Origin of the sequence: Streptomyces sp. NPDC090032 (genome assembly GCF_044748025.1) — a bacterium.
In the GTDB taxonomy this organism is placed as follows: domain Bacteria; phylum Actinomycetota; class Actinomycetes; order Streptomycetales; family Streptomycetaceae; genus Streptomyces.
In genome coordinates, this window is sequence record NZ_JBIVFF010000011.1 from 168,464 (window position 1) to 338,093 (window position 169,630).

The following is a 169,630-nucleotide window of genomic DNA, read 5'->3' on the forward strand; positions in this document are numbered from 1 at the left end:
TTGCCAGGAAGTAGGGACCAGCCGTGGTTATGGGGTTCTCGATCGCCCTGATCGTCTTCAGCCTGCTGCTGATGCTCCTTGTGCTGATGCACAAGGGAAAGGGTGGCGGTCTCTCCGACATGTTCGGTGGCGGAATGCAGTCCTCCGTCGGCGGCTCTTCGGTCGCCGAGCGCAACCTGGACCGCATCACCATCGTGCTCGCTCTGCTGTGGTTCGCGTGCATTGTCGTGCTCGGTCTGCTCATGAAGGTCAACAACTGAGCCGTCACACCTGCACATCGCGCACATAAGGCCCCATGTTCGGTACGCGCCCTCCGGCGCGGCCTATCATGGGGCTTGCGTCTAGGGGCGGGGATGTAACTCCAATCACTGGACGCGCGTTGGGCCTTACGTAGACTGAGGCGCCCGCGGCGGAGCGAGACGCCGAGACGCTCCGCGGCACCATCACGCAGGGAGTTACGACCGTGGCAAGTGGCAACGCGATCCGAGGAAGTCGGGTCGGGGCGGGGCCGATGGGCGAGGCCGAGCGCGGCGAGTCCGCGCCGCGTCTGCGCATCTCCTTCTGGTGCTCCAACGGGCACGAGACGCAGCCGAGCTTCGCCTCCGACGCGCAGGTGCCGGAGACCTGGGACTGTCCGCGCTGCGGCTTCCCTGCCGGGCAGGACCGGGACAACCCGCCGGACCCCCCGCGCACCGAGCCCTACAAGACGCATCTCGCGTACGTGCGCGAGCGGCGCAGCGACGCGGACGGCGAGGCGATCCTCGCGGAGGCGCTCGCCAAACTGCGGGGCGAGATCTAGGACTTGAGCACCGGCCGGACACACCCAAGTGTCCGGCCGGACTCGTTCGGCCGTAGCGGTCCGGACAGACGCCGTATACCGGACCCTGATCAATTAGGTTGGTCAAGCAGCGGGGCAAGGTACGTACTCAGGTACGAGAGAAGGCTGAAGTCCGAGATGAACGCATATGAGGGCCGTGCGAGGCTCAATCAGATGCCCGAGTGGACGGCGCTCGCCAAGCACCGGGAAGAACTCGGGGACGTGCAGCTGCGTGAGCTGTTCGCCGCCGAACCGGCGCGCGGCTCCGACTACACGCTCCAGGTCGGCGATCTGCACATCGACTACTCCAAGCACCTGGTCACGGACGAGACGCTGCGCCTGCTGCGCGAGCTCGCCGCCGCGACCGACGTGTTCGGTCTGCGGGACGCCATGTTCCGCGGCGAGAAGATCAATACGACGGAGGGCCGGGCCGTTCTGCACACGGCGCTGCGGGCTCCGCGTGACACGGTGATCGAGGTCGACGGCGTCGATGTCGTCCCACAGGTGCATGCCGTCCTCGACAAGATGGCCGTCTTCGCGGACAAGGTCCGTTCGGGGGAGTGGACGGGTCACACCGGTAAGCGCATCAAGAACGTCGTGAACGTCGGTATCGGCGGTTCCGACCTCGGTCCGGCGATGGCGTACGAGGTGCTTCGCTCGTTCACGGACCGGGACTTGACGGTCCGTTTTGTGTCGAACGTGGATGGCGCGGACCTGCATGAGGCCGTGCGTGATCTGGATCCGGCCGAGACGCTGTTCATCATCGCTTCGAAGACGTTCACGACGATCGAGACGATCACGAACGCGACGTCCGCGCGTAACTGGCTGCTGACCGGTCTGGGGGTCGGTCAGGAGGCTGTCGCGAAGCACTTTGTCGCTCTGTCGACGAATGCGGAGAAGGTCTCCGAGTTCGGTATCGACACGGCGAACATGTTCGAGTTCTGGGACTGGGTCGGTGGCCGCTACTCGTTCGACTCCGCGATCGGCCTTTCGCTGATGATCGCGATCGGTCCGGACGCCTTCCGTGAGATGCTCGACGGGTTCCACCTCGTCGACGAGCACTTCCGCACCGCTCCCGCCGAGGCGAACGCTCCTCTTCTGATGGGCCTGTTGGGTATCTGGTACGGCAACTTCCACGACGCGCAGTCGCACGCGGTGCTTCCGTACTCGCACTACCTGTCCAGGTTCACGGCGTATCTCCAGCAGCTCGACATGGAGTCCAACGGCAAGTCCGTGGACCGCGAGGGCCGTCCGGTGGAGTGGCAGACGGGTCCTGTCGTCTGGGGCACCCCCGGCACCAACGGGCAGCATGCCTACTACCAGCTCATCCACCAGGGGACGAAGCTGATCCCGGCGGACTTCATCGGGTTCGCAGAGCCCGTGGCGGACCTGCTGCCCGGACTCGTCGCGCAGCACGACCTGTTGATGGCCAACTTCTTCGCGCAGACGCAGGCCCTCGCCTTCGGCAAGACCCCGGCCGAGGTCCGCGCGGAGGGGGTGCCAGAGGAGCTCGTGCCGCACAAGACGTTCCGCGGCAACCACCCGACGACGACGATCCTGGCGAAGCGGCTCACCCCGTTCGTCCTCGGCCAGCTCATCGCCCTCTACGAGCAGAAGGTGTTCGTCCAGGGAGCCGTATGGAACATCGACTCCTTCGACCAGTGGGGCGTCGAACTCGGCAAGGTCCTCGCCAAGCGCATCGAGCCCGCCCTCACCGAGGGCGCCGACGTGCCTGGACTCGACGGGTCCACCGAGGCGCTGGTGGCCAAGTACCGCGAGCTGCGCGGCCGTTAGATCGCTGAGCGGCGCATCTAATTCGGGTGCGCCGCCACCCTCGGCGGGTGACACTGCTCCGGTCGCGTCACCTGCCGGGAGGACCTCATGGACCAGCTCATGTCCGCGCTCGCCGACCCCGAACGACTGAAGCTGTACGCGCGGATCGTGCTGGACGAACTGCCGCCCGCCGACGAGAGCTCCCCGGTCGTGCGCAAGCACCTGGGGCGCCTCGTCTCCACCGGGCTCGTCGAACGGCGGCCGGACGGATCGCTGCGGGCGGACCACGCTGTGTTCCGCCGCGAGCGCCCGGCGGAGATCCACCCCGCCGTGCCGCGCCGCCTCACCGGTTTCTTCGCACGCGGACGTCTCACCTCGATCCCGGTCCGCGCCACCGTGCGCCACGAACTCCTCGTCCACCTCACGGGCACGCTCTTCGACTCCGGGCGCACCTACACCGAGGGCGAGGTCAACGACGCGTTCCGCACCGTCCACGAGGACACTTCGGCGCTGCGCAGATACTGCGTGAGCGACGGGCTCCTCGTACGGGAGCGCGACGGCAGCAGCTATCGCAGGGCGCACGCGTAGAGACCCCGCACCGGTCAACTCCGGTGCGGGGCCCCTGCGTTCGTGTCTTCGCGCCTGGCGAGCGCCTCAGGCGATGTGTGGTGGATACAGCGCGGGCGGGAGCTGCGAAGCCGCCGCCGAGTCGAGCAGCCACAGGGTGCGCGAGCGGCCGTACGCGCCCGCTGCAGGCGCCTGGATCTCGCCCGCGCCGGACAGTGCGATCGCCGCGGCCTCCGCCTTGTCCTCGCCCGCCGCGAGCAGCCACACCTCGCGCGCGGCCCGGATGGCCGGGAGCGTGAGCGAGACGCGGGTGGGCGGCGGCTTGGGCGCGCCGTGCACACCGACCACGGTGCGCTCGGTCTCCCGGACCGCCGGCAGCTCGGGGAAGAGCGACGCGACGTGCGTGTCCGGGCCGACCCCCAGCATCAGGACGTCGAACGTCGGCACCGGACCGTGGTCCTCCGGCCCCGCGGCGGCGGCCAGTTCGGCGGCGTACACCTGCGCGGCGGCGTCCACCTCGTACGGGCCGTCCGAAGCCGGCATCGGGTGGACCCGGTCCGGGTTCAGCGGCACCGAGTCGAGGAGCGCCTCGCGGGCCTGCGTGTAGTTCCGCTCGGGGTCGCCGTCCGGCAGGAACCGCTCGTCGCCCCACCACAGGTCGAGGCGCGTCCAGTCGACCGCGTCCCGGGCGGGGGCGGTCGCGAGGGCCGCCAGGAGCCCGTTGCCGTTGCGCCCGCCCGTCAGGACGACGGACGCGTAGCCGCGGGCGGCCTGGGCGTCCACGATCTTCGTGATGAGCCGGGCCGCGGCGGCCTGCGCCATCAGCTCCTTGTCGCGGTGCACCACCAACTGGGGTGCTGAGCTCATCACTTGGCGGCCGCCTTCGAAGCGGACTTCTTGGCGGCGGGCTTGGCGGGCGCCTTCTTGGCCGCCGCCTTCTTCGCGGGAGCGGAAGCCTGAGCCGCCTGCTCGGCCGCAGGTGCCTTCCCGTCCGGCGCCCCCGGCTCGCCGAGGCGGTGCACACCGAACTTCAGCACGGCCGCGTAGGTGTCGTCCGGGTCGAGGCGGCGCAGCTCCTCCGCGATCAGCTCGGACGTCTCGCGGCGCTTGAGCGCCACCGCGCGGTCCGGCTGGCCATGGATCGACAGCGTGGCCAGCGAAGCGTCCGGGCGGTCGAGCACGATGGGGCCGCAGTCCGTCTCCATGCGCACGGCCGTCAGGCCGGGGCCCGGCGACAGCGAGCGCCGGACCGGCACGCCGAGCCGGTCCGCGAGCCACATGGCGAGCAGCTCGCAGCTCGGGTTGAACTCCTCGCCCTCCACCTCGACCGAGTTGACCTTGCAGGTCACCTGGTCGAGAGCGGCGGCGAGCATGGAGCGCCACGGCGTGATCCGGGTCCACGACAGGTCCGTGTCACCGGGCGTGTAGGCGCCGGCCCGGGCCGCCAGCTCGTCGTTGGGCTGCTCCGCCGCGTAGGTGTCCGTCACGCGGCGCTGGGCGAGCGCGCCCAGTGGGTCCTTGGCCGGGTCGAGCGGCGCGTTCACCGGCCACCAGGCCACGACCGGGGCGTCCGGCAGGAGCAGCGGCAGGACGACCGACTGGGCGTGGTTGATGACCTCGCCGTACAGCCGCAGGACGACGGTCTCGCCGGTCCCCGCCTCCGCGCCGACCCGCACCTCGGCGTCGAGCCGGGACGTCGTGCGGTCGCGCGGCGAACGGGAGACGCGCTTGATGACCACGAGGGTGCGCGAGGGGTGCTCGCGGGACGCCTCGTTGGCCGCCTTCAGCGCGTCGTAGGCGTTCTCCTCGTCGGTCACGATGACGAGGGTGAGCACCATGCCGACGGCGGGGGTGCCGATGGACCGGCGGCCCTCCATGAGCGCCTTGTTGATCTTGCTGGACGTGGTGTCCGTGAGGTCGATCTTCATGGCCGGCGCCAGCTCCGTCCGTCTCGTGCGAGCATCTCGTCCGCCTCGGCGGGCCCCCACGTGCCGGACGGGTACTGGGCCGGCTTGCCGTGCTTGTCCCAGTACTTCTCGATCGGGTCGAGGATGTTCCACGACAGCTCGACCTCCTCCGTACGCGGGAAGAGGTTCGAGTCGCCGAGGAGGACGTCCAGGATCAGGCGCTCGTACGCCTCCGGGCTCGACTCCGTGAACGACTCGCCGTACGCGAAGTCCATCGACACGTCCCGGATCTCCATGGAGGTGCCGGGCACCTTGGAGCCGAAGCGGACCGTGATGCCCTCGTCCGGCTGGACGCGGATGACGATCGCGTTCTGGCCGAGCTCCTCCGTCGCCGTGTGGTCGAAGGGGGAGTGGGGCGCGCGCTGGAAGACGACGGCGATCTCGGTGACGCGGCGGCCGAGGCGCTTGCCGGTGCGCAGGTAGAAGGGGACGCCCGCCCATCGGCGGTTGTCGACCTCCAGCTTGATGGCCGCGTAGGTGTCGGTCTTCGACTTGGGGTCGATGCCGTCTTCCTGGAGGTAGCCGACCGCCTTCTCGCCGCCCTGCCACCCGGCCGCGTACTGGCCGCGGACCGTGTGGTCGCCGAGGTCCTTGGGCAGCCGGACCGCGCCGAGCACCTTGGCCTTCTCGGCGACGAGCGCGTCCGCGTCGAAGGAGGCGGGCTCCTCCATGGCGGTCAGCGCCATGAGCTGGAGGAGGTGGTTCTGGATGACGTCGCGGGCGGCGCCGATGCCGTCGTAGTAGCCGGCGCGGCCGCCGATGCCGATGTCCTCGGCCATCGTGATCTGCACGTGGTCGACGTACGACCGGTTCCAGATCGGCTCGAAGAGGGTGTTGGCGAAGCGCAGGGCCAGGATGTTCTGGACGGTCTCCTTGCCGAGGTAGTGGTCGATCCGGAACACCTGGTCCGGGGCGAACACCTCGTGCACGATCGCGTTCAGTTCCTTGGCCGACTCGAGGTCGTGGCCGAACGGCTTCTCGATGACCGCGCGGCGCCACGAACCCTCGGGCGCGTCCGCGAGGCCGTGCTTCTTGAGCTGCTGCACGACCTGCGGGAAGAACTTGGGGGGTACGGAGAGGTAGAACGCGAAGTTGCCGCCCGTCCCCTGCGCCTTGTCGAGCTCGTGCATCGTCGTCTTCAGGCGCTCGAAGGCGTCGTCGTCGTCGAAGTTGCCCTGGACGAAGCGCATGCCCTGGACGAGCTGCTGCCAGACCTCTTCGCGGAACGGCGTACGCGCGTGTTCCTTGACCGCGTCGTGCACCTCCTGCGCGAAGTCCTCGTCCTCCCACTCGCGTCGGGCGAAGCCGACCAGCGAGAAGCCCGGCGGCAGCAGACCCCGGTTCGCAAGGTCATAAACGGCGGGCATCAGCTTTTTACGGGACAAATCGCCCGTGACACCGAAGATGACCAGGCCCGACGGCCCCGCGATACGCGGGAGCCGTCGGTCTGCGGCGTCACGGAGCGGGTTCGCTCCATGAACTGGGGTCAAGATCTCAGCCCTTCGAGGGGGCGAGGCGCTGGAGCTCCGCCTCGGTCGACTTGAGCAGGTCGTTCCAGGACGCTTCGAACTTGTCGACGCCCTCGTCCTCGAGCACCTGAACGACGTCGTCGTACGAGATGCCGAGCTTCTCCACGGCCTCGATCTCCGTGCGGGACTGGTCGTACGTCCCGGCGATCGTGTTGCCGGTGATCTCACCGTGGTCGGCGGTCGCGTCGAGCGTGGCCTCCGGCATGGTGTTGACGGTGCCGGGGGCGACCAGGTCCACGACGTACAGGGTGTCCTTGTACGCCGGGTCCTTCACGCCGGTCGACGCCCACAGGGGGCGCTGCTTGTTGGCCTGCGCCTTGTCGAGAGCGGCCCAGCGGTCCGAGGAGAAGACCTCCTCGAACGCCTCGTACGCGAGACGGGCGTTGGCCAGCGCAGCCTTGCCCTTGAGGGCCTTGGCCTCGTCGGTGCCGATGGCGTCCAGGCGCTTGTCGATCTCCGAGTCCACACGGGACACGAAGAAGGACGCCACCGAGTGGATCTTGGAGAGGTCCAGGCCGGCGGCCTGCGCCTTCTCCAGACCCGCCAGGTACGCGTCCATGACCTCGCGGTAGCGCTCCAGCGAGAAGATCAGCGTCACGTTCACGCTGATGCCCTTGCCGATGACCTCGGTGATCGCGGGCAGGCCCGCCTTCGTCGCCGGGATCTTGATGAGCGTGTTCGGGCGGTCCACCAGCCAGGCCAGCTGCTTGGCCTCGGCGATCGTGGCCGCCGTGTTGTGGGCCAGACGCGGGTCGACCTCGATCGACACGCGGCCGTCCTGACCCTGCGTCGCGTCGAAGACCGGACGCAGGATGTCGGCGGCGTCACGGACGTCCGCCGTCGTGATCATGCGGATGGCCTCTTCGACGGTGACCTTGCGGGCGGCGAGGTCGGCGAGCTGCTGCTCGTAACCGTCACCGTGCGAGATCGCCTTCTGGAAGATCGACGGGTTGGTCGTGACGCCCACGACGTGCTGCTGGTCGATCAGCTCGGCGAGGTTGCCGGACGTGATCCGCTTGCGCGACAGGTCGTCCAGCCAGATCGCGACGCCCTCTTCGGAGAGGCGCTTCAGTGCGTCTGTCATGGAAAATGCATCTCCTACGTGTCGTATATGAGCGTCAGCGCTGGGCTGCGGCAAGGGATTCCCGGGCTGCGGCGGCCACGGCGTCACCAGTGAAGCCGAACTCCCGGAAGAGGACCTTGCCGTCGGCGGAAGCACCGAAGTGCTCCAGCGAAACAATCTGTCCGGCGTCACCGACGAAGCGGTGCCACGTGAGACCGATGCCGGCCTCGACCGCGACGCGCGCCTTGACCGACGGCGGCAGGACCGAGTCCTTGTACTCCTGGTCCTGCTCGTCGAACCACTCCACCGACGGCATGGACACGACCCGCGTGGGGATCCCCTCGGCCTGGAGCTGCTCACGCGCCTCGACGGCGAGCTGCACCTCGGAACCGGTACCGATCAGGACCACCTGAGGCGCTCCGCCCTCGGCGTCGAGCAGGACGTAACCACCCTTGGCCGCGTCCTCGTTCGCCTCGTACGTCGGCACGCCCTGACGGGTCAGCACCAGGCCGTGCGGAGCGCCCTTGCCGAACACCTTCGTGTACCGCTTGAGGATCTCGCGCCAGGCGATCACGGTCTCGTTGGCGTCCGCGGGGCGGACGACGTTCAGACCGGGGATCGCGCGCAGCGCCGCCAGGTGCTCGACCGGCTGGTGCGTCGGGCCGTCCTCGCCCAGACCGATCGAGTCGTGCGTCCACACGTACGTGACCGGCAGGTGCATCAGGGCCGACAGGCGGACCGAGTTGCGCATGTAGTCGGAGAACACCAGGAAGGTGCCGCCGTAGATACGGGTGTTGCCGTGCAGCGCGATGCCGTTCATCTCGGCGGCCATCGAGTGCTCGCGGATGCCGAAGTGGATCGTGCGGCCGTACGGGTCGGCCTCCGGCAGCGGGTTGTCCGCCGGCAGGAACGACGACGTCTTGTCGATCGTCGTGTTGTTCGAGCCCGCGAGGTCGGCCGAGCCGCCCCACAGCTCCGGGATGACCGGGCCGAGCGCCTGGAGGACCTTGCCGGACGCGGCACGGGTGGCGACGCCCTTGCCGGTCTCGAAGGTCGGCAGGTGCGACTCCCAGCCCTCGGGCAGGTCGGTCGCCTCGATGCGGTCGTACTCGGCGGCGCGCTCCGGGTTGGCCGTGCGCCAGGCGGCGAACGACTTCTCCCACTCGGCCTTCGCCTCGCGGCCGCGGTCCAGGGCCTCACGCGTGTGCGCGATGACCTCGTCGGCGACCTCGAACGACTTCTCCGGGTCGAAACCGAGGACACGCTTGGTGGCCGCGACCTCGTCGTCGCCGAGCGCCGAGCCGTGCGCGGCCTCGGTGTTCTGCGCGTTCGGCGCGGGCCAGGCGATGATCGAGCGCATCGCGATGAAGGAGGGACGCTCGGTCTCGGCCTTCGCGGCCTCGATCGCGGCGAACAGGGCCTCGGGGTCGAGGTCGCCGTTCCCCTTCGGCTCCACGCGCTGCACGTGCCAGCCGTAGGCCTCGTACCGCTTCATGGTGTCCTCGGAGACCGCGGTCTCCGTGTCACCCTCGATCGAGATGTGGTTGTCGTCCCACAGCAGGACGAGGCTGCCGAGCTTCTGGTGCCCGGCCATCGAGGACGCCTCGGAGGAGATGCCCTCCTGGAGGCAGCCGTCGCCGGCGATCGCGAAGATGTGGTGGTCGAACGGGGAGGTGCCGGGGGCCGCCTCCGGGTCGAACAGTCCGCGCTCGAAACGGGCGGCCATCGCCATGCCCACGGCGTTGGCGACACCCTGGCCGAGCGGCCCGGTCGTCGTCTCCACGCCCGTGGTGTGCCCGTACTCCGGGTGACCCGGGGTCTTGCTGCCCCAGGTACGGAACGCCTTCAGATCATCGAGCTGGAGGCCGAAACCGGCCAGGTACAGCTGGATGTAAAGGGTCAGGGACGAGTGTCCCGCGGACAGCACGAACCGGTCGCGCCCGAGCCAGTCGGCATCCGCCGGGTCGTGTCGCATCACCTTCTGAAAGAGGGTGTACGCGGCCGGTGCCAGGCTCATCGCCGTACCCGGATGGCCGTTACCGACCTTCTGTACGGCGTCCGCGGCCAGGACGCGGGCGGTGTCAACGGCCCGCTGGTCCAACTCGGTCCACTGAAGGTCTGTGGTGGTCGGCTTGGTGCTCACCCTGGGTCAGGGCTCCTCTCCACATGTCGAATGCCGGTGACGGTGGGCTCACCGGCTGTTGTCGAGCCTACCCCTGCGAGTACGCGCATTTTTTCGACTCAATCCAGACTGCCGGGCCGGGCCGCAATCCGCCTCCTGACAGGCATCCGCGCCACTCGTCAAGTGAATGCGAGACCGCTCATCTGGGGTGCTCCGAAACACGAACCGACCCCCACGAAGAGCCAGGTATAGGCAACGTCTACAGTGGCGTGGTACGCGCGAGCCTTTACCGGGACTTCACATCCGGGGGCTTGCTGGGAGTCTCTGTCAGGGGTGTGCGTGACGGCCGTCGAATCCCGTCCAGCGGGGCAACTCGGGACGAGCATCAGCCCGAGCCAACGGCCGTTCGGGGCCCGTATCAAGGCGTTCGTGGCACTGACCAAGCCGCGGATCATCGAACTGCTGCTGATCACCACGGTTCCGGTCATGTTCCTCGCGCAGCAGGGTGTACCCGATCTGACGCTGGTGCTCATCACCTGCCTCGGCGGCTACCTCTCCGCGGGCGGTGCCAATGCGCTGAACATGTACATCGACCGTGACATCGACGCGCTCATGGAGCGCACGTCGCAGCGTCCACTGGTCACCGGAATGGTCAGCCCACGGGAGTGCCTCGCCTTCGGCATCGCCCTCGCGGTCATCTCCACGCTGCTGTTCGGTCTGGCCGTCAACTGGCTCTCCGCCTGGCTCTCGCTCGGCGCGCTCCTCTTCTACGTGGTCGTCTACACGATGATCCTGAAGCGCCGCACCTCGCAGAACATCGTCTGGGGCGGCATCGCCGGCTGCCTGCCGGTCCTCATCGGCTGGTCCGCGGTCACGAACTCGATGTCGTGGGCCCCGGTCATCCTCTTCCTCGTCATGTTCTTCTGGACGCCGCCGCACTACTGGCCGCTGTCCATGAAGGTCAAGGACGACTACGCGCGCGTGGGCGTGCCGATGCTGCCGGTCGTCGCCTCGAACAAGGTGGTCGCGAAGCAGATCGTCATCTACAGCTGGGTGATGGTCGCCGTCTCCCTGCTCCTGACGCCGCTCGGCTACACCGGCTGGTTCTACACCGCGGTCGCCCTGCTGGCCGGCGGGTTCTGGCTGTGGGAGGCGCACGGGCTGCAGAACCGCGCCAACGCCGAGGTGTCGGGCGCGAAGCTCAAGGAGATGCGCCTCTTCCACTGGTCGATCACCTACGTCTCGATCCTCTTCGTGGCGGTCGCGGTGGACCCCTTCCTGCGCTGACCCACCCAGGAACTTCCCGACGGGCGGGGGGGGCAGTGGCCAAGGCCACGCCCCCCGCCCGTCGCCAGTTGATCTACCTGTCAGTAGCATCCTGTCCATGGCAGACACTCAAGCGGTTGACGACCCGAAGCAGGCGGCGAAGGACGAGCGCAGGGCCGCCCGGCTCGCCCGGGAGATCGGGACGTTCGCCAAGCAGCACGGCGGCGCCGAGGGGCAGCTCGCGTACCTCGGGGAGCGCGGCACGCGCATCGCGCTCGTCGGCGAGGACGGCGGCTGGGGCAATCTCGTGGCTCCTTCCGACGCCATCGCCCGCAAGGCCGTGGAGAAGGCCGGGATCACCGTCCGCGAGGACTTCGACGGCGAGATGGCCGCCAAGGTCAAGACCGGACCGTACGAATGGACCCGCATGGCGGGCATCCAGGTCGGCGGCCCGAGCAACAAGTAGCGGCTCGTCCAATGCGTCAGGTGTACGAGACCAACACCTGGCGCAGGTTTCACCCGTTAGGACCGTAGAAGCACGGTCCATCTACGGGAGCCCGGATGATCGATACGCCATCCCTCGTGGACCAGTACTGCCACGGGGTACTGCGGACGGAACTCGGCCTCGGCACGTTCGAGGCCCATCTCGGCCGGGGCGATCGCCCGCCCGCCCCCGGCACGACCTTCTTCGACACCCAGACGGGCTTCGCCGTACGGCGCTGGTGTCCGCCGCTCCTCGGCCTCGAACCGCACTGCCCGCCCGCCCGCTACCTCGCACGCCGCCGCGAACTGGGTGTCATGGAGTCGGGCCGCAGACTGCTGCGGGGCAGCGGCATCACCACGTACCTGGTCGACACGGGGCTGCCGGGCGACCTCACCGGGCCCAGCGAGATGGCCTCCGCCGGAAACGCGGACGCGCACGAGATCGTCCGTCTCGAACTCCTCGCCGAACAGGTCGCCGACACCTCAGGCACCGTCGAGTCCTTCCTCGCCAACCTCGCCGAGTCGGTGCACGCCGCCGCCGCGAACGCCGTCGCCTTCACCTCCGTGGCGGGCGTACGGCACGGCCTCGCGCTGGCGCCACAGCCGCCCGGACCCGGCGAAGTACGCGGAGCCGCGGGACGCTGGCTCGCCGCACGCCGGGTCGGCGGCCCCCTCGCCGACCCCGTGCTCCTGCGCCATCTCCTGTGGATCGCCGTGGCCTCCGGCCGGCCGCTGCAACTCCACGCGGGCCTCGGGGAACCCGGCCTGCGCCTCGACCGCACCGACCCGGTCCTGCTCACGGACTTCGCCCGCGCCACGGCCGGACTCGGCACCGACCTGATCCTGCTGCACGGCTACCCGTACCACCGGCACGCGGCGCACCTCGCCGGCATCTTCCCGCACGTGTACGCGGACCTCGGCCCGGCGCTCGCCCGCACGGGGGCGCGTGCGGCGGCCGTACTCGCGGAGATCCTGGAACTCGCCCCGTTCGGCAAGCTGCTGTTCTCCAGCGGCGCGCACGGCCTGCCGGAGCTGCATGTGGTGGGGGCGCGGCTGTTCCGCGAGGCGCTCGGGCGGGTGCTCGGCGGCTGGGTCGCGGAGGGAGCGTGGTCGCCGGCGGACGCGCAGCGGGTGGCCGGGATGATCGGGTCGGTGACGGCCCAGCGGGTCTACGGCCTCAGCGGCACGGGCGCCGCGCAGGGCGGCTGACCCGGGCCACGAGCTGTCCGGTTCAGACGGCGGAGAGGGCAGGGTCCGCCTGGGCCGGGACCTCCGCCGTGCCCAGCGGGCGCTCCCGCAGCGACAGCAGGACCCGCAGGACCGCGATCCACACCAGGGCCGAGCCCAGCATGTGCAGGCCGACGAGGATCTCCGGCAGGTCGGTGAAGTACTGGACGTAGCCGATGACGCCCTGCGCGAGCAGTACGAGGAAGAGGTCGCGGGTGCGGTGCAGTGGGCCCTTGGGGGCGTCGACCGCCTTGAGGACGAACCACAGGGCGAACGTCAGCGTCACCACGATCCAGGCCAGGACCGCGTGCGCCTTGCTGATGGTCTCCCAGTCGAGCGGCATCCGCTCCACGTCGCTGGAGTCGCCGGCGTGCGGGCCCGAGCCGGTCACGACCGTGCCGACCATGATCAGCAGGACCGTGGCGGCGACCAGGATCCAGACGAGTTGGCGTACGGCCTTGCCGGCGAGGGGGCGCGGTGCGGCGTCACCCTCACGGGTGCGCTGCCACATCACCGTGGCGACCGCGATCAGCGCGGTGGACAGCAGGAAGTGGGCCGCGACGGTGTACGGGTTGAGGCCGACGAGGACGACGATGCCGCCGAGGACGGCGTTGCCCATGACGAGCCAGAACTGGGCCCAGCCGAGCCGGGTCAGACCGCGTCGCCACGGTTTCTGCGAGCGGGCGGCGATGATCGCCCAGCCGACCGCGGCGCACAGGACGTACGTCAGCATGCGGTTGCCGAACTCGATCGCTCCGTGGAAGCCCATCGCGCTCGTCGCGGTGAGGGACTCGTCGGTGCACTTGGGCCACGTCGGGCAGCCGAGGCCCGAGCCCGTCAGGCGCACCGCGCCGCCGGTGACCACGATGACCACCGTCATGACGACGGCGGAGAGCGCGGCGCGCCGGACGGTCCGCTGAGCGGGGGTCCAGCGTTCGGCGATGAAGGCGAGCGGGTTGCGCACGGCTTGGGCGGCGTCGGCCGGGGTCACGTTTGGCACGGGCACCATCGTAGGACGCCGCTTGTGCATGTCTTCACGAGGGGGCCGATCCGGGACGATTGTGACGCCCCGCACGTGCCGTACGGCCTACTCCCAGCGGAAGAAGCGCGCCGCGGCGCCCAGCCCGAGGACCGCCCAGACCGCGAGGATCCCGAGGTCGCCCCACGGCATCGCCGCGCCGTGCTGAAGGACGTCCCGCAGCCCGTCGGAGAGCGCCGAGATCGGCAGCAGGCCGAGGACGGACTGCGCCGCGTCCGGGAACTTGTCGAGCGGCACGATGACGCCGCCGCCGACGAGCAGGAGCAGGAAGACGAGGTTCGCGGCGGCGAGCGTCGCCTCCGCCTTGAGCGTGCCCGCCATCAGCAGGCCGAGCCCGGAGAACGCGGCGGTGCCGAGGACCAGCAGGAGCAGCACTGCGAGCGGATTGCCGTGCGGGGACCAGCCGAGCGCGAAGGCGATCACCGTCACGAGGATCACCTGGAGGACCTCGGTGACCAGGACGGACAGCGTCTTCGCGGTCATCAGGGCCCAGCGCGGCAGCGGCGAGGACGCGAGCAGCTTGAGCACGCCGTAGCGGCGCTCGAAGCCCGTCGCAATGGCCTGGCCGGTGAACGCGGTCGACATCACGGCGAGCGCGAGGATGCCAGGGGCCAGGAAGTCCACGGCCTTCCCGCCGCCCGTGTCGACGATGTCGACCGCGCTGAACAGGACGAGCAGCAGGGTGGGGATGATGACGGTGAGCAGCAGCTGCTCGCCGTTGCGCAGGAGCATCTTCGTCTCGAGGACGGCCTGCGCGCCGATCATGCGAGGCAGCGGCGCGGCCCCCGGCTTCGGCGTGTACGTACCGGCGACACTCATCCGCGCAGCTCCCTGCCGGTCATCTCAAGAAATACGTCTTCGAGGGTGTGGCGTTCGACCGAGATCCTCTCGGGCATCACACCGTGCTGCGCGCACCACGAGGTCACCGTCGCGAGCAGCTGCGGGTCGACCTCGCCGCTCACGCGGTACGAACCCGGGGTGAGCTCGGCCGCCGCGGAGTCCGTCGGGAGGGCCTTGAGGAGCGAGGCGACGTCGAGGCCGGGGCGTCCGGAGAAGCGCAGGGTGTTCTCGGCGCCGCCACGGCACAGCTGCTCGGGGGAGCCCTGCGCGATGACCCGGCCCGCGTCGATGATCGCGACGTCGTCGGAGAGTGCCTCCGCCTCGTCCATGTGGTGCGTGGTGAGGATGACGGAGACGCCGTCGGTCCGCAGATCCCGTACGAGGTCCCAGGTCGCGCGGCGGGCCTGCGGGTCGAGGCCGGCGGTCGGTTCGTCCAGGAACACGAGCTCGGGGCGGCCGACGACGGCCATGGCGAGCGCGAGGCGCTGCTGCTGGCCGCCGGAGAGCCTGCGGTAGGTGGTGCGGCCGCAGCTGCCGAGGCCGAGGCGCTCGATGAGCGCGTCCACGTCCAGCGGGTGCGCGTGGAGCTTCGCCACGTGGCGAAGCATCTCGTCCGCGCGGGCGCCGGAGTAGACGCCTCCGGACTGGAGCATCACGCCGATCCGGGGGCGCAGTTCGCCGGCCTGCGCGACGGGGTCGAGCCCGAGGACCCGGACCGTTCCCGAGTCCGGCCGGCGGTAGCCCTCGCAGGTTTCGATCGTGGTGGTCTTACCGGCGCCGTTGGGGCCGAGGACGGCGGTGATGCCGGCCGAGGCCTCCAGGTCGAGGCCGTCGACCGCGGTCTTGGTTCCGTACCGCTTGACCAGACTCTGGATCCGGACGACGGGCTCGCTTCGCATGAGCGCCAAGTCTAGGGACGCGCCGCGTGTCCCCGGCGGGCGGGGCCCAAGGTGCTCAGGCCCGGTGCCTCGCCAGCCACTCCTGGGCGTGAGCGACCGCGTCGGCGACGGGGAAGAGCAGGGCGTCGGCCGCCCCCACCCGGCCGCGTACGACCCCGCCCTCGCGCTCGAATGCCGCGCCGAGTTCGTCGAACCCGTCCGCACTGATGTCGACCTCCGTCACGGTCTCCCAGCGTCGGCCGCCGGGGCCGAGGACCGCGCGGCCCATCTCGGTCCTGGGGGACGGGATCCGGTACTCGGCGAGATGGAAGGACGTACAGGTGGCGAACGTCGTGCCGAGGAGGAGCACGCGCGCGCCCTGTTCCTCCAACCGGGCCAGCGGACTGTGCTCGCCGAGCGAACAGTCGGTGGCGTGGCCGTCGGTGATCGCGGTGGCCCGGGGGCCGACGGCGGCGAACGACGTATGGAGGTGCGCGCTGCGCACGGCTCCGGGCCAGCGGCGCACGGTCTCGGCGATCGCGCCCATGCCGTCACTGGGCGTGACGGCCGGGTCGTACGCGGGCATCGACGCGCGGATCTCGGCCCACCACTTCTCGGGCACCGGGGGTCTGCGCCAGTCGGCGGGGTCGGAGTTGCCGCCGGTGTGCGTGGGGACGGTGAGTGTCCCGTCCGGACCCAGCGTGTCGAGCAGTCCTTGCACCACGGAAACGGCCCCTCCACAGACCCATCCGAGCGCGCTGAGGGAGGAGTGGAGGAGGAGGGTCTCGCCGGGCCGGACGCCGAGCGCGCGCAGGTCGGCGCCAAGGGTGGCGCGCGTGACAAGTGGGCCGGTGGGAGGGGGTGTGGGCATGGCGTGAGTGTCCTCCGCGGAGGCGGGGCGGCACCACCGAATTGATCGATCAAAGATCGTTTCCGCAGGTCATCTTAGGTATGCCTAAGTGATGCAGGGCACCGGAGATCATCCAGGGCCGCGCTTGTCAGGCCCTGAGGAATTACGCAACAATGGCGTTGTGAAATACGTCGGCGAGGCTCAGGAGGCTCCCCAGGGAGCCCCGCAGGAGGAGATCGCGACCGGTGAGCGTTCGACGCGCAACCGGGTCGCCCGCTCCATCCTGGACCACGGCCCGTCCACCGTCGCCGATCTGGCCGGCCGCCTCGGTCTCACCCAGGCCGCGGTGCGCCGCCATCTGGACGCGCTGGCCGCCGACGAGGTCGTCGAAGCACGGGAACAGAAGATCTACGGAGCCCGTACGCGCGGCCGTCCCGCCAAGGTGTTCGTCCTGACGGACTGTGGCCGGGACGCCTTCGACCAGTCCTACGACAAGCTCGCCGCCGACGCCCTGCGCTGGATCGCGCAGCGCGAGGGCGGGGAAGAGGCCGTCGTCGCCTTCGCCCGCGCCAGGATCGCCGAGCAGGCCGGGGCGTATCGGGAGGCCGTCGAGTCCGCCGCGCCCGAGAAGCGCGCGGAAGCCCTCGCCAAGGCCCTGAGCGCCGACGGGTACGCTGCTACGGCGCGAAGCGCACCGGTCGGCGAGCAGCTGTGTCAGCACCACTGCCCGGTCGCGCACGTCGCCGAGCAGTTCCCGCAGCTGTGCGAGGCGGAGACCGAGATCTTCTCCCAGCTGCTCGGCACACATGTGCAGCGGCTGGCCACCATCGCCCACGGTGACGGGGTGTGCACGACGTTCATTCCCAAGACCAGCGCCACACAAAACGACACAAACGCATCTGCAAGCACCGCCGGGAGGAACCCCGCATGACGCTCCCCATCGAGGAGACTGCCCACCCCGAGCTCGAGGGTCTGGGCAAGTACGAATACGGCTGGGCCGACTCCGACGCCGCCGGTGCCTCTGCCAAGCGCGGCATCAACGAGGACGTCGTCCGCGACATCTCGGCCAAGAAGTCCGAGCCGGAGTGGATGACCAAGCTCCGCCTCAAGGGCCTGCGCCTCTTCGACAAGAAGCCCATGCCGAACTGGGGCTCGGACCTGTCGGGCATCGACTTCGACAACATCAAGTACTTCGTGCGGTCCACCGAGAAGCAGGCTCAGTCCTGGGAGGACCTGCCCGAGGACATCAAGAACACGTACGACAAGCTCGGCATCCCCGAGGCGGAGAAGCAGCGCCTCGTCGCCGGTGTCGCGGCCCAGTACGAGTCCGAGGTCGTCTACCACCAGATCCGCGAGGACCTGGAGGAGCAGGGCGTCCTCTTCCTGGACACCGACACGGCCCTGAAGGAGCACCCCGAGCTCTTCAAGGAGTACTTCGGCACGGTCATCCCGGTCGGCGACAACAAGTTCGCGTCGCTGAACACGGCCGTGTGGTCCGGCGGATCCTTCATCTACGTCCCCAAGGGCGTACACGTCGAGATCCCGCTCCAGGCCTACTTCCGTATCAACACGGAGAACATGGGCCAGTTCGAGCGGACGCTGATCATCGTCGACGAGGACGCCTACGTCCACTACGTCGAGGGCTGCACGGCGCCGATCTACCAGTCGGACTCCCTGCACTCCGCGGTGGTCGAGATCATCGTGAAGAAGGGCGCCCGCTGCCGTTACACGACCATCCAGAACTGGTCGAACAACGTCTACAACCTGGTCACCAAGCGCGCCGTGGCGTACGAGGGCGCGACCATGGAGTGGATCGACGGCAACATCGGCTCCAAGGTCACCATGAAGTACCCGGCCGTCTACCTGATGGGCGAGCACGCCAAGGGCGAGACCCTGTCCATCGCCTTCGCGGGCGAGGGGCAGCACCAGGACGCCGGCTCCAAGATGGTCCACATGGCGCCCAACACCTCCTCCAACATCGTGTCGAAGTCGGTGGCCCGTGGTGGCGGCCGCACCTCGTACCGCGGTCTGGTCGAGATCGGCGAGGGCGCCCACGGCTCCAAGTCGAACGTGCTGTGCGACGCCCTGCTCGTCGACACGATCTCCCGCTCCGACACGTACCCGTACGTCGACGTCCGTGAGGACGACGTGTCCATGGGCCACGAGGCGACCGTCTCGAAGGTCTCCGACGACCAGCTCTTCTACCTGATGAGCCGCGGTATGACGGAGTTCGAGGCGATGGCCATGATCGTGCGTGGCTTCGTCGAGCCGATCGCGAAGGAGCTGCCGATGGAGTACGCCCTCGAGCTCAACCGGCTGATCGAGCTGCAGATGGAAGGCGCCGTCGGCTAACGCCGCAAGCCCGTCCGTCAGCACACGTCCTGAACCGAGAAAGAGAGCACTACGACAGCCATGGCTGAGGCTCAGAACATCCCGGTGGGTTCCACCACCGCCGGCTCGATCGCGGTGGCCGCGGAGTCGACCGTCGCCACGCGCATGAGCGCGCCCCCGTCCTACGACGTCGCGGACTTCCCGGTCCCGCACGGCCGTGAGGAGGAGTGGCGGTTCACGCCGCTCGAGCGGCTGCGCGGCCTGCACGACGGGACGGCGGTCGCCCAGGGCGGCCTGCGCGTCGAGGTGAGCGCCCCCGCGGGCGTGACCCAGGAGACCGTCGGGCGCGACGACGCTCGCGTCGGCAAGGCCGGCAAGCCGGTGGACCGCGTCGCCGCCCAGGCGTTCTCGTCCTTCGAGAAGGCCTCGGTCGTGTCCGTGCCCAAGGAGACGGTGCTCACCGAGCCCATCCGGATCGCCGTGCACGGCGAGGGCGGCACCGCCTTCGCGCACCAGGTCATCGAGCTCGGCGCGTTCGCCGAGGCCGTCGTGGTCATCGACCACACCGGTGACGCGGTGCTCGCCGCCAACGTCGACTACATCCTGGGCGACGGCGCCAAGCTGACCGTCGTCTCCGTCCAGGACTGGGACGAGAAGGCCGTCCACGTCGCGCAGCACAACGCGCTGATCGGCCGCGACGCCTCCTTCAAGTCCGTCGTCGTCACCTTCGGCGGTGACCTCGTCCGCCTGCACCCGCGCGTGAACTACGCGGGCCCCGGCGGCGAGGCCGAGCTGCTCGGCCTGTACGTCACCGACGCCGGCCAGCACCAGGAGCACCGCCTCCTGGTCGACCACGCGGCCCCGCACTGCAAGTCGAACGTCGCCTACAAGGGCGCGCTGCAGGGCCAGGACGCGCACGCCGTCTGGATCGGCGACGTCCTCATCGAGGCCTCCGCCGAGGGCACCGACACGTACGAGCTGAACCGCAACCTCGTGCTGACCGACGGCGCCCGCGTGGACTCGGTCCCGAACCTGGAGATCGAGACCGGCGAGATCGTCGGCGCCGGCCACGCCTCGGCGACCGGCCGCTTCGACGACGAGCAGCTCTTCTACCTGCGCTCGCGCGGCATCTCGGCCGACGATGCCCGTCGCCTCGTGGTCCGCGGCTTCTTCGCCGAGCTCGTCCAGCAGATCGGTCTGCCGGACGTGCAGGAGCGCCTGCTCGCCAAGATCGAGGCCGAGCTGGAGGCTTCCGTCTGATGGCCTTCGACCGTGCCCGATTCACTCGGGTGTGCGGATTGAGCGAGCTGGAGGAGGACACCCCGAAGCGGGTGGAACTCGACGGCACGCCGGTCTCGGTCGTCTACACCGAGGGCGAGGTGTTCGCGATCAACGACATCTGCTCGCACGCGAACGTGTCGCTCTCCGAGGGCGAGGTGGAGGACTGCCAGATCGAGTGCTGGCTGCACGGCTCCGCGTTCGACCTCCGCACCGGTAAGCCGTCCGGCCTTCCCGCGACGCGCCCCGTCCCCGTTTACCCCGTACAGATCGAAGGGGACGACGTGCTCGTCTCCCTCTCCCAGGAGTCCTGAGGCACCCATGGCAACGCTTGAAATCAAGGACCTGCACGTCACCGTCGAGGCCGACAACTCCACCAAGGAGATCCTCAAGGGCGTCGACCTGACCGTGAAGCAGGGCGAGACGCACGCCATCATGGGCCCGAACGGCTCCGGCAAGTCGACCCTCGCCTACTCCATCGCGGGTCACCCCAAGTACACGATCACCCAGGGCACCGTCACCCTCGACGGCGAGGACGTCCTCGAGATGTCCGTCGACGAGCGCGCCCGCGCCGGCATGTTCCTCGCCATGCAGTACCCGGTCGAGGTCCCCGGCGTCTCGGTCTCCAACTTCCTGCGCACCTCGGCCACCGCGATCCGCGGCGAGGCCCCCAAGCTGCGTACGTGGGTCAAGGAGGTCAAGACCGCGATGGAGCAGCTCCAGATGGACCCTGCCTTCGCCGAGCGCAACGTGAACGAGGGCTTCTCCGGCGGTGAGAAGAAGCGCCACGAGATCCTCCAGATGGAGCTCCTCAAGCCGAAGATCGCGATCCTCGACGAGACGGACTCCGGCCTCGACGTCGACGCGCTGCGCCAGGTCTCCGAGGGCGTCAACCGCGTCCGCGAGACCGGCGAGGTCGGCACCCTGCTGATCACGCACTACACGCGCATCCTGCGCTACATCAAGCCGGACTTCGTCCATGTCTTCTCGCAGGGCAGGATCGTCGAGTCCGGCGGCCCCGAGCTCGCCGACAAGCTCGAGGCCGAGGGCTACGAGGCATACACGAAGGGCGGCGCATCCGCGTGACACAGCTGCCGGGCCTCCTCGACACCGAGGCGATCCGCAAGGACTTCCCGATCCTCGACCGGGTACTTCACGACGGCAAGAAGCTCGTGTACCTGGACAACGCGGCGACCTCGCAGACGCCGCGCCAGGTCATCGACACGCTCAGTGAGTACTACGAACAGCACAACGCCAACGTCCACCGGGGCGTGCACGTGCTCGCCGAGGAGGCCACGGCGCTGTACGAAGGTGCGCGTGACAAGGTCGCGGCCTTCATCAACGCGCCGAGCCGCGACGAGGTCATCTTCACGAAGAACGCCTCCGAGTCGCTCAACCTCGTGGCGAACATGCTGGGCTGGGCCGACGAGCCCTACCGCGTGGACCACGAGACCGAGATCGTCATCACGGAGATGGAGCACCACTCCAACATCGTGCCGTGGCAGCTGCTCTCGCAGCGCACCGGCGCGAAGCTGCGGTGGTTCGGGCTGACCGACGACGGCCGCCTCGACCTCTCCAACATCGACGAGGTCATCACCGAGAAGACGAAGATCGTCTCGTTCGTCCTCGTCTCCAACATCCTGGGCACGCTCAACCCGGTCGAGGCCATCGTGCGCCGCGCCCAGGAGGTCGGCGCGCTCGTCCTCATCGACGCGTCCCAGGCCGCCCCGCACATGGTGCTCGACGTGCAGGCGCTCCAGGCCGACTTCGTGGCCTTCACCGGCCACAAGATGTGCGGCCCGACGGGCATCGGCGTCCTGTGGGGACGCCAGGAGCTTCTCGAGGACCTGCCGCCCTTCCTGGGCGGCGGCGAGATGATCGAGACCGTCTCCATGCACTCGTCGACGTACGCGCCGGCGCCGCACAAGTTCGAGGCGGGTACGCCCCCGATCGCCCAGGCCGTCGGCCTCGGCGCGGCCGTGGACTACCTGAACTCGATCGGCATGGACAAGATCGCCCAGCACGAGCACGCGATCACCGAGTACGCGGTGAAGCGGTTTCTGGAGGTCCCGGACCTGCGGATCATCGGCCCCACCACGGCCGAGGACCGCGGCGCCGCGATCTCGTTCACGCTCGGTGACATCCACCCGCACGACGTGGGCCAGGTCCTCGACGAGCAGGGCATCGCGGTCCGGGTCGGCCACCACTGCGCCCGACCCGTCTGCCTGCGCTACGGAATTCCTGCGACCACGCGAGCGTCGTTCTATCTGTACACAACGCCAGGCGAGATCGATGCGCTGATCGACGGCCTGGAGCACGTACGGAACTTCTTCGGCTGAGGGGCTGGCTGGGAACGTGAAGCTGGATTCGATGTACCAGGACGTCATCCTGGACCACTACAAGCACCCGCACGGGCGCGGTCTGCGCGATGGCGATGCCGAGGTGCACCACGTCAATCCGACGTGCGGCGACGAGATCACGCTGCGCGTGAAGTACGACGGCTCGACGATCAGTGACGTCTCGTACGAGGGCCAGGGCTGCTCGATCAGCCAGGCTTCGGCCTCTGTTCTGAACGAGCTGCTCGTCGGCAAGGACCTGGCCGAGGCGCAGAAGATCCAGGAGACCTTTCTGGAGCTGATGCAGTCGCGGGGCAGGATCGAGCCCGACGACGCGATGGAGGAGGTGCTGGAGGACGCGGTCGCGTTCGCCGGCGTCTCCAAGTACCCGGCCCGTGTGAAGTGCGCCCTCCTGAGCTGGATGGCATGGAAGGACGCGACGGCCCAGGCGCTGGACGGCGCGGAGAGGAAGACGGCATGAGCGAGACACTGACCACCAAGCCCGCGTCCGAGGAAGAGGTCCGCGAGGCCCTCTACGACGTCGTCGACCCCGAGCTGGGCATCGACGTCGTCAACCTGGGCCTGATCTACGGCATCCACATCGACGACGCCAACATCGCCACGATCGACATGACGCTCACGTCCGCGGCCTGCCCGCTGACCGACGTCATCGAGGACCAGGCGAAGTCGGCCACCGACGGCATCGTGAACGAGCTCCGGATCAACTGGGTCTGGATGCCGCCGTGGGGCCCGGACAAGATCACGGACGAGGGCCGCGAGCAGCTGCGCGCGCTCGGCTTCAACGTCTGATCGGTCCCCCCGGTCCGCTACACCTGTACGGCCCCCTGTGCCCCGGCACAGGGGGCCGTATTGTCTGCTGTTCGCCCCAGGGCCGCGGAGCGTACGCCTGCAGTTGGCGCGCATGGCCGAAGGTTCTCGTCGACACCCGCCCCGACGAGAGGCCCCCATGCAGCACTTCCTTTCCCCGTCCCGCCGCAGAGCCGTCGCCGTCACGGGCGGAGTGCTCACGCTGGCCCTCGCGGGGCTCAACAGCCCGGCGGGCGCCGTGAGTTACGGGACGCCGACGATCGCACTCTCCGCCGGGTACCTCTCCGGTGCGGTCGGCGCCACGGGCGACCCGGTCGTGACCGTCACCGTCGGCCAGAGCGGGGCCGACGCGTCGGCGCTGACCGTGGCCGCGTCCGCGAGCACCAAGTCGTCCGTCGCCGGTACCGGGAACGTCACCGTCACCGGGTCGGGAGCCACCCGGCAGGTGTCCGTCGCCGCGCAGGGCCGCGGCTACACCGACCTCACCCTCAAGGTGACCGGCGTCGACGGCAAGACCGCCACCAAGACGCTCCACTACGCCGCCTCGGCCGCCGTGCAACAGGGCCCCGACACCCGCTACTTCACGGGTTCCAGCGACGCGTCCGCCGCCGTCGACGCGGGCGGCGGCTACGCCCTCGTCGCCGACGACGAGTCCAACGTCCTGCGCCTCTACAGCGGTTCGGTCTCCGGCGCGCCCGTGAAGACCTGGGACTTCAGCTCGCAGCTCGGGGTGGACAAGGAGGTCGACATCGAGGGCGCCACGCGCGTCGGCGACACGATCTACTGGACCGGGTCCCTGGGCAACAACAAGGACGGCGAGTACAAGTCCCCCCGGAACACGGTCTTCACGACCACGGTGAGCGGCAGCGGGGCCTCGACGCAGCTGTCGTACGGCAAGGCGTACAAGAAGCTGCGGGACGACCTGGTCGCCTGGGACGAGGCGAACGGGGACCGCTACGGGTTCGCCGCCGGGACCGAGGACGGGCAGGTGCCCAAGCAGGTCGACGGGTTCAACGTCGAGGGCCTCGAATTCGCGCCCGGGTCCACCAGCACCGCGTACATCGGGTTCCGCGCGCCGCTCGTGCCGCCGAAGGACGGGGGCAAGGCGCTCGTCGTGCCCGTCACCAACTTCGACAAGGTCCTGGCGAGCGGCACGAAGCCCGTGTTCGGGACGCCCGTCGAGCTGGACCTCGGCGGCCTGTCCGTGCGCGACATCCGCAAGAACGCCGCGAACCAGTATCTGATCGTGGCCGGCAGCTGGGCCGCCGACGACAACTCCGACCCGTACGCCCTCTACCAGTGGGACGGCGTCGCGGGACACGCGCCGGTCAAGCGGATGGACCTGCCGACGAGCGACCCCGGCGGCTGGGAGGCCGTGGTGAGCGTCCCCGACCTGACGCAGTCCGGTGCCCGCGCGCAGCTCCTGACCGACAGCGGCTCCGCCGACCTCTACGGCGACGGCACCGAGGCCAAGGACCTCACGCACCCGGAGTGGAAGAAGTCCAGGGCCGCCTGGTTCGGCGTCACCGGCTGATCCGCCGATACGACAAGCGATGTGCGTCGCGCGGGCCCGCGCGGCAGACTGGGCGTCATGGCTTCTTCGCTGTACCAAGTCGTCGTGAACGCCCACGATCTGCCCGCGCAGGCGCGCTTCTGGTGTCAGGTCCTGGACTGGAAGGTGCTGTTCGAGGCCGAGGACGAGATCGTCATCGGCGCTGACGCGACCACGCTGCCGGGGTTCTGCTTCGTGCCGGTGGACGACGCCAAGACCGTCCACAACCGCCTGCACGTCGACCTCAGCCCCGATGACCGGGACGCCGAGGTCGAGCGCATCGTCGGTCTCGGGGCGCGGCGCGTGGACGTCGGCCAGGGCGAGGACGCCACGTGGGTCGTCCTCGCCGACCCCGAGGGCAACGAGTTCTGCGTCCTGCGGCCGAAGAAGACGCTCCTCGACTGAGACCGTGATGGGGCCTGGGACCGTGACGGTCGGGGGCTAGGCGTCGGAGCGGGACGCGAGTTCCAGCGTGTGGGCGAGGCCCTCCCTGCGGATGCGCTGGTCGACGTAGAGCAGCGTGGTGACCAGCGGCAGGAACACCGAACTGACCAGCTGCACCAGCAGATTGCCGACCATGGACAGGGCCATGACCACGCCCAGCTTCGGCAGCATCGCCTCGAACACGTCGGAGGCGCTCTGACCCGGCTCGTAGGCCTGCGGAGTCGTGTCGGGCATCGCGATCTGGAGCGGCACCCGCACCGCGATCGACACGACCATCATGATCACGCCGGCCAGCAGGGAGATGCCGAACGTGCGCCACCAGGCGCCCCGCACCAGGCGCGCCGAACGGCGCAGCGCCTGGATCGGGCCCGCCTCCTCGAGGGTGGCGGCCGCGGGGCCGAACAGGAACAGGACGTAGACCCAGACCACGAGCGGCACCGTCACCGCCATGAGCAGGAACAGCAAGCCCACCGGCGCGACCGACTGCGTGAGCAGCATGACGACGACGGACACCAGGAACGCCACGGACAGGCCCGCCGGGATCAGCGCGATCAGGCCCATCAGCAGGCCCACGCCGAGCACCGAAGGCGTGCGCGACCAGGCGCGCCGCCACACCGCCCCGAACCGCGCGGGACGGCCCAGCACCGCCTCGCGCAGCACCACCGTGCACGCGGACTGGATGAACGCCGAGCCGACCGTGAGCGCCAGCATGCCGAAGGCCCAGACCACGCCGAACGCGACGAACACCGGCCGTGCGTGGCTCCAGGCGAACTCGGTGTCCCGGTCCAGAAGTGCCCGTACGTCGTCCGAGACGGCCGCGTAGCCGAGCGCCAGCGCGCCCGCCATGAGGACGGCGAGCACCGCGTACACGATGAGGACCGTGCCGAACAGCGGCTTCGCGTGGCGGCGCATGGTGGTGAACGCACCGCCGAGTATCCGGTCGACGCCGAGCGGGGCGAGCGGGATGACGCCCGGCTGGGGCGGGGGCGGCGGCCACGCACCCCAGCCGCCGTAACCGCCCGGCCCGTAGCCCTGGCCGTAGCCGGGACCCTGACCCGGTCCCTGACCTGGCCCCTGTCCCCACATGTCCGTCATCTCGCCGCACTCCCGGGAGTAGTTCGTCCCTGTGGCCCCCCACAGTGATCGCGACACGATAGCCCGACGAGCCGGACCACGGTATGTACGGTCGTACGCAACGATGCGTACAGTCGTACACATGGGATACGTACTGCTCTCCGGCGCCATCGCGGCGGAAGTGGCCGCCACCACCGCCATGAAGTACAGCGAGGGATTCAGCAGGCTCTGGCCCTCCCTGATCACCGTCTCCGGCTATCTGATCGCCTTCGCGCTGCTCGCCCAGACGCTGAAGACCGTGCAGGTCGGGACCGCGTACGCGATCTGGGCCGGCGTCGGCACGGCCGTCGTCGCCGGGATAGGCATGCTCTTCCTCGGCGAGGCGATGACCGCGGCGCGGCTCGCGGGCATCGCCCTGGTCATCGGCGGCGTGGTGCTGCTCAACCTGGGCGGCGCCCACTGATGGCCCGGCGCTACGACCCCGAGCGGCGACAGCGCATCATCGACGCCGCGATCCGGGTGGTGGGCGAGAAGGGCATCGGCGGGCTCAGCCACCGCAGCGTCGCCGCCGAGGCCGACGTGCCGCTCGGCTCGACGACGTACCACTTCAAGACCCTCGACGAACTGCTCGTCGCCGCGCTGCGCCAGGCCAACGAGGGTTTCGCGAAGGCCCTGGCCGGCAGCGCCGTCTTCGAGGCGCCGCGCTCCGCTCTCGCCGCCGCTCTCGCCTCGGTCCTCGGCGAGTGGCTCGCCGGTGAACGCACCGGCGTCGAGCTGGAGTACGAGCTGTATCTCGCCGCCCTGCGCAGGCCCGTGCTGCGGCCCGTCGCCGCCGAGTGGGGCGAGGGCGTCGCCGACCAGCTCGCCCGCCGCACCGACCCGGTCACGGCCCGCGCGCTGGTCGCCCTGATGGACGGAATCTGCCTCCAGGTGCTGCTCACGGACGCCGTCTACGAGGAGGAGTACGCGCGCGATATGCTCGCGCGGGTCATCGACGGAGCGCCCGGCGACGACGCCGACGGCACCGCGGCCGGCCGACCGGGGCAGCGGGGCGCGCCCGGTACCTGAGACACCGGCCGTACCGGTTCGCCCCCGCGGCGCACCTCCGGTTAGGTTTCACCCATGTCTGACTCTCCCGCCAGCACCACCGCTCAGCGCACCACCGGCGCCGTCGCCGCAGGCCTCGCCACGCTCACCGCCGACGGCACCGTCCTCGACACCTGGTTCCCCGCCCCGTCCCTCCAGGACGAGCCGGGCCCGGCCGGCACCGAGCGGCTCTCCGCCGAGCGCGCCGTCGAACTGCTCGGCGAAGGCGCCGCGAAGGCCATCGGCACCGACGCCCGCCGCGGTGTGGAGACCGTCGCCGTCCGCACGGTCATCGCCTCGCTCGACGACAAGCCGCTCGACGCGCACGACGCCTACCTGCGCCTGCACCTGCTCTCGCACCGACTGGTCAAGCCGCACGGGCAGAACCTGGACGGGGTCTTCGGCCTCCTCTCCAACGTCGCCTGGACCTCGCTCGGCCCGGTCGCCGTCGACGACGTCGAGAAGGTCCGCCTCAACGCCCGCGCCGAGGGCCTGCACCTCTCCGTGACGTCCATCGACAAGTTCCCCCGCATGACGGACTACGTCGCGCCGAAGGGCGTCCGCATCGCCGACGCCGACCGTGTCCGGCTCGGTGCGCACCTCGCCGAGGGCACCACTGTCATGCACGAGGGCTTCGTGAACTTCAACGCCGGCACCCTCGGCACGTCGATGGTCGAGGGCCGCATCTCCGCCGGCGTCGTCGTCGGCAACGGCTCCGACATCGGCGGCGGCGCCTCCACCATGGGCACGCTCTCCGGCGGCGGCAACGTCCGCATCACGATCGGCGAGCGCTGCCTCGTCGGCGCGGAGGCGGGCGTCGGCATCGCCCTCGGTGACGAGTGCGTCGTCGAGGCCGGCCTCTACGTCACCGCCGGTACGCGCGTCACGATGCCCGACGGTGAGATCGTCAAGGCCCGCGACCTGTCCGGCGCCTCGAACATCCTCTTCCGCCGCAACTCGGTCACCGGCGCCGTCGAGGCCCGCCCGAACAACGCGGTGTGGGGCGGCCTGAACGAGGTTCTGCACAGCCACAACTGACCACCGGCGGCCGTGACCTGCGGCTGCCTCACCGGTCGATACTCTGACCTGCTGCTGAGGTGTCGGCAGTGGTCGACGTCGGTCAGCATCGAGCGCCCTTCCACGGCCCAGGACGGCCAGGGAGGGCGCTCGCGCGTGAGCATCGCTTGTGGCAGGTCAGCCGGTGCAACCGGGCACGGGAGCCGGGCTGCCGACGCAGTTGGTGGGAAGATTTCCCGTGATGGGGGAGTGCTTGTTCACCACGACGTCTCCGGTGTCGTTGAACACGCCTCCGGGGGCGCTGCCCGCCTTGTTCCTGGTGATGGAGCTGAGGTTGAGGACGAGGTAGGTGCCGGCGTCGACGTTGTAGATACCGCCGGCCTGCAGACCGGCGGTGTTCTTCGTGATGGTGCTCGAGTTGAAGGTGGCCTTTCCGAGCTGCGCGTTGGTGACGCCCCCTCCGTGGTCGCTGGAGGTGTTGTCGACGATCCTGCTGTCGTTGACGGTCATCCGGTAGTTGTTCCAGAGGCCGCCGCCGTCGCCTTCCGTAACCCTGTTGCCGGTGATGGAGCTGCGGGTGATGGTGATCAGGCTGTCGTTGAACACGCCGCCGCCAAAGAATCTGCTGGCCGAGTTGCCGTCGATCGAGGTGGAAATGACGGAGGTGGCGCCTTCGCTGGAAATCCCTCCACCGGAGCGTGCGGCATCGTTGTCGGTAACCCTGGACCGAATGAGCCTCAGGGTTCCCATGTTCTCGATGCCGCCGCCGTTGTTACTGGCGGTGTTCCCCTTGACGAGGAGATTCGTCGCGTGGAGTGTCCCCCCGTTCTGGACGAGGAGGCCCCCACCGTCGTCGGGCACGTTGCCGTTCTCGATTTTGAGATTGCTGACCGTCACCCTTCCACCGGCTGCGACATCGAGAAGGCGGAAGAGGTTCGCGGTGGTACCGCGTCGGAGAGTGGCGCCGTTTCCGTCGACGGTGACATGCACCGTGACAGGGGGTGTCGCGTCATTCCCTGAGAAGGGCGCTGTGAAGTCGTAGACGCAGCCCTTGGCGAGACTGAGTTCGCCGAAACCTGCGGCGTTGGCTCTGGTGATGGCGGCGGTGAGAGCACTCGTCGTGCACGGCACATGCTCAGGGGTGTGGGCAGCTGTGGGGACAGCGGTGAAGGCGGTGAAGACGGTAGTGACCGTAGCAATCGCGGTGGCACCGGCAAGAATTCGGAGTGCGGTCAAGGCGGCATTCCTGCTTTCGGATCGACGGGCTCCATGCTGACGACCTGCATGGGCGCGCAACACGAATACGCGAGGAGTTGATGATGTGCCTTTCTGATTTTCAGCACATGGAGCCACGCTGGCTGCTCCCTCGTTCGGTCGGCCAGGACAACCCCCCTGGAAGGCGCAGCACTACGCGTCGACGAAGCTCTCGTACGCGGACAGCAGTCCCTCGGTCACCTCGTGGCCGGCGGCCCGCAGCGGTGCGCGGACCGGGCCGCCCGGCAGGCCGAGCGCGCCGAGCAGCGCCTTCGCGGTGACCGTGCCCGGCAGGCCGGACGCCATCATCAACTCCACCAGCGGCACGGCCAGTTGCTGGCGCCGGGCCGCCTCCCGGGTGTCACCCGCGTCGGAGGCGTCGAGGACCGCCCGCAGTGCGCGCGGCGCCACATTCGCGACCGTCGACACGAAGCCCGCCCCGCCCACCGCGTACAGCGGGAGCGCGAACTCCTCGCAGCCCGCGTAGTACGCGAGACCGGTCGCGCCGAGCACCTTCTGCGTGCCGAGCATGTCGTACGCGCAGTCCTTGACGGCCACGATCCGGGGGTGGGACGCGAGCCGGATCAGGGTGTCCGGCTCGATGCGCGTGCCGGTGCGGCCCGGGATGTCGTACAGCATCACCGGCAGTCCGGACGCGTCCGCGATCTCGCGGAAGTGTGTCTCCAGAGCGTCCTGCGGCGGGCGGCTGTAGTACGGGCTGACGACCAACAGGCCGTCCGCGCCCGCCTTTTCGGCACCCGCCGCCAGCTCCACGGTGTGCCGCGTGTCCGCCGTGCCGACGCCCGCGACGACCGGGACCCGTTCCCCGACGGCGTCCTTCACGGCCCGCACGAGCGCGGCCTTCTCGTCGTCCGACGTCGTCGGGGACTCGCCGGTGGTGCCGGACAGGACCAGACCCTCGCAGCCCTCGGCCACCAGGTGGGCCGCCAGGCGCTGCGCGCCGTCCAGGTCCAGCGTGCCGTCGTCGGCGAACGGCGTGACCATGGCGCACAGGGCGCGGCCGAAGGGCGGGTTCGGGAAGTTCGCGAGGCTCATAGGTGCAGTCTCGGCGCCCCCACCGTGCAGCTCCACTTACTTCTTCTACGAGGTAGCGGCTAGGCGTGCTAAACGGTCGAGGGTGTGTGGCCGAGTTCCGACGGGAGATTGGCCGGGGGGCGACCTTCAGGAAGTGCGCCCGGATTCCGAGTTATCAGGAAGAAGTTGCACGTATGCGTAGACATATAAAACGTATAAGGATCCCGTCGTGCGTGACATCGTCCTGGCCCTCGCCGTCCCCCTGCTGATCTGCGCGAGTGGCGTCTACGCCGCGTGTGACGTGTGGTGGCGCCGCAGGCACCCCGCACCGGACCCGCACTCGCACGCGGGTCGCCGCGTCGCCGCCGAACGGGCGGTGGCCGACGCGGAGGCGATCGTGGCCGACCGGTACGCGATTCTCGCCGAGGCGGAACGCGACGCCGCCCCCCTGGGCGGACAGCAGTAGGGCGGGGCGCCCACTCCCTGCCGGTGAGTGAGGGCCCCGCCCTTGTACGTTCCAGTGCTCAGTGCTCAGTGCTCAGTGCTCAGTGGTCGGTAGTCGGTGCTCAGCTCTTCTGAGTGCCGTTGAAGAGCGAGCGCGACCAGGCGTAGCCCAGTGCGGCGAGGGCCACGCACCAGGCCACGGCCAGCCACCCGTTGTTGCCGATCTCGGTGCCGAGCAGGAGTCCGCGCAGAGTCTCGATGGCCGGGGTGAACGGCTGGTACTCGGCGATCGGCTGGAACCAGCCCGGCATCGCGTCGACCGGCACGAAGGCGCTGGACAGGAGCGGCAGGACCATCAGCGGCATGGCGTTGTTGCTGGCCGCCTCGGCGTTCGGGCTGGACAGGCCCATCCCGACCGCGATCCAGGTGAGCGCCAGGGAGACGAGCGCCAGCAGCCCGACCGCCAGGATCCACTCCAGGGCGGTCGCGTCCGTGGACCGGAAGCCGATCGCCACGGCGACGGCCCCGACGAGGATCACGCTCATCACGCACTGCAGGACGCTGCCGATGACATGCCCGATGAGCACCGACCCGCGGTGGATCGCCATCGTGCGGAAGCGGGCGATGATGCCCTCGGTCATGTCCATGGAGACGGACACCGCACTGCCGATCGTGGTGCCGCCGATGGTCAGCATCAGGATGCCCGGGACGAGATAGGCGATGTACGCGGAGCGGTCCGCACCGCCGCCGCTGATGCCCGCGCTCATCACGTCGCCGAAGATGTAGACGAAGAGCAGCAGCAGTACGACGGGCGTGAGCAGCAGGTTCAGCGTCATGGAGGGGTAGCGCCGCGCGTGCAGGAGGTTGCGGCGCAGCATCGTGGACGAGTCGCGCACGGCGAGGGTCAGGGAGCTCATCGGTCAGCCTCCTTGGGCTGGGTCGGCAGGTTGGGGACGCCGGCGCCGCCGGTCAGGGCGAAGAACACGTCGTCGAGGTCGGGGGTGTGCACCGTCAGCTCGTCCGCCTCGATGCCCAGCGAGTCGAGCCAGTCGAGGATGGAGCGCAGCTCGCGCTGGCTGCCGTCGCTGGGGAGCTGCAGCGTGAGGGACTCGTCGTCCCGGTGGGCCTCGCGCAGCGAGAGGGCGGCGGACCGGTAGGTGTCCGGGTCGGTGAAACGGAGCCGGATGTGGCCGCCGGGGATGAGGCGCTTGAGCTCCTCGGCGGTGCCTTCGGCGGCGATCTTGCCGTCGTTGAGCACGGCGATGCGGTCGGCGAGTTCGTCGGCCTCGTCCAGGTACTGCGTGGTGAGGAAGACGGTGACTCCGTCGGAGACCAACTCGCGGATGATGCCCCACATGTTGTGCCGGGCGCGCGGGTCGAGGCCGGTGGTCGGCTCGTCGAGGAAGATGATCCGCGGGTTGCCGACCAGCGTCATGGCGATGTCGAGGCGGCGCTTCATGCCGCCGGAGTAGGTGGAGGCGGGCTTCTTCGCCGCCTCGGTCAGGTCGAAGCGCTCCAGGAGTTCGGCGGCGACGCGCCGCCCCTCGCGCTTGGGCAGGTGGTGCAGGTCCGCCATGAGGAGCATGTTCTCCTCGCCGGTGATCAGCCCGTCGACGGCGGAGAACTGGCCGGTGACGCCGATCGCGGCGCGTACGCCGTCGGGCGAAGTGGCGACGTCGTGGCCCGCGACCTGGGCCCGGCCGCCGTCGGCCGAGATGAGCGTGGAGAGGATCTTGACGGCGGTGGTCTTGCCGGCGCCGTTCGGCCCGAGCAGGGCGAACACCGAGCCGGTCGGGATGTGCAGGTCGATGCCGTCGAGGACGGTCTTGGCGCCGTACGACTTGCGCAGGTCGGCGGTGGAGACGGCGGCGGGCGGCTGGTCATTGCCCAGCTTGGGCGTGGGCATGACAGACGAAGGCATGGGGCCCTCCCATTCGAAGGCGTGGTGAGCGGTGAAGTGGTCGGTGGCGTAAGGGGCTTGGGGCGGGTCAGGCCCGGGCGCGGCGGATGTCGATGTTGCCGAACTTGGTCCGGGCGCGGACCTCGACGGTTTCCTCGCTCTTCTCCGGGCTGTCGGACGCGGTGAGCGTGTTGCGCACCTGCCCGTTGCCCGAGCCGGCGTCGAGCCAGGCGGCCGTGCCCTCGCGGATGCCGACGTCGATGGCGCCGTAGGAGGTCTCCAGCTGGACGGTGCCGCGGGCCACGTCGCCCACGCGCAGGGTGCCGTGGGCGGTGGTCGCGGTGACCGAGCTCTCGGCGCGCCGGATGTCGATGTCGCCGTTGGCGCCGCTCACCCGCAGATCGCCGATCGCGGTGCCGACGGTCGTGGAGCCGTGCGAGTTCTTCAGGACGGCCGGGCCGTCCACGACACCGACGCGCAGGCTGCCGGAGCTGGTGGTGATCTCGGCCAGGCCCTCGACGTGGTCCACGGTGATCGAGCCGTGCGACGCGGTCAGCTGGAGCGGGCCCGTCACGTCCAGGCGGACGTCACCCGACGACGTCTTCACGCGGACCTCGCCGAGCCGGCCCTCGCCGAGCACCTGGGTCCAGGAGCCGGTCGTGTCGATGTGGGAGCCGGTGGGCAGCTCGACCGTCACGTCGACGCTGCCGGTGGGCCCGACGAGGTAGCGCCCCTTGGGCGTCCGGATGGTCAGCACGCCGTTCGCGTACGTGACCTCGGTCTGCTCGGCGACCCGCACGTCCTTGTCCTTCTTCGGGTCGCGGGGCCGCAACTCGACGACCGTGTCGAGGCGGTCGCTCGCGGAGAACTGGATGGAACCGGCGGCCACGTTGGCGGTGACCGAGATCGGCTGGGGAGTGTCGAAAGAAGGCATGGCTGTCCCGTCCTCTTGGGTCTCAGGGTGAAATTCCGGGTGAATTCGGGCGGGTGGGGTGCGCGGCTAGCGCACCCAGCCCGTGAAGCTCTGTCCGACGCTGCGGGTGGTCTGGGGGCTTCCCGGCGCGCGTGAGGGGGTGCCGCCGTCGACCGCGGCCGACACGGCTCGTACCAGCCACGCGTTGACCGACAGGCCCTCGCGGCTCGCGGCGTCCTCGGCGCGCGCCTTGAGGTGGGCGGGCAGGCGCAGGTTGACGCGGGCGGTGCCGCCGTCGTCCCCGTCGGCCGGGGCGGGCGCCGGCGCCTTGAGCGGCTCGGCGGGCCCGCTCCTGTCCTCGTACGCCTCGTCGCCCGCGGGCCGCGTCACCACGAAGTCGGGGTCGAGCCCGCGCAGTCGTACGTCGACCGAGCCCGGTGCGAGTTCACGGGTGATCTCGCTCATCGCGTCGGAGAGCACGTTGAGCATCGTCAGGCGGGTCGCCGACTCCAGAGGTGCGGTGAGCCGCTCGGCCAGCTCGCGGGCTTCTTCGCCGCCGGCTTCGGCGGCCACCGCGAGTTCGCGGCGGAGGTTGTCGACATACGGCGTGAGGTCCATGACGTCATAGTGGCACCACGATGGCGCCATGTGCAAGCGGGTGAGGGGACTGAATGTGGGGCGGAGGTGCGGGGCTGCGCCTGACCTGCGGAAACGCGCCGAGATTGAATTGCGTCAATGCGGCGCCATGCGGCGCCATGTGGCGTCTCGGTGGTTCTGGCGTCTCAGGTGGCGCCTAGTGGCACCTAGTGGCACCCCGTGGCGCCATGCAGCACCTCGTGGCGCCATGCAGCACCTCGTGGCGCCATGCAGCACCTCGTGGCGCCATCTGGCGTCTCGGCCTGGATCGCCCTGCGACTCGCCGAACAATCGAGCCGTCTGGACAAAAAAAGTTGTCGGTGAGACGGTGGAGTCATGTTGGACGTCACCGTGATCGAGGACCCGGCGGCAGCCGCGGTCTCCCTCGACCCGATCAGGGCCCGGCTGCTCGCGGAGCTGGCCGCCGGACCCGCATCCGCCGCGATGCTCGCCCCCAAGGTCGGCCTGCCGCGCCAGAAGGTGAACTACCACCTCAAGGCGCTGGAGAAGCACGGCCTGGTCGAGCTGGCCGGCGAGCGGCGCAAGGGCAATGTCACCGAGCGCCTGATGCGGGCCACGGCCGCCTCGTACGTGATCTCACCGGTCGCGCTCGGCGCCGTGCAGCCCGACCCGGACCGGGCCCGCGACCAGCTCTCCGCGCGCTGGCTGCTCGCCGTCGCGGCACGCCTCGTGCAGGACGTGGGAGCGCTGCTGACCGGGGCCGCCAAGGCGAAGAAGCGCCTGGCCACCTACGCCCTCGACGGCGAGGTGAGGTTCGCGTCCGCCGCGGACCGGGCCGCGTTCATCGAGGAGCTGACCCAAGGGGTCGGCGCGCTCGTCCGCAAATACCACGACGGATCCGCGGAGGGCGGCCGCGACCACCGCGTGGTGATCGCCGTGCATCCCTCGGTGAAGGATCCGCAGCCCCGACCGCCCCTCGAAGACCGACCGCACTGAGCGCACTGACCGCGCTGACCGCACCAAGGAGTTACCGCCATGACGAACGAACCCAGGGAATTCGAGATCGCCCGCGAGTTCGAGGTCGACGCCACCCCCGAGCAGGTCTGGGAGGCGCTCACCTCGGGCACCGGCGGCTGGCTGTGGCCGATGGAGTACGAGCCGAAGGAGGGCGGCCGCGGCCCGCACGGCGCCACGATCACCGCCTGGGATCCGGAGCACCGCCTCACAGCCCGCTCGGACAACCCGGACGCGCTGCCCCCGTTCCAGACCCTCAATCAGCTGGACCACGTCATCGAGGCCCGCGACGGCGGCAGGCGCGCCTGGGTCCGCTACGTCCACAGCGGGATCTTCACCGACAACTGGGACGACTACTACGACGGTGCCGACAAGCACACCGACTTCTACCTGCACACGCTGCGCCAGTACCTGACGCACTTCGCGGGCCGCCCCGTCACCTTCACCATGTTCGACGGTCCCGCCGCGTCCGCGAACCCCGAGGCCCTCGCCGCCGTCGGCCGCGCCCTCGGCCTGCCCGACGACGCCGCCGAGGGCACCGAGCTGCGGGTCCAGGGTCCCGGCGGCGGGACCCTGGAAGCCGTACTCGACTACCGCAACCCGTACTTCATCGGCCTGCGCACCGACGACGCCCTGTACCGCGTCTTCGGCCGTGGCCGCTGGGGCGCGCCCGTCGGCATCGTCGTCCACGACTTCGCGCCGGACGCCGACGCCGCGCAGGACGAGGCGGCCTGGCGCGGCTGGCTGGACGGGGTCTTCGCCTGACCGACCCCGCCCGCCGGACGCCCGGCCGGTGCCACCGGTGGACCCGCCGGTGCCACGGATGGCCCATGACCCGCAGATGCTACGGACGGAACCGCAGCACCTGCGGGTCGTGGTCGCTGATCTGGTCGTTGAACTCGCTGTTGATGTGCACGCTGTCGTACGCGAAGTCGTCGTGCCGGATCGACGGGCTGATCAGGATCTGGTCGAGGACCTGGCTGTTGCCCTGGTAGTCGTACGTGTAACGCTCGCTCCTCGGCAGGGACTTGATCGCCGACCACAGGGCGCCGCCGTCCTCCAGCTGCTGCGCCGTACCGGAGAACTCGAAGTCGTTGATGTCGCCGAGCGTGACGACGTCGGCGTTCTTCTGCGCCTTGAGGATCCCCTTCACGAAGCCGTTCACCGCGCTCGCCTGCGCGTGGCGCTGGGTCTCCGAGCTGCGGGCCGGCGGCTGGTACTGGGCCGTCAGGCCCTGGTCGCCGCCCTTGGACGCGAAGTGGTTGGCGATCACGAACACGGTCTTCCCGCGGAAGACGAACTCGCCCGCGAGCGGCTTGCGGCTGTTCTTCCACGCATCGTCGGCCGGGGCGATCCGGCCCGGGGACGCGGTCAGCGCGGCCCGGCCGTGCGTCCGGGTCACGCCCACCGGCGTCGTGGCGTCGCCGCCCGCGCGGTCGGTGAACGAGACGCGCTCGGGGTTGAAGAGGAACACCTGGCGTATGTTGCCGCCGGGCTCGCCGCCGTCCTGGTCGTTGACCGGGTCGATCGAGCGCCAGTCGTACTTGGGGCCGCCCGCGGCGACGATCGCGTCGATCAGCTTGTTCACCGTGACGTCCGCGGCGACCGTGCCGTCGTCCTTGGCGCCGTTGTTGTCCTGGATCTCCTCCAGGGACACGACATCGGGCGACCGCAGGTGATCGACGATCGCGGCCGCGTGCGCGGCGAAGGTGCCGTCGCCCGGGTCCAGGTTCTCGACGTTGTACGTGGCCACGGCCAGCTCGCCGCGCTTCTGCTGCCGCGTCGTCTCCCGCTCCAGGCCCCCCTTGTCCAGGGTGCCGAGCTCCCGCGCGACCAGCGTGTAACCGCCGAACTGGGTGTAGTCCAGGGGCCCTTCGGTCCGGCCGGACAAGGTGTCCCCGACGTTCGCGGCGGGGAAGTCGGCGACCGTGCCGAGCGACTGGATCTGGAGGCGGCCGGTGTTCTGGGACCCGTACGAGCCGTAGACGGTGCCGCCGCGGCGCGTCGGGTTCTCGTGCGGCTTGACCGTCACCCACAGCTCGGCGTACGCGTCGGAGGCGGTGACGACGCGGGAGGAGCCTACGCGTACGTTCATGCCCTCCAGGGACTCGTAGAGGTCGAGGGCGTACTTCGACGGGCGCAGCGGCAGCGCGTTGACCGAGCCGTTCGCCGCCGGGTCGCCGGCCGGGGCGTACGCGGCGGGGACCGACTTCGCGTCGATGACCGTGGCGGCCGGGAGCGCGTTGCCCGAGGAGACGACCGTGACCGTCGGCTTGGTGATCTCCGTGACGGACTGGTTGCCCGACGACGTGCCGCCGGGGACGTACTCCGAGACCGTGCCCGAGACCGTCACCGCGTCGCCGGTGACGGCCTTCGGCGCCGAGCTGGTGAAGACGAAGACGCCCTCGCTCGTGGCGGGGTCGGCGTCGGGCGCCGTGTCCTGGATCCAGAAGCCCTTGGACGAGCCGTAACCTCTGACGCCCGTGACCACGCCGGCCACGTCCGTGACCTGCTTACCGGCCAGCGGGGACGTCCGGGTCGCGCCCTGGATGTCATGGATGCGTATCGCGTCCGCGTGCGCGGGCGACGTCAGGACGACGGCGGAGACGGTGGAGCAGACGGCGGCGACGGTCAGCGCGGCGAGGCGCGACGAGTTCTTGCTCGGCAAGGGGTCCCTCCGGGGACGTGCGTGAGGCGCCGGGACGAGGGTGGAGCGAGGGGTCGCTCCGTACTCTTCTACGCGCGTAAATGTCTTGTGCAGCATGGGGAGTTGTCAAGGTTTCACCGGTGTACGGTTCCTGACGGGTACATGAACCGGGCGGCATGATGGCAAATCCGTCTAGGCTGAGCGGTCGCACAACACGTCCGGAGGAGAACAAGGCGATGTCAGACAGCTCCCCCCTGCCGCCGGCGAGGCTGCACTCCGAAGCGGAGCTCGCGCGGGACGCCCTCGCCACCCCGCTGCTCTCCCGCGCGGTCCGGCTCGCCCGCTGGGCGGGACCCGGGACCCGGGTCGGCGCGGGCGGCGAACTCGTCGAGGAACAGCTGCCCGCCGCGGCGCTCGAACTCGGGCTCGGCGCGGACGCCGACGGTGCCGCGGACGCGAGCGAGGCCTGGCGGGTCGCCGTCGACACCGGGCTCGTGGAGATCGTGGACGAGGAGGAAGGCACCGTCGCCGCGGGCGAGGACCTCGCCGTCGTCGCCTCCGGCAGCCCGCAGGACATCCTCGGCCTCTGGCTCGGCGCCCTGGACACCGCGCTCGCCGACGCGAGCATCCCGGACCTGGACGACCTCGTCGACGTCCTGGAGGAGACCGGCGAGGTCGACTTCTCGCAGCTCGACTGGGACCCCGAGGCGGAGGCCGAGTTCCTCGAAGGCGTCCTCGGCAACCTCTACCTCCTGACCGTCAGCGAGGGCGGCGCGGCCGACGAGCCCGTCCCGCTGCCCGCCCTCGCCGCGTCGATGATCGTGCCCGACGACATGGGCGAGCCCACGGACGACGTCCTGGAGCAGGTGTCGGACGCGATGCTGAAGCTGGACGACCAGTTCCGGCTGCTCGTCCCGGTGGGGCTCGTCGAGTTCCAGCCGGTCGACGAGGCGCTGCTGGCGGAGATCGAGGAGGGCGACGGGATCTCCGAGCCCGACACCTTCGACGACTCGGACGTGACGCGGTACGGCATGGTGCGGCTCACCCCGCTCGGGCTCTACGGCGTCCGCGCGCGCATGATCGACGCGGGCCTCGACGCGCCCGTCGTCGGCGACCTCGCGGACAAGGGCGCCGACACGCTGCTCGACGGCACGTCGTCGTTCCCGCAGGCCGCCGCGCAGGCCGAGATCGAGCAGTGGCTCGCGCGCCGCGAACAGCTCGTGGCGGCACGGGAGTTGCTGGCCGCGGCGCGCGGCGCGGACGCCGGGGCACCGCTGCGGCGGCTGCGCTGCCAGCAGGCGCTGTCCCTGGTGGGCCGCGAGGCGGAGCCGGCGCTCAGGGAGGTGCTCGACGACGCGGAGCTGGGCGGTCTCGCGCGGGTCTGGCTCGCCGAGCACGGGGCGAGCGACGTCCCCGCGCCGCCGGAGTCCCTGATCTTCTGGCTCACCGTCGACACGATCGCCGCGCAGCTCGCCCTGGAGGGCAACTCCGACGAACTCCAGGGCCTGGTCGAGGGGCTCGCGGCCCAGCACCGCGGGTTCTTCGCGGCGGCGTGGAAGGTGGACCACCCGGCGACGGCGGACGTCCTGGAGGCGATGGGACGCCTGCACCCCGACAAGAAGGTGGCCAAGGAGGCCCGCAAGGCGGCGTTCAAGGCGCGGTCCGCGCAGGGCGGATAGCGACGGCGTGGGCAGTGAGGGGGCGGGGCGCGAGGGCGCCCCGCCCCCTTTCGCGCCCCGCCCTTCGTACCCACTCCTCGGCCAAGCCCCGTCCCGCCGACGACCGTGAACGTGTTCGCTCTGCCTGCGTCGTACGGAGTTCAGCCCCCGTTCAGGCATGACGGGGAACGTGTGGCCGAAACGCCAGCAGCGCCCGCTCCACCGCTACCGCCACCGCCACCGCCACCCGGTCACAGGAGACACCATGTCGCTCACCCGCAGGGACTTCACGAGACGCTCCGCCGCCACCGGCGCGGGAATCGCCCTGACCGGCACCGTCGGCGCGCTCGCCACCGCTCCCGGTGCGCTGGCGGCCGACGGCGAGGCCGCCGAAGGTGAATACGAGGACATCGCACACACCGAGGGCCACGACGGGCACCACCACGGTGTCGGCTACGGCCCGCTCGTGGACGACCCGAAGGGCCTGCTCGCGCTGCCCGCCGGATTCTCGTACCGCGTCATCACGTACACCGGGAAGACGACGCTGGAGTCCGGCGAGTCGACGCCGTCGAACCACGACGGCACCGCCACCTTCGACGGTCCCCGCGGTACCACGCTGCTCGTCAACAACCACGAGATCGGCGGCGCCCGCACCAAGGTGAAGTACCCGGTCCCGCTGGCCGAGGGTCTCGTCTACGACCCGGCCGCCGCCGGCGGCTGCACCGTCGTCGAGGTCCGCCGCGACGGTCACGTCGCCGAGTGGGTCGGCATCGCCGGCACCGCCACCAACTGCGCGGGCGGGCGCACCCCTTGGGACACCTGGCTGACCTGCGAGGAGACCGAGGACAAGGCCGGCGCAAACGGCATGACCAAGGACCACGGCTACGTCTTCGAGGTCGACCCCGCCGACGGCCGCGCGAACCGCGGGCCCAAGCCGGTCAAGGCTTTCGGCCGGTACGCCCACGAGGCCGTCGTCATCGACCCCAAGCGCGGCCACGCCTACCTCACCGAGGACGCGTCCGGCCCCAACGGCCTGCTCTACCGCTGGACCCCGCCGAAGGGCTTCCACCACGGCCGCGGCAAGCTGCGCACGCTCGCCGACGACGCGGGCGTCCTCCAGGCCGCCAAGTGCTTCGACTCCGGCGGCCGCTTCGTCGACGACCTGTCGCGCGCCACGCGGATCGGCACGGTCTACGGCGTGGACTGGACCGACGTTCCCGACCGCGACGCCAAGACGGTCTCCGTGCGCAAGCAGTTCGCCGAGGGTGAGGTCACCCGCGCCCGCAAGCTCGAAGGCATGTGGTGGGCCGACGGCGGCACGTACATCGTCTCCTCGTTCGCCCGTGAGGAGAGCCCCGTCCAGCACGACGGACAGGTCTGGTTCTACGACCCCAAGCGCCGCACCCTGACGCTCAAGGTCCTCCTCGGCGTGAACGCGGACCCGTCCAAGGACGGCGCCTTCGACGGCCCGGACAACATCACGGTCTCCCCGTACGGTGGCCTCGTCATCGCCGAGGACGGCAACGGCATCCAGCACCTGTTCGGCGCGACCGACAGCGGACGCACGTACCCGATCGCCCGCAACGAGCTGAACATCGGCACCGAACAGGAGCCGGAGTACAGCGAGTTCACCGGCGTCACCTTCTCGCCCGACGGGCGGACCCTCTACGCGAACATCCAGACCCCGGGCATCATGCTCGCCATCACGGGGCCCTGGAAGCGCCAGCGCTCGAACTGAGCGTCTTCACCGAAGCGACTGACGGCTGGTCGTTGACGGCTGACAGCTGCCGACCGTCATGCGGCCGACGCGCACGCACCTGCCGTGCGCGTCGGCCGCGGTCGTCCCCGGATCAGTCCTGCTCCTGTTCCTCCGCCGCCAGCCGCTCCGCGAGCGACTCCTCGTGGACGTGGATGAGGGCCGCGACCTCCTCCTGCTCCCACCAGGGGTACGGCGTCGCCCGCGCGACGCACCACGCCAGGACCTCGGGAACCGTCGGACGCGCGTAGGGGGACTTGGCCAGGCAGCCGCCGAGGAACGCCTGCCACTCCTGGTCCGGTACGCCGAGGAGATCCGGCTCCTCGTGCAGCGTGCGGTGGATGACGTGCGGGGCGTTGCCCGCGCCGTGCGGATTACGGCCCGTCGCGCAGAGGCCGAGCAGCGCGCCGAGGGCGAACACGTCCGCGGGGGCGCCGGCCGGGACGGCGTGGGTGATCTGCTCGGGCGCCATGAAGCCGGGGGAGCCGGCTGACTCTCCGGCCGTCCCGTGGCCCGAGGCCGCCGCCTTCGCGACGCCGAAGTCGATGACCTTGGGCCCGGCGGCCGTCACGACGACGTTCGCCGGTTTGAGGTCGCCGTGCACGAGCCCCGTCGCATGGATCGCCGTGAGCGCCCCCGCGAGCGAGGCGCCGATCGCGCCGAGGGCGGCCGGGTCCGGCAGGCCGAGCGCCGCCACCGCCTCCGACAGCGAGGGGCCCACGCAGAACTCGGCCGCGAGCCAGGGCACCGCCGCCTCGGGGTCGGCGTCGAGGACGGCCGCCGTGAAGGGCCCCCGCACGGCCCGCGCCGCCTCGGTCTCCCACCGGTACCGCGCCCTGAACAGCGGCTCGACAGCGAGATCTTCCCGCACGGCCTTGACCACCACGATCTGGCCCGCGGGGGAGCGTGCCAGGTGGGCGGTCCCCGTGCCGCCGTCGCCGAGCTGACTGACGAGGCGGTAATCCGCGAGACGCACCATGGAACGGCATCCTCCTGTACGGCTTCGAACAGCGGTACCGCGGCTCGCCGCCGGCGGCCAGGGAGGCCAGGAGGACCCGGGCCGAGAACCGCCGACGATCATTGCGACGCCTGGCGGGCACCGGGGGGTTCCCGCGAACACTGTTGGTATCTAACATTTCAGTTCATGGCGGCCATCCGACGGGTGCAGCGCACCCTCCTGAAAGACCAGGCCTGTACGGCGATCCGTGACGCCATCGTCGGCGGGGACATCGCGCCGGGCGCGGTCGTACGTGACGCGGATCTCGCCGAACTCCTCGGCCTGTCCCGCGCGCCCGTCCGTGCGGCGTTCTCGCGGCTCGTGGACGAGGGGCTCCTGGAGACCAAACCGCAGAGCCACACCCGGGTGACCCCCCTGGTGGCGGCCGACGTACGGGACGCGGCCGCCGTCGTACGCGCCATGCACGAACTCGCCGTCCGTGCCGCCGTGCCCCGCCTCACCCGGGCCGACACCGACGCGATGCGCGAGGCCAACGGGCGGTTCGCGGCGGCCGTCGCGGCCGGTGACGTGGACGCGGCCCTGCGTGCGGACGACGAGCTGCACGGCGTCCCGGTCCGCGTCTCGGGCAACCGCGCCGCGGCCGGCACCATCGCCCGCTACATGCCGCTCATCCGCCGCCTGGAACGGCGCCGCTTCGGCCAGGGCGCCGCGTGCGGCTCCGCCGAGCCGCACGCCCGCCTCATCGACGCCTGCGCCGCGGGGGACGTGGCGGGCGCGGTACGGATCACGACGGAGATCTGGCGCGTACTGGAGGAGCTGGCCGACGACGAGGCGTAGCCGCCGACCACGACCGAAGCGACTGAACCGACTTCGACCCCGAACCGACCCCGAACCGACCCCGGGAGGTCCCGTGACGATCGATGCGTACGAGCGCTACCCCTTGCTCTTCGGCCCCTCGCCCGTGCACCCGCTGGACCGGCTCACCGCCCACCTCGGCGGGGCCGCGCTCTGGGCCAAGCGGGAGGACTGCAACTCCGGGATCGCGTACGGCGGGAACAAGACCCGCAAGCTGGAGTACCTCGTCGCGGACGCGCTCGCGCAGGGCTGCGACACGCTCGTGTCGATCGGCGGGGTGCAGTCGAACCACACCCGCCAGGTCGCGGCCGTCGCGGCCCGCGCGGGCCTCAAGTGCGTTCTCGTGCAGGAGAGCTGGGTCGAGTGGCCCGACTCCGTCTACGACAAGGTCGGCAACATCCTCATCTCCAGGCTCGCGGGCGCGCAGGTGCGTCTGGTGCGGGCCGGGTTCGGCATCGGCGTGAAGGAGAGCTGGGAGCAGGCCGTGCGCGAGGTGGAGGAGGCGGGCGGCCGCCCGTACGCGATCCCGGCCGGCTGCTCCGAACACCGCCTCGGCGGCCTGGGATTCGCCCAGTGGGCTTACGAACTTGCCGAGCAGGAAGAGGAGTCGGGCGTCTTCTTCGACACCGTCGTCGTCTGCTCGGTCACCGGGTCGACCCAGGCGGGGATGATCGCGGGGTGCGCGGCGCTCGTCGAGTCCGGCGGCCGCCCCCGCCGCATCCTCGGCATCGACGCCTCCGCCGAACCGGACCGCACCCGTGAGCAGATTTTGCGGATCGCCCGGGGCACGGCCCGGCTCATCGGCGTACGGAGGGAGCTGACCGAGGACGACGTCGAGCTCGACGAGCGGTACCACGCGGGTACGTACGGTGTCCCCGACGCGGCCACCCTCGACGCGATGCGACTGGCGGCGCGCACGGAGGGCATGGTGACCGATCCCGTGTACGAGGGGAAGTCGATGGCCGGGATGATCGACCTGGTCGCCCGGGGAGAGATCGGCCCCGACGCGACCGTCCTGTACGCCCACCTCGGCGGCCAGCCCGCCCTGAACGCGTACAGCGCGCTTTTCCAGTGATCTGCGTCGCTGCAAAAAGCCCGTGCCGGAGGGGCTCAGGCGCAGGTGAGCGCAGGTCGCGAGGGGTGCTTCACGGACATCGTCACCGAAGTGTGAGCACGTAGGCGTGGTGTCCGCGGGGGCGCGGGGCGCATACTCATTGAATGACAAGGCCCCCCAGTACGCGCCGCCACCTTCCGGGCAGCCCCTTCAACGTCCCGGCAAAGCCCGCTCCGCCGGTCGAGCAGTTCGCCGTGGGCGACCGCGTTTCCCATGATCAGTACGGCCTCGGCAGGATCATCGGGGTCGAGGGCGACGAAGCCGTGCTCATCGACTTCGCCGGGCAGCAGGGCCGATTCCTGAGCCCGTTCTCCAAGCTGTCCAAGCTCTGACGTATCCGACGCTTCGGGCGCGCCCTGGATTCGGGGGTCGTGTCCACGGTTTCGGAGGCTGACGCCAAGAGGCGGTCGGCAACACGGGATTCCGTGCCGCCGGCCGCCTCTGTCGTGTCCGCCCGTCACCCCTCGTGACGCCCCGGATCCCGGTGGCAACCCGTCGCTCGCATGAGCGAGGGACTGTGCGTGTCGGTGCGCCTGCGCTTCAGGTCGTTCTCAGAGGGCCTGCGCCGCCGGCTTGACCATGCCGCGTACCGTCCGCGACTTCACGAAGTCGCCCATGGCCGTCATGTCCCACTCACCGGAGAACTGGCGGATGAGCTTCGCCATCATCACGCCCGTCTGCGCCTCCGCGTTCGTCAGGTCGAAGCGGACCAGCTCCTCGCCCGTCGCCGCGTCGATGAGCCGGCAGTACGCCTTGGCGACCTCGGTGAACTTCTGGCCCGAGAACGAGTTCACCGTGAACACCAGGCCCGTCACCTCCTGCGGGATCCGGCCCAGGTCGACGACGATGACCTCGTCGTCCCCGCCGCCCTCGCCCGTGAGGTTGTCGCCGGAGTGCTTGATCGCGCCGTTCACGATGGAGAGCTTGCCGAAGTAGCAGCTGTCCACGTGGTTGCGCTGGGGGCCGAAGGCGATGACCGACGCGTCCAGGTCGATGTCCTTGCCGCGGAACGCGGGCTCCCAGCCGAGACCCATCTTGACCTGCGAGAGCAGCGGCTGCCCGCCCTTGACCAGGGACACTGTCTGGTTCTTCTGGAGGCTGACGCGGCCCTTGTCCAGATTGATCTTCCCGGCACCCGGGGTGGGGGCGGCGGGTGCGGCTGCCGGGGCGGGCGGCGCCACACGCGGGTCGACCGGGGGAGTGGTCGGCGCGGGCATGGCCTGCACGGGCTGTGTGGGCTGTACAGGCGCGGGGGCCGGTGCCGGGGCGGCGGGCTCCTCGACGCTCACGCCGAAGTCCGTGGCGATGCCCGCCAGACCGTTCGCATAGCCCTGGCCCACCGCGCGGGCCTTCCACGCGCCGTTGCGGAGGTAGATCTCGACGACCACCAGGGCCGTCTCGGCGCCGAGCTGCGGCGGCGTGAACGTGGCCAGCACGGAGCCGTCGTCGGCGCCCCTGATCGTGGCCGTGGGCTCGATGCCCTGGAAGGTCTGGTCCGCCGCGTCCGGGCTCGCGGTGACGACGATCTTCTCGATGCCCGGCGGCACGGCGGCCGTGTCCACCACGATCGCGTCCGGTGCCGTGCCGCCGCCCGAGCGGTAGGTCACGCCCGGGCCCGAGGGCTGGTTGTAGAAGATGAAGTCGTCGTCGGAACGCACCTTGCCGTCGGCGGTGAGCAGCAGGCCCGAGACGTCGAGCCGCACCGGGGCGGCGACGTCCACCGCCACGCGGGCGGTGGACAGCGGGATGTTCGAGCCGGGGGTCATAGCGGTCATGCCGGGGTAACGAGCGATACGGCTTTGCCGTTCCCTTACCTGCCGACGACTTCGCACCGATGGCTCACGGCACCACCACGATCTTGCGCCCGACCCCTGACGCGAACTGGTCGAGCGCCTGCGGATACGCGTCGAGCGGCAGCCGGTCGCTGATGAACACGTCCGGGTCGAGGACACCGCCCGCGAACAGCTCGGCGGCCCGCTCGTAGCTGTGCAGGACGGCCATCGAGCCGGTGATGGTGATCTCCTGGTTGTAGATCCGGTACGGGTCGATGGACACGCGCGTCGCGTAGTCCGCGACGCCGAACTGGAGGAACGTCCCCGCCTTCGCGACCCGCTCCAGACCGTCCTGGATGGCGCCCGCGTTGCCCGTGGCGTCGATGACGACGTCCCAGCCCTGCGGCCGGTCCAGCTCGTCCGCGTTCGCCCCGGACCCCGAGACGCCCAGCTTGCGGGCGGTGGTGAGCCGGTCCGCGTTGAGGTCCACGATGTCGACGCTCGCGGCGCCGGTCCGCTTGGCGAGCTCCAGCATCATCAGGCCCATCGTCCCGGAGCCGTAGATCAGCACATGGGAGCCGAGGCGCGAGTTCAGTACGTCGTAGCCGCGCACGGCGCACGACAGGGGCTCGATGAGGGCCGCGTCCTGCGTGCGGACGTGCTCCGGGAGGCGTACGCAGTTGGCGACGGGCGCGACGGCGTACTGGGCCGCGCCGCCGGCGGTGGTGACGCCGATCGCGGCCCACCGCTCGCAGAGGTTGTTGTGGCCCGAGCGGCAGTAGCGGCACTCGTGGCAGTACAGGGAAGGGTCGACGGCGACGCGGTCGCCGACCGACAGCTCGCGCACGTCACGCCCGAGGCCGACGACCACGCCCGCGAACTCATGGCCGGGGACCACCGGCAGGGTCGGCGCGAACTCGCCCTGGAGGATGTGCAGATCGGTGCCGCACAGCCCGCACGCCGCGACCTCCACGACGACGTCACGTGGTCCTGGTGTGGGGTCGGGGACCTCGGTGACCACTGCCTTGCCGACGGACTCGATGACGGCGGCCTTCATTTCACAGCTCCCAACGACAGGCCCTGGACCAGTTTGTCCTGGGCGGCGAATCCCGCGGCGAGTACCGGCAGGGAGACAACGAGGGACGCGGCACACACCTTCGCCAGGAACAGGCCCTGGCTCGTGATGAAGCCGGTCAGGAAGACGGGCGCGGTCTGGGCGACGACGCCGCTGAGCACGCGCGCGAAGAGGAGTTCGTTCCAGCTGAAGATGAAGCAGATCAGCGCGGTCGCGGCGATGCCCGGCATGGCGATGGGGGCTACCACGCGCGCGAGGAGGGTCGGCAGGCGCGCCCCGTCGATCCGCGCGGCCTCGATGACCGCGATCGGCACCTCGGCGAGGAACGACTGCATCATCCACACCGCGATCGGCAGGTTCATCGACGTGTAGAGGATGACCAGGAGCCAGATGTTGTCGAGCATCCCGGCGTTCTTGGCGAACAGGTAGATCGGCAGGAGGCCCGCCACGACGGGGAGCATCTTCGTCGACAGGAAGAAGAACAGGACGTCGGTCCACTTCTTCACGGGCCGGATCGACAGTGCGTACGCGGCCGGCAGGGCCAGGACCAGGACGAACAGGGTCGAGGCGAGCGATGCCACCGTCGAGTTGACGAGCGCGGGCCACGGGCTCGGGCCGCCCGCCGTGCCGAAGAAGTCGCGGTAGCCGTCGAGGGTGAGGGAGGCCGCGAACGAGGGCGGGTTGGTGGCGGCGTTCTCCTCCGAGTGGAAGGACGTCAGCACCATCCAGGCGATGGGCAGGAAGAACAGGATGCCGGCGAGCCAGGCGACGAGCCCGAGCCCTTTGACACGCGGTGGACGGAGATTCATGCGCGGGACGCCTCCTCACGGAACAGCGACGACACCACGCGCAGCGCGAACGTCGCGATGATGATCGAACCGATGACGACCAGGACGCCGGCGGCCGACGCGAGGCCGTTCTCGTGGGCCTGGTAGAAGCTCTGGTAGACGGTGTACGGCAGGTTGGCGGTGCCGAGGCCGCCCGAGGTGATCGTGAAGACGGCGTCGAAGTTCTGCACGATGTACACCGAGCCGAGCAGGGCGCCCAGCTCGAGGTAGCGGCGCAGGTGGGGCAGCGTCAGATACCGGAAGACCTGCCAGTTGCCGGCGCCGTCCATGCGGGCCGCCTCGATGAGTTCGGGGGAGCGCGACTGGAGGCCCGCGAGCAGGATCAGCATCATGAACGGCGTCCACTGCCACACCAGGGCCGTCTCGACGGCGAGCAGCGGGGTGTTGGAGATCCAGTCGGGCTGGGGGCCGCCGACGTAGTGCAGCAGGCCGTTGAGGAGCCCGTACTCGGGGTTGTACAGGACGTGCTTCCACAGCAGCGCGGCGGCGACGGGGACCAGCAGGAACGGCGCGATGAGGAGCGTGCGCACCAGGCCCCGGCCGCGGAACTTCCGGTCGAGGAGCAGCGCGAGGCCGAGTCCGACGACCAGGCTCACGATGACGACCGTCGCGGTCAGCAGGATCGTCGTCAGGACGGACTTGCGCAGGTCCGCATCGGTGAGCACGTCGCTGTAATTGGCGAACCAGGCGAAGTGGCGGGCGTCCGGATACAGGGCGTTCCAGTCGAAGAACGAGATCACCAGCGTCGCCACGAAGGGCAGCTGGGTCACCACGATCATGAACACGAGGGCGGGCAGGAGCGGGGCCCTGGTGGCCCAGGCGCGCAGCCGGCCGGGGGTCTTGGCGGTGCCCACGCGCGCGTGGGCGACGGGAACGGTCGTGGTCGCGGTCATCGTCCCTCGTACTCCTTCGCGATCTCGTCGGCGAGCTTCTGGGACTTCCTCAGGGCCGTGTCGACCGACTGGCGCCCGGCGATGGCCGCGCTGATCTCCTGCGAGACCTTGGTGCCGAGATCGGTGAACTCGGGGATGCCGACGAACTGGATGCCGGGCGCGGGCCGCGGCTGGACGCCCGGGTCACGGGGGCGGGCCCCCTCGATGGCCGCGCGCATGACGTCCTGGAAGGCGCCGGCCTCCTTGCGGTACTCGGGGTTGGCGTAGGTCGAGGCGCGCTTGCCGGCCGGCACGTTCGACCAGCCGATCTCCTTGCCGACCAGGTTCTCGTAGCCCTTGCCGGACGCCCAGGAGACGAACTTCCACGCCTTGTCGGGGTTGCGCGAGGCGTTCTGCACGCCCCAGGCCCAGGTGTAGAGCCAGCCCGAGTTCTCGGTCTTCTCGACCGGCGCGGGTACGTAGCCGATCTTGCCCTTGACCGGGGACTTCGCGGCTTCGAGCGAACCGGCCGCGGCCGTGGCGTCGTACCACATGGCGGTCTTGCCCTGGGTGAGGTTGTTGAGGCACTCCGCGTAGCCGGACTGGGCCGCTCCGGACTCGCCGTGCTTGCGGAGGAGGTCGACGTAGAAGCGGGTCGCCTTCTCGAATCCGGGCGAGGTGAGCTGCGCCTTCCAGTTCTTGTCGAACCAGGTGCCGCCGAAGGTGTTCACCACCGTCGTCAGCGGTGCCATGAGCTCGCCCCAGCCGGGCAGACCGCGCAGGCAGATGCCCTTCATCCCGGGCTCGGCGCCGTCCGCCTTCGCGGCGAGGTCGGCGACCTGCTGCCAGGTGGGGTGCGCGGGCATGCGCAGCCCCTTCTTCGTGAAGACGTCCTTGCGGTACATGAGGAAGGACGACTCGCCGTAGAACGGCTGGCCGTAGAGCTTGCCGTCGTCCCCGGTGAGCGACTCGCGCATCGGCTTCAGGATGTCCCGCTCGTCGTACGCGGTGTCCTTGCTCGCGTACGAACCCAGCTCGTGCAGCCAGCCGTTGCGGGCGTAGATCGGGATCTCGTAGTTGCTCAGCGTCGCGACGTCGTACTGGCCCGCCTGGTTGGCGAAGTCCTGGCTGATCTTGTCGCGGACGTCGTTCTCCGGCAGGACGGTGAAGTTGACCTTGATGCCGGTCTTCTTGGTGAAGTGCGCGGCGGTCAGCTTCTGCAGCTCGGTCATCTGCGGGTTGTTCACCATCAGGACGTTGATGGAGTCACCGCCCGAGCCGGTCCCGCCGGCACCGGCCCAGCAGCCGGAGAGCAGCGGGGTGAGCAGCGTCCCTGCGGCGACCGCGGCGCACAGCGCGCGCGGCCTCCGTCGGCTCTGGGTTCGCATGAATGCTCCTGAACGTATGAGGCAAATGGGGAGGAAAGGGGTACGCCGGGGTGTGCGGAACCCGTCGGAGTACGCAGGCAGGGGGTGTCAGACGCGGATGACCTGGGGCCCCTGCAACGCATAGCGGTGAGCCTCGGACGCGGGCAGCTGCAGGCTGGTCACGATCGCCTCCATCGAGGAGACGGTCGCGAACCGGCAGAAGCTGACCGCGCCGAACTTGGTGTGCACGCCCGCGAACACGGTGCGCCTCGACGCCCGCACGGCCTGCGCCTTGACCTCGCTGACCGCGGGGTCGGGCGTGGTCAGACCGTGCTCACGCGAGATGCCGTTGGCGCCGATGTACGCCAGGTCGATCACGAACCCGGCGAGCATCTTCGTCGTCCAGTGGTCGACCGTGGCGAGGGTGCCGGACCGCACCCTGCCGCCGAGCAGCAGCACCGTCGTGTTGTCCGCCTCCGCCAGCGCCCCCGCGGTGGCCAGCGACGCGGTGACCACGGTGAGCGGCCGGTCCCGCGGCAGGGCCTCGGCGATGAGCTGGGGCGTGAACCCCTCGTCGACGAAGACGGTCTCCGCGTCCCCGAGCAGCTCCGCCGCCGCGGCGGCGATCCGGCGCTTCTCCGGGACGTGCATGGTGGTGCGGAAGGCGAGCGTCGTCTCGAACCCGGCGCTCTCCACGGGATAGGCGCCGCCGTGCGTGCGCCGCACCAGCCCGTGGTCCTCCAGAGCCCGCAGGTCGCGCCGTACGGTCTCCTTCGCGACGCCCAGTTCGGCCGCGAGCACGGTGACGTCGACGGAGCCCGTGCGGCGTGCGGCGCGCACGATCTCCCGCTGGCGTTCCTCCGCGCTCATGCTGTGCACCTCTCTGTGCGGGGCCTTACTCATGCGGTCCGGGCTGTGCGGCCCGGGTTTGTGCGGTCCGGGTTGTGCGGCTCTGCCCGGTGTCCGGTTCCGCCGCCCGTTCGGACCCTGCGATGACTCTGGGAAATTTGTACAGCGGGCCCGCGGCCGTGACCAGGTTCGTTACCGGTCCGATGCTGCCCGTCTGTGCCCGTTCGCGCCGGCGTGTGCCCGTCGCGGACCTGGGGCGGCACGCGTAAGCGGGCACGGCGATGTCCGTTCGGGGGACAGCCGCCGCCCGTTCGCTGCCCGCCTGCCGCGTTCGCTTTGCGTCAAGGAGTGCCGAGAAGGCGTCAACAGTGCGTCATCGGCGGGGCGGGGGAGGGGCCGGACGGGCATACCGTCACTGCCGGAGCGGCCTTTCGCCAGCACGCTCCGGCAGTCAGCACTCTCCCGTCACCACTCAGGAGCAGCCGTGAACGACCGCATCGAAGCCGACGACGCCGAGCCCTGCGAACCCACCCCGGCCGGACCCCTGTTCGTCCCCGTCCGGCCGGGACCCGGGACCTGCGCGACCCGCCTCTTCCGCACCGCGCTCGGCGGCCGCACCGCCGTCGGATTCACCAGCGAGCGCCTCCTCGTCGACGTGCTCGGCCCCCAGCAGCCGTGGATCAGGCTCGCCGAACCCGCCCTGCGGGCCCTCACCGGACCCGTGGGCGTCACCGAGCTCACCGTCGACCCGCACCCGGCGGCCGCGACCGCCGGCCGCCGCGGCTGAGGGGGCCGGTCCACATGGCCGTCACGACCGTCGCCACCGCCCTCCCCGCCCAGTCGCCGGACGATCTCTCCGTCTGGCCCGCCACCACCGTCCGGGGCCCGCACGGCGACCCGACCGTCTCCGGGGTCGAACTGCGCGACGTGGCCGAGCAGTTCGGCACCCCCGTCCACGTACTCGACGAGACGGACGTGCGCGAACGCTGCCGCGCCTACCGCAGCGCCTTCCCCGGCGCCGACGTCCTCTACGCGGCCAAGGCCTTCCTGTGCCGCGCGATGGTCCACTGGGTCCACGAGGAGGGCCTCGGGCTCGACGTGTGCTCGGCGGGCGAGCTGGAGCTCGCCGTCGTCGCCGGCCTGCCGCCCGAGCGGATCGTCTTCCACGGCAACGCCAAGAGCCCCGACGACCTGAGCGCGGCCCTGCGGCACGGCGTGGGCCGCATCGTCGTCGACTCGACCTCCGAGATCGCCCGCCTCGCCGCGTACGTCCCCCAGGGCACCCGGCAGCGCGTCATGGCGCGCGTCGTGCCGGGCGTCGCCGCGGGCGGGCACGCCGCGATCCGCGACGGGACGGACGGCCGGAAGTCCGGCCTGTCCATCGCCGACGGCTCCGCCATGCACGCCGTGACACGCCTCGTCGAGCAGCCGGGGCTCGAACTGACCGGACTGCACTGCGACATCGGGTCGCAGATCGACACCGTGAAGCCGTACGTCGTCGCCGTGCGCCACCTCGTCGGCCTGATGGCCCGGATCCGGGACCGGCACGGGATCACGCTGCCCGAACTCGACATCGGCGGCGGCCACGCGGTCGCCCACCGGCCCGGCGAGCACCCGCTGGACGTGCCGGAGCTGGCCCGCCGCGTGCGCCGCGAACTCGCCGACGCGTGCGCGCAGTCGGACCTTCCTGTGCCGCGTCTCGCCGTCGAGCCCGGCCGGGCCGTCGTCGCCCGCGCGGGTGTCGCCCTGTACCGGGTGCTCGCCGTGAAGCGCACCGGCGCCCGCGTCTTCGTCGCCGTCGACGGCGGCATGAGCGACAACCCGAGGCCCGCGCTGTACGGCGTCCGTTGCGCACCCCGCCTGGTCGGTAGGCGCTCCACGGCGGCCACGCGCCCGGTGACGGTCGTCGGCCGGCACTGCGAGGCGGGCGACGTGCTCGCCGCGGACGTGCCCCTGCCGGACGACGTACGGCCCGGGGACCTCCTCGCCGTGCCCGTGGCGGGCGCCTACCACCTGTCGATGGCGTCCGGGTACGACCTGGTGGGACGGCCGCCCGTCGTCGCCGTGGCGGACGGGCGAGCCAGGCTCCTGGTGCGTCGCGAGTCGGCGGAGGACCTCAGGAGCCGCGACACAGGGCTGTGAACTGCCGCCTCAGTACGGCCAGATGGGCGGGTCCGTCACGAACTGCCCGCCCATCCGGGTGTGGTCGGGGTTGGCCGGGTCCAGCTCGCCGAACTCGGCGATCAGCTTCTCGGCGAACTGCTCCGAGTCGTCCTGCGGCTCGTAACCGAGCGCCCGCGCCGGGGAGAGGTCCCACCACACGCGCGTGTTGTCGGACGAGCCGTAGACGACCGTGTGCCCGACGCCCTCGGCCCTGATCGCCGCGTCGAAGAGCCTCGCGCCGTCGCCCGGACTCAGCCACACCGACAGCATCCGTACGTTCGTCGGCTCCATGAAGCACGAGCCGATGCGCACGGACACGGTCTCCTGGCCGAACTTGTCCCAGTAGAACTGCGCGAGGTCCTCGCCGAACGACTTGGACAGGCCGTAGTAGGTGTCGGGGCGGCGGGGCGTGTCGAGGGGCACGCGCGGTTCGCCGTCCGCGGGGCGGGGCGTGTAGCCGATCGCGTGGTTCGACGAGGCGAACACGATGCGGCGCACGCCTTCCTCACGGGCGGCCTCGTAGAGGTTGTAGAGCCCTTCGATGTTCGCCTTGAGGATCTTGTCGAAGGTGGACTCCAGGGAGATGCCCGCGAGATGGATGACCGCGTCGACGCCGCGCACGGCCTCGCGCAGGGCGTCCCGGTTCGCGAGGTCGGCCGTGATCGCGTCCGGCTCGCCCTCGATCGGGCGGGCGTCGAGGAGGCGCAGCTCGTAGCCGTAGGCCGGGAGCAGTCCGCGCATCAGGGTGCCGAGGCCGCCGGCGGCTCCGGTGAGCAGGACGGTGCGGGGAGCGGGCATGCGGGAGTCTCCTCGATGGTCAGCCACGTGGCCGTATTCATGCACGGCATTCACAACCATGGACACGCTAAAGATTGCCTCCGGGGGTAGTCAAGGCCCCCGCGGAGGCTCGAAATCCGTTGCCAGGATGCGAGTTAGCGTGCTTGACCCGCGCCCCGGGGGCGGATTAGCGTGAGTGTGTTCAGAAATATAGACGCAAATCAGAACCGTGCACGCTCAGGGAGAGCCCGTGACGTCAGCCCCTCTCGCCGCTCGACTCAGCATCCCCAGCGGGCCGCTGTTCTTCCCGGTCACCGCCTTCGGCCCCGACGGCACCCTCGACCTCGACACCTTCCGCACCCATGTGCGCCAGGGCGTCGAGGCCGGTGCCGCCGCCGTCTTCGCGTGCTGCGGAACGGGTGAGTTCCACGCCCTGACCCCCGAGGAGTTCCAGGCGTGCGTGGCCGCGGCCGTCGAGGAGACCGGGGGACGGGTGCCGGTCGTCGCGGGCGCCGGGTACGGCACGGCCCTCGCCGTGCACTACGCGCGCCTCGCCGAGGAAGCCGGCGCCGACGGGCTCCTCGCGATGCCGCCCTACCTCGTGGTCGCCGGCCAGGAGGGCCTGCTGCGCCACTACTCGGAGCTGGCCGACGCGACCTCGCTGGAGGTCATCGTCTACCAGCGCGACAACGCGGTGTTCACGCCCGCGACCGCCGTCGCCCTCGCCCGCCACCCCAAGATCCTCGGCCTCAAGGACGGCCTCGGCGACCTCGACCTGCTCCAGCGCACCATCAGCGCCGTACGCGCCGAGGGACTCACCGACTTCCTCTACTTCAACGGCCTGCCCACCGCCGAACTCACCGGCCTCGCCTACCGCGGCATCGGCGTCGGCCTGTACTCCTCCGCCGTCTTCTGCTTCGCACCCGACATCGCCCTCGCCTTCCACACGGCCCTGCGCACCGGCGACGACACCACGGCCAACCGCCTCCTCGACGGCTTCTACCGGCCGCTCGTCGAACTCCGCAACGAAGGCCGCGGCTACGCCGTCTCCCTCGTCAAGGCCGGGGTCCGGCTCACCGGCCTCGACGTCGGCGAGGTGCGCCCGCCCCTGCACGAGCCCACCGACGACCACGTCAAGCGGCTCGCCGGCATCGTCGAGCGCGGCCGCGCGCTCCTGGCGGAGACGGGGGACCAGAAGTGAGGGCGTCCGCTTTCGTCTACCCCTGGGACGTCAACGGCGACCCCGAAGCCGCCGGCCGCATCGCCGGCCTCGGCGTCCAGCAGGCCACCCTGGCCTCCGCCTACCACTCCACCCGCGCCCTGACGCCCCGTCACCCGCACCACCGCGTCGTCACGGCCGAACACGCCGCGGTCCTCTACGCGCCGGGCGACCGCTGGCAGGGCCGGGACCTGCGGCCGTACGAGGCGGGGGACTGGGCACCCGGGGACGCCTTCGGGCAGGCCGCCGAGGCGCTCGCGGGCGCCGGGCTCGACGTCCACACCTGGGTCGTCCTCGCCCACAACTCCCGCCTGGGCGCGGAACACCCGGACACCTCCGTCGTCAACGCCTACGGCGACCGCTACCCGTGGGCCCCCTGCATCGCACAGCCCGCCACGCGCGCGTACCTCGTCGACCTGGCGGCGGAGGCGGCCGTGCGGCCCGGCGCGCAGGGCACCGAACTCGAATCCCTCGGCTGGTACGGGCTCGGGCATCTGCACGCCCACGACAAGACCGCGGGCGTCGGCCTCGGCGACGCGGGCCAGTACCTGATGTCGCTCTGCTTCTGCCCCTCGTGCCGCGCCGGATACGGCCGGCACGGCCTGGACGCCGCGGAGCTGGCGGGCGACGTCCGGCGGGCGCTGGAACCCCTGTGGCGCGGGGACGGTACGCAGGACGGCGGCTGGGATGCGGTAGAGAAACTGCTCGGGGTGCGCGCGGCGGCGGGCACGCGCGCGTGGCGCGACGGTGTCGCCCGCACCCTCCAGGAGGACGCCGTCGCCGCGGTTCGCGCGCAGGCCCCGGACGGCTTCCGTATCCTGCTGCACGCCGACCCGGCGTCGTACCACTGCGGGGCGAACGCGGGCGTGGACCCGGCGCACATCCTCGCGGTCGCGGACGGCGTGGTCGTGCCGTGCACCGGCGGCCCCGGACTCTTGGCCCCCTTTGCCGCTCAGGGCAGGGGAGTCGTGGCCGCCAACCTCACCGTGGTCGCCGGGATGGGCGGCAGCCCCGGCACACTCGCCGCCGACGCCCGGCGCGCCGCCGGACTCGGCGCCACCGAACTGCGGCTCTATCACGCCGGGTTGGCTTCGGACAGCGATCTGGAACTGATCGCGGAGGGCCTGTCGGACCTGGCCTGAAAACGGTTACCATCCGCGCACCACGATCGACGCTTCCTACGGAGGGGACACGAGGTGCGCGTGCGTAACAAGGGGTGGAGCCAGGGCCGCAGACAGGCTCGCGGTCAGGTGCGTAGCCAGGGGGCGGCCGCCCTGCTGTGCGCGGGGATGATGGCGGGCGCGGCGGTGCTCGGCGGGACGGTGCCCGCGGCGGCGGCGCACGGGGACGTGGCCGGCGCCGCCGCCCAACAGGAGGACATCCAGGCGCAGCTGGCGGCCATCCCTGGAATGTCGGTCGTCTCGGTGACCGATAAGGAGGGCTACCCCTTCTACACGCTCACCTACGCGCAGCCGGTGGACCACAGCAACCCCAAGGCCGGCACGTTCACGCAGCGCCTCACGCTCTGGCACAAGGCGGCCGCCAAGCCCACCGTCTTCTACACCGGGGGCTACACCCTCTCCTCCAGCACCCGCGAGATCACCAAGCTGCTCGACGCCAACCAGGTCTCCATCGAGCACCGCTACTTCGCCGAGTCCCGCCCCAAGGGCGCGGCGGGCGACGACTGGTCCAAGCTCACGGTCTGGCAGGAATCCAGTGACGAGCACCGCGTCACGCAGGCCCTGCGCACCATCGAGAAGGGCAAGTGGCTCGGCACGGGAGGCAGCAAGGGCGGCATGACCGCCACGTACCACGAGCGCTTCTACCCGAAGGACCTCGACGCCGTCGTCGCGTTCGTCGCCCCGAACGACGCGAACAACAAGGACGACAGCGGCTACGAGGGCTTCTTCAGGACCGTCGGCACGCCCGAGTGCCGCGCCGCCCTGAACGCCGTACAGCGCGAGATGCTGGTGCGCCGCGACGCCCTCGTCCCGAAGTTCGAGGCCGACGCGGCGGCGGCCGGTGACACCTTCGAGGAGACCCTCGGAACCACCGACAGGGCCTACGAGTTCGCCGTGCTCGACCAGGTCTGGAACTTCTGGCAGAGCGGCACGATCGACGACTGCCCGACCGTGCCCGACGCCAGGAAGGCCACCGACGACGAGCTCTACACCTGGTCGAAGGGGCACGGCTTCAGCGTCTACCAGGACGAGACCCTCGGCACGAACGGCACCGGGCCCTACTACCGGCAGGCCGCCACCCAACTCGGCTGGGCCGACCTCAAGTTCAAGCACCTCAAGGACGTCCGCCACTACCCGGACATCTACCAGCCCAACTCGGTCCTGCCCGCCGCGATGCGCGGCACCTACGACGGCTCGGCGATCTCCGGCGTCGACAAGTGGGTCAAGACGCGCGGCGAGCGGATGATGTTCGTGTACGGGCAGAACGACCCGTGGAGCGCCGAGAAGTTCACCCCGAGCAGGCACGACTCGTACCGCTACGTGGTGCCCGGCTCCAACCACGGCGCGTCCATCGCCAAGCTGCCCGCGGACGAACAGGCCAAGGCCGTCGCCACCGTCAAGCGCTGGGCCGGCGTGCAGTAGCGCACGCGAGCGCGAGTCCGGCCGCGCCGAGCAGCGGCAGCAGGACGCGGTGGTCCACGACCGCGACGAGGCCCGCGCCCATCGCCAGGGCCACCGCGTTCGGCGCGAACATCAGCGTGTTCGCGGTCGCCACGGTGCGGCCGACGAGGGCGTCCGGGGTCTCGCGCTGGACCGCGGTGAGCGCCGCGATCAGGACGCAGGGCAGGCCCATGCCGATCGCGGCGCTGCACCCGAGCGCCACCGCGTCGTACGGCAGCGCGCGCAGGCCCGTGCCCGCCGCGAACAAGGCGATGCCCGCCGCCGCGAACCGGCGTTCGCCGACCCGCCGCAGGAGCCGTCCCGCGACGAGCCCGGCCACGACCGACCCGGCGCCCTGCACCGCGTACAGGACGTCCGCGTACGAGGGGGAGCGGCCGAGGCCGCCGTCGACGACCGCGTAGAGCGTGGCGCCGTTCAGGCCCGCCAGGAGCATGGTGGCCGCGGCGGCCAGGACGAGGGGGGCGCAGCCGCTCCTGCCGCCACAGCGCGCGTACGCCCTCCGCGGTGCGGGCCCACACGCCCGCGGCGGGGCGGGCCGGCGCGGGCTCCCGTACCCGGAGCCGCGCGTACAGCCCGGCCTCCGCGGCGAAGGACGCGGCGTCGAGGAGGGTCACGCCCCCGCCTCCGTACACCGCGAAGAGGCCCGCGCCCGCGTGCGGGGCGACGAGTTTCATGCCCTCGTCGGCCGTCATCCGCAGCCCGTTGAAGTCACCGAGCGCGTCCCTGCCGACGACGGCCGGGACGAGGGCGGCCTCGGCCGCGTCGGTGACGACGCCGCATGCCCCGTACACCACGAGGACCGCGAACAGGATCCACAGCCGGCCCGCCGAGCCGACGGCGAGCAGGGACAGGAGAAGCAGTCCGAGGCCCAGGTTCGCGCCGACGAGGAGGGGCCGTCGCCGGGTGCGGTCGACGACCGTGCCGAGCAGGGGACCGGCGAGCGTGGGCGCCCACAGCGCGAAGGCGCACAGCGCGGCGAGGCTGTCCGAGCCGGTCAGATCCTTCACCCAGATCCCGGAGGCCGGCCACAAGGCGGACGTCCCGAACCCGGAGACGACGATGCCGGTCAGGAGCATCCGAGAGCCGCCCCGTGTGGCGGTAGGAGTGGACGTCATGCCAGGTCATCGTGGTGCTAGGGCCCCCGGCGGTGGATCGGGAGGATGCCCTGCACGGGTGCGGCATATGGGTGCGGCGATGATTTTCGGGCGGCGCCGGGGTCTACAGATGAGTACGCAATGCGAGTCCTGACATTGCGAGTCCCGAAACAAGGAGCCGGCATGACCGACGCGACCGACCGGACGGCGCAGCAGATGGTGGACTTCGGCCCGCAGACACGGATCGTGGCGCGCCTCGCGGACGGAGTGCGCGAGGACCAGCTGGGTCTGGCCACCCCGTGTCCGGAGTACGCGGTGCGCAACCTGCTCGGGCACATCCTCGGACTGACCGTCGCCTTCGGCGACGCAGGACGCAAGAACCTGGGACCGGCGACGGACACGAGCCCCACGGCGTACCTGCCCGACATCACGGACGGCTGGCGCGACGCGCTGGCCAAGGCGCTCGACGAACTCGCGGAGACCTGGCGCGACCCGGAGGCCTGGCAGGGGATGACCCGGGCCGGCGGGGTCGACCTGCCCGGTGCGGTCGCGGCGCTCGTGGCCCTGGACGAACTCGTCGTGCACTCCTGGGACCTGGCGAAGGCCACGGGTCAGGAGTACGCACCTGACGAGGCGGCGCTGCAAGGTGCCCACGCCTTCCTGCTCCAATCCGCCGAGGGCCCCCGCCGCGCCATCTTCGGCCCGGTGGTCCAGGTGGACGACGCGGCGACTTTGCTCGACCGGGTGGTGGGCCTGAGCGGCCGCGACCCGGGGTGGAAGCCGGCCGCCTGACGTCGGGGGATCACATATCGATCGGGTAAAGCGCCTCGCGTCGGTGCGTGTGACGCGCGTAGAAACCTGTCATGCATAAGACCACACGCATCTCCGCCGCCGTCGCGGCCTCCGTGGCTCTCGCGGGTGCCGCCCTCTACGGGACAGGGGTCGCCGGCGCCGGACCGGCCCCGCAGCACGCCACCGCCGAGCCCGAGAACATCGGGCAGCTCGTGAAGGAGATCGACTCCTACTACGGCGCTTCCCTCGACGCGGACGGTGTCTACCAGGCCTCTCCGTCCAGTCAGTACGCCCAGGACCTCGCGCGCATCGAGGCCGGGGCCAGGAAGCAGATCGCCAAGGCCGCCGCCCGGCACCATCACAAGGGCGACAGGCCCGCCGTCGTCTTCGACATCGACGACACCCTTCTCCTCAGCCTCGACTACGAGAAGAAGACCAACTACGTCTACAACGACGCCACTTGGAAGGAGTACGTCGCCAAGGCGGACCGGCCCGCCGTGTTCGGGACGCCCGGACTCATCGCGTACGCGCAGTCCAAGGGCGTCGAGGTCTTCTACAACTCCGGGCTGAGCGAGGCGCAGCGCGCAGCCGCCGTCGAGAACCTCGAGAAGGTCGGCATCGACGTCAACCTCGACGCCGGCCACGTGTTCCTGAAGGACAAGGCCAACCCGCCCGCGTACCTGAGCGGTTGCGCCACCGCGAGCGCCTGGAACTGCACGACCGTGCAGTACAAGTCCGGCACCCGCAAGCACATCGAGTCGCTCGGCTACGACATCGTCGGCAACTTCGGCGACCAGCACTCCGACCTCGAGGGCGGCTACGCCGACAAGACGTACAAGTTCCCGAACCCGACGTACTACGTGAGCTAAGGGCTGTCCCGAAACCCCTGGTGGATCGGCCCGCGGCGTCAGATGCGGTGCCTCGCAAGGCGAAAGGGAGCCCGCATACTGGATGTATTCGGGCGTTCCGGCAACGCGGCGAGGTGCCGTAGCTGACGCCGCGCGCCCGCCAGGAGTTTCGGGACAGCCCCTAGGGCCTCAGCTGCCGGCTGCCGGTGCGCGCCGCGGCGTTCCTGCGGGCCGCGGCGGCTACGCGGTCGGGACCCGGTGCCAGAAGGTGTCCACGATGTCGTCGAGATAGCGCTGGCCCGCCTCGCCCGAGGCGACCGAACCGCCCGCCCGGCTCAGCGTCGCCGTCATCAGGGTCTGGTACTCCTGGTGCATTTCGCGCAACGCGCCGTCGAGGTCACGGCGTTCCATCGAGAGCAGCTTGGCGATCCCGCGGATGTGTGCCTGCCAGCGGGTGCTGACGGCGTCCCGCAGCAGCTGCGCCAGGTCGTCCTCGCGGCCCGTGATGGCGATCAGGTCCCGTGGGGCCAGGGAGAGTACAGAGGCCAGTGCCGCGGACTGGCGGCTGTTGCCACCCCACTGACCGGTCGCCTCCATCTGCTGGTACGCGCCGACGTCGAGGCCGACGCCGCGGGCCACGTCCTCGACGGCCAGGCCGCGGGCCAGACGATGCTCCCGCAAGGTCCGCGGGGCGCCGATCAGCTGGTTGGGCGCGCACCACAACGCACCGGCCAACGCGGTGAGTTCGGTCGAAGTGGGCAGCGCGGTGCCGCGCTCCCAGGCGGTGATGTGGTCCGCGGTGACGTGACTCATTCCGTACGACGCGCGCATGCCGTACGCCACGTGACCGGGAGCCATCCCGAGGCTCTCCCGCATGGTGCGTGCGGCTCGGGCGTTGAAGGGGGGTGTCGGATCCGCTGTCGGGTGACGATGCACCAGCACAGAGTAAGGACTGTTCCGGTGGCCGGTTTTCGACTGTTCCGCTGCAATCAGGACTTAGGCGGACAGTGGAAGCGGGATTTCGTAGGAACCGACAGGGCGCGGAGGCGGATCGGGGGACCTCGGGGAGATCTGTTGGCGGAATGTGATGCTCCGTTATCGGCAAATAGCCGGAACAAGTGCCCATTGGAAGGGAATTCGGTTCCCGTAAGCGCGCGTATGATCCGGTCTCGCCCGTGTGGGTGTTCGTCCATGGCTCACACGGTGCGGTGATGGGTGAAACCCACGAGCGAATTGTCCCTGGTGTGCGGTACGGCACGCCGGGATCCCTGGATCTCTGGATCCTCAGATCGCTGTAGAGCCTGGAGAAGTCATGCAGACCAGCGCGACCGGCCCGGTGAATTCCGCCACCGCGCCCCCCGCGGGATCGGGCAGTGCCGTCAACCGCTACTTCCGTATATCGGAGCGCGGTTCGACGTTCGGCAGGGAGATACGCGGCGGATTCGCCACGTTCTTCACGATGGCGTACATCCTCGTCCTCAATCCGATCATCCTCGGCAGCACCAAGGACAAGTTCGGCGATCAGCTCGATCCGGTCCAACTCGTCACCGCCACGGCCCTGGTGGCCGCGGTGATGACCGTGATCATGGGCGTCGGCGGCAATCTGCCGCTCGCGCTCGCGGCGGGCCTCGGGCTCAACGCCGTCGTCGCCTTCCAGCTCGCGCCCCAGATGTCCTGGGACGACGCGATGGGGCTCATCGTGCTCGAGGGCCTGCTGATCTGCGTCCTGGTCCTGACGGGCCTGCGCGAAGCGGTCATGCACGCCATTCCGCAGCCGCTCAAGCAGGCCATCAGTGTCGGCATCGGCCTGTTCATCGCCTTCATCGGCTTCGTCGACTCCGGTTTCGTCACCCGCATTCCGGACGTCGCGAACACCACCGTGCCGGTACAGCTCGGCACCGGCACCCTGACCGGCTGGCCCATGCTGGTGTTCTGCGCCGGGGTGCTCCTGACGATCGTGCTGCTCGCCCGCAAGGTGAAGGGCGCCATCCTCATCAGCATCGTGGCGATGACACTGGTCGCCATCGCGGTCAACGAGCTCGCCGACGTCAAGTCCTGGGGTCTCACCGTGCCCCAGGTGCCGGACAAGTTCGTCGCCTCACCGGACTTCGGCCTCCTCTGGCACTTCGACCTGTTCGGTGCCTTCGGCCAGGTGGGCACGCTCACGGTCGTGCTGTTCGTCTTCACCCTGATCCTGTCGGACTTCTTCGACACCATGGGCACCGTCGTCGGCATCACGGCCGAGGCCGGACTGCTCGACGAGCGCGGCCAGGTGCCGAACGTCGGCCGCGTGCTGTTCATCGACAGCGTGGCCGCCGTCGCGGGCGGCGCCGCCTCCGCCTCCTCGGCGACCACGTACGTCGAGTCGGCCGCGGGTGTCGGAGAGGGCGCGCGCACCGGCTTCGCGAACCTGGTCACCGGCGGCCTGTTCGCCCTCGCCCTGTTCCTCACCCCGGTCCTGACGATCGTGCCGATGCAGGCCGCGGCGCCCGCCCTGATCGCGGTCGGCTTCCTGATGATGACGCAGGTCAAGCACATCGACTGGGAGCGGTTCGAGATCGCCATCCCGGCGTTCCTGACCATCGCCGTCATGCCGTTCACGTACTCCATCACCAACGGCATCGGCGCGGGCTTCGTCTCGTACGTCGTCATCAAGGCATCCCTCGGCAAGGCGCGTGAGGTGCACTGGCTGCTGTGGGGCGCGGCCGCGCTCTTCCTCGTGTACTTCGCGATCGACCCCGTGGAGCAGCTGCTCGGCGTCAAGTGACGGCGTAGGGCCGTGATCTAGGCTCGTGTGCCGTGACCGGCTATCTCGACCGCCTCGCCGACCTGCTGCGCGATCAGCACGGGCTTCCGCCGGAGCATGTCGCGGCCACGGTCGCCGATCTCGCGGCGCATCTGGCGCAGGCCGGGGCAGCGGACCCGGAGACGGCCTTCGGCCCGGTCGACGCGTTCGCCCGGCGCCTCGCCCCGTCCGGGGCCGCCGTCCCTGCCGACGAGCACCTGGAGACCTGGCGGTTCCTCGCCGACACCTACGCCGACGAGGACCTGCTCAACCGCTTCGGCGACGAGGGCTGGGAGGTCGAGCGGGTCGACCCGCTCGGCCGGTTCGTCAGTCATCGCGACCCGGAGCGGCCGCGGCGCTGGGAGTACCGGCGCGAGCTGGTCACCGGGGCCGGTGGACGGCTCGGCGAGCGGCTCTCGCCCGACGGGTGGGAGCCGTGCGGCAGCTGGGTCGTGTACGCGTGGTTCAAGCGTGAGAAGGCGGCGGGCGCCGGCCCGGAGCCCGCGCCGTCCGAACCGCCGCCGGCCCCGTGGCGCGCCACGTTCCCGGGGCGCCGGCGCGGCTACGCACTCATGGGCGGCGCCCTGGTCCTCGTCGCCGGTGCCGTGGTGGCGGCGAGCACCGGCACAGGCTTCGGCGTCGGCCTCGCGGTGGGTCTGCCGGCGGGAGCGCTGGTGCCGCCGGTGACGGCCTGGGCGGTACGCGGCCGGCGCCGTTAGCCGACACGGCGGTGGGCCGGAACACGTGTTCCGGCCCACCACCGAGCCCCCGTCCGTCCCTCGTCTATCCCTTGAGGGCCGCCGACATCATCGCCTTCGCGATCGGCGCCGCCAGGCCGTTGCCGCTCACTTCCGAGCGGGCCGCGTCCGACTGCTCCACCACGACCGCCACCGCGACCTCCTTGCCGGTGGAGTCGTCCTTCGCGTACGACGTGAACCAGGCGTACGGCGTCTTGCTGTTGTTCTCGCCGTGCTGGGCCGTACCCGTCTTGCCGCCCACCGTCGCGCCCGCGATCTGCGCGTTCGTACCGGTGCCCTGCGTGACGACCGTCTCCATCGCGGACCGGAGCTGCGAGGCCGTGGACGTGCTGACCACGCGCGTGTTGTCACCGTCGGCGAAGCTCTTGATCGCGTTGCCGTCGGCGTCCGTGACCTGCGAGACCATGTGCGGCGAGGCCTGCTCGCCCCCGTTGGCGATCGTCGCCGAGACCATCGCCATCTGGAGCGGGGTCGCCGTCACGTCGAACTGGCCGATGCCCGACAGGCCCGTCTGCGCCTTGTCCATGTCCTTCGGGTACACGCTCTTCGAGGCTCTGACCGGCATGTCCTGCTCGGCGTCGTTGAAGCCGAACTTCTCCGCCATCGCCCTGACCTTGTCCTGGCCCAGGTCGACGGCGATCTTCCCGAAGACGTTGTTGCAGGAGTAGCGCAGCGCCGTGCGGATCGACGCGTCCTCGCAGGGCGCGGACGCGCTCTCGTTCCTCAGGTCGGTGGTCGTGCCCGGCAGACGGAACGGATTCGGGCTGTCGGTCTTCGCGTCCACCGACGAGTAGAGCCCGTCCTCCAGCGCGGCCGCCGCCACGACCAGCTTGAACGTGGACCCGGGCGGCAGCGCCTGCTTGATCGCGCGGTTCAGCGTCGGCTGGTCCTTGTCGTTCGACAGCGCCGTCCACGCCTTGCCGTCCGTGGACGGGTCCGAGCCGCTGATCTTCGACGGGTCGAACGACGGCGTCGAGACGAGACCGAGCACCTTCCCGGTCTTCGGGTCGATCGCGACGGCCGCGCCCTTCTTGTCGCCGAGCGCGCGGTACGCCGCCTTCTGCACCGACGGGTCGATGGTCGTGACCACGTCACCCGGCTCGGTGTGCTTGCCGGTGACCGCGTCGACGGGGTTCTTCAGCCGGGTGTCCGTCCCGTCGAGGATGTCCTGGTAGATGCCCTCGAGCTGCGTCTGCCCGTACACCTGCGAGCTGAAGCCGGTCACACCCGCATAGAGATCGCCGTCCTTGTACGTGCGCTTGTACGCGAGGTCGCTGCCGCCGTCCGTTCTCTTCGAACCGGTGACCGCCTCGCCGCCCACGATGATGTCGCCCAGGGGATACGCGTACTGCTCCATCACGTTCCGCCGGTTGTCCTTGTTGTCCGCGAGGGCCCGGCCGTCGTAGAACTGCACCCACGTCGCCCTCACCAGCAGAGCGAGCACGAGGAGCAGACAGAAGACCGAGGCGCGTCTGATCGTCTTGTTCATCCCGCACAGAAGACGAGCGAGGGAGAGCGAATCGTTCCGTTCCGGCCCGGTTCTCAGTGAATCCTCATCAAGAGATCCGCGTCACGCCGGCCCGGACGCGGTCGCTGTCGCGAGGCTCACGCCTTCATGAAGCCGCCCTCGTACGCCGCGATCACCGCCTGCGTTCGGTCCCGGGCTCCGGTCTTCGCGAGGACCGCCGCCACATGGGTCTTCACCGTGGCGGGGCCCACCTCCATCCGCCGCGCGATCTCCGCGTTCGTCAGGCCCGCCGCCATGTGCCGCAGCACCTCGCTCTCGCGGCCCGTGAGCCGCGCCACCCACGCCGGTGCCGCGGGCTCGGCGCGCCCGTACTCCGCGGCGAGGGCACGCACCGCCGCGGGGAACAGCAGCGAGTCGGTCCGCGCGACGAGGCGCACCGCCTGCACAAGCGCGTCCGCCTCGGCCCGCTTGAGGAGGAACCCGGCGGCCCCGGCGCGCAGCGCCTCGTACACGTACGCGTCGTTCTCGAAGGTGGTGACCACGACGATCCGCGGGGGCCCGGCCATCGACCCGAGGATCCGTTCCGTGGCGCGGATGCCGTCGACCCCCGGCATCCGTACGTCCATGAGGACCACGTCCGGCGCCAGCTCGCGCACCACGGACACCGCCTCGGCGCCGGTCGCGGCCTCGCCCACGACCTCGATGCCGTCCTCGGCGGACAGGATGGCGCGCAGGGCGCTGCGCACCATGCGCTCGTCGTCGGCGAGGACGACACGGATCGTGGTGGTCGGGGTCATGGGGTGGTTCCTCTCCTGCGAATCCTCATGCGCTCGCCTTCAGCGGCAGCCGTACGGACACGCGCCACGCACCGTCCGCGGGGCCGGCCTCGGTGGTGCCGCCGAGCAGCCGGGACCGGTCCGCGATGCCGCGCAGGCCATGGCCGCCGCCGGGGCGGGCGTGCGGCGGGTGCGGCGGCAGCGGGTTCTCTGCGGTGATCAGCAGGTCGTCGCCGTCGCGCGCGAGGCGCAGCGCGAGCGGCGTGCCCGCGTGCCGCAGCGCGTTGCTCAGCACCTCCTGCACGATCCGGTACGCCTCGCGGGACACCAGGGGCGGCAGCGCGGCCGGGTCGAGGGCCGCGACATCCGCCTGTACGCGCAGGCCGCCGGCCCTCGTGCGGCTCAGCAGCCCGTCCAGGCCGCCGGCGAGGGTCGGCGCGGGCGCCGTGGACGCGGGGTCGTCCGCCTCCCTCAACACGCCCAGTACGGCGTCGAGTTCGCCGACGGTGCGCCGCGCGGTGTCCTCGATCGCCGCGAGGGCCTCGCGCACGAACTCCGCGTCGTGGTCGAGGACGCGGCGGGCCGCGCTCGCCTGGAGGGTGACCGCGCTCAGGGCGTGGCCCACCGAGTCGTGCAGCTCGCGGGCGAGCCGGTTGCGTACGGCGAGGTCGGCGGCGCGGCGCTCGGCCACGGCGAGCCGGTCGGCCGGCGTCGGTCCGAGGAGCGCGGGCGCCCACCGCGCCAGCAGGCCGCCGGCCACCGCGGCGCAGCCCGCGAGCGCCACGAGCATCGCCGCGCCGACGACCGGGGCGAGCGCCAACGCCCAGGCGTGGTGCAGGACTTCGGGCAGCGCCAGGGACGAGTCACGCAGCCCGGCGAACAAGGGAAGGGCGATCAGTGTCACCGCGAACGGGGGCACCGAGAGCGTCATCCCGCTGAGCACCCCGCCGAACCCGAGGTGCAGCGTGAACCAGGCGGCGGTCCGCGCCCGCGCGGCGCGACTGTGGGGCGGCCCGTCGGCGAGCGCGTCGGCCGGCACCCCGCACAGCGCGCGCACCGCCGCCACCGACATCGGCCGGGTCAGCGGGAACAGCGCCGTGACGGCGGCGAGCGGCAACCCCACCGCGAACGAGCCGAGTTGGAGCGTCAGAGAGGTGAAGACATCGCTCACGCCGGTGAGCGGCCCGACGACGACGGAACCCACCAGGACGTACGGCATGGCCAGCGCGCCGCCGAGAATCAGATGGATCCACCTCCGGCGCGCCCGCCGCCCCAAGAGGGCGTCCCAGAAGGCCCTCATGACGCCGTACGTCGCTCCGCGCGGCCCGCGAGGAAGCGCACGCCGACGGCGCAGACGAGGATCCCGGAGGTCATCTGGACAGCGTAGGTGAGGTTCATGACCGGCGTCGGCCGCCGGGTGATGTCGTCGACGCCGGCGAGGGAGGCGAGCGCGAGCCAGCCGCCCCAGCAGGTCACGGCCCCGGAGCCGACCCACGCCAGGGCCAGCGGCAGCTTCGCGGGCAGGCCGCCGCCGCGCCGGAAGGCGAGGGCCAGGGCGCCGAGCACGGCGGCGGCCAGGAACAACACGTCCGTCGCCTCGAGGACGTAGAAGTCACTTGTACGGTCCGCGATCCGGGCGGAGTTGAGGCCGGTGGCCGCGCCGCACGCCCACAGCAGGTGCAGGGCCAGGGGGAACAGGGCGACCACGGCCGCGGCGACCGCGAGGATCCGCCCGGCGGCGTCGGCCGGGGGACGCGGCAGCTCCCGGACCGGGCCGCGCCATGTGTGGCCCCAGCGGTCGCGCGCGTACAGAGCGAACAGGGCGCCGAGGGCGAGCCCCTGAAGGATGAAGCCGGTGTAGACGACCCCGAACACCCACTCGTCGAGGAAGGGCGCGCCCTTGGACCCGCTGTGGTTCACGGATCCGCCGAACGCCCTGACCATCAGCTGGAGCGGGTACCCGGTCATGATCGGGGCGAGGAGACCGGTCGCCACCCACATCGGGACGACGAGGAGCCAGGCCGGGACGCGTCGCCCCCACGGCCGGGTCAGCAGCAGCGCGAGGACGATCACGAAGCTGTCGAGGACCACGCCGAGGGAGTTGGCCACGACCATCGACGCGCGGTGGTCGAGGAGCGAGCTGCCGTCGGGGATCCCGACGTGACTGCCCGCGATCCAGGCGGCCTTGAGCCCGAGATAGGGCAGACAGGACACGACGGCGACCGCCCGAAGTGCGCGTCGGAGCCGGCCGGCGCGGGGTGCGGGAGCGGTGCGCGGAGCGGGAGCGAGTGTGCGCGTCATACGTCCACGCTCCCGCCCCGGCCCCCGCCGCACGTCCTGCCCGCAGCCGATCCGCCTCCGCCGCGCGGGGGAGACCACGGCCGCCGCAGGCGTACGGGGCACCCGCCGTGTACCGCTTACGCGTCGAGCACCAGCACGTACTCGGGAATTTCCCTCCCGCGCGCGTGGGCGAAGCCCGAATCCTGGCCGGTGACACGGAAACCGCACTTCTCCAGGACGCGCAGCGAGCCGATGTTGTCGGTCGCGGCGCGTGCGTGCAGCGGGCGCTCCGGGACCTCGGCGAGCAACGCGCGGAGCGCCGCCGTGGCGAGTCCGCGCCCCCAGTGCGCGCGGTCGATCCAGTACGTGACCTCGAGATCGCCCCGCTCCCCGTACACGGCCGCGCTCCCCACGAGTTCGCCGTCGGCGACGACGGCGCGCACCACGTCGGACGACGAACAGATCCGCTTCCAGTGCGCCTCGAATTTGCCCCAGTCGGACCCCCTGGGGGAGACGAACGCGGCGACGCGGGCCGCCTCCGGGTCGTTCATGTGCTGGAAGAAGGCGCGGACGTCACTCTCCTCGACGGCACGCAGCGTGACTTCCATCAGAGCCTCCGCGTCGCCAGGGTCAGCCGGTCGCGGGCGTCGAACAGCGCGTCCTTCACCATCTGCTCGTGCGCGGGAGTCAGCCGCGCCACCGGCACCGAGCAGCTGATCGCGTCGCGCGCCGGAGTGCGGTACGGGATCGCGACGCCGAAGCAGCGAAGGCCCAGTGTGTTCTCCTCGCGGTCCACCGCGATGCCCTGCTCGCGCACCGCGTGCAGCTCCTCGATGAGTTTCTCGCGGTCGGTGATGGTGTGCTCGGTGAGCGCCGGGAGCGTCTCGGGGAGCATCTTGCGGACCTGCTCGTCGGTGTGGGTCGCGAGCAGCGCCTTGCCGAGGGACGTGGAGTGCGCGGGCAGCCGGCGGCCGACGCGGGTGAAGGGCCGCAGGTAGTGCTGCGACTGGCGCGTGGCGAGATAGACGACGTTCGTGCCGTCGAGGCGCGCCAGGTGGATCGTCTCCGTGGTGTCGTCCGAGAGCCGGTCGAGGGTGGGGCGGGCCGCGGCCACCACCTCGTCGCCGTCGATGTACGACGTACCGACGAGCAGGGCGCGCACCCCGATCCCGTACCGCGTGCCCGTCGCGTCCGTCTCCACCCAGCCGAGCTCGACGAGCGTGCGAAGGAGCATGTACAGGCTGGACTTGGGGTAGCCGACCGCTTCCTGGACGGCCGCCAGAGAGTGCATTCCGGGCCGGCCCGCGAAGTATTCGAGCAGTTCCACGGTCCGAACCGCGGACTTGACCTGAGCCCCGCCGCTCGTCTCACCTGCCGACATTCCCTTGACCCCTTCGTTCGACCAGAATTAGTGTCCTGAGTCCGTAGCGTATTCATCATCAGGAACAGCGTTCAGCATATCGAACAGCTGCTGTTCGTCGTCAGGTGAGCGGCACAGATCTGGAGGAACCCGCGGTGGCAGCAGCACCAGTCTGGAGTGTCGACCCCCGAACCGGGAAGCAGCGGGAGCAGGTTGCGGTGGAAGCCACAGCCCAGGAGGTGGACCAGGCGGTCCGCGCCGCGCGCGCCGCCGCGGGAGCCCTCGCGGACCGCACCGTGCGCGCCGCCTTCCTGCGCAGTGCCGCCGAACTCCTCGACGCCTCCAAGGACCATCTGGTGGAGGCCGCGGACGCCGAGACCGCGCTCGGTCCCGTCCGCCTCACCGGTGAACTCGCCCGCACCAGCTACCAGTTGCGCGCCTTCGCGGACATCGTCGACGAGGGCGCCTTCCTGGGCGTCGTCATCGACCACCCGGACGACTCGGCGACCCCGCCGATCCCGGACCTGCGCCGCTACAAGGTGCCCCTGGGCGTCGTCGCCGTCTACTCGGCGTCGAACTTCCCGTTCGCCTTCTCCGTGCCCGGCGGCGACACCGCGAGCGCGCTCGCCGCGGGCTGCCCCGTCGTCGTCAAGGCGCACCCGGATCACCCGGCCACCTCCGAACTGGTCGCCTCCGTGCTGCGCAGGGCCGCCGCCCAGCACGGCATCCCGGAGGGCCTCCTCGGGCTGGTCCACGGCTTCGAGGCGGGCGTCGAGCTCGTGAAGCACCCGCTGGTCTCGGCCGCCGGATTCACCGGTTCCGTACGGGGCGGACGCGCCCTCTTCGACGCGGCGGCCGCCCGCCCCGTGCCGATCCCCTTCCACGGCGAACTCGGCTCCCTCAACCCCGTGGTCATCACGGCGGAGGCCGTGGCCGAGCGCGCCGAGCAGATCGGCGCCGGGCTGGCGGGCTCGATGACGCTCGGCGTCGGCCAGTTCTGCGTGAAGCCCGGCCTCGTCTTCGCGCCCGTGGGCGCCGACGGCGACCGCCTCGTCAAGTCCCTCACCGATGCCGTCAGTGACACCGAAGCGGGCGTACTCCTCGACCACCGCATGCGCGACAACTTCGTCGCGGGCGTCGCCGAGCGCGCGGCGCTGCCCGACGTGGACGCCCCCGTGACCCCGGGCGCGGGCAGCGAGCACACCGTCAGCCCCGGCTTCCTCACGGTCCCCGCCCAGCGCCTGGCGACCGACGGCGCCCACGACCTCCTCCTGGAGGAGTGCTTCGGCCCGGTCACCGTCGTCGCCCGCTACGAGGACGACGCCGAGGTCACCGCCGTGCTCTCGCGGCTGCCCGGCAACCTCTCGGCCACCGTCCACCTGTCCGCGGGCGAGGCAGCGGGCCAGGGGCGCGGCGCGGAGATCCTCGCCGAACTGACCCCGCTCGCGGGCCGCGTCCTGGTCAACGGCTGGCCCACCGGCGTCGCCGTCGCCCCCGCCCAGCACCACGGCGGCCCGTACCCGGCCACGACGTCCACGTCGACGTCCGTGGGCGGCACCGCCGTCGAGCGCTGGCTGCGGCCGGTCGCGTACCAGAACACCCCCGAGGCGCTCCTGCCGCCGGAGCTGCGCGACGACAACCCGCTGGGCCTGCCGCGCCGCTACGAGGGCCGTCAGGAACTCTGAACCCGCCCGCCCCTCACCGGCAGGCCCGCCCCTCACCGGGTAACCCGCCCCTCACCTGGAAAACTGACCCGATGGACATCGAGCTCCCCGAACTCCCCTTCCCGCTGCGCGCCTACGGCCCCGACGGGCAATGGTCGTACGAGGACGGGGTGCTCACCGGCCGGGCCGGACCCCGCCAGGACCGCTTCGTGCCGCCCACCGGCACGGCCCTGGATCCGGCGTCCGACGCGCCCCGCCTGCTCGGGGTGCCCGAGGGTGACTTCCAGCTGCTCGCCCGGGTCACGGTCGGCTTGACCGCCGCCGGCGACGCGGGCGTGCTCTATCTGCACGTCGGCGAGCGCGAGTGGGCCAAGCTCTGCCTGGAGCGCTCGCCCGACGAGCCGACCGTCTGCACCGTCGTCACGCGCGGCCGCTCCGACGACGCGAACGCGTTCGTCGTGGGCGGCAGCACGGTGTGGCTGCGCATCAGCCGCACCGGTTCGGCGTTCGCCTTCCACGCCTCGCAGGACGGCGAGAAGTGGACCTTCGTCCGGATCTTCTCGCTGGGCGACGAGGAATCCGCGGGCTCCGCCCTGGTCGGCTTCATGGCGCAGTCCCCGCTCGGTGACGGCTGCGCCGTCCGTTACGAGGACATCGAGTTCCGCCCCAGCTGGCCGCAGGGCCTGCGGGACGGCTCCTGACACCCCGGGAACCGGGCGGCGGGGGAACCCGGAAGCCGGAGAGGACGTCTTTTCCGGCGTGATCAGAACAGCCGTCCCCGCCGACGCCCCCGCACTCGCCGCGCTGCACCTGCGCGCCCGGGCCACCTACTACCCGGAAGGGTTCCCCGACGACGGCACCGACTGGGTGCAGGCGTGGGGGGAGGCGATCGCCCGCCCCCGCTCCCAGATCCTGGTCTCCGTACGGGACGGGGCCGTCGTCGGCCTCGCCTCCTTCCGCACGCCGGAGGGCGAGCCGAAGGACGTGGTCAAGCTCTTCCAGTTCCACGTCAGCCCCGACCACTGGCGCCAGGGCGTCGGCTCCGAGCTGCACGCGGCCTGCGTCGAGGAATGGCACGCGGACGGGTTCACCCAGGCCTGGCTGGACGTCCACGGGGACAACCAGCGCGCCCAGGCCTTCTACGCCCGCCAGGGCTGGGCCGACGAGGGGTACGGGGACCACGGCGGCAGCCATCGGCGGATGCGGCTGCGCCTGACCGCCGGGCCCGGGGAATGAGCCGCCGGAGGCGGGCGTTGAGAGGGGTCGCAGGGCGCACCCTGCCCCGTACGAATCTGGAGTGACCCCCATGCGCGTCGAGATCTGGTCCGACATCGCCTGCCCCTGGTGCTACGTCGGCAAGGCCCGCTTCGAGAAGGCCCTGGCCGCCTTCCCGCACCGTGACGGCGTCGAGGTGGTCCACCGCTCCTTCGAGCTGGACCCGACGCGCGCCAAGGGCGACAGCGGACTCGTCATCCCGATGCTCGCGCAGAAGTACGGCATGACCGAGGACCAGGCGCGGGCCGCCGAGAGCAGCCTCGGCGAGAACGCCGCCTCCGAAGGACTCGACTACCTCACCGAGGGCCGCGACCACGGCAACACCTTCGACATGCACCGCCTCCTTCACTTCGCGAAGGAGCAGGGCCGCCAGGACCAGCTGATCGGCCTCCTGTACCGGGCGAACTTCGCCGAAGAGCGGTCCGTCTTCGCCGACGCCGACGAGTACCTGATCGGCCTCGCCGCCGAGGCCGGACTCGACGCCGACGAGGCCCGCGCCGTCCTCGCCGACCCCGCCCGGTACGCCGACGACGTGCGCGCGGACGAGCGCGAGGCAGCCGAGCTCGGCGCGAACGGCGTGCCCTTCTTCGTCCTCGACCGCAAGTACGGCGTCTCCGGAGCCCAGCCCGCCGAGGTCTTCGCCCAGGCGCTGGAACAGGCGTGGGACAGCCGCTCGCCGCTCCAGGTCATCGACAGCGGCGACGCCGAGGCCTGCGGTCCGGACGGATGCGCGGTCCCGCAGAGCTGACACACGCCGCGGGAGTGTCTCTTGTAAGAGCCGCCGGAGCAGCACTCATCAGCCCCGTCGGAGCAGCTCTTATAAGACACGCTTAGGGGTACTGCTCAACAACTCGCAATGGACCGATAGTTGGCGAGGCGGCACAGTGGTCTCATGGAGACTCTCGATCACGCGCTCGTGCGCGCCGAGTTCGCACCCGTCACGACCTATCTGAACACCGCGAGCACCGGGCTGCTCCCGTCCCGCGCGGTGGCGGCCATGAGGGACGCGGTCGCCTCCGTCGCGGCCGGCCGCCCCGCCGACATGTTCGCTGACGTCGAGGCCGCCCGCGCCTCCTTCGCCCGGATCGCCGGAGTCCCGGCCGACCGGGTGGCGGCCGGGGCGTCGGTGGCCGTCTACACCGGCGTCCTCGCCGCCTCGCTGCCGGCGGGCGCCGAAGTCCTCACCGCGGAGGACGACTTCAGCTCCACCGTGAACCCCTTCCACGTACGCGGCGACCTCAAGGTCCGCACCGCGCCCCTGGAGCGGATCGCCGACGCCGTGCGTCCCGGCACCGCGCTGGTCGCCGTCAGCGCCGCCCAGTCCGCCGACGGACGCGTCGCCGATCTGCCCGCCATCCGCGAGGCGGCCCGCGCCCACGGCGCCCGCACCTACATCGACTGCTCCCAGGCGGCGGGCTGGTTCCCCGTCGACGCGGACGCGCAGGACTACACGTCCGCCGTCGCCTTCAAGTGGCTCCTGTGCCCGCGCGGCGTCACCTTCTTCGTCGTACCGCAGGACCTGGGCTCACTCACCGCGGTCTTCGCGGGCTGGGTCGCGGGCGAGCGCCCGTGGGACAGCTGCTACGGACCCGTCCAGGAGCTCGCCCACTCCGCCCGGCGGTTCGACGAGAGCCCGAGCCTCTTCTCGTACGCGGGCGCGCGGCACTCCCTGGCCCTCATCGAGGAACTCGGCGTCGACGCGATCCGCGCCCATGACCTCGCCCTGGCCGACCGCTTCCGCGCGGGTCTCGCCACGCTCGGCCACGTGCCCGTGCCGGCGCCCGGCTCGCCCGTGGTCTCCGTGCCGGGCCTCGGTGTACGGCAGCCGGAACTCAGCCGCGCCGGCATCGAGGTCTCCGACCGCGCGGGCAACCTGCGGGCGGCCTTCCACCTGTACAACACGGAGTCCGACGTCGACCGGCTCCTTGAGGCGCTCTCGGACTGAGCCCTTTGGGCACGGGGCGGGGCACGGGGCGGGCCCGCCCGCTATGGCGAGGTCACCTGTCGGCCGGCCCCGCGCCCGGGCAGTCCGACGCATCCGCGCACAGGTTCGCCTCGACCTTGGCGAGCAGCCGCAGGAGTTCGGTCTGCTCCTCCTTGTCGAGGCCGCGCAGCGTGTGGTCCTCCAGCTCGCCCCACTGGTGCTGCACGTCGCCGAGCAGGCCGCAGCTGGCGTCCGTCGTCTCCACGAGCACGGCCCGTCGGTCGCGCGGATCGGGGCTGCGCCGCACATGACCGGCCTGTTCGAGCCGCTGGAGCATCTTCGTGACCGTGGACGGGTCCAGGTCGACCGCCTTGATGAGCTCCGACTGACGCACGGGTCCCTTGTCCCACAAGTGCATCATCAGGAACTCCTGGCCCGGATAGAGGCCGAGCCCGCGCAGCAGCTTGCCCGCGGTGATCCGGTGCAGCCGCGCGACGCGGGAGAGCGCGTGGCTGACGGGGCCGCAGCGGGCGGCCTCGGGCAGGTGCTCACTACAAGGTGGCTCGTCCGTCATGGCGACTCCTGATCGGTTCCGGCCTCGCCGTGGATTCGGTCTCCACGGGGGTTCGGTCTCTTCACACAGAGATTACCTTGGTCGGCCAATGAATCGGTTACAGTGGCACTCGGCCCGATTACTTGGCCGACCACATATTGGTCGGCACTGCCTCGCCTGCCTTTGGATGGAGTAGCCATGACCACCGCCTTCGACCCGATCGACCTCTCCGGCGTCCAGCTCGCCAACCGCATCGCCATGGCCCCGATGACCCGCAGCCGGGCCGGTGAGGGCGGCACCGCCACCGACCTGACCGCCGAGTACTACGCGCAGCGCGCCTCGGCCGGCCTGATCATCACCGAGGGCATCCAGCCGTCCGCCGCAGGGCAGGGTTACGCATGGACCCCGGGCCTGCACAGCGACGAGCAGATCGCCTCCTGGCGCAAGGTCACCGACGCCGTACACGCCAAGGGTGGCAGGATCTACGCGCAGATCATGCACGCGGGCCGGATCAGCCACCCCGTGCTGCTGCCCGAGGGCCAGACCCCGGTCGCCCCGTCCCCGGTCGCCCCGGCGGGCCAGGGCTTCACCCACGAGGGCATGAAGGACTTCGTCACCCCGCGCGCGCTGACCGGCGACGAGATCCGCGCGACCATCGCCGACTACGCCACCGCCGCCCGCAACGCGATCGAGGCGGGCTTCGACGGCGTGGAGCTGCACGGCGCCAACGGCTACCTCATCCACCAGTTCCTCGCGCCCAACACCAACCTGCGTGACGACGAGTGGGGCGGCAGCGCGGAGAACCGCATCCGCTTCGCCGTCGAGGTCGTCAAGGCCGTCGCCGCCGAGATCGGCGCCGAGCGGACCGGCCTGCGGATCTCGCCCGGCAACGCGTACAACTCCATCGAGGAGAGCGACCCGGCGCCGACGTACACCGCGCTGGTCACGGAGATCGAGCCGCTCGGCCTCTCCTACCTGCACGTCCTCGAGAGCTCGGACATCCGCGAGCTGACCCTGGCGCTGCGCAAGCAGTTCTCGGGCACGTTCGTCATCAACGTCCTCAGCGACGGGCCCACCGGGCACGGCGACCTCTCCGTGATCGAGGACGGCATCGCCGACATCATCACGTTCGGCGCGCTCTTCCTCGCCAACCCCGACCTGCCCGCCCGCCTGAAGACGCAGGGCCCGTACAACGCCCCGGACCCGGCGACGTTCTTCGGCGGCGACGCGAAGGGCTACACGGACTACCCCGCGCTGACCGCCTGACGCACCCTCCCGCAACGCGAGTTGGGGCGGCCCCCGACCGGGAGCCGCCCCAACTACGCCTGTACGAAGGCGACTTCACCGGAGTGAAGTCTCTCGCCCCGATGCTGTGTTTTTCGGGGGACGACCCCCGAGCCCCCAGCCGGGAGCGGCGCTACCTCACCGGAGTGAAGTCTCTCGCCCCGATGAACTCGGGTCGCCGCACCGGAGCCGCGAACGGCTTCACCGCCGCGTTCTCCACGCTGTTGAACACGATGAAGACGTTCGAGCGCGGGTACGGGGTGATGTTGTCCCCGGAGCCGTGCATGGCGTTGCAGTCGAACCACGTCGCCGAACCCGCGCGGCCGGTGAACAGGCGGATGCCGTGCCGGTCCGCGAACGCGGTCAGCGCCTCGTCCGACGGCGTGCCCGCGTCCTGCATCTGGAGGGACTTCTTGTAGTTGTCCCGCGGCGTCTCGCCCGCGCAGCCCAGGAACGTCGTGTGCGACCCCGGCATGATCATCAAGCCGCCGTTGGTGTCGTAGTTCTCGGTCAGCGCGATCGAGACGGACACGGTCCGCATGTTCGGCAGGCCGTCCTCCGCGTGCCAGGTCTCGAAGTCCGAGTGCCAGTAGAAGCCACTCGCCCCGAAACCGGGCTTGACGTTGATCCTCGACTGGTGGACGTAGACGTCCGAGCCGAGGATCTGGCGGGCCCGGTCCACGACGCGCTCGTCGCGCACGAGGTTCGCGAACACCTCGCTGATCCGGTGCACCTCGAAGACGGACCGCACGTCCTGCGACGTGGGCTCGACGATGGAACGCTCGTCGGCCTTGATCGCCGGATCCGTGACCAGCCGGTTCAACTCGGCCTGGTAGACGCCGATCTCGTCCGGGCCGATCAATTCCTCGATCGCGAGGAAGCCGTCCCGTTCGAAGCCCGCGAGGTCCGACTGACGGATCGGACCCCGCGCTCCCGGCGGCGACCAGACGACCGGGTCGACGCGCGGGGTGGCCACCTCAACCGTGCCGCGAGTCGGGTACAGGTCTGTGATGTCAGGGTCCGCAGAAAGGGCGGTCATGGGGGATCAGGCCTCCTCGGGCTCGGTCAGCAGCGGGTAGACGCCGTTCTCGTCGTGGTCCTCCCGCCCGGTGACGGGCGGGTTGAACACGCACACGCAGCGGAAGTCCGTCTTGGGCCGCAGCGTGTGGTGCTCGTGGCCGTTCAGGAGGTACATGGTGCCCGGCTCGATCCAGTGCTTCTCGCCGGTCTCCTCGTTGGTGAGCTCGGCCTCGCCCTCGACGCACAGCACGGCCTCGATGTGGTTGGCGTACCACATCCTCGTCTCCGTACCCGCGTAGAGGGTCGTCTCGTGCAGGGAGAAGCCGACCCTCTCCTTGGCGAGCACGATGCGCTTGCTCTCCCACGTGCCGGACGCGGCCTTCACGTGCCGGTCGGTGTTCTCGATCTCCTTGAACGAACGGACAATCACGGTGAGTTGCTGCCTCTCTCTTCTGCGTTCCTGAGGGGTGTCAGGCGGTCTCGCGCACGGCCCTGGTGAGCGTGCGCAGCCCCTCTTCCAGCTCCTCGGGCGTGATCGTCAGCGCCGGAAGCAGCTTGACGACCTCGCTCTCGGGGCCGGAGGTCTCGATGAGCAGGCCGAGCTCGAAGGCGCGCTTGGCCACCTTGCCCGCCCGCTCCTTGTCGCGGAACTCGATGCCCCAGACCAGGCCGCGGCCGCGGTACTCGACGGTGTCGTCCGGGTACTCGGTGCGCAGCGCGCTCAGGGTCTCCTCGATCTGCTGGCCGCGCGTCAGGGTCTGCTTCTCCATGGCGGCGCCGTCGGTCCAGTACGTCTCCAGGGCGGCGGCGGCCGTCACGAATGCGGGGTTGTTGCCGCGGAACGTGCCGTTGTGCTCGCCCGGCTCCCAGATGTCGAGCTCCGGCTTGAACAGGCACAGGGACATGGGGAGTCCGTACCCGCTGATGGACTTCGACACGGTCACGATGTCCGGCGTGATGCCCGCCTCCTCGAAGGAGAAGAAGGCGCCGGTGCGGCCGCAGCCCATCTGGATGTCGTCGACGATCAGGAGCATGTCCCAGCGCCTGCACACGTCGGCGAGCTTGCGCAGCCACTCGGCGCGGGCCACGTTGATGCCGCCCTCGCCCTGCACCGTCTCGACGATCACGGCGGCGGGCGTGTTCAGGCCCGAGCCGGAGTCCTCGAGGAGGCGCTCGAACCAGATGAAGTCCGGCGTCTGCCCGTCGAGGTAGTTGTCGAACGGCATCGGGGTGCCGTGCACCAGCGGGATGCCGGCGCCCGCGCGCTTGAAGGCGTTGCCGGTCACCGCGAGGGAGCCGAGCGACATGCCGTGGAAGGCGTTCGTGAACGACACGATCGACTCGCGGCCCTTGACCTTGCGGGCCAGCTTCAGCGCCGACTCGACGGCGTTGGTGCCCGTCGGGCCCGGGAACATGACCTTGTACGGCAGGTCACGCGGGCGCAGGATGATGTTCTGGAACGACTCCAGGAAGGCGCGCTTCGCCGTCGTCGACATGTCGAGCCCGTGCGTGACGCCGTCGCGCTCCAGGTAGTCGATCAGGGCGCGTTTGAGGACGGGGTTGTTGTGCCCGTAGTTGAGCGATCCCGCGCCCGCGAAGAAGTCGAGGTACTCGTGGCCGTCCTCGTCGAACATGCGGCTGCCCTGCGCCCGGTCGAAGACGGTGGGCCAACTGCGGCAGTAGCTGCGCACCTCCGACTCAAGGGTCTCGAAGACGCTCAGGTCCGGCTGGGTGATGGTCACAGCGAATCTCCTGGGAGATGGGAGTGGGGGATGGCTTGGAACAGGTCGGGCGGTGGAGCGGTGACCGTCACGCGGTCCCGCGGTGACGCGGTCTCGCGGTGACGGGAAGTGAATGGGGGGCGGGGCCGGTCGTGGGTCAGACGATCGGCCCGATGCGGTGGAGCACCTCGGGCTCGTGCCCGTCGTCCGGGAAGAGGCCCGCGTCGAACAGCACCGTCTGCGCGACCTCCGCGCCGTTGCGCCGCGCGAACGAGGCGAACAGCCGCTGCGAGGCGGTGTTGTCGGGCGAGATCGTCGTTTCGAGCACGGTCGTCGCGCGGTCGGCGGCGACCTTCGCCCAGAGCCCGTCGAGCAGCGCCCCGGCCAGACCGCGCCCCCGGTGCGCATGGTCGACGGCCACCTGCCACACCACGAGGGTGCGCGGGTTCTCAGGCCGGATGTATCCGGTGATGAACCCGGCGACGGAGCCGGCGGCGTCGCGTGCCACGACGGACGTGGCGGCGAAGTCCCGGCACCACAGCAGATAGCTGTACGAGGAGTTGAGGTCGAGCACCTTCGAGTCGCGGGCGATACGCCAGATTGCGGCTCCGTCGGCCACCTCGGGCCGGTCGATCCGCAGGCTCTCGGGCATTTCCAGGAATTGCGCGGTCATGTGAATTCAATTTACCGAGCAATTTCTGGGATTGCATCGGGGGAGAGGGTTACGTAAACGCTCGTTCTGTGTTATCGCGCGGGGGTGTGCGCGCACGCGAAATCTCGGCGGTATGCGTAGATTTGCCTGGGGCGAACTGCGCAAAACGACTTCGGTGTGGAGTGCGTCACAAGCGCGTAACCCGCGCGAGACGCGTCCGAATTACGCCGTTTCCCGTTGTTGAAATCTTAGTGTTTACGTGCCCGGAAAGCGGGCAGAAGAATATGGGAAGCTGTGCTGAGAAATGCACGGGAATTGGCTCGGGAAATAAAAGGCGGGCGCCACCCCATTGAAGGGGTGGCGCCCGCCTTTGTGAAGTCGCCGGACCGCGCGGGTTACACCCAGGCCGCCGCGACGGCCCGGCGCGCACCCTCGAGGTCCACCGGCGCGCCGGACCCCTCCATCTCGGCCAGCGCCCCGCCGAGCGCGGCGAGCGAGGACTGCACGACGCCACGGGTGGCCTGCGGACCGTAGTGGTTGACGCGGATCATCTCCTTGGCGAGCGCCCCGCCACCGGCCACCAGCGGCAGGACCGGGTCCACCGCCAGGGCTCGCGCGACCAGTTCCGAGGCGTCGATCCCCGCCGGGGCGCGCAGCGTCGTCGCCACCGGCGCCGCGTCCCGCGCCTCGTACACGTACGGCTCGATGCCGCCGCCCAGCGCGAGCGCGCCCGCCCGGGTGGCCGCTGCCGCGCCGGCGTGGCGGGCCGTCAGGGCGTCGAGGCCCTCCGCGTCGATGCGCTCGACGCACGCCTCCAGAGCGAGCATCTCCAGCTGCGCCGGAGCGTGCAGCAGCGCCTTGCGGCCGCCGTCGATCCAGCGGTGCTTCCAGTCGAGCAGCGACAGGTAGGAGTGGCGCGGCGCCTGCGGGTTGGACTCCATCCGCTCCCACGCCCGCGCGCTGACGGACACCGCGGACACACCCGCCGGGCCGCCCATGGCCTTCTGCGCGCCGATCACGCACAGGTCCACGCCCCACGCGTCGGGCAGGACCGGCTCGGCCGCGATCGACGCCACCGCGTCCAGGTAGAACAGGGCGCCGTGCTCCCGCACCACCTCGCCGATCTCGGCGACCGGGTTCGTGTTGCCGGTCGCCGCCTCCGCGTGCACGAGCGAGACGAAGTCGGTCTCGGGGTGCTCGGCGAGCGCGTCGCGCACCTGCTCGGCCGTCACGGCGGTGTGGAACGGGACCGCCAGGTCGTGCACCGTCGCGCCGCTGTCCCGCAGCCAGTCGCCGAAGGTCTGGCCGTAGGGGCCCGTGATGATGTTCAGGGCCACGGTGCCGGGGCGCGCGGTGCCGCGGATCGCGCCTTCGAGGGGCAGCAGCGCCTCGCCCTGCATGATCACGACGTCCTGCGAGGTGCCGAGCAGCCCGGCCACGCGCCGCTCGATCGAGGCGAAGTGCTCGGCGCTCAGGGGGGCCAGGTCAAGAAAGGGGTGGGTCACGATCGTGCTCTCTTCGCTCTCTGGGCTCACGTCGCCCGTGATCTTCGTTCACGAGTTCGTACGGCGGGCTGCCGTTCCGAGCGTACCCACCGGGCTCATAGGCTTCCGACATGAGTGAGCGCGCGGTGCTGCACGTGAAGGGGCGGGTCCTGGTCGGGCCCGACGACGTCCGGGACGAGCTGTGGGTCGTGGGCGGGCGGGTGACGTACGACCGTCCGGCCGGGCCCGGCCTCGACATCACCACCGTCGACGGATGGGCCATGCCCGGACTCGTCGACGCGCACTGCCATGTCGGCCTGGATACGCACGGCCCGGTGCCCGCCGACGTCGCCGAGAAGCAGGCCCTCACCGACCGCGAGGCCGGCACGCTCCTGATCCGCGACGCGGGCTCCCCCTCCGACACCCGCTGGATCGACGACCGCGAGGACCTGCCCAGGATCATCAGGGCCGGGCAGCACATCGCCCGCACCCGCCGCTACATCCGCAACTACGCGCACGAGATCGAGCCGCCCGAGCTGGTCGCCTACGTGGCGCGGGAGGCGAAGCGCGGCGACGGCTGGGTGAAACTGGTCGGCGACTGGATCGACCGCGACGCGGGCGACCTGACCGCGTGCTGGCCCCGCGAGGAGGCCGAGGCCGCCATCGCTCAGGCGCACCGGCTCGGCGCGCGCGTCACCGCCCACTGCTTCGCCGAGGACTCGCTGCGCGACCTCGTCGAGGCGGGCATCGACTGCATCGAGCACGCGACGGGTCTCACCGAGGACACCATTCCGCTGTTCGCCGAGCGCGGCGTAGCGATCGTCCCCACCCTCGTCAACATCGCCACGTTCCCGCAGATCGCCGCGGCCGGCGAGGCCAAGTTCCCCCGCTGGTCGGCCCATCTGACCCGCCTGTGGGAGCGCCGCTACGACACGGTGCGCGCGGCGTACGACGCCGGGGTGCCGGTCTACGTCGGCACCGACGCAGGCGGATCGCTCGCGCACGGCCTCGTCGCCGGTGAGGTCGCCGAACTGCTCAAGGCCGGACTCCCGGCCGTGGACGCGCTCTCCGCGACGGCATGGGGAGCCCGCGCCTGGCTCGGCCGCCCCGGCCTGGAGGAGGGCGCCTCGGCCGATCTCGTGGTCTACGAGTCGGACCCCCGCGCCGACGTATGGGTCCTGGCCTCACCCCGGCGCGTGGTGCTGCGCGGCCGCATCGTGGGCTGAACTGGCCGTAGGCGGAAGCAGGTTGACGGAACGTGACGCCGCGGCCCGCCCGCTCGTTGCACACCACTCGTGCGCGCCCGCGCGGCCGACCGGCTCGTTCGACGCGCACCGGTCGGCCGGGTGACAACAGTGGGGCAACAGGGAACAACCGAGCCCAAAGATTCGAAGACCAGCTCGGAAACCTCACTTTGGAGTGAACTCACGTCAGGCTGCTGCCCGTTCACTCTCAGTGCGTAAAGATTCCCTCCATCGAGGCCGACGGCGCACGCCCCCGCGATGTCCCCCATGGCGGGGCGGGGCCGACGGCTCCATTTCTCTCGTGGGGGTCCCATCAGCATGCCCAGCACCACCTTCCGCACGCCCGCCCGCCGCCTCGCCGCGTCGGCCGCCGCCACGGCACTGGCCGTCGCCCCGGCGCTGCTCGCCACCGCGGGCACCGCGCACGCGACGGGCGGCCACGGCGGCAAGTCGAGCGCCGTGGTCCTCCGTACCGGCCTGGACGTCTCCCTGCTCAACAAGACCGTGAACGTCCCGCTCACGGCCACGCTCAACGAGGTGCAGGCCCCCGCCAGTGCCGAGAAGACCGCTCTCACGGTCAAACTGGACGGCGTCGACGGCGGGCAGCCGTTCAGCGTCCTGCGGGCGGACGTGGCCACCGCGAAGGCCACCGTCGACGACCACAAGGCCGAGGGGTACAGCAACCTCGCCCACGCCAAGGTCCACATCCCGGGCCTGCCGCTGCTCTCGCTCATCGAGGTCGGCCAGGTCACGTCGAAGGCGGTCTGCGAGACGGGGAAGCGGCCCGTCGCCGAGTCGAACGTCCTGGGCGCGGTCACGGTCCTCGGCAAGAAGGTGACCCTGTCGGCGGGCGGCACCACCCAGGTGAAGGTCCCGGGTGTGGGCGAGGTCCGGCTCGACCTTTCGAAGACGCACACCACGTCCCGTACGGCGGCCGCCTCCGCCCTCGAACTGAAGGTGTCCGTCAACCCGCTCAAGCTGAACGTGGCGGAGGTGGAGGGCACGGTGACCCTCGCCGGCGCGACCTGCGAGACGCCCACGGCGGCGCCTGCGCAGAAGCCCCCGGCCAAGCCGGCCGACGACGTGAAGCCGCAGGGCGGCGCCGCCAAGCCGATCGCCGAGCCCGCCGCAAAGCCCGCAGCCAAGGCGGACCTCGCGGAGACCGGGGGGAGCTCGATGACGCCGTACATCGCGGGCGGCGCCGTCGTGCTGCTGGTCGCGGGCGGCGGGGCCGTCGCCGTCGCGCGGCGCGCACGTTCCTGACCCGAGGGCTCGAGGAAGGACCCGAGGGCCCGAGGGGGGACCGGAGGGCAGCGGGTGGGCGGGAGTGGAGGGGACTCCCGCCCACCCGCAGGTGTCCGTCAGCCGCTGGTCAGCGCCTGGTCGAGAGCCTGGAGGAACCGGCCCGTCGTCGCCCTGTCCCGCACCGCGAGACGCAGCCAGTCCCCGCCCAGACCCGGGAACGTGTCGCCGCGCCGCACCGCGAACCCCCGCTCCCGCAGCCGCGTGCGCAGCGCCGCCGCCCCCGGGACCCGTATCAGCACGAACGGACCTTCCGCGGGACCCGCCAGCGACACGCCCTCCGCCGCGAACTCCGCGAGCCCCGCCACGAGATGGGCCCGGTCCGCCGCGACGCGGTGCGCCGCGTGCGCCGCCTCCGCGAGGGCGCGCGGCGACACACACGCCTCGGCAGCGGCCAGCGCCGGCGTGGACACCGGCCACAGCGGCTGCGCCCGCTCCAGCTCCGCGATGATGTCCGGTTCCGCCAGTACGTAGCCGATCCGCAGCCCCGCGAGCCCCCATGTCTTCGTCAGGCTGCGCAGCACCACGAGCCCCGGCACGTCGCTCCGGCCCGCGAGGGCCTCCCGCTCGCCGGGGACCGCGTCCATGAAGGCCTCGTCCACCACCAACACCCGCCCGGGGCGGGCGAGTTCGGCGATGAGTGCCGCCGGGTGCAGGACCGACGTCGGGTTCGTCGGGTTGCCGATCACCACCAGGTCCGCGTCCTCGGGCACGGCCGCCGGGTCGAGCCGGAAGCCGTCCTCCTCGCGCAGCAGGACCCGGTCCACGGCATGCCCCGCGTCCCGCAGCGCCGCCTCCGGCTCCGTGAACTGCGGGTGCACGACGACCGGGTGACGGGCCTTCAGGGCGCGCGCGAGCAGCACGAACGCCTCCGCCGCCCCCGCCGTGAGCAGCACCCGCTCCACGGGAAGCCCGTGCCGGCGGGCCACCGCCTCGCGGGCCGCCCGCCCGTCCGGATACGCGGCGAGCCCGCCGAGCGAGTCCGCGATGTGCTCGCGCAGCCACGCCGGGGGAGTGTCCGCGCGGACGTTCACCGCGAGATCCGTGAGGTCCGCACCCGTGCCGCGGACCTCCGCGTCGCCGTGGTGGCGCAGATCGTGACCGTCGTCAGTGCGCATGCGAGTGAGGGTGCCCGTGACCGTGCGAGTGCCCGTGGCCGTGGTGGTCGCCGTCGTCGTCCGGGTGGAAGTGCGGCTGCTGCGGAAGCCCCACCTTGTCCTCGAACCCCGGCAGCGCGATCCGGTACACGCAGGTGTCGCAGTTCATCCGCAGATCGCCGCGGACGGCCTCCTCGTACCGCTCCATGACCAGATCGATCAGCTCCGGCTCCGGGCCGATCACGTCGGCGGAGAGCACCTCGACGTCCGGGTGGGCCGAGGCCCAGCCCTCCGTCTGCTGCCGCACACGGTCCGGCAGGATCCCCGTGAACAGGAAGTACGGCAGGACGACGATGCGCCGCGCGCCGAGCTTCACGCACCGGTCGAGGCCCGTCGGCACGTCCGGCGCGGCCAGCGACACGAACGCCGTCTCCACGCCCGCGTAGCCGCGGCCCTCCCACAGCAGCCGCGCCGCCTTGTGCACCTCGGCGTTGGCGTCCGGATCCGTCGAACCACGGCCCACGAGCAGGACCGTCACATCGGCCCGGTCCTCCGGCGTGCGGACCCCGCCGCCCAGCGCCTCGTCGAGCCGCCGCTCGAGGACCTTCAGCAGCGACGGGTGCGGACCCAGCGGACGCCCGTACGTGTAGGAGACCCCCGGGTGGCGCTCCTTCTCGCGGGCGAGCGCGGCCGGGATGTCGCCCTTGGCGTGCCCCGCCGACACCAGCATCAGCGGCACCGCTGCGAACCGGCGCACCCCGCGCTCCACGAGCTCGCCCACCGCCTCCGTCAGCGGCGGCGGCGACAGCTCGATGAAGCCGCCCGCCACGGGCAGGTCGGGACGGCGGCGGCCGAGCTCCCTGACGAAGTCGCGGAAGGCTTCGGCACCGGCCTCGTCGCGGGTGCCGTGTCCGGCGATGAGCAGAGCGGGAGGGGTGGTCACGAGGACTCCTTGTGGGTGGTGCTGGTGGTGTTGTCGGGAGCGGCGGCGGCCGGCTGCTGCCAGCGGTAGCCGCGCGGGGTGACCATGCGGCCCGCGATGCGCCGGGTGGCCGTGTTGCCGACGGTCACGACGGTCATCATGTCGACCCAGGCCGGGTCGAGTTCGCCGAGGGTGGTCAGCCGGCTCGACTCGTCGGCGCGGGACGCGTTGCGCACCACGCCCACGGGCGTGCCCGGCTCGCGGTGCCCGGCGAGGATGCCGAGGGCCTTGGGCAGTTGCCAGTCCCGGCCCCGGCTGCGCGGGTTGTAGAACGTGACCACGATGTCCGCCTCCGCGGCGGCCCGCACCCGGCGCTCGATGACCTCCCACGGCGTGTGCAGGTCGGACAGGCTGATCGAGACATGGTCGTGGCCGAGCGGCGCGCCCAGGATCGCGGCCGCCGCGAGCGCGGCCGTCACACCCGGTACGCCCACCACGTCGATGTCGTCGGACGCCTCGGCGAGCGCGGGCGACGCCATCGCGTAGACGCCCGCGTCGCCGCTGCCGATCAGCGCGACGGCCTGCCCCTTGCGGGCCTCGGCGACCGCCGTGCGGGCCCGCTCCTCCTCGGCGCCGAGCCCGGACTCCAGGATCCTGGTGCCGGGCCGCAGCAGGTCCCTGATCTGGTCGACGTACTGGTCGAGGCCGACGAGGACGGACGCGGCGCGCAGCTCGTCGCGGGCGCGCGGCGTCACGAGGTCACGGGCGCCGGGGCCGAGCCCGACGACGGCGAGCCGGCCGCGCGGTGCGGAGCGCACGACGGCACACGTCGCCATCGCGGGCTTCCCGTCGGCGCGTACCGACTTCCGCTTGGGAACGAGGAGTTCACCGCCTCCGACCAGTGCGGCGGCCTCCGCCACCGACGGCGTACCGACGGCGTCGAGCGGAGCGTCGGACGGGTTCGGCACGGTGACCGCGGCGAGGGTCTCGGCGCCGTACGTCACGACGGGCACACCCAACTGCTCGGCGGCCTCGACGATGCCCGGCTCACCGGCCTTCGCGTCGACGGTCGCGAGGCGGGCCACGGACAGCGGCGAAAGACCCGCGTCCCGCAGCGTCTCGCGCACGAGCCCCAGCACCTCGTCCACGGGAGCGCCCTTGCTGGCACCGACGCCCACGACGAGCGACGGAGGCCGCAGGACGACCTCGCGGCCGGCGGGTTCCACGGCGCGGTCGGTGACGCGGATCGTGTGATCAGCCACCTGGTCCGGCGCGACGTTGCCCGGCAGTGCGGGCAGCGGGTGCGCCAACTCGGCGTGCAGGGAAACCGGTTCACCGTCGAGGAGCGCACGGGTCACCGCGGCGACGTCACCCTCGACGGGCAGGCCGAGCGTGTCGAGCCCCGGCACGTCCACCGCGTCCGTCGCCGTGGTGACCACCGGCTCGGCCTCCAGGACGGCGGCCACCTCGCGCGCGAGCGCGTTCGCCCCGCCCTCGTGCCCGCCGAGCAGCGACACCGCGAACCGCCCGGCCTCGTCGACGCACACCACACCCGGGTCCACGTGCTTGTCCCGCAGCAGCGGAGCCACGAGCCGGACCACGGCCCCCGTCGCCAGGAAGCACACCACCTGCTCGCACTCCGTGAACGCGCGCCGCACGGCGTCCCCCACGGAACCCTCGTACACCCGCGTACGCGACGGCCACGCCGACGCGAGCCGGTCGCGGGACACCGCCCCAGCCGCCGTGGCGGAAATCAGGCCGATCACTCAACTACTCCTTCGTTCAAGGAAGTCCACGGACGTTCAAGGAAGCCCTCGGAAGTGGCGCTCTGCGCATCTGCGTCGGGCCGTACGCCCCACACCAAAAACACCGGATTGGCCGCGGCGAGCCGCGACACCTCGCCCGGCAGCGGCGCGAGCCGGGACGACTGGAGCAGCACCCCGTCGCTGACGAACCCGGCCGCGCCCAGCGCGTCCCGCACCGCGCCCACCCGGTCCACCGCCGCCACCGCGACCACGACGGACCGTCGCGCTCGCCGCGCGCTCGCCGTCACGATCGCGGCCAGCTCGCGCCCGCCCCCGCCGATGAACACGGCGTCGGGGTCGGCCAGATCGGACAGGACGGTCGGCGCCGCGCCGTGCACGACGCGTACATCGACACCGTGGGCGGCGGCGTTGTCCCGGATACGGGCGACGCCGTCCGCCGTCTTCTCGACGGCCACGGCCGCGGCGCCGAAGCGCGCGCACTCCACGGCCACCGAGCCGGACCCGGCCCCGATGTCCCACACCAGGTCCCCCGGGCGCGGCCCGAGCCGCGCGAGCGCGAGCGCCCGCACCTCGTACTTGGTGATCATCGAGTCGCGGTGCGCGAACTCGCCCTCGTCCAGGGCCCATCGGGCCGGCGGGCGGCCAGGACCGGCGAGGGTGCGCACCGGTGCGAGCACCCGCTTCTCGTCCAGGCACAGCACCACGCTCACCGCGTCGCCCCAGTCACGGGCGGCGGCTTCCGACGGCGTGACACGTTCAAGGCTCTCGTGCTCGGGGTCGCCGAGGAGGGAGGCGACGACGAGGACGCGGTCGGCGCTCGCGTGCGCGAGTTCGGCGCCCAGCTCGGCCGGGCCCGCACCGGGACCCGTCAGGACGGCCGTCTTGGGGTGCGCGCGGCACACGTTGACCGCGGTCCGCAGGTCACGGCCGTGCGCGCTGACCACTGCCGCGTCGTCCCACGGAAGGCCGACGCGCGCGAACGCCGTCGCCACCGACGACACCCCGGGCCGTACGTCGAGCGCCGCGGGCCCGAACCGCTCGGCGAGCGCCCGCACGATCCCGAAGAACCCGGGATCGCCGGAGGCGAGCACCGCGACGCCCTGACCCTTCTCGTTCCCCTTCTCGTTCTCGATGGCTCGCTCGACCGCGTTCAGCGCCGGAGCCAGCGGTCCGAGCACGACCCGCTCCGCCCCGGGAGCCAGCAGCGCCTCGGCCGCCTCGAGATGACGCCGCCCGCCGACCACCACAGCGGCGGTCGACAGGGCCGGGTCCGGGGACAGCGGCGCCCCCGTCCCCGTACCGAAGACCGTGATCACGACTGGGCCTGCGCCGATTTCCCGGCCCGCAGCGCGGCCCGCGCCTCGGGGTCGGCCTTGCGGAAACCGTGGAAGTGGCCCGGGTGGTAGAGGTGCGAACGCGTGCCCTCCGCGTCCAGGGCCGGCCCGACCAGGAACAGCGTGTGCTTCCACAGCTTGTGCTGCTTCACGGTCTCCTCCAGCGTGCTGATCGTGCACTTCACGATCAGCTCCTCCGGCCAGGTCGCCTGGTACGCGACGACGACCGGCGTCGACGTCGGGTAGCCGCCCTCCAGAAGCTCACGCACCAACTGCCCGCTGCGCGCCGCCGAAAGGAACAGCGCCATCGTCGTGCCGTGCCGTGCGAACTCCCGCACCTCCTCGCCCGGAGGCATCGGCGTCTTGCCGCCGCCGAGCCGCGTCAGGATCACGGACTGCGCGACCTCGGGGATCGTCAGCTCGCGCTGAACGAGCGCGGCCACGGCCGAGAACGACGAGACACCCGGGATCACCTCCGTCGCGATGCCGAGCCGCGCGCACCGGTCGACCTGCTCCTGCGTGCCGCCCCACAGCGCCGGGTCCCCGGAGTGGATGCGCGCGACCCGCAGCCCGTCGCGGTGCGCCCGCTCGTACACGGCGACGACGTCCTCCAGCGACATCGTCGCCGAGTCCAGGATCTCGGCGCCCTCGCGCGCGTGGTCGAGGACCTCCTCCTGCACCAGGCTGGCCGCCCAGATGACGACATCGGCGTCCGCGATGGCGCGCGCGGCGCGGAACGTGAGCAGATCGGCGGCGCCGGGCCCGGCACCGACGAAGGTCACCTTGCCGGTGGTTGCTTCGGGCATGACTGGGGTCCTCTCGGGGATGCAGCTTCGGGTGGTGCGGGTTCGTACGCAGTTCGGTCGTACGGAGGTACGGGAGCGGTATCGGACGGGTCGGAAGGTGCGGCTCAGCCGGTCCCGGGCGTGCGCAGGGTGTGCCGATCCGCTAGCAAGGGACCATGGCCGTCCTCGTCGCACTTGGCTCGTTCGTGATGACACTCGTCGGCGGCTGGACCGCCCACCACGTCACCGACCGGCGCCACTTGGTGCTCGGATTCGCCGGCGGCCTGATGCTCGGCGTGGTCGGCTTCGACCTGCTCCCCGAGGCCCTGCACGGCGCGGGCGACGAGATCTACGGAGTGCCCGCCGCGCTGCTCCTGTTCGTCGCGGGCTTCCTCGCCGCTCACATCGTCGAGCGGCTGCTCGCGATGCGCCAGGCCCCGCACGGGGCGCAGGAGGGCGAGGAGCAGGTGCCCGAGGTCGGCCTCGGCGCCGCCTCCGCGATGGTCGGGCACAGCGTCGCGGACGGCGTCGCGATCGGCGCCTCGTTCCAGGTGAGCAGCACCATGGGTTACACCGTCGCGCTCGCGGTGATCACGCACGACTTCGCGGACGGCTTCAACACGTACACGATCACGCGCGCCTACGGGAACGCCCGCCGCAAGGCACTCGCGATGGTCGGCGCGGACGCGCTCGCCCCGGTGGTGGGCGCAGCGTCGACCCTGTTCTTCACCATTCCGGGGCAGGCCCTCGCCTGCTACCTCGGGTTCTTCGGCGGCGTTCTGCTGTACATCGCGGCAGCGGAGATCCTGCCGGAGGCCGGCCACCACCACCCGGCGCGCTCCACGCTCCTGTGCACGATCGCGGGCGCCGCCCTGATGTGGCTGGTGATCGGCGCGGCGGGGGACTAGGGCCTGTTGCGCGCTCCGCGCGGACGGCGGGGAACTCGGAACAGGCCCTGGCACCCGTTCCGCCCCCCGGCGGCTCACAGTTTCCCGCCCCGTCCGCCGTCGCGCCGCGCGGGCGCGATCAGCGTCGACAGGTACGGCAGCGCGGCGTCGGTGCCCAGTTCGGCGGCGGGCCTGATGGACTCCTCGGGCAGCCCGAGCGCGGACCCCCATACGGCGTCCTGCGTCCGCCCCGTCTCGCGCAGCGCCGCGGCGACCTCGCCCGCGAGCCGACCGAACTTGTAGGCGACGACGGTGCCGGGTCCCGCGAGCGCCTCCTTGAGCACGGCCGAACCGGCGGTCACCGGCACGAGCGTCAGCGGCTCGGTGCCCTCCGTGAGCACGGCGCCGGAACGCGCGGCGAGGTCCTGCATGGCGGTGATGCCCGGCACGGTCTCGACGACGGTCCCCGGCACCAGCTCCTCGACGGTCAGGGCGAGATACGTGAACGTGGAGTACACGTTCGGGTCGCCGATCGTCGCGAACGCGACCGAGCCGTGCTCCCGCAGCAGCGCCGCGACGCGCTCACCGGCCGCGTCCCAGGCCGCCTCGCGCCTGGCCCGGTCCGAGCGCTCGTTGAGGGCGAAGACGACACGGACGACCTTGTCGGCGGGCACGTAGTGCAGGACGGTCGCCTCGGCGCGGCCGGGCTCGCCGCCGTCGGTCCCGTCGGCCGCGGCCATCACCGGCACGACGACGACGGCGGCCCCGCGCAGGGCGTTCACGCCCTTCACGGTCACGAGCTCGGGGTCACCGGGACCCACGCCGACGCCGGTCAGCCGGTGCGTGGTGTTGCTGGTCATGACGGGGTGACTCCTTCGGTTGCCCGCGCGACTTCGGTTGCCTGCGCGACGATGCGCCGCGCCGCCTGGGGCACGGCGGCCCAGTGCACATGCAGATACGAGGCGTGCACCCCGCCCTGCACAAACCCTTCGACGCGCCGCTCGGGACGCGTGATGCCCCACGCGGGGGCGGCGCCGGCCCCGGGCTCGACGACGGTGCGATGGAACTCGTGGCCTCGCACTCGCGTACCGTTCGCGGCCAGCACGCTGTCGGACACGGCCACGGCGTCCCGGTACCCGAGCGTGAGCCGCTCCGACATCCGCGCGTCGGTGTCGAGCACTCCGCACATCGGCTGCCCGTCGAGGGACCGCCCGAGGTACAGCAGCCCGGCACACTCGGCGACGACGGGCGCCCCGGACCGCGCGAGCTCTCCGACGGCCTTGCGCAGCGGTTCGTTGGCGGACAGCTCGGAGGCGTACACCTCGGGGAAACCTCCGCCGATGACCAACGCGCGGGTCCGGTCGGGGAGTTGCTCGTCACGGAGGGGGTCGAACGGCACGACGTCGGCACCGGCGGCGACGAGCAGCTCACGGTGCTCGGCGTAGGAGAAGGTGAAGGCGGGCCCGCCGGCGAGAGCGACGACGGGCCGCGGCCCGTCGAGACCGTCCATCTGGGAGGAGGCGGGCTGGGGGAAAGACTCCAGAACCTCGGCCGCATGCCAAGCCGCACAGTCCAACGACGGAGCACTACGCGCCACGGCATACAGCGCGTCCAGGTCACACCCGACCCGCACGAGCTCCGCCATCGCCGCAACAGCCGAAACCGCCTCGACTCCCCGCTCGGCCACCGGCACAAGCCCCAAGTGCCGCGAGGGAGTGACCACTTCCCCACCCCGGCGCAAGGCGCCGAAAACGGGCACCCCCGCCTCGTCCAGCGCCTCCCGCAGCAGCTCCTCGTGCCGCTCGGAGCCCACCTTGTTGAGGATCACCCCGGCGAGCCGCACCTCAGGATCGAACGAGGCGAACCCGTGCACCAGAGCGGCAACGGACCGCGCCTGCGACGAAGCATCCACCACGAGCACCACCGGCGCCCGGAGCAGCTTCGCGACATGCGCGGTCGACGCCAGCTCACCCTGACCGGACGCCCCGTCGAAAAGCCCCATCACGCCCTCGACGACGGCGAGATCGCAGCCCTGCGCCCCGTGCGCGAAGAGCGGCGCCACCAGTTCGGGCCCGCACAGGTACGCGTCGAGGTTGCGCCCGGCGCGCCCCGTGGCGAGCGCGTGGTACCCGGGGTCGATGTAGTCGGGCCCGACCTTGTGCGGCGACACGGCGAGGCCGCGTCCGGCGAACGCCGCCATCAGACCCGTCGCGACGGTCGTCTTGCCGCTGCCCGACGAGGGCGCGGCAATGACGAGCCGAGGCATGGACGTACTCACCACTCGATGCCTCTCTGGCCCTTCTGGCCCGCGTCCATCGGGTGCTTGACCTTGGACATGTCGGTGACCAGGTCGGCGAAGTCCACCAGCTTCTCGGGGGCGTTGCGCCCGGTGATCACGACGTGCTGGGTGCCGGGCCGGTCCCTCAGCACGGAGATGACCTCGTCCGTGTCGATCCAGCCCCAGTGCATCGGGTAGGCGAACTCGTCGAGCACGTACAGCTGGTACGTCTCGGCGGCGAGGTCACGCTTGACCTGCTCCCAGCCCTCGCGGGCCTTCTCCTCGTTGTCCATCTGCGCGTCGCGCTGGACCCAGGACCAGCCCTCGCCCATCTTGTGCCAGTCGACGCTGCCGCCCTCGCCGCTCGCGCCGAGGACGCGCAGCGCGTTCTCCTCGCCGACCTTCCACTTCGCCGACTTGACGAACTGGAACACTCCGATCGGCCAGCCCTGGTTCCAGGCGCGCAGGGCGAGCCCGAAGGCCGCCGTCGACTTGCCCTTGCCGATGCCGGTGTGGACGACGACGAGCGGCCGGTTGCGCCGCTGCCGCGTCGTGAGCCCGTCGTCCGGCACGACGCTCGGCTGTCCCTGAGGCATTACGCGACCCTCCTGCTGTTCGCCTGCAGACCACCCTGTACGTCCTTCACGAGCCCGGCGATCGAGTCGGCCCGCAGCTCGTCGAGCGTCACCGCCGTCCCGCCCAGCTCGCCCGCCAGCTGACCGGCGAGCCCGAGCCGCACAGGACCCGACTCGCAGTCCACGACGACCGACGCCGTTCCCTCGGCGGCGAGCAGCCGCGCGGCACGCCCCGCGAGCGCCACCGGCTCGGGACCGCCCGTAGCCCGCCCGTCGGTCACCACGACGACGAGCGGCCGGCGCGCCGGGTCCCGCAGCCGCTCCACACGCAGCACATCGTGCGCCTTGAGGAGCCCCGCGGACAGCGGCGTACGCCCACCGGTGGGCAGCGACTCGAGCCGTACGGCTGCCGCGTCCACCGAGGACGTCGGTGGCAGCGCCACGTCGGCCGAGGAGCCGCGGAACGTCACGAGCCCCACCTTGTCCCGCCGCTGGTACGCGTCGAGGAGCAGCGACAGCACGGCGCCCTTCACGGCACTCATCCGCTGCCGCGCCGCCATCGACCCGGAGGCGTCCACCACGAACAGCACGAGGTTGCCCTCGCGGCCCTCCCTGGTCGCCTGCCGCAGATCGTCACGCCGCACCACGAGCCCAGGGCCGGAGCGCCCGCGCGCCCGCTGGTGCGGGGCAGCGGCCTGCACGGTCGCCGCGAGGTGCAGCTTGGTGAGAGCGCCGCGGGGACGCCGCGCACCCGTCGTACGCCCGTGCTCCGTGCGGGCCCGCGAGCGGCGCCCCGCGGCACCCTCACCGAGTCCGGGGACGCTCAGCATCTTCGTACGGAAGGGCTCGCAGGCGCGGGCTGCCGCCTGTTCGCCGCCGCCCGCGGGAGCCTTCTGCTCGCCGCTCCCGGAGGGCTCGCCCTGCGCGGGGATGTCGGCGGCCTGGTCGCCGCCCGCGTCGGGGCCGCTGCCCTCGGGGGCGTCCTGGGGCGGCTGCCCGCCACCGCCGCCGGGGCCGTCCCCGCCGTCGTCACCGTCACCGTCAGGATCGGGCTCGTCGTCCTGCCCGCCGAACTCCTCCAGGGTGTCGTCGAGCTTGTCCTCGTCGAGCCCCGGCGCGTCGAACGGGTTGCGGCGCCTGCGGTGCGGCAGCGCGAGGAGCGCGGCCTGTCGCACGTCCTCGGCCAGCACATCCGTGCGGCCCGCCCACGCGGCGAGAGCCGTCGCCGTACGCGCCATCACGATGTCCGCGCGCATCCCGTCGACCTCGAACGCGGCGCACGTCGCGGCGATCTGCCGCAGCGCGGCGTCGCCGAGCCGCACCGAAGGCAGCAGGTCACGGGCCGCGACGATCCGCGCCCGTACGGCGGACTCCTCCTGCTCCCACTTCCCGGCGAAGCCCTCGGGGTCGTCGTCGTAGGCGAGGCGCCGCTTGACGACCTCGACGCGCTGGTCGGGCTCGCGGGAGGCGGCGACCTCCACGGTGAGGCCGAACCGGTCGAGCAACTGCGGCCGCAGCTCGCCCTCTTCGGGGTTCATGGTGCCGACGAGCAGGAAGCGTGCGGCATGCCGCACGGACACGCCCTCGCGCTCCACGTACGAGGCGCCCATCGCGGCCGCGTCGAGCAGCAGGTCCACCAAGTGGTCGTGCAGCAGGTTGACTTCGTCGACGTAGAGGATCCCGCGGTGTGCCTCGGCGAGGAGTCCCGGCTCGAAGGCCTTGACGCCCTCGGCGAGCGCCCGCTCGATGTCGAGCGCGCCGACGAGCCGGTCCTCGGACGCGCCGACGGGCAGCTCGACCATGCGCGCGGCGCGCGAGGTGCCGGGCCCGGTCTCGTGCGGGCCGTCCGGGCACGCCGGGTCCGGGGCGCCGGGCGCACACGAGAAGCGGCACCCGGCGACGACCTCGACCTCGGGGATGAGGGCCGAGAGCGCACGCACGGCCGTGGACTTGGCCGTGCCCTTCTCGCCGCGCACGAGCACCCCGCCGACGGCGGGGCTGACCGCGTTGAGCAGCAGCGCGAGCCGCAGGTCGTCCTGCCCGACGAGCGCGGTGAACGGATAGGGGGTACTCACTGGTCGTCGCCCTCCAAGTCGCCCTCAAGTTCCAGATACGTGGCCCGCAGCCGCTCCAGCGTCTGCGCGTCCGGCTCGGCCCACAGGCCGCGCTCGGCCGCTTCCAGCAGCCGCTCGGTGATGCCGCGCAGGGCCCACGGGTTGGACTTCTTCATGAAGTCCTGGTTCTCCGCGTCGAAGACGTACTCGGCCGACAGCTTCTCGTACATCCAGTCGTCGACCACGCCGGCCGTCGCGTCGTACCCGAAGAGGTAGTCGACGGTGGCGGCCATCTCGAAGGCGCCCTTGTAGCCGTGGCGGCGCATGGCCGCCATCCAGCGCGGGTTGACCACACGGGCGCGGAACACCCGGTGCGTCTCCTCGCCGAGCGTGCGGGTCTTCACCTGATCGGGTACGGCGGAGTCGCCGACGTACGCCTCGGGGGAGGTCCCCGTCAGATGCCGCACCATGGCGACCATGCCGCCGTGGTACTGGAAGTAGTCGTCGGCGTCGACGAGGTCGTGCTCGCGGGTGTCGACGTTCTTCGCCGCCACGTTGATGCGGCGGAACGCCGTCTCCATGTCGCCGCGCGCCGCCCGCCCGTCGAGCCCGCGCCCGTACGCGTAGCCGCCCCACACCGCGTACACCTCGGCGAGGTCCGCGTCGGACTGCCAGTTGCGGGCGTCGATCAGCGGCAGCAGCCCGGCACCGTACGCGCCCGGCTTCGAGCCGAAGATACGGGCCGTGGCCCGCCGCCGGTCGCCGTGCTCGACGGCGTCCTGTTCGACATGGGCGCGTACGTAGTTGTCCTCCGCGCTCTCGTCGAGCGCGGCGACGGCCTGCACGGCGTCGTCGATCAGGCCCACGACGTGCGGGAACGCGTCACGGAAGAAGCCGGAGATACGGACTGTCACATCGATGCGCGGGCGCCCGAGTTCGGCGGCCGGCACGATCTCGAAGCCGGTGACACGGCGCGAGGCGTCGTCCCACACCGGGCGGCAGCCGAGCAGCGCGAGGATCTCCGCGATGTCGTCGCCCTGCGTACGCATCGCAGAGGTGCCCCACACGGTGAGGCCCACGGACTTGGGGTACTCGCCGGTGTCGGCCAGATAGCGCGCGACGAGCGAGTCGGCGAGCGCCTGCCCGACCTCCCAGCTCAGCCGCGAGGGGATCGCCTTCGGGTCGACGGAGTAGAAGTTGCGGCCCGTCGGCAGCACGTTGACCAGACCGCGCGTCGGCGACCCGGACGGCCCCGCGGGCACGTATCCGCCGTCGAGCGCGCGCAGAATGTGCCCGATCTCGTCCGTCGTACGGGCGAGCCGGGGCACGACCTCACGGCACGCGAACTCCAACACCGCGACAGCGTCCCGGAGTTCGGTCCCGAGGATGTCCCGGACGAGCGCGGGGACGGACGCGGCGTCCCAGCCGCGCTCCTCCATGCCCTCGGCCGCGCGCCGGCACAGCTGCTCCAGGAGGTCGATCGCGTCGGCGGCGCTGCGGGCGGGGCCGCTGACGAGGTCCGTGAGTTCGGCCGGCACCTTCACCGGGGCGCCCGGCTCGCCGAGCAGCTCCTTCTCGACCAGGCCGAAGTGCTCGGCCAGGCAGGCCCGCAGGCCGGGCAGCGCGTTCGCGGTGCCGCCCCACACCTGCGAGGCGCGCAGCACGGCGAGCACGAGGTTCACGCGCGGCTCGCCGACCGGGCCGCCGCCCAGGATGTGCAGACCGTCGCGGATCTGCACGTCCTTGATCTCGCACAGATAGCCGTCGATGTGCATCACGAACTCGTCGAAGTCGCCGTCGTCCGGCTGCTCGTCGACATGCAGGTCGTGGTGGAGCTCGGCGGCCTTGACCAGCGTCCAGATCTGGGCGCGCACGGCCGGGGCCTTCGTCGGGTCCAGGTCCGAGACGAGCGCGTACTCGTCGAGGAGCTGCTCCAGCTTCGCGAGATCGCCGTACGTGTCGGCGCGCGCCATCGGCGGCACCAGGTGGTCGACGACCGTGGCGTGCCCGCGGCGCTTGGCCTGCGTGCCCTCGCCCGGGTCGTTCACGATGAACGGGTAGATCAGCGGCAGCTCGCCGAGGACCGCGTCGGGCGCACAACTCCCGCTCAGGCCAAGGCCCTTGCCCGGCAGCCACTCCATGGTGCCGTGCTTGCCCATGTGGATGACGGCGTCCGCGCCGAAGCTGTTCTCGAGCCAGCGGTACGCGGCCATGTAGTGGTGCGACGGCGGCATGTCCGGGTCGTGGTAGATCGCGATGGGGTTCTCGCCGAAGCCGCGCGGCGGCTGGATCATCACGACGACGTTGCCGAACTGGAGCGACGCGAGCACGATGTCGTCGCCGTCGACGTAGAGGGAGCCCGGCGGCTCGCCCCACGCCTCCAGCATCCCGTCGCGCAGCTCGGGCGCCAGCTTGTCGAACCAGGCGCGGTAGTCGGCGAGCGGCACGCGCGCGGGCGCCGACGCCAACTGGTCCTCGGTGAGCCACTCCACGTCGTGGCCGCCCGCCTCGATGAGCCGGTGGATCAGCTCGTCACCGTTGTCGGGGTAGCCGTGGACGCCGTAACCGGCCTCGCGCAGCGCGTCCAGGACGCGGACGGCGGAGGCGGGCGTGTCGAGGCCCACCGCGTTGCCGACCCGCGAGTGCTTGGTCGGGTAGGCCGTGAAGACGACGGCGAGCTTCTTCTCGCCGTTCGGCTTGTGGCCGAGACGGGCGTGGCGTACGGCGATTCCGGCGACGCGCGCGGCCCGCTCGGGGTCGGCCGCGTACACCGGGACGCCGTCGGGGCCCTCCTCCTTGAAGGAGAACGGCACCGTGACGATCCGGCCGTCGAACTCGGGGATCGCGACCTGCATCGCCGCGTCCATCGGCGACAGCGCGGCGTCCGACGCCTCCCAGGCCGCCTTCGACGACGTCAGGCACAGTCCCTGTAGGACGGGAACGTCGAGGTCGGCGAGCGCGCCGATGTCCCAGGCCTCCTCGTCGCCGCCCGCGGACGCCTGCGAGGCATGCGTGCCGCCCGCCGCGAGCACGGTCGCCACGAGGGTGTCGGCCTCGCCGAGCACCTCGTACAGGCCGGCGTCGGCGCCGCGCAGCGAACCGCAGTACACCGGAAGGGCGTTGACACCGCGCGCCTCGATCGCGTCGCACAGCGTGTCCACGAACGCGGTGTTCCCGGACAGCTCGTGGGCGCGGTAGAAGAGCACACCGACGGTCGGGCGGCCCTCGACGCGGGCGCGGCTGCCGTGCACCCCGTACTCCGGCATCTTCTGCGGCTCGGCGCTGCGCCGCTCCTGCGTGCTCCCGGCCCGGCCGTGCCCGTGGAGCAGCACGTCCTGGACGAGGAAGCGGGCCAGCTCGACGAGATTGCCGGGACCGCCCTCGACGAGGTAGCGCAGCGCCTCGGCCACGGCGCCCGCGTGGACGGTGGACTCGGCCATCAGCTCCGCGTCCGGGACGCTCTCGCCACCGAGCAGGACCGTCGGCACGCCGGACGCCTTCAGCGCCGCGAGCCCGTCCTCCCAGGCGCGCTTGCCGCCGAGGAGCCGTACGACGGCGATGTCCACGCCGGCGAGCAGCTCCGGCAGCTCACCCTCGACATCGACGCGGGTCGGGTTCCCGATCCGGTAGGGGGCGCCGGAGGCCCGGGCCGCCAGCAGATCGGTGTCTGCGGTGGACAACAACAACACTGTGCTCATGCGGGCGCTCCCGGTGGAATGAAAGGCAGTCCTGACGGAGCGCCGGACTCGATGAGCCGCCACAGCGCGTCCGTGTCCGCGTGTTCTTCGATCAGATCGCCGAGCCGGTCGAGCTGCTCCTCGCGCAGCGCGCCGAACGACGTGTCGGGCGCCGGTACGAAACGGCGGCCCGCGGCGGCCGCGACCTCGCGCAGGAACGCCCGGCGGAAGCCGTCCGCCTCCAGCGAGCCGTGCCAGTGGGTGCCCCACACGGAGCCGACGCGACAGCCGTCCAGGAAGGCTTCTCCGCCGACGATTTCGGCCACTCCGTGATGGATCTCGTAACCCTCGACGTGCTCGCCGAGCGCCTGTCCGACGGGCCGGGCGAGGGTCTTCTCGCGCTCGAACCGCACCCGTACGGGCAGCAGTCCGAGCCCGTCCACGGTGCCCAGGCGCGACTCGATGTCGTCCTCGATGCTGTTGCCGAGCAGCTGGAAGCCGCCGCAGATCCCGAGGACCGGGCGCCCCTCGGCGGCCCGGCGCGCGAGGGCGTCGGCGAGGCCGCGCTCGCGCAGCCACTGAAGTGCCCTGACGGTGCCGCGCGTTCCCGGCACGACGACCAGGTCCGCGTCGACGAGCTCCTCGGCCCGGTCGACGAACCGCACGACGACGCCCGGCTCGGCGGCCAGCGCGTCCACGTCGGTGAAGTTCGACATCAGCGGCACGGCGCACACGGCGACGCGCAGCACGTCCTCGCCGACGGGGGCCGCGGTCTGCGACTCGCGCACGGAGCCGCGCAGCGACACGCGCAGCCCGTCCTCCTCGTCGATGCCGAGACCGTGCTGGAAGGGGAGAACCCCGTACGTGGGGCGCCCGGTCAGGTCCTTGAGCATGTCGAGGCCGGGCTCGAGGAGCGAGACGTCGCCCCGGAACTTGTTCACCAGGTAGCCGGCCAGCAGCTCCTGGTCCTCGGGCGCGAGCAGCGCCGTCGTGCCGAAGAACGACGCGAAGACGCCGCCGCGGTCGATGTCGCCGACCACGAGCACGGGCAGCCGCGCGGCCCGTGCGATCCCCATGTTGACGATGTCGGTGCGGCGCAGGTTGATCTCGGCGGGAGAGCCCGCCCCTTCACAGATCACGGCGTCATAGCTGCCCCGGAGTTCCTCCAGGCATCCCACGACGGTGTCCAGAAGTGCCGCCTGCCGTCCGCCGTGCAGCGCCTTCCCGGGGGACACAGCACCTGACAGCGGCTTCGCCGCGGGCCCGGGCCCCCCGAAGAACCCCCGGGCACTCAACTCGCCCACCGGCTTGCCCATGAGCACCACCTGGCTGCTCCGGTCGCTGCCCGGCTTCAGCAGTACGGGGTTCATCAGGGCGCTCGGCTCGACGCGGGCGGCCTGCGCCTGCATGGCCTGCGCCCGCCCGATCTCGGCGCCCTCGCGCGTCACGAAGGAGTTGAGGGACATGTTCTGCCCCTTGAACGGCGCGACCTTCACCCCCTGCCGCACCAGCCACCGGCAGATCCCCGCGGTGACGACGCTCTTCCCCGCATCGGACGTGGTCCCTGCCACCAGCAGTCCGCCACCACTCACGACTTCCCCCTTCGCCACAGTGCCCGCCCGGCGACACACACGCCGAGGGCCAGCCAGCTCACGCGCCGCGAGAGCCGCGCCGCCCGCTCGACGTCGGCGGTCTCCACGGACCGGCCCGACGCGTTCAGCACGGGCCGGTGCTCGACCCGCCCGCCGTACGACAACGTCCCCCCGAGCCGCACTCCGAGCGCCCCCGCGAACGAGGCCTCGACGACACCGGCGTTGGGGCTCGGGTGCAGCCGCGCGTCCTCGCGCCACGCCCTGAGCGCGCCGCGCGGACGCCCGCCCGCGACCGCGGCGAGCACGCCGGTCAGCCGCGCGCCCGGCCAGCCCGCCACGTCGTCGAGGCGCGCGGAGGCCCAGCCGTAGCGGCGGTACCTGGCCGACTTGTGCCCGACCATGGCGTCCAGCGTGTTCACGGCGCGGAACGCGACGAGCCCGGGGACCCCGGCGACGGCGCCCCACACGAGCGCGCCCACGACGGCGTCGGAGGTGTTCTCGGCGACGGACTCGACGACGGCCCGCGCGATCCCGTCCGCGTCCAGGGCCTGCGGGTCACGCCCGCACAGATGCGGCAGCCGCTCGCGCGCCGCGTCCACGTCACCGGCGGCCAGCGCGCCCCCGATGGCACGCGCCTCGCGCCCCAGCGACGTGCCGCCGACGACCGCCCAAGTGGCGGCGGCGGTCAGGACGATGGAGGCGGCGGGGGAGCGGCGCACGGCGCGGGCGGCGAGGCCACCGGCGACGGCGGCGCCGCCCGCGCACACGGCGGTGTGCAGCGCGCCCCACCCGCGGTGGTCGCGCCACAGCACACGCTCGACGGCGCCCGCGGCCCGCCCGAACGCGGCGACCGGATGCCCGCGGCGCGGATCGCCGATCAGGAGGTCACCGAGGAGTCCGGCGGCGCTGCCGTACGCGAAGACGCGCTCGGCCCGCACGGTCAGTCCGCCGCTACGGCGAACGGAACCCTTGTGCTCGTTCTCGGCGGGAGTACCCGCAACTGGCAGCCGCGCATGGCGATATGTCCTCACTCAGGGTGTCCACGCCCTGGTTGGAAGAGACCGGCAGCGAGAGTTCCTGGCTCGCGGGGATCACTCCCCGGTGACAGTGGCGGGACCGCGCCGGATTCGCACCGGCTTCCTCTCCTGCTGCCGTAGATGGCCCCGGAAGTCCACCACGCCCCGCGAAGGCCCGTCAACTTGCCGTTGACCTGCGAAGGGAGAGTGTGCTGAGGCACACACGAAGCGGGGTGCGGGACGCCTTCGCGTCCCGCACCCCGCACTCCTGCCGGTTACCTCCGGTCAGGCGACGATCAGGAAGATCCCATACCCGACGGCCGCCGCGCACAGGGCGAAGCAGGCGTACGCGCCGGAGACGGCGAGCGTCGCCGAACCGCCCTGGGCCGCCGCCGATTCCCGCTTGGTGAGGCCGACGATGCCGAGGGTGAACAGGCCCACGAGGGCCACCGTGATCACGAGGCTGACTCCGAACACGGAGCCGAGTGCTGCCCAGTCGATGTGCATAGCGCTGCTGCTTCCTTAGACCGTGGCCGGTCGCGCGGACTCCGCCGAGGGCGGGGCGGGCGAGGCGGGGATGGTGGTCTTCACGTCGGTGCCCAGGTCCGCGACCGTGCCGGTGGGCGGCGGGGTGACGGCCGCGATCGCGGTGGTCACGACGCCGGCGGGCTCGTCCGTGGCGTCGATGGCGTCGTCCGTGACGTTCGTGTGGTCGATCGAGTTGCGGCGGGACAGCGCCCAGATGGTGCCCGCGCCGGCGATCAGGAGCAGTGCGGTGACGGCGACGCCCCACGAGCCCTGCTTGGTGAGGAACTCGGCGCCCGCGCCGACCAGACCGGCGGCCGGCAGGGTCAGGCCCCAGGCGATGAACATGCGGGTCGCGGTCGACCAGCGGACGACGCCGCCCTTGCGGCCGAGGCCCGAGCCCATGACGGCGCCGGAGCAGACCTGCGTCGTGGAGAGCGAGAAGCCGATGTGCGAGGAGGCGAGGATCGCGGTCGCGGCGCTGGTCTGGGCGGCGAAGCCCTGCTGCGGCGCGAGGTCCGTGAGGCCCTTGCCCATGGTGCGGATGATGCGCCAGCCGCCGAGGTAGGTGCCGAGCGCGATGGCCGTACCGGCCGAGACGATGACCCACATCGGGGGGTTGGCGCCGGGGCTGAGGACGCCGCCCGTGATCAGGGCGAGCGTGATGATGCCCATCGTCTTCTGCGCGTCGTTCGTGCCGTGCGCCAGCGAGACCAGGCCCGCGGAGGCGATCTGTCCGGCGCGGTAGCCCTTCGCGGTCGCCTTCTGGTCGGTCTTGCTGCCGATCCGGTACGTGAGGCGGGTGGCCAGCATCGCGGCGATACCCGCCACGAGCGGCGCGGCGACGGCCGGGAGCAGGATCTTGGTGACGACGGTGCCGCCGTCGATCGACGACCAGCCCATCGACATCACGGCGGCGCCGATGAGGCCGCCGAAGAGCGCGTGGGACGAGCTGGAGGGGAGCCCCACCAGCCACGTCAGCAGATTCCAGAGGATGGCGCCCACCAGCGCCGCGAAGATGACCTCGGTCTTGAGTCCGTCCTCGTTGATGATGCCGCCGGAGATCGTCTTGGCGACCTCCACGGAGAGGAAGGCTCCGACGAGGTTCAGCACGGCGGACATGGCCACCGCCGTCTTGGGCTTGAGAGCGCCGGTCGAGATGGTGGTGGCCATCGCGTTGGCAGTGTCGTGGAAACCGTTCGTGAAATCGAACACGAGAGCGGTGACGATCACGATCCCGAGGAGAAGCGTGATGTGTTCCATTTACCCAGGCTTCTGTTGGACGTCAGTGGCTCGGCGACCGTAGGCAACCTGAGTGAACGGAAGATGAACTGGGGCGGGCGGTGCGGTGACTCGAAGCGGAGTGCCGCCACTCCGTTGGGAACGGGGTGGCGGCGCGGGGGCGTCCGCGAAGCGGAACGGTGGCTCAATCAAGCGGAAGTGAGCCCTCCGCTAGCCGCGGGCGAACCTCCGTAACTGGGCCTGTGAACCGTTGAAGAGATTCTGGTCACCCGGCAGCCCGCCGCTGTTGTCGTACTGCCAGAACGTCCAGTGCGACCAGCCCGAAGGCAGGGCCCCGGCGGTCTCGTCGTAGCGGGCGAGCCGCAGCGCGTGGTTGCCCGCGAAGGCCCTGCTGTTGCCCGTGCAGTTCTTCCACCAGTGGTAATTGGTGTAGATCACCGGCCGGCGGCTCGTCCTGCGCCGCACCTCGTCGCTGAACGACCTGATCCAGGAGACCATCTTCCCCTTGCTCAGGCCGTAGCACTTCTTCGAGCTGTACGGGTTGTACTCGATGTCCAGCGCCGGCGGCAGCGTCCAGCCGTCCGCCCGCCATGCGCCCCCGTTGCTCACGAAGTACGAGGCCCGCGTCCGGCCGGACGACTTGTTCGGGAGCGCGAAGTGGCGCGCCGCGGATGATGCCCGCGCTCCGGGCCCCGTCGTACTGCTGCTTGAAGTAGGGGCTGCGGTAGGTGGTGGACTCGGTCGCCTTGACGTGGACGAACCGTGCGCCCTTGCTCTTGGCCTCCTGCCAGTTGACGTTCTTCTGGTGCGACGAGACGTCGTGTCCCTTCGTGTCGCCCGCCGCGGACGCCGGAGCCTCGGCGAGAGCGGTCCCTCCGAGCGTCAGGGGGGCGAGTGACGTCGCGGTCGTGATGTGCGCACGGCGACGGGACGGTGTGTGACCACGAGCCATATTTCCCCCCGAAATGGCGACGTGCATGACAAATCCAACCGGAGGTTACCGGAAGATACCTCTATGTCGGTCTATCTCCAGCCAATCGTTTCCAGGCGGGCATTCATGCCGATTCATGCGCTTCCGGACTCCTGGGCTCCGCACTGGAGTGCCCCGGCCCCACGAGCCGCGCGGGCCCGTCGCGCGGCTGACAGGATGCGGACATGGCGCAGGAAACGGGCGAGGCGGGGCGGGGCGCGGACCGACTCGCGCGGGCATGGGACGCGCTCGTGGCGACGGCCCGGCGCACCGTCACCGACGGCCTCGTCGTCGGGACCTCGGGAAACGTCTCGGTACGCATCGACGACACCGTCCTCGTCACACCCAGCGGGGTCCCCTACGACGAGCTCACCCCGGACGACCTCGTCGCCGTCGGCCTCGACGGCCGGCGGCGCGCCGGAACCCTGACCCCGACCAGCGAACTCCCGATGCATCTGGCGGTCTACCGCGCCACGCCCGCCCGCGCCGTCGTCCACACCCACGCGGTCCACGCCACCGCCGTCTCCACCCTCGTGCCCGAACTCCCGCTCATCCACTACATGGCCGCGGCCCTCGGCGGACCCGTCCGGGTTGCCCCGTATGCGACGTACGGCACAGAGCGGTTGGCCGAGAACGTGCTCGACGCTCTCAAGGGACGGACAGGCTGCCTGCTCCAGAACCACGGCGCCCTCACCTACGGCGACACCCTCGCCGCCGCCTACGACCGCACGGCCCAGCTCGAATGGCTGTGCCGCGTCTGGCTCACCGCGAGCGCCCATCCCCACCACGCCCCGACGCTCCTCACCCCCGGCCAGCTACGTGAGGCGGAGGAGAAGCTGCGGGGGTACGGGCAGCGGGGCTGAACCGGCGCCCGACTCCCGGCGGCCCCGCCCCGCTGGCCGGTCGATGCCCGGGCGCGGACACTGGGACGGTGCGCACCGCCAGAGCGACGGCCGCTGCCGTCACCGCAGTCATCGGTGCCGGCGCAGCCGCGATCGCGGCCGGCCGGTTCGCCAGTGACGCCGCCCTCAAGGCGCCCGCCGGCCGACCGCTGCCCACCGAGCCGCGCCTGACCGTCCACGCCATCGCCGCGGGCCGGCTCACTCTCACCCGCGACCTGGCCTCCCTGCGCCGGGGAACCTACGGCCTGAGCGGCGACGGATTCCACGCCGTGGTCGGGCCCGTCCTCGATTCCGCCCCGCGCGCGGCGGACGCCGTCGTACGGCGCCTGGAGCGCGTCACCCACGGCTCCCTCGAACCCGGCGCCAATGCCTGGCTCACCCCGCAGGTGCACATCGGCGACCCCGGATCGGCACTCGGCCTCGACCACGCCGACATCGACATCCCCGGCGAACTGGGCGCGCTCCCCGCCTGGTTCGTCCCCGGCGCCCGCGACACCTGGGTCATCACCGTCCACGGCCTGGGCACCACGCGCGAGCACCCCATGGTCCTCATGGACTTCCTGCACCGCCAGCGCTTCCCCGTGCTCGACCTCGCCTACCGCGGAGACCTCGGCGCCCCCCGCTCCCCGGACGGCCTCGGCCACCTCGGCGAGACGGAGTGGCGCGACCTGGACGCCGCGATCCGCTACGCCGTGCGCTACGGCGCACAGCGCGTCATCGTGCACGGCTGGTCGACCGGCGCCGCCATGGCACTGCACGCGGCGGCGCATTCCGCTTTGCGGGACCGCATCTCCGGACTCGTCCTCGACTCACCCGTCCTCGCCTGGGACGTCACGCTGCGTGCCCTCGCCGAGGCCCGCCACATCCCCGGTCCCCTGCTGCCCCTCGCGGTCCGCGCCGCCCAAGGGCGCACAGGGCTGTACGGAGACCGCCTCGACACCGCCGCCCACCCCGAGGCGCTTCGGGTCCCCACGCTCGTGATGCACGGCCCCGACGACGAGATCGCCCCCTGGGCCCTGTCCCGCGAACTGGCCGCCCGGCGCCCCGACTTGGTCACCCTCCACACCGTCGACGACGCCCCCCACGGAGCCATGTGGAACGCCGACCCGCAGACGTACGAGGAGACCCTCCGCCGCTTCCTCACCCCCCTCATGTAGCTCCGCCGGCCGCACGGGACAGATGTGCAGGAAGGCCCGCGTAGACCCCCGGCGCACGCCGGTCCGCGGACGCTCCCGCGACCCCCGTAATGAGCCCCGGAACGATTCCGTTTGGGTTTTCGGACCGTCAACCGGAAGACTGCCCCCGTGACGTCCCGTATCCCGCGCGACTCCAGGCTCCGACTCGTCCGCCCGCGCACCCTCGCCACCGCCCCCGTGCGGACCGACGGAGTGGTGACCCAGACACGTCCGCCCCGCCCGGCGCCCCGCCCGCCGGAGGGCACCCCACCACCGGGGGAACTGGCCCGCATGGCCCGCCGCGGCCTCGCCGACGCCGCCCGCGTGGCCCGCTGGGCCGACGCCGCCCTCAGCCCGGGCAGCGGCCACGGCGCCCCCGACGGCAGGGGCGCGCTCTCGGCGCCCACCGCCGAACGCGCGGCGGCCGACCTGGACCTGACCCCGCGCCAGGTCCGCGCCGACTGGGACACCGCACGCCTCGCGGGCCTCGTCGAGGTGCACGGCGACAGCGCCCGCCCCGGCTGGCGCCTGCGCGCCTGGGACCGCGACGACACCGCCGTGCTGCGCGGCTGGGTCGCGCTGTTCGACGCCTGGTCCCTGGCCCACCCCGCTGACGAGAGCCTGGAGGCCGCCGCCGTCGCCGAGGTCGTCGAGGCGATGCCGCAGGTGCTCTCCCTCCTCCAGCTCTCGGCCGGCCCGGTCCCCGTCCCGCAACTCCTCGACCTGCTCGGCCAGCGCGTCGAGGAACTGCGCACGGAACGCTGCGAGATTCCCTACGGCCCCCAGCCCGAGCCCTCCGGCCCAGCCACCGGCATCACGGGCACCACCGGCACCGCCCTCCTCCCGCTCCTCGACTGGGCCCTGCACGGCCTCGCCGCCGTCGGCGCCCTCACCTACGCCGACGGGCAGGCCACCCTCACGCCGCTCGGCAGCTGGGCGGTCTGGGTCAAGCTGGAGCAGATCTGCGTGGCCGCCCAGTCCCCGGCGGGCAACATCGAGCAGTCCGCCGAGGACATGCTCAGAGGCTGCGCACGGCTGCGCCCGAACGCGGCCCGCGCCGAGTACCGCGCCTGGCTCGCCGCCCGCCCCGTCGGCAGCGCCGTCACCGAGCTGATCGCCGCCGCCCGCGGCGAGGACGCCCTGCTGCGCGGCCTCGCCTTCGAGGCGCTGCGCGTCGTCGGAGCCCCCGCCGAGCCCGTCGTCAGATCCGTCGCCGACGAGCCGCCCCTGCGCCCCTACGCGCTGCTGTGGCTCGCCGAGTACGAAGGCGCTGATCCCGAGGACGTCCACCTGGTGCTGACCCGCGAGGAGACGACCTGGCTGTGGGTGGACACGGCGGCGGCCGTCGCGGACCACGGCGAGGCCCAGCTCCTCGTACGCCATCTGGAGTCCGCCGTGCAGCCCACCGTGCCGGCCCTTCTCGACGAGGTCCGGGCGGCCGGGCACCCGCGCACCGTCCAGGTCCTCGTCGCGCTGGCCGCCGCCCACCCGGACCCGGCGCTCGCCAAGGCCGTCCGCAGGGCCGCCTTCCAGGTGCACACCGGAGGCGTGTGACGCCGCGCCCCCGGGATCAGGCCGGTATCTGCGGCGCGTACGTCCCGAAGCTCCACACGTTGCCCTCGGCGTCCTTGGCCATGTAGTCCCGGGAGCCGTAGTCCTGGTCCGTCGGGGGCATCAGGATCTCCACGCCGTGCTGGACGGCCCGGCGGTGATGGGCGTCGACGTCGTCCACGACGACATAGATCCCGGTCGGCCCCGCGCCCTTCATCGCCTCGTCGAAGCGGCCTCCGCGGCCCTTCGAGCCGAGCATCACCGCGCCGTTCCCGTACGTCAGCTCGGCGTGCATCACCGAGCCGCCCTCGCCCTCGTACACGGCCGCGGCGGTGAAGCCGAACGCCGAGGTCAGCTGCTCGATCGCGGCCTTCGCGTCGGCGTACAGCAAGGACGGGTAGAAACTCGCACGCCCCTCGCCGTTCGTACCGCTCATGTGCTCACTCCTTCTCGCCGGTCCGGAATGTGCTGCCGGATCCAGACTGGCACCCGGCACTGACAATCCGCCCCGCGAGCCCGTCCCGGTCACCGGAACGTGTTGCACCGCGCCATGTCGCCGGTGCGGTAGCCCTCGTAGAACCAGTCCTGCCGCTGCTGGGCCGAGCCGTGGGTCCAGGTCTCGGGCGTCACCCGGCCCTGGAACTTCTCCTGGATCCGGTCGTCGCCGACGGCGGCCGCGGCGTCCAGGCCGTCGCGGATGTCCGCGTCGGTGAGGTTCGTGATCAGTGGCTTGCCCGTCTTGTCGTCGGGCGTCGTCGTCGCGTGGTGCGCCCACACCCCGGCGTAGCAGTCCGCCTGGAGCTCGACCCGCACCGCGTTGCTGTTCTGGCCCGTACGGCCGTCCTGGGAGCGCTGGAGCGTGCCCATCAGGTTCTGTACGTGGTGCCCGTACTCGTGCGCCACCACGTACGCCTGCGCGAAGGGGCCGCCGCTGGAGCCGAACTTGGTGCGCAAATCGTCGAAGAAGCCCAGGTCCAGATAGACCCTGCGGTCGCTCGGGCAGTAGAACGGCCCGACCGCCGAGGTCGCCGTGCCGCACGCCGTCTGGACCTGGCCGGTGAAGAACACGGTCTGCGCGGGGGAGTAGGTGCCCCTGCGGTCGCGGAACTCCTGACGCCAGTAGTCCTGGACGCTGTTGACGACCGCCACGATGCGGCAGTCCTCCTTGCTGTTCGCGTCCTGGCCCGTCCGGCAGTCCTGGCTGACCTGGGCCGCGGACGAGACGGTCGATCCGGGTTCGCCGCCGCCGGAGGAGAGGCCGAATTCGTCCGTGCCGAAGAAGAGGCCGACCAGAAGGGCGAGCAGACCCGCGAGGCCGCCGCCGATGGTCCGCCGGCCGCCGGGGACCCGGCGCCTGTCCTGGACCTCGGAGGTGTCCAGGTCGGCGTCGTCGTCGAACTGCATGGCCGCACCGCCCTCTGCCGCACGTCAGGGGCGGCGGCCCGCCGCCCAACGCCCACTATCGGACAGTTCGCGGCGGTCTGCCCCTCGGCCCCGGAACAGTACGGCGGAAAACTGTTTGCATCGTCCCGTTAGACTTGGCCCATGGCCATTCTCCGCACGCACTAGACGGCTCATCGCCCTCAGTAGCCCTTCCGCCGTCCATTCCCTGCTCAGGAGTCTGTCCGTGATCACCGCTTCGGCCATCGAGTTGCGCGCCGGCGCCCGCATCCTCATCGAGAACGCCACCTTCCGTATCGCCAAGGGCGACCGCATCGGCCTGGTCGGACGCAACGGCGCGGGCAAGACGACCCTCACCAAGTGCCTCGCAGGTGAAGGCACCCCGGCCGGCGGCACGATCGCCCGCTCCGGAGAGGTCGGCTACCTCCCGCAGGACCCCCGCACCGGCGACCTCGACGTCCTGGCCCGCGACCGCATCCTGTCCGCGCGCGGCCTGGACACCCTGATCCAGAAGATGCGGGACAACGAGCAGCGCATCGCCAGCGGCACGGGCGCCACGCGCGCGAAGGCCCTCAAGCAGTACGAGCGCCAGGAGACGGAGTTCCTCACCAAGGGCGGGTACGCCGCCGAGGCCGAGGCCGCCACCATCGCCGCCGCGCTCAACCTGCCCGACCGCGTGCTCGGCCAGCCCCTGCACACGCTCTCCGGCGGTCAGCGCCGCCGTATCGAGCTGGCCCGCATCCTCTTCTCGGACGCGGACACCCTGCTCCTCGACGAGCCCACGAACCACCTCGACGCCGACTCCATCGTCTGGCTGCGCGACTACCTCAAGACGTACCGCGGCGGCTTCATCGTGATCTCCCACGACGTCGACCTCGTCGAGACGGTCGTCAACAAGGTGTTCTACCTGGACGCGAACCGCTCCCAGATCGACGTCTACAACATGGGCTGGAAGCTCTACCAGCAGCAGCGCGAGGCCGACGAGAAGCGCCGCAAGCGCGAGCGCCAGAACGCCGAGAAGAAGGCCGCGGCGCTCAACTCCCAGGCCGACAAGATGCGCGCCAAGGCGACCAAGACCGTCGCCGCGCAGAACATGGCCAAGCGCGCCGACCGGCTGCTCGCCGGGCTCGAGGCGGTCCGCGTCTCCGACAAGGTCGCCAAGCTGCGCTTCCCCGAGCCCTCCCCGTGCGGCAAGACGCCGCTGATGGCCGAGGGCCTGTCGAAGTCGTACGGCTCCCTGGAGATCTTCACCGACGTCGACCTGGCCATCGACAAGGGCTCCCGCGTCGTCATCCTCGGCCTCAACGGCGCCGGCAAGACCACTCTGCTCAGGCTGCTCGGCGGCGCCGAGAAGCCCGACACGGGCGAGGTCATCGAGGGCCACGGCCTCAAGCTCGGCTACTACGCGCAGGAGCACGAGACCCTCGACCCCGAGCGCACGGTCCTGGAGAACATGCGCTCCGCCGCCCCCGACCTGGACCTGGTCGAGGTGCGCAAGACGCTGGGCTCGTTCCTGTTCTCCGGGGACGACGTCGACAAGCCGGCCGGGGTCCTGTCCGGCGGTGAGAAGACGCGCCTCGCGCTCGCCACGCTCGTCGTGTCGTCCGCGAACGTCCTGCTCCTCGACGAGCCCACCAACAACCTCGACCCGGCCAGCCGCGAGGAGATCCTCGGCGCGCTGCGCACCTACAAGGGCGCCGTCGTCCTCGTCACCCACGACGAGGGCGCCGTGGACGCGCTCCAGCCGGAGCGGATCATCCTGCTGCCCGACGGCGTCGAGGACCTGTGGGGCCAGGACTACGCGGATCTGGTCAGCCTCGCCTGACGCTCCCGCGGGCCGCGTTCGCGCCCGCACGATCACGGTCGGCCGTCAGCACGGCTTGATCGAAGGCCTGATCCACTCGGTATGGATCATTCGGCCGATCCGTGATCCATCATCTGAGTGAGATCTCCTCGTACCGTGGTGTGTCCTACACGGATTTCGTCGCCACGCCTGTGCCGGGGCCGTTGTGCCGCCTGGCGAGGCGCTGACCTGCCCCTTCGCGGAGAACCCCGTTTCCGGCCCCGACCGAGTGTGCCCGGAACCCTCCGTTCCACTCGTGTCGGCCGCTTCCCGACCGCGCAAGCTCGTCGTACGGACCTTGCCGAATGGGTGGCCAGGAAGCCCAGGAGGGGTGATCATGAGAAGTCCAGAGCGCACTTCCCATGAGGAGGCACGGGTGGCCGAGACTCTGAAGAAGGGCAGCCGGGTAACCGGCGCCGCGCGTGACAAGCTCGCGGCAGACCTGAAGAAGAAGTACGACTCCGGTGCGAGCATCCGAGCGCTGGCCGAGGAAACCGGCCGCTCGTATGGGTTCGTGCACCGGATGCTCAGTGAGTCGGGAGTCACGCTGCGAGGTCGCGGCGGGGCTACACGCGGCAAGAAGGCGACCGCGGCCGGCTGACCCGGGCAATGCACAGGCTTCGATGGTGACCACCCGGTCGGTCCGCCGACCGGCCGGTTGGTTACTGTGCAGTAGTTTCAGGGCGTCGACACGTCCTCGACCGACTGCGCACACCATCGGAGGCACACATGGCTTCGCCCGACAGCGGATCCGGCTCGCTCGCGCCGGTACTCGACAAGGACGGGGTCCGCCTCACCGTCGACGGCTCCATCGCCACGGTGACGCTGACCAACCCGGACAAGCGCAACGCCCAAAGTCCCGCTCTGTGGCGGGCGTTGGCAAACGCCGGGAAGTCCCTGCCGGGCAGCGTGCGCGTCGTCGTGCTGCGCGCGGAGGGACTCTCGTTCTCCGCGGGCCTCGACCGTCAGGCGTTCACGCCCGAGGGTTTCGACGGCGAGCCGTCCTTCATCGACCTGGCGCGCGGCTCCGACGACGTGCTCGACGACACCATCGCCGAGTACCAGGAGGCGTTCACCTGGTGGCGGCGCAGCGACCTCATCACGGTCGCCGCGGTGCAGGGACACGCGATCGGCGCCGGCTTCCAGCTCGCCCTCGCCTGCGATCTGCGGATCGCCGCCGAGGACGTGCAGTTCTCCATGCGCGAGACCAGCCTCGGTCTGGTTCCCGACCTCACCGGTACGCATCCGCTCGTCTCCCTCGTGGGTTACGCGCGCGCCCTGGAGATCTGCGTCACCGGCCGCTACGTCCACGCCGACGAGGCCGGCCGTATCGGCCTGGCCAACCTCGTCGTGCCCGCCGACCAGCTCGACGCCGCCGCGCGCGACCTCGCCGGCGCACTCATCGCCGCGCCCCGCGACGCCGTCATCGAGACCAAGGCGCTGCTCCAGGGCGTCGTCGGACGCTCGTACGAGGAGCAGCGCACCGCCGAGCGCGCCGCACAGGGACGCCGGCTCCGGGACCTGGCCGGCCTCGGCGACTGACGCGCCCACGCACCACCCGGACCGGCCCTCAGCTCACGGCGGTCACCAGAACGGCCACTGACGGATCATCCGCCAGGGCCCCGGTGACCGCCGTTCGCACGTCCCGCGCCACATCGAGCACCCGACGCCCGCCCGACACGGCCAGTTCGATCCGCACATGGCGCCGGGGCAGGGCGGCCGCGTCTCCGGGGGGCTCCTCGATGTGCACCGCGCGCCCCAGTCCGCCCAGCGAACCGGTCAGCCGTGCCACCCCCGGCACGGAGAGCGCGGCCTGCCCGGCCCGTTCCTCGTCACTGTCAGCCTTCGCCTGCCGGCCGTCCGCGATATCTGACTCCGTATCTCCTGAGGCATCTCCTGGGGCGGTCTCGGCTTCCGGACCGTCGTCGAGCAGCGCCGTCACCCGCAGGTCCACCTCCGCCACCACGAGCCCGAGCCCGTCGGACGCCGCGCCGGTCAGGGCCGCGCGCAACCGGGACGCGGCCGTGGGCAGCGGTTCGTCCGGCGCCGCCGCGCACTCCGCGACAATCCTCAGCGGCCCCGGCGGCAGGGCACTCGGAGGCGCGGGCACCACGGACTCATAAGGGCCTTCGGGGTCGGCGAGCTCGATGCGCAGGCTTCCCAGCCGCACCCCCGGCACCGGTCGGACCGCCTGGCGCAACGCCGACCGCGCCGCCGATTCGGCCAGCCAGCACCCGTCGCGCGGCCCCCCGAGCGGTACCAGCCGGCCGAGCCCGAGCTGGTGTCGTACTGCTTGCGTCCATCGGTCAGCGCTCATTGCCCCAGCCTGCCGCATCCCTGGCGCGCGACGGCGCAACCGCACTTAGTGTGGTCGAAAGAGCAGTGACTCCCAGAGAACGGCCTGAGAGAACCTCTTCGAAAGGGACGACCCGCGATGAGCGACACCGCAGAGAAGCCGGGCGAAGCGACCGGGGGCAGGACCAGCGTGACCAAGCGGGGCGGGGGATCCGCAGGGGCGAGAGGGCGCACCACCATCGCCGACGGTGTGGTGGAGAAGATCGCCGGCCTCGCCGCGCGGGACGTCATGGGGGTGCACGCGATGGGCAGCGGCCTGTCCCGCACCTTCGGAGCCGTACGCGACCGCGTGCCCGGCGGCACCAAATCCGTGTCGCGCGGGGTGAAGGCCGAGGTCGGCGAGGTACAGACGGCCCTCGACCTGGAAATCGTCGTGGAGTACGGGGTGTCGATCGCCGACGTCGCCCGCGACGTCCGCGAGAACGTGGTCGCGGCCGTCGAGCGCATGACCGGCCTCGAAGTCGTCGAGGTCAACATCGCGGTGAGCGACGTGAAGCTGCCCGACGAAGAGGACGAGGAGCCGGAGTCCCGGCTCCAGTGACTTCCGCCCGTGAGTTGCCCTTGAGGAGGAGCGCTCGATGAACCTGGCCGTGATCGGCATGATCGCCGGAATGGCTCTCGGATTCGCCGGATACTTCGGCGGCTTCGGGGCCTTCCTTCTGGTGGCGGCGCTCGGCGCCGTCGGCTTCGTCGCCGGCCGGTTCCTCGAGGGGGACCTGGAACCCGGCGACTTCTTCCGCGCGCGCGGCGATCGGCGGCGGTGACCGGTGGCGACGCAGGTCGCGCCCGCGGACCGCGGCGCGACCCGGATCGCCGACCGGGTCGTCGCGAAGATCGCCGCACAGGCGGCGCGTGAGGCGCTCCCCGCTGTTCCCGCTGACGGCGGCGCCCCGCACGCCACCGTCTCCGTGCATCACGACATCGCCAAGGTGCGGATCAGTCTCGAACTGGACTACCCCGCCGACATCGGAGCGCGGTGCGGCGCCGTGCGTCGCCAGGTCGCCGAGCGGGTAAAGGCGTTGGCGGGGATGGAGGTGCCCGAGGTGGCCGTCCAGGTGGAGCGGCTGCACTCGGAGCACGATCGCGGCACGGGACAGCGGAGGATCCGATGAGCGAGTCCACACAGCCCCAGCCCGTCGTCGAACGCGGGCAGGGCGAGCTCGACCAGTTCGGCCAGTCGGGGTCCGCGGCCACCTACCAGGCGCTGCCCACGCTGGAGGGGGAACACGGCACCGGCCGCTTCTGGTCACCGCGCCGGATCCCCGCCGCACTGGTCGCGGTCGTCCTCCTCGGCGGTTCCGGGATCCTGCTGTACGACATCGCCGCCGTGCGCACCGGTCACTCCGCGATGCACTGGCGGCGCGCCCTCGCCCGAGAACTCGCCGAGCGGCCCCTGGACAACGTGTGGGTGCTGGTCGGCGCCGGGGTGGCCGCCGTGCTCGGGCTGTGGCTGATCGTGCTCGCCGCGACGCCCGGGCTCCGCGCCGTCCTGCCGATGCGCCGCACCCACACCGACGTCCGCGCCGGACTGCACCGCGACGTCGCCGCCATGGTCCTGCGCGACCGGGCCATGGAGGTGTCGGGCGTGCAGTCCGTACGCGTCCGGATGAAGCGCTCCAAGGCCGAGGTGCGGGCCGTTTCGCACTTCCGTCAACTCGACGACGTACGCGCCGACTTGGACTCCGTGATCGGTGAGGCCGTCAAGGGCCTCGGGCTTACCGCCACGCCCGGCCTCTCCGTGCACGTGGCGCGGCCCGGAAAGAAGGGGTGAACCCCGTGCTCAGGACCGTGAACCGGGCCGTCGTCGGCCTCGCCGGACTGATCCTCGTCCTGGCCGGCGGGTCCGTCCTCGCCGTCGGGCTCGGCGCGCCCCCGCCGTCCTGGTGGATCCACGACGGCCCGCACGACGTGCTGCTGAGCGTGGCGGACCGCGACCGGTGGCGTGACGACGGCTGGTGGTGGCCGGTCGTCATCGCCGTGCTCGCCGTCTGCGTCCTGCTCGCCCTGTGGTGGCTGGTCGCGCAGCTGCGTCGGCGCCGGCTCACCGAGGTCCTCGTCGACACCGGGGACGGCGAGGGCGCGCTGTTGCGCGGCCGCGCGCTCGAAGGGGTTCTCGTCAGCGAGGCGGAGTCGCTCGACGGCGTGGAGCGCGCCGGGGTCGTCCTGACCGGACGGCGCTCCGCACCCCGCGTACGCATGGGCCTGCTCCTCGAACCGCACGCGGAGCCCGGGGCGGCCCTCCAGCAGATCAGCGAGGCGGCCCTGGGCCACGCGCGGGACTCTGCCGGCCTCGCCGCCCTGCCTGCCGAGGTACGGCTCCGCGCGGTGAAGCACCGCGCGGAGCGCGTGAGTTGACCCCGTCACTCAGGACCCGTAGCTCAGGACCCGTAGCTCAGGACCCGTAGCTCAGAAGCCCGTATCCCGGAGCCCGGTGGCTCAGAAGCCGTGCCGGGCTCCGCCGTCCACCGGGAGCATCACGCCCGTGAGGTAGGACGCGGCCGGCGAGAGGAAGAACGCGGCGGTGCGGCCGAACTCCTCCGGCCTGCCGTAGCGGCGCAGCGGGGTGCGCGCCTCGTTGGCCGCGCGGGTCGCCTCCGGGTCGGCGGACAGCCCGTCGAGCTGGCGCATCCGGTCCGTGTCGATCCGCGCCGGGAGCAGCCCGACGACGCGGATGCCGCGCGGACCCAGCTCGTCCGCGAGGGACTTCGCGAACCCGGCGAGCCCGGGGCGCAGACCGTTGGAGATGGTCAGGCCGGGGATCGGCTCGTACACGGAGCCGGAGAGCACGAAGCCGATGACACCGCCCTCACCGAGCTCGGCCGCGGCGGCGCGGGCGAGCCGCACCGCGCCGAGGAAGACCGACTCGAAGGCCGACTCCCACTGCTCGTCGGTGTTGTCCGCGACGAAGCCGGCGGCCGGCCCGCCGACGCTGATCAGTACGCCGTCGAAGCCGCCGAAGTTCTCGCGCGCGGCATCGATCAGGCGCCGCGCGGCGGTGGGGTCGGCGTTGTCGGCGACGACGCCCACGGCGTTCTCGCCGAGCGCTTCGGCGGCCTCGGCCACCTGCTTCTCGTCCCGCCCGCTGATGATCACCTTCGCGCCGTCGGCGACGAGCTCTCGCGCGGCGGCGTTGCCCAGGCCACGGCTGGCTCCGGTGACGACGTAGACACGGTCCTTCAGTCCAAGATCCATGGGTCCTATCCTGCCTCGCCGGTCCCGAACAGCGTGAACGCGGTCCCCACCAGGCCGATATGGCTGAAAGCCTGCGGGAAGTTCCCGAGCTGGCGCCCCGACACCGGGTCGTACTCCTCGGAGAGCAGCCCCACGTCGTTGCCGAGCGCGACGAGCTTGTCGAACAGCTCGCGGGCCTCCTTCGTACGCCCTGTCAGATGCAGCGCGTCCGCGAGCCAGAACGAGCAGACGAGGAACGTGCCCTCGCGGCCCGTGAGTCCGTCGACGCCGGTCGCCTCGGCGCTGTAGCGGCGTACGAGGCCGTTGTCGGAGAGCTCGTCGCGGACCGCCTCGACGGTGCCGAGGACGCGCGGGTCGTCCGGCGGCAGGAAGCCGACGTGGGGGATGAGCAGCAGCGACGCGTCGAGTTCGGTCGAGCCGTAATACTGGGTGAACGTGTTGCGCTCCGGGTCGTAGCCGCGCTCCAGCACATCACGGTGGATGTCGTCGCGCAGTCGCCTTATGGCGTCGAGATCGCCCGGCAGGCCGGGATCTTCCTCCATGGCGCTGACGATGCGGTCGGCGGCCACCCACGCCATCACCTTCGAGTGCACGAAGTGCCGGCGCGGTCCGCGGACCTCCCAGAGCCCTTGGTCGGGCCGGCGCCACGCGGTGCCCAGGAACTCCACGAGGGCCAGTTGCAGCCGCCAGGCGTGCGGCTCGGACGGCATGCCCGCGCGCCGCGCCAGGGCGAGCGAGTCGATCACCTCTCCGTACACGTCGAGCTGGAGCTGGTGCACGGCGTCGTTGCCCGCGCGTACGGGGACGGAGTGGCCGTATCCGGCCAGCCACGGGAGTTCGATCTCGGGCAGTCGGCGTTCGCCCGCCAGCCCGTACATGATCTGCAGGTCCGCCGGGTCGCCCGCGACCGCGCGCAGCAGCCAGTCCCGCCACGCCTTGGCCTCGTCCAGGTATCCCGCCGACACGAGCGCGCCGAGCGTGAGGGTCGAGTCGCGCAGCCAGCAGTACCGGTAGTCCCAGTTCCGCACGCCGCCGAGCTCCTCGGGCAGCGACGTCGTGGGCGCGGCGACGATCCCGCCGGTCGGGGCGAACGTGAGCGCCTTCAGGGTGAGCAGGGAGCGCAGCACCGCGTCCTTGTGCGGGCCCTCGTAGCGGCATCGCGCCGACCACTTCTGCCACTCCTCCTGCGAGCGGTGCAAGGACTCGAACGGGTCGATGAGGTCCGGGCGCGGCTCGTGCGACGGGTGCCAGGTCAGCACGAACGCGACGGACTCGCCCTCCTCGACGGTGAACTCGGAGTGCGTGGTGAGGTCCTTGCCCCAGGTGCGCACGGCAGGCTCGCTGCGCAGCCACATCGAGTCCGGCCCGGCGATGGCCACGTGGTGGCCGTCGGCCCTGCGCATCCACGGCACGATCGACCCGTAGTCGAAGCGCAGGCGCAGGGTGCCGCGCATCGTGACGCGACCGCTGAGCCCCTCGACGATGCGTACGAGGTCGGGGGCCTGGTCGCGCTGCGGCATCAGGTCGGTGATCCGGACGCTGCCCTCGTCGGTGTCCCACTCCGAGTCGAGGACCAGGGAGCCGGGGCGGTAGGAGCGGCGGGTGCAGTCGCCCGCGCCCTTCGGGGCGAGCTGCCAGTGGCCGTTGTCGTCCCTGCCCACGAGCGCCGCGAAACAGGCCGGCGAGTCGAAGCGCGGGAGGCAGAGCCAGTCGACGGAGCCGGCACGGGAGACGAGGGCGGCCGTCTGCTGGTCGCCGATGAGCGCGTAGTCCTCAAGGGGTCGGTGCACGTGAGCCGGGTTCCCGGCGAACAGGGCCGCCAATCCCACCGGGGGCCGGGCGGGTGAGGGCGAATGCGCGTGCGGCGGTGGACCCGGGCCTACACGGTGGCGGGCTCGGGGCCCGCGGGAGTCTCCTGTGCCGTCGCGGCCTCGGCGCGGTCGCGCCGCTCGCGCCGGACAAGGACGACGAAGCCGACGGGCACGGCCGCGGCGAACAGCCACCACTGGACCGCGTACGCCATGTGCGGGCCGATGTCGCTGTGGTTGGGCGTCGGGATCAGCTGGGGGGTGTTGTCCTTCGGCTCGGGCGACGTCTGCTCGATGAAGCCGCCGAGGACCTGCTTGCCGAGCGCCTGGGCCTGCTGGCCGCTGCTGATCAGCATGATCTGACGGTCCGGCAGGCCCTTGATGTCCTTGATGCCGCTGGCCGCGGTCGTCTCGTCGGCCATGAGGCGGCCGGTGACGGTGATCTCGCCGCGCGCGGGCGCCGGGATCTTCGGGAACGCGGTCTGCGCGCCGTCGGCCGGGATCCAGCCGCGGTTGACCAGCAGGACTTTGCCGTCGTCGAGGACGAACGGGGTCAGGACGTGGAAGCCGACCTCGTCGTCGGTGTTGGTACGGCGCCGCACGACGACCTCGTGCGCGGTGTCGAACGTCCCCTTCGCGGACACCCGGCGGTGGATCTCGGCCTTGGGCACCGGCTTGCCGGGGGAGGTGAGCTGCTCGGCAGGGAGCGGCTTCGCGGCGAGCGCGGCACCGATCTGGTCGTTCTGCGCGACGCGGTGCTCGTGACGGTGCAGCTGCCAGAAGCCCAGCTCGATCATCGTCGGGATGAGGAGAAGGGTGATGAGGGTGAGGATCACCCACTGCCGGGACAACAGGAAGCGGTACACCCCACGACCGTACAACTCGGTCGTGGGGCGACATCACGGGGGTGTGCCGGAGAGCTCAGACCTTGTCGACGATCCCCACCCTCCCCTCCGCGCGGGAGCAGTGGGCCCCGCAGTACCAGTGCCCCTCGACCTCTACTCCCTGCCCGACGATGCGGCACCGGCAGTGCTCGCAGATCGGCGCCATGCGGTGGATGGCGCAGGAGAAACAGTCGAAGACGTGCACCGCGCCCTGCGCGTGCACCTCGAAGGACATTCCGTAGTCGTTTCCGCAGACCTCACAACGTGCCATGCGCCACAGGGTGGGCGTCGCGGTCGCGCGGGGCGAGTGGCGGGCGGGCGAGTCGCCGCGCAATCACCCGTCTGACGCCGGGGCGACATCGCGCAGGAGCTGCCCGAAGGCGGCCTCGTCGATGACCGGTGTCCCGTACTGCTTCGCCTTGACGGCCTTCGAGGTGTAGGAGTCGGGGTCGTTCGTGACGAGGACGCTGGTGAGCCGGGACAGGCTCGTCGCGATGTGCAGCCCGGCCTCGACGGCGCGGTCCTCCAGGAGTTCGCGGTCGACCGAGGTGTCTCCGGAGAACGCCACCCGCATGCCCTGCTTGAGCTGTTTGCCGGGTTCGTACCGTCCGGGGTTCGGGTACGGGCACGGCTGCCGCTTGCGCGAGGGGCGCCATGTCCCGCCGCCCCCGTACGAGGACGACGACGGGGCCGAGCCCTGCCGGCCGATCCGCGCCGCGCCGTCCGTCCACTCCGTGAGCGGCCTGCACTCCAGCAGGGGCAACCGCACCCCGCCGCTCGCCGCCGCCCGCAGGCTCGGCCGGAACGCCTCGGCGAGCACGCGCGCGTCGTCGAGCGCGTGGTGCGCGTTGCGCTGGACGACGCCGAAGTGCGCGGCGAGGGACTCCAGCTTGTGGTTGGGCAGCGGGAGGCCGAGCTCCTTGGACAGCGCGATGGTGCACAGGCGCTGGCGGACGGGGGCGGTGCGCTCCGCGCGGGCGTACTCGCGGGCGATCATCGACCAGTCGAAGACCGCGTTGTGCGCGACCAGCACGCGGCCGTCGAGCCGGGCCGCGAACTCCTCGGCGACGTCCTTGAAGAGGGGCGCGCCTTCGAGCACGTCGTTCGTCAGGCCGTGGATCCAGACGGGGCCGGGGTCGCGCTCGGGGTTGACCAGCGTGTACCAGTGGTCCTCGACCTCGCCCCGCGCGTCGAGCCGGTAGACGGCTGCGGAGATTATCCGGTCGTCCCGGGAGAGGCCGGTGGTCTCCACGTCGACGACCGCGTATCCCTGCGGATACGCGGCCGGCCACGGAGCGGCGGACGCGGCGGTCGTCTGGTCTTCGAGCATGGTCAATGAGGATACGGGCCATGGCTGACACCTCCGTCGCCCGGCCCCGCGGCCGCGTCCGCTATGTCCGCAGTCATGTCCGCGGCTATGCCCGCAACAGGCCCGACACCAGGGCCCTGACGGAGGCGTCGAACACCTTCTCCGGATCGGCCGGAAGGCTGAGCGCACGAGCCAGCGTGGCGTCGCCCTCCGCCGTCCGCGCGCCCCACAGCTCCTCCTCGCCGGGCCGCTGCACGGGCGCGCGCTCACGTTGACGCTCCACCAGGACATGGCCGACGACATGGAACTGCACCGCCCGTACGACCCCGGCGGCGCGGGTTCCGCGCAGGCCCGCGGCGTGCACCTCGCGCACGAGGACCTGTTGCGCGGGCAGGAACATCCGCTCGGTCAGGCCGCGTTCGTGGACCATCGCGACGAGGTGCGGATGCTCGCGCAGTTGCCGGCGCAGGGCACGGGCGACGGAGACGACGCGCTGCTCCGGGGTGGCGCCGCGGGGGCGGATCTCCCCGAGGTCGGCGACGGTGCGCTCGACGAGGGCTTCGAGCAGGGACTCGCGGTTGCCCACGTGCCAGTAGATCGAGGTGACGGCGGTGCCGAGCTCGGCGGCGAGCTTGCGCATCGTCAGGGACTGCGGGCCCTGCTGTTTCACGAGCTTCGCTGCGGCGGCGAGGACTTGTTCCCTGTCGAGATGTGTGCGCGTGTCTTTACCCTTCACGGAAGCTGTTGTAACTGTGTTACAGAGCATCCGCAAGTGCACGCCCGTCCACGCAAGTCCGCGCCGACGAAGGGTGGTACGACATGGCACGCATTCGATACGGAGCGCGCACGGAGGCGGAGATCGCCGCCGCGCGCACCGCGAGCTCGAAGCTTCCCGACATCTGGTCCACAGGAGTGGTGGCCGTCTGGGAGAGCGACCCGGACGCGGTCGCGGCGGTTCTCCCGCCCCCGCTCAAGCCCACCGAACGCCCGCTGGTGCGGGCCAACATCAGCAAGGTCGACCTGCCCGGCTACCCCCTGGGCGCGGGCTCGGTCGCCGTCGCCGCCGAGCACGGCGGCGTCGAGGGCTGGTATCCGCTGGTCATGCCGATGACGCACGAGCGCGCCCTGATCGGCGGCCGTGAGGTCTTCGGCGAGCCGAAGAAGCTCGGCGAGGTGAGCGTCGAACGCGACGGCCTCGTGGTGCGGGCGGCGCTCGCCCGGCACGGCATCGCCTTCGTGGAGGTGCGGGGCGCGGTGAGCGGCGCCCTGCCGCTGCCCGAGCCGACCCTGAAGACGGACTTCTACTTCAAGTTCCTTCCCGCGGTGGACGGTTCGGGCTTCGACATGGAGCCGGTGCTCGTGCACTGCCTGCGCAACGAGAAGGTCCGCAAGCTGGAGCGGATCACCGGGGACGTCATCCTGCGGGAGTCGATGTACGACCCGGTCGCCGACCTGCCGGTGCGCGCCGTGGTCGAGCTCACCATCGGCGAGAAGACCACCGACCAGAAGGGCCGCGTCGTCGAACGGGTCAGCGCGCAGGCCCTGTTGCCGTACATCCACCAGCGCTACGACGACCCGCAGCAGATCCTCGACGGGCCGCCCGAGGGGAGTCTGTGATGCGGCTGGAGGCGGGACAGGTCGCCGTGGTCACGGGCGCGGCGAGCGGCATCGGTCTCGCGATGGCGCGGCGGTTCGCGGCGGACGGCCTGAAGGTCGTACTCGCGGACGTCGAGGAGTCCGCCCTGGAGAAGGCCGCCGCCGGCCTGCGCGAGGACGGCGCCACCGTGCACGCGCGCGTGGTCGACGTCGGCGACCGCGCCCAGGTCTTCGCCCTCGCGGACGCGGCGTACGACACGTTCGGCGCAGTCCATGTCCTGTGCAACAACGCGGGCGTCGGCTCGGGCGCCGAAGGCCGCATGTGGCAGCACGAGCCGAACGACTGGAAGTGGGCCTTCGAGGTCAACGTGTGGGGCGTCTTCCACGGCATCCAGGCCTTCGTGCCGCGCATGATCGAGGGCGGCGCGCCCGGCCACGTCGTCAACACGTCGTCCGGCGACGGCGGTATCGCCCCGCTGCCCACCGCCTCCGTCTACGCGGTCACCAAGGCGGCCGTCGTGACCATGACCGAGTCCCTGTACGCGCACCTGAAGGCGGAGCACGCGCGCGTGGGCGCCTCCGTGCTCTTCCCCGGACCCCACATGCTGCGCACCGGACTGTGGGAGTCGCACCGCAACCGGCCCGAGCGGTACGCCAAGGAGAGGCCGCGCAGGACCCCGTACCGCAGCCTCGGGCAGTGGGAGTCCGCGATGAAGGAGGCGGGCCAGGAGGTGGAGTTCACACCGGTCGAGGAGGTCGCGGACCTCGTCGCCGAGGGCGTCGCGGCCGGCCGCTTCTGGCTGCTGCCCGAGAGCGAGCACAGCGACCGGCAGATCAAGGCCAGGTCCGCCTCGATGCTGGAGCGCGCGAACCCGGCGTACCTGGAGAGCTTCATTCTGGACTGAAGGGCATGTGATGACCGACCAGGATCCGTACCTGATCATCTCCTCCGACTGCCACGCCGGTCTTCCCACCGAGGAGTACCGGCCCTATCTGGACAGCCGTTTCCACCGCGCCTTCGACGAGTTCCTCGGCGAGCGGGGCGCCCGCCGTGAGGAGGCGACGCGGCTCGGCATCCGCAACGACACGTTCGCCGCCAAGTGGTTCCAGGACAACGAGCAAGGCCTGCGCGGCGGTTGGGACACCGCTCAGCGCCTCAAGGAGCTGGACGGCGACGGGGTCGCCGCCGAGGTCGTCTTCCCCGACGCGGACGCCGTGGACAGCCGGACGGCGGCGCCCTTCGGCGTCGGGCTCGGGCTCTCGGGTGACCAGGACCCGGAGCTCGGCATGGCGGGCGCCCAGGCGCACAACCGCTGGCTCGCCGACTTCGTGTCCGAACACCCCGAACGGCACTGCGGCGTGGCCCTGTTGCCCATCACCGGCGAGGTCGAGCGCGTCGTCGCCGAGGTCCACCGGGCCAAGGAGTCCGGGCTCGGCGCGCTGATGATCCCCTCCATGTGGGTCGACAAGGCGCCCTACCACGACCGGCGTTACGACCCCGTGTGGGCCGCGGCGGCCGAGTGCGCGATGCCCGTGGTCACGCACTCCGGGGCGGCGCCCCGCCACGAGTACGGCGACCATCTCGGGATCTATGTCTCCGAGGTGACGTGGTGGCCCGCGCGGCCCCTGTGGTTCATGCTCTGGTCGGGCGTCTTCGAGCGCCACCCGGGCCTGAAGTTCGGCGTCGCGGAGTCCGGCTGCTGGTGGCTGCCGAACCTCCTGTGGTTCATGGACCGCCTCTACCTGGGCGCGCACGGGGGCAAGAAGCTCTCCCCGTTCGCCGAGCTCAAGCGGCCCCCGCACGAGTACCTGGACCGCCAGATCTTCATCTGCGCCACCAACACCAAGCGCCGGGAACTCGCCCAGCGCTACGAGATCGGCGTCGACAACATCCTCTGGGGCAGCGACTTCCCGCACCCGGAGGGCACCTGGCCCGACACGCGCGCGTGGCTGAAGAAGACCTTCCACGACATCCCGGTGACGGAGACCCGGCGCATGCTGGGCCTCGCCGCCGCGGAGGTCTTCGGCTTCGACACCGGGAAGCTGGCCCCACTGGCCGCCCGCATCGGCCCGACCCCCGCCGAACTCGGCCAGGACACCGACCAGTCGGCCGTCGAGGCGTCCTGGGCGCGCTCGCGCGAGGTGGGCCGCCACTGGCTGACCGACCACGACTTCCCCGCCCTGGGGGTGACCTCATGAGCGAGCGCTACACCGTCATCTCCGCGGACTGCCACGCGGGAGCCGATCTCCTCGACTACCGGCCCTATCTGGAGTCCCGCCACCACGACGCGTTCGACGCGTGGGCGGCGAGCTACGTCAATCCGTACGCCGACCTGCTCGCGGATACTGCTGACCGGAACTGGAACTCGGACCGGCGCATCGCCGAGCTCGAACAGGACGGGATCGTCGCGGAGGTCGTCTTCCCGAACACGATCCCGCCCTTCTTCCCGTCCGCCTCGCTGATGGCCCCGGCCCCGACGCGCGAGGAGTTCACGCGGCGCTGGGCGGGGCTGCGCGCCCACAACCGCTGGCTCGCCGACTTCTGCGCAGCCGCACCGGGGCGCAGGGCGGGCGTCTTCCAGATCCTCCTCAACGACGTCGACGAGGCCGTCAAGGAGATCAGGTGGGCGGCGGCCGCCGGGCTCACGGGCGGCCTGCTGCTGCCCGGCACACCGCCCGGCTCGGGCCTGCCCGAGCTGTACTCGGCCGCGTACGACCCGATCTGGGCCACCTGCGCCGAGCTGGGCGTGCCGGTCAACCATCACGCGGGCTCGGCGTCCCCGCCGCTGGGCGACGAACCGGCCGCGCGCGCCGTGTTCATGGTGGAGACGACGTGGTTCTCGCACCGGGCCCTGTGGCACCTGGTGTTCGGCGGTGCGTTCCGCCGTCACCCCGGCCTGAAGCTGGTCCTCACCGAACAGGGCTCGGGCTGGATCCCCGGGGTCCTGGACATGCTGGACTACTACCACGGGCGCCTGGTGGCCGCCTCGACGCGGGCGGACACGGCGGAGTCCAAGTTCGGTGCGGGGCTGGCGGATTCGATGGGCAAGGGACCGTCCGAGGTGTGGCGGGACAACTGCTACGTGGGGGCCAGCTTCATGCGCCCGCACGAGGTACCGCTGCGTGAGCGCATCGGCCTCGACAAGATCATGTGGGGCAGCGACTACCCGCACGACGAGGGCACGTACCCGTACACGCGTGAAGGGCTGCGGATCGCGTACGCGGGGCTGCCGCGCGACGAGGTCGCCGCGATGGTCGGCGGCAACACGGCCCGCGTCTACGGCTTCGACCTCGGTCTGCTCGACCCGATCGCGGCCCGCGTCGGACCGACCGTCGAGGAACTGGACGAACCCCTCGAACAGGCGCCGAAGGACGCGACAAGTCCGGTGTTCGCCCGGGGAGGGTCGGTCCGGATCTGGTGACCTGGAGCCTTTCGTTTGAATCATGCCGGGCTGATCCGAACGAAAGACCCGGGATGCGATGCTCGTCGGGTGACTGACGATGCGCAGGATGCACCGCACGAGGAAGCCCACGGCGGCGCGCTCGGAGCGCGGCTCAACTGGCTGCGCGCCGCCGTGCTCGGCGCCAACGACGGCGTGGTGTCCACCGCCGGTCTCGTCGTCGGCGTGGCCGGCGCCACCGGGGACCGCGCCACGCTTCTGACGGCGGGCCTCGCCGGGCTGCTCGCCGGCTCCATGTCGATGGCCGCGGGGGAGTACGTCTCCGTGTCCACGCAGCGCGATTCGCAGAAGGCGGCCCTCGCGCAGGAGAAGCGGGAGCTGCGCGAGTACCCGGAGGCCGAACTCGTCGAGCTGACCGGGCTCCTGGAGGACCGCGGGCTCAGCCCCGAAGTGGCGCGGGAGGCCGCCGAGCAGCTCACCTCGCGCGACGCGCTGCGGGCGCACGCGCGCGTGGAGCTCGGGATCGACCCCGACGACCTCACGAACCCGTGGCACGCCGCCTGGGCGAGCTTCCTCGCCTTCACCGTGGGCGCGCTGCTGCCGCTGCTCGCGATCGTCCTGCCGCCCAGCGCCTGGCGGCTGCCCGTCACGGTGGTCTCCGTGCTCGCGGCCCTCGCCCTCACCGGCTGGAGCAGCGCCCGGATGGGCTCGGCGGCGGTGCGGCCCGCCGTGTGGCGGAACATGGCGGGCGGGGCGCTCGCCATGGCGGTGACGTACGGGGCGGGGTCGGTCCTGGGGGCGGCCGGGGTCTGAGCGAAGGCGCGGGAAACTGCGGAGACCGGCGGAGATCAGCGGAGACCGGCGGAGATCAATGGCGGAAGGCACCAACAACGAGCGTCTTACCGCTGGTAATACTTGTCGGTAACACCGTCTAGCCGTGGCCCGTCCGTGGCCCTACGGTGCAGGCATGTCGCCGAACCTGCCCGATGTCGTGCTCTGGTCGATCCCGGCCTTCGTGCTGCTCACCGTCGTCGAGATCGTGAGCGTACGCATCCATCCCGATGACGACGCCGCAGGCTACGAGACCAAGGACGCCGCGACGAGCATCGGCATGGGGCTCGGCAGCCTCGTCTTCGACCTCCTGTGGAAGATCCCGATCGTCGCGATCTACACGGCGGTCTACGAGCTGACGCCGCTGCGCGTGCCGGTCCTGTGGTGGACGATCCCGCTGATGCTCCTCGCGCAGGACTTCTTCTACTACTGGTCGCACCGCGGGCACCACGTCATCCGCATCCTGTGGGCCTGTCACGTCGTGCACCACTCCAGCCGCAAGTTCAACCTGTCGACCGCGCTGCGCCAGCCGTGGACGAGCCTGACGGTGTGGCCCTTCTACCTGCCGCTCATCGCGTGCGGCGTGCACCCGGCCGCGCTCGCGTTCTGCTCCTCGGTGAATCTCGTCTACCAGTTCTGGATCCACACCGAGCGCATCGACAAGCTGCCCCGCGCCTTCGAGTTCGTCCTCAACACCCCTTCCCACCACCGCGTCCACCACGCCTCCCAGGGCGGCTACCTGGACCGCAACTTCGGCGGCATCCTCATCGTCTGGGACCGCCTCTTCGGGTCGTTCGTGCCCGAGGTCGAGCGCCCGGTGTTCGGCCTGACCAAGAACATCGACACGTTCAACCCGCTGCGGGTCGCCACACACGAGTACGCGGCCATCGCCAGGGACCTGAAGGCGGCCGGCAGCTGGCGCGAGCGGGGCGGCAGGGTGTTCGGCGGGCCGGGGTGGCAGCCGAAGGACGGGACCGCGCCGACCACCACCTCCGTCACGAGCCAGACCGCCGAGCAGGCGGCCGAGGGCGCCGCGTGACGCCGACTCCGGCGCAGGCGGCTTCCCCGGCGCAGCCGTCCTCCCCGGGGCCGGGACCCGCCCGTGAGCGCGCGGCCCGCCCCCTGCTCGCCGCCTTCGCGCTGGCCACCGCCGTCGACCTGATCGCCCTGCTCGCCGGGGCCGACCTCGTACACACCGCCGCCAAACCGCTCCTCATGCCGCTGCTCGCCGCGTACGTCGTCGTGCGCGGCGGCCCCCGGCTCCTGACCGTCGCCCTGCTCCTCGGGTGGGGCGGCGACGTGCTCCTGCTGTTCGACGCCGACGTCGCGTTCCTCGCGGGCATGGGCTCCTTCGCCGCCGGACACGTCTGCTACCTCGTGCTCTTCAAGCGCGCGGGCACACCACGCGCGCGTGGCACTCTGCTCGCGGCCGCGTACGGCGTCGCGCTCGTGACGACCGTGGCGCTCCTGTGGCCGGACCTGCCGGCCGACATGCGCGGACCCGTCGCCGGATACAGCCTGCTCCTGACCGCCATGGCGTACGGCTCCTCGCGCCTGGGCCGCACAGCGGGGTGGGGCGGCGCGCTCTTCCTGCTGTCGGACACCCTCATCGCGACCGGTGTCGCCGACTGGCCGCAGCTCCCGCGGCCGGACTTCTGGGTGATGCTCACCTACGCGGCCGCCCAGTACCTGCTGGCGCGCGGTGTGCTCGCACACCCCCTCGCCGCGCGGCCCGCCCCCGCCGCGGCGTACCGTGAAGGACGCACGACCATCACCTGAGGCGCCCCGCACGCGATCCGTCAGCGGCGCCTGTGACCAGCACGAAGGACCCCCACTCATGCGCGCCACCACCATTCATGCTCCCTTCGACATGCGCGTGGAGGACGTGCCGGAGCCCCTCGTCCAGCTCCCCACCGACGCCGTCGTCAGGGTCCTGCGGGCCTGCATCTGCGGCAGCGACCTGTGGGCGTACCGCGGCGAGGCGGCCCGTCAGGCCGGCCAGCGCATCGGACACGAGTTCCTCGGCATCGTCGAGGACACCGGCTCCGAGGTGACCGGCGTCCGGCGCGGCGACCTGGTCGTCGCCCCCTTCATGTGGTCGGACGGTGTCTGCGACTACTGCACCGAGGGCCTCACCACCTCCTGCGAGCACGGCGGCTTCTGGGGCGCGGTCGGCTACGACGGCGGCCAGGGCGAAGCGGTCCGCGTCCCTTACGCCGACGGCACCCTCGTCCAGCTGCCCGCCGACGCCGCCTCCGACGACCACCTGCTGTCCGCGCTGCTCACGCTCTCCGACGTCATGGGAACCGGCCACCACGCGGCGCTCGGTGCGGGTGCGCGCGCGGGCGCCACGGTCGCCGTCGTCGGTGACGGCGCCGTCGGCCTGTGCGCGGTTCTCGCCGCCAAGCGGCTCGGCGCAGAGCGGATCATCGCGCTCGGCCGCCACCAGGTCCGCACCGACATCGCCCGCCGCTTCGGCGCCACCGACGTCGTCGCCGAGCGCGGGGACGCGGCGATCGAGGCCGTCCGTGAGCTGACCCGCGGCCAGGGCGCCCACGCCGTGATCGAGGCCGTCGGCACCGAGCAGTCCATGAGCACGGCCGTGAACATCACCCGCGACGGCGGTGCCATCGGGTTCGTCGGCGTTCCGCACGGCAGCGGCACCGGTCTCGACCTGAGCGTCATGTTCGACCGGAACATCGCCCTGCGCGGCGGCGTCGCGCCCGTGCGCACGTACATCCCGCAGCTGCTGCCCGACATCCTCGACGGCACGATCGACCCGTCGCCCGTCTTCGACCTGACCGTCGGCATCGAAGGCGTCCCCGACGGCTACAAGGCGATGGACGAGCGCACCGCGCTCAAGGTCCTCGTCACCAACTGACGGTCCGCGCGCGGGGGTTCACGACCAACGGATCGGGAGCGGCAGCGCGGTCAGGACGGCCGACACCGCGACCGTCACGCCCAGGACCGCCACCTCCGCGCGCGCCGGCGCGTACGCGGCCTCCAGGCCGCCGTGGCGCAGCCGGCGCCGCGCGGCCAGGGCGAACACGGAGACGACGGCCACGAGGAGCACCTTCGCGAGCAGGGTGCGCCCGTAGGCCGTCGTCACCAGCTGGTCGAGGACCGTGCCCACCGGCATCCGGCGCAGCGTGCTGCACACGCCCGTCGCCGTGATGGCGGCGAGCAGAACGGCCGCCACGCGCGCGTAGAGCCCCAGCAGCGCGGCACCCGCCTCAGGCGCCGTCGTACGCCACCGGCGCAGCGTCCGCAGGACGTGCAGCAGACCGCCCACCCACAGCGCGGCGCACGTCAGATGGACGACGGTGAGGGCCGAGCCCAGGTATGCCGTGTGCTCCTCGGCGGGCGGATGGGCGCGCAGCGCCTCGGCCAGGACGACGGCGGCCGACGGCACGAGCGCGGTCGCCGGGCGGCGTGAGCGGGCGCACAGCGCCGCCACCACGAACGCGTTGACCTCCAGGAGTGCGAGGGTGCCGTCCCTGGTGCCGTAGAGCCCGGCGATGTCCAGGTCGGAGAGCGCGTGCGGCACGAGGTTGCCGTTCGCCACGATCGACGCGAGTCCCAGCGCGGCCAGGAACCCCGCCCAGGGCGCGTACGCCGACCAGCCGCGCGGCCCGTCCCCGGGCGGCGCCCCGGGCACCCGCCGGGCCAGCCGCGCCGCGAACAGCTCGCCCAGCTGGACACAGAGGGCGGCGAACAGGAGCGCTCGAAGGAGCGCGACTTCGGTGACCCCGGGCGCCGCCGCCTCCCCCGTGCCGTCGAGGGCCGCGGAGGGCCCGAGCAGGGGGATCACCGCGGCAGCGGCCACGAGGACGAGCACGGCGACGGCCCGCGTGGCGGGCCGTCGGACGGGAGAGCCGGTGTCGTCCCCGGCGGGGGCAGGCACCTCGGTGGTCGGTCGTATGGAACTCACCACAAGATCTTCGCCAGTTGTGACAGATCCGGGCAAGTCCACGAAAACAACTGGCGCAGCGGCATTCCGCCTGAGCGGCCGGCTTCAGCCATGGCGCCACTCGGGCACATCGGTACCCCAGAGCCCGGACGGGCGCGCCCAGTTGACGGGCCCTCCGGTGAAGCCGGCCGGCGGCAGCGCGTGGCGCAGCCGCCCCGCGGGACTGTCGGTCTCCGTCAGCCAGCGCGCCGGGTCCTCGGCGTCATACGTCTCCGTGGCCGCCCTGGACCCGTGCGGGAGCTCCCGCGTCAGCCAGTGCGCGGTCCGGGCGAGCGCCAGCCGCACCGCGCGCGTGCCGCCCTCGTCCAGTTGCTCGGTGACGGCGCGCAGCACGGCCGCCGCGAGGAGATAGCCCGTGCCGTGGTCCAGGGCCTGCGCGGGCAGCGCCCCCGGCCGCTCCCCGGACCCCTCGACGGCCGCGATGCCCGTGGCCACCTGCACCACGCTGTCGAAGCCGCGCCGCCGGCCCCACGGCCCGTAAGCACCCCACGCGGACAGCTGCGCCACCACGAGCCCCGGCCTGCGCGAGGCCAGCGCCTCGGGAGCGAGGCCGAACCGGTCGAGCGCGCCGGGCCGGTAGCCCGTCACGACGACGTCCGCGCCCGCGAGGAGGCCGTCGAAGGCGCGCCGGTCCGCCGCGCCCGTCAGATCGAGCCGCGTGGACCGCTTCCCGAACCCGGTGTCCGCGTGCGCCTCCGGATCCTCCGGCAGCTGCGGGGCGTCGACGCGCAGCACGTCCGCGCCGAAAAGCGCGAGGGTGCGCGTGGCGACCGGACCGCCGGTGACCCGCGTCAGGTCGAGGACGCGCAGGCCGGACGCGGGCAGCAGCGGGTCACCCGTGAGCAGCGGCAGCGACCGGGGCGCCGCCTTGTCGAGACGCTCCCGCTCCAGCAGCGGCCGCCCGGCGACCGCCGTCCCCTGGGGGTGCGCGGCCCACTCGTCCATGGTCCGCAGGGCGACGGCCAGGCCCCCGGCGGCGTACACGGTCTCCTCGACCTCCGTGGCCGACCGCTCCGCGAGCAGCGCGGCGACCTGCTCCACGGACGCGTCGTCGCCGAGCCCGAGGGCCGCGCACAGCCGCGCCCGGTGGTGCGGATAGTTGGCGTGGGTGCGCAGCCACCCGTCCGCCGTGCGCCAGAACCGGGACAGCGGCGCGAAGTTGACCGTCGCGCGCCCGTCGATCAGCAGATGCCGCTCGCTGACGAACGCGGTGGCCAGCGCCCCGTCGTCGAGGACCACGCGCGGCAGCGGACGTCCGGTGCGCCGGGCGGCCAGCTCGGCCGCGGCCAGTGAGCACGCGCCCACGCACGCGCGTGCCAGGTCGATCGCGGGCAGTCGCGAGGGCAGCGCTCCTTCGCGCGGGACGGACGCGATGTGCGAGGTCAGGGCCGGGTCGCCACCAAGCGCCGCCCAGGCCGCGCGCGTCCCCTCACCCACCGGTGCATGTGTCATGACGGCACTATCGCGCACGGTCTCCGGAACGCGACAGGTGGGCCGGACGCTGCCGCCCGGCCCACCTGAACTGCCATGCCTACGCGGTTACTTGGTCACCGCGTCCAGAGCGTCGGCGATGCCGTGCCCGTAGAAGCCGTTCTTGTTCTTGCCGCCCTCGCACACCGCGTCGACCTTGCCGTCGCCGTCGATGTCGTACGGGTCGGTGCACGGCGTGGCGTCGGCCTGCGCGTACAGGAGCGCCTTCACGGCCGCCGCGGACGCGTGCGGGTGCGTCGACTTGATCAGCGCGGCGACGCCGGCGACGTGCGGGGACGCCATCGACGTACCGGCCATGTAGCCCCACTTGCCGCCGGGCAGCGGGCCGAGGATCAGGCCGCTCGTGGCGGGCGGCGCCGGGGTCTGGTAGGCCGTCGAGTCGCCGCCGGGGGCCGCGATGTCGATGGTGCCCTGACCGTAGTTGGAGAACGACGACTTGAGGCCCTTGGCCCCGGTCGCCGCGGTCGTGACGACGCCCGGCAGCTGCGTCGGGATGTCGAAGCACTTGGACGGGTCGACGACACGGTCGCCCGGCGTCGTGTCGTTCGGGCTCGACGGGTCGGTGATCTCGTCGGACGCGAGGTCGTAGTTCTCGTTGCCCGCCGCCGCGACGTTCACGGCGCCCTTCTTCTCCGCGTACTGCGAGGCCCGCGCGACGGCCTTCACCAGGGCCTTCTGGTCCGGGTCGTCCGTGCAGTTGAAGTACCACGGGTCGGTGTAATAGCTGTTGTTGGTGACGTCGACACCGTGCTCGGCCGCGAACACGAAGCCGCACACCACGGCCTCCGTGTAGAAGAAGCCGTCCGGGTTGCCGACCTTGATGCCGGAGACCTTCACGCCGGGCGCGACACCCGTGATGCCGACGCCGTTCTTGGCGCCCGCGATCTCGCCCGCGACATGCGTGCCGTGCGGACTCTCCGAGGCGCTGGGACGCCACGAGCCGTCCGTCGTGTCCGGCTTGCCCGACACGCAGTTCGCGGACGCCCCGCGGTCGAAGTTCGGCGCGATGTCGGGGTGGGTGTCGTCGACGCCCGTGTCGATCACGGCGACGGTGACCTTCTTGCTGCCGAGGGACTTCTCGTGCGCCTTGTCCGCCTTGATGGCGGGCAGGTCCCACTGCAACGGCTCCAGCGGGTCCTGCCCGGCGGCGGCCTGACCGGCCGTGGCGCCCAGCTGGGCGGCGGTCAGGGCCTTCGGGGTGCCGAGGTCGCCGGTGGACTGGGCGGGCAGCGGCGCGGTGCGCGTGGCACCCGCCGAGTCGACCCCGCGGGCCTTGCGGATCGTCTTCGCGAAGTCCGGGTTCGAGGAGTGCGCGACGATGACACCGATCTTGTCGTACGCGACGACGACGGTGCCGCCGGCCTTCGTGATCTCCTTCTGGACGGCGGCCGAAGTGCCGTGTCCTGAGCGCACGTTGACGACATAGCTGAGCGCGGGGCCGTCCGTGGCGGCCGGCGCCGCAGGACCCTGCGGGGCCTGTCCCGCGGCCGACGCGGTCACGTTCGGCAGGAACGCGAGAGCCGTGGCCATGGCCATCCCGGCCGGGATGGCTATCGAACGGCGGATGGAGCGGGAGCGCGCGAGGGGCGCCGTCATGGTGTCTCCTGAGTTCGTTGCGTTCGGGATGCGCGGGGCGCCACGCAGTCGGCGCCACGCCAAGTGCAGCTGGTGCAGGGCTGCTTGACGGCCTTCGGGTCGCGGGACCGCATCACTTCTTGACGGCGTCGAGCGCGTCGACGATGCCGAAGCCGTAGAAGCCGTTGACGCGCTTCCCGCCCTCGCAGGTGGCGTCGACGACACCGTCGCCGTCACCGTCGTACGGGTCCGACGGGCAGCCCGGGTTGTCGGCCTCGGCCTTGAGGAGCGCCTGGAGCTGGGCCGGAGTGGCCCTCGGGTGTGCCGACTTGAGGAGCGCGGCGACACCCGCGGCGTGCGGCGACGCCATCGACGTGCCCTGGAGGAAGCCGTACTGGCCGCCCGGCATCGTCGACAGGATGCGACCGTCCTTCGACGGGGTGTCCGGGATCTGGAACTTGTCGCCGCCCGGCGCCGCGATGTCGATGACGCCCTTGCCGTAGCTGGAGTAGTACGACTTGGCGCCCGTCGGGCCCGAAGCGCTGACGGTGACGACGCCCGGCAGCTGCGTCGGGATGTCGAAGCACTTGTGCGGGTCGATCGTGCGGTGGACCGGCGTCGAGTCGTCGGGGCTGGAGTCGTCGACGAGCGCGTCCGAGTCCAGGTCGTCGTTGGAGTTGCCGGCCGACGCCAGGTTGAGCGTGCCCTTCTTCTGGGCGTACAGCTGGGCCCGGTTCACCGCGTCGACGATGGCCTTCTGGTCCGGGTCGTCCATGCAGTTGTAGAGCCAAGGGTCCACGTAATAGCTGTTGTTGGTGACCTCGACGCCGTGGTCGGCGGCGAACACGAACGCGCAGACCACGTTCTCCGGGTAGAACAGGCCGTCGTTGGGGTCGCTGACCTTGATGCCCGCGACCTTCACGCCGGGAGCGACCCCGGCGACGCCTATGCCGTTGCGGGCCGCGGCTATCTCACCGGCGACGTGCGTGCCGTGATAGTCCTCGGCCGGGTCGTACGGGCGCCACGCGCCGGGCGAGGTGTCCGCCTTGCCGCCGACGCAGTTGGCGGACTGCGACGCGGAGAAGTTCGGGGCGAGGTCCGGGTGGGTGTCGTCCACGCCCGTGTCGATGACGCCGACGGTGACGTCGCGGCTGCCCGGGTTGATCTTCGCGGCCTTGTCGGCGCCGATCGCCCGCAGGTCCCACTGGTCGGCCTCCAGCGGCTCGTCGCCCGAACCGGCCTGCGCGGCAAGGGACTTGGCCTGGGCCTTCGACAGGACCTGGGCGTCGCCCTCGTCCGTGGTACCGGCGGCCACCAGCGGCGACGTACGCGTGGCGCCCGCCGACTGCACGCCCTTGACGGTGCGGATCCGCTTCCCGAAGTCCGGGTTCGACGCGTGGACGACGATCACACCGATCCGGTCGTACGAGGCGACGACGGTCCCGCCCGCCTCGGCGATCGCCTTCTTCACGGAGCCGAGCGTGCGGTGGTCCGTCCGGGTGTTCACGACGTACGCGAGTGCCCCGGCGTCGGCGGTGGCCGAACCAGCCGTGGCCGCAGGGGAATTGGCCGGTGTGGCCGACGCGGCGCCGGGCAGGAAGCCGAGGGACGCGGTGAGCGCGAGGCCGAGCGGCAGGGTGAGGGCCAGGCGGCGTCTGGAGCGCAGATGAGCCATGGGATCTCCACATCATCCGTCGTATATGGAAAAGCCCGAACACAGTGGTGCTCGGGCAGGTACATGACGCGTGGTGCACGGGTGAACGTATCCCGGGTCCTCGCAGGCCAGCAATGAATTCCCGAAGAAAACGCATGATCGGGCAAAGGAGTTGAACCGGTGCGCGTGTGTCCCCGTGACGTTGAGCAGGGGGCACGCACGCGATCCCCGCCCCCTGTCGGATCACCCCGGGTAGCCCTACCATCGCCTCCCGGCCACAGATGATCCACATCACCGTGAGGCCCGAGAACCACATGTCCGTCCCACCCGCCGCACCCGCACCGCGAGGAGACTCCGTGGCCACCGATGCACCGCCACCGTCGAAGGGCGGCCCCGACACCCGTTCCGCACCGCCCTCCACGGAGGCGCCCTCCACGGAGGAATTCATTGCGGAGCAGGAGAGTGCGGAGTTCGCCGAACTGCGCCACGCACACCGCTCGTTCGCCTTCCCGCTGACCATCGCCTTCATCGCCTGGTACCTGCTGTACGTACTGCTGTCGAACTACGCGGGCGACTTCATGGGCACCAAGCTCTTCGGCAACATCAATGTCGCGCTGGTCCTCGGTCTCGGCCAGTTCCTGACCACGTTCCTCATCGCCTGGTGGTACTCCCGCCACGCCGCCACCAAGCTCGACCCCAAGGCCGAGGCGATCAAGTCCCGGATGGAGGGCGGCGCATGAGCCCCGCAGTCACGCAGGTACTCGCCGCGGGTGAGGCGAGCGAGCACCGGCCGCTGATCATCTCGCTGTTCGCGGTGTTCGTCCTCGCCACCCTGGTGATCACCGTCTGGGCGGGCCGCCAGACGAGGAGCGCCGCCGACTTCTACGCGGGCGGGCGCCAGTTCACCGGCTTCCAGAACGGACTCGCCGTCTCCGGCGACTACATGTCCGCCGCGTCGTTCCTCGGCATCGCGGGCGCCATCGCCCTCTTCGGCTACGACGGCTTCCTGTACTCCATCGGCTTCCTCGTCGCCTGGCTCGTCGCCCTGCTCCTGGTCGCCGAACCGCTGCGCAACTCAGGCCGCTACACGATGGGCGACGTCCTCGCCTACCGGATGCGCCAGCGCCCGGTCCGCACCGCCGCCGGCACCTCCACGATCGTCGTCTCGATCTTCTACCTGCTCGCGCAGATGGCGGGTGCGGGCGTCCTCGTCTCGCTGCTGCTCGGCATCACGTCCGACGCGGGCAAGGTCGGCATAGTCGCCCTCGTCGGCGTCCTGATGATCGTGTACGTCACCATCGGCGGCATGAAGGGCACCACCTGGGTCCAGATGGTCAAGGCCGTGCTCCTGATCGCGGGCACGATCCTGCTCACCTTCCTGGTCCTGCTGAAGTTCAACTTCAACATCTCCGACCTGCTCGGCAAGGCGGCGTCCAACAGCGGAAAGGGCGCCGCGTTCCTGGAGCCCGGACTCAAGTACGGCGCCACGTCGACGTCGAAGATCGACTTCATCTCGCTCGGCATCGCGCTCGTCCTCGGCACCGCGGGACTGCCGCACATCCTGATCCGCTTCTACACGGTCCCCACAGCCAAGGCCGCCCGTAAGTCCGTGAACTGGGCGATCGGCATCATCGGCGCCTTCTACCTGATGACGATCGCGCTCGGCTTCGGTGCCGCCGCCCTCATCAAGCCGGACGAGATCATCGCGTCCAACCCGGCGGGCAACACCGCGGCGCCACTGCTCGCGCTGCACCTCGGCGGGGTCGACTCGTCGTGGGGCGCGATCCTCCTCGCGACCATCTCGGCGGTCGCCTTCGCCACGATCCTCGCGGTCGTAGCGGGCCTGACCCTCGCTTCGTCCTCCTCGTTCGCGCACGACATCTACGCGAACGTCATCAAGAAGGGCAAGGCCTCCGAGAAGGAGGAGATGAAGGCGGCCCGCTGGGCGACCGTCTTCATCGGCATCGTCTCCATCGGCCTCGGAGCCCTCGCCCGCGACCTGAACGTGGCCGGCCTGGTCGCGCTCGCCTTCGCGGTCGCCGCCTCCGCCAACCTGCCGACGATCCTCTACAGCCTCTTCTGGAAGCGCTTCACCACCCAGGGCGCACTCTGGTCGATCTACGGAGGCCTGTTCACCGCGGTCTTCCTGGTGCTGTTCTCGCCGGTCGTGTCCGGGAACCCGAAGACGTCCATGTTCAAGGGCGCCGACTTCCACTGGTTCCCGCTGGAGAACCCGGGCATCATCTCGATCCCGGTCGGCTTCCTGCTCGGCTGGCTCGGCACGGTCCTCTCCAAGGAGAAGGCGGACGCCGGCAAGTACGCGGAGCTCGAAGTCCGCTCCCTCACCGGCACGGGAGCCCACTGACCTCGGGCCACGGACGGCCGCGTCGCAGATCCTCGTACGGATCTACGACGCGGCCGTCCCGCTCCCGTGGGATCTGGAGCCCGCCGGTGTCGGACCCATCACGTAGGCTCGGATAATCAGATCCGTATCGGAGAGGGGGCCCACGTGCTGATCGACACTTATGGCCGAGTGGCCACCGACCTCCGCGTCTCGCTGACCGACCGGTGCAATCTCCGGTGTACGTACTGCATGCCCGAAGAGGGCCTGCAGTGGCTGGCCAAGCCCGATCTGCTCACGGACGACGAGATCGTCCGGCTCATCCGGATCGCCGTCACGCAGCTCGGCATCACGGAGGTCAGGTTCACCGGCGGCGAGCCCCTGCTGCGCCCCGGCCTCGTCGGCATCGTGGAGCAGGTGGCCCAGCTGGAGCCCCGCCCCCAGATGTCCCTGACGACGAACGGGATCGGACTCAAGCGCACCGCCGCCGCCCTCAAGCAGGCCGGCCTCGACCGGGTCAACGTCTCGCTGGACACCCTGCGCCCCGACGTCTTCAAGACCCTCACCCGGCGCGACCGCCACAAGGACGTCATCGACGGCCTCGAAGCCGCCGGATCGGCGGGCCTCACCCCCGTCAAGGTCAACTCCGTACTGATGCCGGGGCTGAACGACGACGAGGCACCCGACCTCCTCGCCTGGGCCGTCGAGCACGACTACGAGCTGCGCTTCATCGAGCAGATGCCCCTGGACGCCCAGCACGGGTGGAAGCGCGACGGCATGATCACCGCCGGTGACATCCTGGCGTCCCTGCGCACGCGCTTCGACCTCACGCCCGAAGGCTCCGAAGAGCGGGGTTCCGCCCCCGCCGAGCGCTGGCTGGTGGACGGGGGACCGCAGCGCGTCGGCGTCATCGCCTCCGTCACCCGCCCGTTCTGCTCGGCCTGCGACCGCACCCGGCTCACCGCCGACGGACAGGTGCGCACCTGCCTGTTCGCCAGCGAGGAGACGGACCTGCGCGCGGCCCTGCGCTCGGACAGCGGGGACGACGAGATCGCCCGTATCTGGAAGCTCGCCATGTGGGGCAAGAAGGCCGGCTCCGGCCTGGACGACCCGAAGTTCCTCCAGCCCGAGCGCCCGATGTCCGCGATCGGCGGCTGACCCGGGGCGCTCAGCCCTCGCGGTCCCCGGACTCCCAGTCCTTGAGCGCGACGACGTCCTTCAGGAAGCCGCGCACGCCGAGGAACTGGGAGAGATGCTCGCGGTGTTCGTCGCACGCGAGCCACGTCTTGCGCCGCTCCGGCGTGTGCAGCTTCGGGTTGTTCCAGGCGAGCACCCAGACCGCGTCGACGCGGCAGCCCTTGGCGGAACAGATCGGGTTTTCGTCACTCACAGGTACCGCCCCAAACACTTACGCGCCCAAACAAAGGCGACGCCGAGCAGCCACGGGGGGAGCTGCCCGGCGTCGGTCCGTCGCTCCGACGGGGGATGCGGAGCGCGTACGAAGTATGTCATGGGGGACCGGCCGCCCGGCACCGGAACTACATGATTGATCTGAGCTTTTCTTGAGCTTTGCGCATCGCCGGTGGTCAGCCGCGGTCACCCAAGTGATCACGCCGCTCCTCGTCGTGCGCTCCGGTGTTGTCCTCCGGAACGGATTCCGCGGGGGCGGTGGCGGCGGGCGCCGTGAGCATCGGCCGCATCGGCGCGGTCACGAACGTCGACGGCAGCGAAGGGACGTTCTCCCGGCCCGCGTTGGCGATCACCACGGCGACGTAGGGGAGCAACAGACCGAGCACCAGAGCCACGATCGCGACCGGGCGCTCGACGTTCCACAGGGCCGCGCCGAGGATCACGGCGAGGGTGCGGACCGACATCGAGATGACGTAGCGGCGCTGCCTGCCGCGGACGTCGTCGGAGAGGCCCTGCCTCGCCCCGGTGATCCGGAAGACCTCGCCGCTGCTCTGCTTCCGCATCACATTCCACCGCCTGCCTGCCATGCCGGACTCTCCCCGGTCCGGACTGCCTCCACCGTACGCCCGGCTTCCTCCGCGTTCGAGACCGGGGAGGGCCCGGCCCGTGCGTACTTGCTGCGCCGTACCGCGTACGGATGCGCCCGACATGCGCCGTATGGCGGATAAGCCGAGACTGAGCGCAGATGCGCACAGCGCGCCACAGAGGAGGCGACGACATGAGCTGGTTGTGGGCGATCATCGTGGGTCTGGTGCTCGGACTGATCGCGAAGGCGATCCTGCCGGGTAAGCAGCAGATTCCCCTGTGGCTGACCGTGGTCTTCGGAATCATCGGCAGCATTCTGGGCAACTCGGTCGCCACCTGGATCGGTGTCAACGACACCAAGGGCATCGACTGGACCCGTCACCTGCTCCAACTGGCCGGAGCCGTGGTCATCGTGTGGCTCGGAGACATGGCCTGGGTGGCCCTGCGAGGCAACAAACAGCGAGCCTGAAACAGCAGGAAGGGCGGCCCCGCACCAGATGCGGAGCCGCCCTTCCTGCTGTGACCTCGGTCCTGCGCGCTCAGGCGCCGGCGACCTCGACCGCCGCCAGGTTCTTCTTGCCGCGGCGCAGCACGAGCCAGCGGCCGTGCAGCAGTTCGTCCGCGGCCGGCACGGCGTCCTCGGCGGCGACCTTCACGTTGTTCACGTACGCGCCGCCCTCCTTCACCGTGCGCCGGGCGGCCGACTTGCTCGCCACCAGGCCGACCTCGGCGAGCAGGTCCACGACCGGGCCGAGCGTGTCGACCTTCGCGTGCGGCAGCTCGGACAGGGCTGCCGCGAGGGTCGCCTCGTCCAGCTCGCCCAGGTCGCCCTGCCCGAACAGCGCCTTCGACGCGGCGATGACGGCGGCGCACTGGTCGGCGCCGTGCACCAGGGTCGTCAGCTCCTCGGCCAGCGCCCGCTGAGCGGCCCGCGCCTGCGGCCGCTCCTCGGTCTGCCGCTCCAGGTCCTCGATCTCCTCAAGGGACTTGAAGCTGAAGATCCGCAGGAACTTGGACACATCGCGGTCGTCGGCGTTCAGCCAGAACTGGTAGAAGGCGTACGGGGTGGTCAGCTCGGGGTCGAGCCAGACCGTGCCGGACTCCGTCTTGCCGAACTTGGTGCCGTCCGCCTTGGTGATCAACGGGGTGGCCAGCGCGTGCACGGACGCCTCCGGCTCGACCCGGTGAATCAGGTCGGTGCCCGCGGTGAGGTTCCCCCACTGGTCGCTGCCGCCGGTCTGCAGCGTGCAGCCGTACCGACGGTTCAGCTCCATGAAGTCCATGCCCTGGAGGATCTGGTAGCTGAACTCGGTGTAGCTGATGCCCGCGTCGGAGTTGAGCCGTCGGGAGACGGCCTCCTTGGCGATCATCTTGTTGACCCGGAAGTACTTGCCGATGTCCCGCAGGAAGTCGATCGCCGACAGACCCGAGGTCCAGTCCAGGTTGTTGACCATGCGGGCGGCGTACGGGCCCTCGAAATCGAGGAACCGCTCGATCTGCCCGCGCAGCCGCTCGACCCACAACGCCACCGTCTCCGGGGCGTTCAGCGTCCGCTCGGCGTTCGGCTTCGGGTCGCCGATCAGGCCGGTGGCCCCGCCGACCAGACCCAGCGGGAGGTTCCCCGCGAGCTGGATCCGGCGCATGGTGAGGATCTGGACCAGGTTGCCGAGGTGGAGACTCGGCGCGGTCGGGTCGAACCCGCAATAGAACGTGAGGGGACCGTCCGCGAACGCCTTGCGCAATGCGTCCTCGTCAGTGGACAGGGCCAGCAGGCCGCGCCACTGAAGTTCGTCGACGATGTCCGTCACGGTTCTCGTATCTCCTTGGAAGACATGGATGCTGCCCGACCAGGTTACGGGGTCAGACGCCCTGGCTGACCGAGCTCATGTTGAAGTCCGGCACTCGCAGGGCCGGCATGGCAGCCCTGGTGAAGTAGTCGCTCCACTCCCGGGGCAGCGTCTTCTCCGTCCGCCCGGCCTCCACCGCGCGCCCCAGCAGGTCGACGGGCGACTCGTTGAACCGGAAGTTGTTCACCTCGCCCACCACCTCGCCGTCCTCCACGAGGTACACCCCGTCCCGGGTCAGCCCGGTCAGGAGAAGCGTCGCCGGATCGACCTCGCGGATGTACCAGAGGCAGGTCAGGAGCAGCCCGCGCCCGGTGGCCGCGACCATCTCGTCCAGCGAGCGGTCCTCGCCGCCGTCCAGGATGAGGTTGTCGATCGCCGGCGCCACCGGGAGACCGGTGAGGCCCGCGCTGTGCCGCGTCGTCGTCAGACGGGCGAGCTCGCCCTCGCGCACCCAGTCCGTCGCCGTGAGCGGCAGACCGTTGTCGAAGACGGAGGCGCTGTCGCCCGAGGCATGGGCGAGGACGAACGGCGCCGACTCCAGGCCCGGCTCGTTCGGGTCGCTGCGCAGCGTCAGCGGCAGCTCCGTCAGCCGCTCGCCGATGCGCGTACCGCCGCCGGGCTTGCTGAAGACGGTCCGGCCCTCGACGGCGTCCCGGGCCGCCGCCGACCACATCTGGTAGATCAGCAGATCGGCCACCGCGGTCGGCGGCAGCAGCGTCTCGTAGCGGCCCGCGGGCAGCTCGACGCGGCGGCGCGCCCAGTTCAGACGCTGCGCCAGCTCGGCGTCCAGCGCGCCCGGGTCGACGTCCTTGAAGTCGCGCGTCGAGCGGCCGGCCCACGCGGAACGCGTCCGGTCCGGCGACTTCGCGTTCACCTCCAGCGTCCCGTTCGGCTGGTCGTGCCGCAGCCGCAGGCCCGTCGACGTACCGAGATAGCTGGACACGAGCTCGTGGTTGGCGAAGCCGTACAGCTCGCGGCCTCCTGCCCGGGCGCGGGCGAACGACTCGCCCAGGGCCGGCGCGAAGTCCGCGAAGACGGCCGACGAGGTCTCGGCGGGCGCGTCCGTGAAGTCGCCGGAGTGCGGCACTGAGGACACCAGCGGCCCGGCGTCCTCGGCGGGCGCCGCGCTCCGGGCGGCGGCCTCGGCGGCCCGCACCAGCGGTTCGAGGTCGTCCGCGGTCACGGCCGAGCGGGAGACGACCCCGGAGGCCGTGCCCTCCTTGCCGTCGACGGTCGCGATGACGGTGAGGGTGCGCCCGCGCGTCACCCCGTTCGTGGTGAGCGCGTTGCCCGCCCAGCGCAGATTGGCGGTGGACGTCTCGTCGGCGATGACCATGCAGCCGTCGGCCGAGGACAGCTCGAGGGCACGCTCGACGATCTCGTGCGGCTTGTTCGTTCCAGGACTCATAGGGCTCAACGTCCGGCCTCCTGCGTGGTGTTCAAAATGTTCACGCCCTTGAAGAGGGCGGACGGGCAGCCGTGCGACACCGCCGCGACCTGCCCCGGCTGGGCCTTGCCGCAGTTGAACGCGCCGCCCAGTACGTACGTCTGCGGGCCGCCGACCGCCGCCATCGAACCCCAGAAGTCGGTGGTCGTGGCCTGGTACGCGACATCGCGCAGCTGCCCGGCGAGCCGTCCGTTCTCGATGCGGTAGAACCGCTGCCCCGTGAACTGGAAGTTGTAGCGCTGCATGTCGATCGACCAGGACCGGTCGCCGACGACGTAGATCCCGCGGTCGACGCCCCCGATCAGGTCCTCGGTCGACAGGCCGCCCGGGTCCGGCTGGAGCGACACGTTCGCCATGCGCTGGACGGGCACATGGCCGGGGGAGTCCGCGTAGGCGCACCCGTTCGACCGGTCGAAGCCCGTCAGCTTCGCGATGCGGCGGTCCAGCTGATAGCCGACGAGCGTCCCGTCCCTGACCAGGTCCCAGGACTGCCCGGCCACGCCCTCGTCGTCGTACCCGATGGTCGCGAGGCCGTGCTCGGCGGTGCGGTCACCCGTCACGTTCATGATCTCGGAGCCGTACTTGAGCTTCCCGAGCTGGTCGAACGTGGCGAAGGACGTGCCCGCGTACGCCGCCTCGTAGCCGAGCGCACGGTCCAGCTCGGTCGCGTGGCCGATCGACTCGTGGATGGTCAGCCACAGGTTGGACGGGTCGACCACGAGGTCGTACAGGCCCGCCTCGACGCTGGGCGCCCGCATCTTCTCGGCGAGGAGCTCCGGGATCTCCGCCAGCTCGCGGTCCCAGTCCCAGCCGGTCCCGGTGAGGTACTCCCAGCCCCGGCCCACCGGCGGCGCAAGCGTCCGCATCGAGTCGAACTCGCCGCTCGACCCGTCCACGGCGACCGCTGTCAGCTGCGGATGCAGCCGCACCCGCTGCTGCGTCGTCACCGTCCCCGCCGTGTCGGCGTAGAACTTGTTCTCGTGCACGGTGAGGAGTGAGGCGTCCACATGGTCGACGCCGTCCGCGCCGAGCAGCCGCGCACTCCAGTCGGCCAGCAGCCCGGCCTTCTCCTCGTCCGGCACGGAGAACGGATCGATCTCGTACGAGGACACCCACGTCCGGTCCTCGTGCACCGGCTCCGCGGCCAGCTCCACCCTCTCGTCCGAACCCGCGGCCTTGATCACCTGCGCCGACAGCTTCGCCATCGCGACGGCCTGCGACGCCACCTTCGCGGCCGCGTCCATCGTCAGATCGACGCCCGAGGCGAAGCCCCATGTGCCGCCGTGCACGACCCGTACCGCGTACCCCAGGTCCGTGGTGTCCGACGAGCCCGCGGGCCGCGCGTCCCGCAGCCGGCGCTCCGCGCTGCGCACCCGCTCCAGGCGGAAGTCCGCGTGGTCGGCGCCGAGAGCCCGCGCGCGGGCCAGCGCGGCATCGGCGAGGGCCCGCAGCGGCAGCGCCGTGAAGGCTTCATCGATCGAATGGGGCACGGATGTTCTCCCTGCTGTCGGAGGCACTGTCGGTGGCACTTCGGTGGTGCTGTTCGGTGGTGCTGTCACAAGCGCCGTCAGGAGCCCTGGGCGCCGGCCGCTCCCGCGTGCGGGCACCGGTCAGCCCCGATCATGTCGCGTCGGCGGGCCCCGCGGCCACACTTTTCTGTAGGGACCCGACAGTGACTGTCCGTCGCCACTGTCGGTGGCCGATTCTCCGTATCCCGGGCGGTACCGATAGGTTTTCGAGGTACCAGACCCGCTATCGAAAGGGTGATCCGTTGAGCCGCTCGGTTCTCGTCACCGGAGGAAACCGGGGCATCGGCCTCGCTATCGCCCGTGCATTCGCCGACTCCGGCGACAAGGTCGCGATCACATACCGCTCGGGCGACGCGGCCGAGCTGGAGAAGGCCGGTTTCCTCGCCGTCAAGTGCGACATCACCGACAGCGAGCAGGTGGAGCAGGCCTACAAGGAGATCGAGGAGAAGCACGGTCCCGTCGAGGTCCTCGTGGCCAACGCCGGCGTCACCAAGGACCAGCTCCTCATGCGTATGTCCGAGGACGACTTCACGTCGGTCCTCGACACCAACCTCACCGGCACCTTCCGGGTCGTGAAGCGTGCCAACCGCGGCATGCTGCGCGCCAAGAAGGGCCGCGTCGTGCTGATCTCCTCCGTCGTCGGCCTCCTCGGCTCCGCGGGACAGGCGAACTACGCCGCGTCGAAGGCTGGTCTGGTCGGCTTCGCGCGCTCGCTCGCCCGTGAGCTCGGGTCGCGCAACCTCACTTTCAACGTCGTCGCGCCCGGTTTCGTCGACACCGACATGACCAAGGCGCTCACCGACGAGCAGCGCGAGGGCATCGTGAAGCAGGTGCCGCTCGGCCGTTACGCGCAGCCGGAGGAGATCGCCGCGACGGTGCGGTTCCTCGCCTCGGACGACGCCTCGTACATCACTGGAGCCGTCATTCCCGTTGACGGCGGACTGGGAATGGGTCACTGAACACCATGGCTGGAATCCTCGAGGGCAAGAAGATCCTCATCACCGGCGTGCTGATGGAGTCCTCCATCGCCTTTCACGCCGCGAAGCTGGCCCAGGAGCAGGGTGCGGAGATCATCCTCACCGCGTGGCCGCGGCCGACGCTGACCGAGCGCATCGCCAAGAAGCTGCCCCAGCCCGACAAGGTCAAGGTCCTCGAGCTCGACGTCTCGAACGACGAGCACCTCGCCCGCTTGGAGGGCCAGGTCCGTGAGCAGCTCGGCGACCGGCTCGACGGCGTCGTGCACTCCATCGGCTTCGCGCCGCAGGACGCGCTCGGCGGCAACTTCCTGAACACGCCGTTCGAGTCCGTGGCCACCGCCATGCACGTCTCCGCCTTCTCCCTGAAGTCGCTGACCATGGCGCTGCTGCCGCTGATGAACGAGGGCGGGTCCGTCGTCGGCCTCACCTTCGACGCGCAGTTCGCCTGGCCGCAGTACGACTGGATGGGCCCGGCCAAGGCCGCGCTGGAGGCCACCAGCCGCTACATGGCGCGTGACCTGGGCAAGCAGGACATCCGCTGCAACCTGATCTCGGCGGGCCCGATCGGCTCCATGGCCGCGAAGTCGATCCCCGGCTTCAGCGAGCTCGCCGCCGTCTGGGACAGCCGCTCCCCGCTGGAGTGGAAGCTGGAGGACCCGGAGCCGGCCGGCAAGGGCATCGTCGCCCTCCTGAGCGACTGGTTCCCGAAGACCACCGGCGAGATCATCCACGTCGACGGCGGGCTGCACGCGATCGGCGCCTGATCACCCGTACGTGGCCGACGCCCCGTTTCCCGCAGTTCGCGGGGGAGCGGGGCGTCACCCGTTCGGCCTAATGGCCGGGCGGGCGCGCGGGGTGAGCACGCAGGCTGGGAAGGCGTTCGTTCCCCCTCTCCCGTACGGCCGAGGAGGTCCCCCTTGTGCGCCTGTTCCAGCGCGGTGCCCCGGTACTCGCAGCCCTCGTGCTCCTCATCGCGGTGCCGTACGACGCCGCTTCCCACACCGCCCGAACCGCGCCCTACGCGCGCGTGGGCGACGCCGGGGACGACCGCAGGACCGAACCCTTCGGAGCGGACTGCCGGGTGGCCGTCGCCGGTTCGGACGTGACGGCGTACTGCCACAACCCGTATCCGGCGACCGACGCGGTCAGCCTCCACGTCGAGTGCGAGCGCTGGTGGGACATAGACAGCGACGGCGGGCAGGTCCGGGCCGAGGCAGCCGAGACCGTGCGGCTCACCGGCCGGTGCTGGAAAGAGGTCCGCTCGGCCTGGATCAGCCACGCCAAGGTCGACGGCTAGGCGCCACGCGTTCCAGGCGCTGGGCCTGTGCTCATTGATGTGCCGGCCGGCCCGGCAGGCACAGGAACGGGTAGCGCGCCGCCTCCGCCGCGGCGGCCTCCGCGTCGCCCACCCGGATCGCGTCGAGCAGACTCGTGTGGTCCATGTGGTTCTCGGGTGTCAGCTCCTCACCCACGTCCACGCGCAGGACGTCCCGCAGGACCTCGCCGAGGTCCGCGTACATCGCCGTCATGACGTCGTTGTGGGACGCGGCCACGACCGCCAGGTGGAACGTCGCGTCCGCCGCCACGAAGGCCTCCGCGTCGCCCGACGCCCAGGCGTCCTCCCGGCGCACCATCAGCGCGTCGAGCTGCTTGAGTTCGCGCTCGGTACGGCGCTGCGCGGCAAGACTCGCGGCGCTGGACTCCAGGGTCGAACGCAGCTCGGCGATGTGCCGGGGGTCGGCGTCGGCGAACCTGCGCTGCATCACGCCCGCCAGCTCGCTGGTCGCGACGACGTAGGTGCCCGAGCCCTGCCGGATGTCGAGCAGGCCGTTGTGGGCGAGTGCGCGCACGGCCTCACGCACCGTGTTGCGTGCGACGCCGAGCTGCTCGACCAGCTCGGGCTCGGTCGGGATGCGGGAGCCCACCGGCCACTCGCCCGACGAGATCTGGGCGCGCAGTTCGGCGATGACCTGCTCGGAGAGAGCCGAGCGCCTGGGGGAGGTCAGCGGCATGACGGTCCTTGGTGCGATGTCCGGGGCGAACCGGGGCGGGCAGGAACGGGCGCGGGCCGGGGGCCGCGCCAAGTGTGACGCAATCCGATTGGACACCCAATCATCCCATGATTCTAAGATGGGGGCATGGCTAGTGAGGAAACCCCGACGTTGACCCCGACCCCGATACGGACCGAGAGCGCACCCGAAGCGAAAACAGCCCCCACGCGCGCGTGGGCCGTGCGCCTGATGATGGTGGGCATCGTCCTCGCGGCGCTGAACCTGCGACCCGCCATCACCAGCCTCGGCGCCCTCCTCGAAGAGGTGCGCGACGGGCTCGGCATGAGCGGCAGCGTCGCCGGCCTCCTCACCTCCGTACCGCCGCTCTGTTTCGCGATCTTCGGAGTGATGGCGCCGCGGCTCGCCCGCCGCTTCGGCCCCGGAGCCGTCGTGTGCGCCGGCATGGTCGCCATCGCCGCCGGTCTGGTCATCCGCCCGTTCACCGGCAGCACCGTCGGCTTCCTCGTCGCCAGCGCCCTGGCCCTCATGGGCATCGCCGTCAGCAACGTCCTCATGCCGGTGATCGTCAAGCGCTGGTTCCCCGACCGCGTGGGCTCCATGACCGGCCTCTACTCGATGGCCCTCGCGCTCGGCACCTCCCTCGCGGCGGCCGTGACCGTGCCCGTGACGGACGCGCTCGGCGGCAGTTGGAAGAGCGGACTCGCCCTCTGGGCGGCGCTCGCCGTGGCCGCCGTCGTGCCGTGGGTCCCGCTCGCACGGGAACGGGGAGCCAAGGGCGGCAACACCGTCGGCGCCCCGCAGCAGGACGACGGCCTGCGCATCACCCGCAGCCGTACCGCCTGGGCGCTCGCCGTCTTCTTCGGCCTCCAGGCCACCGCTGCCTACATCACCATGGGCTGGATGGCGCAGATCTTCCGCGACGCCGGAGTCTCCGCGGGCACCGCGGGCGTGCTGCTCGCTGTCACCATGGCGATGGGCGTACCGCTCGCCTTCGTCATTCCGCGCCTCGCCACGCGCCTGCCCAGCCAGGGCCCCATCGTGATCGCCCTCGGCGTGTGCGGCCTCGCCGGCTACGCGGGCCTCTACTTCGCCCCCTCCGGCGGCGCCTGGGCGTGGGCCATCCTCCTCGGCATCTCCAACTGCGCCTTCCCGCTCGCCCTGACCATGGTCGGCATGCGGGCGCGGACCGGCACGGGCGTCGCCAAGCTCTCCGCCTTCGCCCAGAGCACCGGCTATCTGATCTCGATCCCGGGACCGCTGCTCGTCGGCGTGCTCTACCAGCACAGCGGCGGCTGGGGCGTCCCGATCGCGCTCATGGCGGCCCTGATGGTGCCGCAGATCGTGGTGGGCGTCATCGCCGGCCGCAACTGTACGGTCGAGGACGAGGCCGCCCCCGCCGAGCCCGCCACCGCCGGGGCGGCCTGACATCGGCCGCGGGCTCCCCCCGGTCGCGGGCTCCCCCCGGCCGCGGGCCCACCCCGGCTCCGGCAGTCGGGGCAAAGGGTGCGAGACTGACCGCATGTCGCCTGTGCTCGACCCGAACCCCCAGAACGGCCAGAAGAAGCTCCTCATCGTGCTCGGCTCGATGCTGGCCATCACCGTGATCATCGCGGTCATCGCCTCGATCGCCTCACCGTGACCGTCGCCGCCGTCGCGGTCGCCGCCTCGCCATGACAGCGGTCCCCGGCCCGTTCGCGGCCGGGGAGGGTGGTGCTGGCACCCCTATCCCCTAGGGGGTCAGTGTCAGGGTCAACTGGGTGGATCACCGGATGGGTTGAGGGCCCGGCCTTCCGTAAATTCGAGATGTGACCGCGAGCACCGCGGATCACGGCAGCGTGTATCTCGAGGACACCGGAGGCGTCATGTCGGCCCCTACGCACACCCGGCCCCACCCGGCCCGAGCGGGCGGCGTCGACGTCAGGCTCCCGTGGTGGGCGATCGCCCTGCCTGCGATCACCTTCGCCGTGCTCCTGCTCCTGATACTCAACCCGGCCGACGCGCACGCCGCGACCGGCGACCCGTCGGTCGGCCGGCTCCTCGACCGTATCCAGCAGGCGGTGCTGCACACGGCCCCGTGAGCGGCCCGCGAGGCGCTTCACCCGTGCAGGTCGAGCGCGTCAACTCCCTGCGCCCCATGGCCGGTTTCATGCGAAGCTGGGACCCATGAGCGTCGCAGAACCCCGCAGGATTGTCCTTTTCCGGCATGCGAAAGCGGACTGGCCCCAGGTCTCCGACCACGAGAGGCCGCTCGCCGAGAGGGGCCGAAAAGACGCCCCCGTCGCCGGCCGCAAGCTCGCCGACTCCGGTATCGACCTCGACCTGGCCCTCTGCTCGACCGCCGCGAGGACCCGCGAGACGTGGAAGCTCGCCGTCCACGAGCTGCCCCACCGGCCCAGGACGGTGTACGAGGAGCGGATCTACGAAGCCTCGCCCGGTGAGCTCATCGCCATGCTGAACGAGACCCCCGACGACGTGCGGAACGCGGTGCTGGTCGGCCACAACCCCGGGATCCAGGGGCTCGTCGAAATCCTTTCGGGGCAGGCGGAGGGCGACGCGGGGACGCGGATGGCCCGGCGCGGCTTCCCGACCTCCGCCTTCGCGGTCCTGTCCTTCACCGGTTCCTGGAAGTCCCTCGAGCCGGGCACCGCCACCCTCGTCGACTACTGGGCCCCGTCCGAGTGACCCGCTGACCCGCTGACCCGCTGACCGGCTGACCGGCGGCCGGATGCTGATATGCGGCGGGCCCGGGTACCCAATGGGTACCCGGGCCCGCCGCATCAGTGATCTTCCGCGTCGACCGGTCTCAGGCGTGGTGCGCGTCGACGGGCTCAGTCGTCGTGGGCAGCGACCGGCTCAGTCGTCGTGGGCGTCCGCCGCCTCGACCTCTTCCCGGGTGATGCCGAGGAGGTAGAGGACGGTGTCGAGGAACGGCACGTTCACCGCGGTGTGCGCGGCCTCGCGGACCACGGGCTTCGCGTTGAAGGCGACGCCGAGCCCCGCCGCGTTCAGCATGTCGAGATCGTTGGCGCCGTCGCCGATCGCCACGGTCTGCGCGAGCGGCACCCCGGCCTCCGCGGCGAACCGGCGCAGCAGCCGTGCCTTGCCCGCGCGGTCCACGATCTCGCCGGTGACCCGTCCGGTCAGCTTTCCGTCGACGATCTCCAGGGTATTGGCCTGGGCGAAGTCGAGCCCGAGCCGGTCCTGGAGATCGTCCGTGACCTGGGTGAACCCGCCCGAGACGACGCCTACTTGGTAGCCGAGCCGCTTCAGCGTGCGGATCAGGGTCCGCGCGCCGGGCGTGAGCCGTACCTCGGCGCGGACCTTGTCGACGACCGACGCGTCGAGCCCGGCGAGCAGCTCGACCCGCGCGTGCAGCGACTGCTCGAAGTCCAGCTCGCCCCGCATCGCCGAAGCGGTGACCTCGGCGACCTTGTCCTCGCAGCCGGCGTGGGCCGCGAAGAGCTCGATGACCTCGTCCTGGATGAGCGTCGAGTCGACGTCCATCACGACGAGGCGCTGGGCGCGCCGGTGCAGGCCGGCCGCGACGACGGCGACATCGACGCCGAGTGCCGCCGACTCCGTCGCGAGCGCGGTGCGCAGCGGCTCGGTCTCGGTGCCGGAAACGGCGAACTCGACCGCGGTCACGGGGTACTTCGCGAGCCGGAAGATACGGTCGATGTTGCCGCCGGTGCCGGTGATCCTGGCGGCGATGGCGGCCGTCGTCTCCGCGGTCAGCGGGTGGCCGAGCACGGTGACGAGGGAGCGGCCGAGCCCGCGCGGACGGTTGTCGCCGATACCCGAGATGATCTCGGCCTGCATCCGCATGGACTCCGCCCAGCTGTGGACGGTGGCCCGCAGATCGCCCTCGAGACCGGGGGGCGGTTCCGTCACCAGGGCGCACAGCACGATGCGGCCACGGGTGACGACCTGCTCGATGTCGACGACATCGACGGAGTAGGCGGCGAGGGTGTCGAAGAGCCCGGCGGTGATGCCGGGGCGGTCCTTGCCGAATATCTTGACGAGGAGCGTCGGGACGTCGTCCGGAACTGCGGCCGGGACGTCAGCGGGGTGGCGGGGCTGCGAAGCACTCATGGTGGTCCCACGGTATCCGGCCCGCGTCACGCGGCGCGGCGGTGGTCCGCGTGGCGGACACGTGGGATGCGCCCTCCGACCGGCCGGTTCACCTCCACAGCCCGTACCCGGCTCAGCCGCGCGGGCCCCTCCGGGGTGGCGGCGGCCCTTCCTCCTCCGGCGACGACGGCGACGACGGCCGCGACGGCCGCGACGGCCGCGACGATGGCGACGGCGAGGGTGGCAGTGGCGGCGGGGGAGGCGGGGGCGGCGGTACGGGCCATCGACCCTTGCCGGACCCGGACCCGGACCCGGACCCGGACCCGGACCCGGACGCGGGCCGCCCCTGTGGACGCCGCGGCACCGGTGGCCTGACCGGCCCCACCACCGTCGGCGCACCGGACACATCAACCGGTGGATCGTCCGGCCGCTCGTCCGGCGGCTTCAGATAAGGGTTGGTCCAAGGATTGGTCCCGTCCGGCGACGCCCGGTACGGAGCGCTCGGCCGGTACGGCCCCGCCTCCTCGGTCCGGGCGCGCCGGACCACGCCGTTCCCCGGTTCCGCAGGCTCCCCCGACTCCTCCCGATCCTCCGGCTTCAGCCCGCCCCCGCCCAGCGCTCCCGCGTGCCGCCCCGCCGCACCCGCCCCGTAGGCGAGCAGCGCCCCCACCGCCCCCGACCCCGCTCCCCAAGCGGCCCCGAGCAGCAGCGCCATACCGAGATGTCCGTGCAGCTCGATCCCGGCTCCGAACGCGTCGAAGCCGAGTACGGACAGGGAGGCGTCCGCCGACACGTCGGTCAGTCGCACGAGCAGCGGCAGGTCGAGGGCCGTGACGGCCCCGAGCCGCAGCGCGCACCGCCCGGCGAAGGCGGCGGCCCCCATCGGCCGCGACGCCCCGGGCCCGCCGGTCACGGCCGGTGTGCGTACGGCGGTCAGCACGCCCGCGAGCACCATCATCAGAACGGTCGCGAGGGCCAACAGCCATATCCTGCCGTCCAGTTCGGCAAGACGGCTCAGTGTCACCGGCTCGTTCGTACGCATCCGCAGCAGCTCGTCGACGGGATGAGGAAGGGTCTGGGCGAGGGCGCCCGTCGCCTTGCCGTCCCAGGGAACGAGGAGGCCGAGGGGGATGCCGAGCCACACCCCGTTGGGCGCCCCGAGCAGCGCGGCGCCCGCGATCCGCCCCGGATGAGCGTCGCCGATCATCGCGTACGCCGCTGCCGCGAGCCCCGCGGCAACCGCCACCAGTAACACCGTGACCAGCGACGACACGGCGGGACGGGCCACCCGGTGCACTGCGTCGAGGGCGCGGGGGAGTGGCGTCCGGCGCGACGCGAGCAGCGCGAGCAGCAGGACGCCGAACACCCACGCGGCTCCGCCCAGCAGTGAGGCCCCGCTCTCGACGGTGAACCCGACGGTCGCCTTCGCGTCCACGAGGCCGCCGATGTGGTTCGGCAGCAGCCCTCCGAGGTCGAGACCGCCCGGCAGCTTGTCCGTGATGCCGCCCGGCAGATCCCCGTCCGGTATCCGGTCCAGCCCGAGCTTCCCGCCGTCAATCGTGATGAGGTCGTGACCCACCCAGGAGAGCCCTGCGAGCATCGCCAGAAACAGCGCGACCACGCTCCCCACGCGTGCCGCGAGTTCGGCCGGCGTGGCCTCAACTCCCGCTCCACGCAAGGAACGCAGGAAGATCCAGCCGAGTAGCAGGGCGCCCGTCAGACCCACGCCGAGCGGCGCGATATCGATCGCCGTGCGGGCCTGCGCGCCGTCCAGTCCGAAGGCTGAGACGTCTCCCGACGGCGTTACTTTCCCACCCACCCCAAGTGCCACGACCGCGGCCGTCATCGGGCCGAGCGAACCCACGGAATCCGCACCGAGCAGATGGAGGCCGGCCGCGGCGACCGCGGCCATCCCGATGAACGCCCAGCTCACGGAGGCGACCGCGGAGAGCAGTACGTCGCTCCAGCACACGCCCTCGCGTCGGCTCCCCCGCACAACGGTCTCCATCAGGGCCCCCGAACCGTACCGCGATGTATCGGATGTCCCATTCGCGCATGATCCGTAGGCACTTGTGGGCGCTTACCACTCTCCGGGGCTGTATCTGCCCCGTCAACGGGCTGGGCGTACAGGCGCGTAGACGGTCTTCACAAGGCCTGCCGCAAGGCCCGACTTTCGGTCAGGGGGCTCCGCCTGAAATAGTTCCCCACGATGTTCGACATCCCTAGACTCCCCAAGATGGGGGCTAGCTCGGGGGACAACTCAGTGGGGCATGGAGTGCCGGAACTCGTACTGGAATTGAATGGAAGGACCTGGACGCTCGACCCGTCCAGGCCATACACACTCGGACGTGATCCGCAGGGGGACGTCGCGATCGACGATGCCAGGGTCTCCTGGCGTCACGCCACGATCAGCTGGAGCGGCCGCAGTTGGGTCATCGAGGACCACGGCTCCACCAACGGCACGTTCGTGCAGGGCCAGCGGATCCATCAGATGGAGATCGGCCCGGGCTCGACGCTGCACCTCGGCAACGCGACGGACGGCCCGCGGGTCAACCTCTCGGGCAGCGCCGCCGGCGCGGCCGTGCCGGCGGCCCAGCAGGTGCAGAAGCAGAGCCACCCGCAGCAGGCCCACCCGCAGCAGGCGCCGGCGCAGCAGCCGCACGCCGCGCCGCAGGGTGGTAACGCCGGCTGGCCGCACCAGGCCCCGCCGCAGCAGCAGATGCCCGCCCAGCAGGGCTGGCAGCAGCCGCAGCAGGCGCACAACATTCCGCCCCAGCAGGCGCACAACATCCCGCCCCAGCAGGGGCCCGGCGGTGTCGCGGGGGCGCCGCCGGTCTACGGCGACCGCAGCCCCACCACGTTCCACCAGCTGGCCCTCGGCCGCGTGATGCGGATCGGCCGTGCGCTCGAGAACGAACTGGTCGTCTCCGACCTCCAGGTCTCGCGCCTGCACGCCGAGTTCCACGCGACGCCCGACGGCCGCTACGAGATCCGCGACCTCGGCTCGCACAACGGCACGTACGTCAACGGTATGCCGATCGACAAGGGTGGCTCCGCGCTGCTCGGCCCGAACGACATCGTCGGCGTCGGCCACTCGACCTTCCGCCTCGTCGGCGACCGCCTCGAGGAGTTCGTCGACACCGGTGAGGTCTCCTTCTCCGCCCGCCATCTGACAGTGACGGTCGACGGCGGAAAGGACATCCTCAAGGACGTCTCCTTCGGCGTCCCGGAGAAGTCGCTCATCGCGGTCATCGGCCCCTCGGGCTCCGGCAAGTCCACCCTGCTCAAGGCGCTCACCGGCTACCGGCCCGCCAACAAGGGTGACGTGCTCTACGACAACCGGAACCTGTACAAGCAGTTCGCCGAGCTGCGCCAGCGCATCGGTCTGGTCCCGCAGGACGACATCCTGCACAAGGAACTGACCGTGAAGAAGGCCCTCAAGTACGCGGCCAAGCTGCGCTTCCCCTCGGACACCAGCGAGCAGGAGCGCGAGCAGCGCATCGACGAGGTGCTGCGCGAGCTCAAGCTGGACATCCACAAGGAGAAGAAGGTCACCTCCCTCTCCGGTGGCCAGCGCAAGCGTGTCTCCGTCGCCCTGGAGCTGCTCACCAAGCCGTCGCTGATCTTCCTGGACGAGCCGACCTCCGGCCTCGACCCGGGCATGGACCGCGATGTCATGCAGCTACTGCGCGGCCTGGCCGACGACGGCCGCACGGTCCTCGTCGTCACGCACTCCGTCGCCGAGCTGGCGATCTGCGACAAGCTCCTGGTGATGGCGCCCGGCGGTTCGGTGGCGTACTTCGGCCCGCCCGAGGAGGCCCTGAACTTCTTCGGCTACGGCACCTGGGCCGACGTCTTCTCGGCCTTCGAGAACTACCGCGACTACGACTGGGCGGGCCGCTGGAAGGGCTCGCAGCACTACCAGATGTACGCCGCGGACATCGACGCCGTCGCCGCACAGTCCGTACACATGCCGCCACCGCAGGCGATGAAGCCGCCCAAGCCGCAGGGCTGGGGCTCGCAGCTGTGGACCCTGATCCGCCGCTACACGTCGGTGATCGCGTCCGACAAGGGCTTCCTGGGCCTGATGGTGATCCTGCCGGCCGTCCTCGGCGTGGTCAGCACGGTGATTCCGGCCGACTTCGGCCTGGCCCCGCCCAAGCCGCCGTCCCGGTTCAACGGCGACGCCGGCACGATCATGCTGATCCTCGCGGTCGGCATGTGCTTCTCGGGCGCGGCCAACTCCGTACGTGAGCTGATCAAGGAACGCGTCATTTACGAACGGGAGCGGGCCACCGGCCTGTCCCGCTCGGCGTACCTGATGTCGAAGGTGATCGTCCTCGGCGTCGTCACGGCCATCCAGGGCGTGATCATCTGCGCCATCGGCTTCTTCCCGCGCGACCTGCCGGCCGAGGGCCTGATGATGCCGCCGGCCGTCGAGCTGTGCATCGTGATCATCGCGCTCGGCTTCACGTCGATGATGTTCGGCCTGGTCATCTCCTCGCTGGTGAAGACCGCCGAGAAGACGATGCCGCTCCTGGTCATGTTCGCGATCGTCCAGGTCGTCTTCACCGGCATCCTGTTCCAGGTGTACGGCTCGCCCGGCCTGGAGCAGTTCGCCTGGCTGATGCCGTCGCGCTGGGCCATCGCTGGCGCCGGTTCGACGCTGGACCTCGCGCACCTCATGCCGCCGTGGGACCAGGCGCACCCGAACGACCTGGACCCGCTGTGGGAGCACTCGGTGAGTCAGTGGGGGATCAACCTCGCGATCCTGATCGCCCTCGGTGTCATCTGCGGCTTCGCGGTCGCGCGCCTGCTGCGCCGCCACGAGCCGGAGGTCATGCGCAAGTAGCGTGACCCGCGCACGGATGAAGGGCGGCACCCCGCACGGGGTGCCGCCCTTCGGCGTTCAGAGAGACCCTGAGGTCCAGGGAGGGCCTCAGTAAGCGCTGTTCACGTTGTCCATCGAGCCGTACTTGTCCGCGGCGTAGTTCGCGGCGGCGGTGATGTTGGCGACCGGGTCGTAGATGTTCCACGACGTACCGGGGACGTGGTACGCGGCGAAGGTCGGCGGGATGACCTGCAGCAGACCCTTCGACGGGATGCCGTTGATCGCGTTGATGTCCCAGTTGTTGATCGCCATCGGGTTACCGGACGACTCACGGATGATGTTGCGGTGCAGGCCGTTGTAGGAGCCGGGTATGCCCTTGGCCTTCATGATGGCCAGGGACTCGCGGATCCAGCCGTCCAGGTTGTTCGCGTAGACCGGCTTGCGGGCGGCGGCGCGGCTGGCGGCCTCCTTGACGGCGCGGTCCTTCTCGGCCTTCACCTTGGCGGCGGCCTCGGCCTTGACCTTTGCAGCTGCGTCGACCTTCGTCTTCGCCGAGGCCGCGTCCTGAGCGGCCTTCAGCTTGGCGGCCGCGTTCTTGGCCTGCTGGTCGGCGGTGGCCAGCTGGTTGGTGACGCTGGCGTGGACGTCCTTGATCTGGGGCTTGCCGGCAGGCACCTGGAAGGCGACCGGAGCCGTCGAAATCGTTTCGGCCTCCGCGTTGGAATTGCCCGGCACCAGCGTGAACGCGAGGGCAGCGGCGCCGAGCGTGGCGATACCGGCGATCGAGAACTTGTGGGTCTTCGTCAGGGGACTATGACCGGAGAAGCTGAGCTTGGACATGGAGGACCTCTTCGAATCGGGGAAGTCGCTCACCGGTCCAAAGCAGGACCGCTCATGTTTCGGTCATGAACGCTGTGGGTAGAGGCCCACGCTGTCGAGCAACGAGTGCCATTGTTAGCGGCCGCAAAATTGCGTGGCAATCATGTGACGTACGAAGCCAGGTAGTGGATCAGGCTCCCCGCAGAGGTCCGTTTCGCCCGTCCTGCCCCGGTGTAGCAGCCCACAGCTAATTCCTAGCCGCCTTCGTACGTGACGTGCGTCCTATGTGCGGGCTCACATCGAGCACGTAACGAACTCACCAAGCGTTGCCACTGCAACGCGCTATGTGACCGGATTCGTCAGCAAGTATCAGGTTGACGTCCCCGAACTCGTGCCACAGGTAGAAATGTCGCAACGCTTCCGCGTATGTGCGGGTAATAGCCGCGATGCCCGCGATGGCCTCCAGCATCAGCAGATGTGATGCCTCCGGTTCATGCAGCCCGGTGAGAAGCCCGTCCACCACCCGCACGCCCCGCTCCGGTGTCACCACGAGGTCCGTCCAGCCGGAGGCCGCCCGCACCACCCCGTCCGGCCCCGCGGCCGACTCCACGGCCCGTACGGCCGTCGTACCGACCGCCACCACCCGCCCGCCTCCGGCCCTCGCCGCGTTGATCAGCCGCGCCGACGCCTCCGGCACCTCGAACGGCTCCGGATACGGCGGCTCGTGCGACTCCGCCGACGCCACCCCCGTATGCAGCGTGATCGGCGCGAACTGCACCCCCCTGCTGACCAGCTCCGCCACGAGCCGCGCCGTGAACGGACGCGCCGCGCTCGGCATCTCCGCACTGCCCGCCCCGTCCGCGTACGGCAGTGCGAACACCGTCTGATAGACGGAGAGCGGCTGATCACGCTCCGTATAGGAGTAGCGAATGGCCCTGCCGTGCCGCCGCAGCAGCGCGGGCACGTCCCCAGTGACCCGCACCCACCACAACCGCGCCGCACCGGCCGCCAGCGGTTCCTCCCATACGAGGCGTACGTCTCCGGGGAGCAGCGCCACTGTCCCCTCCGGACCGCCCGCACGCGGGCGCGTAGTGCCATACCCGTCCGGGTCCCGCAACTCGACAGCCCAGCGCCCGTCATCGCCACGCGTCGAGAAGTGCACCACTACGCGCGCGTGCCCGATCCGCCCGTCGACCGCCGCGGCCAGCGTCGGCGACGTGTTGACCACGAGCAGATCCCCGGCCCGCAGCTCTCCAGGCAACTGGGCGAAGTCCCGGTGCGTGACGTCCGTGCCGCGTGAGACGAGCAGCCGCACCGAGTCCCTGCCCAGTCCGGGCCCACGCTGCTCCGCCGGCACCCTGGCCGACAACTCCTCCGGTACCCGCACCGGGACCGTCACCGCGCCTCCAGAAGAGAGGGGGCGGCATATCGCCCACTGTCCGGCCGCTCGTCGAGGAGCCGCAAGAACGCCGGCACCACCGTCTCCGGCAGCGGCCGGTCCGAGTCGTCGTCGAGCGGCACCGCCGCCCGGTAGAGATCCGTGCGCATGTCGCCCGGATCCACCGCCCACACCCGCAGCCCCGGCTCCTCCACCGTGAGGACCGCGGACAGCTGATCGAGCGCAGCCTTCGAAGCGCCGTAGCCGCCCCACGTCTCGTACGCCTCCGCCGACGCGTCCGAGCTCACCGAAACGACCGCGCCCCCGGCCGACTCCCGCAGCAGCGGCAGCGCCTCCTGCACCAGGCCGAGCGCCGCCACGACATTGACCTCGAGCGCCCGCCGCAGCCCCTCCAGCGGCAGGGCGTCGAGGCTCACCAGCGGCTCGGCCCCCAGCGCGCTCGCGTTGTTCACCAGCAGATCGAGGCCCCCGAGACCGCGTGCCCTCGCCGCCAGCTCGGCGCGGTGCACCGCGTCCGTGACATCCCCGGGCACCGCCTCCACCCGCGTCCCGTACTCACCCGCCTCGTCCGCCGCCTCCCGCAGCACGGCTCCGGACCTGGCGTCGAGCACCAGATCCCAGCCGCGCCGCGCAAGAGCCACGGCGAGCGCGCGACCGAGCCCCTTCGAAGCCCCCGTGATGATCGCCACCGGCATGACATCCGTCCCCTCGGGCCCGTCGGGCCGCCCTTGTGCCGTACGTGCTTCGATCCGCCTCCAACGTAGGAACCCGCCCGCCCCCGGCGCCTCGTCCGCGGGCCGCACCTCACCGGGGCCCTTCGCCCTACGTCCAGCGGACCAGAAGGCAGCCGCCACAGGCCCGATACGCGCTGTCACACCCCGCCGGTACCTTGAGGTCATGAGTCACGGCCCACGATCAGGCCTCTCCGCGGTGAGCTCCGCGCTGCTGGCCATGAGCAGACACCTCGAGGTGCGCGACGTCCTCAAGACGATCGTCGCGTCGGCCCGCGAGCTGCTCGACGCCGAGTACGCGGCCCTCGGAGTGCCGGACGACCACGGAGGCTTCGCCCAGTTCGTCGTCGACGGCGTCAGCGACGCGCAGTGGAAGGCCATCGGCCCGCTCCCGCGCCAGCACGGCATCCTCGCCGCGATGCTGCGCGAGGCGAAGACCGAGCGCCTGGGCGACGTGCGCAAGGACCCGCGCTTCGAGGGCTGGCCGTCCGCGCACCCCGACATGTCGGACTTCCTCGGCCTGCCCGTCCGGGACGGGGACGAGGTCATCGGCGCCCTCTTCCTCGCCAACAAGAAGTGCCCGAAGCCGCAAGGAGGCTGCGGCTTCACCATGGAGGACGAGGAACTGCTGACGATCCTCGCCCAGCACGCCGCCATCGCCCTCACGAACGCCCGCCTGTACGAGCGCAGCCGCGAGCTCACCATCGCCGAGGAGCGCTCGCGCCTCGCCCACGAACTGCACGACGCCGTCAGCCAGAAGCTCTTCTCCCTGCGCCTGACCGCCCAGGCCGCCGCGACCCTCGTCGACCGCGACCCGTCCCGCGCCAAGGGCGAGTTGCAGCACGTGGCCGAACTGGCCGCCGAAGCCGCCGACGAACTGCGCGCCGCCGTAGTGGAGTTGCGCCCCGCCGCACTCGACGAGGACGGCCTGGTCGCCACACTGCGCACCCAGATCCAGGTCCTCGACCGCGCCCACTCGGCAAACGTCACCTTCGACTGCGCCGGTATCCGCGCCCTGCCCGCCGCCCAGGAAGAGGCCATGCTCCGCGTCGCCCAGGAGGCGCTGCACAACGCGCTGCGCCACTCGGGCGCCGAGCACGTCCGCGTGACGCTCGACAAACAAGGCCCCGGAGCGGTCCTGCGCGTCACCGACGACGGCAGCGGCTTCGAACCCAAGGCGGTCCGGCACGCAGGCCGCCACCTCGGCCTGGTCTCGATGCGGGACCGGTCCAGTGGCGTCGGCGGCCGTCTGACGGTGGAATCGGAGCCCGGCAAGGGCACCACGATCGAGATGGAGGTCCCCGGTGGCTGACAACAGGATCCGGGTGCTGCTGGTCGACGACCATCAGGTCGTCCGCCGAGGGCTGCGCACGTTCCTCGAGGTCCAGGACGACATCGAGGTCGTCGGGGAGGCGTCGGACGGTGCCGAGGGCGTCGCCCGTACCGAGGAGCTGAAGCCGGACGTCGTGCTGATGGACGTCAAGATGCCCGGCATGGACGGCGTCGAGGCCCTGCGCAAGCTGCGTGAGCTCGCCAACCCCGCGCGCGTGCTCATCGTCACCAGCTTCACCGAGCAGCGCACCGTGGTCCCCGCCCTGCGCGCGGGCGCCGCCGGGTACGTCTACAAGGACGTCGACCCGGACGCCCTGGCCGGCGCCATCCGCGCGGTGCACGCGGGCCATGTGCTGCTCCAGCCGGAGGTGGCCGACGCCCTGCTCTCGCAGGAGGAGACCAACGGCGGGCAGGGGAGAGGCAATTCCCTGACCGAGCGGGAACGCGAAGTTCTCGGCCTGATCGCGGACGGCCGGTCGAACCGCGAGATCGCCCGTGCCCTCGTCCTCTCCGAGAAGACGGTCAAGACCCACGTGTCCAACATCCTGATGAAGCTCGACCTGGCGGACCGCACCCAGGCCGCGCTGTGGGCCGTACGTCATGGGGCGGCCGGCTGAACGGCTCAGGGGCGGCAAGCGGTTCCGGGGCGACGGTTTGGATGGTTCTGATGGTTCCGTCGGTTCCGTTCCGGGCTGAGATTCATACTGTCGTGTGTATGTCCCCCAGATGGCGCATCCTGCGCGAGGCTCCGGCGTTCTCCAGGGCGTGCTGCGGCGGTTCGTCGCAGTGACCGCCTAGGAGGGTCAAGAAGTGAAGAAGCTGAAGAGGGTCGCGGCCGTATCGATGGTTGCCGGTGGGCTCGTCGCCGCCGGTGCCGGTATGGCCTCCGCCACCGACGCGCACGCGGACGGCCAGGCCGTGCACTCGCCGGGCGTCGTCTCGGGCAACGTGATCCAGGCCCCGGTCCACGTCCCGGTCAACGTCGTCGGCAACACCGTGAACGTCATCGGTGTGCTCAACCCGGCCTTCGGCAACCTCGGCGTCAACCACTGACGTACGCCTCAGGTCCACCAGTGACCACCGGCCCCCGGTATCCCCGGGGGCCGGTCCCGTTTCCGCCCCGGCCGCAGGCCAGTTGATCCCAATGAGCGCATAGTCACTCCCGTCCGTGTCATCCGCCCGGCCTGGCCGTCACCGTCGCCGGTCTGGCCGCGGGCGCGTCCGCCGGAGCCGCTTTCGCGGACACGGACGCCGAAGGCCTGGCCGCCAAGTCCCCAGGTGTGGGCTCGGGCAACCTGGTCCAGGTCCACGTCCACGTCCCGGTCAACGCCACCGGAAACAGTGTCAACGTGATCGGCCTGCTGAACCCGACGTTCGGCAACGCCTCCGAGAACAACTGACACACCCCCCGGAAGGGCCCCACGGACACCGATCCACAAGGCCCTTCCGGCGCGTTGAGCCACATCCGAGCGCACACTCGGGCGGATCTGCGCTGCCGCCCCCGTGCACCGCTCCCGCGCCCCGACCCGCTCCGGCGACGCATCCGTGCCTACGCGCGCCTCGTACCTACGCGCGCCTCGTGCCTACGCGCGCCCCCGCGTCACCGCCCCCCGCGCTCCCGCTCCTCCACGAACGCGTTGTACGCCGCGACCTGCGCTCGCCGGGCCGTCCGTTCCACCGGGCGCAGTGCCTCGGCCCGCGCCGCCATCTCCGAGGCGCTCACGGCCCCGCCGTGCCCGCTCTCGTACGCCACCGAGATCAGCAGCCCGACGCGCTGCGCCAGCTCCAACACCCTTACCGCTCGCGGTGGATAACCCGGCGCGAGAACCTCGCGCCCCCGCTCCGCCCGCGCCCGGTACGCGTCCACCGCCGCCTCGGACACCGGCCCCGACCCGGCCACGTCGAGCCGCGCGAGCACAGCCGTCGCGTCCCGCAGTGCCTCCGCGAGCTCCCGCTCGGCCTCACCGAGAGAGGGCACGTCCGCGGGAGGCGCCTCCCGCACGGGAAGGCAGTGCCACAGGACGTCGACATGGACGTCGCCGGCGGGCCCGGCCTCGTACACCTCGGGCACGAGCCCGAGCGCGGCCCCCTGGCACACGACGGCCTCCTCGGCGTCGAGGGCGCGCGCGTTGAACTCGGGAGGACCGCTCAGGCCCAGCGGATGGCCCGGCGCGGGCAGCGCCACCCGCAGCCCGGTCGCCCCCAGCGTGCGCAGCCGCCCCAGGGCGAGCGTCAGTCCCACCGGCGCCGACTCGCCGGGCAGCCCCTCCACCCGGTGCACCGCGTCCTCGCCGACTATGGCGAGCGCGGCGTCATCGGGAGCAACAAACCCGGCCAAAAGGGCATTTCCCCATGAGGCCAGCCGACCTGAGCGTGGTTCCGAAAGCATGGGCTCCACCCTAAAGACCGGCCGATGGATTGGACCCCTCGACCGGTGGCGTAGGTTTTCCCTTGGGGGATGCGTCCACAAGACGCACGCGACAGCCGAGACTGCAATGGGAGACAACGCGCTCATGAGCGATGTACTGGAGCTGGTGGACGTATCCGTGGTCCGCGAGGGCCGGGCTCTGGTGGACCAGGTCTCCTGGTCGGTCAAGGAGGGTGAGCGCTGGGTCATCCTCGGCCCGAACGGCGCCGGCAAGACGACCCTCCTGAACGTCGCCTCCAGCTACCTCTACCCCAGCCAGGGCACCGCCACGATCCTCGGCGAGACCCTCGGCAAGCCCGGCACCGACGTCTTCGAGCTGCGCCCGCGCATCGGCGTCGCGGGCATCGCGCTCGCCGAAAAGCTCCCCAAGCGCCAGACCGTCCTGCAGACCGTCCTCACCGCTGCCTACGGCATGACCGCCGGCTGGCACGAGGACTACGAGGACATCGACGAGCAGCGCGCCCGCGCGTTCCTCGACCGCCTCGGCATGAGCGACTTCCTGGACCGCAAGTTCGGCACGCTCTCCGAGGGAGAGCGCAAGCGCACCCTGATCGCCCGCGCCCTGATGACCGACCCCGAGCTCCTCCTCCTCGACGAGCCCGCCGCCGGTCTCGACCTCGGCGGCCGCGAGGACCTCGTACGCCGCCTCGGCCGCCTCGCCCGCGACCCGATCGCCCCCTCAATGATCATGGTCACGCACCATGTCGAGGAGATCGCCCCCGGCTTCACGCACGTCCTCATGATCCGCCAGGGCAAGGTCCTCGCCGCGGGCCCCCTGGAGCTGGAGCTGACCTCCCGCAACCTCTCCCGCTGCTTCGGCCTCCCGCTCGTCGTCGAGCAGCGTGGCGAGCGCTGGACCGCGACGGGCCTCCCGCTGGGCTGACCGGCGTCGGCCGCTCCGCTCCCACGGCACCCTGTCCCCGGAGGGAACTGCGGTCCTACCATGACCATGTGGCAGACATCGATGCATGGGTGTGGTGGCTGATCGGGGCGGCCGCGCTCGGAATCCCTCTCCTCATCACAGCGATGCCCGAGTTCGGCATGCTCTCCGCCGGCGCCGTCGCGGGCGCCGTGACCGCCGGGCTCGGCGGCGGGATGGTGATGCAGGTCCTCGTCTTCGCCGCCGTCTCGGTCGCGCTCATCGCCGTCGTACGGCCCATCGCGGCCCGGCACAGCGCCGGGCGGCCGGCGTTCGCCACCGGAATCGAGGCCCTGAAGGGCAAACAGGCCGTCGTCGTCGAACGCGTCGACGGCACCGGTGGCCGCATCAAGCTGGCAGGAGAGATCTGGTCCGCCCGCTCACTCGACGATTCCGAGAGCTACGAGCCGGGCCGTCAGGTGGACGTCGTCGACATCGAGGGAGCCACCGCGATCGTTGTGTGATCATGGTGACGTGATCGGGGAGGTGGCCTGAACTCCCCACGCTGCAGGGCCCGTTCTGACAGACTCGACCAGCAAGATCCTCAAGATCTTCCGGCGGGACCCGCTGGAACGACGACGGCAAGAAGGGCACGGGAGACGCGATGTCAGCGATCATCATCGTCCTGATCATTCTGGTGGTGCTGGTCTTCATCGCCCTGATCAAGACCATTCAAGTCATCCCGCAGGCGAGCGCGGCGATCGTCGAACGCTTCGGCCGCTACACCCGCACACTGAACGCGGGCCTGAACATCGTGGTCCCGTTCATCGACTCGATCCGCAACCGGATCGACCTGCGCGAACAGGTCGTGCCCTTCCCGCCCCAGCCGGTGATCACCCAGGACAACCTGGTCGTGAACATCGACACCGTCATCTACTACCAGGTGACCGACGCCCGCGCCGCGACCTACGAGGTCGCCAGCTACATCCAGGCCATCGAACAGCTCACCGTCACCACCCTGCGCAACATCATCGGCGGCATGGACCTGGAGCGGACCCTGACCTCCCGCGAGGAGATCAACGCGGCCCTGCGCGGCGTCCTCGACGAGGCCACCGGCAAGTGGGGCATCCGCGTCAACCGCGTCGAGCTCAAGGCGATCGAGCCGCCCACCTCCATCCAGGACTCGATGGAGAAGCAGATGCGCGCCGACCGCGACAAGCGCGCCGCGATCCTCACCGCCGAAGGTATCCGCCAGTCGCAGATCCTCACCGCCGAGGGCGAGAAGCAGTCCGCGATCCTGCGCGCCGAAGGTGAGGCCAAGGCCGCCGCCCTGCGCGCGGAGGGCGAGGCCCAGGCCATCCGTACGGTCTTCGAGTCCATCCACGCCGGCGACGCCGACCAGAAGCTCCTCGCCTACCAGTACCTCCAGATGCTCCCGAAGATCGCCGAGGGCGACGCCAACAAGCTCTGGATCGTGCCCAGCGAGATCGGCGACGCACTCAAGGGACTCTCCGGCGCCATGGGCAACTTCGGCCCGATGGGCGGCGGTTCGGCCCCCGCCGGCGCCGAGCGCCGCGAACAGCCCCCCATCGACTGACACCCGCCCCGGCACACGAAGAAGCCCGCCCCGGCACCCCGGAGGCGGGCTTTTCCATGCGTCACCGCGTCCCGTGCGTCACCGCGTCCCGCGCTACGCCGCGTCCCGCGCTACGCCGCCGTACGCGCCAGCCAAGCCGGCAGCGCGTCCCGCTCGGACTGCCCGAGCGTCAGCAGCATCGCGTCGGCCGGCGTGGGCTCGAACGGCTCCCGCAGCAGCGGCATCCCCGCCTGCTCCGGAGTCCGGTCCGCCTTGCGGTGGTTGTCCTCCGCGCACGAGGCGACCGTATTCAGCCAGGAGTCCGCCCCGCCCCGCGACCGCGGCACCACGTGGTCCACGGTCGTCGCCCGCCGCCCGCAGTACGCGCACCGGTGCTGGTCACGCACCAGCACACCCCGCCTCGACCACGGCGCTTGTCTTCGGAAAGGCACCCGTACATACCTGCAGAGCCTGATCACCTGCGGCACCGGTATGTCCACGGCAGCCGCACGCACACGGAGTCCGGGGTGGGCCTGCTCGACGACGGCCTTGTCCTGCAGCACCAGCACGACGGCCCGGTTGAGCGTCACCGTCGACAACGGCTCGAAGCTGGCGTTCAGTACCAGCGTGTCCCGCATCTCGCCCACCTCCCGTACGTCCCCGGCCCACCCCCGTGGCGGGCTTGGATCAACTCTGGCCGGGCGCGCCGAGATGGACAACGCAATAAAAATGCCCGCCCCCGATCACTTCCATGACCGGGGGCGGGCAAACAGAGAATGAACGCTAGCTGTCCGCGGAAGCCGCGTACTCCGCGATCACCTGCGCGCGCGCCAGCGTGTGGAAGCGCAGGTTGAACCCGACGACAGCCGGCGAGGCGTCCGAGTCGGGACCGAGCTTCTCCTGATCCACCGCGTACACGGTGAAGACGTAACGGTGGGCCGGGTCACCGGGCGGCGGCGCGGCGCCCCCGAAGTCCTTCGTCCCGTAGTCGTTGCGCACCTGCACCGCACCCGTGGGCAGACCCTCGAACTTGCCGCTGCCCGCACCGGCCGCCAGCTCGGTCACCGAAACCGGGATGTCGAACACGGTCCAGTGCCAGAAACCACTGCCCGTAGGGGCGTCCGGGTCGAAGCACGTCACCGCGAAACTCTTCGTCTCGGCAGGGAAGCCCTCCCACCGCAGCTGCGGCGAGGTGTTCCCGGCCGCGTAGACCTGAGCGTCCTTGAGGACCGCGCCCGGCTCGAAATCCTCGCTCACCACCGCGAACGACGGCACCTGAGGATGGAAGTCATGGGGAAGCGGCGGCCTCTTGAGGTCGGTCACGTCGGCACCTCCTGATCGGCGAAAACTCTCGGTGCCGAGCCTATGCCCCGCCTGGCCGGCGGCGGACAGCGCCGCCACCGGCCGGCACACAGGGGTCAGAACCAGTTGCGCTTGCTGCCGACCTCGGACAGCCACTGGTGCAGATACGCCGACCAGTCCGTCCCCTGGAAGTCGTTGTGCCCGACGACGAAGGACCGGAACGTGTCACTGCTCTCGCTGAAGAGCCCCGGCTTCTTGTCCATCTCCAGGACGACGTCCATCTCGCGGTCGTCCGCCACGAAGCTCAGCTCGACCTGGTTGAGCCCGCGGTACTGCTGCGGCGGGAAGAACTCGACCTCCTGGTAGAACGGCAGCTTCTGCCGCGTCCCCCGGATGTGCCCGCGCTCCATGTCGGCGCTCTTGAACCGGAAGCCCAGCCCGATGAACGCGTCCAGGATCGCCTGCTGCGACGGCAGCGGGTGCACGTTGATCGGGTCGAGGTCACTGGAGTCCACGGCGCGCGCGATCTCCAGCTCCGTCGTCACACCGATGTTCATGCCGCGCAGCTGCTGCCCGTCGATCGTCGTGACCGGCGTCTCCCACGGGATCTCGAGCCCGAACGGAACCGCGTGCACCCCGTTCGCCTGCAGCTGGAACGCCCCGCCGAGGCGCAGCTTCGTGAACTCGATGTCCTGCTTGGTCTCCTGGTCGGCGCCCTCGACCTCGACCCGCGCCTGCAGACCGACCGACAGCCCCTCGATGTCCTGGTCCACGGACCCGCCCTGAATCCGCACCTCACCCTGGACGACGCCACCCGGCACCACATTGACCTCGGTCAGCACCGTCTCGACCGACGCACCGCCCGCACCCAGACTCGCCAGCAGCCGCTTGAACCCCATGACTCCACTCCTCCCCGTGCCACAACCCGTGGCCCGTGTCTTCCTGTCGCGATCCTTGATCTCTATCAACGCGATGGACCGGTGACCGGTTCCGCGCGGCTCACCCTGGCAAGCACGGAGCCGGAGGGCTACCCGTCCACGCCGATTCACCGCACTTCTCCGTTGGACTACGCTCGTCCGCCATGATCGCGGCCCCTGACCGTACGCCCCTCCCACGGGAGTTCTTCGACCGGCCTGTACTGGAGGTCGCCCCCGATCTCCTGGGGCGCACCCTCGTGCGCAACACCCCCGAAGGCCCGATCGAGCTACGCCTCACAGAGGTGGAGGCCTACGACGGCCCGAACGACCCGGGCTCCCACGCGTACCGCTCCCGCACGGCCCGCAACGACGTGATGTTCGGCCCGCCCGGACACGCGTACGTCTACTTCACCTACGGCATGTGGCACTGCCTCAATCTGGTGTGCGGCCCGGAAGACACCGCGAGCGGGGTCCTGCTGCGCGCCGGCGAGATCACGAAGGGCGCCGACCTCGCGCGCAAACGTCGACTATCGGCCCGCTACGACAAGGAACTGGCCAAAGGACCGGCGCGCCTCGCCACGGCGCTGGACGTGGACCGCGCACTGAACGGCGCCGACGTCTGCGCCTCCCCGGACTCCCCGCTCGCGATCCTCGCGGGCACGCCCACGCCACGCGACCAGGTACGGAACGGTCCGCGCACGGGCGTGGCCGGCGAGGGAGGCGTCCACCCCTGGCGCTACTGGACCGTCAACGACCCAACGGTGAGCCCGTATCGGCCGCATACGCCGCGCCGCCGATCAACTTGACTCGCCTCTTGGGGATCCGTAATGTAGCCCGAGCCGCTTGACCCGGTTACGGCAATCTGCCAGCAGCCGAAGGCGGCCAAACCACTACCTACAACTTCCCCTCAGCGGGGGCTTATTCGGCGTGCCTGCATGCCTGAATTCGAATCCGCGGGACTCGATTATGAGGCTCCAGGGAAATCCGCTAACGTAGTGGACACGCCGAAAGGCAAAGGCCCCCAACGGCCACCGGAAATGAATTCCGAACCGGAAACGGAACGGGAAACGGATCTGGTAGAGTTGGAAACGCAAGACCGAAGGGAAACTGCCCGGAGGAAAGCCTGAGAGAGTCTCTCGGGTGAGTACAAAGGAAGCGTCCGTTCCTTGAGAACTCAAC

The 169,630-nt window shown here is 71.2% G+C and carries 165 protein-coding genes, 2 pseudogenes and 1 riboswitch; of the genes and pseudogenes, 85 read left to right on the top strand and 82 right to left on the bottom strand.

The window, feature by feature from the left end:
• Window positions 1-29 precede the first annotated feature (29 nt).
• The 4 genes from secG (at window position 30) to ACIPWY_RS27020 (ending at window position 3,178) form a co-directional block, all read left to right on the top strand.
• The gene (secG, locus tag ACIPWY_RS27005) at window positions 30-260 is read left to right on the top strand and encodes a preprotein translocase subunit SecG (RefSeq protein WP_362905724.1); all 231 of its coding nucleotides are present in this window, start codon (window positions 30-32) and stop codon (window positions 258-260) included.
• Between the two features lie 203 nt (window positions 261-463).
• A complete protein-coding gene (locus ACIPWY_RS27010) occupies window positions 464-799 on the top strand; it encodes an RNA polymerase-binding protein RbpA (RefSeq protein ID WP_003976875.1) in 336 nt (111 codons plus the stop codon).
• Between the two features lie 156 nt (window positions 800-955).
• Window positions 956-2,611 carry a glucose-6-phosphate isomerase gene (gene pgi, locus ACIPWY_RS27015; RefSeq protein WP_401535408.1) on the top strand — a complete coding sequence of 552 codons (1,656 nt, stop codon included), beginning with the start codon at window positions 956-958 and terminating at the stop codon, window positions 2,609-2,611.
• 87 nt (window positions 2,612-2,698) lie between these two features.
• Complete coding sequence (locus ACIPWY_RS27020) at window positions 2,699-3,178, top strand: DUF2087 domain-containing protein (protein ID WP_401535410.1); 480 nt, start codon at window positions 2,699-2,701, stop codon at window positions 3,176-3,178.
• A 66-nt stretch (window positions 3,179-3,244) separates the two neighbouring features.
• Here ACIPWY_RS27020 and pgl read toward each other — a convergent pair whose 3' ends face one another.
• The 5 genes from pgl to tkt are packed head-to-tail and all read right to left on the bottom strand — an operon-like array spanning window position 3,245 to window position 9,859.
• Window positions 3,245-4,024, bottom strand: coding sequence for a 6-phosphogluconolactonase (gene pgl / locus ACIPWY_RS27025; protein ID WP_362908005.1), 780 nt, complete (start codon window positions 4,022-4,024; stop codon window positions 3,245-3,247).
• Window positions 4,024-5,085, bottom strand: coding sequence for a glucose-6-phosphate dehydrogenase assembly protein OpcA (opcA, locus tag ACIPWY_RS27030; RefSeq protein WP_362908006.1), 1,062 nt, complete (start codon window positions 5,083-5,085; stop codon window positions 4,024-4,026). The genes pgl and opcA overlap by 1 nt, the downstream gene beginning before the upstream one ends.
• Window positions 5,082-6,614: a glucose-6-phosphate dehydrogenase gene (zwf, locus tag ACIPWY_RS27035; RefSeq protein WP_362908007.1), complete on the bottom strand. Its 1,533-nt coding sequence runs from the start codon at window positions 6,612-6,614 to the stop codon at window positions 5,082-5,084. Before zwf ends, opcA begins: the two co-directional genes overlap by 4 nt.
• A gap of 4 nt (window positions 6,615-6,618) precedes the next feature.
• Window positions 6,619-7,737 (bottom strand): transaldolase, encoded by a 1,119-nt coding sequence (gene tal, locus ACIPWY_RS27040; protein ID WP_362908008.1) that lies wholly within the window; start codon window positions 7,735-7,737, stop codon window positions 6,619-6,621.
• Window positions 7,738-7,771: 34 nt separating this feature from the next.
• Complete coding sequence (gene tkt / locus ACIPWY_RS27045; RefSeq protein WP_401535414.1) at window positions 7,772-9,859, bottom strand: transketolase; 2,088 nt, start codon at window positions 9,857-9,859, stop codon at window positions 7,772-7,774.
• Window positions 9,860-10,171: 312 nt separating this feature from the next.
• On the opposite strand from tkt, the gene ACIPWY_RS27050 reads away from it, so the two are divergent.
• From ACIPWY_RS27050 to ACIPWY_RS27060, 3 genes are all read left to right on the top strand, one after another.
• The gene (locus tag ACIPWY_RS27050) at window positions 10,172-11,125 is read left to right on the top strand and encodes a heme o synthase (protein ID WP_362908010.1); all 954 of its coding nucleotides are present in this window, start codon (window positions 10,172-10,174) and stop codon (window positions 11,123-11,125) included.
• Window positions 11,126-11,222: 97 nt separating this feature from the next.
• A complete protein-coding gene (locus ACIPWY_RS27055; RefSeq protein ID WP_266565591.1) occupies window positions 11,223-11,570 on the top strand; it encodes a hypothetical protein in 348 nt (115 codons plus the stop codon).
• A gap of 95 nt (window positions 11,571-11,665) precedes the next feature.
• The gene (locus ACIPWY_RS27060; RefSeq protein ID WP_362908011.1) at window positions 11,666-12,796 is read left to right on the top strand and encodes an amidohydrolase family protein; all 1,131 of its coding nucleotides are present in this window, start codon (window positions 11,666-11,668) and stop codon (window positions 12,794-12,796) included.
• A 22-nt stretch (window positions 12,797-12,818) separates the two neighbouring features.
• Here ACIPWY_RS27060 and ACIPWY_RS27065 read toward each other — a convergent pair whose 3' ends face one another.
• The 4 genes from ACIPWY_RS27065 to ACIPWY_RS27080 all read right to left on the bottom strand — a co-directional run bounded on the left by ACIPWY_RS27065 (window position 12,819) and on the right by ACIPWY_RS27080 (window position 16,442).
• A complete protein-coding gene (locus ACIPWY_RS27065; protein ID WP_383886159.1) occupies window positions 12,819-13,823 on the bottom strand; it encodes a heme A synthase in 1,005 nt (334 codons plus the stop codon).
• 78 nt (window positions 13,824-13,901) lie between these two features.
• Entirely contained in the window at window positions 13,902-14,672 is a 771-nt protein-coding gene (locus ACIPWY_RS27070; RefSeq protein WP_362908013.1) for an ABC transporter permease, read from the bottom strand.
• Window positions 14,669-15,592, bottom strand: coding sequence for an ABC transporter ATP-binding protein (locus ACIPWY_RS27075; RefSeq protein ID WP_362908014.1), 924 nt, complete (start codon window positions 15,590-15,592; stop codon window positions 14,669-14,671). The genes ACIPWY_RS27070 and ACIPWY_RS27075 overlap by 4 nt, the downstream gene beginning before the upstream one ends.
• A gap of 55 nt (window positions 15,593-15,647) precedes the next feature.
• The gene (locus ACIPWY_RS27080; RefSeq protein WP_393705915.1) at window positions 15,648-16,442 is read right to left on the bottom strand and encodes an aminoglycoside N(3)-acetyltransferase; all 795 of its coding nucleotides are present in this window, start codon (window positions 16,440-16,442) and stop codon (window positions 15,648-15,650) included.
• 160 nt (window positions 16,443-16,602) lie between these two features.
• Between ACIPWY_RS27080 and ACIPWY_RS27085 the strand changes: the two genes are divergently transcribed.
• From ACIPWY_RS27085 to ACIPWY_RS27130, 10 genes are all read left to right on the top strand, one after another.
• A complete protein-coding gene (locus ACIPWY_RS27085; RefSeq protein WP_362908016.1) occupies window positions 16,603-17,352 on the top strand; it encodes a metalloregulator ArsR/SmtB family transcription factor in 750 nt (249 codons plus the stop codon).
• On the top strand, window positions 17,349-18,773 hold the full coding sequence (gene sufB, locus ACIPWY_RS27090) for a Fe-S cluster assembly protein SufB (RefSeq protein WP_362908017.1): 1,425 nt from the start codon (window positions 17,349-17,351) through the stop codon (window positions 18,771-18,773). Before ACIPWY_RS27085 ends, sufB begins: the two co-directional genes overlap by 4 nt.
• Window positions 18,774-18,833: 60 nt before the next feature.
• Window positions 18,834-20,012 (top strand): Fe-S cluster assembly protein SufD, encoded by a 1,179-nt coding sequence (gene sufD / locus ACIPWY_RS27095; protein ID WP_393705914.1) that lies wholly within the window; start codon window positions 18,834-18,836, stop codon window positions 20,010-20,012.
• Window positions 20,012-20,344: a non-heme iron oxygenase ferredoxin subunit gene (locus ACIPWY_RS27100; RefSeq protein ID WP_362908019.1), complete on the top strand. Its 333-nt coding sequence runs from the start codon at window positions 20,012-20,014 to the stop codon at window positions 20,342-20,344. Before sufD ends, ACIPWY_RS27100 begins: the two co-directional genes overlap by 1 nt.
• Window positions 20,345-20,351: 7 nt before the next feature.
• Window positions 20,352-21,116, top strand: a complete 765-nt coding sequence (gene sufC, locus ACIPWY_RS27105) for a Fe-S cluster assembly ATPase SufC (protein ID WP_100592409.1) — start codon at window positions 20,352-20,354, stop codon at window positions 21,114-21,116.
• On the top strand, window positions 21,113-22,369 hold the full coding sequence (locus ACIPWY_RS27110; RefSeq protein WP_362908020.1) for a cysteine desulfurase: 1,257 nt from the start codon (window positions 21,113-21,115) through the stop codon (window positions 22,367-22,369). The genes sufC and ACIPWY_RS27110 overlap by 4 nt, the downstream gene beginning before the upstream one ends.
• A 16-nt stretch (window positions 22,370-22,385) precedes the next feature.
• Window positions 22,386-22,847: a Fe-S cluster assembly sulfur transfer protein SufU gene (sufU, locus tag ACIPWY_RS27115; RefSeq protein WP_100592411.1), complete on the top strand. Its 462-nt coding sequence runs from the start codon at window positions 22,386-22,388 to the stop codon at window positions 22,845-22,847.
• On the top strand, window positions 22,844-23,176 hold the full coding sequence (locus ACIPWY_RS27120; RefSeq protein ID WP_362908021.1) for a metal-sulfur cluster assembly factor: 333 nt from the start codon (window positions 22,844-22,846) through the stop codon (window positions 23,174-23,176). The genes sufU and ACIPWY_RS27120 overlap by 4 nt, the downstream gene beginning before the upstream one ends.
• 157 nt (window positions 23,177-23,333) lie before the next feature.
• Window positions 23,334-24,728 carry a hypothetical protein gene (locus tag ACIPWY_RS27125; protein WP_393705913.1) on the top strand — a complete coding sequence of 465 codons (1,395 nt, stop codon included), beginning with the start codon at window positions 23,334-23,336 and terminating at the stop codon, window positions 24,726-24,728.
• Between the two features lie 57 nt (window positions 24,729-24,785).
• Window positions 24,786-25,151, top strand: a complete 366-nt coding sequence (locus tag ACIPWY_RS27130; RefSeq protein WP_362908023.1) for a VOC family protein — start codon at window positions 24,786-24,788, stop codon at window positions 25,149-25,151.
• 36 nt (window positions 25,152-25,187) lie between these two features.
• Here ACIPWY_RS27130 and ACIPWY_RS27135 read toward each other — a convergent pair whose 3' ends face one another.
• Window positions 25,188-26,285, bottom strand: a complete 1,098-nt coding sequence (locus ACIPWY_RS27135) for a hypothetical protein (RefSeq protein WP_362908024.1) — start codon at window positions 26,283-26,285, stop codon at window positions 25,188-25,190.
• Between the two features lie 121 nt (window positions 26,286-26,406).
• Here ACIPWY_RS27135 and ACIPWY_RS27140 point away from each other — a divergent pair, with 121 nt between their 5' ends.
• From ACIPWY_RS27140 to dapD, 3 genes are read left to right on the top strand one after another with little or no spacing between them, the layout of a single operon-like run.
• Window positions 26,407-26,727, top strand: a complete 321-nt coding sequence (locus tag ACIPWY_RS27140; RefSeq protein WP_362908025.1) for a multidrug efflux SMR transporter — start codon at window positions 26,407-26,409, stop codon at window positions 26,725-26,727.
• Window positions 26,727-27,332: a TetR family transcriptional regulator gene (locus tag ACIPWY_RS27145; RefSeq protein ID WP_362908026.1), complete on the top strand. Its 606-nt coding sequence runs from the start codon at window positions 26,727-26,729 to the stop codon at window positions 27,330-27,332. The genes ACIPWY_RS27140 and ACIPWY_RS27145 overlap by 1 nt, the downstream gene beginning before the upstream one ends.
• Window positions 27,333-27,386: 54 nt before the next feature.
• The gene (gene dapD / locus ACIPWY_RS27150; RefSeq protein WP_362908027.1) at window positions 27,387-28,388 is read left to right on the top strand and encodes a 2,3,4,5-tetrahydropyridine-2,6-dicarboxylate N-succinyltransferase; all 1,002 of its coding nucleotides are present in this window, start codon (window positions 27,387-27,389) and stop codon (window positions 28,386-28,388) included.
• Window positions 28,389-28,544: 156 nt separating this feature from the next.
• Here the strand turns inward: dapD and ACIPWY_RS27155 are convergent, their stop codons facing one another.
• Entirely contained in the window at window positions 28,545-29,603 is a 1,059-nt protein-coding gene (locus tag ACIPWY_RS27155; protein ID WP_393705912.1) for a hypothetical protein, read from the bottom strand.
• A gap of 171 nt (window positions 29,604-29,774) precedes the next feature.
• Entirely contained in the window at window positions 29,775-30,677 is a 903-nt protein-coding gene (dapA, locus tag ACIPWY_RS27160; RefSeq protein WP_393705911.1) for a 4-hydroxy-tetrahydrodipicolinate synthase, read from the bottom strand.
• Window positions 30,678-30,885: 208 nt separating this feature from the next.
• On the opposite strand from dapA, the gene ACIPWY_RS27165 reads away from it, so the two are divergent.
• The gene (locus ACIPWY_RS27165) at window positions 30,886-31,122 is read left to right on the top strand and encodes a hypothetical protein (protein ID WP_362908030.1); all 237 of its coding nucleotides are present in this window, start codon (window positions 30,886-30,888) and stop codon (window positions 31,120-31,122) included.
• 100 nt (window positions 31,123-31,222) lie between these two features.
• Here ACIPWY_RS27165 and ACIPWY_RS27170 read toward each other — a convergent pair whose 3' ends face one another.
• The 4 genes from ACIPWY_RS27170 to ACIPWY_RS27185 all read right to left on the bottom strand — a co-directional run bounded on the left by ACIPWY_RS27170 (window position 31,223) and on the right by ACIPWY_RS27185 (window position 34,531).
• Complete coding sequence (locus tag ACIPWY_RS27170; protein WP_362908031.1) at window positions 31,223-32,017, bottom strand: ABC transporter permease; 795 nt, start codon at window positions 32,015-32,017, stop codon at window positions 31,223-31,225.
• The gene (locus ACIPWY_RS27175) at window positions 32,014-33,021 is read right to left on the bottom strand and encodes an ATP-binding cassette domain-containing protein (protein WP_362908032.1); all 1,008 of its coding nucleotides are present in this window, start codon (window positions 33,019-33,021) and stop codon (window positions 32,014-32,016) included. Before ACIPWY_RS27175 ends, ACIPWY_RS27170 begins: the two co-directional genes overlap by 4 nt.
• Window positions 33,022-33,088: 67 nt before the next feature.
• Complete coding sequence (locus tag ACIPWY_RS27180) at window positions 33,089-33,934, bottom strand: DUF4097 family beta strand repeat-containing protein (RefSeq protein ID WP_362908033.1); 846 nt, start codon at window positions 33,932-33,934, stop codon at window positions 33,089-33,091.
• Window positions 33,935-34,000: 66 nt separating this feature from the next.
• Complete coding sequence (locus ACIPWY_RS27185) at window positions 34,001-34,531, bottom strand: hypothetical protein (protein ID WP_362908034.1); 531 nt, start codon at window positions 34,529-34,531, stop codon at window positions 34,001-34,003.
• Window positions 34,532-34,885: 354 nt separating this feature from the next.
• On the opposite strand from ACIPWY_RS27185, the gene ACIPWY_RS27190 reads away from it, so the two are divergent.
• Together ACIPWY_RS27190 and ACIPWY_RS27195 are read left to right on the top strand one after the other, a co-directional pair.
• Complete coding sequence (locus ACIPWY_RS27190; protein WP_100592426.1) at window positions 34,886-35,506, top strand: winged helix-turn-helix domain-containing protein; 621 nt, start codon at window positions 34,886-34,888, stop codon at window positions 35,504-35,506.
• Between the two features lie 39 nt (window positions 35,507-35,545).
• Entirely contained in the window at window positions 35,546-36,289 is a 744-nt protein-coding gene (locus tag ACIPWY_RS27195; protein ID WP_362908035.1) for an SRPBCC domain-containing protein, read from the top strand.
• 79 nt (window positions 36,290-36,368) lie between these two features.
• Here ACIPWY_RS27195 and ACIPWY_RS27200 read toward each other — a convergent pair whose 3' ends face one another.
• Window positions 36,369-38,192, bottom strand: a complete 1,824-nt coding sequence (locus ACIPWY_RS27200; protein ID WP_362908036.1) for an endonuclease/exonuclease/phosphatase family protein — start codon at window positions 38,190-38,192, stop codon at window positions 36,369-36,371.
• A gap of 215 nt (window positions 38,193-38,407) precedes the next feature.
• On the opposite strand from ACIPWY_RS27200, the gene ACIPWY_RS27205 reads away from it, so the two are divergent.
• Together ACIPWY_RS27205 and ACIPWY_RS27210 are read left to right on the top strand one after the other, a co-directional pair.
• Complete coding sequence (locus tag ACIPWY_RS27205; protein ID WP_362908037.1) at window positions 38,408-39,850, top strand: hypothetical protein; 1,443 nt, start codon at window positions 38,408-38,410, stop codon at window positions 39,848-39,850.
• Between the two features lie 244 nt (window positions 39,851-40,094).
• Window positions 40,095-41,567 (top strand): alkaline phosphatase PhoX, encoded by a 1,473-nt coding sequence (locus tag ACIPWY_RS27210; protein ID WP_362908147.1) that lies wholly within the window; start codon window positions 40,095-40,097, stop codon window positions 41,565-41,567.
• Between the two features lie 112 nt (window positions 41,568-41,679).
• Here the strand turns inward: ACIPWY_RS27210 and ACIPWY_RS27215 are convergent, their stop codons facing one another.
• On the bottom strand, window positions 41,680-42,564 hold the full coding sequence (locus ACIPWY_RS27215; protein ID WP_401535428.1) for a serine/threonine-protein kinase: 885 nt from the start codon (window positions 42,562-42,564) through the stop codon (window positions 41,680-41,682).
• Between the two features lie 165 nt (window positions 42,565-42,729).
• Here ACIPWY_RS27215 and ACIPWY_RS27220 point away from each other — a divergent pair, with 165 nt between their 5' ends.
• From ACIPWY_RS27220 to ACIPWY_RS27230, 3 genes are all read left to right on the top strand, one after another.
• The gene (locus tag ACIPWY_RS27220) at window positions 42,730-43,380 is read left to right on the top strand and encodes a GntR family transcriptional regulator (RefSeq protein ID WP_393705907.1); all 651 of its coding nucleotides are present in this window, start codon (window positions 42,730-42,732) and stop codon (window positions 43,378-43,380) included.
• 73 nt (window positions 43,381-43,453) lie between these two features.
• Entirely contained in the window at window positions 43,454-44,473 is a 1,020-nt protein-coding gene (locus ACIPWY_RS27225; protein ID WP_362908040.1) for a 1-aminocyclopropane-1-carboxylate deaminase, read from the top strand.
• A 143-nt stretch (window positions 44,474-44,616) separates the two neighbouring features.
• Window positions 44,617-44,844 carry a CarD family transcriptional regulator gene (locus ACIPWY_RS27230; protein ID WP_116502770.1) on the top strand — a complete coding sequence of 76 codons (228 nt, stop codon included), beginning with the start codon at window positions 44,617-44,619 and terminating at the stop codon, window positions 44,842-44,844.
• 219 nt (window positions 44,845-45,063) lie between these two features.
• Here ACIPWY_RS27230 and ACIPWY_RS27235 read toward each other — a convergent pair whose 3' ends face one another.
• From ACIPWY_RS27235 to ACIPWY_RS27260, 6 genes are all read right to left on the bottom strand, one after another.
• Window positions 45,064-46,278, bottom strand: a complete 1,215-nt coding sequence (locus tag ACIPWY_RS27235; RefSeq protein ID WP_401535514.1) for a TerD family protein — start codon at window positions 46,276-46,278, stop codon at window positions 45,064-45,066.
• A 73-nt stretch (window positions 46,279-46,351) separates the two neighbouring features.
• Window positions 46,352-47,341 (bottom strand): zinc-dependent alcohol dehydrogenase family protein, encoded by a 990-nt coding sequence (locus tag ACIPWY_RS27240; RefSeq protein WP_401535432.1) that lies wholly within the window; start codon window positions 47,339-47,341, stop codon window positions 46,352-46,354.
• Complete coding sequence (locus ACIPWY_RS27245) at window positions 47,338-48,168, bottom strand: carbohydrate ABC transporter permease (RefSeq protein ID WP_362908042.1); 831 nt, start codon at window positions 48,166-48,168, stop codon at window positions 47,338-47,340. Before ACIPWY_RS27245 ends, ACIPWY_RS27240 begins: the two co-directional genes overlap by 4 nt.
• Complete coding sequence (locus ACIPWY_RS27250) at window positions 48,165-49,100, bottom strand: sugar ABC transporter permease (protein WP_362908043.1); 936 nt, start codon at window positions 49,098-49,100, stop codon at window positions 48,165-48,167. The genes ACIPWY_RS27245 and ACIPWY_RS27250 overlap by 4 nt, the downstream gene beginning before the upstream one ends.
• Window positions 49,097-50,467 carry a sugar ABC transporter substrate-binding protein gene (locus tag ACIPWY_RS27255; RefSeq protein ID WP_362908044.1) on the bottom strand — a complete coding sequence of 457 codons (1,371 nt, stop codon included), beginning with the start codon at window positions 50,465-50,467 and terminating at the stop codon, window positions 49,097-49,099. The genes ACIPWY_RS27250 and ACIPWY_RS27255 overlap by 4 nt, the downstream gene beginning before the upstream one ends.
• Window positions 50,468-50,554: 87 nt before the next feature.
• Window positions 50,555-51,316 carry a DeoR/GlpR family DNA-binding transcription regulator gene (locus tag ACIPWY_RS27260; protein WP_362908045.1) on the bottom strand — a complete coding sequence of 254 codons (762 nt, stop codon included), beginning with the start codon at window positions 51,314-51,316 and terminating at the stop codon, window positions 50,555-50,557.
• Window positions 51,317-51,779: 463 nt separating this feature from the next.
• Between ACIPWY_RS27260 and ACIPWY_RS27265 the strand changes: the two genes are divergently transcribed.
• The gene (locus tag ACIPWY_RS27265; RefSeq protein WP_362908046.1) at window positions 51,780-52,082 is read left to right on the top strand and encodes an SAV_915 family protein; all 303 of its coding nucleotides are present in this window, start codon (window positions 51,780-51,782) and stop codon (window positions 52,080-52,082) included.
• A gap of 14 nt (window positions 52,083-52,096) precedes the next feature.
• Complete coding sequence (lysA, locus tag ACIPWY_RS27270; protein ID WP_401535437.1) at window positions 52,097-53,437, top strand: diaminopimelate decarboxylase; 1,341 nt, start codon at window positions 52,097-52,099, stop codon at window positions 53,435-53,437.
• 9 nt (window positions 53,438-53,446) lie between these two features.
• Here the strand turns inward: lysA and ACIPWY_RS27275 are convergent, their stop codons facing one another.
• Window positions 53,447-54,256 carry an NAD-dependent epimerase/dehydratase family protein gene (locus ACIPWY_RS27275; RefSeq protein ID WP_401535439.1) on the bottom strand — a complete coding sequence of 270 codons (810 nt, stop codon included), beginning with the start codon at window positions 54,254-54,256 and terminating at the stop codon, window positions 53,447-53,449.
• 229 nt (window positions 54,257-54,485) lie between these two features.
• Between ACIPWY_RS27275 and ACIPWY_RS27280 the strand changes: the two genes are divergently transcribed.
• The 3 genes from ACIPWY_RS27280 to ACIPWY_RS27290 all read left to right on the top strand — a co-directional run bounded on the left by ACIPWY_RS27280 (window position 54,486) and on the right by ACIPWY_RS27290 (window position 58,057).
• Window positions 54,486-55,436, top strand: coding sequence for a 5-dehydro-4-deoxyglucarate dehydratase (locus ACIPWY_RS27280; protein ID WP_362908049.1), 951 nt, complete (start codon window positions 54,486-54,488; stop codon window positions 55,434-55,436).
• Complete coding sequence (locus ACIPWY_RS27285) at window positions 55,433-56,596, top strand: hypothetical protein (RefSeq protein WP_401535442.1); 1,164 nt, start codon at window positions 55,433-55,435, stop codon at window positions 56,594-56,596. The genes ACIPWY_RS27280 and ACIPWY_RS27285 overlap by 4 nt, the downstream gene beginning before the upstream one ends.
• 108 nt (window positions 56,597-56,704) lie before the next feature.
• Window positions 56,705-58,057, top strand: coding sequence for a S28 family serine protease (locus tag ACIPWY_RS27290; protein WP_362908051.1), 1,353 nt, complete (start codon window positions 56,705-56,707; stop codon window positions 58,055-58,057).
• On the opposite strand, the pseudogene ACIPWY_RS27295 reads toward ACIPWY_RS27290, so the two are convergent.
• Window positions 58,032-59,211: pseudogene (locus ACIPWY_RS27295) on the bottom strand (MFS transporter). The gene ACIPWY_RS27290 and the pseudogene ACIPWY_RS27295 overlap by 26 nt on opposite strands.
• A 162-nt stretch (window positions 59,212-59,373) precedes the next feature.
• Here ACIPWY_RS27295 and ACIPWY_RS27300 point away from each other — a divergent pair.
• Both ACIPWY_RS27300 and ACIPWY_RS27305 read left to right on the top strand, forming a co-directional pair.
• Window positions 59,374-59,982, top strand: a complete 609-nt coding sequence (locus tag ACIPWY_RS27300; protein WP_393705904.1) for a TIGR03086 family metal-binding protein — start codon at window positions 59,374-59,376, stop codon at window positions 59,980-59,982.
• 71 nt (window positions 59,983-60,053) lie between these two features.
• On the top strand, window positions 60,054-60,851 hold the full coding sequence (locus tag ACIPWY_RS27305; RefSeq protein WP_362908054.1) for an HAD family acid phosphatase: 798 nt from the start codon (window positions 60,054-60,056) through the stop codon (window positions 60,849-60,851).
• A gap of 219 nt (window positions 60,852-61,070) precedes the next feature.
• Here ACIPWY_RS27305 and ACIPWY_RS27310 read toward each other — a convergent pair whose 3' ends face one another.
• Window positions 61,071-61,688, bottom strand: a complete 618-nt coding sequence (locus ACIPWY_RS27310; RefSeq protein WP_362908055.1) for an XRE family transcriptional regulator — start codon at window positions 61,686-61,688, stop codon at window positions 61,071-61,073.
• Window positions 61,689-62,142: 454 nt separating this feature from the next.
• Here ACIPWY_RS27310 and ACIPWY_RS27315 point away from each other — a divergent pair, with 454 nt between their 5' ends.
• On the top strand, window positions 62,143-63,597 hold the full coding sequence (locus tag ACIPWY_RS27315) for an NCS2 family permease (RefSeq protein ID WP_362908056.1): 1,455 nt from the start codon (window positions 62,143-62,145) through the stop codon (window positions 63,595-63,597).
• Between the two features lie 32 nt (window positions 63,598-63,629).
• Window positions 63,630-64,334, top strand: a complete 705-nt coding sequence (locus tag ACIPWY_RS27320) for a hypothetical protein (RefSeq protein WP_401535446.1) — start codon at window positions 63,630-63,632, stop codon at window positions 64,332-64,334.
• Between the two features lie 64 nt (window positions 64,335-64,398).
• Here the strand turns inward: ACIPWY_RS27320 and ACIPWY_RS27325 are convergent, their stop codons facing one another.
• The 6 genes from ACIPWY_RS27325 to ACIPWY_RS27350 all read right to left on the bottom strand — a co-directional run bounded on the left by ACIPWY_RS27325 (window position 64,399) and on the right by ACIPWY_RS27350 (window position 70,278).
• Window positions 64,399-65,862: a penicillin-binding transpeptidase domain-containing protein gene (locus tag ACIPWY_RS27325; RefSeq protein ID WP_362908058.1), complete on the bottom strand. Its 1,464-nt coding sequence runs from the start codon at window positions 65,860-65,862 to the stop codon at window positions 64,399-64,401.
• Between the two features lie 116 nt (window positions 65,863-65,978).
• Window positions 65,979-66,638: a response regulator transcription factor gene (locus tag ACIPWY_RS27330; protein WP_362908059.1), complete on the bottom strand. Its 660-nt coding sequence runs from the start codon at window positions 66,636-66,638 to the stop codon at window positions 65,979-65,981.
• A 25-nt stretch (window positions 66,639-66,663) separates the two neighbouring features.
• Window positions 66,664-67,917 carry a sensor histidine kinase gene (locus tag ACIPWY_RS27335; RefSeq protein ID WP_393705545.1) on the bottom strand — a complete coding sequence of 418 codons (1,254 nt, stop codon included), beginning with the start codon at window positions 67,915-67,917 and terminating at the stop codon, window positions 66,664-66,666.
• Entirely contained in the window at window positions 67,914-68,918 is a 1,005-nt protein-coding gene (locus tag ACIPWY_RS27340) for a hypothetical protein (protein WP_401535449.1), read from the bottom strand. The genes ACIPWY_RS27335 and ACIPWY_RS27340 overlap by 4 nt, the downstream gene beginning before the upstream one ends.
• Before the next feature lie 116 nt (window positions 68,919-69,034).
• Window positions 69,035-69,505 (bottom strand): GNAT family N-acetyltransferase, encoded by a 471-nt coding sequence (locus ACIPWY_RS27345; protein ID WP_362908062.1) that lies wholly within the window; start codon window positions 69,503-69,505, stop codon window positions 69,035-69,037.
• Window positions 69,505-70,278, bottom strand: a complete 774-nt coding sequence (locus ACIPWY_RS27350) for an IclR family transcriptional regulator (RefSeq protein ID WP_362908063.1) — start codon at window positions 70,276-70,278, stop codon at window positions 69,505-69,507. The genes ACIPWY_RS27345 and ACIPWY_RS27350 overlap by 1 nt, the downstream gene beginning before the upstream one ends.
• A gap of 134 nt (window positions 70,279-70,412) precedes the next feature.
• Between ACIPWY_RS27350 and ACIPWY_RS27355 the strand changes: the two genes are divergently transcribed.
• The 5 genes from ACIPWY_RS27355 (at window position 70,413) to ACIPWY_RS27375 (ending at window position 75,141) form a co-directional block, all read left to right on the top strand.
• The gene (locus ACIPWY_RS27355) at window positions 70,413-71,942 is read left to right on the top strand and encodes an aldehyde dehydrogenase (NADP(+)) (protein ID WP_401535452.1); all 1,530 of its coding nucleotides are present in this window, start codon (window positions 70,413-70,415) and stop codon (window positions 71,940-71,942) included.
• Between the two features lie 71 nt (window positions 71,943-72,013).
• A complete protein-coding gene (locus tag ACIPWY_RS27360) occupies window positions 72,014-72,622 on the top strand; it encodes a DUF1349 domain-containing protein (protein WP_401535454.1) in 609 nt (202 codons plus the stop codon).
• A 58-nt stretch (window positions 72,623-72,680) separates the two neighbouring features.
• A complete protein-coding gene (locus ACIPWY_RS27365; RefSeq protein WP_362908066.1) occupies window positions 72,681-73,157 on the top strand; it encodes a GNAT family N-acetyltransferase in 477 nt (158 codons plus the stop codon).
• A gap of 70 nt (window positions 73,158-73,227) precedes the next feature.
• Window positions 73,228-73,944, top strand: coding sequence for a DsbA family oxidoreductase (locus tag ACIPWY_RS27370; RefSeq protein WP_362908067.1), 717 nt, complete (start codon window positions 73,228-73,230; stop codon window positions 73,942-73,944).
• Between the two features lie 144 nt (window positions 73,945-74,088).
• Window positions 74,089-75,141 (top strand): aminotransferase class V-fold PLP-dependent enzyme, encoded by a 1,053-nt coding sequence (locus tag ACIPWY_RS27375; RefSeq protein ID WP_389552243.1) that lies wholly within the window; start codon window positions 74,089-74,091, stop codon window positions 75,139-75,141.
• Window positions 75,142-75,193: 52 nt separating this feature from the next.
• On the opposite strand, the gene ACIPWY_RS27380 is transcribed toward ACIPWY_RS27375, so the two are convergent.
• Window positions 75,194-75,694, bottom strand: coding sequence for a MarR family winged helix-turn-helix transcriptional regulator (locus tag ACIPWY_RS27380; RefSeq protein WP_393705540.1), 501 nt, complete (start codon window positions 75,692-75,694; stop codon window positions 75,194-75,196).
• A gap of 177 nt (window positions 75,695-75,871) precedes the next feature.
• Here ACIPWY_RS27380 and ACIPWY_RS27385 point away from each other — a divergent pair, with 177 nt between their 5' ends.
• On the top strand, window positions 75,872-76,939 hold the full coding sequence (locus ACIPWY_RS27385) for an alkene reductase (RefSeq protein WP_362908070.1): 1,068 nt from the start codon (window positions 75,872-75,874) through the stop codon (window positions 76,937-76,939).
• Window positions 76,940-77,090: 151 nt separating this feature from the next.
• Here ACIPWY_RS27385 and thpD read toward each other — a convergent pair whose 3' ends face one another.
• The 5 genes from thpD to ACIPWY_RS27410 all read right to left on the bottom strand — a co-directional run bounded on the left by thpD (window position 77,091) and on the right by ACIPWY_RS27410 (window position 81,855).
• Window positions 77,091-77,996: an ectoine hydroxylase gene (thpD, locus tag ACIPWY_RS27390; protein WP_362908071.1), complete on the bottom strand. Its 906-nt coding sequence runs from the start codon at window positions 77,994-77,996 to the stop codon at window positions 77,091-77,093.
• Window positions 77,997-78,002: 6 nt separating this feature from the next.
• The gene (locus tag ACIPWY_RS27395; protein ID WP_362908072.1) at window positions 78,003-78,407 is read right to left on the bottom strand and encodes an ectoine synthase; all 405 of its coding nucleotides are present in this window, start codon (window positions 78,405-78,407) and stop codon (window positions 78,003-78,005) included.
• A gap of 40 nt (window positions 78,408-78,447) precedes the next feature.
• Complete coding sequence (gene ectB / locus ACIPWY_RS27400) at window positions 78,448-79,719, bottom strand: diaminobutyrate--2-oxoglutarate transaminase (RefSeq protein WP_401535458.1); 1,272 nt, start codon at window positions 79,717-79,719, stop codon at window positions 78,448-78,450.
• Window positions 79,720-79,855: 136 nt separating this feature from the next.
• Complete coding sequence (gene ectA / locus ACIPWY_RS27405) at window positions 79,856-80,350, bottom strand: diaminobutyrate acetyltransferase (RefSeq protein ID WP_362908149.1); 495 nt, start codon at window positions 80,348-80,350, stop codon at window positions 79,856-79,858.
• Between the two features lie 395 nt (window positions 80,351-80,745).
• Complete coding sequence (locus tag ACIPWY_RS27410) at window positions 80,746-81,855, bottom strand: aminotransferase class V-fold PLP-dependent enzyme (RefSeq protein WP_362908150.1); 1,110 nt, start codon at window positions 81,853-81,855, stop codon at window positions 80,746-80,748.
• A gap of 110 nt (window positions 81,856-81,965) precedes the next feature.
• Here ACIPWY_RS27410 and ACIPWY_RS27415 point away from each other — a divergent pair, with 110 nt between their 5' ends.
• Window positions 81,966-83,060: an amidohydrolase family protein gene (locus ACIPWY_RS27415; protein ID WP_401535460.1), complete on the top strand. Its 1,095-nt coding sequence runs from the start codon at window positions 81,966-81,968 to the stop codon at window positions 83,058-83,060.
• A 336-nt stretch (window positions 83,061-83,396) separates the two neighbouring features.
• Window positions 83,397-84,341: an SCO1860 family LAETG-anchored protein gene (locus ACIPWY_RS27420; RefSeq protein ID WP_362908075.1), complete on the top strand. Its 945-nt coding sequence runs from the start codon at window positions 83,397-83,399 to the stop codon at window positions 84,339-84,341.
• 98 nt (window positions 84,342-84,439) lie between these two features.
• Here ACIPWY_RS27420 and cobC read toward each other — a convergent pair whose 3' ends face one another.
• The 5 genes from cobC to cobM are packed head-to-tail and all read right to left on the bottom strand — an operon-like array spanning window position 84,440 to window position 90,305.
• Complete coding sequence (cobC, locus tag ACIPWY_RS27425; RefSeq protein ID WP_362908076.1) at window positions 84,440-85,498, bottom strand: Rv2231c family pyridoxal phosphate-dependent protein CobC; 1,059 nt, start codon at window positions 85,496-85,498, stop codon at window positions 84,440-84,442.
• The gene (locus ACIPWY_RS27430; protein WP_401535463.1) at window positions 85,488-86,420 is read right to left on the bottom strand and encodes a sirohydrochlorin chelatase; all 933 of its coding nucleotides are present in this window, start codon (window positions 86,418-86,420) and stop codon (window positions 85,488-85,490) included. The genes cobC and ACIPWY_RS27430 overlap by 11 nt, the downstream gene beginning before the upstream one ends.
• Entirely contained in the window at window positions 86,417-88,165 is a 1,749-nt protein-coding gene (gene cobJ, locus ACIPWY_RS27435) for a precorrin-3B C(17)-methyltransferase (RefSeq protein WP_393705537.1), read from the bottom strand. Before cobJ ends, ACIPWY_RS27430 begins: the two co-directional genes overlap by 4 nt.
• Entirely contained in the window at window positions 88,162-89,481 is a 1,320-nt protein-coding gene (gene cbiE / locus ACIPWY_RS27440; protein WP_401535466.1) for a precorrin-6y C5,15-methyltransferase (decarboxylating) subunit CbiE, read from the bottom strand. The genes cobJ and cbiE overlap by 4 nt, the downstream gene beginning before the upstream one ends.
• Window positions 89,478-90,305, bottom strand: coding sequence for a precorrin-4 C(11)-methyltransferase (gene cobM / locus ACIPWY_RS27445; RefSeq protein ID WP_326776391.1), 828 nt, complete (start codon window positions 90,303-90,305; stop codon window positions 89,478-89,480). The genes cbiE and cobM overlap by 4 nt, the downstream gene beginning before the upstream one ends.
• Before the next feature lie 155 nt (window positions 90,306-90,460).
• On the opposite strand from cobM, the gene ACIPWY_RS27450 reads away from it, so the two are divergent.
• A complete protein-coding gene (locus ACIPWY_RS27450) occupies window positions 90,461-91,192 on the top strand; it encodes a ZIP family metal transporter (RefSeq protein WP_393705535.1) in 732 nt (243 codons plus the stop codon).
• A gap of 74 nt (window positions 91,193-91,266) precedes the next feature.
• On the opposite strand, the gene cobI is transcribed toward ACIPWY_RS27450, so the two are convergent.
• The 10 genes and pseudogenes from cobI to ACIPWY_RS27500 all read right to left on the bottom strand — a co-directional run bounded on the left by cobI (window position 91,267) and on the right by ACIPWY_RS27500 (window position 105,082).
• Entirely contained in the window at window positions 91,267-92,031 is a 765-nt protein-coding gene (gene cobI, locus ACIPWY_RS27455; RefSeq protein WP_362908082.1) for a precorrin-2 C(20)-methyltransferase, read from the bottom strand.
• Window positions 92,028-93,437, bottom strand: coding sequence for a cobyrinate a,c-diamide synthase (locus ACIPWY_RS27460; protein WP_401535469.1), 1,410 nt, complete (start codon window positions 93,435-93,437; stop codon window positions 92,028-92,030). Before ACIPWY_RS27460 ends, cobI begins: the two co-directional genes overlap by 4 nt.
• 8 nt (window positions 93,438-93,445) lie before the next feature.
• On the bottom strand, window positions 93,446-94,045 hold the full coding sequence (gene cobO, locus ACIPWY_RS27465) for a cob(I)yrinic acid a,c-diamide adenosyltransferase (RefSeq protein ID WP_329574575.1): 600 nt from the start codon (window positions 94,043-94,045) through the stop codon (window positions 93,446-93,448).
• Entirely contained in the window at window positions 94,045-96,099 is a 2,055-nt protein-coding gene (locus ACIPWY_RS27470; protein ID WP_401535471.1) for a putative cobaltochelatase, read from the bottom strand. Before ACIPWY_RS27470 ends, cobO begins: the two co-directional genes overlap by 1 nt.
• A complete protein-coding gene (gene cobN, locus ACIPWY_RS27475) occupies window positions 96,096-99,776 on the bottom strand; it encodes a cobaltochelatase subunit CobN (protein WP_401535473.1) in 3,681 nt (1,226 codons plus the stop codon). The genes ACIPWY_RS27470 and cobN overlap by 4 nt, the downstream gene beginning before the upstream one ends.
• Window positions 99,773-101,347 (bottom strand): cobyric acid synthase, encoded by a 1,575-nt coding sequence (locus ACIPWY_RS27480; protein WP_401535475.1) that lies wholly within the window; start codon window positions 101,345-101,347, stop codon window positions 99,773-99,775. Before ACIPWY_RS27480 ends, cobN begins: the two co-directional genes overlap by 4 nt.
• Complete coding sequence (locus tag ACIPWY_RS27485) at window positions 101,344-102,285, bottom strand: cobalamin biosynthesis protein (RefSeq protein WP_401535477.1); 942 nt, start codon at window positions 102,283-102,285, stop codon at window positions 101,344-101,346. Before ACIPWY_RS27485 ends, ACIPWY_RS27480 begins: the two co-directional genes overlap by 4 nt.
• Before the next feature lie 133 nt (window positions 102,286-102,418).
• Window positions 102,419-102,491: riboswitch (cobalamin riboswitch) on the bottom strand.
• Window positions 102,492-102,648: 157 nt separating this feature from the next.
• Window positions 102,649-102,870 (bottom strand): hypothetical protein, encoded by a 222-nt coding sequence (locus tag ACIPWY_RS27490; protein ID WP_362908088.1) that lies wholly within the window; start codon window positions 102,868-102,870, stop codon window positions 102,649-102,651.
• 15 nt (window positions 102,871-102,885) lie between these two features.
• Window positions 102,886-104,151 (bottom strand): inorganic phosphate transporter, encoded by a 1,266-nt coding sequence (locus ACIPWY_RS27495; RefSeq protein WP_362908089.1) that lies wholly within the window; start codon window positions 104,149-104,151, stop codon window positions 102,886-102,888.
• 189 nt (window positions 104,152-104,340) lie between these two features.
• Window positions 104,341-105,082: pseudogene (locus tag ACIPWY_RS27500) on the bottom strand (lysozyme).
• A gap of 203 nt (window positions 105,083-105,285) precedes the next feature.
• Between ACIPWY_RS27500 and ACIPWY_RS27505 the strand changes: the two are divergent.
• The 3 genes from ACIPWY_RS27505 (at window position 105,286) to ACIPWY_RS27515 (ending at window position 108,731) form a co-directional block, all read left to right on the top strand.
• Complete coding sequence (locus tag ACIPWY_RS27505) at window positions 105,286-105,963, top strand: class II aldolase/adducin family protein (RefSeq protein WP_362908091.1); 678 nt, start codon at window positions 105,286-105,288, stop codon at window positions 105,961-105,963.
• Between the two features lie 68 nt (window positions 105,964-106,031).
• The gene (locus ACIPWY_RS27510; RefSeq protein ID WP_362908092.1) at window positions 106,032-107,159 is read left to right on the top strand and encodes an alpha/beta hydrolase; all 1,128 of its coding nucleotides are present in this window, start codon (window positions 106,032-106,034) and stop codon (window positions 107,157-107,159) included.
• A 147-nt stretch (window positions 107,160-107,306) separates the two neighbouring features.
• Window positions 107,307-108,731: a hypothetical protein gene (locus ACIPWY_RS27515; RefSeq protein WP_362908093.1), complete on the top strand. Its 1,425-nt coding sequence runs from the start codon at window positions 107,307-107,309 to the stop codon at window positions 108,729-108,731.
• A gap of 16 nt (window positions 108,732-108,747) precedes the next feature.
• Here the strand turns inward: ACIPWY_RS27515 and ACIPWY_RS27520 are convergent, their stop codons facing one another.
• Window positions 108,748-109,164, bottom strand: a complete 417-nt coding sequence (locus tag ACIPWY_RS27520; RefSeq protein WP_362908094.1) for a VOC family protein — start codon at window positions 109,162-109,164, stop codon at window positions 108,748-108,750.
• Window positions 109,165-109,253: 89 nt separating this feature from the next.
• The gene (locus ACIPWY_RS27525; protein ID WP_362908095.1) at window positions 109,254-110,132 is read right to left on the bottom strand and encodes a neutral zinc metallopeptidase; all 879 of its coding nucleotides are present in this window, start codon (window positions 110,130-110,132) and stop codon (window positions 109,254-109,256) included.
• Window positions 110,133-110,355: 223 nt separating this feature from the next.
• On the opposite strand from ACIPWY_RS27525, the gene ACIPWY_RS27530 reads away from it, so the two are divergent.
• From ACIPWY_RS27530 to ACIPWY_RS27540, 3 genes are all read left to right on the top strand, one after another.
• Window positions 110,356-111,954, top strand: coding sequence for an ABC-F family ATP-binding cassette domain-containing protein (locus tag ACIPWY_RS27530; protein ID WP_362908096.1), 1,599 nt, complete (start codon window positions 110,356-110,358; stop codon window positions 111,952-111,954).
• Between the two features lie 394 nt (window positions 111,955-112,348).
• Window positions 112,349-112,573, top strand: a complete 225-nt coding sequence (locus ACIPWY_RS27535) for a helix-turn-helix domain-containing protein (RefSeq protein WP_189492003.1) — start codon at window positions 112,349-112,351, stop codon at window positions 112,571-112,573.
• A 128-nt stretch (window positions 112,574-112,701) separates the two neighbouring features.
• Window positions 112,702-113,514, top strand: a complete 813-nt coding sequence (locus tag ACIPWY_RS27540) for an enoyl-CoA hydratase/isomerase family protein (protein WP_362908097.1) — start codon at window positions 112,702-112,704, stop codon at window positions 113,512-113,514.
• Window positions 113,515-113,542: 28 nt separating this feature from the next.
• On the opposite strand, the gene ACIPWY_RS27545 is transcribed toward ACIPWY_RS27540, so the two are convergent.
• Window positions 113,543-114,289: a nucleopolyhedrovirus P10 family protein gene (locus ACIPWY_RS27545; protein ID WP_393705526.1), complete on the bottom strand. Its 747-nt coding sequence runs from the start codon at window positions 114,287-114,289 to the stop codon at window positions 113,543-113,545.
• 117 nt (window positions 114,290-114,406) lie between these two features.
• Between ACIPWY_RS27545 and ACIPWY_RS27550 the strand changes: the two genes are divergently transcribed.
• Genes ACIPWY_RS27550 through amaP form a run of 5 tightly spaced genes read left to right on the top strand, consistent with a single transcriptional unit; the run spans window position 114,407 to window position 116,682 of the window.
• Window positions 114,407-114,868, top strand: coding sequence for an Asp23/Gls24 family envelope stress response protein (locus ACIPWY_RS27550; RefSeq protein ID WP_329574603.1), 462 nt, complete (start codon window positions 114,407-114,409; stop codon window positions 114,866-114,868).
• A 37-nt stretch (window positions 114,869-114,905) separates the two neighbouring features.
• On the top strand, window positions 114,906-115,091 hold the full coding sequence (locus tag ACIPWY_RS27555) for a hypothetical protein (protein ID WP_362908099.1): 186 nt from the start codon (window positions 114,906-114,908) through the stop codon (window positions 115,089-115,091).
• A 3-nt stretch (window positions 115,092-115,094) separates the two neighbouring features.
• The gene (locus tag ACIPWY_RS27560) at window positions 115,095-115,439 is read left to right on the top strand and encodes a hypothetical protein (protein ID WP_362908100.1); all 345 of its coding nucleotides are present in this window, start codon (window positions 115,095-115,097) and stop codon (window positions 115,437-115,439) included.
• The gene (locus ACIPWY_RS27565) at window positions 115,436-116,098 is read left to right on the top strand and encodes a DUF6286 domain-containing protein (RefSeq protein WP_362908101.1); all 663 of its coding nucleotides are present in this window, start codon (window positions 115,436-115,438) and stop codon (window positions 116,096-116,098) included. Before ACIPWY_RS27560 ends, ACIPWY_RS27565 begins: the two co-directional genes overlap by 4 nt.
• A complete protein-coding gene (gene amaP, locus ACIPWY_RS27570) occupies window positions 116,095-116,682 on the top strand; it encodes an alkaline shock response membrane anchor protein AmaP (protein ID WP_362908102.1) in 588 nt (195 codons plus the stop codon). The genes ACIPWY_RS27565 and amaP overlap by 4 nt, the downstream gene beginning before the upstream one ends.
• Window positions 116,683-116,763: 81 nt before the next feature.
• Here the strand turns inward: amaP and ACIPWY_RS27575 are convergent, their stop codons facing one another.
• From ACIPWY_RS27575 to ACIPWY_RS27600, 6 genes are all read right to left on the bottom strand, one after another.
• Window positions 116,764-117,519, bottom strand: coding sequence for an SDR family oxidoreductase (locus tag ACIPWY_RS27575; protein WP_362908103.1), 756 nt, complete (start codon window positions 117,517-117,519; stop codon window positions 116,764-116,766).
• Between the two features lie 5 nt (window positions 117,520-117,524).
• Window positions 117,525-119,309, bottom strand: a complete 1,785-nt coding sequence (locus tag ACIPWY_RS27580) for a glycoside hydrolase family 15 protein (RefSeq protein WP_362908104.1) — start codon at window positions 119,307-119,309, stop codon at window positions 117,525-117,527.
• 89 nt (window positions 119,310-119,398) lie between these two features.
• Window positions 119,399-120,193, bottom strand: coding sequence for an SURF1 family protein (locus ACIPWY_RS27585; RefSeq protein WP_362908105.1), 795 nt, complete (start codon window positions 120,191-120,193; stop codon window positions 119,399-119,401).
• Between the two features lie 55 nt (window positions 120,194-120,248).
• Window positions 120,249-120,482, bottom strand: coding sequence for a hypothetical protein (locus ACIPWY_RS27590; protein ID WP_362908106.1), 234 nt, complete (start codon window positions 120,480-120,482; stop codon window positions 120,249-120,251).
• Window positions 120,483-120,545: 63 nt separating this feature from the next.
• The gene (locus ACIPWY_RS27595; RefSeq protein ID WP_362908107.1) at window positions 120,546-121,541 is read right to left on the bottom strand and encodes a DEDDh family exonuclease; all 996 of its coding nucleotides are present in this window, start codon (window positions 121,539-121,541) and stop codon (window positions 120,546-120,548) included.
• An 85-nt stretch (window positions 121,542-121,626) separates the two neighbouring features.
• The gene (locus tag ACIPWY_RS27600; protein ID WP_362908108.1) at window positions 121,627-122,256 is read right to left on the bottom strand and encodes a TetR family transcriptional regulator; all 630 of its coding nucleotides are present in this window, start codon (window positions 122,254-122,256) and stop codon (window positions 121,627-121,629) included.
• Between the two features lie 83 nt (window positions 122,257-122,339).
• Here ACIPWY_RS27600 and ACIPWY_RS27605 point away from each other — a divergent pair, with 83 nt between their 5' ends.
• The 8 genes from ACIPWY_RS27605 (at window position 122,340) to ACIPWY_RS27640 (ending at window position 130,229) form a co-directional block, all read left to right on the top strand.
• Window positions 122,340-123,137 (top strand): acetoacetate decarboxylase family protein, encoded by a 798-nt coding sequence (locus tag ACIPWY_RS27605; protein ID WP_362908109.1) that lies wholly within the window; start codon window positions 122,340-122,342, stop codon window positions 123,135-123,137.
• The gene (locus ACIPWY_RS27610) at window positions 123,137-124,021 is read left to right on the top strand and encodes an SDR family NAD(P)-dependent oxidoreductase (protein ID WP_393705524.1); all 885 of its coding nucleotides are present in this window, start codon (window positions 123,137-123,139) and stop codon (window positions 124,019-124,021) included. The genes ACIPWY_RS27605 and ACIPWY_RS27610 overlap by 1 nt, the downstream gene beginning before the upstream one ends.
• A 10-nt stretch (window positions 124,022-124,031) precedes the next feature.
• The gene (locus ACIPWY_RS27615) at window positions 124,032-125,315 is read left to right on the top strand and encodes an amidohydrolase family protein (RefSeq protein ID WP_393705523.1); all 1,284 of its coding nucleotides are present in this window, start codon (window positions 124,032-124,034) and stop codon (window positions 125,313-125,315) included.
• Complete coding sequence (locus ACIPWY_RS27620) at window positions 125,312-126,538, top strand: amidohydrolase family protein (RefSeq protein WP_362908112.1); 1,227 nt, start codon at window positions 125,312-125,314, stop codon at window positions 126,536-126,538. The genes ACIPWY_RS27615 and ACIPWY_RS27620 overlap by 4 nt, the downstream gene beginning before the upstream one ends.
• A gap of 69 nt (window positions 126,539-126,607) precedes the next feature.
• Window positions 126,608-127,330 (top strand): VIT family protein, encoded by a 723-nt coding sequence (locus tag ACIPWY_RS27625; protein WP_362908113.1) that lies wholly within the window; start codon window positions 126,608-126,610, stop codon window positions 127,328-127,330.
• A 154-nt stretch (window positions 127,331-127,484) separates the two neighbouring features.
• Window positions 127,485-128,387 (top strand): sterol desaturase family protein, encoded by a 903-nt coding sequence (locus ACIPWY_RS27630; protein WP_362908114.1) that lies wholly within the window; start codon window positions 127,485-127,487, stop codon window positions 128,385-128,387.
• Between the two features lie 83 nt (window positions 128,388-128,470).
• Window positions 128,471-129,127, top strand: a complete 657-nt coding sequence (locus ACIPWY_RS27635) for a lysoplasmalogenase (RefSeq protein ID WP_401535517.1) — start codon at window positions 128,471-128,473, stop codon at window positions 129,125-129,127.
• A gap of 58 nt (window positions 129,128-129,185) precedes the next feature.
• Window positions 129,186-130,229, top strand: coding sequence for a zinc-dependent alcohol dehydrogenase family protein (locus ACIPWY_RS27640; RefSeq protein ID WP_362908115.1), 1,044 nt, complete (start codon window positions 129,186-129,188; stop codon window positions 130,227-130,229).
• An 18-nt stretch (window positions 130,230-130,247) separates the two neighbouring features.
• On the opposite strand, the gene ACIPWY_RS27645 is transcribed toward ACIPWY_RS27640, so the two are convergent.
• The 4 genes from ACIPWY_RS27645 to ACIPWY_RS27660 all read right to left on the bottom strand — a co-directional run bounded on the left by ACIPWY_RS27645 (window position 130,248) and on the right by ACIPWY_RS27660 (window position 136,059).
• The gene (locus tag ACIPWY_RS27645) at window positions 130,248-131,279 is read right to left on the bottom strand and encodes a CopD family protein (protein WP_401535490.1); all 1,032 of its coding nucleotides are present in this window, start codon (window positions 131,277-131,279) and stop codon (window positions 130,248-130,250) included.
• Between the two features lie 84 nt (window positions 131,280-131,363).
• Window positions 131,364-132,770 (bottom strand): CoA transferase, encoded by a 1,407-nt coding sequence (locus ACIPWY_RS27650; protein ID WP_401535492.1) that lies wholly within the window; start codon window positions 132,768-132,770, stop codon window positions 131,364-131,366.
• Between the two features lie 87 nt (window positions 132,771-132,857).
• Window positions 132,858-134,405 carry a S8 family serine peptidase gene (locus ACIPWY_RS27655; protein ID WP_362908117.1) on the bottom strand — a complete coding sequence of 516 codons (1,548 nt, stop codon included), beginning with the start codon at window positions 134,403-134,405 and terminating at the stop codon, window positions 132,858-132,860.
• Window positions 134,406-134,517: 112 nt separating this feature from the next.
• The gene (locus ACIPWY_RS27660) at window positions 134,518-136,059 is read right to left on the bottom strand and encodes a S8 family serine peptidase (protein ID WP_393705518.1); all 1,542 of its coding nucleotides are present in this window, start codon (window positions 136,057-136,059) and stop codon (window positions 134,518-134,520) included.
• A gap of 335 nt (window positions 136,060-136,394) precedes the next feature.
• Between ACIPWY_RS27660 and ACIPWY_RS27665 the strand changes: the two genes are divergently transcribed.
• The 3 genes from ACIPWY_RS27665 to moaA all read left to right on the top strand — a co-directional run bounded on the left by ACIPWY_RS27665 (window position 136,395) and on the right by moaA (window position 139,537).
• Complete coding sequence (locus ACIPWY_RS27665) at window positions 136,395-136,778, top strand: DUF485 domain-containing protein (protein WP_362908119.1); 384 nt, start codon at window positions 136,395-136,397, stop codon at window positions 136,776-136,778.
• A complete protein-coding gene (locus ACIPWY_RS27670) occupies window positions 136,775-138,403 on the top strand; it encodes a cation acetate symporter (protein WP_393705517.1) in 1,629 nt (542 codons plus the stop codon). The genes ACIPWY_RS27665 and ACIPWY_RS27670 overlap by 4 nt, the downstream gene beginning before the upstream one ends.
• A gap of 144 nt (window positions 138,404-138,547) precedes the next feature.
• Window positions 138,548-139,537, top strand: a complete 990-nt coding sequence (gene moaA, locus ACIPWY_RS27675) for a GTP 3',8-cyclase MoaA (RefSeq protein WP_362908121.1) — start codon at window positions 138,548-138,550, stop codon at window positions 139,535-139,537.
• Window positions 139,538-139,547: 10 nt separating this feature from the next.
• On the opposite strand, the gene ACIPWY_RS27680 is transcribed toward moaA, so the two are convergent.
• Both ACIPWY_RS27680 and ACIPWY_RS27685 read right to left on the bottom strand, forming a co-directional pair.
• Window positions 139,548-139,769, bottom strand: a complete 222-nt coding sequence (locus ACIPWY_RS27680) for a hypothetical protein (RefSeq protein WP_100592515.1) — start codon at window positions 139,767-139,769, stop codon at window positions 139,548-139,550.
• A gap of 196 nt (window positions 139,770-139,965) precedes the next feature.
• Entirely contained in the window at window positions 139,966-140,352 is a 387-nt protein-coding gene (locus ACIPWY_RS27685; RefSeq protein WP_362908153.1) for a DUF3099 domain-containing protein, read from the bottom strand.
• 215 nt (window positions 140,353-140,567) lie between these two features.
• Between ACIPWY_RS27685 and ACIPWY_RS27690 the strand changes: the two genes are divergently transcribed.
• Window positions 140,568-140,843 carry a GlsB/YeaQ/YmgE family stress response membrane protein gene (locus ACIPWY_RS27690; RefSeq protein WP_362908122.1) on the top strand — a complete coding sequence of 92 codons (276 nt, stop codon included), beginning with the start codon at window positions 140,568-140,570 and terminating at the stop codon, window positions 140,841-140,843.
• A 70-nt stretch (window positions 140,844-140,913) separates the two neighbouring features.
• Here the strand turns inward: ACIPWY_RS27690 and tyrS are convergent, their stop codons facing one another.
• From tyrS to ACIPWY_RS27705, 3 genes are read right to left on the bottom strand one after another with little or no spacing between them, the layout of a single operon-like run.
• Complete coding sequence (gene tyrS / locus ACIPWY_RS27695) at window positions 140,914-142,182, bottom strand: tyrosine--tRNA ligase (protein WP_393705516.1); 1,269 nt, start codon at window positions 142,180-142,182, stop codon at window positions 140,914-140,916.
• Window positions 142,183-142,234: 52 nt separating this feature from the next.
• Window positions 142,235-143,629, bottom strand: coding sequence for a metallopeptidase TldD-related protein (locus ACIPWY_RS27700; RefSeq protein WP_362908124.1), 1,395 nt, complete (start codon window positions 143,627-143,629; stop codon window positions 142,235-142,237).
• Between the two features lie 5 nt (window positions 143,630-143,634).
• Window positions 143,635-145,158: a TldD/PmbA family protein gene (locus tag ACIPWY_RS27705; RefSeq protein ID WP_362908125.1), complete on the bottom strand. Its 1,524-nt coding sequence runs from the start codon at window positions 145,156-145,158 to the stop codon at window positions 143,635-143,637.
• 281 nt (window positions 145,159-145,439) lie between these two features.
• On the opposite strand from ACIPWY_RS27705, the gene fabG reads away from it, so the two are divergent.
• From fabG to ACIPWY_RS27720, 3 genes are all read left to right on the top strand, one after another.
• On the top strand, window positions 145,440-146,156 hold the full coding sequence (gene fabG / locus ACIPWY_RS27710) for a 3-oxoacyl-[acyl-carrier-protein] reductase (protein ID WP_362908126.1): 717 nt from the start codon (window positions 145,440-145,442) through the stop codon (window positions 146,154-146,156).
• Window positions 146,157-146,161: 5 nt separating this feature from the next.
• Window positions 146,162-146,938, top strand: coding sequence for an enoyl-ACP reductase FabI (fabI, locus tag ACIPWY_RS27715; RefSeq protein ID WP_362908127.1), 777 nt, complete (start codon window positions 146,162-146,164; stop codon window positions 146,936-146,938).
• 155 nt (window positions 146,939-147,093) lie between these two features.
• Entirely contained in the window at window positions 147,094-147,471 is a 378-nt protein-coding gene (locus ACIPWY_RS27720; protein WP_362908128.1) for a hypothetical protein, read from the top strand.
• Between the two features lie 31 nt (window positions 147,472-147,502).
• On the opposite strand, the gene ACIPWY_RS27725 is transcribed toward ACIPWY_RS27720, so the two are convergent.
• Window positions 147,503-148,186 (bottom strand): FadR/GntR family transcriptional regulator, encoded by a 684-nt coding sequence (locus tag ACIPWY_RS27725; RefSeq protein ID WP_362908129.1) that lies wholly within the window; start codon window positions 148,184-148,186, stop codon window positions 147,503-147,505.
• A 126-nt stretch (window positions 148,187-148,312) separates the two neighbouring features.
• Here ACIPWY_RS27725 and ACIPWY_RS27730 point away from each other — a divergent pair, with 126 nt between their 5' ends.
• From ACIPWY_RS27730 to ACIPWY_RS27745, 4 genes are all read left to right on the top strand, one after another.
• On the top strand, window positions 148,313-149,611 hold the full coding sequence (locus ACIPWY_RS27730; RefSeq protein ID WP_401535499.1) for a CynX/NimT family MFS transporter: 1,299 nt from the start codon (window positions 148,313-148,315) through the stop codon (window positions 149,609-149,611).
• Between the two features lie 94 nt (window positions 149,612-149,705).
• The gene (locus tag ACIPWY_RS27735) at window positions 149,706-149,825 is read left to right on the top strand and encodes an SGM_5486 family transporter-associated protein (RefSeq protein WP_264484672.1); all 120 of its coding nucleotides are present in this window, start codon (window positions 149,706-149,708) and stop codon (window positions 149,823-149,825) included.
• A 223-nt stretch (window positions 149,826-150,048) separates the two neighbouring features.
• The gene (locus ACIPWY_RS27740; protein ID WP_362908154.1) at window positions 150,049-150,264 is read left to right on the top strand and encodes a hypothetical protein; all 216 of its coding nucleotides are present in this window, start codon (window positions 150,049-150,051) and stop codon (window positions 150,262-150,264) included.
• Between the two features lie 85 nt (window positions 150,265-150,349).
• Window positions 150,350-150,868: a SixA phosphatase family protein gene (locus ACIPWY_RS27745; protein WP_393705514.1), complete on the top strand. Its 519-nt coding sequence runs from the start codon at window positions 150,350-150,352 to the stop codon at window positions 150,866-150,868.
• A 171-nt stretch (window positions 150,869-151,039) separates the two neighbouring features.
• On the opposite strand, the gene serB is transcribed toward ACIPWY_RS27745, so the two are convergent.
• Window positions 151,040-152,278, bottom strand: a complete 1,239-nt coding sequence (gene serB, locus ACIPWY_RS27750; RefSeq protein ID WP_362908132.1) for a phosphoserine phosphatase SerB — start codon at window positions 152,276-152,278, stop codon at window positions 151,040-151,042.
• 112 nt (window positions 152,279-152,390) lie between these two features.
• Window positions 152,391-154,265, bottom strand: a complete 1,875-nt coding sequence (locus ACIPWY_RS27755; RefSeq protein ID WP_401535502.1) for a streptophobe family protein — start codon at window positions 154,263-154,265, stop codon at window positions 152,391-152,393.
• 228 nt (window positions 154,266-154,493) lie between these two features.
• On the opposite strand from ACIPWY_RS27755, the gene ACIPWY_RS27760 reads away from it, so the two are divergent.
• Window positions 154,494-157,109, top strand: coding sequence for an FHA domain-containing protein (locus tag ACIPWY_RS27760; RefSeq protein WP_393705512.1), 2,616 nt, complete (start codon window positions 154,494-154,496; stop codon window positions 157,107-157,109).
• An 87-nt stretch (window positions 157,110-157,196) separates the two neighbouring features.
• Here the strand turns inward: ACIPWY_RS27760 and ACIPWY_RS27765 are convergent, their stop codons facing one another.
• From ACIPWY_RS27765 to ACIPWY_RS27775, 3 genes are all read right to left on the bottom strand, one after another.
• Window positions 157,197-157,928: a transglycosylase SLT domain-containing protein gene (locus tag ACIPWY_RS27765; RefSeq protein WP_362908135.1), complete on the bottom strand. Its 732-nt coding sequence runs from the start codon at window positions 157,926-157,928 to the stop codon at window positions 157,197-157,199.
• A gap of 295 nt (window positions 157,929-158,223) precedes the next feature.
• Window positions 158,224-159,306: an S-adenosylmethionine:tRNA ribosyltransferase-isomerase gene (locus ACIPWY_RS27770; protein WP_393705511.1), complete on the bottom strand. Its 1,083-nt coding sequence runs from the start codon at window positions 159,304-159,306 to the stop codon at window positions 158,224-158,226.
• Window positions 159,303-160,001 carry an SDR family NAD(P)-dependent oxidoreductase gene (locus ACIPWY_RS27775; RefSeq protein WP_393705510.1) on the bottom strand — a complete coding sequence of 233 codons (699 nt, stop codon included), beginning with the start codon at window positions 159,999-160,001 and terminating at the stop codon, window positions 159,303-159,305. Before ACIPWY_RS27775 ends, ACIPWY_RS27770 begins: the two co-directional genes overlap by 4 nt.
• Window positions 160,002-160,203: 202 nt before the next feature.
• Between ACIPWY_RS27775 and ACIPWY_RS27780 the strand changes: the two genes are divergently transcribed.
• The 4 genes from ACIPWY_RS27780 to ACIPWY_RS27795 all read left to right on the top strand — a co-directional run bounded on the left by ACIPWY_RS27780 (window position 160,204) and on the right by ACIPWY_RS27795 (window position 162,769).
• Window positions 160,204-161,349: a GAF domain-containing sensor histidine kinase gene (locus ACIPWY_RS27780; protein ID WP_362908138.1), complete on the top strand. Its 1,146-nt coding sequence runs from the start codon at window positions 160,204-160,206 to the stop codon at window positions 161,347-161,349.
• A complete protein-coding gene (locus ACIPWY_RS27785; protein WP_362908139.1) occupies window positions 161,342-161,986 on the top strand; it encodes a response regulator transcription factor in 645 nt (214 codons plus the stop codon). Before ACIPWY_RS27780 ends, ACIPWY_RS27785 begins: the two co-directional genes overlap by 8 nt.
• Before the next feature lie 193 nt (window positions 161,987-162,179).
• Window positions 162,180-162,422, top strand: a complete 243-nt coding sequence (locus ACIPWY_RS27790; RefSeq protein WP_100592533.1) for a chaplin — start codon at window positions 162,180-162,182, stop codon at window positions 162,420-162,422.
• Window positions 162,423-162,553: 131 nt separating this feature from the next.
• The gene (locus tag ACIPWY_RS27795; protein WP_393705546.1) at window positions 162,554-162,769 is read left to right on the top strand and encodes a chaplin; all 216 of its coding nucleotides are present in this window, start codon (window positions 162,554-162,556) and stop codon (window positions 162,767-162,769) included.
• A gap of 200 nt (window positions 162,770-162,969) precedes the next feature.
• Here ACIPWY_RS27795 and ACIPWY_RS27800 read toward each other — a convergent pair whose 3' ends face one another.
• Window positions 162,970-163,758 (bottom strand): hypothetical protein, encoded by a 789-nt coding sequence (locus ACIPWY_RS27800; RefSeq protein ID WP_393705509.1) that lies wholly within the window; start codon window positions 163,756-163,758, stop codon window positions 162,970-162,972.
• A 124-nt stretch (window positions 163,759-163,882) separates the two neighbouring features.
• Here ACIPWY_RS27800 and ACIPWY_RS27805 point away from each other — a divergent pair, with 124 nt between their 5' ends.
• The 3 genes from ACIPWY_RS27805 to ACIPWY_RS27815 all read left to right on the top strand — a co-directional run bounded on the left by ACIPWY_RS27805 (window position 163,883) and on the right by ACIPWY_RS27815 (window position 166,253).
• Window positions 163,883-164,680: an ABC transporter ATP-binding protein gene (locus tag ACIPWY_RS27805; RefSeq protein WP_362908141.1), complete on the top strand. Its 798-nt coding sequence runs from the start codon at window positions 163,883-163,885 to the stop codon at window positions 164,678-164,680.
• 68 nt (window positions 164,681-164,748) lie between these two features.
• Window positions 164,749-165,180 carry an NfeD family protein gene (locus tag ACIPWY_RS27810; protein WP_362908142.1) on the top strand — a complete coding sequence of 144 codons (432 nt, stop codon included), beginning with the start codon at window positions 164,749-164,751 and terminating at the stop codon, window positions 165,178-165,180.
• A 140-nt stretch (window positions 165,181-165,320) separates the two neighbouring features.
• Window positions 165,321-166,253: an SPFH domain-containing protein gene (locus tag ACIPWY_RS27815; RefSeq protein ID WP_100592537.1), complete on the top strand. Its 933-nt coding sequence runs from the start codon at window positions 165,321-165,323 to the stop codon at window positions 166,251-166,253.
• A gap of 110 nt (window positions 166,254-166,363) precedes the next feature.
• Here ACIPWY_RS27815 and ACIPWY_RS27820 read toward each other — a convergent pair whose 3' ends face one another.
• The 3 genes from ACIPWY_RS27820 to ACIPWY_RS27830 all read right to left on the bottom strand — a co-directional run bounded on the left by ACIPWY_RS27820 (window position 166,364) and on the right by ACIPWY_RS27830 (window position 168,433).
• Window positions 166,364-166,870 (bottom strand): HNH endonuclease, encoded by a 507-nt coding sequence (locus ACIPWY_RS27820; RefSeq protein WP_100592538.1) that lies wholly within the window; start codon window positions 166,868-166,870, stop codon window positions 166,364-166,366.
• A gap of 145 nt (window positions 166,871-167,015) precedes the next feature.
• On the bottom strand, window positions 167,016-167,555 hold the full coding sequence (locus tag ACIPWY_RS27825; protein WP_362908143.1) for a YbhB/YbcL family Raf kinase inhibitor-like protein: 540 nt from the start codon (window positions 167,553-167,555) through the stop codon (window positions 167,016-167,018).
• 95 nt (window positions 167,556-167,650) lie between these two features.
• Entirely contained in the window at window positions 167,651-168,433 is a 783-nt protein-coding gene (locus tag ACIPWY_RS27830; protein WP_362908144.1) for a sporulation protein, read from the bottom strand.
• Between the two features lie 182 nt (window positions 168,434-168,615).
• On the opposite strand from ACIPWY_RS27830, the gene ACIPWY_RS27835 reads away from it, so the two are divergent.
• Window positions 168,616-169,257 (top strand): DNA-3-methyladenine glycosylase, encoded by a 642-nt coding sequence (locus ACIPWY_RS27835; protein WP_362908145.1) that lies wholly within the window; start codon window positions 168,616-168,618, stop codon window positions 169,255-169,257.
• Window positions 169,258-169,630: the final 373 nt, after the last annotated feature.

Excerpts from the sequence above, each read along its gene's own strand:
- pgi (WP_401535408.1), top strand. The coding sequence starts at position 956 with ATGAACGCATATGAGGGCCGTGCGAGGCTCAATCAGATGCCCGAGTGG.
- ACIPWY_RS27125 (WP_393705913.1), top strand. The coding sequence starts at position 23,334 with ATGCAGCACTTCCTTTCCCCGTCCCGCCGCAGAGCCGTCGCCGTCACG.
- ACIPWY_RS27605 (WP_362908109.1), top strand. The coding sequence starts at position 122,340 with ATGGCACGCATTCGATACGGAGCGCGCACGGAGGCGGAGATCGCCGCC.
- ACIPWY_RS27275 (WP_401535439.1), bottom strand. The coding sequence starts at position 54,256 with ATGCCCGCTCCCCGCACCGTCCTGCTCACCGGAGCCGCCGGCGGCCTC.
- ACIPWY_RS27370 (WP_362908067.1), top strand. The coding sequence starts at position 73,228 with ATGCGCGTCGAGATCTGGTCCGACATCGCCTGCCCCTGGTGCTACGTC.
- ACIPWY_RS27415 (WP_401535460.1), top strand. The coding sequence starts at position 81,966 with ATGAGTGAGCGCGCGGTGCTGCACGTGAAGGGGCGGGTCCTGGTCGGG.
- ACIPWY_RS27300 (WP_393705904.1), top strand. The coding sequence starts at position 59,374 with ATGACCGACGCGACCGACCGGACGGCGCAGCAGATGGTGGACTTCGGC.
- ACIPWY_RS27380 (WP_393705540.1), bottom strand. The coding sequence starts at position 75,694 with ATGACGGACGAGCCACCTTGTAGTGAGCACCTGCCCGAGGCCGCCCGC.
- ACIPWY_RS27070 (WP_362908013.1), bottom strand. The coding sequence starts at position 14,672 with ATGAGTGTCGCCGGTACGTACACGCCGAAGCCGGGGGCCGCGCCGCTG.
- ACIPWY_RS27685 (WP_362908153.1), bottom strand. The coding sequence starts at position 140,352 with ATGCGGAAGCAGAGCAGCGGCGAGGTCTTCCGGATCACCGGGGCGAGG.
- thpD (WP_362908071.1), bottom strand. The coding sequence starts at position 77,996 with ATGACCGCCCTTTCTGCGGACCCTGACATCACAGACCTGTACCCGACT.
- ACIPWY_RS27775 (WP_393705510.1), bottom strand. The coding sequence starts at position 160,001 with ATGCCGGTGGCGATCATCACGGGGGCTTCGAAGGGGCTCGGTCGCGCG.
- ACIPWY_RS27235 (WP_401535514.1), bottom strand. The coding sequence starts at position 46,278 with ATGACCCCCGGCTCGAACATCCCGCTGTCCACCGCCCGCGTGGCGGTG.
- serB (WP_362908132.1), bottom strand. The coding sequence starts at position 152,278 with ATGAGTGCTTCGCAGCCCCGCCACCCCGCTGACGTCCCGGCCGCAGTT.
- cobO (WP_329574575.1), bottom strand. The coding sequence starts at position 94,045 with ATGCCTCAGGGACAGCCGAGCGTCGTGCCGGACGACGGGCTCACGACG.
- ACIPWY_RS27185 (WP_362908034.1), bottom strand. The coding sequence starts at position 34,531 with ATGGACCTCACGCCGTATGTCGACAACCTCCGCCGCGAACTCGCGGTG.
- ACIPWY_RS27620 (WP_362908112.1), top strand. The coding sequence starts at position 125,312 with ATGAGCGAGCGCTACACCGTCATCTCCGCGGACTGCCACGCGGGAGCC.
- sufC (WP_100592409.1), top strand. The coding sequence starts at position 20,352 with ATGGCAACGCTTGAAATCAAGGACCTGCACGTCACCGTCGAGGCCGAC.
- ACIPWY_RS27670 (WP_393705517.1), top strand. The coding sequence starts at position 136,775 with ATGAGCCCCGCAGTCACGCAGGTACTCGCCGCGGGTGAGGCGAGCGAG.
- ACIPWY_RS27555 (WP_362908099.1), top strand. The coding sequence starts at position 114,906 with ATGAACCTGGCCGTGATCGGCATGATCGCCGGAATGGCTCTCGGATTC.
- ACIPWY_RS27805 (WP_362908141.1), top strand. The coding sequence starts at position 163,883 with ATGAGCGATGTACTGGAGCTGGTGGACGTATCCGTGGTCCGCGAGGGC.
- ACIPWY_RS27640 (WP_362908115.1), top strand. The coding sequence starts at position 129,186 with ATGCGCGCCACCACCATTCATGCTCCCTTCGACATGCGCGTGGAGGAC.
- ACIPWY_RS27490 (WP_362908088.1), bottom strand. The coding sequence starts at position 102,870 with ATGCACATCGACTGGGCAGCACTCGGCTCCGTGTTCGGAGTCAGCCTC.
- ACIPWY_RS27145 (WP_362908026.1), top strand. The coding sequence starts at position 26,727 with ATGGCCCGGCGCTACGACCCCGAGCGGCGACAGCGCATCATCGACGCC.
- ACIPWY_RS27385 (WP_362908070.1), top strand. The coding sequence starts at position 75,872 with ATGACCACCGCCTTCGACCCGATCGACCTCTCCGGCGTCCAGCTCGCC.
- dapA (WP_393705911.1), bottom strand. The coding sequence starts at position 30,677 with ATGAGCCTCGCGAACTTCCCGAACCCGCCCTTCGGCCGCGCCCTGTGC.
- ACIPWY_RS27325 (WP_362908058.1), bottom strand. The coding sequence starts at position 65,862 with ATGAACAAGACGATCAGACGCGCCTCGGTCTTCTGTCTGCTCCTCGTG.
- ACIPWY_RS27170 (WP_362908031.1), bottom strand. The coding sequence starts at position 32,017 with ATGAGCTCCCTGACCCTCGCCGTGCGCGACTCGTCCACGATGCTGCGC.
- sufB (WP_362908017.1), top strand. The coding sequence starts at position 17,349 with ATGACGCTCCCCATCGAGGAGACTGCCCACCCCGAGCTCGAGGGTCTG.
- ACIPWY_RS27055 (WP_266565591.1), top strand. The coding sequence starts at position 11,223 with ATGGCAGACACTCAAGCGGTTGACGACCCGAAGCAGGCGGCGAAGGAC.
- ACIPWY_RS27800 (WP_393705509.1), bottom strand. The coding sequence starts at position 163,758 with ATGCTTTCGGAACCACGCTCAGGTCGGCTGGCCTCATGGGGAAATGCC.
- ACIPWY_RS27335 (WP_393705545.1), bottom strand. The coding sequence starts at position 67,917 with ATGAGGGCCTTCTGGGACGCCCTCTTGGGGCGGCGGGCGCGCCGGAGG.
- ACIPWY_RS27350 (WP_362908063.1), bottom strand. The coding sequence starts at position 70,278 with ATGTCGGCAGGTGAGACGAGCGGCGGGGCTCAGGTCAAGTCCGCGGTT.
- ACIPWY_RS27520 (WP_362908094.1), bottom strand. The coding sequence starts at position 109,164 with ATGAGCGGTACGAACGGCGAGGGGCGTGCGAGTTTCTACCCGTCCTTG.
- ACIPWY_RS27660 (WP_393705518.1), bottom strand. The coding sequence starts at position 136,059 with ATGGCTCATCTGCGCTCCAGACGCCGCCTGGCCCTCACCCTGCCGCTC.
- ACIPWY_RS27375 (WP_389552243.1), top strand. The coding sequence starts at position 74,089 with ATGGAGACTCTCGATCACGCGCTCGTGCGCGCCGAGTTCGCACCCGTC.
- dapD (WP_362908027.1), top strand. The coding sequence starts at position 27,387 with ATGTCTGACTCTCCCGCCAGCACCACCGCTCAGCGCACCACCGGCGCC.
- secG (WP_362905724.1), top strand. The coding sequence starts at position 30 with ATGGGGTTCTCGATCGCCCTGATCGTCTTCAGCCTGCTGCTGATGCTC.
- ACIPWY_RS27550 (WP_329574603.1), top strand. The coding sequence starts at position 114,407 with ATGAGCGACACCGCAGAGAAGCCGGGCGAAGCGACCGGGGGCAGGACC.
- ACIPWY_RS27630 (WP_362908114.1), top strand. The coding sequence starts at position 127,485 with ATGTCGCCGAACCTGCCCGATGTCGTGCTCTGGTCGATCCCGGCCTTC.
- ACIPWY_RS27690 (WP_362908122.1), top strand. The coding sequence starts at position 140,568 with ATGAGCTGGTTGTGGGCGATCATCGTGGGTCTGGTGCTCGGACTGATC.
- ACIPWY_RS27230 (WP_116502770.1), top strand. The coding sequence starts at position 44,617 with ATGACAAGGCCCCCCAGTACGCGCCGCCACCTTCCGGGCAGCCCCTTC.
- ACIPWY_RS27735 (WP_264484672.1), top strand. The coding sequence starts at position 149,706 with ATGTCGCCTGTGCTCGACCCGAACCCCCAGAACGGCCAGAAGAAGCTC.
- ACIPWY_RS27830 (WP_362908144.1), bottom strand. The coding sequence starts at position 168,433 with ATGGGGTTCAAGCGGCTGCTGGCGAGTCTGGGTGCGGGCGGTGCGTCG.
- cobI (WP_362908082.1), bottom strand. The coding sequence starts at position 92,031 with ATGACCAGCAACACCACGCACCGGCTGACCGGCGTCGGCGTGGGTCCC.
- ACIPWY_RS27140 (WP_362908025.1), top strand. The coding sequence starts at position 26,407 with ATGGGATACGTACTGCTCTCCGGCGCCATCGCGGCGGAAGTGGCCGCC.
- ACIPWY_RS27345 (WP_362908062.1), bottom strand. The coding sequence starts at position 69,505 with ATGGAAGTCACGCTGCGTGCCGTCGAGGAGAGTGACGTCCGCGCCTTC.
- ACIPWY_RS27315 (WP_362908056.1), top strand. The coding sequence starts at position 62,143 with ATGCAGACCAGCGCGACCGGCCCGGTGAATTCCGCCACCGCGCCCCCC.
- ACIPWY_RS27360 (WP_401535454.1), top strand. The coding sequence starts at position 72,014 with ATGGACATCGAGCTCCCCGAACTCCCCTTCCCGCTGCGCGCCTACGGC.
- ACIPWY_RS27760 (WP_393705512.1), top strand. The coding sequence starts at position 154,494 with ATGGGGGCTAGCTCGGGGGACAACTCAGTGGGGCATGGAGTGCCGGAA.
- ACIPWY_RS27330 (WP_362908059.1), bottom strand. The coding sequence starts at position 66,638 with ATGACCCCGACCACCACGATCCGTGTCGTCCTCGCCGACGACGAGCGC.
- cobM (WP_326776391.1), bottom strand. The coding sequence starts at position 90,305 with ATGCCCGAAGCAACCACCGGCAAGGTGACCTTCGTCGGTGCCGGGCCC.
- ACIPWY_RS27245 (WP_362908042.1), bottom strand. The coding sequence starts at position 48,168 with ATGAATCTCCGTCCACCGCGTGTCAAAGGGCTCGGGCTCGTCGCCTGG.
- ACIPWY_RS27135 (WP_362908024.1), bottom strand. The coding sequence starts at position 26,285 with ATGACGGACATGTGGGGACAGGGGCCAGGTCAGGGACCGGGTCAGGGT.
- ACIPWY_RS27590 (WP_362908106.1), bottom strand. The coding sequence starts at position 120,482 with ATGGCACGTTGTGAGGTCTGCGGAAACGACTACGGAATGTCCTTCGAG.
- lysA (WP_401535437.1), top strand. The coding sequence starts at position 52,097 with ATGGCCGTCACGACCGTCGCCACCGCCCTCCCCGCCCAGTCGCCGGAC.
- cobN (WP_401535473.1), bottom strand. The coding sequence starts at position 99,776 with ATGAGCACAGTGTTGTTGTTGTCCACCGCAGACACCGATCTGCTGGCG.
- ACIPWY_RS27525 (WP_362908095.1), bottom strand. The coding sequence starts at position 110,132 with ATGCAGTTCGACGACGACGCCGACCTGGACACCTCCGAGGTCCAGGAC.
- ACIPWY_RS27545 (WP_393705526.1), bottom strand. The coding sequence starts at position 114,289 with ATGAGCGCTGACCGATGGACGCAAGCAGTACGACACCAGCTCGGGCTC.
- ACIPWY_RS27210 (WP_362908147.1), top strand. The coding sequence starts at position 40,095 with ATGTCGCTCACCCGCAGGGACTTCACGAGACGCTCCGCCGCCACCGGC.
- ACIPWY_RS27820 (WP_100592538.1), bottom strand. The coding sequence starts at position 166,870 with ATGCGGGACACGCTGGTACTGAACGCCAGCTTCGAGCCGTTGTCGACG.
- ACIPWY_RS27815 (WP_100592537.1), top strand. The coding sequence starts at position 165,321 with ATGTCAGCGATCATCATCGTCCTGATCATTCTGGTGGTGCTGGTCTTC.
- ACIPWY_RS27255 (WP_362908044.1), bottom strand. The coding sequence starts at position 50,467 with ATGCGAACCCAGAGCCGACGGAGGCCGCGCGCGCTGTGCGCCGCGGTC.
- pgl (WP_362908005.1), bottom strand. The coding sequence starts at position 4,024 with ATGAGCTCAGCACCCCAGTTGGTGGTGCACCGCGACAAGGAGCTGATG.
- ACIPWY_RS27505 (WP_362908091.1), top strand. The coding sequence starts at position 105,286 with ATGGCGCAGGAAACGGGCGAGGCGGGGCGGGGCGCGGACCGACTCGCG.
- ACIPWY_RS27575 (WP_362908103.1), bottom strand. The coding sequence starts at position 117,519 with ATGGATCTTGGACTGAAGGACCGTGTCTACGTCGTCACCGGAGCCAGC.
- ACIPWY_RS27780 (WP_362908138.1), top strand. The coding sequence starts at position 160,204 with ATGAGTCACGGCCCACGATCAGGCCTCTCCGCGGTGAGCTCCGCGCTG.
- ACIPWY_RS27765 (WP_362908135.1), bottom strand. The coding sequence starts at position 157,928 with ATGTCCAAGCTCAGCTTCTCCGGTCATAGTCCCCTGACGAAGACCCAC.
- ACIPWY_RS27220 (WP_393705907.1), top strand. The coding sequence starts at position 42,730 with ATGGCGGCCATCCGACGGGTGCAGCGCACCCTCCTGAAAGACCAGGCC.
- ACIPWY_RS27205 (WP_362908037.1), top strand. The coding sequence starts at position 38,408 with ATGTCAGACAGCTCCCCCCTGCCGCCGGCGAGGCTGCACTCCGAAGCG.
- ectA (WP_362908149.1), bottom strand. The coding sequence starts at position 80,350 with ATGCCCGAGAGCCTGCGGATCGACCGGCCCGAGGTGGCCGACGGAGCC.
- ACIPWY_RS27060 (WP_362908011.1), top strand. The coding sequence starts at position 11,666 with ATGATCGATACGCCATCCCTCGTGGACCAGTACTGCCACGGGGTACTG.
- fabI (WP_362908127.1), top strand. The coding sequence starts at position 146,162 with ATGGCTGGAATCCTCGAGGGCAAGAAGATCCTCATCACCGGCGTGCTG.
- ACIPWY_RS27075 (WP_362908014.1), bottom strand. The coding sequence starts at position 15,592 with ATGCGAAGCGAGCCCGTCGTCCGGATCCAGAGTCTGGTCAAGCGGTAC.
- ACIPWY_RS27120 (WP_362908021.1), top strand. The coding sequence starts at position 22,844 with ATGAGCGAGACACTGACCACCAAGCCCGCGTCCGAGGAAGAGGTCCGC.
- ACIPWY_RS27190 (WP_100592426.1), top strand. The coding sequence starts at position 34,886 with ATGTTGGACGTCACCGTGATCGAGGACCCGGCGGCAGCCGCGGTCTCC.
- cobC (WP_362908076.1), bottom strand. The coding sequence starts at position 85,498 with ATGCGCACTGACGACGGTCACGATCTGCGCCACCACGGCGACGCGGAG.
- ACIPWY_RS27835 (WP_362908145.1), top strand. The coding sequence starts at position 168,616 with ATGATCGCGGCCCCTGACCGTACGCCCCTCCCACGGGAGTTCTTCGAC.
- ACIPWY_RS27540 (WP_362908097.1), top strand. The coding sequence starts at position 112,702 with ATGGCTTCGCCCGACAGCGGATCCGGCTCGCTCGCGCCGGTACTCGAC.
- ACIPWY_RS27565 (WP_362908101.1), top strand. The coding sequence starts at position 115,436 with ATGAGCGAGTCCACACAGCCCCAGCCCGTCGTCGAACGCGGGCAGGGC.
- ACIPWY_RS27180 (WP_362908033.1), bottom strand. The coding sequence starts at position 33,934 with ATGCCTTCTTTCGACACTCCCCAGCCGATCTCGGTCACCGCCAACGTG.
- opcA (WP_362908006.1), bottom strand. The coding sequence starts at position 5,085 with ATGAAGATCGACCTCACGGACACCACGTCCAGCAAGATCAACAAGGCG.
- sufD (WP_393705914.1), top strand. The coding sequence starts at position 18,834 with ATGGCTGAGGCTCAGAACATCCCGGTGGGTTCCACCACCGCCGGCTCG.
- ACIPWY_RS27730 (WP_401535499.1), top strand. The coding sequence starts at position 148,313 with ATGGCTAGTGAGGAAACCCCGACGTTGACCCCGACCCCGATACGGACC.
- ACIPWY_RS27260 (WP_362908045.1), bottom strand. The coding sequence starts at position 51,316 with ATGAGCGCGGAGGAACGCCAGCGGGAGATCGTGCGCGCCGCACGCCGC.
- ACIPWY_RS27100 (WP_362908019.1), top strand. The coding sequence starts at position 20,012 with ATGGCCTTCGACCGTGCCCGATTCACTCGGGTGTGCGGATTGAGCGAG.
- ACIPWY_RS27615 (WP_393705523.1), top strand. The coding sequence starts at position 124,032 with ATGACCGACCAGGATCCGTACCTGATCATCTCCTCCGACTGCCACGCC.
- ACIPWY_RS27595 (WP_362908107.1), bottom strand. The coding sequence starts at position 121,541 with ATGCTCGAAGACCAGACGACCGCCGCGTCCGCCGCTCCGTGGCCGGCC.
- ACIPWY_RS27610 (WP_393705524.1), top strand. The coding sequence starts at position 123,137 with ATGCGGCTGGAGGCGGGACAGGTCGCCGTGGTCACGGGCGCGGCGAGC.
- ACIPWY_RS27495 (WP_362908089.1), bottom strand. The coding sequence starts at position 104,151 with ATGGAACACATCACGCTTCTCCTCGGGATCGTGATCGTCACCGCTCTC.
- ACIPWY_RS27725 (WP_362908129.1), bottom strand. The coding sequence starts at position 148,186 with ATGCCGCTGACCTCCCCCAGGCGCTCGGCTCTCTCCGAGCAGGTCATC.
- ACIPWY_RS27310 (WP_362908055.1), bottom strand. The coding sequence starts at position 61,688 with ATGGCTCCCGGTCACGTGGCGTACGGCATGCGCGCGTCGTACGGAATG.
- ACIPWY_RS27655 (WP_362908117.1), bottom strand. The coding sequence starts at position 134,405 with ATGACGGCGCCCCTCGCGCGCTCCCGCTCCATCCGCCGTTCGATAGCC.
- ACIPWY_RS27065 (WP_383886159.1), bottom strand. The coding sequence starts at position 13,823 with ATGGTGCCCGTGCCAAACGTGACCCCGGCCGACGCCGCCCAAGCCGTG.
- ACIPWY_RS27215 (WP_401535428.1), bottom strand. The coding sequence starts at position 42,564 with ATGGTGCGTCTCGCGGATTACCGCCTCGTCAGTCAGCTCGGCGACGGC.
- ACIPWY_RS27340 (WP_401535449.1), bottom strand. The coding sequence starts at position 68,918 with ATGACGCGCACACTCGCTCCCGCTCCGCGCACCGCTCCCGCACCCCGC.
- ACIPWY_RS27130 (WP_362908023.1), top strand. The coding sequence starts at position 24,786 with ATGGCTTCTTCGCTGTACCAAGTCGTCGTGAACGCCCACGATCTGCCC.
- ACIPWY_RS27195 (WP_362908035.1), top strand. The coding sequence starts at position 35,546 with ATGACGAACGAACCCAGGGAATTCGAGATCGCCCGCGAGTTCGAGGTC.
- ACIPWY_RS27305 (WP_362908054.1), top strand. The coding sequence starts at position 60,054 with ATGCATAAGACCACACGCATCTCCGCCGCCGTCGCGGCCTCCGTGGCT.
- ACIPWY_RS27250 (WP_362908043.1), bottom strand. The coding sequence starts at position 49,100 with ATGACCGCGACCACGACCGTTCCCGTCGCCCACGCGCGCGTGGGCACC.
- ACIPWY_RS27460 (WP_401535469.1), bottom strand. The coding sequence starts at position 93,437 with ATGCCTCGGCTCGTCATTGCCGCGCCCTCGTCGGGCAGCGGCAAGACG.
- ACIPWY_RS27755 (WP_401535502.1), bottom strand. The coding sequence starts at position 154,265 with ATGGAGACCGTTGTGCGGGGGAGCCGACGCGAGGGCGTGTGCTGGAGC.
- ACIPWY_RS27740 (WP_362908154.1), top strand. The coding sequence starts at position 150,049 with ATGTCGGCCCCTACGCACACCCGGCCCCACCCGGCCCGAGCGGGCGGC.
- tal (WP_362908008.1), bottom strand. The coding sequence starts at position 7,737 with ATGACAGACGCACTGAAGCGCCTCTCCGAAGAGGGCGTCGCGATCTGG.
- ACIPWY_RS27240 (WP_401535432.1), bottom strand. The coding sequence starts at position 47,341 with ATGAAGGCCGCCGTCATCGAGTCCGTCGGCAAGGCAGTGGTCACCGAG.
- ACIPWY_RS27745 (WP_393705514.1), top strand. The coding sequence starts at position 150,350 with ATGAGCGTCGCAGAACCCCGCAGGATTGTCCTTTTCCGGCATGCGAAA.
- ACIPWY_RS27650 (WP_401535492.1), bottom strand. The coding sequence starts at position 132,770 with ATGACACATGCACCGGTGGGTGAGGGGACGCGCGCGGCCTGGGCGGCG.
- ACIPWY_RS27420 (WP_362908075.1), top strand. The coding sequence starts at position 83,397 with ATGCCCAGCACCACCTTCCGCACGCCCGCCCGCCGCCTCGCCGCGTCG.
- ACIPWY_RS27175 (WP_362908032.1), bottom strand. The coding sequence starts at position 33,021 with ATGCCTTCGTCTGTCATGCCCACGCCCAAGCTGGGCAATGACCAGCCG.
- ACIPWY_RS27450 (WP_393705535.1), top strand. The coding sequence starts at position 90,461 with ATGGCCGTCCTCGTCGCACTTGGCTCGTTCGTGATGACACTCGTCGGC.
- ACIPWY_RS27700 (WP_362908124.1), bottom strand. The coding sequence starts at position 143,629 with ATGAGTCCTGGAACGAACAAGCCGCACGAGATCGTCGAGCGTGCCCTC.
- ACIPWY_RS27020 (WP_401535410.1), top strand. The coding sequence starts at position 2,699 with ATGGACCAGCTCATGTCCGCGCTCGCCGACCCCGAACGACTGAAGCTG.
- ACIPWY_RS27080 (WP_393705915.1), bottom strand. The coding sequence starts at position 16,442 with ATGCCCACACCCCCTCCCACCGGCCCACTTGTCACGCGCGCCACCCTT.